Below are 226151 nucleotides of genomic sequence, written 5' to 3'. Positions count from 1 at the left end.
GGCGGGCTGGGCTTCCTGGACCGGCTGCCCATGGTCTATGCGCCGTTCCTGTTCTCGGTGTCGGCCGTGGTCGCCGGCGCGTGGGCGCACACCGTGTTCTATCACGGCGTGGCCGTCCCGACGCTGTACGCCCAGGTCGCCACCTTGCTGCTGGTGCTGATACTGATCGGACTGGCGCCGCTGCTGGTGTTCTCTTCGATGCTGGCGCACGCCAAGCGCCAGGCGCTGCTGGACTACGGCGCCTTGCTGAGCGAGCACGGCAGGCTGGTCGACGCCCGCTGGATACACAAGGCGCAGATCGCGGAACAGCCCATACTCGACGCGCCCGAGCTCGGCCCGGTCGCGGACGTGCAGGCCATGTACCAATCCGTGGCGGCCATGCGGCCGGCGGTGATCAGCAAATCCATTCTGCTCAGGATCGCGCTGCCCGCGGCGCTGCCCTTGCTGCTGCTGGTCGCCACGCAGTGGCCCTTGAAGAGCACGCTTTCCAAACTTCTCTTCACGCTTCTGTAGGAGGCCATGCACCGAAAACCTTGAGCGCTCTGGCGCGCCCAGAGCATTTCCCGGTCCGGCAACGCCCGAGGGGGGCTTGCGGCGGTACCCGGGTGTCCCAGTTGGAGAGGTCCATGAGACGGCTATTACGGCATTTCTTCATCACATTGGCGCTGCTGTGCGCAAGCACGGCGGCCCACGCGCAATCGTCATTCGGCAAGGAACAGCTCGACCAGATGCTGGCGCCGGTGGCGCTCTATCCGGACGCGCTGCTGTCGCAGCTGCTGATGGCGTCGACCTATCCCGACGACGTCGCGGCGGCCGCGGCCTGGTCGGCCGGGCACACCAGCCTGAGCGGCGACGCCGCCGTCAAGGCGGTGCAGGACCAGCCCTGGGACCCCAGCGTCATGTCGCTGGCGGCCTTTCCCTCGGTGCTGGACATGATGGGCCGCCAGCCCGACTGGGTGCGCAACGTCGGCGACGCCTTCCTGGACCAACCCGAGGACGTCATGTCCTCGGTCCAGCGCCTGCGGGCCCAGGCCCAGGCCGCCGGCACGCTCAACAGCGACGCGCAGCAGAAGGTCTCCACCCAGACCGAAGGCGGCGCCACCGTCGTGACCATCGAGCCCGCGTCTCCCGACGTGGTCTACGTGCCGTCCTACAACCCCGCCACCACCTACGGCACCTGGCCCTATCCCTCGTACCCGCCGGCCTACTACCCGCCGCCGCCCGGGTCCATGTTCGCCTCGGCCATGGTCAGCGGGCTGGCGTTCGGCGCCGGCATCGCCATCACCGACTCGCTGTGGGGCGGCTTCGACTGGGGCCACAACGACGTGGACATCGACGTCAACCGCTACAACCACATCAACGTCAACCGCCGGCTGGACGCGCGCAGCAACAACGTGACCTGGAACCACGATCCCGCGCGGCGCGGCGCCACGCCTTATCGCAACTCCGCGACCCGCCAGCGCTACGACGCCCAGCGCCGCGTCGGCGCCACCGCGCACCGCCCGTCGGCCGACCAGGCGCGCCGCGATCACGCCCAACAGGTCATGCACGACCGCCGGCCCGCGGCCGACGGCGCAAGGGCCGGGGCAGGGGCGCGGACCGCGCAGCATCGGCCCGAAGCCGCGCGGCCCGCCGCGCACAACGCGCCGCGGCAACGCAACGACGCGCGCAACGCGGCCATCGAACGCTCGCGCAGCGCCAACCGCGACAACGCGCTGCGCGGCGTGGACCGCCCGGCGCCCACGCGCCACGCCAGCGCCCGCGGCAATGACAGGCCGGCGGCGCACTCCGCACGCCGGGCCGGGCCCGGCGCCGGCGCGCACTCCTCGGGCCGGGCCGGACGCTCGGGCGGCGCACATATCGAAAGGGGGCATGGAAGACGATGAAGACCGCACAACACACTCTGGGCCGCCTCGCAGCGGCGGCCATCCTGGCCCTGGCGGCCACTCAGGGCCACGCGGCCCAGGCGGCCTTCGCCACGCCGCAGGCGGCCGCCGACGCCCTGGTGCAGGCCGTGGCGACCGGCGACGACGACGGCCTCAGGCAGGTGCTGGGCAGCGACTTCCGCCGCTTCGTCCCGCGCGACAGCATCGACCGCGACGACATCTACGCCTTCCTCGCGGCCTGGTCCAGGCAGCACAAGATCGTCGACACCAGCCCCGCCACCGCCGAATTCGTGGTCGGCGAACACGATTGGTCGTTCCCCGCGCCGCTGGTCAAGCAAAACAACGGCTGGCGTTTCGACCTGCGCGCCGGCGTGCAGGAAATGCAGCACCGCCGCATCGCCCGCAACGAAGAAGCCGCCATCGACACCCTGCGACGGCTCTGCGCCGCCCAGGACAGCTACCGCAAAACGGCCGGCAACGGCCAGCCGGCGCAGCGCATCGTCAGCACGCAGGGCCGGCAGGACGGCCTGTACTGGGACGCCGCCTCGGCCTCGGCCGCCAGCCCGCTGGACGACGACGCGCTGGTGATGGGCCCGGACGTGCCTGCCGACGCCGCCTTGCACGGCTATCGCTACGCCTACCTGCCGACCGCGGACGCCTCGGGCTGCTCCTTCGTCGCATGGCCCGCCAGCCACGGCAGCTCGGGCCTGCACAGTTTCGCCATCGGGCCTGACGGCAAGGTCCGGGAGCGGGACTACGGGCGCGCAGTGACCGAAAGCGAACTGAAGCGCACCGCCGCGGCGCAGGGCGGCTGGCAGGCGGTGGCGCAGTAGGGGGAGTGTTGCGGGGCGGCGCCGGACGTCACGTAGCTCGCCACGCATCGCCGGGCATGATGCGCTTCATGAAGTCATCGAAAAGCGGAACGGTAAAAGCCGTATCGCCATGTGTAGGACTCCAGATCATGCCCTTCGCGATCAGGGCGCCGCGTACCGGCCCGAAGGACGCGACGGTCCGGCCGAGCTGCTGGGCGATATCGCCCGAGCGGTGCGGACCCGGGCCGAGCTCCGCCATACCGCGCAGGTACTTCTTTTCCGACTGTGTAAGCCGATCGAAGCGAACCCGAAAGAAACTCTCGTCCAATGCCGCGACGGCTTCACGCGAAGCCGTCGCGACATCGTCGGCCGTTATCGGGCTCGCATCGGCGACGTCCCAGGCGCATTTTCCCCACTCCTGCAGGAAGTAAGGGTAGCCCTGGGTTTGCGCGACGATCAGATCCACCGCTGCCGGCTCGACCACGACGCCTTCCTCGTTTGCGGGCACGGTGATGGCCAACTTGGCGTCTTCCTGACTCAATGCGCCGATCTCCGAAAAATCGAACAACCGTTCGGCATAGGATTTCGCCTCACCCATTCGGCCGCGCAATTGCGGCAGCCCTGCGCCCACCACAGTGACCGGCAGCTTCTGCTGGGCGCATCGATGCAGCGCCGAAATCAATGCGGCAAGCTGGTCCGACTCCACATACTGGAGTTCATCGATGAATAGCACCGCCACCGTGTCCGCGGCCCTGGCAGCGTGGCCAACCTGCTCCAGCAGGGCCGAAAGATCGCCCTCCAGATCGCCATTGTCGGCAAGGCCGGGCTCGGCATCGTAATCGATGCCCACCTCGATATCTCCGAACACGACCTTGAGCTTGCCCGCAAAACCCGCCAATGCGCGCAATCCCCGCACCGCGAACTCCTTGGCCGTGTCCATCCGGCTCAGCCGCAGCAACGCCAGGCGAAGCTGAGGCGCCAAAAGGGCAGGCAGGGATTTGTGCTCCGGCGCTTCGATACGAACGGTCTGGGCGCCCGAGGCCTCCGCTTCGTTACGCATCTGATCCAGCAGCACCGTTTTCCCGACGCCCCGCAGGCCGAGCAGCAATACGCTTTTGGCGGGCCGGCCCAGGCGCAGCCGCGCCAGGCAAATGCGTACCTTTTCACGAACATCGTCGCGGCCGGCCAGTTCAGGGGGAGGGCTGCCGGCGCCAGGCGCATAGGGGTTGCGGACAGGGTCCATATTTATAGAAATTAGGGAAATTATTGATTCCTGATAATTTCACTAAATTCACTATAAAGCAAGGGTGTGGGCGCAGGCCTTTCAGCGTTGTCGTATCCATGCTCGCGTACTACCTCATGCCGGAATGAGGCCCGCGGAACCTAGATGGAACCCTGCTTCATCCGCTTCGACAGGGCGATCGCGGTTTCCTTGCGTTCGCTGTAGCGGTCCACGAGATAGGGCGCGACATCGCGGGTGAGCAGAGTGAACTTCATCAACTCCTCGACCACGTCGACGATACGGTCGTAGTAAGGGGAGGGCTTCATGCGCCCTGCGTCGTCGAACTCCTGGTAGGCCTTGGCCACCGAGGACTGGTTCGGAATGGTCAGCATGCGCATCCAGCGCCCCAGCACCCGCATCTGATTCACCGCATTAAACGACTGCGATCCGCCCGACACCTGCATGACCGCCAAGGTCTTGCCCTGGGTCGGGCGCACGGCGCCCACCGACAGCGGAATCCAGTCGATCTGCGTCTTCATCAACCCCGTCATCGCGCCGTGGCGCTCCGGCGAACTCCACACCATGCCTTCGGCCCACTGGACCAGCTCATGCAGCTCCCGGACCTTGGGATGGTCCTCGCCGGCATCGTCGACCAGCGGCAGGCCGGATGGGTTGAACACCCGGGTTTCGCCTCCCAGCGCCTGCAGCAGCCGCGCGGCTTCCTCGGCCACCAGGCGGCTGTAGGAACGCTCTCGCAGCGAGCCATACAGCAGCAGAAAGCGCGGCGCGTGCGTGGCCCGGGCGGCCGGGAAAAGTCCGGCCGGGTCCGGCCGCTGGAACAGCGCCGGATCGATGTTGGGCAAACCGGCCAGGGGGTCGGCGGTGGTGAAACTCATGAAATACCTCTGTTGATGTCAGATCCGCCGAACGCCCGCGTCATACCAGCCTTTGCTCCGATTGACGACCCGCACCACGAGCAGCATGACGGGCACCTCGATGAGCACGCCCACCACCGTCGCCAGCGCGGCGCCGGACTGGAAGCCGAACAGGCTGATCGCGGCGGCGACCGCGAGTTCAAAGAAATTGGATGCGCCGATCAAAGCGGATGGGCACGCAATGTTGTGCTTTTCGCCGACGCGGCGGTTGAGCCAGTACGCCAGTCCCGAATTGAAAAGCACCTGGATCAGAATAGGTACCGCCAGCATAGCGATCACCAGGGGCTGGCCCATGATGGCTTCGCCCTGGAACGCAAACAACAGCACCAGCGTCAGCAGCAGCGCCGCCATCGAAAACGGCCCGATCCGATCGAGCGCCGCCTCGAACGCCGCCTGGCCGCGGCGCAGCAGCGCGCGGCGCCAGAGTTGGGCGAGAACCACCGGAATCACGATGTACAAGCCCACGGACACCAGCAAAGTATCCCAGGGCACGGTAATGGCCGACAGGCCCAGCAGCAGCCCGACCACGGGCGCGAACGCGAACACCATGATCGTGTCGTTCAGCGCCACCTGTGACAGCGTGAACACCGGATCGCCGCCGGTCAGGCGGCTCCAGACGAACACCATGGCGGTGCACGGCGCGGCAGCCAGCAGAATCAGGCCCGCAATGTAGCTATCGAGCTGATCGGCGGGCAGCCACGGCGCAAAGATCTGGCGAATGAACAACCAGCCCAGCACGGCCATCGAGAACGGCTTGACGGCCCAGTTGATGAACAGCGTCACGCCAATGCCGCGCCAGTGCTGCCTGACCTGGCCCAGCGCCCCAAAATCAACCTTGAGCAGCATCGGAATGATCATCACCCAGATCAGGATGCCCACGGGCAGATTGACCTGGGCGATTTCCCAGCGCCCCACGGCCTGGAACAAGGCCGGCATGAGCCGGCCCAGCGCCACGCCCAGCACAATGCAGAGAAATACCCACAGCGTGAGATAGCGCTCGAACAGATTCATGGCGGGGCGCCGACCCGCAACGGCCACGGCCTGCGTACTGGACGACATCGGCTTACTCCCCGGACTGGCCGATACCGCGCAGCTCGGCCTGAAGCGACAGGGCGTCCAGACGTTCGAGCGGCAAGGACAGGAAGAGTTCGATACGGCGCTTGAGCATGCGCGCCGCGTCATGGAACGCCTTCAGGCGCTCTTGCTCGCTTCCCTCGTGCGCCGCGGGGTCCGGTATGCCCCAATGCGCCGTCATCGGATGGCCCGGCCATACCGGGCAGGCTTCACCAGCCGCGTTATCGCATACCGTGATGATGAAATCCATTTTCGGGGCCTCGGGACCGGCAAACTCGTCCCAGCTCTTGCTGCGGTAGCCGTCCGCCGGCAGCGCATAGGATACGAGCGTGGCGAGGGCCAGCGGATGCACTTCGCCCTTGGGCGTGCTGCCCGCGGAGTACGCCCGAAAGCGGTCGGCGCCCAGGCCGTTGAGCAGGCCTTCTGCCAGGATCGAGCGCGCGGAATTGCCGGTGCAAAGAAAAAGTACGTTGAAAGGGGAATGCGACATGAAAATTCCTGGCAGGAGCGAGTGGATGTTCAACAAGTCGTGCAGACGCCGGATTCGGACGCCTCGCAGGGAGCACCTTGGCAGCAATGCTCCGTGAGGTAGCCAAGCAATCCGCTCATCCGCGAAAAATCGGCGCGATAGATCAGATTGCGTCCTTGCTGCTCGACGCTGACCAGGCCGGCGTGGGCCAGTTCCTTCAGATGGAAGGACAGCGTGTTGCGCGCGACGCCGAGTTGTTCGGCCAGCACGCTGGGCATGAGCCCGGGCACGCCGGCCACGACCAGCGCGCGAAAGGTCCGCAAGCGTTGGGGATGGGCAAGGGCGCTCAGGGCGGAGATGGCTTGATCTTCGTTCATGATTCGATCATACAACGATTATTGAATCATTTTGGCTGCGATACCGCGGTGGCCGTACGGAATCGCATAATTCTAACTTTACATAATACACATTATGCGCATATGACACTTGGCTTTATCGGCTCCGATCTGAACTACTTGTCGCCGTAATGTAGCAATGAGACGCGGCCCCCTCCTCACCGCCCCAGCCCCTGGCGCACACCCATCATCGACCTGGACAGCCTGCTGGCCGCCGCCAGAATCGCTTCTTTGTGTTCCAGCAGCACCGCTTCCGTCAGCCGCGAAATCGGTCCCGAGATGCAGATGGCGCCCTGCAAGGTCCAGTTGATGCCATAGACCGGCGCTGAAATGCTGGATACCTCGGCGTCGCGTTCACCCAGGGAAAGCATGTAGCCTGCGCGGCGCACGGATTCATAAGGCTCGCCCGGCTCTCCGGAAAACGCCAGCAGGATGCGGCCCGGGCTGCCCAGCTCGAGCGGCAGCGCCGTGCCGACGCGCACGTGGTGGCGGATCGACTTCGGGCCTTCCACGCGCGCCATGCAGATGCGCTGCTTGCCCTCGCGCACGTAGAACGTCGCGCTTTCTCCGGTGGCCGCCGACAGCTCGCGCAGCACCGGCTGCACCACTTCCACGATGTTGAAGGTGGCCTGGTAGCACGCGCCCAGCCAGCCGGCGGCGCGCGCCAGCCGCCAGGTGCCGTCCGGGCGCTGGGCCAGGTAGTCGTCCATCGCCAGCGTGCGCGCCAGGCGCAGCACGGTGGAGCGATGGCAGCCGGTGCGCCGGCTCAGTTCGGCCAGCGTCAGGTGCGTGTCGTCCACGCCGAACGCCTCCAGGATGCTCATCGCGCGGCGCACCGCCACCACGCCTTCCTCGGCCGGAGAGTCGTCTGTATCGGGGGTCTGTTCGGTTTTCATTGTACGCAACACGTTTCACTGTACGGACTTGCATTGTATTGTCCGGAACACCGATCCACAATGCAGCACCTAAAACAAGATCGGAGACTAATCATGAAGCAGATCGCTCGCGTCCTGTCCGCATTGGCCCTGGCGTGCGTAAGCAGCCTGGGCGCGGCCCAGGACTATCCCAACAAGCCCATCCGCCTGATCGTCCCGTTCCCGCCCGGCGGCGGCACCGACGTGCTGGCGCGCGAAGCCGCGATCAAGGTGGCCGGCAATACGGGCTGGAACATCGTGACCGAGAACCGCCCCGGCTCGGGCGGCAATATCGGCGTGGACGCGGTCGCCAAGTCGGCGCCGGACGGCTATTCGCTGGTGCTGGGCCAGACCAGCAACCTGGCGATCAATCCCACGCTTTACGCCAAGCTGCCCTACGACCCGGAAAAGGATCTCACCGCCATCGGCCTGGTCGCCGACGCGCCGCTGGTGATCGTGGTGCCAGCCAATTCGCCGCTGAAGTCCTTCGACGACATGATCGCGGCGGCCAAGGCCAAGCCTGGCTCGCTGAACTTCGCCAGTTCGGGCAACGGCACCGTGGCGCACCTGGCCGCGGTGCAATTGCAGAACGCCGCCGGCATCCAGCTCACGCACATTCCGTACAAGGGCGCGGCCCAGGCCTCCAACGACCTGATCGGCGGCCAGATCGACATGTATCTGTCGTCGGTGCCCACGCTGATCGGCCACGTGCGCAACGGCAAGATGCGGGCGCTGGCGGTGACGTCGGCGCAGCGCGTGCCCGATATGCCGGACGTGCCCACCATCGCCGAACGCGGCTTTCCCGGCTTCGAAGCCGTGACCTGGTTCGGCCTGGCCGCGCCGGCCGGCACCCCCAAGGACATCGTGCAGCGCCTGAACGCCGAATTCAACAAGGCGCTGCAGGCCCCGGACCTGGGCGCCAAGTACCGGGAACAAGGCGCGCGCGTGCTCAGCAGCACGCCCGAGGAGTTCTCCAAGCTGATCCACGACGACCGCATCCGCTGGGGCAAGATCGTCAAGGACTCGGGCGCCAAGGTCGAGTAAGCGGCCATGCTGCCTCGCTATCCGTACTCCAGCGGCCAGGCGCGGCCGGCCACGGCCGCCCCGCCCGGCGCCTGCGATTGCCACATCCACGCCTATGACGCCCGCTACCCGACCGCGCCCGGCGCAACGCTGTCGCCGCCGGACGCGTCGATGGCGCAGTACCGCGACATCCAGGCCAGGCTGGGCATGCAGCGCGCCGTGCTGGTGACGCCGTCGACCTACGGCGCCGACAACCGCGCCATGCTGGACGGGCTGGCGCTGCTGGGCGAACAGGCGCGCGGCGTGGCGGTGATCGACGGCAGCGAAAGCGATGCGCAGCTCCAGGCCCTGCACGAGGCCGGCGTGCGCGGCATCCGGCTCAATCTTTCCCTGGGCGTGACCAGCCGCGCCGACCAGATCCTGCCGCTGGCCGCGCGCGTCGCGCCGCTGGGCTGGCATGTGCAGTTGCTGATGGCGCCCGACCGGTTGGCGGCGCTAGCGCCGCTGCTGTCGGCGCTGCCCGCGCCCATCGTGTTCGACCACATGGCGCGCATCGGCCCGCAACAGGCCGGCGCGCACCCGGCCCATGCGCTGGTGCTGCGCCTGCTCGAACGCGGCCGCGCCTGGATCAAGCTGTCGGGCGGCTACATCGTCAGCCCGCGGCGCTGCGTCGAGGACGCCGCGCTCGATGCGCTGGCGCGCGGCTACCTGGACGCCAATCCCGAACGCGTCGTGTGGGGCAGCGACTGGCCCCACGCGTCGGCCTCCGCCGGCATGCAACCCATGCCGGACGACGCGCGCCAGCTCGACCGGCTGGCCGACTGGACCGGCGGCGCCCGGCTGCGCCAGGTCCTGGTGCACAACCCGGCAGCCCTTTACGGCTTCCCGGCATGACCCAGACATCACGGAGACTTCCCATGCATGCCCCCCTCTCCCCTGCCCGGCGCCGCTTTCTGGCGACCGGCGCGGCGCTGGCCGCCGGCGCCGCCTTCGGCGCGCGCGCCGCGCAGCCATGGCCCGCCGGCAAGACCATCACCTGGGTGGTGCCCTACCCGGCCGGCGGCAGCACCGACGTGCTGGGCCGCGCCATCGCGCAGCAGCTCGACGCGCTGTTGTCCACGCGCGTGATCGTGGACAACCGCCCCGGCGCCACCGGCACCATCGGCGCGGCCCGCGTGGCCCGGGCCGACCCCGACGGCCTGACGCTGCTGGGCACGTCCATCGGTCCGCAGGCGATCGCGCCGCACGTGCTGGGCAAGCTCACCTACGACCCCATCGCCGATTTCGCGCCCGTCATCCTCATAGGAACGATCCCGCATCTGCTGGTGGTCGGCAAGGCGCAGCCCTACGCAAGCGTGGCCGAACTGGTCGCGGCCGGGACCAAGGCCCCGGAAAGCCTGGCCTATGCCTCCGGGGGCACGGGCACCATCCTGCACATGCAGGGCGAGCTGCTGCAGCAGAAAAGCGGCGCGCGCTTCCTGCACGTGCCCTACAAGGGCGACACCCCGGCGCTGCAGGACACGCTGGCCGGCCAGGTCCAGTTCGCCTTCATTCCGGCGGCGGCTGCGCTGCCGCACGTGCAGACCGGCGCGCTGCGCGCGCTTGCCGCCACCTCGGCGCAACGGCTGCCCGCCCTGCCCGGCGTGCCCACGATGGCCGAGGCGGGCTACGACGACTTCGTGGTGGAGCAGTGGCAGGCGGTGTTCGCGCCGGCCGCCACGCCCGCCGAGGCGATCGCCCGGCTCAACGCCGGTATCGGCCGCGCGCTGCAAAGCCCCGCGCTGGTCGAACTGGCCGGGCAGCTCGGCATCACGCTGGCCGGCGGCACGCCGCAGGCCCTGGACCAGATCCGCAAGGCTGACTTCGACAAATGGGGCAAGGTCATCCGCGAGGCCGGCATCAAGCCGGCCTGATCCCCCGCCCCGATTCCCTACTCTCTACAGGAACACTCATGGCCAATCAGGACATCATCAAGGACTTTCCGCGCGTCGACGCCGAGATCGTGCGCCGCGCCGCGCAGCTGCAACCCGCCATCCTGGCCGACGTGGCCGGCCGCCGCGGCGCGCTCAACGGCCGCATCCGCCCGCTGCATCCCGGCATGAAACTGGCCGGCACGGCGCTGACCGTGGAGGTCCGCCCCGGCGACAACCTCATGATCCACGCGGCGATGTCCCTGGCACGGCCGGGCGACGTGCTGGTGATCGACGGCAAGGGCGATCTCAGCTCGGCGCTGATGGGCACCATCATGATGAACGCCTGCCGCAAGCTGGGCATCGCCGGCGTGGTGATGGACGGCGCCGCGCGCGACACGGCGGAAATCATTGAAATGGACTACCCGGTGTTCGCCGCCGGCGCCAATCCCAACGGCCCCACCAAGAACGTGCCCGGCCGCATCGGCCATCCCGTCTCGGTGGGCGGCGTGACGGTCAATCCGGGCGACTTCATCATCGGCGACGCCGACGGCGTGGTGGTGGTCGAACGCGAAAAGATCGAAGGCCTGCTGCCCGCGGCCGAGAAGAAGGTGCGCGACGAAGCCGCGCGCATCGCCGCGATCCAGGCCGGCGACACCGAAGCCAAGTGGCTCNATCGGCCATCCCGTCTCGGTGGGCGGCGTGACGGTCAATCCGGGCGACTTCATCATCGGCGACGCCGACGGCGTGGTGGTGGTCGAACGCGAAAAGATCGAAGGCCTGCTGCCCGCGGCCGAGAAGAAGGTGCGCGACGAAGCCGCGCGCATCGCCGCGATCCAGGCCGGCGACACCGAAGCCAAGTGGCTCGCCGCCGCGCTGCGCGCCGCCGGCGTCCTGAAGGAAGGAGAATCGCTGTGAGCGCCGCCGCTGCGGGCAAGCNGCCCGGCGTGCCCACGATGGCCGAGGCGGGCTACGACGACTTCGTGGTGGAGCAGTGGCAGGCGGTGTTCGCGCCGGCCGCCACGCCCGCCGAGGCGATCGCCCGGCTCAACGCCGGTATCGGCCGCGCGCTGCAAAGCCCCGCGCTGGTCGAACTGGCCGGGCAGCTCGGCATCACGCTGGCCGGCGGCACGCCGCAGGCCCTGGACCAGATCCGCAAGGCTGACTTCGACAAATGGGGCAAGGTCATCCGCGAGGCCGGCATCAAGCCGGCCTGATCCCCCGCCCCGATTCCCTACTCTCTACAGGAACACTCATGGCCAATCAGGACATCATCAAGGACTTTCCGCGCGTCGACGCCGAGATCGTGCGCCGCGCCGCGCAGCTGCAACCCGCCATCCTGGCCGACGTGGCCGGCCGCCGCGGCGCGCTCAACGGCCGCATCCGCCCGCTGCATCCCGGCATGAAACTGGCCGGCACGGCGCTGACCGTGGAGGTCCGCCCCGGCGACAACCTCATGATCCACGCGGCGATGTCCCTGGCACGGCCGGGCGACGTGCTGGTGATCGACGGCAAGGGCGATCTCAGCTCGGCGCTGATGGGCACCATCATGATGAACGCCTGCCGCAAGCTGGGCATCGCCGGCGTGGTGATGGACGGCGCCGCGCGCGACACGGCGGAAATCATTGAAATGGACTACCCGGTGTTCGCCGCCGGCGCCAATCCCAACGGCCCCACCAAGAACGTGCCCGGCCGCATCGGCCATCCCGTCTCGGTGGGCGGCGTGACGGTCAATCCGGGCGACTTCATCATCGGCGACGCCGACGGCGTGGTGGTGGTCGAACGCGAAAAGATCGAAGGCCTGCTGCCCGCGGCCGAGAAGAAGGTGCGCGACGAAGCCGCGCGCATCGCCGCGATCCAGGCCGGCGACACCGAAGCCAAGTGGCTCGCCGCCGCGCTGCGCGCCGCCGGCGTCCTGAAGGAAGGAGAATCGCTGTGAGCGCCGCCGCTGCGGGCAAGCCCGCCATCGTCGTGACCGCGGCCGACCTGGCGCCCGAGGCGCAGGCGCTGCTGCAGGATTTCGAACTGGTCTACGCCGGCCAGACTCCCACCGAAGAAGGCATCGTCGCACTGTGCCGCGAGCACAATCCGGTGGCCATCATCGTGCGCTACAACCGCGTGGGCGCGGCTGCGATGGACGCGGCCCCGGCGCTGCGGGTGATTTCCAAGCACGGCAGCGGCACGGACACCATCGACAAGGTGGCCGCCGCCCAGCGCGGCATCGAGGTCGTCGCGGCGGTGGGCGTGAACGCCGCCGCCGTGGCCGAACAGGCGCTGGCGCTGCTGCTGGCCTGCGCCAAGTCCGTCGTGGGGCTGGACCAGCGCATGCGCGCGGGCCACTGGGACAAGTCCACCCACAAAAGCCTGGAGCTGGGCGGCAAGACCATCGGCCTGGTCGGCCTGGGCGCCATCGGCCGGCGCATGGCGGCCATGGCGCACGGGCTGGGCATGCGCGTGATCGGCTTCGACCCCTACGCCGCGAACCTGCCGGACTACCTCGCAAGCGTGCCGCTGGACACGATCTGGCGCGAGTCCGACGTGGTGTCGCTGCATTGCCCGCTCACCGACGAGAACCGCGGCATGGTCAATGCGCAGACGCTGGCGCAGTGCCGGCCCGGCGTGATCCTGGTGAACACCGCGCGCGGCGGCCTGGTCGACGAGGACGCGCTGCTGCAGGCGGTGCGCTCGGGCCACGTCCGAGCCGCCGGCCTGGACAGCTTCGCGGTCGAACCCATGGCGCCCGGCCATCCGTTCCAGCAGGAACCCCGCATCATTCTCAGCCCGCACATCGGCGGCGTGACCGGCGCGGCCTACGTCAACATGGGCGTGGCCGCCGCCCGCAACGCGCTGGACGTGCTGGCCCGCCCGCGGGCCTGACGCACGACGAAAAACAGGAGGAAGACAAATGACCTACCGTATCCGAGCCCGCGCATTCATGCTTGCCGCCGCCCTGCCGCTCCTGGCCTGCGGGGCGGCGCAAGCCGCCGACGCCTGGCCCAGCCGCCCGGTGCGGGTGGTGGTGCCCTACGGCCCCGGCGGCGCGGTCGACGTGGCCACGCGCAAGATGGCGCAGATGCTGTCGACGCAGACCGGCCAGAGCTTCATCGTGGAGAACAAGCCCGGCGCCACCGGCACCATCGGCGTGAGCCAGGTGGCCCGCGCCGCGCCGGACGGCTACACGCTGCTGGCCAACGACACGACCTACTCGCTGCTGCCCCATATCTTCAAGCAGCTGCCCTTCGATCCCGCCAAAGACCTGCAGCCGATTTCGGCTTTCGTGTTCGCGCCGATGGCGCTGGCGGTATCGGCCGACAGCCCGTACCGCAAGCTCGATGACCTCATCGCGCAGGCGCGCGTCAAGCCCGACACGGTCACCTATGGCTCGGGCGGCCCGGGCACCACGCCGCACTTCGCCGCCGAAGGCCTGGCGCTGGCGACCGGCGTAAAGTTCATGCACGTGCCTTTCAAGGGCGCGGCCGAAGCCACCCAGGCGGTGCTGGGCAAAGTGATCGACTTCCAGTTCGCCTCCACCACCGGCGTCATGGGCCCGGTGCAAGGCGGACAATTGCGGCTGCTGGCCGTCAGCGGCGCACAGCGGCTGGCCGTGCTGCCCGAGGTGCCGACCTTTTCGGAAGCCGGCGTGAAGGATTTCGGCGTGGTCAACTGGACCGGCCTGTGGGCGCCCAAGGGCACGCCGCCCGAGGTCACCGAACGCCTGCAGCGCGAGGTCGCCAAGGCCATGGCCTCGGAAGAAATGCAGACCTTCGCGACCAAGATGGGCGCCGAACCGCGCGCGGTCGACGCCGCCGAGTTCGGCCGCATCCTGGCCGACAGCAACGCGATGTGGGGCAAGGTGGCGCGCAGCATCGGCTACGACGCCAAGTAGGCCCCGGGGAGACGCCATGTTTTACGCGCAAGCGCCCGAGTTGGCGCAATTCGAAGTCTGGACGTCCATGCCCGAGCGCTGGCGCCGTCCCGAACGCAGCGACTGGGCGGACGCCAACCGCGGCGGCGCGCCCGTCGACTCCTTTCTGGAAGGCCCCGTGTTCGACCGTCACGGCAATCTGTATGTGGCCGACATTCCGTGGGGCCGCGTGTTCCGTATCGGGGCGGACCGCGAGTGGTCGCTCGTGGCCGAGTACGACGGCGAGCCCAACGGCATGAAGTTCCTGGACGACGGCCGCCTGCTGATCACCGACTACAAGAATGGCCTGATGACGCTGGACATCGCGAGCGGCCAGGTCGCGCCCTATCTGGCGCGCCGCAACAGCGAGCGCTTCAAGGGCGTGAACGACCTGATCTTCGACGCCCGGGGCAATCTGTACTTCACCGACCAGGGCCAGAGCGGCCTGCACGACCCCACCGGCCGGCTGTACCGCCTGCGCCCCGATGGCGGCCTGGACTGCCTGCTGGACAACGTGCCCAGCCCCAACGGCGTGGCGCTGTCGCCCGACGGCAAGGTGCTGTACCTGGCAGTCACGCGCGGCAACTGCGTGTGGCGCGTGCCGCTGATGGCCGACGGCAGCGTCAGCAAGGCAAGCCAGTTCTTCACCTCGTACGGCCCCAGCGGGCCGGACGGCCTGACGGTGGACGAGGCAGGCAATCTGCTGGTCTGCAATCCCGGCCTGGGGTATGTCTGGCTGCTCAACCACCGCGCCGAACCGCTCATCGTGTGGCGCAGTCCGGCGGGCGCGTCCACCACCAACATCGCATTCGGCATGGATGACCGCCGCAAGCTGTTCTGCACCGAATCGGTGTCCGGCTCGATCCTGTGCGCGCGGGCGCCGCATCCCGGTCTGGCGCTGGCCAGGCCCGGCTCGCGCTGAGCGGCCGGTTCAATTACTGTTGATCCAGTCCTGGGTGTCCTGGATGAACCAGGGAAGATTCAGTTTTTCGCCTTCGCCGGACTGGATGGTCAGGCGCTGGCCCGGCGCGCTCTGGCTTCCGTGCGCGGCCGAAGGCGGCCGGCTCCGATAGTCCATATCCGTTTGCCGGGGCGGACTATCGGCGCAGGCGGCGACCGCCGCGCAGGCGAGCGCGGCAAGAACTGGCTTGAGGGCTGAGTGACGGATCTTCATGCTGCCACTATACGCGCCCGGCCAGGCGCGCGCCTTCATTCGATCTCGATGCCCGCCTGCTCGATCAGCGCCGTCCATTGCTTCGTGTCGCGCCGCACGATGTCGGCCAGCCCTTGCGGCGAACTGGACACGAACTCCACGCCCTGGGATTCGAACTTCTGGTTCAGCTCGGGATTCTTCAGCGTTTCGATCACGGCCTGGTTCAGCTTCGCCAGCACCTCGGGCGGCGTGCCCGCCTTGGCGAACAGGCCATACCAGGTCGTGTACGACACGCCCGGCACGGTCTGCGAAACCAGCGGCAGCGTGGCCGTGTCAGCGCCCTTGCTGGGCGCGCTCATGGCCAGCGCCCTGATCGAACCCTTGTCGATCATGGGCTTGAGCGAAGGCATGCTGCTGAACAGCGCCTGCACCTGGCCCGAGGCCAGGTCCGTCAGCACCTGCGAGGTGCCCCGATACGGCACGTGCACCACGTCGATCTTGGCGTTGCTCTTGAAAAGCTCCATGCCCAGGTGGGCCACGCCGCCCACGCCCGCCGAGCCGAAATTGACCTTGCCGGGATGGGCGCGGGCGTAATCGACCAGGCCCTGCACCGAATCCACCGGCAGCTTGGCGTTGACCACCAGCACGTGCGGGCTCTCCGTCAGCAGGCTGATCGGCGCCAGCAGTTCCAGCACGTTCTTGCCTTGCATGGCCTTGGACGGCACCGTCATGTTGCCGGAGGCCGGCATCAGCAGCGTATAGCCGTCCGCTTCGGCGCCCAGCACCTGGTTCAGGGCCGGCACGCCGTGGCCGCCGCCGGCGTTCACCACCACCACCGGCTGCCCGAGGCGGTCGCCGAACAGTTTGGCGAATTCGCGCCCGACCATGTCGGCCGGGCCGCCGGCCGCGAACGGCACGACCATGCGGATGGGACGTTCCGGATATTCGGCCTGGGCCTGGGACATGGGCGCAAGCGCTGCGACCAGGGCGATGGCGCCCAGCGTTTGTTTGAGCAACATTGTCTTCCTCCTGTGGGTAATGCGGGAATCTTCTTGTGCGGGGCCGGACTAGCGCGCCGGCGCGATGTCCAGCGTGGCGCGCGCCAACGCCTCGTCGAGCCAGACCGGCCTGAGTTCGCCGCGGGCGATGGCTGCCATGCGCAGCGCTTCGGCGCGGCCCTTGGCCAGCGCCGCGGCGATCAAGGCCTCGCTTTCGTCGGGGCTGAACACGACCAGGCCGTCGTCGTCGCCCAGCACCCAGTCGCCCGGATTGACGGCCACGCCGCCGCACCGGATCGGGCGGCCGACGCTGCCGCCGCCGGTCTTGGTCGGCCCCGCCGGCGACAACGCCGCGGCGAACACCGGCAGCGCGCCGGCGCGCAGCTCGGCGGCGTCGCGCATGGCGCCGTCGACCACGACGCCGCTGAGGCCGGCCGCCGCCGCCTGGGCGCACATGATTCCGCCCATCACGGCGCGGTCCGCGTAGCCCTGGGCGTCGACCACCAGCACGTCGCCCGGCCGCGCGGCGGCCAGCGCGGCATGAATCGCCAGGTTGTCGCCGGCCGGCACCGACACGGTGAGCGCGCGGCCGCGCAACAGCCACCCCGCCCGCAGCGGCTTGATCGGCGCGTGCATCGCGCGCGCGCCCACGTCGGCCAGCAAGGTGCTGCAAAGACCTTCGGTAAACACATCGGACATCACGTTCACTCCATCAGGGCCGACACGACGGCCGGGAAAATGCTCTGGAAGGCCTCGCCGTAGCGCGCGCCCCCGGTCTTGCCGCGACGGCCGGCCTGCGCGCCGCGCTGCAGCGCCACGCGTTCGTAATAGGCCCACAGATTGCGCTGCGTCGGCATGGCCTGCATGGCCGCCCACTTGCGGTCCCACACTTGCGTGATATCCAGCAGCACGTTGGGCCTGAAGCCGCAAAGCTCGGTCTGGTGCGGTTCGAAACACAGCACCTGCGGCGGCACCACGAAGTCGGCGCCATGCCCGGGCGCCATGGCCTGCATGCGCGCGCGCAGCGTCATTTCGAACGTGCGGCAATGGTCCAGATTGGAGGGATCGTGCTCCGGATGCGTCAGCACCACCGACGCCCGCGTACGGCGCAGGGTTTCGGAAATGCGGCGCACGGAGTCCGCCGATTCCGGCATCGGGTAGTCGCCCAGGTCATGAAAATCCAGCGAACTCACGCCCAGGATGTCGGCTGCGGCCTCGGCCTCGGCGCGGCGCTGCGCCTTCACGTCATCGCGCGCGGTGTCATCCCCCCACGCCGAATTGGACTCGCCGTTTTCGCCATAGCTCAGGCACACCAGGTGCACGTCCACGCCACGCTGCGCATGCAGCGCCATCGCGCCGCCGCAGCGCCAGACGAAGTCGCCCACGTGCGCGGTGACCACCAGCATCGAACTCGCCATCTCTTTCTCCGGATTGGGAATGGCTTCATTGTATTTTTATGAAATGACGTTGTATCCAGTACAATCAACCAGCAAATTCAACATACTTGGAGCACTCGATGAGTAACGACGGCGTGGTGGCGGTGGAACGGGCGCTGAGCGTGCTGGATTGTTTCCGGCCCGGGGCCGAACACCTGTCGCTGGCCGATTTCGCGCAGCGCCTGCCGCTGCACAAGACCACGATCTTCCGCCTGCTCAATTCGCTGGCGCGCTGCGGCTACGTGGTGCGCGAGGCCGACGGGCGCTATGGGCTGGGGCCGCGCGTGCTGTTTCTGGCGCGGGTGTACGAGCGCGGCTTCGACCTGTCGGCCGTGGTGATGCCCATACTGGAAAACCTCTCGGCCGATACCGGAGAAAGCGCGGCCTATTACGTCGAGGGCGGCGAGCCGGGGCAGCGGCTATGCCTGTTCCGCCATCAGCCGCACGAAGGGCTGCACAGCCAGGTCATCGCCGGCAGCGTGATGCCGCCCGACAAGTCCTCCACCGGCCAGGTGTTCGCGATCTGGGCGCAAGGCATCCAGCAGCGCGGCGACACCGCCCTGCCCATCTTTTCCTGCGGCGCGCGCGACCCCTACACCTCGTCGTGGTCCGTGCCGGTGATCGGCCAGGACGATATGTTCGTCGGCGCGCTCACCATCGCCGGGCCGTCCGAGCGCCTGAAGACGGTGGACGCGGCCCGGTTCGAGGCGCTGATACTCGAACGCGCCGACGAACTGTCCAGGCGGCTCGGCGCGTCGGCCGAAATGCGCGGCGCCTTGTACGGCCGCGGCTAGGCGCCGACGCTCGGCGCTGAAGGCAAAAGTTTCAAAATCCGCGCTGGCTACGCCCGTCTGGCCAGGCTGAAGACCGAGGCCGGCGGCAGATTGAGCGGCACGAACCCGATCCGGCGGGCCGACAGGCCGCAGGCGTCCAGCACGCCGGGCGACACCGGGCAACGCATGCCGTAGGTGAACAGCTGCATCGAGCCGCCCTCCGACATGGCGTCGAACACCGCGGTCAGCAGCCGGTGATGAAGCGCGCCGCTCATGTTGCGCAATGGCAGTCCGCAGATCGCCGCGCCTATGCCTTCCAGCTCGGGATGGCTGTGGCGCGACAGCTCCAGCGCGCAGACCTGCAGCACGGCGGCCTGGGGAAACTGCGTGCGCAGGCTGGAACTCATGGCCGCGTCCTGCTCCACCAGCACCATGCGCGCCGGGTCCACGCCCCGGCGCAGCATTTCCCGGGTGAACACGCCGGTGCCGCAGCCGAGCTCCAGCACTTTGCCCGCATTGGGCGGAATGGCCGAGGTGATGGCCGCGGCCAGGGCTGGGCCGGACGGCGCCACGGCGCCGATGGCCGCGGGATTGGAAAGTAACGCCTTGACGAACTGCTTGCGCTCCTGCAGCCAGCTCATGGATGTTCGTGACGGGGACTTATGCGCTGCGGTGAAGTGGAAAGGCGAATGCATCGGTCGTTTCTGACTCCAGGTACGAAAACCTCCGCGCGCTTTTGCGCGCGGAGATTCAGCTTGAACGCACCGCCGGGCGGGCGGCGCGCGCTGCTATCCAGACCTTAACTGGCATCGACGGTTCAGGCACGAAACCGTGCGTAAGCACCCTTGTCAATCTGACAAGCGCCCCCCCTACTTGCCCGCCGGCCGCAGCGTCAGCGTATCGGCCCGCTCGCTATCCACCTTGGCGCGGCTGAACGCCATGGGGAAGTACTCGCCAGTGGCCCAGCCCTTGAGCAGGTTCTGGTAGTACGGGCTGCGCGGATCGGCGGACTGGCCGGGCACGTTCTGCACACGCGAATTGTCCCAGTTGGACACGTCGATCACCTGGCGGTACGAGGCGCCGCTGATCTGGCGGAAGTCCGACTTGCGGAACGTGGCGCGATGCACCGTGTCGTTGTCGCCGCCCACCGGATAACGCGGCGTGCCGTAGGCTTTGGCGGTGGCCTCGGGCAGCAGGCCGGCCAGGCTGTGCTCGAACTGGATGTGGTGCAGCTTGCCCCATTGCCACTGGGCCGGGTCCGAGCCGAGCTTGGCCTGCAGCTTCTGCACGCCATCGCCCAGCGCGGCCAGCAGCAGCGCGTCGCGGCCCTGCTCCGGCCGCTGGCCGAAGGCGGCGTCCGGCGCGGCCAGCTTCTCCAGCGTCTTGCGCGTGGACAGCTCGCCAAAGACGCTGCGGCCCGCGGCGGGCACATACAGGTCGGACACGCGCTTGACCACTTCGGGCAGCCAGAACTCATAGACCGTGGCGGCGCGGCTGTCGGTGCCCGTCTTGTAGTCCCAGTCCTTCAGCAGGCTCAAGGCCCGGCTCAACTGCGGATCGGCGGAGTTCAGCGACTTGGCGTAGCCGGCCAGCGTACGCGCCGGAATCGACAGGTTGTCGAACTGCAGGGCCTGCGAGTTCTGCACCGTCAGCCCCTTGCCGTCGGCCAGTACTTCGCGGATGCGCTGCACGCGGTAGGGTTCGGCCCAGGTGCGCGCCGACATGTCCCGGTAGCGGTAGTCGGCCGGCAGGTTGAACTCGTTGGCCGTGGCGAGGTAGCCCTCGGGCGGGTTGTAGACGCGCGGCAGCGCGCTGCCGGGCAGCACGCCGCGCCATTCGAAGTCGCCGTTGCCGGGCACGGGCAGCATGCCCGACCAGTCGGCGCGCGGACGGATCGGCGCGATGCTGCCGCCAAACCAGCCGATATTGCCGTCCACGTCGGCGTACACCATGTTCTCGCTGGGCGTGTAGTGCTTTTCCATGCCGGCCACGAACTCGTTCCAGTTCTGCGCCTGGTTCAGCCGCAGGCTGGCCAGATAGGCGGCCGTGCCCGGATATTCCAGATAGGCCGCGCGCAGCGCATAAGCCTTGCGCCGCACCGGATCTTCATAAATCACCGGACCATGGCGCGTGAACTTCAGCTGCCGCGTCGCCGCCGGCTGGCCGCGCACCGGAATCGATTCCTCCACCTGGCGCATCTTCTCCCAGCCGCCGCGGTAGCGGTACTCATTGGGATTGGACGGATTGGTATCGTAGACGTAGAGGTCTTCCTCGTCGCCGAAGGCGAAGATCGTCAGCCCGAATGCGATGCGGTCGTTGTGCCCCATGGAAACGCCGGGCAGCGCCGGCTCGCCGGCGCCGATCACGTTCCAGCCCGGCGCGTTCAGGTGCACCATGTAGCGCAGCGACGGCATCGTGATCGAACGGTGCGGATCGCCCGCCAGTATGGGCTTGCCGGTGGCCGTGTGCTGTCCGCCTATGGTCCAGTTGTTGCTCTCGTAGCGGGTCGCCATGGGATCGAACGCCGGGTCCAGCGCGGCCATCATGCCCGCCGACAGGCGGCTTGCCAGCGCCGCGCGCTGGTCTTCGGCCAGCGGGCTGCGCGGAAAATCCGCCGCCACGAACTTCTGGCCGGTGCGCGCCAGGCTGTAATTGGCGAGCACCTTGCTGTCCACCTGCTTCACGTCCAGCCCGGCCGGCACCTGCAGCGCCAGCGGCGGCTCGAAAGTGCTCAGGCCCTGGACCGTGTTCAAGCCCAGCGCGGCCACCCGCTGCGCCATTCTGACTTCTTCGTTGAGGTTGCGCGTCAGGCCGTAGATGCGGATGAGCGAGGTCTGCGGACTCCAGTAGCCGGGCTCGGTGCCGGTCAGCTTGAATTCCGGCGGCATCTGGTCGGGATGCGCCTTGACCCAGTCAACGTAGGCGTTGATGCCCGCCGCGAACGCGGTCAGGATCGCCTGGCCCTGCGGATGGTAGCTGGCGTATTCGGCCTGCATGTCGCCGCGGAACAGGAACAGGCGCGCGGCGCGGTCCTGCTCGATGAAGCGCGGGCCGAACTGTTCGGCCATCTTGCCCTCGCCCTGGCGGCGCCAAAGATCCAGCTGCCACAGCCGGTCGCGCGCGGCGCTGAAGCCCTGCGCGAAGAACAGGTCCGCCTGGTTCTGCGCGTAGATGTGCGACACCCCGTGGCGATCGCGCACGATCTCCACCGGCTGCGACAGCCCGGCCATATCGATGGTGTCTTTCTTGCTTCCCGGCGCGGCACAGCCCGCCAGCACCGCCACCAATCCGCCCGCCAGCAATGCAGCGGCCCTGCGATTGAACGTACGCATGACTCCTCCTCCGATGATTGGACTGCCATCGCTGCCGGTCTCGAGGCGCCATGCTTGCCGACGCTGCCGCTCGCAATGCCGTACAACTAAACCATGTGTCCCCCCTCTTGCGCAAGCAAGTTTTCAAGCATAAATTCTTCGATACCGCATATCGCTTGCGTCGCGAGCGAACTGCGCGCACGGCGTCAGAAGGTTGTTTTTCTATCCCTGTTCCCTTGAGGAGCGATGCGATGAAAGTGAAACACCTGTTCGGTCCCGCAGTTCTAGCCCTCGCCTTGCTGGCCCCCGCCACCGGCGCCGCGGCCGCCTCCGAGGGAGCCCCCATCCTCACCGGCCAGCAATGGTCGCAGTCCGACCCCAACCTGAAAAAAGCCTACCTGCTGGGCATGGCCAACCTGCTGCAGGTGGAACAGGCCTACCAGCGGCGCCACGCCCCCACTGACGCCCAGAGCCTGGTCCCGCGCTTCGCCAAGGGACTGCAGACGCAGACCCTGGACTCGGTGCGTGAAAGCCTGGACAACTGGTATGCGGCGAACCCGACAAGGATGGACCGCCCGGTGGTCGAAACGCTCTGGTTCGAAATCGTCGTGCCCGGCACGAAACGCGCGCGCTAGGAGACCGCCATGAAAACAGTTAGCTCGATCGTCATCGGCCTGGCGATGGTGTCGCTGGCCGGCTGCACCAACATGAGTTCCAAACAGCAAGGCACCCTGTCGGGCGCGGCCATCGGCGCCGCGGCCGGCGCCGGCATCGCCGCCATCGCCGGCGGCAGCGGCTGGACGGGCGCGGCCATCGGCGGCGTGGCCGGCGGCATTGCGGGGAATATTTACGGCGGGCAGTGATCCGGCCGGCAGACGGAAAGCGCGTCAAACCTTGCCGGCTACCCGGCAAGGTTTGACGCGCTAAGTCTTTGTCATACAATGGTTATTTGATAATCAATTGGCGAAGAACTATACTCTGCCTCAGTAATTTGGGATCCACCTATGATGCCCTTGAAGCAGCGCATGCTGCGATCCATCCAGCGCAGGCCAGGCAACGTCGTCCTGCGTTCCGAACTGGCGCCACTGGGAAGCTCCACCCAGGTTTCCGAAGCACTGAAAAAGCTTCAAGGAGAAGGCGTGCTTGTTCGCATCGGCACCGGCATCTACGCAAAAACCCGTCGCAGTTCGGTCACCGGCAGTATCGTGCCCGCCGGCAGCCTGGAAACGCTGGCGACGGAAGCCCTTAAAAAACTGAACATTGCGGTCAGCGCGGGACAAGCAGCTTCCGCCTACAACAACCGTCGAACCACCCAACTGCCCGGCGCTTTCGTCGCGAACACGGGCAACCGCCGCATCACTCGGAAAATCGAGGTCGGGGGACGCGCGCTGAAATATGAGAATAATTACAGACGCGCAGAAACAGGCGCTTGAGGACCTGTCCGCGGAAGGCTTGCTGCGAGGCCTGCCCATCCAGACCGCCGAGAAAGACATACACATCACCGAGCTGCTTCGCGGCCTGAGCGCGCTCGAAGTCCATCACGAGCACTTCCAACTAGCCGGTGGAAAAAAGGGAACCGGGGTAAGGCACGACGAGAATATTCAACTGGTGTTCGTAGGCGGCACTTGCCTGTCCAAAGCTTATGGCCTCATCAACCGGATGTCGGAAGACATCGACATCAAGGTGGTATTGCGCCCTCCGGCTTTGGCGCTGAAAAAAGACCGTGGCAACCGCGCGCGCCTGAAGGCCTTGCACCAGGCGGTCGCGGAACTGCTGGGCAAGTTGGGCTTCCCTCTTATCGAACAGGCCGGGAACCCGCATATCCGGGACTCTCATCGCTACTTCTTGGTGGATGCGGGTTACAAGACCGCTTTCGATGTGATTTCGAGCTTGCGGCCCGTGCTCAAGCTCGAACTGATTGAGCGTCAGCCATTGTTGCCGCTGGAACGCCAACGGTTCGGCTATCTCTACGAAACGCTGGCCGGCCAGCCGCCGTCCACCACGGTCGAGTTCGATTGCATTTCCGTTGCCGAAACACTGGCCGAAAAAGTGCTCTCTCTGTTGAGACGGTGCGCCGACGACTGGGACGGCCATCAAGCCAGGCGCGACAAGGCCAGGCAAGGCGCCGCGCAGGACGGGCAAAGCGAAGACGGTGGCAATGTACGCAAATACGGCATCGATCCGACGCTGGTTCGCCATATTTATGACGTCGCCCAGATCGTAAAAGCTGCGCCGCCGTCTCTGGACGCCGCCCATTCCATCTTTGCAGCGCTGTTGGAAAAAGATCGGGCGGAATTTGCCGGGCAGAATCCGGAATTCGACATGGACCCCGTCGGTGTGCTTACACGAACCCTGGCGGCCGCAAGTTCGAACGCCTGGCTTCGACAACAGTACGAGAAGGTGCTCATGCCGCTCGTCTATGACAACGAACCGCCGGCGTTTGACGAATCTTTCGCGGCGTTTGAAGCGATCGCCGCCGCGCTACTTTCGACTTGCCAAAGCGCCGCAAGCCCCGCCCGTTAGCGCCGCCCGGACATCGCATCCGGGCGGCGCCCCAACGCTCAGCGCTGCGAATCCAGCACTTCGTTGTTCTTCACCACTTCCTGCGCCTTGGCGTAGCTTTCGATCAGCATTCAGCCACATCATCGTCCCTGCATTATTTACATCGGGCCGCAAGGCTGGCGTACGGCAGGCAATCCCCCATGACGCACCGGCCCACCACGGCCCGCCCGGCGCAACCGGCATACACTGCAACGCCCGGCCTCTGCCTGCGCACGACTCCCTCATGACGTATCTGCTCTGGTCCCTGCCCGCCCTCATCGTCATTGCCGCCATCGCCAGCGGACGCGTGAACACCACGGTCGCGGCCATCCTGGGGCTGGCGGCCGCGCTGGCCGTGGCGCTAGGGGCCGCGCCCGCGCCATTCGATGGCGGGCAACTGGGGCAGGCGCTCACGCGCGGCCTGTGGATCGGCGCGATCATCACGCCCTATATCCTCGGCGGACTGCTGTTCTGGCACATGGCCGCCCAGCATCCCGCCGGCAAGGCGGCCGGCGCCGACGGCCCGGGCGATACGCTGGCGCGGCGCAGGCGGCTGTACTTCGCCTGCTTCCTGGTGGGTCCGTTCGCCGAAGCGGCCACCGGCTTCGGCGTGGGCATGCTGGGCACGGTGCTGCTGATCCGTCCGCTCAAGCTGCAGCCGCGCGAAACCATGGTGTTCGCGCTGCTCAGCCAGACCCTGATTCCGTGGGGCGCGATGGGCAGCGGCACGCTGCTGGCCTCGGCCTATGCGCGCGTGCCGGCCTCGCAGCTGGCGCTCTACAGCCTGGTGCCCGTGGCGTTGCTGACGGCGCTATGGATGGCGCTGTACTGGCGCACCGCCGCGCGCGCGGGGCTGCGCGCCGCCGCATCCGAACACTGGCGCGAAGCCGGCTGGATGACCGTGAGCCTGGCGGCGCTGGCCGCGGCCACCGCGCTGCTCGGTCCCGAGACCGCGCTGCTGGCGGCCTACGGCCCGCTCATCGTCGCGCGCTTCCTGCTCGACCGCCGCCCCGGCCGCGCGCAGTTGCAGGCCGCGGCCGGCGGCGCCCTGCCCTACATCGCCATGATCGCCTGGCTGGTGGCGACCCGGCTGCTGCCTGGCCTGAACCATGCGCTCTCGGCGCCGGCCGACTTCCGCCCGTACGCCGACCTGCCGGGCTGGCAGCCCTTGCTGCATGCGGGCAGCTGGCTCATCGCCGGCGCGCTGGCGCTGGCCGCGCTGCGACGCCAGCCGCAAGTCCTGGCCGCGCAGGCGCGCGCCGCCTGGACCACCGGCCGCCACGCCGTGTACTCGGTGTTCCTGTTCGCCATGATGGCCGAGGTGCTGGCCGGCGCCGGCATCTCGCAGGCCTACGCCGACGGCCTTTTCTCCAGCCTGCGCGACTGGACCGTGCTGATCACGCCCGTGCTGGCCGGCGCCTTCGGCATCCTGGCCAATAGCGGCAACGCGCCGAACAGCCTGTTCATGCCGTCCCAGCTATCACTGGCGCTGCAAGCCGGCCTGAACGTGCCCGCCGCGGCCGCATTGCTGCACGTGTCGGGGACCTCGCTGGGCATTTTTTCGCCGGTGCGGATGTCCATCGCCGCCGGACTTGCGCACGGCCGCGGCCAGGAACGCGCCGTCTACGCCGGGCTGCTGCCTTACGCGCTGGCCGCTTGCGGGGTGCTGCTGTGCCTGGCGCTGGTGTTGGCGTTGTCGGGCAGTCCGGGGTGAACGGGCCACGCTAACCACTTTCCCGGCACGCGCTTCAGGCGCTATTGCTCCACGCCATACAAGGCAGGAAGCAGAATCGGCAAGGACTCGAGTGGAAAAGCGAACCTGACCGGGGCATGGGACGTATCGGAAGCGACCAGGCCGGACTTCAGGGCCGCCGCCAATAGAGCGCGCCCCGTGCGTTCGCCCAGGCCGGTCATCTGAATGAACTCTCCGCGCGTGGTGGGACCTGCGGCAAACAGATGGTAAATGGGCAACGCGGCCTCGGGCCGCAACCGTCCCTTCGCCGTTTCCACCAGGACCGACGCCTTGATTTTTTCTTTCATCGAGTCCAGCGCCAACATTTCCCTCATGTAGGAAACCTGGTCTTCACATACCCCCAGGAAATATTCGATCCATTGCAACAGGCCCTTTTGAGTGAGGTTGCCGCGCCCATCCAGATCGCCTTGCCGCGGCGCGTCCGCGCCGGCCAGATAGCCGTAGTAGTCCGCGACATTTCGAGCCAGGCCACGATTGACCGACCATAGGCCCCGGGTAATTGGCAGCATGGCAGCGTGAGTCTGCAATCGCGCGGAGCGACCATTGCCGTCGGAGAAAGGATGCATCCAGGCCATCCGATGATGCGCGCAGGCGATGGCGATAAGCTGTGCATCACCGGCCCGTTGCCGGTCATAGTGCGCGGTGAACGACTCCATGAACCGTGGCAAAGCGCGCCAGACGGGCGGATGGTGGCGACCGACGACGACATCAACCTCCCGCAGCTCTCCCGGTTCGACGGATAGGCCGTCCTTGCTGATTCTGTCCGCCGGAGCAAGGCGGCCATACATGGCTCGATGAGCGAGCCTAGCGAAATCGGCGCTCAGCGGCGAATGGCTCTCGGCCAGACCTTCCAGTTCCCGTTCCGCCTCGATATGAGCCACGGCAACACGCTGCAATTGTGCAATTTCGGGCTTGTTCGAGTACTTGTCATGTAAAGCTGCGTCGATGTTCCTGGGGGTTGTGCTTTGGCCCTCGATCCTGTTGCTGTAATAGGAATTCATGCTGCGCAGCAGTTCGTGCAACGCTGCCCGAGTGCTTGCGTGGGCTATGCCTCCAAGTTCGGCCGCTTGGTTGACCACGGTCGCCGACCGTTCAATCAGGGGAGCGAGCACATGCTCGCCCGGAGATAAAGGCATGAACTGCTGCGGAGAATCGTACATTTTTCCGGTTTAAATTCCGATCTTTAAATCATCTATGTAATTGATATTACGGCACATATCAAGTGCAAATTTCTAGACACCAAGTTATTTTTGCCGCTTTTTTTTCCGGTTTTTTTGCCTTGCTCGCAGTACCGACCTATCCAGCCGGATCAACGCGGCACCGGCAACGGCGGCGCGGGCGTCAGCGGCCCGCTGGGCTGGCCCCGCGGCGCAGGCATGGGCGGCAGGCGCGACGGCGCCGGGCTGACCCATCCCGGCTGGCGGCCCGGGCTGCTGCCGGGCGCCGGAGGCGGACCCGGCGGCCTGCCGGCATTGGCGCAGCCCGTGCCCAGGCACGGCTCGGGCGCCGGCTCGGGATTGAAGAGCCGTGGGCAGGCGGAGCCCACGCAAGTGTCGGGAATGACTCGGGCCGAAGGCGGCGGCTGTGGCACGGCGGGCGTCGCGCCCTGGGCGCCGGCAACGGCGGACAGCGCCGCCAGCCCGGCCGCCAACACCGCTGTTTCACGCATTTTCATGGCTGCATGCTCCGCCCCGCGCGCCGGGGCCTGCCGCCAGGATTCCATGCCGGCGCGCCCGGCGTCAATCCAGGCGGATGTCGGTGCTCTTGACCACCGTGGCCCAACGCGCGCGCTCGCCGGCGAAGAACTGCGCCAGCTCGGCGGGATTGCGCGTGACGATTTCTGCGCCCTGCTCGTTGAGCTGGGCCTTGACCTCGGGCTGGTTGACGATCTGCGCCATCAGCGTGGACAGGCGCTCGGCCACCGGATCGGCGAAGGTCGCCGGCGCCATCACGCCCTGCCAGGTACCGGATTCGAAGCCGGCCACGCCCTGCTCGGAAATGGTCGGCAGGTCGGGCACCAGCTGCATGCGTTCGCGCTTGGAGATCGCGATCGGACGCAGCTTGCCGGCGCGGATGTGGGGCAGCGTGGCCAGCAGGCCGTTCATGATGATCTGGGTCTGCCCGCCGATGGTGTCGGTCACCGCCTGCGAGCCGCCTTTGTACGGCACGTACTCCCATTGCGCGCCGGTGGCCTGCTGCACCGCCACTGCGGCCAGGTGCGGCGCGCTGCCGATGGCCGTCACGGCGAAATTCAGGCGCTGCTTCCTGGACAGCGCGACCAGTTCGGGCACGGTGCGCGCCGGCACGTCCGGATGCACGGCCAGCACGTGCGGCGAATAGGCCAGCATGCCGACGGCGCGCAAGTCCTTGGAGGGGTCGAAAGACAGCTTGGTATAGACCGACGGACTGATGGCCAGCGCGCCCACGTCGCACAGCAGCACGGTATGGCCTTCGCCCGCGGCCTGCACCACCAGCCCGGCGCCCAGGTTGCCGTTGGCCCCGGGCTTGTTCTCGACCACCACCGTCTGCGACAAGGCTTCGCTCAGCCGCGGCGCCAGCAGGCGGGCGATGATGTCGGATGATCCGCCCGGCGGATATGGCACGATGATGCGCACCGGCCGGGTCGGCCAGCCGGACGGCTGCGCCCCCGCGGGCAACCATGGCGCCAGGCACAGCGCCGCGGCGCCGCCCAGGAACTGTCTCTTGCTCGGGTTCATGCTGTCTCCTCTCCAGGATATGCGCCGCGTCCGCTCGGCAGGCTAGTTATCATACAACTACAAGAATAATTCCAAACGACATAAAAAATATATTTCGGGTTTCCCCTTTAATGCCGCATATTTAGCTAGACCCTTCCTTGTAGCCCCGATTTTCATGTTGTACGATGACCTACCTCTTGAATCAAAAAACCACCCAGGACGAGCGCCCCCATGACGACTCCGCAGGAACTCAAGAACATTGTTTCGGACGGCTTGCTGTCCTTCCCCGTGACGGACTTCGACCAGAACGGAGACTTCAACGCCAGGGGCTATGCGCAGCGCCTGGAATGGCTGGCGCCCTACGGCGCCACCGCGCTGTTCGCCGCGGGCGGCACGGGTGAATTCTTCTCGCTGGCGCCGCAGGAATATGCCGACGTCATCCGGACCGCGGTGCAGACCTGCGCCGGCAAGGTGCCTATCCTGGCCGGCGCGGGCGGGCCTACGCGCAGCGCCATCGCCTATGCCCAGGAGGCCGAACGCCTGGGCGCCAAGGGCATCCTGCTGCTGCCTCACTACCTGACGGAAGCCTCGCAGCAAGGCATCGCGGCCCACGTCGAACAGGTCTGCAAGTCGGTGAAGATCGGCGTCATCGTCTACAACCGCGCGCAATCGCGCCTGTCGGCCGACAGCCTGGCCCAGCTGGCCGAACGCTGCCCCAACCTGATCGGCTTCAAGGACGGCGTGGGCGACATCGAGGCCATGGTGCGCATCCGCCGCAAGCTGGGCGACCGCTTTTCGTATCTGGGCGGGCTGCCCACGGCCGAGGTCTACGCCGCCGCCTACCGCGCGCTGGGCGTGCCCGTGTATTCCTCGGCGGTGTTCAACTTCGTGCCGCGCACGGCCATGGCGTTCTATCGCGCCATCGCGGCCGGCGACCACGACACGGCCAACCAGTTGCTGGACACGTTCTTCCTGCCCTACCTGGACATCCGCAACCGCGTGCCGGGCTATGCGGTCAGCATCGTCAAGGCCGGCGCCCGGCTGGTCGGGCACGACGCCGGCCCGGTGCGCGCGCCACTGACGGACCTGCTGCCCGATGAGATGGAGGCGCTGGACGCGCTGATACGCAAGCTCGGCCCGCAATAACAAGCCGGGCTGCAAGCCCGGATAAACCCGGTTCAAACCAGGAACTGGCGATACGCCTCGTTGTCGGTTTCCTCGAAATGGGCATAGCCCAGCTCGCGCAGAAAGGCGTCGAGCGCGCCGCTGTCGGCCAGCGGCGCCTGGATGCCGACCAGCGCCGAACTGAAGTCCGCGCCCTGGTTGCGGTAATGGAACAGGCTGATGTTCCAGTTGGGCGCCATCTCCGACAGGAACTTCATCAGCGCGCCCGGGCGCTCCGGGAACTCAAAACGGAACAGGAGTTCACCGCCCGCCAGCGGCGAGCGCCCGCCCACCATGTAGCGGATGTGCTGGCGCGACAGCTCGTTATTGGTCAGGTCTCCCACGGAAAAACCCTGTTCCTGCAGCGCCGCCATGATCTCGGCGGCGTCGCCGCGCCGCGCGATCTGCACGCCGACGAAAATGTGCGCGGTATGGGCATCGGCGATGCGGTAGTTGAACTCCGTCACGCTGCGCTGGCCGATCACGCGGCAAAAGCGCCGGAAACTGCCGCGCTCCTCGGGCACGGTCACGGCGAACACCGCTTCGCGCGCCTCGCCCACCTCGGCGCGGTCGGCCACGAAACGCATGCGGTCGAAGTTCATGTTGGCGCCCGACGTGATGGCGATCAGCGAACAGCCCTGCACGCCTTCGCGTTCCACATACTGCTTCAGGCCCGCCACCGCCAGCGCGCCGGCCGGCTCCAGCACGCTGCGCGTGTCCAGGAATACGTCCTTGATCGCCGCGCAGACCGCGTCCGTGTCCACCAGGAGCACCTCGTCCAGGTGCGCGCGGCACAGGCGGAAGGTTTCCTCGCCCACCAGCTTGACCGCCGTGCCGTCCGAGAACAGCCCCACTTCGGCCAGGCTGACCCGTTCGCCGGCGCGCAACGACTGCGCCATGGCGCAGGAATCCTGGGTCTGCACGCCGATCACCTTGACCTCGGGCGCCACCGCCTTGACGTAGGCCGACACGCCGGCCGCCAGGCTGCCGCCGCCGATCGGCACGAAGATCGCGTGCGGCGCGCCCGCATGCTGGCGCAGGATCTCCATGCCCACCGTGCCCTGGCCGGCGATCACGTACGGATCGTCGAACGCCGGGATGAAAGTCAGCGCATGCTGCGCGGCCAGCGTCTGGGCGTGGGCATAGGCGTCGCTGTACGAATCGCCCGCCTGCACCACCGTCACCGTCGGCCCGCCGTGGGCGCGGACCGCGTCCACCTTTACCTGCGGCGCGGTCTGCGGCACCACGATGGTGGCGCGCACGCCGAGCTTGGCGGCCGAGATCGCCACGCCTTGCGCATGATTGCCGGCCGAGGCCGTGATCACGCCGCGGTCCAGCGCGGCCTGCGGGGTGTTGCGCATCTTGTTGTAGGCGCCGCGCACCTTGAAGGAAAACACCGGCTGGTTGTCCTCGCGCTTGAGCAGCACGGTGTTGCCCAGGCGCGCGGACAGGCCGCGGGCGGGGTCCAGTTCGGTCTCGCGGGCGATGTCGTAGACGCGGGCCGTGAGGATCTGCCTCAGGTATTCCATCGGCGAGGCGTTGCCGTGCTGGAATGCGGCGGGGTTAGCGGCTTCTGAACTGGCGGAAGGAGTTGCGGACATGCGGTTCTCTGCTTTGGGGGTTGGCTTTGCCCGGCAGAGGCGGCCACAAAAAACCCGCCTCGTGGGGCGGGTGGCTGTGACTGTTGCGGTCGCGCGCTAACCCACCATTCCAGGAATGATGGTAATAATCAGCGAAATGCGAACGGCGCGGAAATTCATGGGCCGTAGCTTCCTCCAAGCGCCGCGCTTTGTCAAACGAGACCCGCGGCGGGCCTGCCCGAAATAATGCGTCCCCGTTTTATCGCCTGCGCCTGCGCGTATCCCGCGCCCGACACCGCCGTTTTTCCTGCGCGCCAGACGGGCCGCGGTATTACAATGTAAGGTTCGTGGCAGTCGCACCTCCCTGGAGGCGGACCTGGGTCCGGCCGGTACAACCGGCCCTCCCCGGCCGGCCAAACAAAAAAGGGCGGGCGCCGGCCATGCTGGGCAGACGCTCACGGCCTGCGCGCCTGCCCGGACGAACCCACTCTCGACAACATCTACCGGCTTCGCGCCGCATAGCATGTTCGGGTTTGCGCCTAGCGCCTGCCGAACAGATTCAAGGATCATGTCTCTTACTCCGAAGATTATCTATACCCTCACCGACGAAGCGCCGGCGCTCGCAACCCGTTCGCTGCTGCCCATCGTCCAGGCCTACACCAAACCCGCCGGCATCACCGTCGAGACCCGCGACATCTCCCTGGCCGGCCGCATCATCGCCGTGTTCCCGGACTACCTCGACGACAGCCAGAAGCTGGGCGACGCCCTGGCCGAGCTGGGCGCGCTGGCCGTGCAGCCGGAAGCCAACATCATCAAGCTGCCCAACATCAGCGCCTCCATGCCGCAGCTGAAGGCCGCCATCAAGGAACTGCAGCAACAGGGCTACAAGCTGCCCGACTACCCCGACGCCCCGGCCAACGACACCGAGCGCGACATCAAGGCCCGCTACGACAGGGTCAAGGGCAGCGCCGTCAACCCGGTCCTGCGCGAAGGCAACTCCGACCGCCGCGCCCCGCTGTCGGTCAAGAACTACGCGCGCAAGCACCCGCACAAGATGGGCGCCTGGTCGTCCGACTCCAAGTCGCACGTGTCGCACATGAGCGAAGGCGATTTCTACGGCACCGAGAAGTCGGCGCTGATCGCCGCCGCCGGCGACGTGAAAATCGAACTGGTCGCCGCTGACGGCGCCGTCACCGTCCTGAAGGACAAGACCCCGGTCAAGGCCGGCGAGATCATCGACGCCGCCGTCATGTCCGCCGCCAAGCTCAAGTCCTTCCTGCAGGCCCAGGTCGACGACGCGCGCGCCCAGGGCGTGCTGTTCTCGGTGCACCTGAAGGCCACCATGATGAAGGTCTCCGACCCTGTCATCTTCGGCCACGTGGTGTCCGTGTTCTACAAGGACGTGCTGGCCAAGCACGCCGACGCGCTGGCCCAGGCCGGCTTCGACCCGAACAACGGCATCGGCGACCTCTACGCCAAGATCCAGTCGCTGCCGGCCGACCAGCAGGCCGCCATCACCGCCGACATCGACGCCGCCTACAAGACGCTGCCGGCACTGGCCATGGTCAACTCCGACCGCGGCATCACCAATCTGCACGTGCCCAGCGACGTCATCGTCGACGCCTCCATGCCCGCCATGATCCGCGACTCGGGCAAGATGTGGAACGCCGCCGGCGAACTGCAGGACGCCAAGGCCGTGATCCCCGACCGCAGCTACGCCGGCGTCTATCAGGCCGTGATCGACGACTGCAAGGCCAACGGCGCCTTCAACCCGGTCACCATGGGCAGCGTGCCCAACGTCGGCCTGATGGCCCAGGCCGCCGAGGAATACGGTTCGCACAACAAGACCTTCGTGATCCCGGCCGCCGGCACCGTCCGCGTGACCGACGCCGCCGGCGCCGTGCTGCTGGAACAGGCCGTCGAGGCCGGTGACCTGTGGCGCATGTGCCAGACCAAGGACGCCGCGATCCAGGATTGGGTCAAGCTGGCCGTCACCCGCGCCCGCGTCAGCAAGACGCCGGCCGTGTTCTGGCTGGACGAGAACCGCGCCCACGACGCGCAGGTCATCGCCAAGGTCAAGCAGTACCTGAACGACCACGACACCAGCGGCCTGGACCTGCGCATCCTCAGCCCGGTCGAAGCCACCAAGTTCTCGCTCAAGCGCATCCGCGCGGGCCAGGACACCATCTCGGTGACCGGCAACGTGCTGCGCGACTACCTGACCGACCTGTTCCCCATCATGGAACTGGGCACCAGCGCCAAGATGCTGTCCATCGTGCCGCTGGTCGCCGGCGGCGGCCTGTTCGAAACCGGCGCCGGCGGTTCGGCGCCCAAGCACGTGCAGCAGTTCCTGGAAGAAGGCTTCCTGCGCTGGGATTCGCTGGGCGAATTCATGGCGCTGGCCGCCTCGCTGGACCACCTGGGCCGCGCCTATGACAACGCCCGCGCCCTGGTGCTGGCCAAGACGCTGGACCTGGCCACCGCCAAGTTCCTGGACGAGAACAAGTCGCCCGAGCGCAAGGTCGGCGGCCTGGACAACCGTGGCAGCCACTACTACCTGGCCATGTACTGGGCCCAGGCCCTGGCCGCGCAGACCGACGACCGCGAACTGGCCGGCCAGTTCGCCCCCGTCGCCCGCGCCCTGGCCGACGGCGAGGACACGATCCTGGCCGAACTGAAGGCCGCCCAAGGCAAGCCGGTGGACATCGGCGGCTACTACCAGCCCGACCAGGCCAAGGCCAGCCAGGCCATGCGCCCCAGCGCCACGCTGAACCAGGCGCTCGCCGCCATCGCCTAAACGGCGCGACGCGACGCAAAAAAACCGGCAGCCTTGCGGGGCTGCCGGTTTTTTTTTCGCGCCTCAGGCCTGCAGCCGATCCAGCCGCAGCCGTCCGCGCTCGTCCGTAAGACGCCGCATGGCTCCATACGCCGCGCCCATGGCGGCCATGCCGCTGGCGCCGCACAGCAGGAACATCAGCAGGATCTGGTACTTCGCGGCCTCTATCGGGTCCATGCCGGCGATGATCTGGCCGGTCATGATGCCCGGCAGCGTGATAATGCCCGCCGCCGACATCTGGTTGATGCTGGGCACGATGCCGCGCCGCACCGATTCGCGCAGCAGCGCCGAGAAGGCCTGGCGCGCCGGCGCGCCCAGCGACAGCCGGGCCTCGATCGCCTGCTTTTCGCGCCGCACGCCCGACAGCATTCCATCCAGCGCCAGGCTGGCGGCGTTGAGCACGCTGCCCAGCACGATGCCGATCAGCGCGATCGCATAGCGCGGGTCGTACCAGGGCTCCGGGTGCAGCGCGGTGTTGAGGATGAACATCACGGTGATGAGGGTCGTCGCCGCCACCGCCGCCGCGCCCACCCAGCCGTTGCCATGCCCGACCAGCCGGGCCTTGGGGCGCGCGGCCACCTCGCGCGCCGCCAGCGCCATCATCACCGCCACCACCAGCGCGGTCAGCCAGGGCGCCGCATGCGCAAACACGATGCGCAGAATATGGCCGACCAGCAGCAGCTGCACCACCGTGCGCAGCGCCGCCCACAACAGCTGCCGCTGCACGTTCACGCGCAGCGCGAACGAGATCCCGGCGCTCAACACCACCAGCAGCGACGCGACGACCAGATCCAGCGTATCCAGTTTGATCACGTCCATAGCGCCTCCAGCCTCCCCTGCTCCATGCGCCAGGCGCGGCGCGCCATGCGACGCGCCTGCTCGGCGCTGTGCGTGACCATCAGGATCGCCGCACCGCCGTCCAGGTAGCGCCGCAGCTCCTCTTCCACCCGTCCGGTAGCGGCCTGGTCCAGCGCAGCGGTCGGCTCGTCCAGCAGCAGCACGCGCGGGTCCAGCGCCAGCGCGCGCACCAATCCTAGGCGCTGGCGTTCGCCGCTGGACAACTCGTTGACCAGCGCATCCAGCTTGTCCTCGGACAGGCCAAGCCGGCCCATGATCGCGACGGCGCGGGCGCGGTCCTTGAAATGCGGCGCCACGCGGTCTTCCCACCAGCCCGCCTCGGCCTGGCAGTACATGACCTGCCGGCGCCATTCATGGCCACGCATGCCCGAACGGCGCCGCCCGCCCAGCTCGGCCTCGCCGTGGCCCGGGTCCAGATCGGCGATCTGCCGCAACAGCAATGATTTTCCGGCCCCCGAAGGGCCGAGCACGGCGGCGCATTCGCCCGCCGCGAGATCCAGGCTGACGGGCGCCAGGCGGCGGCTGTAGAGGCCGCGCAGCCTGAGCAAGGGAGCTTCGTCTGACATGGCGGCAAGCATAACCCGTGACACGGCCCTATGCGTTTCGCCACCCTGCATATGGATGCCGCCTATGTGTTCTTTGCAATCCAACGCTGCAAAAAACGATTTGCTAGAGTACATATATTGCAAATGCGAATCATACCCATGCAGATGCTTGAGTCGTGCAACAGCGGTGCAGACAATCCTTCGCCGATGCGGTGGACAGGCCGGCAACCCCGCCAGCCGCGCCCCGTTCCCACCGATTAGACGCCGCGCCCGGCCTTGTCCCGCGGCGCTCGTTGCAGAACGCCGCCCGTGAATCACAGACCCAGAGGTGGCACCAACATGACCCGTGAACTCTATGACTTCGTCGCCATCGGCCTAGGCCCGTTCAATCTCAGCCTGGCCTGCCTGTCTGCTCCGCTGCCCGGCGTGCGCGCCCTGTTCCTCGACAAAAAGCCGGGCTTCGACTGGCATCCCGGCCTGCTGATCGAGGCCTCCACGTTGCAGAATCCGTTTCTGGCGGACCTCGTCAGCCTGGCCGATCCGCGCAGCGAATACAGCTATCTCAACTACTGCAAGCAGACCGGCCGCATCTACTCGTACTACATGCGCGAAAACCACTACCTGACGCGCGCCGAGTACAACCGCTATTGCAAATGGGTGGCCGCCCGCCTGCCCAACCTGCGCTTCAACAGCGACGTGCAAAGCGTCCTGCACGATCCCGCGACGAACACCTATCTCGTCACCGGCCAGCACAGCGCCACCGGCGAACGCTTCATGTTCCGCTGCCGCAAGCTGGTGCTGGGGCTGGGCTCGCAGCCGGCACTGCCGGCGTGCTGCGACCGGCGCGAGGCGCCCTACATCCACAGCGCCGACTATCTGCGCCACAAGCCCGCGCTGCAACGCCGGGATTCCATCACGGTGATCGGCAGCGGCCAGAGCGCCGCCGAGGTCTTCCACGACCTGCTGCGCGACAGCGACGCGCACGGCTACAGCCTGGCCTGGATCACGCGCTCGCCGCGCTTCTTCCAGATGGAAAACACCAAGCTCACGCTGGAACTGATCTCGCCGGACTACACCGACTACTTCCACGACCTGCCCGAAGCCCGCCGGCGGCAGATCCTGGCCGAGCAAAGCAGCCTGTATAAGGGCATCAACGCCTCACTCATCAACCAGATCTACGACCTGCTCGACGAAAAAATCCACAACGGCGACCGCCGCTACACGCTGCTCACCAACGCGGAACTGCGCGCCAGCCGCTACGACCGATCCGCCGAGCGCTACCAGCTGGAATTCCGCCACGTCGATACCGCGCAGCCGTTCTCGCACGCCACCGACGGGCTGGTGCTGGCCACCGGCTACGCGCGCAGCATCCCCGCGTGCGTCAACCCCATCCACGACCGCATCGCCTGGACCGAACACGGCGGCTACCGCGTCGCGCGCAACTACACCATCGACCACGGCGGCAACGAAATCTTCGTGCAGAACAGCGGCCTGCTCAGCCACGGCGTCACCAATCCCGACCTGGGCTTCTGCTGCTACCGCAACTCGCAGATCCTGCGCGACCTCACCGGCCACGAGCACTACGCCATCGAGCCCCGCACCGCGCTGCAGGACTTCCGTCCGCCTGCCGGCGGCATGCTGCGCCACCGCGTGGCGGCGCTCGACCCGATGCCGCTGCTCGACGGGCACCGGGCGGCCTCGGTCTGACCCGAGTCCGCAAGGAGCCGCGATGATGATCATGACCGCCACCTTCCTCAGCGCCATCGACCGCCAGGCGCGCAACCGCTATGACGACGGCGCCGGCCTGGCGCTGCGCCCGCTGGACCCGGCCGCCGACGCCGCCCTGCTGCGCCAGTGGTTCTCGATGGACTACGCCCGTTTCTGGTCCATGCAGGAGCACACCGAGGCGCAGGTGCGCGAATTCTACGAAGCGCTGGCCGACAGCGGCCACGCCGCCGCCTGGCTCGGCAGCTACCAGGACCGCCCGGCCTTCCTGCTGGAGTGCTACGACCCCGCCCACGACCAGGTCGGCGAGCACTATCCCGTATGCCACGGCGACCTGGGCATGCACATCTTCATCGGACCGCCCGAGGTGCGCATCCCTCACTTCAGCCGCCGGGTATTCGCCTTCGTCATGCGCTTTCTGTTCGACCGGCTGCACGCCCGGCGCGTGGTGGTCGAGCCTGACAGCAACAACATCAAGATCCATGCGCTCAACCTGGCCATGGGTTTTACCTACGCCGGCCAGGCGCGCTTTCGCGAAAAGACCGCCAGCATCGCCTTCTGCACCCGGCGGCAGTTTGAACAGGCCCAACTCCAGGAGTCGTCCCTATGAGCACCCAGCCCCATCCCGCCCGGATCGCCGACCACCTCGCCCCCGACGTCTGGCAGAAGGTCAACCGCCTGCTACTCAGGAAAGCCATCTCCGAATACGCCCACGAATGGCTGCTGGAACCCGAGCGCCTGGGCCCGGCCGAGGCCCCCGGCTTCGACCGCTACCGGCTGGCGCTGGCCGACGGCCACGCCGTCTACCATTTCGACGCCCAGATGATGGCCATGCGCCACTGGCGCATCCCGCCCGAGTCCATCTCCAAGACCGTCGCCGGCACGCCCGCGCCGCTGGACGCGCTGCAATTCGTGATCGAAATCCGCGACAAGCTGGGCCTGCCCGAAGACCGCCTGCCCATCTACCTGGACGAAATCACCAGCACGCTGCACGGCAGCGCCTACAAACACACCCGCGATGCGCTGCCCGCTGCCGAGCTGGCGCTGGCCGACTACCAGACCATCGAAACCGCCATGATCGAAGGCCATCCCAGCTTCGTCGCCAATAATGGCCGGCTGGGCTTCGACGCCGAGGACTACCACGCCTACGCCCCGGAATGCGCCAGCCCGATCCGGCTGCTGTGGCTGGCGGTGCACAAGGACAACGCCCATTTCGCGTGCCTGTCCACCATGGACCACGACAGCCTGCTGCGCGACGAACTGGGCGCCGCCGTCCTGGCCCGCCATCGCGACACGCTGCGCGACATGGGCCTGGACCCGGCCGACTACTACATCATGCCCGCGCATCCCTGGCAGTGGTTCAACAAGCTGTCGCTGGCCTTCGCGCCCTACGTGGCCGCGCGCAAGATCGTCTGCCTCGGCTACGGCGACGACGACTACCTGGCGCAGCAATCGATCCGCACCTTCTTCAACATCTCCCAGCCCGGCAAGCATTACGTCAAGACCTCGCTGTCCATCCTGAACATGGGCTTCATGCGCGGGCTGTCGCCCTACTACATGTCCGGCACCCCGGCCATCAACGAGTACATACACGGGCTGATCGCGTCCGATCCCTGGCTGCGCGAAAACGGTTTCACCATCCTGCGCGAAGCGGCCTCGCTGGGCTTTCGCAACTACTACTACGAAGCCGCGATCTCGGTCGACACGCCCTACAAGAAGATGTTCTCGGCGCTGTGGCGCGAAAACCCCGTCGCGCTGATCGGTCCCGGCCAGCGCCTCATGACCATGGCCGCGCTGCTGCACGTCGACCCGCAAGGCGGAGCGCTGCTGCCCGCGCTGATCCGCGCCTCGGGCCTGAACACCGGCGCCTGGCTCGAACGCTACGTGGACGCCTATCTCACGCCGCTGGTGCATTGCTTCTACGCCCATGACCTGGTCTTCATGCCGCATGGCGAAAACGTGATCCTGGTGGTCGAAGACCACGTGCCGGTGCGCGCCTTCATGAAAGACATCGCCGAGGAATCGTCCATCCTCGACCCGCAGGCCGCGCTGCCCGAGAACGCCCGCCGCCTGGCCGCCGACGTGCCCGAAGAGTACAAGCTGCTCACCATCTTCGTGGACGTGTTCGAAGGCTACTTCCGCCACCTCTCGCAGGTGCTGGCCGATACCGGCCTGATGCACGAGGACGCGTTCTGGAAACTGGTGGCCGGCCGCGTCGCCGCCTACCAGCAGGCGCATCCGCAGCGGCTCGACAAATACCGCCGCTACGACCTGTACGCCCCCGACATGATCCATTCGTGCCTGAATCGCCTGCAGCTGGCCAACAATCTGCAGATGGTCAACCTGGCCGACCCGATCGGCAGCTTCCAGATGGCGCCGCGCCTGCCCAACCCGATCGCCCCCTACCGGCCGCAGTGGCTAGACCAGGAAGCGGCCGACGCCGCGCGGGCGCTTGCGTGAACCGCGAACTGGAAGACCTGCTGGCGCTGACCGCCCGCCTGGTGCCCGGCCTGGCCGGCCAGGTCGCGGCGGGCAGCGGCCCGGGCATCCGCCCGGGCGCCGACAACGCCCAGGCCATCGCGGGCTTGCGCGACATCTGGCGCCAGCGGCATCCCGAGGCCGGCCCGCACTACCTGGCCCTGCGCTGCTGGGGGCTGCTGATCTGGCAGCCGGTATACCTGAGCGTGATCGCGGCGCACCGCAGCGCCATCGTGCCGGACCTGTCCGGCATGAGCCTGCCGGTGCCGGACGACGGATTCATCATCGGGTATACGCTGCCGCCCCACGCCCCCTGGCGCGCCGACCCATGCCAGCGCATCCGTGCCGCCGCCGCGCAGCTGCGCACGCTATGCGCCGGCTTCTACGGCGAACTGAGCCGCGCGCTGCGGATCAGCGCGCGCGCCGCCGAAAGCATGCAGGCCGATTGCGTGCTGCAGGCCCTCCTGGCCGCGCGCCGCGACCACGGCGCCTGCGCCAACGCCTGGGCCCAGCGCCAGGCCGGCCTGTGGCTGGACCTGCTCGGCCTGCAGGGACGCAGCGGCTACCTCAGCTACGAACGCGCATCGCTGCCGCGCATCGCCGTCGACCGGCAGGTCTGCTGCCATGACTTCCGCAAGCGCGACGGCGACTACTGCAGCACCTGCCCCAAACTGGATCTTGCCGACCGCATGGCCCGGATCGACGCCGAGCACGCCGAAGCCGCCTGAAGGCGCGGCGGCCCGGGCGGCACGGCACAAGGAGTCGCACATGAACGATATCGGCCGTCTCGCTCACGTAGAGCAGGCTGTCAGCCCGCTGCACGTGCGGGCCTATTTCGACCAGACCCTGTACGCCCGCGAACAGGAACTCATATTCAAGCAATGCGCCACGTACCTGGGCCACGAAAAAGGCGTGCCCGAACCGGGCGACTGGCGCCGCCTGCCCCACGAGGAAGGCGGCCGCGTGCTGGTGCGCAATGCGCGCGGCGTGGAGCTGGTGTCCAACGTCTGCCGCCACCGCCAGGCGCTGATCCTCGGCGGCGAAACCGGCGCGGTGACCGGCCCCGGCAACCCGGCAGGCAACCTGTCGGCCACCGGCGGCAACATCGTCTGCCCGCTGCACCGCTGGACCTACGACGACCAGGGCCATCTGCTCGGCGCGCCGCAGTTCCCCAGCACCCCGTGCCTGAATCTGCCGCGCTTTCCGCTCAGGAACTGCCACGGCCTGCTGTTCGAAGGCCCGCGCGATCCGCTGCGCGACCTGGGCGGCCTGTTCGGTCGTCCCGAATTCGATTTCTCCGACTACGTGCTCGACCACGTCGAGGTGCACCAGTGCAACTACAACTGGAAAACCTTCATCGAGGTCTACCTCGAGGACTACCACGTCGGACCGTTTCACCCCGGGCTGGGCCGCTTCGTCACCTGCGAGGACCTGACCTGGGAATTCGGCGACTGGCACAGCCTGCAGCGCGTCGGCGTGCACGACGCGCTGGAAAAACCGGGTTCCGACGTCTACCGCGACTGGCACGACACGCTGATGCGCTACCGGAGCGGCTCGGCGCCCGACTTCGGCGCCATCTGGGTGACGTACTTTCCCACCCACATGATCGAGCTCTACCCCCACGTGCTGGTGCTCTCGACCCTGTACCCGAAAGGGCCGCAAGAAACCCTTAACATCGCCGAGTTCTACTACCCCGAGGAAATCGCCCTGTTCGAACGCCCCTTCGTCGAGGCGCAGCGCGCGGCCTACATGGAAACCGCGATCGAGGACGACGAAATCGGCGAGCGCATGGACGCCGGCCGCCTGGCGCTGCTGCGCCGCGGCGTGTCCGACAGCGGGCCGTATCAATCCCCGATGGAGGACGGCATGCAGCACTTCCACGACTGGTATCGCGGCATCATGGGCGATGCATTGGGAGACTGCGCCGCCCCATGAACAATGCGGATGCGAATCTGTGCTATTCTCATTTTCATGATAAACGGCGGTTGACGCGCCGCCCATGGGCTCATCCCGTAATGCTAGCGACGACCTTGAACCCGGCTCCCTCCCCCGTCCGCTTCACCGTGGCCGATTTCGACCGCATGGGCAGCGAAAACGGCTTCCGCTACCGCCTGCCGCAGCCTGGCGGCGGGCTGCGCGCCAGCCCCGAAACCCTGTGCATCGCCGAAGGCCGGGTCGAAACCTACCAGATCCGGCCCGGCCTGACGCTGGTGCTCTCAGACGTGCGCGTGCACCAGGACTACGAGGCTGCCTCGATGATGTCCCCGCGCTTTTCGGCCATCGTCATGTTGCAAGGCCATGCCCGCACCCGCCTCGACCGCCATGACGACGTCAGGCTGGCCGCCCACAGCGGCATCAGCGCGCTGTACGGCGACACCGTCGCCATGACCGGCACCCACGCGGCGGGGCAGCGCCTGCGCAGCGTCAACCTGTCCCTGTCGGCCCCCGACGGCGCGGCCGACGACCGGATCAGCGAAACCATCTGGAAAGCGCTGCGCACGCCCGCGCTGCGCCTGCGCCGCTGGCAGGCGCCGGGCCATCTGCTGCACGCCATCGAACACCTGCTGGCCTGCGACTGGGACGCTCCCTTGCAAGACCTGCTGCGCGAAGGCGTGGCGATGGAGCTGCTGGCCCACGCACTGGCCTCGCTGGAACAGCGCGCGCCCGCCGAAGGCACGCTGTCCGAGCGCGACCGCCAACTGCTCGAACGCGTGCGCGAACGCCTGCACGACGCGCCCGGCGAGGAACACACGCTGGACGACCTGGCCCGGCTGGCCTGCATGAGTCCCAGCACCTTGCGCGCCAAGTTCCAGGCCGCCTACCAGCGCTCGGTATTCAGCTGGCTGCGCGAGCGCCGGCTTGAGGTCGCCCGCGAACAACTGGCCCAAGGCTGCAGCGTGCAGCAGGCCGCGCACCTGGTCGGCTACCGGCACGCCACCAATTTCGCCACGGCGTTTCGCGAGCGCTACGGCATCGCCCCCAGTGAACTGAACTGAGCGCATGGCCTTGCGGGGCTTACGGCGGCGCTCATTGCTCTTGCGGCATTCTCCATTCCCCGCGGGCACGGCGGCGGGCGACCATCGGGCAGAGCTTCCCGCAGTGGGAAGCGCCAGCCATGGATGCCCTCGTGCCGCGCTCCGAACCCCTGCCTTCCTTTCCCACTATGGTGCTGATGCTGGGCCTGCTGGCCTGCGTCGCGCCAGCCACCATCGACGCCTATCTGCCCGCCTTCGGCGCGCTCGGCAGGGAGTTCGCGGTCGCGCCGCAAACCGTGCAGCTCACGCTGGGCGTCTACATGGCCTGCTACGCGTCCATGCTGCTGTTGCACGGCACGCTGTCGGATTCGCTGGGACGGCGCCGCATCGTGCTCGCTGCGCTCGGGGTCTATCTCTGCGGGACGCTGATGGCCACCTTGGCGCCCAGCTTCGGCTGGCTGCTGGCCGCACGCGCGGTGCAGGGGCTGTCGGCCGGCGCGGGCATCGTGGTCGGCCAGGCTATCGTCCGCGACTGTTACGACGGCGCCGTGGCGCGCCGGGCCATGTCCTACCTGATCCTGGTGTTCAACCTGTCGCCGGCGCTGGCGCCCATCATCGGCGGCTACCTGGCGGCGCACCAGGGCTGGCGTTCCATCTTCGTGCTGCTGGCGGCGCTGGCCGGCGCCGCCTTGCTGCTGTGCGCGCGGCGCCTGCCCGAAACCCTGCCGCCCGACCGGCGCCAGACGCTGGCCTGGCGCACGCTGGGCGGCAACTATCTGCGTTTGCTGCGCGACCGGCGCTATGTCTCGCTGGGCCTGGCGTTCAGCCTGCTGTTCGCCGCCCAGGGGCTGCTCATCGGCGCGGCGCCCGACTTCATCGCCAACGTGCTGGGCCTGCCGGAAACCGATTTCGCCTATCTGTTCGTGCCGCTGGTGGCCGGCGCCATGGCCGGCGCACTGCTGGCGGCGCGCAAGGCCGGCCGCTGGTCCGACGGCCGCGTCACGCTGCTGGCCTACGGACTGATGGGCGCCAGCTGCCTGGCCTTCGTGCTGTACATGGCAGGCGCCGCGCCGCCGCGCCTGCCGTGGGCGGTGCTGCTGCCGGGCCTGTACACCTGCGGCCTGGCCATGGCGGTCCCCGCCATGACCCTGCGCATCCTGGCGCGGGCGCCGGACCTGTCCGGCACCGCCGCTTCGGTGCTGGGCTTCATGCAAATGCTCACGTTCTCGATAGTCAGCGGCTGGTGCGTGCCGCTGGTCTATGGCCGGCCGCTGCAGCTTGCCGCCGGCATGCTGGCATGCGTGGCGGCAAGCGCCGCGGGCTGGGCCTGGCTGCACCGCCGCGCAGCGCCCGTGGTCAACACCGAGTCAGGCTAAGCAGGGCGGCATTCTGCATACGTATCGCATCGTCCGGCATACCCAGGCGGGTCGGTAAAAAACAACAATTCTCATTACCAAATCTTTCTGCCGGAGCCCGCCTCATGTTGTTCGTTCTGTCCTCGCCCGCCGCCCGCCCGCGCCGGACGACTCCTCTTGTCTACGCCATCAAGGCGGCCCTGGCCTGCTCCGCCCTCGCCCACCAGGCCGCCGGCGCCCAGTCCGCCGAAAACGTGAAGCAACTCCCCTCGGTCACCGTCAGCGGCGAGGGCGTCACCGGCACCACCGAAGGCACCGGCTCCTACACCACCGAAGCCATGAGCACGGCCACCGGCATGACGCTGTCGCCGCGCGAAACGCCGCAGTCGGTCAGCGTGGTCACCCGCCAGGAAATCGAGGACCAGGGCCTGCAGGACACCGGTTCCATCCTGGCCAGCGCGCCGGGCATCTCGGTCACCACCAGCGACAGCAACCGCCTGTCCTTCTCGTCGCGCGGATTCGCCATCGACAACTTCCAGTTCGACGGCCTGAATTCCCCCATCCTCAGCCTGTGGAACTACGGCGCCACCGATCTGGACTCCGCCATCTACGACCGGGTCGAAATCGTACGCGGCGCAACCGGCCTGATGACCGGCTCGGGCAACCCTTCGGCAGCGGTGAACTTCGTCCGCAAGAAGCCGCTGCGCGAGTTCGCCCTGTCCGGCGGCGCCAGCGTCGGCAGCTGGAACCACGTCCGCGGCGACGTCGACCTGTCCGTGCCCATCCTCGAAAACGGCCGCATCCGCTCGCGCTTCGTGGCCGCCTACGATCAGGGCGACAGCTACGTGACCTTCCTGGACAAGCGCAAGCGCACCTTCTATGGCACGGTCGCCGCCGACCTGACCCCGGACACCGTGCTGACCGTGGGCCTCGAATACCTGCGCAACCAGAGCAGCGGCTTCGGCAGCGGCTTTCCGCTCTTCTACGCCGACGGCTCGCGCACCGATTTCAATCGCTCCGTTGCCAACAACACGCGCTGGGCCCGTTTCGACGTCGAATCCACCACCACCTTCGTGGACCTGGCGCACCGCTTCGCCAACGACTGGAAGGCGCGCGCCGCCTACAGCCACAATAGCGGCGAATATCGTTTGAAGCACATGTTCCGCGGCGGCTACCCGGACCGCGTCACCGGCGCCGGCATGACCGGCGCGTTCAACAACTACGACGGCGACCGCTCGCGCGACGACATCCACCTGACGCTGTCCGGCCCGTTCCAGCTGCTGGGCCGCAAGCACGAGCTCGCGCTGGGCTGGATGAGCGTGAACGACCACAGCGACATCGGCCGCTACGCAATGACCGGCGCCGCGCCGGACCTGGGCAGCTACTTCGACTGGCGCCAGGACCGCATCGCCGAACCTGCCTGGGCCAGCGACAAGACGCCCGCCGACGACATGCGGGTCAAGCAGACCGGTATCTACGCGGTGGGGCGTTTCGCGCTGGCCGATCCGCTGCACCTGATCGTGGGCGGGCGCTGGAGCAACTGGGAAACCAGGCAGAACTATTTCGGCAGCAAGCGCGAGTACAAGATCAATAACCAGTTCACACCCTATGCCGGCCTGGTCTACGACATCGACAAGACCTATAGCGCCTACGCCAGCTACACCGAGATCTTCCAGCCGCAGAACCGGCGTTCAATCGATGGCGCCATCCTGCCCCCCATCGACGGCAAGAGCTACGAGATCGGGCTCAAGGGCTCCTACCTGGACGGGCTGCTGAACGCCGCGGTGGCGCTGTACCAGACCCGCCAGGACAACCTGGCGCAGCTCATCCCCGACGAGTTCGTCGAAGGCATGCCCGGCACGCCCGCCTATCGCGCCGTCTCGGGCGCCAAGGTCCAGGGCTTCGATCTGGAGGCCAACGGCCAGCTCTCGCCCGGCTGGAACGTCGCCGCCAGCTACACGCATTTCACCACCAGGGACGCCAAGGGCAACGCGATCAACACCGAGCATCCGCGCAGCCTGTTCAAGGTCTACACCACCTACCGCCTGCCGGGCGACCTGCACCGCCTGACCGTGGGCGGCGGCGTCAACTGGCAAAGCAGCATCTACCGGTCCGCACCCAGCCCGCGCGGCAATGTGCGCGTGCAGCAAGGCAGCTACGCCCTGGTCAACCTGATGGCCCGCTATGACTTCTCCAAGCGGCTTTCGGCCACCCTCAACCTGAACAACGTGTTCGACAGAAAGTATTACGACCAGATCGGCTTTTACAGCCAGGGCTGGTACGGCGCGCCCCGCAACGTCATGCTGACGCTGCGCGCGCAATACTGATGGCGACGGCACCGGCACGATGCATTTCTTGAACCTGGTTATCGCGGCGCTGGCCCTGGTGCTTGGCTTGGCCGCCTGCGAGCGCGCGCCGCAGGCGCCCGCGGCTTCTGCGGCCGATGCCGCAACCGCCGCAGCCGGCTTTCCCGTTACGCTGGACAGCGCGCTGGGCCAGGCGGTGATCCCCGCCCCGCCCAGGCGCGTCGTCACCCTCGGGCTGGGCGCCGACGACCTGGCGCTGGCGCTCGGCGTAGTGCCGGTGGGCGTGGGCCGGGCCGACTGGGGTGGGGACGCCGATCACTACTGGCCCTGGGTGCGCGCGGCCATCGAGGCCCGCGGCGAGCCGCTGCCCGAACGCATCACCGTCTATCCCGAACTGGACATCGAAAAGATCATCGCGCTGCGCCCGGACGTGGTGCTGGCGCCGTTTTCCGGCGTGAGCCCCGCGGCCTATGCGCAGCTGTCCAGGATGGTGCCGGTGGTGGCCTACCCGGATCAGCCCTTCCTGACGCCGGTGGACACGCAGATCGACCTGATCGCGGCGGCCCTGGGCAAGCCGGACGCCGCCGCCCCCTTGAAGGCCCGCATCCACGAGACGCTGGCGCAGGCCGGGCGGCGCTATCCCGAGCTGGCCGGCAAGACCTTCGCCTATGCGCGCGCCGATCTGGGAACCGGCAACTTCACCGTCTACGTCGCCGGCGATCCGCGGGTGGACACGCTGGGGGCCATGGGGCTGGCGCTGGCCCCGTCGGTACGCGACATGCGCGCCAGCGCCGGGCATTTCGCGCATTACCTGGGGCTGGAGAATGCCGACGCGCTGGCCGACGCCGACATTCTGGTGAGCTGGTTCTACACGCCCCAGGAGCGTGAGCGCACCGAGGCGCTGCCGCTGTACGCCGCCATTCCGGCGGTGCGCCGCGGCGCCTACGTCGCGCTGAGCGACCCGGCGCTGGTGATGGCGTCGTCTTCCGGCACGCCGCTGGCGGTGTCCTGGATGCTGGACCGGCTAGCCCCGCAACTGGCGCAGGCCGCGCGCCGGGCCGAACAGGACGAGGGCCGCCCGTGACGGCAGCCGCTACGCATTGGCGCCGCGCGGCGCTGCTGATCGCGGCCTGTATGCTGCTGGCCGCGGCCGCGCTGGCCAGCCTGTGGCTGGGCTCGCGCGGGCTGTCGGCGGGCGCCGTCTGGCAGGCATTGACGCGGCCCGATGACAGCCACGCCGCGCTGGTGGTTGCGTCCCGGGTGCCGCGGACCCTGCTGGCCCTGCTGACCGGCGCGGCGCTGGCCGTAGCCGGCGCCCTGATCCAGGCGCTGACCCGCAACCCGCTGGCCGAGCCTGGCCTGCTGGGCGTGAACGCGGGTGCCGCCGCTTCCATCGTCAGCGTGGCGCTGCTCCTGGGCGGGCTGCCGCCGCATCCGTTCTGGGCCGCCCTGCCCGGCGCGCTGGGCGCCGCCGCCGTGGTGTATCTGATCGGCGCGGGCGGCCGGGGCCTGCAGCCCGAGCGGCTGATCCTGGCAGGCGCCGCCGTCAACGCCGTGCTGTTCGCCTACGTGCAGGCCGTGGCGCTGCTGCGCGACGATCTTTTCGATTCCTATCGCTTCTGGGCCGTGGGCTCGCTGGCCGGACAGGGCCTGGACACCGCGCTGCGCGCCGCGCCCTATATCGGCGCCGGCCTGCTGCTGGCCGCGGCGCTGGCCCGGCCGCTGAATCTGCTGGCGCTGGGCCGGGCGCTGGCGCAGGCGCTGGGGCTGCGCGCCGGCCTGTACCGCGCGCTGGGCCTGCTGTGCGTGGCCGTGCTGGCGGCCGCGGCCACGGCGGCGGCCGGCCCCATCGCCTTCGTCGGCCTGGCTGTGCCGCACATCGCGCGCCGCCAGGCCGGTTCCGACCTGCGCTGGCTGCTGGCTTATTGCGTCGTGCTGGGTCCGCTGCTGATGCTGGTCGCCGACATTCTGGCGCGGCTGCTGCGCGCACCGGCTGAGTTGCTGACCGGCGTGGTGGTGGCGTTCATCGGCGCGCCCTTTCTGCTGACGGCGCTGCGCCGCGGCGGGCGGGAGCCGGCATGACGCGGCCGGCGGCCGTGCTGCGCGCCGGCGATTGGCTGGCCCTGCCGCTGGCGCCGCGCGCGCTGGGCTACGGCGTACTGCTGCTGATTCTGGCCGGCGTGCTGCTGGCGGCGTCGCTGCGCGCGGGCGATCCCTTGCTGTCCTGGGATGCCTTGTGGCGCACGCTGCAAGGCGGCGGCAGCAGCGTGGAGCAATGGCTGTTGCACGCGGTCAGGCTGCCGCGCGCGCTGGCGGCGCTGGGCGCGGGCGCGGCGCTGGGCCTGTCCGGCGCGCTGTTCCAGAGCCTGACCCGCAACCCGCTGGGCAGCCCCGACGTGATCGGGCTGACGGCCGGCGCGGCCGCCGGCGCCGTGGCGGCGACCATGATCTGGCCCGGCGTGATGCCGGTGGCCTGGGGCGCGGCGGCCGGCGCGCTGGCGGCCACGCTGGGCGTCTGGTTCGGCTCCGGCGCCGGCTTCGCCGCGCCGAGGCGCATGGTCATCGCCGGCATCGCCGTGGGCGCGCTGGCCTTCGCCTTCGTGCAGTTCGGCCTGTCCAGCCTGCGGCGCGAGCAGGCCTATGTGGCGGCCGCCTGGCTCAACGGCAGCCTGGCCGGCAAGACCTGGGGCGACGTCGCGCTGATCGGCGCGGCCTGCGCCGCGCTGCTGCCGCCGGCGCTGGCGCTGTGCGCCCGGCTGCGCCTGCTGGAAATGGGCGACGACCTGGCCCAGGCGCTGGGCGCGCGGCCCGACCGCAGCCGGCTGGCGGCCACGCTGGTGGCGGTGCTGGCCGCGGCCGCGGCGGTCACGGTGGCCGGCCCGGTGGCCTTCATCGCGCTGGCCGCGCCGCAGATCGCCCGCCGCTGCGCCCGCGCCAGCGGACCGCAGCCGCTGCTGTCCGCCCTGACCGGCGCCGTGCTGCTGGCGGGGGCCGACCTGCTGGCCCGCGCCGCCGGTCCCGGCGGCCTGCCGGTGGGCGTGCTGACCGCCGGCATCGGCGGCGTTTATCTGGCTTTTCTGCTGGTGCTCGAATGGCGCAAGACTTCCGCATGAACCCTGATCCCCTCGACCGCAACCCCGGCGCGCCCGCGCTCGAACTACGCCGGGTCAGCCTGGCCTATGGTGAGCGGCAGGTGCTGGAGTCGCTGTCGCTGACGATCGCAGCCGGCGCCTTCACCGCGGTAGTGGGCCCGAACGGTTGCGGCAAATCCACGCTGCTGCGGGTGCTGGGCGGCGCGTTGGCGCCCACCCGCGGGCAGGCGCTGCTGGACGGCGCCGATCTGGCGGCGCTGCGGCGCAAGCCGGTGGCCCGGCGACTGGCCTACCTGCCGCAGAACCCCATCGCGCCGGAAATGATCAGCGTGCGCGAGCTGGTGGCGCGCGGCCGCTACCCGCACCAGAGCCTGCTGCGGCAATGGTCGGCGGACGACGCCCGCGCGGTGGACGCGGCGCTGGCCGACACCGACCTGGCGGAGCTGGCCGACCACCCCGTGCATACGCTGTCCGGCGGACAGCGCCAGCGTGCATGGCTGGCGCTGGTGCTGGCGCAGGACGCCGGCATCATGCTGCTGGACGAGCCCACGACCTACCTGGACATCCGGCACCAGATCGACCTGCTGGAGCTGTGCGCGCGGCTGCACCGCGACGGGCGCACGCTGGTGGCGGTGCTGCACGACCTGAACCTGGCGTTCCGCTACGCCGACCGGGTCGTCATGATGCGGGCCGGGCGCGTGGCGGCGCACGGCGAGGTACGCAGCGTGGTGACGGAAGATTCGATACGGCAGGTCTTCGACCTGGAGTGCCGGGTGGCGCCGGACCCGGAGACCGGCAGCCCCATGATCGTGCCCCGGCGCGCCGGCCGGGGCTGAATCGGCACGGGGCCTACAGCATGTGCGCGAGGAATTCGCGGCTGCGGGCCTGGCGCGGGGCGCTGAAGAATTCGGCCGAGGGCGCTTCTTCGATGATGCGGCCTTCGTCCATGAAGATCACGCGGTGCGCGACTTCGCGCGCGAAACCCATTTCGTGGGTGACGACCAGCATGGTCATGCGTTCGTCGGCCAGCTGCTTCATGGTGCGCANNTGGTGCGCAGCACCTCGCCGGTGAGTTCCGGGTCCAGCGCCGAAGTGGGCTCGTCGAACAGCATGATGTCCGGCTCCATCGCCAGCGCGCGGGCGATGGCCACGCGCTGCTTCTGGCCGCCTGACAGCCGCCCCGGATAGTTGTCGCGCTTGTTCAGCAGGCCGACCTTGCGCAGCAGCGCCTCGGCCTTGGGCACGATGTCGGCGCGCGCCATGCCCTTGACGGTGATGGGCGCCTCGATCACGTTCTGCAGCACGGTCATGTGCGGGAACAGGTTGAACGACTGGAACACCATGCCCATCTTGCGGCAGATGCGGCGCACGTCGGCGTCGCCGGCATACTGGCTGCGTCCGCCTTCGACCGCGCGGGCCATGGACTCGCCCTCGATCTCAATGCTGCCTTCGTCTATGGTTTCCAGGTGGTTCAGGCAGCGCAGAAAGGTGCTCTTGCCCGAACCGGACGGGCCGATCACCGCCACCACTTCGCCCTGGCCCAGGGTCAGGGATACGCGGTCCAGCACGCGGTGCGGACCGAAGGATTTGACGATGTCGCGCGCCTCGATCATGACGGGGCGTCCGGACGTCGGATTACTGGTCGTATTTGGCATAGCGCTTTTCCATATGCTGGAAGAACCAAGTCAGGACCAGCGTCATGATGAGATAGAAGGCGGCGGCGACCAAGAACGGCGAGGTCGTGAAGTCGCGCTGCACGATGCCGCGCGCGGTGCGCAGGATGTCGTTGAGCGCCAGCACGTAGATGAGCGAGGTGTCCTTGACCAGCGTGATGGTCTCGTTGCTCATGGGCGGCAGCACCCGCTGCACCATCTGCGGCAGCACGATGCGGCGCAGGGTCTGCAGGTAGGTCATGCCCAGCACCTTGCTGCCCTCGTACTGGCCGCGGTCCACCGACAGGATGCCGGCGCGGAAGATCTCGGCGAAATAGGCGGCGTAGTTGAGCGCGAAGGCCACGACCGCGGCGGGAAAGTCCGGCAGGCGCACGCCCACCACGGGCACGAACGGCAGCGCGAAATAGATGAACAGCATCTGCAGCATCAGCGGGGTGCCGCGCATGAGCCAGATGTAGCCGTTGACCAGGCGGCTAAGCAGCTTCCATTTGGATATCCGCGCCAGCGCCAGCACCAGCCCCAGGGGCACGGCCAGCGCCAGCGTGATGAAGAACAGCGTCAAGGTCACTTTCGCGCCTTCCGCCAATGGCCCCAATAGGGAGAGTACGTAGTCCATGCAGTGGGTTCGCGCCGCCAGGGCAACAGGGATTCATGAGCAAGCCCGCCTGGCGCGCGACGGCGCTGCGGCGGGCTGCGGAAAACTCGGCGGGACGCCCGGGCCGGCTGGCCGCAGGCGCCCCAGGCCGCTTACTTGATGATGTTGGCGCCGAACCACTGGGTGGCGATGCGGCCGGCGGTGCCGTCCTGCTTCATCGAGTCCAGCGTCTGGTTCAGCTTGGCCAGCAGTTCGGTGTCGTCCTTGCGCACGCCGACGCCGTAGTCTTCGGTGCCGAAGTTCTCGTCCAGCACGCGGTATTCGCCGGCGCGCTTGCTGATGAGGTAGCGGCCCACCACTTCGTCGACCACGATGGCGTCGAGGCGGCCGGCGGCCAGGTCCATCAGGGCCGTGACGTTATCGCCGAACTTCTTGACTTCCTTGATCTGCGCGGCGACCGGGTCCTTGGCGATGGCGTCCGTGGCGCTGCTGCCGTCCTGGGCGCCGACGACCTTGCCGGCCAGGTCGGCCTTGAGCTTCACCGGCGAGGCGTTGCCCACGATGATGATCTGGTGGTTGGCCATGTACGGGGACGTGAAGCTGATGTTCTTCTTGCGCTCCTCGGTGATGGTCAGGCCGTTCCACAGCACGTCGACGCGCTTGCCGTTGAGCTCGGCTTCCTTGGCGCTCCAGTCGATCGGCTTGAACTCGACTTCCATGCCCAGGCGCTTGCTGGCTTCCTTGGCCATGTCGATGTCGAAACCGACGATCTGGTTGTTCGCATCCCGAAAGCCCATGGGCGGGAAGTTGTCGTCCAGGCCGACGACGACCTTCTTGGCGGCGGCGGGCGCCTGCGCGTCGGCCTTGGGCGTATTGTCGCCAGGGCCGCAGGCGGTGAGCATCGCGGTGGCGGACACGAGAAGCAGTGCAGTCAGTTTTTTCATGCTTATGGGCGCGCGGGGCGCAGGAATGGAGAAAACCGGGGGCCGGTTAAAGCCGCGAGCCGGTATTTTATCCTCTTGCGCGCCGCGCGCCCGCAGGCCCGCCGTTTCAGTCCTTGCGGATGCCGGCGGCCTCGATCAGGGCCTGGTAGCGGGCGGCTTCCGCCTTCATGGCTTCCAGGGTCGCCTGCGGGGTGGAGCCCAGCACCTGCAGGCCGCGCGCCTCGTAGGTCTTGCGGAAATCCGGCTCGGCCGTGACCGCGGTCACGACCTGGTTGATCCGCGCCACCAGGGCGTCCGGCGTCTTGCCGGGGACGAACAGCGAGAACACCGTCGACGGAATGCTGCCGGGCTTGCCGCCGGCCTCCTCCAGCGTCGGCACGTCCGGCATCATGGCGGCCCGTTGCGGCGAGCCCGCCACCAGCACGCGGATCTTGCCGGCCTTGTACTGCTCGGCCACCGCCAGGCCGCCGGCCATCACGCTGTCCACGTCGCCGGCCATGACCGCCGTCATCGCCGGCGCCACGCCCTTGAACGGCACGTAGGTGAACTGCACGCCTTCGGCGCGCGCCAGCATGGCCATGCCCAGGTGGTTCACGTGGCCCTGCCCGCCGGTGCCCACGTTGATGCGCTGCGGGTTGGCGCGGGCGTAGTCGATGAATTCGCGGTAGGTCTTGGCCGGAAAGGCGTCGCTGACCGCCACGTACAGCTGCACCTGGCCCAGGTCGGTGACCGGCTTGAAGTCCTCCTGCCAGCGGTACGGCACCTTGGCGTACAGGAAAGGATTGGTCTCCAGCGCCAGCCGGTCGATCATCAGCAGCGTGTTGCCGTCGGCCGCGGCGCGGGCGACGTAGTCGCTGCCGATGATGGCGTTGGCGCCGGGCCGGTTCTCCACGATCACGGTCTGGCCGCTCTGCTTGAAGAGCCGGTTGCCCAGGTCGCGCGCCAGCACGTCCGGCTCGGTGCCCGGCGGATACGGCACCACGATTTTGACGGTGTCCGACGGCCAGCCCTGGGCCGCGGCCGGCCCGGCGGACGTCAATGCGAGCGAGGCCCACAATACAGCTTGCAAACAACAGCGATACGGCGATCCCATGGCACTTCCCCTTGTGTAGAAACCCTAGATCAGACCGGCGCGCTTCACCAGCGGCCGATCAGTATGCCCATCATCCGTTCGTGCGCGTGCGTGCGCGCACAGACCTCGGCGTCGGTCTCGCTGGCCCGGCGTTTCAGGCCTTCGTGCCAGTCCAGCAGCGCCGCCCTCATGCGGGCGACGACCGGCGCCATGCCCGGGTCGGCGCCCAGGTCGCGCAGTTCGCCCGGGTCGTCGCGCAGGTCGAACAGCTGGGCCGGATAGCCCTGCCAGTGCAGGTACTTGTAGCGTTCGTCGCGCACCATCAGGCCGGTGCACTCGCGCGTGCCGCGTCCCAGGAACAGGCGCGCCTCGCGGTAGGCGTAGTCCAGGCTGCCCACCACGTACTCGCGGGCCGGCGCCTCGGGCTGTCCGCCGCGGATGTCCGGCAGCAGCGAGCGGCCCTCGATGCGGTGACGCTCGGGCGGCAGGCCCAGCGCGTCCAGCACCGTGGGCACGATATCGATGCACTCGACGAAAGCGTCGCTGCGCCGCCCGCGGCTGGCGTCGGCCTGCGCCGTGGGGTCGTAGACCAGGCAAGGCACGCGCATGGCGCTCTCGAAAAAGTATTCCTTCTCGCCCAGCCAGTGGTCGCCCAGGTGGTCGCCGTGATCCGAGGTGAACAGGATCAGCGTGTCGCGCAGCCTGCCGCTGCGCTCCAGGAAGTCCAGCACCCGGCCGATCTGGTCGTCGATCTGCTTGACCAGCCCCATGTAGACCGGACGCACTCCGCGCCAGACCTCGTCGCGCGCGAACGATACGGATTCTTCCAGGCGCTGGTAGGCGCCATGCACCGGATGGGGCCGTTCGCGCTCGGCCTGCGAGCGCACCGGCGGCGGGCAGTCTTCCGGCCCGTACAGCGCGTGGTACGGGGCCGGCGCCTTGTACGGCCAATGCGGCTTGATGTAGGACAGGTGCAGCGCCCACGGCGCGTCGCCCTGCTCCCGCATGAACTGCAGCGTGCGGTCGGTCAGGTAGGCGGTTTCGGAATCGGCCGCGTCCACCCGGGCCGGCAGCGGCGCGTTGCGCATCAGCCAGCCGCTGGCCGGGGCGCCGTCCGGGCCGAGGCTGCCGATGACGTAGTCTTCCCAGGGCCGTTCGCTGTCGTAGCCGCGCTCGCGCAGGTAGCGGCGGTACGCGCTGTTCTCGGCCAGTTCGAAGTGGCCGTCGTAGCGCTCCAGCGGCACGAATCCGCCCTGCAGGAAGCGCTGTTCGTCCTCGGCCGCATAGCCCTTGGCGCGCAGCCCGGCGCGGTCGGGCACGAAATGGGTCTTGCCCAGCAGGTGCAGCGCGCGGCCGGACTGGGCCAGGTACTCGCCCAGGCACCACTCGTCCACCGGATGCGGCACGCGGTTCCAGGTGACCCGGTGCGACAGCGGATAGCGGCCGGTGTAGTACGAAGCGCGCGACGGGCCGCAGACGGCCGAGGTGACGTAGGCCCGGTCGTACTGCACGCCCATGCCCGCCAGCCGGTCGATGTTCGGCGTGCGCAGCGCGCCGGCCCCGCCATAGCAGGACAGATGATCGGCGCGCAGCTGGTCGCACATGATGAAGAGCACGTTGCGGACCGTGCGTGCGCCGGCGCTCATGGCTGCGCTCCGTTCAGCGCCGCCGCCGCGGCGCAGGCCAGGCCGGCGGCCTGCGCCGGCTCGGCGGGCGCGGGCGCGCCGCCCGGCACGAAGCGGGCGGCGAACTGGCCCAGCAGCGCGGCGGCATCCTCGCGCCGTCCGAGCGCCGCGACATAGCGGTCCGGCCGCAGCAGCACCCAGTCGGCGCCGGTGCGCTGGAACCAGAAATGCAGCGCGTTCTCGGTGTCCTGCAGCACCGGCAGCGGCCCGGCCTGGGCCTCGTCCGGCGCGCAGCCGCTGCGGGCGCGCTGCGCGGCCACGTAGCGGCACCCCAGCCTGTCGAGCTGCGCGCGCAGCGCCGGCGTCAGCGCCGCGCGCGGGTCCCAGCGCCAGCCCAGCAGGGCGAAGCCGGTGCCCAGCGCCTCGTCCATGCGGCGGGTGGCCCCGTCCTCGGTCTCGACCAGCGGCTGGATGAACATGCGGCCGATGCATTCGCGCTGGACGCGGTCGGCGCTGTCGCCCACCACGCCAGGGCTGTAGCGCGGCATGGGCTTGAACTTCATCTGCAGCACGTAGTCCCGGATGCGCGGGATCTTGCGGATCGACATGAAAAAGGCGTCGCGCAGCGCGGCCAGCGCCGGGTTGGTCTGCGACAGCATGGCGCCGAACATGTCGGCCAGCGAAATCATGGCGCGGGCGTGGGCGTGGCGTTCGTCGTGGTAGCTCTGCAGCGCGGCCGGATCGAGCCGGCCCTGCACGATCCAGGCCACCTTCCAGGCCAGGTTGAACGCGTCGCGCAGGCCGGCGTTCAGGCCCTGGCCGATCCACGGCGGCGTGAGGTGGGCGGCGTCGCCCGCCAGGCAGACGCGGCCATTGACGAAGCTGCGCGCCACCCGCGAATTGTGGGTGTAGACCCGCGCGCGGATGACGTTGAGCCGGCTCGGATCGGCCACGTGATGGCGCAGCAGCTCCTGCACTTTTTCGGGCTGCAGGATCTGTTCGCTGTCCTCGCCCGGGAACAGCATGAATTCCCAGCGCCGCAGGCCATACGGCAGGCGCAGGCAGACGTAGGGACGGCGCGGCTCGCAATGCAGCGCCGTATAGGGCGCGTCCAGCGGGTCCTGGTCGCACTCGATGACCACCCACTTGCGCGGATGGGTGTTGCCGTCGAACGGCAGCTTCAGCAGGCGCTCGCGCACCGTGCTGCGCCCGCCGTCGGCGGCCAGCAGATATTGCGCGCGGATCTCGCGCTCGGCGCCGTCGGCCCCGCGCACCCGCGCCGTGACGCCGTGGGCGTCCTGGTCCAGCGCCAGCAGTTCCGTGCCCAGCTCCAGGGCCACGTGCGGAAAGCGCCGCAGGCCCGCGCGCAGGGTGCGTTCGCCCAGCGGCTGCGAGAACAGGTTGCGGCGGTACCAGCCGAATTCGCGCGTGGCCGGCAGGATTTCGGCGAAGCAGCGCTTGGTCCGCGTGTACATGCGCATGGGCACGTTCTGGATCATGTCGCGCAGCATCTCGTCGGCCAGGCCGGCGCTCTGGAAGGTGCGCATGGCCTCGTCGTCCAGGCCGACGGCGCGCGGATAGTCCAGCACGTCGGCGTTGCGCTCCAGCACCCGCGTGGCCACGCCGTAGCTGCCCAGCAGATTGGCCAGCGTCACGCCCACCGGCCCGGCGCCCACCACCAGCACCGGCACTTCTTCGATATGCGCCATGTCGGCTCTCCCTTGGTTTCTTGTCGTATGCGCGCGCGCCCTGCTCAGGCGCGCCGCAGGAATTCGCCCACCGCCTGCGCGAAGGCGTCCGGCTGATCGTCGTGGATGTAGTGGCCGGCCCCGGCGATCTCGGTCCAGGCCACGTTCGGATTGCGCGCCGCCATGTCGCGGGCGGTGGCCGCCTGCAGGTAGTCGGACCGTCCGCCCCGCAGCACCAGGGTCGGACAGGCCAGCGCCGCGACCGGCGGCCACAGGTCCACCACGCGCGCCGGATCGGGATCGAGCCGGGTCGCCGCGATGCCGGCATGGTCGTGGCGCCAGGTCCAGCCGCCCGCGCCGTCCGGCTTGAGCATGTGCCGCAGCCGTTCCTCGCGCGCGGCCTCCGGCACGCTGGGGCGCAGCGCCCGCAGGTACTCGCGCGCCGCGCCGATGTCGGCGAAGGATTCGGGCGTCTCGCGCAGTTCGCGCTGGATGCGGGCCGCGCCCGCGCTGCCTTCGTACGCCGCCGGGCCCGCGTCCTCGATCACCAGGCGGCGCACGCGCCGCGGATGGGCCGCCGCGAACACGATCGCGGCGATGCCGCCCATCGAGTGGCCCAGCAGGTCGAAGCGCTCCAGGCCCAGCGCGTCGGCCACGCCGGCCAGGTCCGCCACGTAGGCGTCGGTGTAATAGTTGCGCGCCGGGTCCCAGTCGCTGGCGCCGCGGCCGCGCTGGTCATAGGCCAGCACGCGGAACTCCGGCTGCAGCGCCCGGGCGATGCCGGCGAAGGTTTCGGCATAGCCGCGGATGCCGTGCAGCATGAACAGCGGGCGGCCGTCCCGCGGCCCCCATTCGGTCAGGCGCAGGCTCAGGCCGTTGACGGCGATGTCGGAGTCGCGGCGTTGCATGGCTGCGCCCCTTTCAGCAAAGGCCGTCCTGGCCCGCGATCTCGCTGGCCGCCAGGCCGCCCAGGCGCGCGTGCAGGCGGCCGCGGGTCGCGAACGCGAAGGCGATCAGCACTTCGTCGCGGTTGGGCGCGTCGGCGAACAGCGCGGTCACGGTGTCGTAGTGCGAACGCACGTAGAGCGCGTCCTTGTGCGCCAGCGGAATGTCGACCACGGTGCCGGGGCCGCCGCGCTTGCCGGTCGAGGGCACCCAGGCCTTGCCGCCGCCCAGGGCCGCGCGCACCGGCTCGGCGAACACCGTGGTCAGCAGCGCATTGCCGTGCTCGTATTCGCCATCGGCGCCCACGACGCAGGCCTTGCCGTAGCTTTCCAGCGGCTGGCCGCCGGCCGCCTCGATGATGCGGCGGCCGAACTCCTCGCCCAGCATGCCCGAGGGCTCGACGTAGGCCGACAGGTCGCGCTCGAAGCGTCCCGCGTACGGGTTGTGCAGCACGGCGGCGATGACGATCTTGCGCAGCGGCGCGCCGTCGGCCGGCTCGCCGGTCTCGGTGGCCAGCGTGTCCTCGACTTGCAGATACCACTTGCGGATGCGGTAGGGGCCGAAGTTGGGGGTGTTCATGGATGCTCCAGTGAATTGGGAATCGCAATGGGGACCTGCGGCGGCGCCTACAGCGGATCGAGCGTCATGGGGACGCTGGGGGCGTTGTGCTCGTGCAGCACGCGCTTGCCCGCCTCGTCGCCGTGCACGGTCTCGCAGAAGAATTCGAAGCGGTGGCCGTCCGGGTCGGTGAAGTACACGCCGTAGCCCACCTTGTGGTCGGTGATCTTCACCACGTCCACGCCCTTGGCCAGCAACATGCCGTAGAGCCGGCGCAGCTCGTCGACGTCGCCCTCGATCTCCAGGCCGTAGTGCTGCATGTTGATGGGGCCGCGCGCCGGCGCGGCGCCGCCCTCTTCCTGCGGCGCCTTGATCAGCGCGATATCGTGGTGCTTGCGGCCGAAGGACAGGAACACCCATTGCTCGCCGCGCGCGGTCTCCTGCATGCCCAGCACGGATTCGTACCAGGACGCCGAGGCGAACGGGTCCCGCACGAACAGGGCCAGGTGGGTGCGCGCAATGCGCGGGCGGCGCTCGGCCGGCGCGAGGGCGGAGTTGGACATGGCGGTCTCCGTGCGTTCAGTTGATGGACTGGGGATGCGCCGTGACCGGCGCGACGTGCGGCGTCCAGGCCACCGCCGTGATCTCGCTGAAGTCGCGCCACTCCTTGAACCAGCTGCGCCCGCCGTCGGTGGACCGGAACAGGTGGCCGTACTTGGTGCCGGCGAACGCCAGCCCGGGGTCGGCGGCATGCACGCCGAAGGCCCAGAAGGTGGAGTTGGGCGCCGTGTGCAGCAGGGACGGCCGCCAGTTGCGGCCGCGGTCGTCCGACAGGTAGATGCGGCTGCGCGTGCCCGGCGTGCCGTCGCCGATGGCCAGCAGCAGCGTATCGGGCGCGCCCGGCAGGGCCTGCACCGTGCGGGTGTAATACATGCCGTCGAAGCGCGACTTGGAGGCCGCGCCCTCCCAATGCCCGCCGTCGTCCTCGCTCAGGTAGACCGAGTTCACGCTCAGCACCATCGCAGTCTTGGGCGCGGCGGCCGTGGCCGGCAGGATGGCCACGCAATGGATGTCGGGGTTGGCGATGGCGCCGTCCTCCTGGTCCACGCGCAGCCAGGTGTCGCCGCCGTCGCGGCTGCGCCATAGCCCGCCCTCCTCGACGCCGAACCAGACTTCGCGGCCGTCGTCCGGGTCCACGCAGACGGAAAGAATGCGCGGACGGTTCACGCCGCGGCAGAACTCGGGCAGCTCGGGCGACAGGCGCTGCCAGCTGGCGCCGCCGTCGACCGAACGGAACATGGCGGCGCGCGAGGGCGCGCCGGTGCCGGCGTACATGCGCCGGGGGTCGGACGGATCGATCGCGATGGCCCAGACCGTCATGCCGTTCATGGGCGAGTCCACCCGGGCGAAATGCGCGCCGCCGTCGGTGCTGATGCACAGGCCGGCGTCGGCGCCGGCGAACACGCGGCGCGGGTCGGCCGGGTCCACGGCCAGGCTGCGCACCGTGCCGTCGAACTCGATGGCTTCCTTCAGGCCCAGGCGGTGCCAGGTGGCGCCGTCATCCACGCTGCGCAATATCCCTTGGCCGGCCGTGCCGACCAGTATCGTGCCTTGCATATCCAGACTCCTATCCGGCGCTTGCCGGTCAAAGAAAAATGCCGCGCGTGATGCCGCCGTCCACGCCCAGCGACTCGCCGGTGATCGCGCCGGCGCGCGGCGAGGCCAGAAACAGCACGGCGTCGGCGATCTCGGCCGGCTGCAGCACGCGGCGTATGGGCGTGGCCTTCGCGTAGTTGGCCTCCACCTGCGCGGCGGTCAGCCCCTGTTTGGCGGCTTCCTTTGCGTACAGCTCATGGATGTGCGGGGTCTCGACCACGCCCGGATGGATTACGTTGACGGTGATGCCGTCCGGGCCGAGCTGGTCCGACAGCGTCTTGGTCAGGTGGCAGATGGCGACGTTGCGCATGCCGGAGAGCTGCTTGCTGCCGCGCCCGGTCAGCCCGCCGATGTTGACGATGCGGCCGTAGCCGCCGCGGCGCATGTGGGGCGCGGCGGTCTTGGCGCAGCGCATGTAGCCCACGACCTTGATGTTGATGTCTTCCAGCAGGCCTTCGGGATCGGCCTCGTCGATCTCGCTGCGCACCAGCCCGCCCGGATGCGCGGCGCCGTTGACCAGGATGTCGATGCGGCCGAAATGCGCGGCCACCTGCTGCATCATCGCGTCGACCTGGGCGGTGTCGGACACGTCGGCGGCGAAGCCCCGCACCTCCACGCCGCTGGCGCGGGTGATCTCGGCGGCGACTTCGTCCAGCTGCGCCTGGCGGCGGGCCACGATGGCCACCCGCACTCCTTCGGCCGCCAGCGCTTCGCTCACCGCCCGTCCGATGCCCAGGCTGCCGCCCGTGACCACGGCGACTTTCCCCTTGAGTTGCAAATCCATCGCGTCTTGCTCCTTGTGTATAGATAGAGAGAGGGAGCGGCGCCTACAGCGCCATCTCGATCAGGGCGGGACCCGGACGCCGCAGCGCCTGTTCCAGTTGTTCGGCCAGGGCTTCGGAAGTCGCGGCGCGGCTTGCCGGCACGCCGTAGCTGGCGGCCAGCCCCACCCAGTCGATGCGGGGGGCGTCCAGCGCGGTCATTGCGGCGGCGCGCTCGCCCAGCGCCGCGCCGCCGCGGCGCAGTTCGTTGCGCAGGATGGCGTACTGGTGATTGGCGGCGATCAGCACCGTGACCGGCAGGTTTTCGCGCGCCAGCGACCACAGCGCCTGGATCGTGTATTGCGTGCTGCCGTCGGACAGCAGCGCCACCACGCGGCGGTCCGGGCAGGCGATGGCCGCGCCCATGGCGACCGGCAGGCCCTGTCCGATCGCGCCGCCGGTATTGGTCAGCACCGTGTGCGGGGCCGCGCCGGCCGAGGCCGCGTACAGGGGATAGCCGCAGGTGCCGCCCTCCACCGACACGATGGCCTGCTCGGGCAGCGCGCGCGCCACCACCGCCGCGATGGATTGCGGCGTGAGCGCGCCGGCGGCGGGCTGCGGCAGCAAGGCGTCGGCCGGCTCGAACGCGGGCGCGCCCGCCAGCTCGGCCAGCGCCTCCAGGCGCGAGGCGGCGTCGCCGCCCGGCGCGGCCAGCGTCAGCAGCCGCTCGGCCGGCACCAGCCGGCTCGGGTGGCCGGGGTAGCCGAAGTACGTCACCGGCGGCAGCGCGCCGGCCAGCACCACCAGGTCGGCCGCGTCCAGCGCCGCCCGGGCGGGCTCGGGAAAATAAGGCAGGCGGTCGAAATCCGGCAGCCCCCGGCCGCGCTCGGAGCGGGCCGGAAACGTCTCGGCGTAGGCCGAGCCGCCCAGTGCGGCGCAAAGCCGCGCCGCGGCGATCTGCGCGCGGCGGCCCAGGCCGCTGTCCGGCCCGCCCCCGCCCAGCAGGAACAGCGGACGCCGCGCCGCGCTCAGGCGGCGCCAGACGGCGGCGGCGTCGAAATCGTCGTCCGCCCGGTCCGCAACGGCCGCGGCCGGAGCTGGCGCGGCCTGGCCGTCCAGGTTCTCGGCCTGGAAGTCGGCCGGAAAGATCAGCGTCGCGCCCTGGCCGCCGCGGGCCAGGCTGGCCGCGACCGCCTCGCCGGCGTCGCGGGCGGCGTCCTGCGCCGAGGCAATGCGCCGCACCCAGCCCGAGACCGGGCGCGCCAGCGACTCGATGTCCGAGGTGAGCGGCGCGTCGCAGTCCAGGTGCCAGCTGGCGTGGTCGCCGATGACGTTGACGATGGGCGTGCGGGCGCGGCGCGCGTTGTGCAGGTTGGCGATGCCGTTGGCGAATCCCGGCCCCAGGTGCAGCAACGTGGCGGCGGGCTTGCCGGCCAGGCGGCCGTAGCCGTCGGCCGCGCCGGTGCACACGTTTTCCTGAAGGCCGATCACGCAGCGCATGCCCGGCACCTCCTCCAGCGCGCGCACCAGATCCAGCTCGGTCGTGCCGGGGTTGGCGAAACACAGTTCCACGCCCTGCTCGCGCAGGGCCTCCAGCAGGGCTTTAGCTCCAGTCATCATTTCAGCCTCCTTTGATTGCCACTTTATCGTAATTTGATAATGCTGCAATTCTTTTTGGCCGTTTGATGCGACTCAACCCATTAAGATTATCTATTTGATGAACAATCGATGTTGGCCTATAAGCACGCGTGCGCGGGCCGCGCGAGGCCGATTTGCCAATCCGCGTCCCTTGGTGCACCCTCACCGCAAGTCTTTCCCATCACCGCTTACACCCATGAACAGTCTTCGCCGCATGCTCGATGTCCTGGATCTTTTTCAGCCCGAACGGCCGGTCCTGGATGTGGAAGCCATCTGCCGGCTGCGCGGCTACGCGCCGGCCACCGCCTACCGCTATGTCCGCGAGCTATGCGCCTGCGGGCTGCTGGTGCGCCTGCCCGCCGGCTATGCGCTGGGCCCGCGCATCATCGCGCTGGACCTGCAGATGCGGGAGTACGACCCCATGCTCACGCTGAGCCGCGACCTGATCGAGGAAATGTCCGCCCAGACCGGGCTGGACGTGCTGCTCAGCGAGCGCTACGACGACAAGGTCATCAACGTGCACCAGCAGGCCGGCCGCAACACCCAGGCCCTGAACTTCGGCCGCGGGCGCTACATGCCGCTGCTACGCAGCGCGACGGCGCGCGTGATCCTGGCCAATCTCGGCCCGCGGCCCCTACGCCGCGTCTACGACGAACATGCGGATGCGCCGGACATGCAGCGCCTGGCGCGCGACTGGAAGGCCTTTTCGCGCCTCATGCTGCAAGTGCGCAAGGCCGGCTACTGCATCAGCTCGGGAGAGCTGGATTCCGGCAAGACCGGCATCGCCGCGCCGATCTTCGATGAAGAAAACCACGTGCTGGGCAGCATCACGCTGATCGGGTCGCAGCCCGCCTTCGCGGCGTTCCGCGAAGACTATCTGGCCGGACTGGTGTGCGGCGCGGCCGCCGAGATCACGCGCCGCATCGCCCAGGCGCCGGCCCCGCTGCAGCATGCGGCCTGAACTGGCGGCGCTGGCGCAGCGCCTGGACGCGATCGGGGCGCCGAACTAGCGCATCGCCGCCAGCATCAGGTCCAGGTTCTGCACCGCCGCGCCCGAGGCGCCCTTGCCCAGGTTGTCGAACACCGCGGTCAGCAGGACCTGGCCGTGCTGCGCGTTGCCGTAGACCGCCAGGCGCAGGTCGTTGGTGCCGTTCAAGGCCTGCGGGTCCAGGTGGGTATGGCCGGCGGCTTCTTCGGGCGCCACCACCTGCACGTGGGCCGCTTGCGCGTAATGGCCCTGCAGGCAATCGTGCAGCCGCGCGGCGTCCACGCCCGGCGCCAGCAGCCGCAGCTGCAGCGGCACGGTCAGCACGATGCCCTGGCGGAACGCGCCGTAGGCCGGCACGAACACGGGCCGCTGCGTCAGGCCGGCGTGCCGCTGGATTTCCGGCGTGTGCTTGTGCGCCAGGCCCAGGCCATAGAGCTGGAACGCCGGGCCCCGCGGTCCGTCCGGATCTTCGTAGGCCTGCACGCTGGCGCGTCCGCCGCCCGAATAGCCCGACACCGCGTGCACGGCCACGGGATAGTCGGCCGGCACCAGGCCGGCGCGCACCAGCGGCCCCAGCAGCGCGATGGCGCCGGTGGGATAGCAGCCCGGATTGCTCACGCGCCGCGCCTGGGCGATCAGGCCGGCCTGCTCGGCGTTCATTTCCGGGAAACCGTAGACCCAGCCGGCGTCGGTGCGATGCGCCGAGCTGGCGTCGATGACCCGCACCGCCGGGTTGGCGATCGCCGCCACGGCCTGGCGCGCCGGCTCGTCGGGCAGGCACAGAATGGCGACGTCGCAGGCGTTGATCGCCTCGGCGCGGCGCTGCGGATTCTTGCGTTCGGCCTCGGGCAGGGTCAGCAGCCGCAGGTCGGCGCGTCCGTGCAGGCGCTCGTGGATCTGCAGGCCGGTGGTGCCCTGGTCGCCGTCGATGAAAACTAGAGGTTGGGTCATGTCGCGGGTTTCCCGTAGCAGGAGAGGATGGCGGAATAAGGCTCTATCATCGGCCGCGAGGCTGGATAACAAAAGTCGAATATCATGATCGTCTGATTCAGCTTTACTGAACGACGGAAACTTCACCATCATGCGCGCCATCAGCCTGGACCGGCTTCGCACTCTGGTCGCCATCGCCGACCTGGGCTCCTTTGCGCAGGCGGCCCGCGCCCTGTACCTGGCCCCGCCCACCGTCAGCCTGCACGTGGCCGACCTGGAGGCGCGCATCGGCGCGCCGCTGCTGACCCGCAAGCGCGGCCAGGTCCGGCCCACCGCCATCGGCGAAACCCTGCTGGAACGCGCGCGCCGCCTGCTGGCCGAAGCCGACCAGACGCTCGACGACGTGCAGCGCCAGGTGCAGGGGCTGGCCGGACGCGTGCGGCTGGGCGCCTCCACCGGCGCCATCGCCCATCTGCTGCCGCAGGCGCTGGAATCGCTGGGACGCAACCACCCCGGCATCGACGTGCAGGTCGCGGTGCTGACTTCGCAGGAAACCCTGCAGCGCCTGGCCGACGGCACGCTGGACGTGGGGCTGGTGGCCCTGCCCCAGCCGCCGCTGGACGGCCTGGTGCTGCGGCCGTGGCGGCGCGACCCGATCATGGCCTTCCTGCCGGCCGGCTGGCGCGCGCCGGCCCGCATCGCGCCGGCCTGGCTGGCCGAGCGGCCGCTCATCCTGAATGACACCAGCACGCGGCTCTCGCGCCAGACCACCGAATGGTTCGCGGCCGCCGGCCTGCACCCGCGCCCGCGCATCCAGCTCAACTACAACGACGCGATCAAAAGCCTGGTGGCGGCCGGCTACGGCGCCACGCTGCTGCCGCACGAGGCCACCGCGCCACAGCCCGATCCGCGCATCGCGATGCGCCCGCTGCGGCCCGCGCTGTGGCGTCCGCTGGGCATCGCGCACCGTGCCGGAAGCGTGGAACAGGCCACCCGGCACGTGCTGGACGTGTTGTGGGAATTGCGCGCGGTGCGTTAGCGCAACGCCCGCCTCAGGCGCCGGCGGGGGGCGGCCGGCGGAAGTACGCCGTGCGCCGGCTTTCCTCGCGCAGCCGGCGCGCGCGCGAGCGGAACAGGTCCTTGCGGCCCACGATGCCGACCAGCCGGCCGCTGGCGCGGTCCAGGATGGGTACCCGGCCCGCGCCCGACAAGGCCATGCGGTCGGCGATCTGGCTGGCCAGTTCCTCGGGATAGCCATAGACCAGCTCGCGGCCCTGCAAGGCCGCGCCCAGGGGCTGCGCATGCAGCCCGCCGTCCAGCGCCCAGGCCAGCGTGTCGGCGCGGGTCACCTCGCCCACCACCTGCCCGTCGGCGTCCAGCACCGGATAGCTGGTATGCACCGGCTGCGCGGTCGTGAAATGCTCGATCGCCTGCGCCACGGTCCAGTCCTGCGGCAGGGTCTGCACCGGCGACGTCATCACGTCGCGCACGCGCAGCAGGTCGAAGGGATCGACGCGGTATTCGCGGCTGATGTGGTGGCCGCGGCGCGCGATTTTCTCGGTCAGGATGGAGCGCTTGAGCAGCAGCACCGTGACCCCGTAGGCGAACACGCAGGCCGCCAGCACCGGCAGCAGCGCGCCCACGTCGCCGGTCAGTTCCACCGCGAACAGCGTGGCCGTCAGCGGCGCGCGCATGGTGCCGCCCATCATCGCGGCCATGCCCAGCAGTGCCCAGAAGCCGGCGTCGGCCTGCGGCAGCAGCGGCGTGGCCAGCGCGCCCAGCGCGCCGCCGAAGATCAGCAGCGGGGCCAGCACCCCGCCCGAGGTGCCCGACCCCAGCGCGATCGACCAGATCAGCACCTTGACCACCAGCAGCAGCAACACGGCCTGCAGGGCCAGGTCGCCGGCGAGCAGGTGGCGGATATTGTCGTAGCCCACGCCCAGCGCGGCCGGGTCGATCAGACCGCCGATGCCGATCGCCAGCCCGCCCAGGGCCGGCCACCACATCCAGTGCAGCGGCAGTTTTTCGAACAGGTCTTCGGCGGCATAGACCATCGAGGTCAGCACGCCCGAACCCAGCCCGGCCAGCACGCCGACCGCCGCGCAGGCGGCCAGATGCGCAGGCGTGAACGGCAGCGTGCCGGCGTACGCGAAGATCGGCCCGGCGTCGAGCAGATAGGCGCGCGTGGCCGCGGCGACCAGCGCGGCCACCGCCACGGGCAGGAAGCTGCGCGGCTTCCATTCGAAAAGCAGCAATTCCACCGCCAGCAGCACCGCCGCCAGCGGCGTGGAGAAAATCGCCGTCATGCCGGCGGCCGCGCCGGCCACCAGCAGCGTCTTGCGCTCGCCGTCGTCCAGGTGAATGGTCTGGGCCAGCAGCGATCCGATCGCGCCGCCCGTCATGATGATGGGGCCTTCGGCCCCGAACGGCCCGCCCGTGCCGATGGACACGGCCGAGGACACCGGCTTCAGCACCGCCACCTTGGGCTGGATGCGGCTCTTGCCGATCAGAATGGCCTCCATCGCCTCCGGTATGCCGTGGCCGCGTATCTTCTCCGAGCCGTAGCGCGCCATCAGGCCGATGATCAGGCAACCGGCGACCGGAATCGCGACCGAGGCCGGCCCCAGCCGCCCGTCCGTGATCGGCAGGTCGGCGAAGGAAAACAGGCCGTGGTAGGCCAGGTTGGTGCACAGCGCGATCAGGCGCAGCAGCACCCATGCGGCGGCCACGCTGGCCAGGCCGACCGGAATGGCCAGGCCCATCAGCAGTACGACGCGTCTGTCGGTGGTGAAATCGCCCAGGCGCAGCGCGGCCCGGGCGGAAGCGGAATTGGCGGGCATGTTGGAAAAAGGGAAAAGAGATCCGCGTGAATTTGCGGAAAATCAATATATCGTATCACGATATATATTAGAATCTAACATGTGAATCAATCTGCCCCCCCGCCCCCCGCCACGCTGTCCGCGGCAGACTACGAACTGCTGTCCGACTTCCGCTACGCGCTGCGCCGCTTCTCGGTCTTCAGCGAAGGCGCCGCCGCCCGCCTGGACCTGATGCCGCAGCAGCACCAGGCCCTGCTGGCCATCAAGGGCGCGCGTTCGGCCGCTCCGGGCCGCCGCGGCCTGTATGTGGGCGAAATCGCCGAACGCCTGCTGATCCGGCCGCATACCGCCGCCGAACTGGTGGGGCGGCTGGCGCGGCTCGACCTGGTCAGCCGCGAACCGGACCCGCAGGACGGCCGCCGCGTCGAGGTCGTGCTCACGGCCAAGGCCGAACGCCTGCTGGAAGACCTTTCCGCCGCCCATCTGGAAGAGCTGCGCGCCATGCGGCCGCTGCTGACCCGCCTGCTCGCGCGCATCGGCGAAGAGCCGGACCAGGCCTGAATCGCGGTCCTGCTCCGCGCGGCATAAGCTTATGCTGCACCGCAACGCCCTGCGTGATAAATTATCGCCCCGCGACATAATCGGAGTCGCTTGGAGAGAGCAGTGGGTGTGGGTTTCATGCGCTGGCTGGGAGCGTTCGCGCCAGCGCCGGTGGGCGTCAATGGGCGCGAAAAGCTGTTTGGCGCGGTGGGCGCGCTGCTGGGCCTGTTCTGCACGGAATGGGTGGGCCGGCATGCGCTGGGATCGGCCAGCCCCTGGTTCATCGCGCCGATGGGCGCGTCCGCCGTGCTGCTCTTCGCCGCCCCCGCCAGCCCGCTGGCCCAGCCCTGGTCGCTGATGGCCGGCAATCTCATCGCCGCGCTGATCGGCGTGTTCTGCGCCCAGTTCATTCCCCTGCCCGGCCTGGCGGCCGCGGCCGCCGTGGCCCTGTCCATCGGCGCCATGTTCTCGCTGCGCTGCCTGCATCCGCCCAGCGGCGCGGTGGCGCTGACCGCGGTGCTGGGCGGCCCGCCCGTGGCCAAGCTGGGCTACGGCTTCGCGCTGTGGCCGGTGGCCCTGAATTCCCTCATCCTGCTGTGCATCGCCGTGGTCTTCAACGGCGCGCTCAAGCGCAACTACCCGCGCCGCCACGTCGACGCGGCCGGCGCCCACAGCACCCGCGATCCGGCGCCCAGCGCGCGGCTGGGCTTCAGCCTGCACGACCTGGACGAGGCGCTGAACCAGCGCGGCGAACTGCTGGACATCCGCAAGGAAGACCTGGAGGAAATCGTGCTGGCCGCCGAGCTGCGCGCCAGCGTGCGCCGCTACGGCGACGTGCGCTGCGCCGACATCATGTCGCGCGACGTGGTCACGGTGCGCGCCCACGATCCGCTGGACTACGCCGTGCGCCTGTTCGACAAGCACCGCGTGCAGGCCCTGCCGGTGCTGGACGAGAACGGCCGCTATGCCGGCATGATCGCCCAGGGCGACGTGCTGGCGCGCCGCAACCGGCTGGCCAGCGTGGCCGCCGACGCAACCGGCGTGCCGGACCTGGTGGTCGCGGACTGCATGCACAGCGAAGTGCCCTTCGCCACGCCGGGCCTGCCCGTCGTCGAGCTCGCGCGCCCGATGTCCGACGGCCTGCACTGCGTGCCGGTGCTGGACGAGTCGCGCGACCTGGTCGGGCTGGTAAGCCAGTCGGACCTGGTGGCCGCGCTCTACCAGATCGCCGTGTCCGCCGGCACCCAGGCCGACGATCCGCGCCTGGGCAGGCTGGCGGCCTGAGCGCCGCGTCTCCGTAGCCCTACGGATGCCTGCCGGCCGCGCGCGCAGGGCATAATCCAGGCGTGAAACCCCTTTCGCGCTCCGGCGCCCTACTCTGCTGGCTGGTCCTGTTCTGTCTCGGCGCCGTCTGGATCGGCCGGCAGGAATACACGGACCAGCACGAACGCTTTCTGCAGAACACCAGCGTGGCGCAGCGCATGCTGAGCCAGAAGACGGTGCAGCACGAAGCCGTGCTCGCCACGCTGGCCGCCCTATCCCATCCTCCCGCCCCCGAACGGCTCTACCCCAGCCTGCAGCCGGCCATGCCGCAGCTGCTGGGCCTGGGCCATCTGCACGACGGCGTCTGGCGCGGCAGCATGGCCGCGCCAGATGGCCTGCCCGAGGCGATCGGGCGCGCGCGCCAGATGCGGCGCCCGGTGACGCTGCCCGTGGACGATGCGCGCTACTGGCTGGCGGCGCCGTCCGGCTGGAGCCTGCTGCTCGATGCGCGCCAACTGGTGCCGGCGGCCGACTTCCCGCCGGGGCTGGCCAACCTGACGCTGACCGTGGGCGCCGCGCCGCTGCGCCTGCTGGACAAGCAGCCCGAAGGCGGCGCGCCCGGCTGGCGGCTCGCGTTGCAGAAACCGCTGGGCGCGGCCAGCCAGCCCTTCACGATGCGCAGCGAGCGCCGCCTGACGCCCGACACCTGGCCCTGGACCGCATGGCTCGCCTGGGCCGTGGCCAGCGCCTTGCTGGTGGCCGGCGCCGTGGCCTGGCAGCGCTCGCGCGCCGAGGCCCGCCGCCGCCAGGAACAGCTGCGGCTGGGCGCGATGGCCCGGCTGGGCGCGCTGGGCGAGATGGCCGCCGGCATCGCCCATGAACTGAACCAGCCGCTGACCGCCATCCTGGCGCAGACCCGCGCCGCCGAACGGCTGCTGGACGACGAAGAAGAGCGCCCCGCGGTGCGCCGCGCGCTGCTGGCCAGCGCCGAACAGGCAAAGCGCGCCGCCGACATCATCAGCCGCATGCGCGCGCTGGTGCGGCCCAGTTCGCCGGGGCGGCGCGAAGCCCTGGACCCGGACGCGCTGGTGGCCTCGCTGCGCTTTCTGCGCGAGCCCGAACTCGCCGGCCAGGGCATCAGGCTGACGTGGCGCAACGCCAGCCCCGGCGCGCGGCCGCTGGGCGACCGCGTCGCGCTGGAGCAGATCCTGCACAACCTGGTCCAGAACGCCGCCGACGCGCTGGCCGGCGCGGACGGCGCGCGCCACATCGCGCTGGAGGGCCGCGCCGACGGCGCCAGCTATCTGTTCAGCGTCAGCGACACCGGCCCGGGCATCGCCGCCGACGCGCTGCCGCGCCTGTTCGCGCCGTTCTATACCACCCGGCCGCAAGGCATGGGCCTGGGCCTGGCGCTGTGCGAGACCCTGGCCGGCGCCATGGACGGCCGCATCGCCGCGCGCAACCTCAGCCCGGCCGGCGCCTGCTTCACGCTCAGCCTGCCGCTGGCGGGCGGCGCGCCGGCCGCCACAGGAATCTCCCATGCTTGAACAATCTCCGCTGGTGTATCTGGTCGACGACGACGACGCGGTGCGCGACGGGCTGGCGCTGCTGTTGCGCAGCGTGGGCCTGCGCAGCGAGGGCCATGCCGATCCCCAGGCTTTTCTGGCGGCGCTGACGCCGCAGTCCATCGGCTGCGTGGTGCTCGACATCCGCATGCCCGGCATCAGCGGCCTGGACGTGCTGAGCCGGCTGGCGGCGCAATCCGACCTGCCGGTGGTCATGCTCACCGGCCACGCCAACGTGGACCTGTGCCGCCGCGCCTTCAAGGGCGGCGCCATGGAATTCCTGCAAAAGCCGGTGGACGACGACGTGTTCCTGGACGCGGTGCAGGCCGCCGTGCGCACCCATATCGCCAGCCGCGAGAAACTCGCCGTGACGCAGGCCGCGCAGGAGCGGCTGGAGCGCCTGTCCGGGCGCGAGCGCGAAGTACTGGAACGCATCGTGCAGGGCCTGAGCAACAAGGAGATCGCGCGCGAGTTCGACCTGTCGCCGCGCACCGTCGAAACCTACCGCGCCAATGTGTTCGCCAAGCTCGAGGCCGACACCCTGGCCGCGCTGATCCGCGAATACGCCGTGCTGCTGGGCTGACCGCCCGGCGGCCTCCGTAGCCCTACGGAGCCGCCAGCGTAACCGACCGGCTACCGCCGCCGCGCCGCCATCTTTAATCTGTCTGCTCCTGTTATCCATTCCTGAAAGGACCCAGACATGTCGCCCAAATTCCTCGCTTGCGCCACCCTCCTCGCCTGCGCCGGCGCCGCCAACGCGGCCGTGCTGACCGAGAGCAACCTGTCCATGGCCGATGCGCAGAAGCTGGCCACCGAGACCGTCGCCGCCTGCCAGGCCAAGGGCTACAACGTCAGCGCCGCGGTGGTGGACCGCGCCGGCCTGCTCAAGGCCTTCGCCCGCGCCGACAACGCCGGCCCGCACACCATCGAGGCCAGCCGCGCCAAGGCGTTCACCGCGGTCTCGGCCAAGTCGCCCACGCTGGCCATGATGGAGAACGCGCAGAAGAACCCCGGCGCCGCCAACCTGACGGATATCCCGGGCTTTCTGCTGCTGGGCGGCGGCGTGCCGGTCAAGGCCGGCGCAAACGTGATCGGCGCCATCGGCGTGGCCGGCGCGCCGGGCGGCCACCTGGACGCCCAGTGCGCCGACGCCGTGCTGGAACAGAACGCCGCCATGTTCAAGTAGGCCGCGGCCCGGCGCGTTGCGGCGCACGCCGCGACGCGTTAGGCTCGCGCCATGCTCCCGTCCCCTCATCCCCTGCTGGACGCGACGCTGCGGGCAGCGGCCCGCCGCTACCGCGTGCCGGCCGTGTCCGAACTGTCCGCGCATGACGCCGGCGCGGCCGCCGCGCTGGCCGTCTCCATCGAACACGCCCGTCGGGCGCTGGCCGCCGGCGAAACGCCGCCGCCCGCCCTGCGCCATGCCTTCCTGGCGGCGCTGGCGCGCCTGATCCGCGAGGCCTTGCGCGAACCGGGCGGCGACCCGGTATTCCAGGCGCTGCTGCTGCGGCATCGCAACGCCAGCGTGCGCGAGTATGCGGCGCTGTCGGCCGGCGCGGCCCGCGACCGCCGCGATCTGGTGGCCGCCGCCAACACGCTGGCCCATCCCGCCAAGCTGGAACGCATGCCGGCGGCCCCGCCGCGCGCCGCGCTGGCCCGCCTGCACGCGGCGGCCATCGCGCAATCGTGGGCCGAACTGGCGCGGGCCGCGGACGAACTGCAGGGCCTGCCCGGGGCGTGCGATCCGGCCGTGCTGCAGCGGCTGCTGGCCGGCCCCGCCTTGCGGCGCCTGCAGCGCCTGGACGCGCTGGCCTCGGACGCCGAAGTGCGCCGCTACCGCGAACGGTGGCTAAGCCAGGGGCCGGCGCCCGGCAGCGCCGACGCCGCCGCGCAGGGCGATGCCTCGCGCGAGCGCGGCGCCGCCGTCGAAGCGCTGGCCTTGCGGGCCATGCAGGCCCTGGCCCGCGCGCTCAACGCGGCCGCGGACGGCGCACCGTACCTGGCCGTGTCCTCGATGCGCGTGCCCCCGTCGATCCCGGCCAGCGCCGAGCGCGCCAAGAGCGAATGGGACGCCGCCCTGCTACGGCGCGCCGGCGGCGGCGACGCCGCGCCGACCTGGGACGTGTGCCTGCTGCTGGAGGCCAAGGCCTCGGCCGACGCGGCGGCGACGGATTTTCCGCGCCTGCTGCGCGGGCTGCGCCTGTTGGCGCACGCCGACGCGCAGACCGACTACCTGTTTCGCGCGCGCGAAGGCGGCTATGCGCTGCGCGGCGGCTCGCTGCGCGCGCTGCCGACGGAGGGCCCGGCGCTGGAACGGGCCGTGCTTTATTTCAGCGACGCCCCCGCCGACGCCAGGCCGCGCCTGCTCAGCGCCGCCAGCCGCATGCAGTTGCTGGGCGCCGACGCCAGCCTGGACTACGCCGGCCGGCTGACGCAAGGCGAAGACGCGCCCGCCGCCATGCTGGAACCGGTCTGGACGCTGCTGCTGGAGTCTGCGCAATGGGCCGGGGTGCTGCAGCAATACCCCATGCTGCGCCAGGCGCGCGAGCTGATGGTGCATGCGGACGACCTGATGGCGGCCATTGCGGCGTCGCAATCCGGACATCGCGCTGCGCCGTAAGGACTGCACCGAAAGAATGGCCCCCGCATGAGGCGCGCGCCGTTTATGATCGGGAACGTCCCATGGTCTTTCGTCGGTCTGCCATGGCCTGCATGCTCACCCCACGGAACCCTCCCATGATCGCCAGGCACGCAAGACTGCGACTCGTCCTGGCCGCGCTGGCCGCGGCCCTGTGGAGTCCCGCCGCGCCGGCCGCCCCGCCCGGCGCCTGCGAAACCGTCACGGTGCGCGAGGGCGACCCGGTGCCGCCCGGCGCCTGCGCCGTGAACGTGCTGCCGCGCGACCCGGGGCCGGCGGGCATGCTGTTCGGCGGCCCGGACTGGGTGCCGCTGGACCCCCAGGCCATGCCGGGCGTGTTCTACGACAGCGCTTCGATCAAGCCCGTATCCGACAGCCCGGCCGTCATGGCCGTCACCGTGGCCTGGTTCTACGCCCAGCCGCGGATCTCCGAAGCCAACGGCAAGCCCTACCGCTCGGTGGCCCAGCCGGTCGTGCTCAATTGCGCGGCCGAAACCTACAGCGTGGAACGCACGCTGCACTACGCCGGCGAGAACGCCACCGGCGAACTGGTGGAAGCGACGCCGACGGCCGGCATCCACGATGCGCCGGTCGCGCACGACCCGGTGCAGCGCAAACTGCGCGGGCTGATCTGCCCGGCCGCCGGCAAGCGCCCGCGCAAATAGGCGGGCGCGCGGCGCTCAGGCCTTGGCCAGCGCCTGGTCCAGGTCGGCCAGCAGGTCGTCGATATGCTCGATGCCGATGGACAGGCGCACGGTTTCCTCGCGCACGCCCGCCTTCTGCAGTTCTTCCGGATTGAGCTGGCGGTGCGTGGTGGAGGCCGGATGCGTGGCCAGCGATTTGGCGTCGCCGATGTTGACCAGCCGGGTGAAGAGCTGCAGCGCGTCCTGGAAGCGCGCGCCGGCCTCGCGCCCGCCCTTGACGCCGAAGGTGAACAGGCCCGGGGCCTTGCCACCCAGGTATTTCTGCGCCAGCGCGTGGTCGGGATGGTCGGGCAGGCCCGCGTAGTTGACCCATTCGACCTTGGGATGCTCGCGCAGGAAGTTGGCGACCTTGACCGCGTTCTCGACGATACGGTCCACGCGCAGCGCCAGGGTCTCGATGCCCTGCAGGATCTGGAAGGCGTTGAAGGGCGAGATCGCCGCGCCGGTATTGCGCAGCGGCACCACGCGGGCCCGGCCGATATAGGCGGCCGCGCCGAAGGCTTCGGTGTAGACCACGCCGTGGTAGCTCACGTCCGGCTCGTTCAGGCGCTTGAAACGGCTCTTGTGCTCGGCCCAGGGGAACTTGCCCGAGTCGATGATGGCCCCGCCCAGGCTGGTGCCGTGGCCGCCCAGGTACTTGGTCAGCGACTGCACCACGATGTCGGCCCCGTGCTCGATCGGGCGCAGCAGGTACGGCGACGGCACGGTGTTATCGACGATCAGCGGCAGGCCGTGGCGGTGCGCCAGTTCGGCAAGGGCCGCGATGTCCGTGATGTTGCCCAGCGGGTTGCCGACGGACTCGGCGAAGATGGCCTTGGTGCGCTCGTCGATCTGCGCCTCGAAGCTGGCCAGGTCGGCCGGATTGGCGAAGCGCGTGGTGATGCCGTATTGCGGCAGCGTGTGCGCGAAGAGGTTGTAGGTGCCGCCGTACAGGGTGCTGGAGGACACGATGTTGTCGCCCGCTTCGGCGATGGTCAGGATGGCGTAGGTCACCGCGGACTGGCCCGAGGCCAGCGCCAGCGCGGCGACGCCGCCTTCCAGGGCCGCGACGCGCTGCTCCAGCACGTCGGTGGTCGGGTTCATGATGCGGGTGTAGATGTTGCCCGGCACCTTGAGGTCGAACAGGTCCGCGCCGTGCTGCGTATCGTCGAACGCATAGGCCACGGTCTGGTAGATGGGCACCGCCACCGCGCGCGTGGTGGGGTCGGGGCGGTAGCCGCCATGCACCGCGATGGTTTCTAGCCGCCAGGACTGTTTCGGATCGCTCATGTGTCTCTCTGGTTTCGTTATGGAAGGGAACTGTCCCTCGCTATAGTAGCCGCCCTCCCAGGCGAATGGACCAGAGGCCGCGCGCGGTCAGGGCCGCAGCGGCGCGTCCACGCCGGCGGCGCGCTGCAGCCAGGCCGGCCGGGGCGCGGCGTCCAGCCAGTTCTTGACGATCAGGCCCAGTTCGGTGTCGCCCGATATGCGCAGGCGGCGCTGGAAGAACAGCGTGTCGGCGTCGGTTTCCTGGCGCATCAGCGCCAGCAGCTCGGCCGCCTTGGCGCCCAGCTCCAGTTCGGCCGGCGCGCCGTTCCAGACGGGCCGGAACGCGCCGCGTTTCACGGTGAAGCAGTTGCGCAGGCCCAGGTCCTCGACCGTGATGGCGAAGCTGCGCCCTTCCAGTTCCGGCGGCGGCGCCAGCCATTTGAGGCGGCGCGCCACTTCGAGGCCGGCGACGAAATGCAGCGACACCAGCGGCGTGGGCAGGCGCCGGCCGATGCGGGCCAGCATGGCGGGCAGGACGATGGGCGGGCTCATGCCGCTTCCTCCAGCAGGTCGATGCCCGCGCGGCCATGGAAATAGCCGTTGCAGCGTTCGATGCCCGCCGGCGGCGCCACCGGGACCGGCCGGCGGCCCTGGCGCATCGCGTCGAGCGCGGCCACGGCTTCCAGCGTGCCCGACGATTGCGGACTGACGCGCAGCACCTCCACGCCGAGCGCGGCCAGGCTGGGCGCCAGCGGCAGCAGGTCCAGGCAGGCCGCGGACTGCACCTGAATGCCGTTGATGGCCAGGAAGCCGCGCGATTCGCGGGTGCGCATGTCCAGGCCGTCGGGATGCTCGATGCAGCGGAAACCGCAGTCGTCCTTCTTCAGGCGGAAGTGGCGCGCCGTGAAGCAGCGCGCCGAGAACGCCAGCGCCATGCGGCCCCACACCAAGGCCTCGGCCTCCAGTCCCACGGGCCGTTCCTGCAACAGGCGGCCCAGGGTCTCGGCGTCCATTTCCAGCGGCGCGACGAAGCGCACGGCGCCGCGCTGCGCGAGCCAGTCCAGCGTGCCGCCGTGGTAGGCGTTCAGGTGCGGGCCGGCCACAAATGGGCGACCGGCCAGGTGGCGTATGGCGCCGATCTCGCCAGCCTCGACCGGAAAGTCGTCCTGCTCGCACAGTTTCCTGAGCGCGGCGGCCTCGGCGCCGGACTCGATCAGTGTGCGGCCCGAGAGCACCACGGTCTTGCCGGCGGCGCGCAGGTCGCGCGCCAGGTCCAGCCAGTCGTCGGCGCGCAGCTCGTGGCGGCGGCTGCACACGGTTTCACCCACGTAGAGGATGTCGGCCGGGCTGTCGGCCAGCGCGGCGTAGAAGTCCAGCGTGTCGCGCCGCGGCCAGTAGTACAGCAGGGGGCCGACCGAGATCTGGAAGAAGTTGGGCGTTATTTCCATGGACGTTCGAATGCCCCTTGAGTGACCTGGGAACCCTCGGCATGGCGCGCCAGCATGGCGTTCCATTCGGGGCGCGGAGAAAAACGCGCGGCGTCGGCATGCGCGCTGTCGAGCGCGGCGCGCAGCGTGGACACCACTTGCGTGACGTAGGCCGGGCTGCGCTGGCGGCCTTCGATCTTGATGGCGGACACGCCCATCCCGGCCAGGCGCGGCAGCAGGCCGATGGCGTTCAGGCTGGTGGGCTCTTCGAGCGCGTGGTCGGATTGGCCGTCGACCTCGAAGCGGCCCTTGCACAGCGTGGGATACGCGGCCGGCTCGCCCGGTTCGTAGCGGTCGATCAGGATGCCGTTCAGGCGCGCGTCCATGCGGCCGTCGGTTTCCTCCCAGCGCACCGCGTGCGCCGGCGAGCACACGCCCTTGTTGTTGGGCGAGTCGCCGGTGGCGTAGGACGACAGCAGGCAGCGGCCTTCGGCCATGACGCACAGGCTGCCGAAGCCGAAGACCTCGACCTCGACGCTGACGTTGGCGCAGATGCGCGCGATCTCGGCCAGCGTCAGCACGCGCGGCAGCACCACGCGGCGGATGCCGAATTGTTCCTTCATGAGCTCGATGGCGTCGGCGTGGGTGGCCGAGCCCTGCACCGACAGGTGCAGGCGCAGGTCGGGATAGCGGTCGCTGGCGTAGGCCAGCAGGCCCGGATCGGCCATGATGACTGCGTCGGCGCCCAGGCCGTGGGCCGCGTCCACGGCGGCGCGCCATTCCTGCGCCCTGCCCGCCTGCACGAAGGTGTTGATGGCGAACAGCACCTGGCGCTTGCGGCTGTGGGCCAGCTCCACGCCGGCGCGGATGTCGGCTTCGGTGAAATTGAGCCCGGCGAAGTTGCGCGCGTTGGTGGCGTTCTTCAGGCCGAGATAGACGGTGTCGGCGCCGGCCTCCAGCGCCGCTTTCAGCGCAGCCAGGCTGCCGGCGGGAGCCACGAGCTCCATGGGTGAGGTTCGAGTATGCATGCCGGCCAGTCTATGGGCCGGGGGCATGCCGGGCCTTGTCGCAGATCAAATGCGGGGGGTGGGATGGCGGCTGGCGCCGCCCGATGGGTTTCGCGCGCTTGATATAGGTGTTCTTGGTTGAGGACGCTCGCGCTGCACCCATCCTACGGATGCGTCATCGTAGGATGGGTGCAGCGCGAGAGATTCCGCGCAAGAACCCGGCCATCGAACGCGCGAAACCCATCAGGCGGCGCCAGCCGCCCTATTCCTCCACATACAACCCATGCTCCACCGCGTACACCGCCACCTGCACCCGGCTGGTGAGATTGAGCTTCTTCAGCACGTTCTGCACATGGATCTTGACCGTGCTTTCGCTCACGTCGAGTTCGCGCGCGATGACCTTGTTGCTGGCGCCGCGCGCCAGCCACTGCACGATCTGCCGTTCGCGCGCGGTCAGGCGGTGGCGGTCGCCGCTGCCCGCGGCCTGCGCGCCCGCCCCGCCCTGGCCGGCCTGGCCGCGGAACTGCTCGACCAGCTTGGCGGTCATGCTGTCGGCGATCACCGGCTCGCCGCCGGCGGCGCGGCGGATGGCGGCGGTCAGCGCGTCGGCGTCAATGTTCTTGACCAGGTAGCCGCGCGCGCCGTCGCGCAGCGCCTGGCCCAGCTCGTCGGCCTCTTCGGAAACGGTCAGGATGATGACGGCGCAGGACGGCAGGTCCTGCGTCAGCAGCTGCAGGGTTTCCAGCCCGGACAGCCCGGGCAGGTTGAGGTCGAGCAGCACCACGTCGGGCTTGAGCTCCTTGGCGCGCTTTAGGCCTTCGACCCCGTCGCCGGCCTCGGCCACGACCTCGAAGTCCGGCTGGCGCTGCAGCAGCAGGCGCACGCCCGAACGGAACAGGGTGTGGTCGTCGACGAGGAGGATACGGATAGGCATGGTCTGGAAAATATCAAGCGGCCTGGCGTTCGCTGCCCGGCAGGTTCAGCCGCACGCGCGTGCCGGCGCCGGGCTGCGATTCGAGTTTTATCATGGCGCGCATGCGGGCGGCGCGCTCGCGCATGATGTGCAGTCCGACATGCGATTCGCCGCGCTCGGCCACCTCGGCGGGGTCGAACCCCTGGCCGTTGTCGGCCACCAGCAGGCTGAAATCGCGGCCGTTGTCGACGGCGACTTCGACGCGGTCGGCCTCGGAATGCTTGCGCACGTTGGACAGGGCTTCCTGCAGGATGAACAGCACCTGCAGCTGCTGCTCCGGCGGCAGCGGCGCGCCCTGCCCCTGGCCGAAGCGCAGCTCGGTGGCGATGCCGGTCTGGCGGCGGAAGCGCTCCACCGTGTCCTCGATGGCGGCCTGCAGGTCGCCCTGGGCCAGCTTGCTGCGGAAGTTGGTCAGCAGCTCGCGCACGTCCTGGTAGCTTTCGTCCACGCCGGCGCGCAGCAGCGGCAGGATTTCCTCGATTTCGTCGGCGTCGCCGCGCTTGACCGCCGCGTCCAGCATCTGCAGCTGCAGATTCAGGAAATTCAGGCCCTGGGCCAGGCTGTCGTGCAGCCCCTGGGCCACCAGCCCGCGCTCCTGCACCACGGCCAGCTGGCGCGCCTGCGCGCCCAGGCGCCGGTTGTCCAGCGCCACGCCCAGGTGCCGTCCCAGCGTTTCCAGCATCTGCGATTCCCCCGGCGTGAGCTGGCGCTCCCGGCGGAAATGCAGCGAGTACGAACCCAGCACCTCGTCGCGCGTGACGATGCGGAACACCGCCACGCTGGCGTAGCCTTCGCGCCGGCAGCTCAGGCTGCTGGCCAGCGCCGCCTTGCTCAGGTCCTGGATGACGATGACGCTCTTTTGGCGCGTGGCCGTGCCGCAATAGCAGTCGTCCACGTTCATGCAATGCTCGGACTCGACCAGCGCGTCGGACAGGCCGACCGAGACCATCAGGTTCAGCTTGTCGGTGGCCGGGTCGAGCGCGCGGATGCTGCCGCCTTCGGCGTCGAACTGCAGCATCACGCGGCGCAGGAAGCCGTCGCACAGCGCCTCGATCTCGTTGGGCTGGTTCAGGAAGGCCGCCATGTCGTAGAGCGCGCCGATGTCGCGGTTCTGCGCGGCCAGCTGGGCGGTTTTTTCCTCCACGCGCCGTTCCAGGCCGGTGTAGAGATCCTGCAATTCGTCGGCCATGCGGTTGTAGCCGCGCGCCAGCACGCCGAACTCGTCCTGGCTTTCCACCGGCAGCCGGGTGCTGAATTCGCGCGCGGCCATGCGCTGCAGGCCGTCGCGCAGGCGCAGCACCGGCGAGATGATCCACAGATACAGCAGGTAGATCATGGCCAGGGTGCCGGCGCTGGCGATGGCGGCCAGCACGCCCTGCGACAGGCGCAGCGAAGCGGTCTTGCCGGCGTTGTCCTGCTCGATCATGCGCACCAGCGAATCGGCGCGCTCGACGAACTCCGGCAGCGTTTCCAGGTAGGCCGCGGCGCTGGGCTGCCCCAGGGCGCGCAGGGCCACCGGTTTCATGATGTCGTTCCAGTAGCTGGCCACTTCCCGCCACTGGAGCCGGATGGCCTCGTCGTTGGGCAGGAACAGCGGACGGGCCGGATTGCCGCGCTCCAGGCGCGCGATGGTGTCGTCCATGACGTCGATCTGCTCGCGCGTGCGGAACTCGCGCCCGGCCTGCGGCCGCATCAGCTCCACCGCCACGCGGTTGGCCCGCATGCGCAGGCTGCCGGTGTCGTTGATGGCCGCGCCGGCGCCTTCCAGCTGCCAGGAGACCCACAGCGTCCAGCTGACCATGGCCAGCACCACCACCAGGGCCACCAGGGAACTGGCGACGATGCGCGTGGACAGCCGGTGCCGGGGCGATGGCAGGCTGTCGGAGTCGGCAGGAGCTGGCGGATTCATGGGGTTGGGAGCGGTCTGCGCCCGTGGAGCGGTATAACGGCCATCAGTGTAGCCCGACGCGCCCGCCGGCCCCGGCCGCGCGGCGGCCCGGACGTTCACGTCAGCCCCAGGGCGCGGCAGATGAAGGCCGCGACCTCGGCCGGCTGGCCCAGCGGAAGACACGGCAGTGCGATATCGAGCGGCACGTCGGTCGCCACCGCCAGGAAACCGGGGTCTTCGGCATGCAGCGGCGGCTTGCCCACGGCCGGCCGGTAGACTTCCAGCCGCGGCACCTCGGCGCGCTTGAAGCCTTCGACCAGCACCAGGTCGGCCGGCGACAGGCGCGCCAGCTGCTCGTCCAGCGTGGGTTCGGGCGCGCCGCGCAGTTCGTGGACGATGGCGAAGCGAAACGGCGAGGCGATCATCACCTCCTGGGCGCCCGCCGCGCGAAAGCGCGCGCTGTCCTTGGCCGGCGGCTCCATCTGGAAATCGTGGTGGCTGTGCTTGACCACGTTGACCTTGAGGCCGCGCGCGGCCAGCACCGGCAGCATGGCCTCTATCAGGGTGGTCTTGCCGCTGCCGGACCGGCCGGCGATAGCGAAAACTGGGCTCATCCTAGCTCCGTGAACAATGGGCATACGATGGGCAGAAACGCGTCTGCCCGGGCCGAGTATGCCAGCAAAGCGCCGGCGGCCAGGTCGAAGTACCAGCCATGCAGGGTCAGGCGGCCGGCCTCCAGCGCCCGGCGCACGAAGGACAGCTCTTCCAGGTTGCGCAGCGAGATCAGGATGGAGGCCTGCTCGCAGGCGCGGCGGCGCTCGGCGGGCGTGGCCTCGGGCATCTGCTGCAGCACCCGGCTGCGCGCCGGCTCGGCGATGTCCATCCAGCGCTCGATGTAGTCGGGCTCGCCGCCCGCGTCGGCGCGCCGCGCGGGCCGGCTGCCCGTCCCGCGCTCCATCAGGGTGCGGATGCCGCCGCATTGCCCGTGGCCCAGCACGATGACGCGGCTGACCTGCAGCTGCTCGACCGCGAACTGGATGGCCGCCAGCACGCCTTGCAGGCCGCGGTCCATGTTGGACGGCGGCACCAGGTTGGCCACGTTGCGCACGGTGAAGATGTCTCCCGGGTCGCAGCCCAGCAGCATGGCGGGGTCGACGCGCGAATCGCAGCAGCCGATCAGCAGCGTGCTGGGGTGCTGCCCGTCTCGCAGGCTGCGGTACAGCGAGGGCGCGTCCTCGTAGTACTGCTGCTGGAAACGCTGGAAACCGTCGACCAGGCGTTCGATGTCGCGCATATCATCCTCCCGTCTGGGCCATGAACCGTACGATGCGTTCCGGCCGGCTGGAGAACTCGTGCCGCTCCGGCTTGGCCGCGATGCCGGCCCGGATGGCGCGCACCAGGTCGGCGTCGCTCGCGCCCTCGCGCAGCAGCCGGCCCAGCGGCACCTGGTCTTCCTGGCCCAGGCACAGGTACAGCGTGCCGTCCACGCCCAGCCGGACGCGATTACAGCTGGCGCAGAAATGGCGCGACATGGGCGTGATCACGCCCAGCGCCGGCGCGCCATCGCCCGTGCCCCAGTAGCGCGCGGGGCCGCCGCCCGCGGGCGCCAGCGCCGGCACCAGGCCGGCGTCGCGGGCCAGGCGCGCGCCCATCGCGTTCAGGTCGGTATGGCTGAACCCGCGGCCGCACTCGCCCATCGGCATGGGCTCGATCAGACGCAGCACGAAGCCCTGCGCCAGTGCGTAGTCCAGCAACCGGCGCACCTCGGCCTCGGGCGTGGCCGCGTGCACCACGCTGTTGAGCTTGATGGGCGCGAAGCCCGCGCGGCGCGCCGCGTCCAGGCCTTCCAGCACCGATGCCAGGCAGTCGCGGCCGGTGATGCGGCCGAAGGCGGCCGCGTCCAGCGTGTCCAGGCTGACGTTCAGGCGCGTCACGCCGGCGGCGCGCAAGGCCTGTGCGTGGCGCGCGAGCCGGGTGCCGTTGGTCGAGACCGACAGATCCGCCAGCCCCGGCATGGCGGCGATGGCGCCGGCCAGGCCCGCCAGCCCGCGGCGCAGCAGCGGCTCGCCGCCGGTCAGCCGGACCTTGCGCACGCCCAGCCCGGCGAACAGGCCGACCAGGCGCTGCATTTCGGCGTGGTCCAGCCAGTTGGCCGGCGTTTCGAAGCCCTTGAAATCCTTGGGCAGGCAATAGCTGCAGCGCAGGTCGCAACGGTCGGTGACGGACACGCGCAGGTAATCGATGCGGCGTCCGTAGCCGTCTTGCAGCGGTGAAGCGGATGGCGCGTCCATCATGCGGGGCCTGCGCTGTAGACGCGCTCGGGTTCGCCGTCGTCCAGGTCGATGCCTTCGATCCGGGCGCGGCCGACCAGCAGCTTGATGTACTGGCGCCAGGCGGTGTCGCGGCTCATGGCCGTGAGCGCCGCGGCGATCTGGCCGGCCACGTGTTCGTAGGGCAGCAGCCGCCCTTCGATGCGGCGCGTCACCCGCAGGATGTGCAGGCCGTGGCGCGTCTGCAGCAGCTGCGGCAGCAGGCCGCCGGCCGGCAGCGCGAACAGCGCGCGCTCGAACTCCGGCACCGTATCGCCGCGGCCCAGCTGGCCCAGGCTGCCGCCGACCGCGGCCGACGGGCAGTTGGACTGCTCGCGCGCCACCTCGGCAAAGCGCGAGGGGTCGGCCAGCAGCGCTTCCAGCACCATGGTGGCGTGCCCGCGCAGCATGTCCAGGTTCACGCCGGGCGTGACCTGGAACAGGATGTGGTCGGCCTCGACCAGCTCGCCCACCATGAAGCGCTCGGGGTGCATCTGGTAATGGCGGCGGCAGGCCGCCTCGTCGGCCTCGGGCGCGGTCGCCTCGCGGGCCAGCAGTTCGCCGATGGCGCCCTCCTCGTCCGCGGCGTCCAGCCCCTGCCGGCCGGCTTCGTCCAGCAGCACGCGGCGCAGCACCAGGGCGGTGACCGCCGCGCGCATGTGATTGTCGGCCTGCTGGTGCTGCGGCAGTTCCTGTTCCAGATCGGCGTCGTTCAGTTCGACGCCATTGACGATGACGGGCATGTTCGGCTCCTGGTGACGGGGTTCAGCGCGGGCGCACCAGCTGCCAGGCGCGGCCCAGGTACCCCAGCGAGGCGAAGCCGCTCCAGATGTGCACCAGCCGGGTGAACGGGAAGATCAGGAACAGCGTCAGGCCCATGAACAGGTGCGCCTTGAACAGGAACGGCGCGTCCGTGATATGGCTGGCGGCGTCGCCGCGGAAGGTGACGATGTGCTGGGCCCAGGTCATCAGGCGCACCATCATTTCGCCGTCCATGTGGCCGGCCGACACGACGATGGTGGACAGGCCCAGCAGCAGCGTGACCAGGATCCACAGCAGCAGCACCTTGTCGCCGGTGCGCGTGGTGGCGCGGATGCGCGGATCGCTCAGGCGGCGGTGGATCAGGATAGCCAGGCCGATCAGGCAGATGATGCCCATGACCCCGCCGGCCGCCATGGCCACGCCCTGCTTGAACGTATGCGACACTCCCAGCGCGTCCCACACCACCACCGGGGTCAGCAGGCCCACCAGATGGCCGAAGAACAGGCCCAGTATGCCGACGTGGAACAGGATGTTGCCCAGCCGCAGCTGGCCGCGGTGCAGCAGCTGCGAGCTGTCCGACTTCCAGGTGTACTGCTCGCGCTCGAAGCGCACCAGGCTGCCCAGCAGGAAGATGGCGCCCGCGATATAGGGATAGATGCCGAAGAAGAACTGGTTCAGGGTGTTCATGTTGCGTCGTCCTGAAGATTAATGGGCCATGCGCGGATGGAAGCGCACGGTCTGCGCGCCATCGCCCGAGAACGGCCGCAATAGCGGTTCCACGCCGTCATGGCCGGCGCCGTACATCTCCATGGCCTCGTCCATGTCGCGCACGGGCGCATCGGTCTGCTCGCGCGGGATCACTCGCGACCGGGCGCGCAGCACGGCGAAGACGCAGGCGTAGGGGCTGTCGTCACGGGCCAGGCGCGCGCCGATCGCCGCCAGCACGTGGATGGCGTCGTCCAGCAGCGCCTGGGCCTGGTCGGGGTCGATCACGCCCAGGAATTCCAGGAACAGCGGCACGTGGTCGGGCAGCTCGGCGGCCACCGGCTCGAAGCCGTGCTGGCGATAGGTCTGCAGCAGATCCACCATGGCCTGGCCGCGGTCGCGGCTTTCGCCGTGCACGTGCTCAAACAGGTGCAGCGAATGCGAGCGGTTGCGGTCGAAGGTGGCCACGTAGTTCTCCTGCAGCGAAATCAGGTCGTGGGTGGCCAGGTACGCCATCAGCGGCTGCAAGGCCTCTTCGGCGTCGGGATCGTCGGCCAGCGCGGTTTCGATCTCGCCCAGCGCGTCCAGCAGCTCGGGCTCGGGATAACACAGCAAGGCGGAAAGCAGGCGGTACGGACTCATGGTTTTCTCCTTTCCTAGACCGAAGCGGCCTTCTTCTTGCGGGATTTCGGCATCTCGATGAAGATCTCGCTGCCCTGCGGCTTGCGGCCGAACAGGGTGCTGTCCGAAGCGCCGCCCGAGCAGCCGTTGCCGAAGGTGAAGCCGCAGCTGCCCTTCTCGTTGAAGCTGTCCTCCACCATCTCCTTGTGGCTGGACGGAATGACGAAGCGGTCCTCGTAGTCGGCGATGGCCATGATCTTGTACATGTCCTGCACCATTTCCTCGGACAGCCCGACCGGCGCCAGCACGCTGGTGTCGCGCTCGCCATGCACGGTTTCCGAACGCTTGTAGGCGCGCATGGCCAGCATGCGTTCCAGCGCCAGCAGCACCGGGGCCTCCTTGCCGGCGGTCAGCAGGTTGGCCAGGTAGCGCACCGGAATGCGCAGGCTGGAGACGTCCGGGATGATGGCGCTCTTGCCCAGGGTGCGCTGCGGCATCTTGCCCGACTCGGCGGCCGACTGGATCGGCGACAGCGGCGGGATGTACCAGACCATCGGAAGCGTGCGGTATTCCGGGTGCAGCGGGAAGGCGACGCGCCATTGCACCGCCATCTTGTAGACCGGCGAATTGCGCGCGGCCTCCAGCCAGGCTTCCGGAATGCCCTGCTCGCGCGCGGCGGCGATGACCTCGGGCGAGTGCGGGTCCAGGAACAGGCCGAGCTGCGATTCGTACAGGTCCTGCTCGCTGGCCACGGACGCCGCGGCCTCGATGCGGTCGGCGTCGTACAGCAGCACGCCCAGGTAGCGGATGCGGCCCACGCAGGTTTCCGAGCAGACCGTGGGCTGGCCGGCCTCGATGCGCGGATAGCAGAAGGTGCACTTCTCGGCCTTGCCGCTGTTCCAGTTGTAGTAGATCTTCTTGTACGGGCAGCCCGAGATGCACATGCGCCAGCCGCGGCACTTGTCCTGGTCGACCAGCACGATGCCGTCGTCCTCGCGCTTGTAGATCGAGCCAGACGGACAGCTTGCCACGCAGGTCGGGTTCAGGCAGTGCTCGCACAGGCGCGGCAGGTACATCATGAAGGTGTTCTCGAAGGTCGAGTACATCTCTTTCTGCACGCCCTCGAACAGCGCGTCGCGGCTGCGCGCGCTGAACTCGCCGCCCAGGTCGTCTTCCCAGTTCGGGCCCCAGTGGATCTTGTCCATCTTCTGGCCGGTCAGCACCGACACCGGCCGCGCCGTCGGCGGCGTCTGCGACAGCGGCGCGTTCTTCAGGTGCTCGTAGTCGAAGGTGAACGGCTCGTAGTAGTCGTCGATCTGCGGCAGGTTCGGGTTGGCGAACAGGTTGGCCAGGATGCGCACCTTGCTGCCCTGGCGCGGTTCGAGCTTGCCGGCGGCGTTGCGGACCCAGCCGCCCTTCCACTTGGCCTGGTTCTCCCATTCCTTGGGATAGCCGATGCCGGGCTTGGTCTCGACGTTGTTGAACCAGGCGTACTCGACGCCGTCGCGGCTGGTCCAGACGTTCTTGCAGGTGACCGAGCAAGTGTGGCAGCCGATGCACTTGTCCAGGTTCAGCACCATGCCGATTTGGGCGCGTATCCTCATGATTGCTTCTCTTCCTCTTGCGATTCTTCGACGAGCGGGCCTTCCAGCCAGTCCACCTTTTTCATCTTGCGCAGCACCACGAACTCGTCGCGGTTGGCGCCCACCGTGCCGTAGTAATTGAAGCCATAGGCCTGCTGGGCGTAGCCGCCGATCATGTGGGTGGGCTTGAGCACCGTGCGCGTGACCGAGTTGTGGATGCCGCCGCGCTTGCCGCTGGTTTCGGCGCCGGGCACGTTCACGATCTTTTCCTGCGCGTGGTACATCAGGCACATGCCCACCGGCACGCGCTGGCTGACCACCACGCGGGCGGTCAGCGTGCCGTTCACGTTGAACACCTCGACCCAGTCGTTGTCGACCAGCCCGGCCTGCCGGGCCTCGGTTTCCGACACCCAGACGTGGGGGCCGCCGCGGCTGAGCGTGAGCATGCGCAGGTTGTCGGAGTACGTGCTGTGGATGCCCCACTTCTGGTGCGGCGTGATCCAGTTCAGCACGAGTTCCTTCTCGCCGTTCGGGTAGCGGCCCAGCATGGGCGCCACCGTCTTGGTGTCGATGGCCGGCTTGTACACGCAGAAGCCTTCGCCGAAGTCCAGCATCCAGCGGTGGTCCTGGTAGAACTGCTGGCGGCCGGTCAGCGTGCGCCACGGAATCAGCTCGTGCACGTTGGTGTAGCCGGCGTTGTAGCTGACTTCCTCGCTTTCCAGGCCCGACCAGGTCGGGGCCGAGATGATCTTGCGCGGTTGCGCCACGATGTCGCGGAAGCGGATCTTGTCGTGTTCGCGGCCCAGCGCCAGGTGGGTATGGTCGCGGCCGGTGATCTTGCCCAGCGCCTCCCAGGCCTTGACCGACACGTGGCCGTTGGTCTCGGGCGCGAAGGTCAGGATCATCTCGGCGGCGTCGATGGCGGTGTCCAGGCGCGGACGGCCCTGGCTCACGCCGGCTTCGGCCACGGCCTCGTTCAGGTTGGCCAGCTCGCGCACTTCGTGCTCGGTGTTCCAGCTGATGCCCTTGCCGCCGTTGCCCAGCTTGTCCAGCAAGGGGCCGACCGAGGTGAACTTGCGGTAGATGTCGTTGTAGTCGCGCTCGACCACCGTCATGGTCGGCGCGGTCTTGCCCGGCACCAGGTCGCACTCGCCCAGCTTCCAGTCCTTGGGCTCGAAGGCCTGGCCGAGTTCTCCCGGCGTGTCGTGCATCAGCGGGGTCAGCACCAGGTCGCGGCGCTTGCCCAGGTAGGGGCCGCCGATCTCGCTGAAGCGCTTGGCCAGCAGCTTGTAGATCTCCCAGTCGGTCTTGCTTTCCCACAACGGCTGCACGGCTTCGCTCAGCGGGTGGATGAACGGGTGCATGTCCGAGGTGTTGAGGTCGTCCTTTTCGTACCAGGTGGCCGTGGGCAGCACGATGTCGCCGTACAGGCAGGTCGTGCTCATGCGGAAGTCCAGCACCGTCAGCAGGTCGAGCTTGCCCTGGGCCGCGTCTTCCTGGTAGGTGACTTCGGACGGCCGGATGGCCTGGGCCTCGTCGCCGAACACCGCGTTCTGCGTGCCCAGCAGGTACTTCAGGAAGTACTCGTGGCCCTTGCCGCTGGAGCCCAGGATGTTGGAGCGCCACACGAACATGTTGCGCGGGAAGTTGGCCGGGTCGTCCGGGTTCTCGCAGGCCATGCGCAGTTCGCCGGACTTGAGCTTTTCGGCGGCGTGGACAACCGGGTCCTTGCCGGCCGCGTCGGCCTCGGCCACCACGTCCAGCGGATTGGTGCGCAGCTGCGGCGCCGACGGCAGCCAGCCCATGCGCTCGGCGCGGGCGTTCAGGTCGATCATGCTGAGGTCGGCGTACTTGGCGCGGTCGGCGGTGGGGCCGAGCACTTCGGTGACGTCCAGCTTTTCATGGCGCCACTGGCTGGTGTGGGCGTAGAAGAACGAGGTGCCGTTCATCTGGCGCGGCGGGCGCACCCAGTCGGCGGCGAAGGCCAGCGGGGCCCAGCCGAACTGCGGACGCAGCTTTTCCTGGCCCACGTAGTGAGCCCAGCCGCCGCCGCTCTTGCCCACACAGCCGCACATCATCAGCATGTTGATGATGCCGCGGTAGATCATGTCCATGTGGTACCAGTGGTTCAGGCCGGCGCCGACGATGACCATGGACTTGCCCTCGGTGTCGTGCGCGTTCTGGGCGAACTCGCGCGCCACCTGGATCACCTGCGCGCGCGGCACGCCGGTGTGCTTTTCCTGCCAGGCCGGCGTGTAGGGCACGTCGTCGTCATAGCTGCCGGCGACGTTGCCGCCACCCAGGCCGCGGTCCAGGCCGTAGTTGGCCATCTGCAGGTCGTACACCGTGGCCACCAGGGCCTCGCCGCCGTCGGCCAGGCGGATGCGGCGCGCCGGCACGTTGCGCACCTGCAGATCGCCATGCTCGCCGCCGAAGTAGGCAAAGCCCACGCCGACCACGGCGTCGGACTGGCCCAGCAGCGTCAGCGTGGGCTCGATCTCGCGGCCGCTGCCGCCGTCCCTGGATTCCAGGTTCCAGCGTCCGACCTTCTCGCCGCCGTTGACGGCGCCCTCGCCCCAGCGAAAGCCGATGCTGCCGTTGGGCGCGACCAGGTCGCCGCTCTTGGCGTCCAGGACCAGCGTCTTCCAGTCGGGATTGTTCTGCTCGCCCAGCGCGCCGTCCAGGTGCGAAGCGCGCAGGAAGTGGTCGGGCACGTAGCAGCCGTCGCGCTCCTTCAACTGCACCAGCATGGGCATGTCGGTGTAGCGGCTCACGTAGTCGCGGAAATAGGCCGAGGCGCCGGACAGGTGGAATTCCTTCAGGATCACATGGCCCATGGCCATGGCCAGCGCCGCGTCGGTGCCCTGCTTGGGGGCCAGCCAGATGTCGCCGAACTTCACCATTTCGCCGTAGTCGCTGGACACGGCCACGGTCTTGGTGCCCTTGTAGCGGACCTCGGTATAGAAGTGGGCGTCGGGCGTGCGGGTCTGGGGCACGTTGGAGCCCCACACCATCAGATAGGTCGAGTTGTACCAGTCGGCCGATTCCGGCACGTCGGTCTGCTCGCCCCAGACCTGCGGGCTGGCCGGCGGCAGGTCGCAGTACCAGTCGTAGAAGCTCAGGCAGGCGCCGCCCAGCAGGCTCAGGTAGCGCGCGCCGGCGGCGTAGCTGACCATGGACATGGCCGGGATCGGCGAAAAGCCGATCAGGCGGTCGGGGCCGAACTTCTTGATCGTGTACGCATTGGCCGCGGCGATGATTTCGGTGGCGGTGTCCCAGTCGGCGCGCACGAAACCGCCCAGGCCGCGCACGGCCTTGTAGCGCTTGGCGCGCGCCGGGTCCTGGCTGATCCATTCCCAGGCGGCGATGGGGTCCATGGTCTTGCGGGCCTCGCGCCACATTTCCATCAGGCGTCCGCGGATCATCGGATACTTCACGCGCTGGGCCGAATACACGTACCAGCTGTAGGAAGCCCCTCGCGGACAGCCGCGCGGTTCATGATTGGGCAGGTCCGGCCGCGTGCGCGGGTAGTCGGTCTGCTGGGTCTCCCAGGTGATCAGGCCGTTCTTGACGTACACCTTCCACGAGCACGAACCCGTGCAGTTCACGCCGTGGGTCGAGCGCACCACCTTGTCGTGCTGCCAGCGGGCGCGGTAGGCGTTCTCCCAGCTGCGGTCTTCGTTGACCGTCTCGCCGTGTCCGTTCGCGAAGGTGGACTTCACCCTGGACATGAACTTCAAGCGGTCCAGAAAATGGCTCATTCTCTATTCTCCAAGAGCGCCGGCCCGGCCGGCGCATACTGCGATCGATGCGGTTGCAATCACTTTAGGCCTGGCCTGTCTGCGGGACCATTGCCCGGTGGCATAGGCCGGGCGCGGCAGAATGACTAGTCACCCCGGCCAAGCGCCCGCCGGTCAGCACGGCACCGGCGCGCCGCGGCGGCCGTAGTACCACCACGTGATCGCCATGCAAGTGGCGTAGAAGGCAATGAAGCAGTACAGCGCGGCCTGCACGCTGCCGGTCATCTCCAGCGAGGTGCCGAAGCTGCGCGGGATGAAGAAGCCGCCGTACGCGCCGATGGCGCCCGAGAAGCCCAGCACCGCGGCCGATTCCTTGGCGGCGTCGGCCAGCGCCTGCTTCTGCGCGGCCGCGTCCTTGCCCTTGGCTGCCTGGATGCGCTCGCGCAGGAAAATCGCGGGGATCATGCGGAACGTGGAACCGTTGCCCACGCCGGTCAGCGCGAACAGCACGATGAACATGGCCAGGAAGCCGTTGAAGTCGCCCGCGCCCGAGGCGCCCGGCAGGTAGGCCACCACGCCCAGCACCGCCGCGATCATGGCGGCGAAAGTGAACAGCGTGACGCGCGCGCCGCCCAGCTTGTCCGAGACCCAGCCGCCGACCGGACGGGTCAGCGAGCCGACCAGCGGGCCCAGGAAGGCGTAGGCCGTGGGATCGACCTGCGGGAACAGGGTCTTGGTCAGCATGGCGAAGCCCGCCGAAAAACCGATGAAGGAGCCGAACGTCCCCACGTACAGCCAGCACATCAGCCAGTTGTGCTTGCGCTTGAAGATGACGGCCTGGTCCGCGAAGGAAGCGCGCGCGTCGGCGATGTCATTCATGCCGAACCAGGCGGCGATGGAGGCCAGCGCGATGGGAATCACCCAGATGAAGCCGGCGTTCTGCAGCCACAGGCTGTGCTGCGCGCCGTCGCGGGTCACCGTCTGGGGATCGCCGCCCAGCACGCCGAACACGCTGGCGGAGATCACCAGCGGCACCACGAACTGCACCACCGACACGCCCAGGTTGCCGATGCCGGCGTTCAGCCCCGTCGCCAGGCCCTTCTTTTCCTTGGGGAAGAAGAAGCTGATGTTGGCCATGCTGGAGCTGAAATTGCCGCCGCCCAGGCCGCACAGCAGCGCCAGGATCAGCAGGGTCGGATAGGTCGTGGTGGGATCGCGCAGCGCGAAGCCCATGCCCAGCGCCGGGATCAGCAGCGAGGCGGTGGAAATGGCGGTCCACTTGCGCCCGCCGAAGACCGGCACCAGGAACGAATAGAAGATGCGCAGCGTGGCGCCCGACAGCGCCGGCAGCGCCGTCAGCCAGAACATCTGGTTCTTCGACAGCATGAAGCCGGCGCGGTCCAGGTTGACCACGACCACGCTCCACAGCATCCAGATGCAGAACGCCAGCATCAGGGCGGGAATGGAGATCCAGAGATTGCGGTTGGCGACGCGCGAACCCGTCTGTTTCCAGAAGCCGGGATTATCCGGCTCCCAGCGCGCCAGGACTTGAGTGGACATGATAGGTGCTCCCAGATTGAGGTTGGATCAGGTGGCGTGTTGCCGGGCCAGCGCCGCGCTTTCCGGCCGGAAACTGAAGTGCATGAAGATGAGAGAGACGCAGACCGTGCCGTACAGCAGCATGAAGGCGCTGGAGCGCACGCCCGTGTAGTCGAGCAGGATGCCGAACAGGATGGGCAGCACGAATCCGCCGAGGCCGCCGGCCAGGCCGACGATGCCCGAAACCGCGCCGATGTTCTCGCCGAACTCGTCCGAAATGAACTTGAACACCGAGGCCTTGCCGATCGCCATGGCGATGCCGACCACGAACAGCAGAATGGTGAATACGACCGGTCCGAGCGCGATATCGAAACTGCGCGCGCCCGCGGTGGTCAGCACGGTAAAGTGCGTTTGCGGATAGCTGAGGATGAAGAAGGCGACCCAGCACACCCACATGACCCACCACGTGGTCTTGTAGGCGCCGTAGCGGTCCGAGATCCAGCCGCCCACCGCGCGCAGCACGCCGCCGGGCAGCGAAAAGCAGGCCGCCAGCAGCGCCGCCAGCTTGATGTCGAAGCCGTACTCGCCGATGTAGTACTTGGTCATCCACAGCGCCAGCGCCACGTAGCCGCCGAACACCACCGAGTAGTACTGGCAATAGCGCCAGACGCGCGGATCCTTGAGCATGGCGAACTGCGCCGACAGGCTGGCCCCGCCGGTCACCCGGTGCGACGGGTCCGAGGCCGAGAACAGCCAGAACAGCACCGCCGTCACCAGCAGCGCGATCGCATAGACCTGCGGCACGATGATCCACGATCCGGCGGTGGCCGCGATCAGCGCGGGCGCCACGAACTTGGTGATGGCCGAGCCGGAGTTGCCGGCGCCGAACACGCCCATCGCCAGGCCCTGCTTGTTGCGCGGAAACCAGCGCGCCACGTAGGGCGTGCCCACCGAGAACGAGCCGCCGGTCAGGCCCACGAACAGCGCCAGCACCAGGAACTGCCAGTACTGCGTCGCGTAGGACAGCAGCCAGATCGGCACCACGGCCACCAGCATCAGGACGAAGAACACCGGCCTGCCGCCGTAGCGGTCGGTCCAGATGCCCAGCGGCACCCGCACCAGCGAACCGGTCAGCACCGGCATGGCGGCCAGCAGGCCGAATTCGGTTTCGGACAGGCCGAGCTGCGTCTTGATGGGTATGCCCAGTACGGCGAAGATCATCCACACCGCGAAGCAGATGGTGAAGGCGAACGTGCTGGATATCAGGACCCGCATCGGCGCGCCGGCCGAGGAATGACTGGTTGCTGCCATGGTTATTCTCGCTTTGGTCACGAAGAAATCTGACTTGCCCCAAGCCTAAGGACGGCGCGCCTTGCGCACCATTCGCCAGCCGACCAGAAGCGGCCTGTCGATGTGACTAGTCACCCCGCCGTTGCGGCCGGGCTTGCGTTGGATCAATTCGCCAAGCTGGCGATGCGCGGTGCGGCGTATTAATATGCATTTGAAATACACCTTTAAAAACGCAGGCCCCCATGAGCACGCTGCTGACCATCGACGAACCCGACCAGGACTCGCGCCGCGCGCGCCCGCAATGGCGCGCCTTCACCGAAATGGGTTTCCGCCCGCTGTATCTGGCGGGCTGCTTCTGGGCGCTGGCCTCGGTGCTGCTGTGGGTGCATGCCCCGTCCCTGCTCAACGGCGTGCTGGGCGGCATGCCCTGGCATGCGCACGAAATGCTGTGGGGCTTCGTCGCCACCATCGCCGTGGGCTTTCTGCTGACCGCCGGCGGCAACTGGACCGGCAGGAATCCGCTGCGCGGCAATGCCCTGGCGGCGCTGTGCGTGCTATGGATCGTGGCGCGCGCGGGCTACCTGGCGCCGGGCCGGCCCGCGTTTCTCATCGCCGCGCTGGCCGATCTGCTGTTCTTCCTGTGGGGCGCGGCCGCGCTGGGACGCGCCGTGGCCATCACGCGCAACCGGCGCAACTACGGCATACCGCTGCTGCTGGTGGCGCTGGCCCTGACCAACGCGCTGTACCTGTGGGCCACGGTCCAGGGCGACTACTTCGCGCTGATGCGCTACTTCAACGCCGGCCTGCTCTGCATGGCCGTGCTGACCCTGCTGATCGCGCGCCGCATCCTGCCCTTTTTCGCCAAGCGCGCCGTGGCCGGCCTGGACATTCCACCGCATACCCGCAGCGGCCACTGGCAGCTGGGCACGGGCGTGGTCGCCATCGCCTGCCTGCTGGCCGGACGTCCGCAGATCGCGGCCGTGGCGCTGGCCGCGACCGGGCTGATCGCGCTGGTGCAATGGATCTCCTGGAAGCCCTGGGCCGCGCGCCGCGTGCCGCTGCTGTGGATTCTGTACGCGGGCTATTTCGGACTGGGCGTGGGCCTGCTGGTCGGCGCGGCGCAACTGGCCGGCTTCGTGCTGCGCACCGCCTGGCCCGCGCACGTGGTCGGCGTGGCCGGGTTTTCGGTGCTGATCATCGGCATGGCCACGCGCACCGCGCTGGGCCACCTGGGCCGGCCGCTGCGCGCCGACCGCAGCATGGTCGCCAGTTACGTGCTGGTGATACTGGCCGCGCTGCTGCGCCTGGCCGCCCTGCTGCCCACCGCGGCCGCGCTGGGCCTGCTGCACGCCTCGGCCACGGCGTGGGCGCTGGGCTTCGCGCTGTACCTGTGGCGCTTCTTCCCCATGATGATCCGGCCGCGCGCCGACGCCGGCAAAACCGCCGCGCCGGTCATGCGCGTCGCGCCGGCTCCCGGACGCCCGGCCGCCTGAATCGCGCGCAATGCGTTCAGCGGCGCGCTTCGCGACGCCGCTGCGCCGCCATCTGCTGTTTCATGGCATCGAGCCAGGCCTTGACTTGCTGCATGTCCACGAACTGCGCCAGTTCGAATTCCAGCTCGCCGATATATTCGCGCACGTCGGCGATCTCGGCTTCCAGGTCCTCCATCAGATCGGCCGGATCTATCGACTGTTCCGGGTCGAAGCGGTAGCGCGCCTTGAACGCGCGTTCGGCGCCGGCCACCGCCGCCCGCACCTCGGCCAGCCGCGCCTCCAGCGCCCCGGCCTCTTCCGGCAAGGCCGGCGCATCCGCCGGCGGCAAGGCGGCGGGCGGCTCCTCGGCCAGCGCGTCTGCGGCGCCGCGCTCATCGGCATAGTCCGCATCGAAATCGCTGCCCGCGTGCTTGCGGTACACGGCCTTCAGCTTCGCGAGGTCGCATTCCCCGGGCGTGCCGTCCAGCTCCAGCGAACACAAGGTTTCGTCAGCAAGCTGCGCCGCGATTTCGGAGGCCAGCTGGCGCTGCCCCTTGCTGAGTTCCTTCTGTTTGCAGGCGTGGTCGAAACACAGGACCAGTCTGGCCTTCAATTCGACTTCCATGGTTTCCAGCGGCGCCAGCTCGTCGGCGTACCGCTGCGCATAGTCCTGCGCGACCTGCCCCCACCGGGACAGCCGGGCCTGCGCCTCTTGCAAATCGTGCCTAAGGGCTTCGAAGTTCTGGCGCGGCTGCGGCGCGGCGGGCGGATTTTGTTGCATGGCGGGAGCCTTTCATCAGCGTGGCGCGGCGACGGGCCGCGCATCGACAGGCGCATTTTAAGCGCGGCCGCGCCGACCCAGGCGCCTACGCTCTTGCTGACCAATCCGCGCGATGACAGCGCGGCCCGGCATCGCCGAGCCGCCAACGCTCAATTGAGGTTCAACGAGGTGATCTTGGACCCTTGCAGCCCCACCCCGGCCATCAACCCCTGTCCGCCGAAGGGCACGGCGTACACGTCCTGGGTCAGGGTGGTGGTGGTGATGCTGGCCGCGTAGCTTTCGTCCACCATGACCAGCGTGGGTCCGGAACCCAGCGACCAGCCGTCGCTCTGATCCAGGAACTTCAGCGCCGCCTCGTTCATGAAGAAGAGCGCGTAGCCGAACTTCTGCGCGCCGGCCTGCAGGCCGAAGGACACCGCGGTGATGTTGTAGTAGGCCTGGACCTTGCCGTGGCGGATCAGGGCGCCGTCGCCGCTCTCGGCGCCGACCAGCAGTCCGCCCTTGAGAATGCTGGGAAACACCAGCACGGCGACCGCCTTCTCGCCCAGCACCCGGGTCTTGGGCTCCTGCTGGTACAGCCGTTCCAGCGCCGCCCGCGCATCGCGGCTGATGTCGGCGGCCGACTCGGCGCGGGCCTGGGTCGCCATACAGAAACCGGCCACCCATAAAAAAAGGCTGGCCCACAGCCAACCGTGAAACTTGACAGGCAAAACGGATACGCGACGCATACAGCCTCCTGGAATGAAGACGGCAAGCGCCACGCGCGCTCGCCCCGACTTGCCCGAGCAAGTATTGGCAGGCGCGCGTGCGTTGTCAAGCTCCGCCGATGGACGATGATCCCGGACGCAACGGGGCTAGACGACGGGCGGATCGGTCTCCCGTTCGGGATGGCGATGGCGGCCCAGGGCCTCCAGAAACAGCGGCGCGCTGTTGCCCGGCTCGCCGTCGACCAGCAGCAGGCCGCCGTCGGCTTCGTCCGGCTCGATGCCCGCCGCAACGAATAGCTGCTTGCCTTCGGCCAGCCCCATCAGCGTCTTGCCGTGGCGATAGGCGTCGCGCAGGAATTCCAGCGCCCGTCCGTCGGCGTGCAGACGCTCCGCCGCCGCCGCGCCGCCGGGCGCGATGGCGCCGTCGAACAGCACCGAGGGCTGGTTGTCGAGCGATGCGTCGGCGTCCAGCACTTCGCCCTCGCCCGATAGCGGCCCGATACGCTGGCCGACCAGCCGCACCACCACGCCGGCGGCGATCAGCGCGTCGGCCAAGGCGCGCACGGCGCGGGCGTCCACGCCTTCGGCCACCAGGATCGCGACCTTGCGCGTGGCCGCGCCGCCGTCTCCGGGCCGCGCGGTCAGCGACAGCGCGGGCGAGACCTCGACCTCGGGCGCCGGCGGTTCGCAGGCGCGCGGCAGCGGATCGGGCAAGGCCATGCCCAGGCGCTGCGCCACCGAGCCGGCCAGCTCGTCGGACACGTTGCGCAGGGACGCCACCATGCGCCGGCGCACGGCCGGCACCGTGACCTTGCTCAGTTCGAACGCGAACGCGCTGGCGATGTGGCGGCGCTCCCATTCGGTCTGGCTCAGGTAGAAGAGCGTGGCCTGGTTGTAGTGCTCGGCGAATTTCTCGGGATGGCCGCGCAGCTCGTCGCCCGCCACCGGCTCGGGAAAGGACACGAAACCGTCCATGCCGGCCTGGAACGGACAGCCGCCGCCCAGCGAATTGGGCTCGTAGGCCGCCCGCCCCCGGTGGATGGCCTGGCGGTGCATGCCGTCGCGCTGGTTGTTCTGCACCGGCGCCAGCGGCGCGTTGATCGGGATCTCGTGGAAATTGGGGCCGCCCAGCCGCGAAATCTGCGTGTCCACATAGGAATGGATGCGTCCGGCCAGCAAGGGATCGTTGGTGAAGTCCAGGCCCGGCACCACGTGCGCCGCGCAGAAAGCCACCTGCTCGGTTTCGGCGAAGAAGTTGTCGGGATTGCGGTCCAGCACCAGCCGGCCCACCGGCACCACCGGCACCAGTTCCTCGGGCACGATCTTGGTGGCGTCCAGCACGTCGAAGCTGAAGCGTTCGGCCTCTTCCTCGGTAAAGACCTGCACGCCCAGCTCCCATTGCGGGGGGGTGCCGGAATCGATGGCCTCCCACAAGTCGCGCCGGTGGAAATCGGGGTCGGCGCCGGCCGTCTTGACGGCCTCGTCCCAGACCTGCGAATGCGTGCCCAGCAAGGGGTTCCAGTGGAACTTGACCAGCCGCGACTCGCCGTCGGCGTTGACGAAGCGGAAGGTGTGCACGCCAAAGCCCTGCATCATGCGAAAGCTGCGCGGGATCGCGCGGTCCGACATCAGCCACATCAGCATGTGGGTGGATTCCGGCATCAGCGACACGAAGTCCCAGAACGTGTCGTGCGCGGACGCGGCCTGCGGCATGCCGTGGTGCGGTTCGGGCTTGACCGCGTGCACCAGGTCCGGGAATTTCATCGCGTCCTGGATGAAAAACACCGGCATGTTGTTGCCCACCAGGTCCCAGTTGCCTTCGTCGGTGTAGAACTTGACCGCGAAGCCGCGCACATCGCGCGCGGTGTCCTTGGAGCCGCGCTCGCCGGCCACGGTCGAGAAGCGCACGAATACCGGCGTGCGCTTGCCGACCTCGGCGAACGGCGCGGCCGCGGTCAGGTCGGTCAGGGCGCGCTCGCAGACGAAGTAGCCGTGCGCCGCCGAGCCGCGCGCGTGCACGATGCGCTCGGGGATGCGCTCATGGTCGAAGTGCGTGATCTTCTCGCGCAGGATGAAATCCTTGAGCAGCGCCGGTCCGCGCAGCCCCGCCTTGAGCGAATGCTGGTTGTCGCTGACGCGCACGCCCTGGTTGGTGGTCAGCGGCTGGCCCGTGGGGTCGGCGCGCACGCGCGCCAGCCGGCCGTCGGCGGCGTTGACGCCGGGCGCGGCCGGCCCGCCGGTCTTGGGCGAGTCCGCGCTTTCGGACAGGGAGCTGGCGCCCGCCGCCGGGTCCGTCGCGGACACGATGGCGCCCGTATACGGGCAGCGCGCGCCTTCCTCGCCATACTCGGCGGCCTTGCCGGCGTTGTGGTCCAGCGCGGATGCGGCGGCGTCCACGGCCGCGGCCCGCCTGGCCGCCGGACTGCGCGCCCGGCCGCGCGCGCCGCCCTCGGGCGCGGCGCCGGGGCCGCTGTCGGTGTTCTGGTAGGCGCTATCGACGGCCGGCGCGGCGCCCGCCTTGGCTGGTTTCTTCCCTGGCATGGCGGTTCTCCTAAAGCATCTTGGCGCGGGACTGCTCGGCGCGGGATGCGCCGATCGCGGACTCCACCTGTTTGACCTCTTCGGGCGGCGGCAGCACGGCGGGATAGCCCAGGGCTTCGATCCACAGCTCCCGCGACCAGCCCTTGGTGTGATAGAGATGGTGTTCCTCGTCGGTGACCACCGCGTCATAGGCCTGTTTGAGCACCTTGCCCTCGGTGCCGCCGTGCTGCTCGGCGATCACGCCGATCAGCGTCCAGTTGGCGTGGTCCTTGGTCTCGGCCAGCACCACGCATTCGGTCGCGACCAGCTGCGCGGCGTCGGCGTCGCCAGCGGCGATCGCCATCTTCATGGCCTTCACCAGCGACTCGCCGATATGGCGCACGACCTCGCGGCCCGGCGACTCGCGCTCGGGGTCCAGCCCCAGCTGCTCGAACACGGTCAGCAGCACGCGGCGATGGGTGCGCGTTTCTTCCAGATAGTCCTGCCATTCCTGCTTCAGGTCTTCATTGACGGCGCAGGTCACGGCGGTCTCGTAGATTTTCAATCCCCCGATCTCGGTTTCCAGGGCCTGATACAGCAGTTCCTCGATCTGCGCGGCATTTCCGGCTTTGCGTTTCATTGGACGCTCCTCTGTCTGTGTGGTGTCGCGCCACCGCCGCCGCGTACCGGCGGCCTGGCGACCTGCGCGACCCCAGCAACCGGCGTTCCCGCGCCGCCCCGCACGCCGCGCCTGCGCGCACCGGGTGCAGAAAATACAAAGCCCCGGACCGGACAACACTGGCCCCATTTAGTTTAGAATCGGAATTATTCTCAATAAAAATCAGACCGCCTCGGTTCGCGGCGGCGTCACAAGAAAGAGGCTCACCCTGAAATCCGGTTTCCGCCTGTCCATGGCCTGGCTCCATACGTGGGTCGGCCTGTGGTTCTCCTGGCTGCTGTTCGCCGTCTTCCTGACGGGTTCGCTGGCCGTGTTCTCCGAACCCATCACCCATTGGATGACGCCCGAACACCAGGCTGCCGAAGCCTCGGCCGCCGAGCGGCAAGGCGCGCCGGTGGACCGCGCCCACCGCTTCGGGCTGGCGGTGGACTACATGGCCCGCAACCATGCCGGCGCGGGCATGTGGGAAATCTGGCCGGTCAACCGCCACCACGACAATGGGCTGACGGTGTACTGGTTCGACCAGAACGGCCTTTACGCCGACGCCGAGCTCGACCCCGTCATCGGCGCCGAACTGGACGAGCACCACGACGAGGCCGAAAGCCGCGCCACGCTGGGCGGCCAGCACTTCGTGGACTTCCACTACACCCTGCACGACGCCGGGCTGGGGCTGTGGATCGTGGCCTTCGCCACCATGGCGATGCTGGTGGCGCTGATTTCCGGCGTGGTCACGCACAAACGCATCTTCAAGGATTTCTTCACCTTCCGCGCCAACAAGGGCCAGCGCTCGTGGCTGGACGCGCACAATACGAGCGCGGTGCTGACCCTGCCCTTTCTGTTCATGATCGCCTACACCGGCGTGGTGATTTCCGGCGCGACGCTCATGCCCGCTCCCGTTTCCGCCACCTACGGCGAGGGCCCGCAGGCGCTGCGCGCCTATCTGGCCGAACTGGAAGGCGAGCCGATGCTCGCGCGCAGCGGCGCCGCCCAGGCCGTGCCGGCGCTGGAGCCCATCGTCGCCCGGGCCGAAAGCCTGATCGGCCAGACCGCCCGCGCCATCGTCATCCGCAACCCCGAAGACAGCTCCATGCGCATCGGCGTGTACGGCTGGAACGAGCCGGCAGACACCTTGCGCAACATCAGCGCCACCACCGGCATGGCGGAGTTCACGGGCGACGGCGAACTGCTGCGCGTGCGCCCGGCCGGCGAAGTGCTGGGCGGCGCCGCGCCGCGCACGCGCCAGGTCTTGAGCGACCTGCACATGGCCAGGTTCGGCGGCGTGGCCATGCAATGGCTGTATTTCATCTGCGGCATGGCCGGCGCGGCCCTGATGGGCACCGGCGCCATCCTCTTCATGGTCAAGCGCCGCGCCCGGCACGGCGGCGAATTCGGCGCCGCCACCGCGCGCGTCTACCGCCTGATCGAAGGACTGAACGTGGCCGCGATGGCCGGGCTGGGCATCGCCTGCGTCGGCTATTTCTGGGCCAATCGCCTGCTGCCGGTGACGCTGCAGGACCGGGCCGCCTGGGAGCTGCGCGTCTTCTTCCTGATCTGGGCGCTGACGCTGCCGCATGCCTGGCTGTGCGCCCCGCGCCGCGCCTGGATCATGCAGCTGGGCCTGCTGTCGGCGCTGTGCCTGCTGCTGCCGCTGATGTCGTACGCCGCCGTAGGCGACCACCTGTACGCGCAGATCGCGCGCGGCGACTGGGAAAGCGCCGGCGTCGAACTGAGCGCCCTGGCTTTCGGCGTACTATCGGGCTGGGCGGCCCTGCGGTTATGGCGCCGGCCCGCTACGGCGCCCTCGCAGCGCATCCCCCGCGCAAACGAAGAGGCAGCGGCATGAATTCCAACGACCTGTACGCCATCGGCATGGCCCTGCTGCTGACCTACTCCGGCATGGCCTGCCTGAGCCTGGCCATGCCGCGCCATTACGACCAGGTCTGGGGCCGCGACCCGTCGGCCGGACACAGCCGCGTGCTGCGCGGCGCCGGCCTGCTGCTGCTGGCCCTGGCCCTCCTGCCCTGCGTCAGCCTGTGGGGCAATACGGTGGGCGTGGTGGCCTGGCTGGGCTGGCTGTCGGCCGGCGCCCTGCTGTGGGTCGGCATGCTGTCGTGGGCCCCGCGCCCGGCGGCGCGCACCGCGGCGCTGGCCCTGGCGATCGCGCTGGCCGGGGTCGGAATCGGCTTTTGACGGTCCGCGCAAGGCGCGAAAAACGCGTTTGACGCGCATCAAGCAGGGCTGAAATCCCGCGTCTCGCGTACGTCGACGACACCATATGTGGTGATAGAGTTTCACCACCCTACTACATATGGTGTCAGTCATGCATATCCTGCACATACTCAAGCGCGACGGCCGGGTCGTGGCGTTCGACCGCGACAAGATCGCCCACGCCATCGCCGCGGCCGGCCAGAGCACCGGGGAACTGGACCTCGCGGGCGCGCAGGCGCTGACCGACGCCGTCATCGACGCGCTGGCCGACCAGCCCTGCCCCGGCGTCGAAACCATCCAGAACCGCGTCGAGGAAGTCCTGGTCCAGGCCGGCCGCTGGCGCACGGCGCGCGCCTACATCGTCTACCGCGAGCAGCACGCCCGCCTGCGCTCGCTGCGCCACACCCTGGTGGACGTGGAAAGCGCCATGGAGGAATACCTGGAGCAGCGCGACTGGCGCGTCAACGCCAACGCCAACCAGGGCTACAGCCTGGGCGGCCTGATCCTGAACGTCGCGGGCAAGGTCACCGCCAACTACTGGCTGTCCAATGTCTTCGCGCCGGAGGCCGGACGCGCCCCCCGCGAAGGCGACATCCACATCCACGACCTGGACATGCTGAGCGGCTATTGCGCCGGCTGGTCGCTGCGCCAGCTGCTGACCGAAGGCTTCAACGGCATCCCCGGCAAGGTCGAGGCCACGCCGCCGCGCCACATGTCGGCCGCCATCGGCCAGATCGTCAACTTCCTGGGCACGCTGCAGAACGAATGGGCCGGCGCGCAGGCCTTCAGCTCGTTCGACACCTACATGGCGCCTTTCATCCGCCGCGACGCCATGACCTACGCGCAGGTCAAGCAGGCCATGCAGGAGCTGATCTACAACCTCAACGTGCCCAGCCGCTGGGGCACGCAGACGCCGTTCACCAACCTGACCTTCGACTGGACCTGCCCTGCCGACCTGCGCGAACAGATTCCGTACGTGGGCGGCGAGGAAATGCCGTTCGCCTACGGCGACCTGCAGGCCGAGATGGACATGATCAACCGCGCCTATATCGAAGTCATGATGGCCGGCGACGCCAAGGGCCGCGTCTTCACCTTCCCCATCCCCACCTACAACATCACGCCGGACTTCGACTGGGACCATCCCAACACCGAACGCCTGTTCGAAATGACGGCGCGCTACGGCCTGCCTTATTTCCAGAACTTCCTCAATTCCGACCTGGAGCCGCACATGGTGCGCTCCATGTGCTGCCGCCTGCAGCTGGATCTGCGCGAACTGCTCAAGCGCGGCAACGGCCTGTTCGGCTCGGCCGAGCAGACCGGCTCGGTGGGCGTGGTCACGGTCAACTGCGCGCGCCTGGGCTATACCTGCCGCGGCGACGAGGGCAAGCTGATGGCGCGCCTGGACCACCTGCTGGAGCTGGGGCGCGACGTGCTCGAAACCAAGCGCAAGGTGGTGCAGCGCTACATCGACCAGGGCCTGTATCCCTACACCCGCCGCTACCTGGGCACGCTGCGCAACCACTTCAGCACGCTGGGGGTGAACGGCATCAACGAGATGATCCGCAACTTCACCGGCGATATGGACGACATCACCACCGGGCCGGGCCACGCCATGGCGGTCCGGCTGCTGGACCGCGTGCGCGCCCGCATGACCGAGTTCCAGGAACAGACCGGCCACCTGTACAACCTCGAGGCCACGCCGGCCGAAGGCACCACCTACCGTTTCGCGCGCGAGGACCGCAAGCGCTATCCCGACATCCTGCAGGCCGGCAGCGACGCGCAGCCCTACTACACCAATTCCAGCCAGCTGCCGGTGGGGCATACGGACGACCCCTTCCATGCGCTGGAGCTTCAGGAAGCGCTGCAGGGCAAGTACACCGGCGGCACCGTGCTGCACCTGTACATGAACGAGGCCGTGTCCTCGGCCGGCGCCTGCAAGGAGCTGGTGCGCCGCGCGCTGTCGAATTTCCGCCTGCCCTACATCACCGTCACGCCGACCTTCTCGATCTGCCCCAACCACGGCTATCTGGCGGGACGCCACGAGTTCTGCCCCAAATGCGATGCCGAGCTGCTCGCCCGGCAATCGTCATGCTGCACCCCGGCCTAGCCGGATATCCCCCTGGCCTCTACCAAGGAACCCCTATGCAAACCCTGACCACCCCCGACATCGCCCCCGCCACCGCCCCCATGCTGGACGACAGCCAGCGCGTGCGCTGCGAGATCTGGACCCGCGTGATGGGCTACCACCGTCCCGTTTCGTCCTTCAACACCGGCAAACAAGGCGAATTCAATGAACGCCGCTTCTTCGTCGAACGCCGCGCCTGAGGGCGCGCGTCCTGCCCCGGCCTGCGGGCCGGGGTCCGCTCCCGCCGCGCGCAGGATGGCCGTCAGGCCGGCCTACGCCGCCTTGCCGCAGCCGGTACTGCAGCCCTTGCCGCGCCACGCCCATTCGGTGGGCGGGCTGGTGCCTTTTTCCACCGTGGACTGGCCCGGCAAGCTGGCCGCCGTGGTCTTCATCGCCGGCTGCCCCTGGCGCTGCCATTACTGCCACAACACCGAATTGCAGACGCGCACCGCGCGCTACGACTGGCATGACATCCGCGCTTTCCTCGAAACCCGCAAGGGGCTGCTGGACGCCGTCGTATTCTCCGGCGGCGAACCCCTGAGCGAGCCGCGCCTGGCCCAGATGATCCGCGACGTGCGGCGCATGGGCTACCAGGTCGGCATGCACACCGCCGGCATCTATCCGCTGCGCCTGGCCGACGTGCTGCAGCACCTGGACTGGGTCGGCCTGGACATCAAGGCCGACGCCGCCGGCTACGACGACATCACCGGCCGCCGCGATTCCGAGCGTCCCGCCATGTCGTGCCTGGCCCAGCTGCTGTCGGCGCGGCGCGATTTCGAATGCCGCGTCACCTGGCATCCCGACTGGTTCGACGAGACCCGGCTGCTGGACGTGGCCCGGGAACTGTCCCGCCGCGGCGTGCGGCGCTTCGCCGTGCAGGGCGCGCGCAGCACGCCGGACTCGCCGGCCGCGCGCCACTTGAGCGCGCAGGCCGAAAGCCGGATGCGGGAATGGTTCGAAACGTTCGAGTATCGCTGAAGGGGTGGCGTTGCGTGGAACCATGGCGTGGGCACGTGGCTGCGGGTCGAACCATGAACCATGATATTGGGTCGTAGGATGGGTGTAGCGCGGCAACCGGCGGGTAAGAATTCCGACTCCGAACGCGCGTAACCCATCGGCCGGCGAGAGCCGGCGGTTTGTCTCTTGCCTCGAAAGGCGGCGGCTGGCGCCGCCTGATGGGTTACGCGCGTTGAATTGTTGAATTCTTGCTTAAGTATTCTCGCGCTACACCCATCCTACGCCCGCCCCACGCCAACCCGCGCGTCACCCTCCACGCCGCGCCATCGCCTCCCGGAAACGCGGCGAGCCGATGGCGCCGACGTTGCAGCGCGCCCAGGGCGATCGGATCGTGGGGTCCACGCTGAACACCCGCCCCGGCGCCATGATGATCTTTTCCGGCATCAGCTCGGCGGCCAGGGCCAGCGTGTCGTCCACGCCGGGAAAGGCCGACCACAGGTACAGCGAACTGGTGGGCCGGGCGAAGACCTCGGCGCCCAGCGAATCCAGCACCTGCAGCGCATGGCCGGTGGCGGCTTCCAGGCGCTGGCGCAGCCTGACCAGATGCCGCTCGTAGTGCCCGTCGCGCAGCATCACGTCCACCATGCGCTCGCAGTACTCGGAACTGCTGACGTGCACCAGCGCCTTGAGGTCGGCCAGGTCGCTGGCCAGCGCGGCGTTGCAGGCGATGAAGCCCACCCGCAGCGCGGCGGAGAATGACTTGGAGAAGCTGCCGATGTAAATGGTGCGCTCCAGCTGGTCCAGCGCCGCCAGGCGCACCGCGGACGTGGGCTTGAAGTCCGCCAGCGGATCGTTCTCCACCAGGATCAGGTTGTGGCGCTCCGCCAGCTGCAGCACCCGGTACGCCTTGGCCGGCGAGATGTCCGACCCCGTGGGGTTGTGCGCCAGCGACTGGGTGAAGAACAGGCGTGGCTTTTCCCGCTGCAGCAGCGCTTCCAGCGCGGCGATGTCCGGACCGTCCGGCAGGCGCGGCACGCCCAGCATGCGCGCCCCGGCCAGCTTGAGCTTGCCGAACAGGGGGTAATAGCCGGGGTTGTCGACCAGCACCGGCGCGTCCTGCGGCACGAAGTAGCGGATCACCAGGTCCATGGCCTCGTTCGCGCCGTGCGTCAGCACCAGTTGCGGCGGCGCCGCATTGATGCCCACGTCTCCCAACTTGCGCACCAGGCTTTCGCGCAGCGGCGCATAGCCGAAGCGGCTGCCGTAGCGGAACAAGGCGCCCAGCCCGGTGCGCACCACCTTCTGGTGGTAGCGGTCCATGCGCATGTCGGCCAGCCATTCCACCGGCGGAAACCCGTCGCCCACCGCGACCGCGTCGGGCTGGGTCTTGAGCTGCTCGCGCATCAGCCACACGATGTCCATGGCGCGGCTCAGCTGCCCCGGCTCCTCGTCGGCGGCCTTGCGCGTCCTGCCCGTCTCCAGCACGTAGAAGCCGGAACCCCGGCGCGGCTCCACCAGGCCCTGCGCGACCAGCATTTCGAACGCCACCACCACGGTGTTCTTCGCGTAGCGGTGCAATTGCGCCAGCTCGCGCAGCGACGGCAGCTTGTCGCCGGCCCGGTACACGCCGTCGGCGATCTGCTGGCCGATCAGCCGGGCCAGGCTTTCGGCGATGGGCGCGGCGCGCGGCGGGCGCGTCGCCAGGGGAGGAAGATTGCCGGACATATGCGAAAATTGGTGCAGTGCAATGACACTGTTTGTCGAAACTGTACCTCTCAATACCGGTACAGTCTACCTAGAATCTGGCCACCCGATTCCGATACATGGAGACCCCGCAAGTGGCCGATTCCCGCCTGCCCAACTTCCGTTCCCTCACCCCCGCCGACCGCCTCGCGGCCGTGGCCGACGCCGTGGACCTGAGCGCCGAGGAGCGCCGGCTGCTGGCCGCGCCCGGCGCGCTGGGCCTGGACCGCGCCGACGGCATGATAGAGAACGTCATCGCCGCGTTCGAACTGCCGCTGGGCGTGGCCGCCAACTTCCAGGTCAACGGCCGCGACGTGCTGGTGCCGATGGCGGTCGAGGAGCCGTCCGTGGTGGCCGCCGCGTCCTACATGGCCAAGCTGGCGCGCGCCTGCGGCGGCTTCGAGACTTCCAGCACCCGGCCGCTGATGCGCGCCCAGGTGCAGGTGCTGGGGCTGGGCGATCCGCAGGGCGCGCGGCTGGCGCTGCTGCGCGAACGCGAGCGCATCGTGGCGCTGGCCAACAGCCGCGACCGCACCCTGGTCGAGCTGGGCGGCGGCTGCCAGGACATCGAAGTCCACGTATTTCCCGACACCCCGCGCGGCCCCATGCTGGTGCTGCACCTGATCGTGGACGTGCGCGACGCGATGGGCGCCAACGCCGTCAACACCATGGCCGAGGCCGTGGCGCCGCTGATCGAGGAAATTTCCGGCGGCTCCGTGCGCCTGCGCATCCTGTCCAACCTGGCCGACCTGCGCCTGGCGCGCGCCCGCGTGCGCCTGACGCCGCAGGCGCTGGACACGGCCGAGCGCAGCGGCGCCGACATCATCGAAGGCGTGCTCGACGCCTACACCTTCGCCGCGGTCGATCCCTACCGCGCGGCCACGCACAACAAGGGCATCATGAACGGCATCGACCCCGTGATCGTCGCCACCGGCAACGACTGGCGGGCGGTGGAAGCCGGCGCCCACGCCTACGCCAGCCGCGACGGCCGCTACACCTCCCTCACCCACTGGGAGAAAGACGCCGCGGGCGCGCTGGTCGGCTCCATCGAAATGCCCATGCCCGTGGGCCTGGTGGGCGGCGCCACCAAGACCCATCCGCTGGCCCGCCTGGCGCTGAAGATCATGGGCGTGAAAAGCGCGCAGGAACTGGGCGAAATCGCCGTGGCCGTGGGCCTGGCGCAGAACCTGGGCGCGCTGCGGGCGCTGGCCACCGAAGGCATCCAGCGCGGCCACATGGCGCTGCACGCGCGCAACATCGCCCTGGCCGCCGGCGCGGCGGGCGCCGAGATCGACACCGTCGCCAAGCGCATGGCGGCCCTGCGGGACGTAACCAGCGACCGCGCGCGCGCCTTGCTGGAGGAATTGCGCGCGCCCCGATAAACCCGGCCATCCGGCCTGACAAGAACCAAGGAGAGAGACATGAATCCGAACACCCCGGCGCCGCCTGCGCGCCTGGCGGAAGTCTGGAGCGACACGGTCGACCTGCGCCAGCTGGCGTGGGCCATCGGCATCGGCATCGTCATCAGCGTGGCGGGATTCTATGCCGCCAGCCATTGGCTGCGCGGCGTCGTCGCCTCGCCCGAGCTGGCCCATGCCTACGCCATGCTGGCCGGGCTGGCGGGCTGCGTGCTGGCCGGCCTGATCTGCGCCCGCCTGTTCCCGCCCAAGCGCATCGTGGTCGAACACAGCGCCACCCAGGACCCAGCCTGGCGCGCCGAAGTGCTGGCCGAGCTGGCCGAGCAGCCCGGCGGCCTGGGCACGCTGGCCGATCTGCCCGAGGCCGCCGTGCGCGAACTCAAGGCGCTGGACCTGTACGAGCTGTTCGCCCAGCCCGCCGCGCCCGCGCCCGATGCGCGCGCGCGCGCCGAAGCGCCGCAGGGCGCGAACAAGGAGGCGCTGGCATGAGCAATCCCGCGCTACTCGAACAAATCATGATGGCGGCCGCCATGGGCCTGCTGGGCGCGGTGGTGTTCGCGGCCATCGGCCTGGTGTCCGGCACCGACGAAACCACCACGCTGGCGCCGCTGACCCTGCTGGTGGTGCTGCTGGGCGTGCCGCCGGCGGGCGTCTTCACCTTCTTCCTGGCCGGCGCCGTGGCCAAGCACATGACCCATGCCGTGCCCACGGCGCTGCTGGGCATACCCGGCGACACCATGGCCACGCCGCTGCTGCAGGACGCGAACATGCTGCGCAAGCTGGGCGTGCCGCACATCGCGCTGCGCAAGATGGTGTCCGGCGCCATCGTCGCCGCGTTCGTGGCGGTGCCGCTGGCCGTGCTGTTCGCGGTGCTGCTGGCGCCGTTCGGCGCGGTCATCACCCGGTTCGCGCCCTGGATCTTCCTGGCCGCGGCGCTGCTCATCGCCTACTTCTCGGCCGGCCGCTGGGCCGCGGTCGCGCTGCTGGCGCCGTTCGTCGTGCTCATCGTCGCGCTGCAAAGCCTGACCGCCAAGTACGGGGTCAAGCTGAGCATCAGCTACTTCCTGGGCATCGCCATCGGGCCGCTGATCGCGGACCTGTTCAGCGTGGCCTCGCCGCAGGGGCGCTCGCGCATGCTGCGCGACAAGGTACGCACCTTCTCGCTGGCGCCGGACGTGAAAGGCTGGTCGGGCTACTTCCCCAACCCGCTGAAGGTCATGGACCGCACGCAGACCCGCTGGACGCTGGCCACGGCCGCGGTCTCCAGCGCCACCTTCGTGTTCAGCCCCGTGGCCATGACCGTGGTGCTGGGCGAGCTGGTGGGCTCGCGCGTCAAGCATGCCTATCACCGCCTGACCACCGTGCTGAGCGCGCGCAACGGCGTCACCGAGGCCACCTACATCGCCGAGGCGCTGATTCCGCTGATCGCCTTCGGCCTGCCGCTCAGTCCGGTGGCCGCCGGCCCCGCGGCGCCCCTGTTCAACGCGCCGCCGCGCTTCACGGTGGACGCCGCCACCGGCCAGACCAACAATCTGCACAACCTGCTGAACCACTGGGAGTTCCTGGGCTACGGCATGCTGGCGGTATTGCTGGCCGCGGTGGTGTCCTATCCGTTCGCCATGAACTTTGCGCGCCGCGCCGCGCTGTTCGTGTCGCGCAAGGTCAGCCACGAGGCCATCATCGCCACCTTCGTCGGCCTGATCATCGTCATCAGCGTCTGGGAAGGCCAGTTCCTGGGCCTGCTCGTGATCCTCACCATGGGCCTGTTCGGCGGCCTGCTGTCGCGCCTGTTCGGCTTCAACACCGGCGTGCAGTTCATGGGCTATTACACCGCCGTGCTGTCGGTGCCGGCGATCGTCAAGCTGCTGGCCTGAAATACCGCGTATCGGACGGGGCCCGGCCCCGTCCGCAATTCCCCGCCGCTTGATCCCGCGCAAGGCGATCGGACGCCCCTTGCTCTAGCCTCTGTCAACTTGACCTGAGGAAAGACCTGATCATGACGTGGTTCAAATCACTCACTCTCGCCGGACGCGAACTGCTGCCCATCGTACAAGGCGGCATGGGCGTCGGCATCTCGGCCCATCGCCTGGCCGGCGCGGTCGCCAGCCAGAACGCCATGGGCACCATCGCCAGCATCGATTTGCGCCACCATCATCCGGATCTGCTCGAAAAGACCGAGCGCTGCCATGACCGCGACCTGATCGACAGCGCCAACCTCGAAGCGCTGCACCGCGAAATCCGCGCCGCGCTGGACACGGCGCAGGGCCGCGGCCTGGTCGCCGTCAACGTCATGAAGGCGGTGCGGGGCCACCCGGCCCTGGTGCGCCAGGCCTGCGAAAGCGGCGCCCAGGCCATCGTGATGGGCGCGGGCCTGCCGCTGGACCTGCCCGAAATGACCGCCGATTTCCCCAAGGTCGCGCTGGTGCCGATTCTGTCCGAAGCGCGCGGTGTGGCCGCGGTGCTCAAGAAATGGATCAAGAAGGGCCGGCTGGCCGACGCCGTGGTGATCGAGCATCCCGGCCACGCCGGCGGCCACCTGGGCGCGGCGCGGCTCGAAGACGTGCACGACGAACGCTTCGATTTCAAGCGCGTGCTGGCCGATTGCCACAAGCTGTTCCAGGAACTGGCGCTGGGCAAGGACGCGCCCAAGCTCATCGTGGCCGGCGGCGTGGGCAGCCACGACCAGGTGCGCCACTGGCTGGGGCACGGCGCCGACGGCGTGCAGGTGGGCACCGCCTTCGCCGTCACTATCGAGGGCGACGCGCACGAGAATTTCAAGCGCGTGCTGATCGACGCCGACCCCGACCAGTTGAAGGAATTCACCAGCGTGGCCGGCCTGCCGGCGCGCGCCGTGGCCACGCCGTGGCTGACGCGCTACCTGCGCCAGGAAAAGACGCTGCAGGAAAACACCCGCTGCGACGCGCGCCGCTGCAGCCAGCGCATGGACTGCCTGACGCAGTGCGGCCTGCGCGACGGGCTGTCGCGCTTCGGCCAGTTCTGCATCGACCTCAAGCTGGCCGCCGCCATGCGCGGCGAAGTCAGCCGCGGCCTGTTCTTCCGCGGCGCATCCAAGCTGCCTTTCGGCAACGCCATGCGCTCGGTGCGCGAACTGATGGACTACCTGCTGCACGGACAGATGCCCGCCAACGCCTGATCCCTGCGGCCACCGCCCGCCCGGCGGCTTTGATAAATTATTGAACGACGTATAATATTATTCATCGTTCAGATAATCCGAGCCGCCATGTCCGCCACCGAATCCCTCTCGCCCGCCGCGCCGGCGGCCGATCCCGGCCGCCGCGAGCGCAAGCGCCTGCAGACGCTGGACCATCTGGCGCGCACCGCCTTCGGCCTGTTCGAGGCGCAGGGCTACGACGCCGTCACGATGGAGCAGATCGCGGCCGCGGCCGACGTCGCCAAGGGCACGCTGTACAACCATTTCCCGGTCAAGGAGGCGCTGCTCGCGCACCATCTGCACGGCGAACTCGCCGCCTCGCTGGCGGCGCTGTGGCCGGCGCTGCGCGCCCTGCCCTCGTTCGCCGCACGGCTGACGCGCATCCTGCGCGCCTCGGCCGACTGGTCCGAATCGCATCGCGCGTATCTGGGCCCGTATCTGCGCTATCGCCTGGCCCATGCGCAGTCCGACACCGCCCGCCATCCCCGCAGCGGCCTGCAACCGGCGTACGCCTCGCTGATTGCCGAGGCGCAGGCCGCGGGCCAGCTGCGCGCCGACCTGTCCGCCGAGCAACTGGCTCACCACCTGCAATTCCTGCACCTGGGCGCGATGCTGCGCTGGCTGGACCGGCCCGGCGCGAGCCTGCGCGACGAGTACGACGCAGCCCTGAGCCTGTTTCTGGGCGGCGCCGCCAAGGAGGCGCCATGAACGCGCTGGTGCTGGACTGGGCGGCGGCCGAAAAAGCCGGGCCGCGCGCCGCCGGCGGCAAGGGCTGGCAATTGGCGCGCATGGCGCAGCTCGGCGTGCCCGTGCCCGAAGGCTTCGTGCTGGCGGCCGCGGCCAGCCTGGGCCGCCAGCCGGGCCAGCCGGTGCCCCCCGAGACGCAGCGCGTCTTGCTGCAGGCGCTGCGCGACCGCGGCTGGCTGGCGCGGCCGCTGGCGCTGCGCTCGTCCGCGCCGCAGGAGGATTCGGCGGGCGCGTCCTTCGCGGGCATCCATCTTTCCTGCCTGAACGTAACCGGCGAACAGGCCGTGCTGGAGGCGCTGGCGCGCGTCTGGGATTCGCAGGCCACGCCGCAGGCGCAGGCCTATCGCCAGCGTCTGGGGCTGGACGCCGAGGGCGGCATGGCCGTGGTGGTGATGCCGCTGATCGAGGCCGCCGCTTCCGGCATCGCGTTCACGATGGACCCGCTGTCCGGACGCCGCGACGAAATGCTGATCCACGCCAACTGGGGCCTGGGCGAATCGCTGGTGGCCGGACAGGCCGACGGCGACGAATACCGGCTGCGCGAAGACTACCTGCGCCTGGCCTGGCCGCTGGCGTCGCGGCGCGTGGGCGCCAAGCGCCAGGCCAGCCTGCCCGCCGCCGCCGGCGGCACGCAACTGGCCGACACCGCGGCCGCCCGGGCCGCGCAGCCCGTGCTCAGCGATGCGCAGGCCGAGGCGCTGGGCGAGATCGCGCGCGACGCGGCCCGCGCCCTGGACTATGCCGGCGCCGGCCACGACCTCGAATGGGCTTGGGACGGGCGGCAATTCTGGATTCTGCAGGCGCGCCCGATCACCGCGGCGGCGCGCTACACCTATCCCGCGCTGCGTTCGCAGCCTTCGTACTGGTCGCGCGGCAACACGCGCGAAGTGCTGCCCGAGGCCATGTCGGCGCTGGAATGGGACAGCGGCCGGGTCATGGCCCAGCGCATGCTGAGCAGCGGTTTCGAACTGAGCGGTTACGCGCCCTTGCCGGGCGTGCGGCTGGCGGCGCTGTTCCAGGGCCGCGTGTACCTGGACGCCTCGGTCATCCAGTGGGTCGGCTACGACGCCCTGGGCGTGCCGCCGGCGGCCATGAACGCGCTGCTGGGTGGCCCCCAGCCCGCGATCGAGGCGCCCGCGCCCACGCCCGCGCAGCGCCTGCGCCATGCCGCGCGCATCCTGCGCTACCTGCGCCGCGCCGCCCCCTTGCGCAAGCGCGCCGAGACCGACCTGCCACGGCTGCTGGCGCGCGCCCGGGCCTGGCTGGACGAGCCGCTGCCGGCCGCCGGCGCCGAACTCGGCGCGCGCCTGCGCACGCAGTTCCTGACGGTGCTGGGCGCGGACGAACTGTTCTTCCTGCAGGGCTCGGGCGGCGGCGCGCTGTCGAAGCTGCTGGAACTGGTCGAGAAGGCCTGTCCGGGCCAGGGCCATGCCCTGACGGCCGCGCTGATGGCGGGCGGCGAGCCCAGCGTGACCGCGAGCCAGGGCTATGCGCTGATGGCGCTGGCCGAGCTGGCGCAGGCCGACGCGGCGGCGCTGGCCTGGCTGCGCAGCCCGCAGCGCGACAGCGCCGCCTGGCGCGAGGCGCTGCCCGACGGCAGCCCGTTCAAACAGGCCTTCGCCGACTTCCTGGGCCGCTACGGCCATCGCGCCGTGTATGAAACCTATCTGCGCAATCCGCGCTGGCGCGAGGCGCCGGGCTACCTGCTCGACAGCGTGGTCAACCTGATCGGCGCCGACGCCGGCGCGCTGCGCGCGCGCCAGGAAGATGCGGCGCGCCAGGCCTGGCAGCAGTTGCGCGCCGCGCTGCCGTTCTGGCAGCGTCCGCTGGCCGCGAAACTGCTGCAGGCCTCGCGCCTTGAAGGCCGGCAGCGCGAGGCCGCGCGCAGCGTGCTGGTGGCCTACCTGGCGGCGGCGCGCCGCAGCGCGCTGGCGCTGGGACAACGCTATCTCGGCCAGGGCCTGGCGGCGGCGGACGACGTATTCCACCTGACCGCCACCGAACTGTTCGCGCTGGCCGACGGTCGGCTCGCACCCGTGGCGGCGGGCCGCCGCGCGGCCCTGCGCCGCGCCCAGCTGGAAACCTGGGCCGCCACGCCCGACCCGGACGTGATCGTCGAACCCGCGGCGGGCGGCGCGCCGGCGCCGGCGCAGCCGGCAAGCCGCCCGGCCGGACAATCCGCCTCGGGCGCCTGGCGCGGCACGCCCGCGGCCGGCGGACGGGCGACCGGCCCCGCCTTCGTCGCGCGCACGCCGGCCGAGGGACTGGAGATGCCGGCCGGCAGCATCCTGCTCGCGCCCTCCACCGATCCGGCCTGGACGCCGCTGTTCCTGCGCGCCGCGGCGCTGGTCATGGAGGCCGGCGGCTACCTGTCGCACGGCGCCATCGTGGCGCGGGAATTCGGTATTCCCGCTGTGGTGAACGTGCAGGGGATATTGCGGGAAGTCCGCAGCGGGGACGTGCTGGAGGTGGATGCGGGCGGGGGGACGGTGCGGCGGGTTTAGGCGGTGGCGGCTTTTGCCGCCTGATGGGTTTCGCGCGTTCGGTATTCGAGTTCTTGCATAAGGAATCTCGCGCTGCACCCATCCTACGTTCGGGGATCGGATCGTAGGATGGGTGCAGCGCGCGGCATCCGATTTAAGAAACCTGCTGTCAAACGCGCGAAACCCATCAGGCGGCAAAAGCCGCCACCAATTCAAACTCGAACACCGCCCCCCGCCCCGCCTGCTCCACCAGCCGGATCTCGCTCTGGTGCAGTTGCAGGATGCGCTGCACGATCACCAGCCCCAGCCCGCCGCCTTCCCCCGGCCCGCGGTTCAGCGCGCTGGCCCGCACGAACAGCCCGGGGCGCAGCGCTTGCGGGATGCCGTCGCCGGAATCGCTGACCTGTACGCGCACCCGGTCCTGCGCCGCGCCCAGGCGCAGTTCGATGCGCCCGCCCGGCGGGCTGTGGCGGATGGCGTTGTCCAGCAGGTTGGTCAGCACCCGTTCGATCAGACCCAGGTCCGCGCGCACCGGCGGCAGCCCGTGCGCGATGTCGGTGGCCAGCCGCTGCTGGCGCGCCTCGGCGGCCAGCTCGAATTTCTGGATCACGTCCTGGGCCAGCTCCGGCAGCGAAAAGGTTTCGGGCTCCAGCCGCACCAGGCCTGACTCCAGCCGCGCCAACTCGAAAAGCTCCTGCGCCAGCCGGCCCACCTTGCGGCTCTGCGCCAGCGCGATGTCCAGGTAGCGGCGCCGCTCGGCCGGCTCCAGCGTGGCGTCCTTGAGCCGGAGCGTTTCCAGGTAGCCGTGCAGCGAAGTCAGCGGCGTGCGCAAGTCGTGCGAAATATTGGCGACCAGGTCGCGCCGCTGCTGGTCCTGCCGCGTCAGCTCGCGCCATTGCTCGGAGATGCGCGCGCCCATCTGCACGAAGCTGCGGCGCAGCACCTCGATTTCGTCGCCGCGCTCGCCGGCGCGCCCGTCGTCCGGACCTTCCAGCGCGGCCAGCGCCATGCCGTCGTCCGTGCCGAAAGCGCGCACCGCGCGCGTCAGGCCGCGCAACGGTCGCGTGATCAGCGCGAACGCCGCCAGGCCGGCGGCCAGGCCCAGCAGCGCCACCAGGCCGATGGACCACAAGGTCATGCGCAGCACCGAACTGCGCGACACGTCCTGGGCCAGCGCGTCGCGCGCCTGGCCCTGCAGCACCACGTAGACATAGCCCTGCTCCTGTCCGCCCACGCGCACCGGCGCGGCGCTGAAGACTTTCCGCGCCTGCGGATTGCGCGGATCGTCGCCGACGATGGGCATCATGTCTCCGGCCAGCAGCCGGCGGATCGGCTTCATGTCGACGCGCCCGCGCTTGATTTCGCCGGGCGGCGCGGCGTCGGCCACGATGTGGCCGTCGTTGGACAGCAGATAGACCTCCACCGCCGGATTCACCGCCATCAGCATGTCGAACAGCGAGCGCACGGCCTGCGGCCGCCAGCCGTTGACGTCCATCAGCTCGTTGGTGCCGGCGATATGCTGCGCCAGCCCGCTGGACAGGCGTTGCACCACCTCCTGCTGGTAGCGCGAATTGGCGGCGATCTGCAGCCAGGCCGAGGCGCCGCAGCAGGCCAGCAGCAGCAGCGCGAACACGCCCGACAGGCGTTGGGTGAGCGTCAGGCGTTTCATGCCGCGTCTCCCGCGCGGCCGGGCGCCGCCGCGAATTTGTAGCCCCGGCCCCAGACCGTCAGGATGCGCTGCGGATTGGACGCGTCCGCCTCGATCTTGGCGCGCAGCCGGTTGATGTGGGTGTTGACCGTGTGCTCGTAGCCTTCGTGCCGGTAGCCCCACACCTGGTTCAGCAGGTCCAGGCGCGAGAACACCTGATCCGGATTGCGCGCAAAGAAAAGCAGCAGGTCGAATTCGCGCGGCGTCAGCTCCAGCCGGCGGCCGTCGACGTCGGCCGTGCGCGCCAGCGGATCGATGGCCAGGCCGTGCAGCGACAGGCTGCCGGCGTCCAGCCGCGCGTTGCGCTCCAGCGCCTCGCTGCGGCGCAGCAGCGCGCGCACGCGCGCCACCAGCTCCAGCATGGAGAACGGCTTGGCCAGATAGTCGTCCGCGCCCAGCTCCAGGCCCAGGATGCGATGCACTTCGCTGGAGCGCGCGCTGGTGATGATGATGGGGATGTAGCGCGCCATGCCGCGCGCCCGCTTGCAGATCTCCAGCCCGTCGATGCCGGGCAGCATCAGGTCCAGCACCAGCGCGTCCCAGTTGCCTTCCTCCAGCCTGCGCATGCCGTCGTGGCCGTCGGCGGCGTGTTCGACCGCATAGCCTTCGTCGCGCAGGTGCATGCGCAGCAGTTCCGCGATGTGGGCGTCGTCTTCGACTATCAGTACGCGTCGGGGCGTGTCCATGGGCAGCTCGGATGGGGAATGATGCGCGTATTGTCGCCAATCCGCGCGCGGCGAGTTATCACATTTAATTTAAGTTTGCGTGAGGACTTCGCCACCGGCCCCGGACAAGAATGTCGCCAACGACAAGCAACCCGGAGCCTTCCATGCCGGCCATTCCCGCCCACCGCGCCCCTGGCGCCAGCCCTGTCCACCCCGGCTGGCTGCGCATCCAGCACTGGCTGAACGCGCTGGCCGTGGGCGTCATGGCCGCCAGCGGCTGGCGCATCTACAACGCCTCGCCGCTGTTCGACTTCAGCTTCCCCGCCGGCGTCACGCTCGGCGGCTGGCTGGGCGGCGCCCTGCAATGGCATTTCGCCGGCATGTGGCTGCTGGCCGGTAACGGCGTGCTGTACCTGGCCGCCAATCTCGCCACCGGCCGGCTGCGCCGCAAATTCTTTCCGCTGAGCCTGCGCGGCCTGGCCGCCGACCTGGGCGCGGCCTTGCGCGGCCGGCTCTCGCACGCCGACCCGCGCCGCTACAACCAGCTGCAGCGCCTGGCCTACCTGTTCGCGATGGCCGACATCGCGCTGCTGGTCGCCTCCGGCCTGGTGCTGTGGAAATCGGTGCAGTTCGAACTGCTCCGCGAACTGATGGGCGGATACGAAGGGGCTCGCCTGGTGCACTTCTACGCCATGGCCCTGCTCGCGGCCTTCGTCGCGGTGCACGTGCTGATGGTGGCCGTGGTGCCGCGCAGCCTGGCCGCCATGATCCGCGGGCGCTGAGCAAACGAACGGGAGCCACGAATGAATCCGCAATCCAAGCCGAAAAACCGTCTCGCCGCCCGCCCGGACGCCGCGGAGATCCTGCGCGAAGCCGGCGGGCTGTTGGAAAAGCGCCTGCCGCAGCCGGCGCGCCGCGCCTTCCTGCGCCGCGGGCTGACCCTGGGCGGGCTGGCCATGCTGTCGGGCTGCTCGCTGGCCGACGACGAAGGCGTGGAGCGCGCGCTGGCCACGGTGTCGCGCTGGAACGACCGCGTCCAGGGCTGGCTGTTCGATCCGACCCAGCTGGCTCCCACCTATCCCGAATCCATGATCGCGCGGCCGTTTCCGTTCAACGCCTATTACGGCATCGACCAGGCGCCGCGCGTGGACGAGGAATCGTTCCGGCTGGAAGTCAGCGGCCTGGTCGCCGACCGCCGCGCCTGGCGGCTCGAGGAGTTGCGCGCCATGGCCCAGGCCGAACAGGTGACCCGCCACATCTGCGTGGAAGGCTGGAGCGCCATCGGCAAATGGGGCGGCGTGCCGTTCGCGGATTTCCTCAAGCGCGTGGGCGCGGACCTGAGCGCCAGGTACGTCGGATTCAAGTGCGCCGACGACTACTACACCAGCATCGACATGCCTACCGCCCTGCATCCCCAGACCATCCTGGCGCTGACCTATGACGGCCGCACGCTGCCGCGCGAGTACGGCTTTCCCATGAAGCTGCGCATGCCGACCAAGCTTGGCTACAAGAACCCCAAGCACGTCCAGGCGATCTTCGTCACCAACACCTATCCCGGCGGCTACTGGGAGGACCAGGGCTACAACTGGTTCGGCGGCAGCTAGGCCAAGATTTTTTCCCCCACCCCTGTTCTAAAAGGAACACACCATGAAGACTTACGCTACCGCAGCATTCGCTATCTGCCTGGCCTTCGGCGCCGCCACCACGGCGCTCGCGGCCGACGCCATGGACAAGAAAGCCGGCGACCACAGCGCCATGTCCAAGGACGGCATGGGCAAGGACCAGATGTCCAAGGACAAGATGGGCAAGGATGCGATGGGCAAGGACGGCATGTCCAAGGACGCCATGGGCAAGGACGCCATGGGCAAGGACCAGATGTCCAAGGACAAGATGGGCAAGGACGGCATGTCGCACGACGGCATGGCCAAGGATGGCATGTCCAAGGACGGCATGAAGCGCTGATCCCGCGCGCCGCGCCGCCCGGCTGCGTCAGCGGCGGCGCGCGCGCACCTGCCCCGGCGTCATGCCGAACCTGCGCCGGAACGCGGTGGCGAAATTGGCCGCGCTGTTATAGCCGGCCAGCCATGCCGCCTGCGTCACGCTGACGCCATCGACCTCCAGCGCCAGCCGCGCGCGCGCCAGTTTGCGCTCGCGCAGGTACTGGGCGACCGTGGTGCCCCACATCGCCCGGAAATGCCGTTGCAGCGTATTGACGCTGATGCACGCCCGGGCCGCGATCTGCGCCAGCGACAGCGCATCGGCGCCGCCCTCGTCCAGCAGTTCGCGCAGCGCCATCATGCGCAGGCGCTCGCGCTGGCCGAGTTCCGGCGTGTGTTCGGCCGCCCCATCCTGCAGCCCTTCCAACGCGTCCACCATAATGGCCAGCGCGCGCGACTGCTGGTAAAGACGCCACAGCGACGGCGCCATCACGGGCGGACGCAGCATCTGCTCCGCCGCCGCGACCGCCGGCCCCGACGCCTGCCAGGTCCGCAACGCCATGTGGCGTTGCGCGAAATTGCGCAGCGCCGGCAGTCCGGCGCAAAGCCGCTGGCGATCCATCCATTCGTGCTCCAGCCTCAGCAGCACCGTGCGCTCGATGTCGCCCAGGCACGATTCGCGCACGAAGCCGTCCGGCTCCCGCACCGACAGCGCCACGCCCAGCACCTTGCCGTCGGGGCGCGGCCCCAGGGCCAGCCGCTGGCCGGCCAGCGTCACGTTCACGCGCCCGCCCACCACCAGGGCAATGTGCAGGCCCGGCCGCAGCGAGCCGCGCGCGCTCGCGCCCTGCAGATCGCGCACGTCCAGGCGCCGCAGCACCATGCCCGGCGCCAGTTCCGTCAGGTCGGACCAGCCCTCCAGCATGGCGCGCGGACGCGCCGCGGCCGTCCGGCCATACCCGTCCGGGCGCGCCGGCAGCAGTTGCGGCCCGCCCACGCTGCCTGCTTTCTCTTGGTCCGATTCTGGGGAGTTGGCGCTGCCGCAAAGTTTTGTGGTGGCGCCGCAAACCCCGGCGCGTGTAGCCGCTGACATAATTTCGCCGAAATTCAAATAGCAATCGTTCTCAATTAAAACATGGCCGCCCGCTTCCGGGTTGCCTTTCTGCTCTTGGAGAAATGTCAGTGCACCGTCTGAACTACGCCGCCCTGCTGCTTTGCGGCCTGCATGGAACCATCGCCGCCGCGCAGGCCGTCCCGGAACTGCCGACCGTGCAGGTGCTGGGCACCGCCGAAGAAGAAGTCAAGGAAGCGCTCGGCGTCTCGGTGATCACGGCCGACGAGATCGCCCGCCGCCCGCCCGTCAACGATCTGTCGGACATCGTGCGCCGCGAACCCGGCGTGAACCTCACCGGCAACAGCGCCAGCGGCTCGCGCGGCAACAGCCGCCAGATCGACATCCGCGGCATGGGCCCCGAGAACACCCTGATCCTGATCGACGGCCGGCCCGCCACGTCGCGCAATGCGGTGCGCTACGGCTGGAACGGCGACCGCGACACCCGCGGCGACAGCAACTGGGTGCCGGCCGAGGAAGTCGAGCGCATCGAGGTGCTGCGCGGACCGGCCGCCGCGCGCTATGGCTCGGGCGCGATGGGCGGCGTGGTGAACATCATCACCAAGCGTCCCGCGGACCGGTTCGGCGGGTCGCTCACCTACTACCTGAACCAGCCCGAGGACAGCGACGAAGGCAATACCAACCGCGTCGGCATCCGCCTGAGCGGCCCGATCAGCGACACCCTGAGCCTGCGGCTTTACGGCAACTACAACAAAACCAATCCCGACGCGCGCAACATCAACGCCGCGCGCTCGCAGCTCAACGCCGACGGCCTGGCGGAATCGGCCGGCCGCGAAGGCGTGGTCAACCAGGACCTGAACGCGCTGTTCTCGTGGCGCCCGGATGCCCGCAACACGGTGGACCTGGAGGCCGCGTTCAGCCGCCAGGGCAATCTGTACGCCGGCGACACCATGCTCAACAGCACCTCGTCCTTCTCCGACAGCCTGTACGGCAAGGAAACCAGCGCGCTCTACCGCGAAAGCCTGGGCCTGACCCACCGCGGCGTCTGGGACTGGGGCACATCGCGCGCCGCGCTGGGCTACGACTACACGCGCAATGCGCGCCAGAACGAGGGCCTGGCCGGCGGCGGCGAAGGCATGCCGGTGGACCTGGGCCGGGCCACGTCGCGGCTGCGCAACTGGAGCGCCGTGGGCGAAGTGAATCTGCCGTTCGAGCTGGGCTTCGAGCAGGTCGCCACGATAGGCGTGGAATGGCTGCGCGAATCGCTGGAAGACGCCGCCAGCCTGCGCCAGACCTATACCGGCGGCGCCATCGGCGGCGTGGCCATGGACGGCCGCGACCCGAAAACCGCCCAGAACAGCTATGCGCTCTTCGTGGAGGACAACATCCAGGCCGGCGCGCGCGCCACGCTGACGCCGGGCCTGCGGTTCGACCGCAACGACAAGTTCGGCAGCAACTGGAGCCCCAGCCTGAACGCCGCCTACGAGCTCACCGCGGCGCTGCGCCTGAAAGGCGGCGTCGCGCGCGCCTACAAGGCGCCCAACCTGTACCAGTCCAACCCCAACTACCTGATGTACAGCCGCGGCTACGGCTGCCCGGTATCGCAGGCCAACCGCAACGGCTGCTATCTCGTCGGCAACCGCGATCTGGCGCCCGAGACCAGCGTCAACAAGGAAATCGGCTTCGAGTACGACCCGGGCGGCTGGCGCGCGAGCGCGGCCTATTTCCGCAACGACTACCGCAACAAGATCGTCGCCGGCACCGACATCGCCTACCGCCTGGCCAACGGCGCGCGCGTGCTGCAATGGAGCAACGCCGGCAAGGCGGTGGTCGAGGGCGTGGAAGGCAATCTGTTCATCGCCCTGGCGCCGGACCTGGACTGGAACACCAACTTCACCTACATGATCCGCAGCGAAAGCAAGGACGACGGCCAGCCGCTGAGCGTGATCCCGAAATACACCGTCAATTCCACGCTGGACTGGTACGCCACCGAACGGCTTTCGCTGCAGGCCAACCTGACCTACTACGGCCGGCAGCAAGGCCCGACCCTGAACCCGCGCCGCGGCGAGGCGATCACGGATCGCGGGCTGCAAGGCGTCAGCCCCTACGCCCTGGTGGGCCTGAGCGCCGGCTACGCGTTCAACCGCAACCTGCGGCTGCGCGTGGGCGTGAGCAACCTGCTGGACAAGAAGCGCTACCGCGAAGGCAACGCGGTCGAGGCCGGCGCGGCCACCTACAACGAACCCGGCCGCGCCTATTACGCCAGCCTCACGGCCTCGTTCTGAGTGCCATGAAAAAAGGCCTCGCCGGGTGGCGAGGCCTTTTGGCGTCAGCAGCAGCCGATGCGTTTCTTGCCGCCGTAGCGCGCGTCCTGGCGCTCGCGGAAGAACTCTTCGTAGCTCATCGGCTCCCGGTCGGGATGGGTGCGCCGCACGTGCTCGACGTAGGTCTCGTAGTCGGGCACCCCCACCATCAGCCGGAGCGTCTGCCCCAGGTAGCGGCCGGCCGCGCCGGCGGCCGAGCTCATGTTGGCGAACAGCATGCGGCTCTCCTGCTCAATCCGCGCCGGCGCCGGCGGGCAGCGTCTCGTACGGGGTTTCGCGGGCGGTGGGCTTGTTCTCGTTGCGCGCGCGCTGCACCGAACGCAGGCCGAACACCAGAATGCTCACCACGACGAAGATGAAGATACCGCACAGGCCGGCGTTGATGTAGTCGTTGAACACCACGCGGGACATCTCGGCCAGCGACTTGGCCGGGGCCAGGACCTTGCCTTCGGCGATCGCCGCGTTGTATTTGGCGGCGTGCGCCAGGAAGCTGACGCGCGGATCGGCGTCGAAGATCTTCTGCCAGCCGGCCGTCAGCGTGCACGCCAGCAGCCAGATCGTCGGCAGCACGGTGACCCACGCATAGCGGTCGCGCTTCATCTTGAACAGCACCACGGTGCCCAGCGTCAGCGCCACCGCGGCCAGCATCTGGTTGGCGATGCCGAACAGCGGCCACAGCGTGTTGATGCCGCCCAGCGGATCGACCACGCCCTGGTACAGGAAGTAGCCCCAGGCCAGCACGCACAGGCCGGTGGCGATCAGGTTGGCGGGCAGCGAGTCGGTGCGCTTGAGCGAGGGCGCGAAGGTGCCCAGCAGGTCCTGCAGCATGAAGCGGCCCGCGCGCGTGCCGGCGTCGACGGCCGTCAGGATGAACAGGGCTTCGAACAGGATGGCGAAGTGATACCAGAACGCCATCATGCTCGGGCCGCCCAGGGCCTGGTGCAGGATGTGCGCCATGCCGACGGCCAGCGTGGGCGCGCCGCCGGCGCGCGAGATGATGGTGCTTTCGCCCACGTCCTTGGCGGTCTGCACCAGGTCGGCCGGCGTCACCACGAAGCCCCAGCTGGAAACCACCTGGGCGACCTGGTCCGGCGTGGTGCCGATGACCGCGGCCGGGCTGTTCATGGCGTAGTAGATGCCCGGCTCGATCACGCAGGCCGCCACCAGGGCCATGATGGCCACGAAGGATTCCATCAGCATGCCGCCGTAGCCGATGTAGCGGGCCTGGGTTTCGTTCTCGATCAGCTTGGGCGTGGTGCCCGAGGAGATCAGGGCGTGGAAGCCCGACACGGCGCCGCAGGCGATCGTGATGAAGAGGAACGGGAACAGGTTGCCCGACCACACCGGACCGGTGCCGTCGACGAACTGCGTCAGCGCGGGCATCTTCAGCTCGGGCGCAACCACCACGATGCCGATGGCCAGGCCGACGATGGTGCCGATCTTCAGGAAGGTCGACAGGTAGTCGCGCGGCGCCAGCAGCAGCCACACCGGCAGCACCGAGGCGATGAAGCCGTAGATGATCAGGATCCAGGTCAGGCCCTTGCCGTCGAAGTCGAACATCGGGCCGATCACCGGGTGCGCGGCCACGTCCTGGCCGAAAGTGATGGCGGCCATCAGGCCCACGAAGCCGATGATGGAGACTTCGCCGATCTTGCCCGGACGGATATAGCGCAGGTACACGCCCATGAACAGCGCGATGGGGATGGTCGCGGCCACGGTGAACGTGCCCCAGGGCGAGTGCGTCAGGGCCTTGACCACGATCAGCGCCAGCACCGCCAGGATGATGACCATGATCATGAAGGCGCCGAACAGCGCGATCACGCCCGGGACCTTGCCCAGTTCGGACTTGACCAGGTCGCCCAGCGAGCGGCCGTCACGGCGGGTCGAGATGAAGAGGATGGTGAAATCCTGCACCGCGCCGGCGAACACCACGCCGGCCAGGATCCACAGCATGCCCGGCAGATAGCCCATCTGCGCGGCCAGCACCGGGCCGACCAGCGGACCGGCGCCGGCGATCGCGGCGAAGTGGTGGCCGAACAGCACGTGCTTGTTGGTCGGCACGTAGTCCAGGCCGTCGTTGTACTTCCAGGCCGGGGTCATGCGCGTGGGGTCCAGCTGGAAGACCTTGTTGGCGATGAATCGGCTGTAGTAGCGATACGCGATCAGATAGACGCAGACGGCGGCGATCACCACCCATAGCGCGTTGATGGTCTCCCCTCTGGCCAGCGCCACGGTGCCCAGCGCGAACGCGCCCAGCACCGCAACCGCCAGCCAGACCAGGTGTTGACCCAGTCCTTTACTGCTGGTTTGCATAACTGCTCCTCTTGCCTCCCGCCATGCTCTTGGCGTGGAAACGCTGTTGTCGTCCCGCGGAAGGCAGACTCATTGTTGTGGGGTGGCGGACGCACGCGTCCACACTGCGCCCGGTAAGCGCGGACGCTAGTATTTCGTTTTGCCCCGGCAGCAACAAGCGCGGAACTACGCAAGCCCGCTACGTATTACTACGCAATGCGCCGCAACATAATTTTCCGGAAATCGTAAAATCTGCGGCATGCCCCGGACGTTCCTCCATCGGGGCCCACGCGATATTGCATCGCAACAAGCGAATCCGCGCTGATACAAATCCCTATGAAGCTGCGCCTGAAAATCCTGCTGCTGGCGGCCGTGCCCCTGCTGGTGGCGCTGGCCGCCATCACGGTCGCCGTCTACGTGCAGGGCCTGCAACTGGCCCAGCGCGAGAAACAGGTGGTCGAGAACGCCTGGCTGGCCAGCAAGGAAGGCGAGCTGCGCCACTACGTGAACCTGGCCTACAGCGCCATCGCCCCGCTGCAGGCCCTGTCCGACGACGAGGCCACGCGCCAGCGCGCGCTGGACCTGCTGGCGCAGATGGAATTCGGCCACGACGGCTATTTCTTCGTCTATGACCTGCACGGCCGCAACCTGATGCACCCGCGCCAGCCGGAACTGGTGGGCCAGGACCTGTGGAACCTGCGCGACACCCACGGCCAGCCCGTAATCCAGAACCTGCTGACCGCCGCCCGCCGCAGCGGCCAGGAAGGCGAGGCGGTGCGCTATCTGTGGGAAAAGCCCTCCACCCACCAGACCGAGGAAAAGCTGGGCTACGTCGTGGTGCTGGAGCGCTGGGGCTGGATGCTGGGCACCGGCATCTACCTGGACGACGTGGAACAGGCGCTGGAGCGCATCGACGCGGCGGCGCAGGCCAACATCATCAATATGTTCACCTGGGTGGCCGGCATCGCCGCCGTCTCCATCCTGGGCGTGGCCGCCTGCGGCCTGGCCCTGAACATCAGCGACCACCGCCAGTCCGACGCCAAGCTGCGCCTGATGGCGCGGCAGCTGGTGCGCACCCAGGAGGACGAACGCGCCCGCCTGTCGCGCGAGCTGCACGACGGCATCAGCCAGGTGCTGGTGTCGAGCAAGCTGTCGCTGGAAGCCGCGCGCGAACGGCTGCGCCAGTCGCTACCGGCCGACGCCGGCGCGCTGGCCCACATCGACGGTCCGCTGGGCGGCGCGCTGGAGCGCCTGAACACCGCCGTGGGCGAAGTGCGGCGGATTTCGCACAACCTGCGCCCCACCCTGCTCGACGACCTGGGCCTGCCGGCCGCGCTCGAACACCTGGGCCGCGAGTTCGCCATCCCCAGCCCGGACGGCGCGCCGCCGCTGGCCGTGCGCCTGCACACCACCGGCCGTCCGGTCAAGCTGCCCGAAGCCTACGCCACCGCCCTGTTCCGCGTGACCCAGGAGGCGCTGACCAACGTCATCCGCCACGCCGGCGCGACCCGCGCCGACATGACCCTGGCCTATTCCGAACGCGACCTGCGCCTGACCATCGCCGACGACGGCCGCGGCTTCGACTACGACGAAGTGCAGCAGGACCCGCGCCGCGGCATCGGCCTGCGCAACATGCGCGAACGCATGAATGCGCTATCGGGTAACCTGACTTTCCGATCCACCGCCCACGGCACGATCCTGCAGGCCTGGCTGCCCCTGCCGCCTGCCGTCTCCGCTCCGGAGCCCCAAGCATGACCGCCAAGCCCGCCCCTGTCCGACTCCTGCTGATCGACGACCATCCGCTGGTGCGCGACGGACTGCGCCTGCGCCTGGAGACCGTGCCGCACCTGCGCGTGGTCGGCGAGGCCGGCAACGCCGCCGCGGCCCGCGCCTTCCTGGGCGCCTGTATGGCCGAGGACCCGCAGGGCGGCACGCTGCCGCACCTGGCGCTGATGGACCTGAACATGCCCGGCGTCGGCGGCCTGGAGCTGACCGCCGAACTGCACGAGCGCTACCCGCAGATCGCCGTGCTGGTGCTGTCGATGCACGACAACCCCGAATACATGGTGCAGGCCGTCAAGGCGGGCGCGCGCGGCTATCTGCTCAAGGACGAGCCGGCGCACGAAATCGTCACCGCCATCGAGGCCGTCATGGCCGGGCGCAGCTACTTCAGCGCCGCCGTCGCGCTGCGCCTGTCCCAGGCCAGCGCGCCGGCCACCCTGCTGACCCAGCGCGAACGCGACGTGCTGCGCCACATCGCCAGCGGCCACGCCAACAAGCAGATCGCCCACGACCTCGGCCTGTCGGTGCGCACGGTGGAAACGCACCGGCTGAACATTAAGCGCAAACTCGGCATAGACGGCCAGGCCGAGCTCATCAAATACGCCGTAGAAAACCGAGGGGTCTGACCCTGAGGTAGACTTGCGTCCCAGAGCAACAGCAAAACGCCGCAGCATCCAGGAGTCCCCCATGTCATTGGAACAACGCTACACCGCCATACTCGAACAGCTGGGGGAAGATCCGTCCCGCGAAGGGCTGGCCGATACGCCGGCGCGTGCCGCCAAGGCCATGCGCCACCTGTGCCGCGGCTACGGCCAGAACCTGGAAGAGATCGTCAACGGCGCGCTGTTCACCTCCGACACGCGCGAGATCGTGCTGGTCAAGAACATCGAGCTGTATTCGCTGTGCGAGCACCACATGCTGCCCTTCATCGGCAAGGCGCACGTGGCCTACCTGCCCAACGGCAAGGTGCTGGGCCTGTCCAAGGTGGCGCGCATCGTCGAGATGTACGCGCGCCGCCTGCAGATCCAGGAAAACCTCAGCCGCCAGGTGGCCGAGGCCGTGCAGTCGGTCACCGGCGCCGCCGGAGTGGCCGTGGTGATCGAGGCCCAGCACATGTGCATGATGATGCGCGGGGTCGAAAAACAGAATTCGTCCATGGTCACGTCCGTGATGCTGGGCGAGTTCCACGACAACCCCTCGACCCGCGCGGAATTCCTCAGCCTGATCCGCTAGGATGGGTGCAGCGCGAGAAACCATAGGCAAGAAAGAGAACCTCGAGCGCGCGCAACCCATCGGGCGGCCCCGGCCGCCAATCACCCATGCCGGCTGCGAGACCCCGTCAGCCGCTCGATCGCGGCCCAGTCCCACGCAATCCCCAGCCCCGGCTCCTGCGACGGCAGCGCGTGGCCGTCCTCGATCCGCAGGCGCGACTCGGTTATCAGGTCCAGCTGCGGGATGTATTCCAGCCAGCGGCTGTTGGGCACGGCGCAGCACAGCGCCACGTGGATTTCCATCAGGAAGTGCGGGCAGACCGGCACGTTGTAGGCTTCGGCCAGGTGCGCCACTTTCAGCCACGGCGTAATGCCGCCGATCCGTCCCACGTCCACCTGCACCACCGAGCACGCGCCGCTATGCAGATAGTCCTTGAACTGCGACAGGCTGTAGAGCGACTCGCCCACCGCGATGGGCAGGCGGGTGGACTCCGACAGGCGCCGATGCGCGTGCACGTCGTCGGCATGTATCGGTTCTTCCAGCCAGGCCAGGTCCAGCGCTTCGAAGGCGCGCGCCCGGCGTATCGCCTCGGGCAGCGAAAAGCCCTGGTTGGCGTCCACCATGATCTCCCAGCCCTCTCCCATCGCCTCGCGCACCGCCGCGATGCGCGCCACGTCCTCGGATACGTGAGGCCGCCCGACCTTGAGCTTGGCGCCGCGCAGGCCATCGGCCCGCGCCTGCTGGCAGCCCTCGACCAGGGCCTGCGCGGGCAGGTGCAGCCAGCCGCTCTCGGTGGTGTAGAGCGCGATGCGATCCTTGGCCCCGCCCGCCAGCCGGTGCAGCGGCAGCCCGGCGCGGCGCGCCCGCAAATCCCATAGCGCGGTGTCGATGGCGGCCAGCGCGATGGAAGTCAGCGCGCCCACCGTGGTCGCATGGACCCGGTACATCAGGTCCCGCCACAGGCCTTCGATGTCTTCGGCCTCGCGGCCGGGCAGCATGGGCGCCAGGTGTTCGTCCAGCAGGCGCGCCACCGCCGAGCCGCCCGTGCCGATGGTGTAGCTGTAGCCCACTCCCACCGCGCCGTCGCTGTCGGTGATGCGCACGATTGGGGTTTCCTGCCGTTCGAAACTCTGCACGGCGTCGGTGCGCACGGTCTTGGGCGGCAGGTCGACCAGGAAAATGTCTACGGACTCGATGCGGGCCATGGGGGATGCCTCCGTTCAGTGGACGGCATCGAGCTTAACGTCGTTCCGGCTGCTGCGCAGCCATCCCTCCAGTCTGGTTCCGGACGCCGGCGCGCTGGCCGAACCAGATGCTGCCGATGACGAGGGCCACGCCGATGCGCTGAACCGGGGTCAGCGTCTGGCCCAGGAACAGCCAACCGAGCAGCACCGCGGTGACCGGGCTGAGAAAGCCCAGCGAGGACACGACGGCCGATTCCAGCCGCGCGATGCCGCGGAACCAGAGCATATAGGTCAGGGCCGCGCCGATCAGCCCCAGCCATGCCAGTCCGATCAGGTTGCGTCCGGTCGGCAGCCCCATGGACGGATCGAACAGCAGCGCCGCCGGAACCAGCAGCAGGCCGCCCGCCGTCAATTGCCACGCGGTGAAGGTGAGCAGCGACACCGGCGGCCGCCACTTGCGGCTCAGCACCGTTCCGAACGCCATCGACACCGCCCCGGCCAGGCCGGCCGCGACGCCGACGGCATCGAGCGAGGCGCCCGGCGTCAGCACCAGCAGCGCCACGCCGAAGGCGCCGGCGATGGCCGCCACGACCGTTATCGCGCGCAGCGCGCTGCCCAGCAGAACAGCGGCAAGCAACACCACGATCAGCGGCTGGACCGCGCCCACGGTTGCGGCGACGCCGCCCGGAAGGCGGTACGCCGAGATGAACAGCATGCTCCAGAAGATGGAGAAATTGAGCGCGCCCAGGACGAAGATGCGCAGCCACCATATGCCGGCAGGCAGGCGCCGCACGACCAGGAGCAGCAGCAACCCGGCCGGCAGCGCGCGCAGCATGGCCACCGTCATCGGCGCAAAGCCGGGCAGGAATTCGGTCGTGACGATATACGTGGTGCCCCATATGGCGGGGGCCACGGCCGTCAGCAGCAGATCGGCGCCGCGCGTGCTCATGCGATCTCCAGCACCTCGGCCAATTGCCGGCGGGGTTTCTGCGGCCAGTTGCCGGCCGCGGCGCGGCCGACCGCGACCAGCATCGCCGGCACCTCCGCCGGCCCCAGGCCGAATTCGCGCGCCACGCCTTCGGCGTCGAATCCGACCATCGGCCCGGAGGCCAGGCCCAGCGCCCCGGCCGCGTAGATCAGCGTGGAGGCGCCGAAGGTGGCCGAGCGCAGGGCTTCGTCGCGCGCGGTCTGCGGGTCGGCGTATTGCGCGCGGGCGCCTTCCTGCCAGCGGGACGCCATGTCCGCCGGCATGAAGCCGGACGCCACGAAGCCGGCCAGCCGGTCCGCAATGGCGGCCGGCTCGGGAAGCACGCCGCAGATGATGAACGTGACGGCCGCGTCCGAGACCTTGGCCTGCCCTTGCGCCAGGCCGCGCAGCCGCGCCTTGCCTTCGGGCGTGCGCACCGCGATGAAACGCCAGTTCTGGAGGTTGTAGGCGGTGGGCGCGCGCGTGGCCAGACGCGCCAGTTCCTCGATTTCGGCGTCCGCCAGGGTGTGCGAGGCATCGAACCGATTGGCCGAGACGCGCTGCTCGATAAGGGAGATCGTGGGGTTCATCGTCATTCCGTTGTGACCGTGAAAGGCTTACGGAAAAATATACATAATTCACCCATTAAAGATAATATTCGATAATATAAATTCATTATTTACCGATAGAATATTATTCATGGACCGCCTGACCGCCTTGCAGGTATTCCGCCAGGTGGCGGAACGCAACAGCTTCGCCGAGGCCGGGCGCCGGCTCGGCCTCTCGCCCGCGGCCGTCAGCAAGAACATCGCCGAACTGGAAGCGCACGTGGGCGTGCGGCTCATCAACCGGACCACGCGGCGCATGGCCCTGACCGAAGAAGGCAGGATCTACCTGGAGCACGTGACGCGCGGGCTCGACGCGCTGGTCGAAGCGGACCAGGCCCTCTGCCCGGTCAAGGCGGCGCCCAGCGGCACGCTGCGCGTCAGCGCGCCCATGACCGTGACCCTGACGCGCCTGTCGGCCGCCATCCCCGGATTCCTGGCGCGCCATCCCGACCTCAGGCTCGACCTGCATCTGGACGACAGGCGGGTCGACCTCATCCGCGAGGGTTTCGACCTCGCCGTCCGCGGCAGCGACAAGCTCGAAGACTCCAGCCTGATCGCCAGAAAGCTGGCGGTCATGCCGCACGTGCTGTGCGCGGCGCCGTCCTATTTCAAGGCGCATGGAAAGCCGCAAGCGCCCGCCGACCTGAAGGCGCTGAACTGCATCCGGTTCAGCCTTTCGGGACATGCGGACGCATGGGAGTTCAGCAAGAACGGCCACACCGAAAGCATCGCGGTCAAAGGGCAATACTCCGTGTCATCCAGCCTGGCCGTGCGCGATGCGCTGCGCGGCGGGCTGGGCCTGAGCCTGATGCCTCGTCCTTACGTCGAAGACGATTTGAAAGCGGGACGGCTGCAGGCGGCGCTCGAAGACTGGGCCACGGTCGAAACCACGCTCTATGCGGTCTATCCGTCCAGACAGCATGTCGCCCCGAAGCTGCGCGCCTTTCTCGATTTCCTGGTCGAGCAATTCAGCCGGACCTGAACGCACCGTCTCTTTGGCACCTACTGATCTCCCCATCTGGTCCTAGCGTTCCGAATCCATCCGGGCAAACTGACATCAAACCGCAGCAACGCGGCGTAGCCGGACGCGCCGGAACGCGGTCTCACCCACGGAGATCACCATGAACGCGATATCCCGCCTCATCCGCCGCTGCACCCTGGCCGGCCTGGCCGCCGCGCTGCTGGCCGCTCCCGCATACGCCCAGACCAAGCTCGTGGTCGGATACCAGCTGATCGTCGGCCCGTTCCTGTCCGCCATCGCCGACGGCAGCTTCGACGCCGCGCTCAAGCAGGCGGGCTACCAGGTGGACTGGCGCCAGTTCACGTCCGGCGGCGACATCTCCACCGCGCTGGCCTCGGGCAACGTGCCGGTCGGCGTGCTGGGCTCGACCGGCATCACCGCGGCTTCCACGCGCGGCGTGGACATGGAGCTCTTCTGGGTGCTGGACAACATCGGCAAGTCCGAAGCGCTGGTGGCGCGCAACGGCTCCGGCATCAACGGCACGGCCGACCTGAAGGGCAAGCGCATCGCCACGCCGTTCGTCTCCACCTCGCACTTCCACCTGCTGGTGGGGCTGGAGCAGGTCTGGAAGATCAACCCGCGCGAGGTGCGCCTCTTGAACATGCAGCCGCCGCAGATCGTCGCCGCCTGGCAGCGCGGCGATATCGACGCCGCCTACGTCTGGCCGCCGGCGCTCACCGAGATCGCCAAGACCGGCAAGATCATTGCGGACTCGGAACAGATCGGCAAGGCCAGCGTGCCCACCTTCGACGGCATCGTGGCCGACCGGGCCTGGGCCGCCAAGCATCCCAAGTTCATGGCGGCGTTCACCGCCGTGCTGGCCAAGTCCTACGCCGACTATCGCGCCAACGGCGCCAAATGGACGGCCGATTCGCCGCAGGTCAAGGGCATGGTCAAGCTGATCGGCGGCAAGCCCGAAGACGTGGTCGAGGCGCTCAAGCTGCTGGTGTTTCCCACCGCGCAGGAGCAGGCTTCCAACGAGTGGCTGGGCGGCGGCAAGGAGTCGGGCGCGGCGCGCGCGTTCGCGGCCAGCGCCAAGTTCCTCAAAGACCAGAAGCAGATCGATCGCAGCCTGGACGACTACAGCGCCCACGTCAACGGCCAGTACGCCAAGGCGGCGGCCAAGTAGCCATCCCCGCCGTTCAACCAGGAGCCGGCATGACCCAGCCATCCCCCAGCGCCGCGCAGCGCCTGTGCGCGGAAAGCGTCAGCGTCACCTACCCCGGCCTGCACGACAGCGGCCCGGTGATCGCGCTGCAGAACGTCAACCTCACCATCCAGCCGGGCGAGTTCGTGGTCGCGCTGGGCGCCTCCGGCTGCGGCAAGACCACCCTGCTCAGCCTGCTGGCGGGGTTTCTTTCGCCGACCGAGGGCGAGATCACGCTGGGCGGCAAGCCCATCGTCGGCCCCGGCGCGGACCGCGGCGTGGTGTTCCAGAAGCACGCCCTGCTGCCCTGGCTGAACGTGCTGGAGAACACCGAGTTCGGCCTGATGCTGCAGGGCGTGGACAAGCAGACCCGCCGCGCGCGGGCGCGCCGCAACCTGGAACTGGTCGGGCTGCAGGACTTCCACCGCCACATGATCTACCAGCTGTCCGGCGGCATGCAGCAGCGCGTGGGCATCGCGCGCGCCCTGACCTGCGACCCCGCCATGCTGCTGATGGACGAGCCCATGGCGGCGCTGGACGCGCTGACGCGCGAAACCATCCAGGAGCTGCTGCTGGACATCTGGCGCCAGACCGGCAAGATGTTCTTTTTCATCACGCACAGCGTGGAAGAGGCGCTGTTCCTGGGCTCGCGGCTGATCGTCATGTCGCCGCGCCCGGGGCGGATCACGCACACCTTCACGCCGGACTTCAACCGACGCTACCTGGAGACCCGAGATGGCCGCAGCATCAAATCCAGTCCCGACTTCATCGACATGCGCGAGCAGGTCCTCGGCATCATCTATGGCGACGAGCGCGCCGTCGCCTCGTCGCCGGGCCTCCATGCCTAAGGGGCACAAACCCGCGGCGCCGGGCATGGTGTACGGCGCGCCGGGCGCGGGCTACAGCGGCCACATCAGCCTGCTGACCAGCCTGGCGCTGATCGCGCTGTGGTTCCTGGTGACGGCCTCCGGCTGGGTGCGGCCGCTGTTCCTGCCCTCGCCCCTGGCGGTCTACGACAAGTTCGTCTTCGCCATGACCGAAGGCGTGGCCAACTCCACCCTGGCCGAGCACGCGCTGGCCAGCCTGTCGCGGGTCTTCGGCGCCTTTTTCCTGGCCTGCGCCACCGCCATCCCGGTCGGCATCCTGATGGGCGTGAACCGCTACGCCCGCGGCATATTCGATCCGCCCATCGAGTTCTACCGCCCGCTGCCGCCGCTGGCCTACCTGCCGCTGATCATCATCTGGTTCGGCATCGGCGAATTCCCCAAGATCCTGCTGATCTACCTGGCCATTTTCGCGCCCATGGCGATCGCCGCGCGCGCCGGCGTGCGCTCGGTGTCCATCGAGCAGATCCACGCGGCCTACGCCATGGGCGGCTCGCGCGCGCAGATCGTCCGGCACGTGATCCTGAAGGCCGCCATGCCCGAAATCTTCACCGGCATGCGCATCGGCATCGGGGTGGGCTGGACCACGCTGGTCGCCGCCGAAATGGTGGCCGCCGATCGCGGCCTGGGCTTCATGGTGCTCAACGCCGCCCAGTTCCTGGCCAGCGACACGGTCATCATGGGCATCATCGTGATCGGGGTGTTCGCCTTCGCCTTCGACCTGCTGGTGCGCTACCTCGAAAAGTTCGCCATACCCTGGAAGGGACGGGTCTGATCGCCGCCCGGGCAATCCCTCATTCCTTCGCCAACCCCGCTCCTCTATTCTCAGTGGCAGCCCCGGGACGCAGCGCCGTCCCCGCGGTCCACCCAAGGGGGAGCCCTCATGTCCAGCCAGGCCTCGATGCTCAAGCCCGTGTTGTGGGAGCGCCTGTTCGAACGCGAAAGCGCGCCCAACCTCAGCCTGCAAGGCTGCGTGCGCCAGATGCTGGTGTCCGCCATCCTCAGCGGCCACCTGCCGCCCGGCACGCCGGTGCCATCCAGCCGCCATCTCGCCGACCAGTTGCGGATCGCGCGCAACACCGTCGTCTTCGCCTACCAGCAGCTGGTCAGCGAAGGCTACCTCGTCTCGCGCGAGCGCAGCGGCCATTTCGTCAGCGAGACCGTCATGCAGGGGCATTCCGGCCCCGCCTCCGATCCCGCGCCGCCGGCCGGCGGCGCGCCCGCCGTGCGCTGGAACGAACGGCTGCGCTTCCGCCCCTCGCGCCAGCGCAACATCAGCAAGCCGCGCGACTGGCAGAAGCAGCCCTACCCTTTCGTCTACGCGCAATTCGACCAGGACCTGTTCCCCACCGCCGAATGGCGCGAATGCTGCATCAAGGCCCTGTCGGTCCTGGACATCCGCAGTTGGGCGCCCGACCTCATCACCCATGACGACCCGGCGCTGATCGAGCAGATCCGCACCCAGGTGCTGCCGCGCCGCGGCGTATGGGCCGACGCCGAGGAAATCGTCATCACCGTGGGCGCGCAGCACGCGCTCTACCTGCTGGCCGACCTGCTGGTCAACGAGGACACGGTGGTCGGCATGGAAGATCCCGGCTACCCCGACGCCCGCAACATCTTCGCCAGCCACACGCGCCACCTGCTGCCCATGCCGGTGGACGAACAGGGCCTGCGCACCGGCACGCACCTGCTGGGCTGCGACTACCTGTTCGTCACGCCCGGCCACCAGTGCCCCACCACGGTCACGCTCGCGCCCGAACGCCGGCAGGCCCTGCTGGCGCTGGCGCGCCAGGCCGACAGCCTGATCATCGAGGACGACTTCGAAAGCGAGACCCGCTGGGGCGAAGGCGCCATCCCGGCGCTCAAGAGCCTGGACCGCGACGGCCGCGTGATCTACGTGGGCAGCCTGGCCAAGTCCTTCGCGCCCGGCCTGCGCATCGGCTATATCGTGGCCCCGCGCGAACTCACGGCCGAGCTGCGCGCGCTGCGCCGGCTGATGCTGCGCCACCCGTCGGCCTATATCCAGCGGGCGTTCTCGCTGTTCATCTCGCTGGGCCATCACCACGCGCTGCTGCGCCGGCAGTCCCAGGCCTACCAGAAGCGCGGCCAGGAGCTGGCGCGCGCGCTGGCGCAGCACCTGCCCGACTTCAAGGCCATCCCCATCACCGGATCGTCCTCGTGCTGGCTGCAAGGCCCGCCCTGGCTGGACGCCGCCGAGCTGTCCGAGGCGGCACTGGCCGAGGGCGTGGTGGTCGAGCCGGGCGACGTGTTCTTCATGGACGGCGCCAGCGCGCCGCGCAACTTCCTGCGCGTGGGGTTCACGTCCATCCGCCCGGAACACATCGAGCCGGGCATCGCCAGGCTGGCCAGGGTGGTGGCCCGCTACCGCGCGCAGGCCGAAAGCCGGCAGCCGGCCGGCCCGGCCCTCAGCGCCCTAGAGCAGTTCGTCTCGTAAGTAGTACCACCGGTACAGCAGCCCCTGGCCCAGCCGCCGGAACGGCGCGAACGGATGTCCCGGCAAGGGGGTGTCGTAGATGGGCAGGTTCCAGGCCTGGTCGTCATGGCCCATCATGCGCTGCGCCAGCCGCCGGCCGGCCTGCGCCGAGAACGCCACGCCATTGCCGCCATAGCCGAACGCGTAATACACCGGCTGGGCCGGATCGGGCTGCGTGACCCGCGGCATCATGTCGTGGCTGACGTCCACCCAGCCCCACCACGAATACGCCACCTCTATCCCTTTGAGCGCGGGAAACTTGCGCGCCAGCCCCTCGCGCAGCAAGGCCAGGTGGCGGGGATGCTGCGCATCCGCGCCGCGCAGCGCGCTGCGGCTGCCTATCTGCATGCGGCCGTCCGGCAGCAGGCGGTAATAGAAGCGCAGCGTGCGCGTGTCGGTGATGAACACCGTGCTCTTCAGGCCGGCGGCCTCGCGCTCGGCGGGCGACAACACGCGCGTGACCAGCGAATTCGACAGCACCGGCATGATGCGGTTGTCCAGCAGCCGGTTGACGCCCTGCGCGGTATAGCCGCCGGTGGCGAACGCCACCCGCCGCGCGCGCACCACGCCGCCCGGCGTCTGCAGCCGCACCCGGCCGTTTTCCGCGCGCCAGCCCAGCACCGGGCTGCCCGGATGAACGCGCACGCCCAGCGCGCGCGCCTGCCGCAGATAGCCGTAGGCGAGCTTGAGCGGATGCACGCCCACGCCGTCGGGCTCGTGCATGGCGCCCACCGCCTCGTGGTCGTCGATGTAGCGCTCGCGCAGTTCCGCCTTGCCCAGCATCTTCGTGTCGTAGCCGAACACTTCGCGCATCACGCGCGCCTCGTTCTGCAGGAACGCCATTTTCTTCTGGCGGTGCGCGGTGTACAGGTGCCCGCCCGGCTGCGCGTCGCAATCGACCTGCGCGACCAGGCTCTTCCAGTACTCGAAGCCGTCGCGGATCTCGGCGTCCAGGCGCTTGGCGGTGTCCAGGCCCCAGCGCGCGATCCACTGCGAGCGGTACAGCCGGCCCGAGGCGTTCTGGCCCTGGCCGCCGTTGCGGCTGGTGCAGCCCCAGACCACGCGGTTGGCCTCCAGCACCACCGCCTTGACGCCGAAGTCGCGCGCCAGCGTCAGCGCCGCGGACAGGCCCGTGAAGCCCGAACCGACGATGACCACGTCGGCCTCCATATCGCCGTCGACCGGCCCGTCGTCGGCGGGCGGCTCGCCCGCCGTCGCGACCCAGTAGGTGGGCGCGTAGTCCTGCCCGCGCCCCGGCGGCGAGACCAGCGGATCGTAGGCCGGGTTATAGGCGTTGATGGCCGCGCCGCCCGGGCGGGCCGGACCTGCGGATTCGAAGGACATTTGGGTATCCATGCTGCGGCTTCCGGTTGTTGGATGCATGGCTGACGGATGCGAGCCGACGGTCAGGAACGCGCCGGCAGGGCCGGCCGCTGCTTGCGGAACGCGTTCTTCACGCGGATCTTGCCGTCCTGGAAGGTGAAGACGTCGACCATGTCCGCCTCCACCCGCGACCCGTCGGCCGCGGTGCCGGTGAAGGTCGATTCGGACACGCCGCGATCCCCCGCGACCCAGTGCCTGCCGTTGCGCCATTGCGCGTCGGGAAAGGCGGCCCAGGCCGCGGCGAAGGCGGCGCGCACCGCCTCGCGCCCCGAATGCCGCGTGCCCCACTGCTCGGGCCCGCCCACGGTTTCGAACACGCAGTCCTCGCTCATGAAGGACATCAGGGCGTCGATATCGTGGCGGTTCCAGGCAGCCGCGAAGTCGGCCAGCATTTCCTCGGTGACGGTGTTGTGCATTGCGAACCTCCGGTATGCGCCGGCGCACGGCGCGCCAGTGCTCATGAGCCACGGTAAGTGAGCGCCGGGACAGGGTCTAGAACCAGAAACGGGAAATCGCTTGCACCAGAATCTGGGGCGGACCGATGGGTTTCGCGCGCGCTATAACCGAATGCTTGCGCAAGGAATCTCGCGCTGCACCCATCCGACGTTGCCGGGTCGTAGGATGGGTGCAGCGCGCGATCCCTTATGCAAGAACTCAAATATCGAACGCGCGAAACCCATCACCCCCCCACAACCGCCGCCGCCAGCCACGCCGCCAACGCGTCCCGGTCGAGCGCCCCGCGCAGCCCTATCATCACCAGCCCCTGCGGCGGCGCCTCTGTCGGCGGACTCGCCCGCGTGTCGTAGCGCACCCGGCGCCCCGCCAGCTGCACCAGCACCAGTCCGTGCCGGTCCGTGCGCACCCAGCCCTTGGCGCGCAGCAGCTGGCGCGGCGTCTGCCTGAGCCGTTCGGCCAGCCGGTCGGCGTTCAGCAAGGCCGGCGCGGGCCACAGCCAGCTTTCGAACGGATGCGCCGGGTCCTCGTGATGGTGCGCCGGATGGCTGCAGCCCGGGCCCGCGCAGGCATGGCCCTCCACCGGCGCGGCGGCGCTTTCGCCCAGCAGATAGCGCAGGTCCACGCGTCCTTCGCAGGCCTCGATGAGCGGGGCGCCGCCCGTCATGCGGTCCAGCCAGGCGCGCAGCGCCTCGCGTTCCTGCGGCGGCGCCAGGTCGGTCTTGTTCAGCACCAGCAGGTCGGCGGCGCGCAGCTGGCGTTCCAGCGTGTCCGCCAGCAGCGGATCGGCGGCCAGCGTCCGCACGTGGGCGGCGTCGGCCACCACCACCACGCTTTCGAGCTGCAGCATCGGATCGCTCATGCCGACCTGGGCGATGCGGGCCGGGTCGGACACGCCGCTGGCCTCGATCACGATCCATTCGGGCAAGGGGTCCAGCGCCAGCACGCGCGCCAGCGCGTCGTCCAGCCCGCCGGCCATCGAACAGCAGACGCAGCCGTTGGCCAGCCGGATGACCTCGTCGGCGCGCTGGGCGATCAGGCCCGCGTCGATGTCGACCGGGCCGAAGTCATTGACCAGCACCGCCGCGCGCCGGCGGCTGTCGGCCAGCACGTGGTTGAGCAGCGTGGTCTTGCCCGCGCCCAGGAAGCCGCCCACCACCGTGAGCGCGATGCGCGCGGCCATCAGCCCTCCTGCAAGGCCAGCGGCACCCCGCCAATGACGGTGCCGGCCACCTTCAGGTCCTTCAGGCCGTCGGCCGGCACGCTCAGCGGATCGTCCTCCAGCACGCAGAAATCGGCGTACTTGCCGACTTCGATCGAACCGACCAGATGATCCAGGTGCAGGGTGTAGGCCGCGCCCAGCGTCACCGCATGCAGCGCCGCGTCCACGCCGATGCGTTCGGATTCGCCCAGCACCCGGCCGGAGGCGGTCTGCCGGTTGACGGCGCACCACGCGGTGAACAGCGGCCCCAGCGGCGTGATCGGCGCGTCCGAGTGGATCGCGAACGGCACGCCGGCGCGCGCCGCGGTGGCGCAGGCGTCCATGCGGTTGGCGCGGTCCGGGCCCATGGTCAGCGCGTAGTGGGCGTCGCCCCAGTAGTAGATGTGATTGGCGAAGAGGTTGGCGCACATGCCCAGGCTGGCCATGCGCCGGAACTGCGCGGCGTCGGCCATCTGGCAGTGCTGCAGCGTGTGGCGGTGGTCGCGCCGCGGATTGCGGCGTAGCGCCCGGTCCACCGCCTCGATGGCCAGCTGCGTGGCCTCGTCGCCGTTGGTATGGATGTGCAGCTGCGCGCCGGCGTCGTGATAGGTCTGCACCAGCGCGTCCAGTTCCGCCGGCGCGGTGACCCAGATGCCATTGGGCGCGCCGTTGTAATAGCCCGGCCAGCGCACCCGCGCGGTAAAGCCCTGGATCGAGCCGTCCACCACCAGCTTGACCATGCCGAAATGCAGCTTGTCGTGGTTCTGCGCGCGCGCCCGCTCCAGCCGGGCCAGGCAGCCCGCCGGATCGCCGGCGTAGGTCAGGGCCGAGGCCGCCGGCACGATGCGGACCGGATAGTCCGGCTCCGCGGTCACGCGCGCCAGTGCGGCGGCGCCCTCCTCGGTCAGCTCGTTGACCAGGTCGGTGGCGGTGGTCACGCCGGCCCATTTCGCCACCTGGCCGAACATGCGCAGCCCCTCTTCCGACACGCCCAGCGTGCGAAACGGGCTGCCGATCAGGCGCATGACCGGGAACATGGCAGCGAATTCGCACAGCTCGCCGCTGGGCTGGCCGTCGTCCATGCGGGTGATGCCTTCGATGTCGGTGTCGCGGTCGATGCCGGCGCGCGCCAGCATGGGCGTGTTGACGTTCATCAGGTGCATGCTGGCGTGCATGACCACGACCGGCCGTTGCGCCGAAACGGCGTCCAGGTCGCGCACGTCCATGCGCCGGCCTTCGAAGAAGATGGGATCGAAGCCCCAGCCGATCAGCGTGGCGTCCGGGGCCAGCGCGCGCTCGGCCTCGCGCAGCCGCGCGGCGACCGCCTCGAAGCTCTTGAGCCCTTCCCACAGCCGGCCGTCGGGCCCGCGCCGGTCATAGAAGCCGACGTAGACGAACTTCCACATGCCGCCTTCGGGCAGGTGGCAATGGCCTTCCACCAGCCCCGGCATGAGCACCTGGCCGGCATAGCGCTCGTCCAGCCGGGCCGGCCCCCAGCCGGCCAGCGACTCCTTGGTGCCCACCCCGAGGATGCGGCCGTCGCGCACGGCGACGTGGGTGGCGCGCGGCTGCGCCGGGTTCATCGTCAGGATGCTGCGTGCGGCATAGATCGTGGTGTTCATCCGGCTCTCTCCTCTGGCTATCCGGGGTCAGCCCTGCAGCGGCGAAGTCAGCACGCCGTTGCGGGTTTCGACGAAATGGCAGGCCACGCGGTGGCCCGGCGCGACCTCGCGCAGCGCCGGCTCCTGCGCGGCGCACATGGGCTGGGCGGCCGGGCAGCGCCCGGCAAAGCGGCAGCCCGGCGGCGGGTCCACCGGGCTGGGCGGGTCGCCGGCCAGCCGCACGCGGCGCGCGGCCAGCTCGCGTCCGCCCTTGACGGTAGGCACCGCCGACATCAGGGCCACGCTGTAGGGATGCAGCGGGCGCGAGAAGAACGCTTCGCGCGTGGTCTGTTCGATGATCTTGCCCAGGTACATGACCGCGATGTCGTCGCAGATGTGCTCGACCACCGCCATGTCGTGGGAAATGAACAGAAAGGACTGGCCCTGCTCGCGCTGGATGCGACGCAGCAGGTTCAGGATCTGCGCGCGGATGGCGATGTCCAGCGCCGACACGGGTTCGTCGCAGACGATCAGGTCGGGCGCGCTGGCCAGCGCCCGCGCCACGTTNACCGCCGACATCAGGGCCACGCTGTAGGGATGCAGCGGGCGCGAGAAGAACGCTTCGCGCGTGGTCTGTTCGATGATCTTGCCCAGGTACATGACCGCGATGTCGTCGCAGATGTGCTCGACCACCGCCATGTCGTGGGAAATGAACAGAAAGGACTGGCCCTGCTCGCGCTGGATGCGACGCAGCAGGTTCAGGATCTGCGCGCGGATGGCGATGTCCAGCGCCGACACGGGTTCGTCGCAGACGATCAGGTCGGGCGCGCTGGCCAGCGCCCGCGCCACGTTCAGGCGCTGGCGCTGGCCGCCCGAGAACTGGTGCGGAAACAGCTGGCGCTGCTCGGGCCGCAGGCCGACCAGCTCGAACATGCGGGCCACGCGCGCCTCACGCCCGCCGGGCGGATCGATGCCCATCAGGTCCAGCGGCGAACGCACGATGTCGCCCGCGCGCTGGCGCGGATTGAGCGAGGAATACGGGTCCTGGAACACCAGCTGCAGGCGCCGCCGCATGCGCCGCAGGGCCTGGCCGCGCAAGGCCGTCAGGTCGGCGCCGTCGAAGTGGATGGAACCGGCGGTCGGGTCGGCCAGCCGCAGCACCGAGAGCGCCGTGGTGGTCTTGCCCGAGCCCGACTCGCCCACGATCGCCAGCGTGCGGCCGCGCGCCAGGTCGAACGACACGCCGTCCACGGCCTTGACCACCGCGGGCCTGCCGTCGCGGCCGCGCCCGCCGATGGGAAAATGCACCGCCAGGTCGCGCACGGACAGCAAGGCGGGAGCGTGCGGCGTCGTCATGGCGCTGCCTCCGGATAGAGCCAACAGGCCACCTCGTGGGCGGCGCCCACCTGGGTGAGCGGCGGAAAGGCCTCGGCGCAGCGCGCCATCGCCTGGCTGCAGCGGTCGCGGAACGGACAGCCCGCGCCGCGCTCCCAGACCGAGGGCACCACGCCGGGAATCTCCGGCAGGTCGGGCCGGATGTCGGTAGGCTGGCGGTCCAGTTCGGGCAGGCAGGCGATCAGCCCGCGGGTGTAGGGATGGCGCGGCTCGGCCAGGATTTNACAGCCCGCGCCGCGCTCCCAGACCGAGGGCACCACGCCGGGAATCTCCGGCAGGTCGGGCCGGATGTCGGTAGGCTGGCGGTCCAGTTCGGGCAGGCAGGCGATCAGCCCGCGGGTGTAGGGATGGCGCGGCTCGGCCAGGATTTCGCGCACGCCGCCCTGCTCCACCACGCGCCCGCCGTACATCACGACCACGCGGTCGGCCATTTCCGAGACCGCGCCCATGTCGTGCGTGATCAGCAGCACGGCGGTGCCGCGGCGCGCCTGCTGCTCGCGCAGCAGGTCGAAGATCTGGGCCTGCACCGTCACGTCCAGCGCAGTGGTGGGCTCGTCGGCGATCAGCACGTCCGGGTCGCAGGCCAGCGCGATGGCGATCATGACGCGCTGGCGCATGCCGCCGGACATCTGGTGGGGATAGTCGTCCACGCGCCGCTCGGGCAACGGAATGCCGACGGACTTCAGCATCTCGATGGCGCGCTCGCGCGCCTGGGCCTTGCTCAGACCCTGGTGCAGGCGCAGCGGCTCGGCGATCTGGTCGCCCACGGTGTAGACCGGGTTGAGCGCCGTCATGGGTTCCTGGAAGATCATCGAGATCTTGTTGCCGCGCACCTCGCGCATGGCCGCTTCGTCGTGCGCGGCCAGGTCGGCGCCGCGCAGGCGCACGCTGCCCGCGCCGATCCGGCCCAGCGGCGGGATCAGCCGCATGATGGCCAGCGCCGTCATGCTCTTGCCGCAGCCCGACTCGCCCACCAGGCACAGCGTTTCGCCGGCGCGCATGTCGAAGCTCACCGCGCTCAGCACCTCGGCCACGCGCGAGCGCGTGCGGAATTCCAGGCTCAGGCCGTCGACTTCGAGCACCGGGGTCTGGTCGGCGGCCGTCATGCGCGCCCCCGCGAGTTGGGGTTGAGCGCGTCGTTCAGCCCGTCGCCGATCAGGCTCACGGCCAGTACGGTCAGGAAAATGGCGGCGCCGGGCAGCGTCACGGCCCACCACGCGGTCAGGATGTAGGGCCGGTTGCTGCCTATCATGAGGCCCCAGCTCATCACGTTCGGATCGCCCAGGCCCAGGAAAGACAGCCCGGCCTCGAACAGGATCGCCGTGCCGATGGCCAGCGTGGCCGACACGATCAGCGGCGCCAGCGCGTTGGGCAGGATCACCTTCCAGATGATGCGCGCGTCCGACGCGCCGATGACCCTCTCGGCCAGCACGTACTCGCGGCGCTTGAGCCGCAGGAACTCGCCGCGCGCCAGCCGCGCCGTGCCGGTCCAGCTGACCACGCCGATGGCCACCGCGATGGTGGCCAGCGATGGCGAAAACAGCGTCACCAGCACCATCGCGAACAGCAAGGTGGGCAGCACCTGGAAGAACTCGGTGATGCGCATCAGGATCTCGTCGATCCAGCCGCCGTAATAGCCGGCAAGCGCGCCCACCGTCAGGCCGATCGCCATGGACAGCACGGCGGCCACCAGGCCCACCAGCAAGGTGGCGCGCCCGCCGTAGACCATGCCGGTCAGCACGTCGCGTCCCAGGTAGTCGGTGCCCAAGAGCGCGTCCTCGCCCGGCGGGGTCATGGGCGCCCAGGCGATCTCGAAAGGATCGGCCTGCATGACCATCGGCCCGAAGATCGTCACGCCCAGGATGGCGGCCAGCAGCAGCGCGCCGGCCACCGCCGAGGGATTGCGCGCGAACACGCGCAGCGCTTCGTAGGAAGGCCGGGCCGGCGGGCGGGCCGCCGCCGTGTCGGCGGGCGCGATAACAGGCATGGCGGAGGGAGCTTGGCTCATGTCGTCTTGATCCGGGGATCGATCAGGCGGTAGGCCAGATCGGTAAGCTGGTTCATCACCACCACCAGGAGCGATGCGAACAGCAGAATGCCCAGCAGCGTGGGATAGTCGCGCCTGAGCACGGAATCGAATGCCAGCCGCCCCAGCCCGGGCCAGTTGAAGACCGTCTCGACCAGGATGGCGCCAGCCAGCACGTTGCCGAACTGCAGGCCCAGCATGGTCACCACCGGCAGCACGCCGTTGCGCAGTGCGTGCTTGTACAGCACCGAGCGCTCGGGCAGGCCCTTGGCGCGCGCGGTGCGGATGTAGTCGGCCGCCAGCGCCTCCATGACGCTGGCGCGCGCCAGCCGGCTGTACTGCGCCAGGTACACGAAGGCCAGCGTGAAGGCCGGCAGCACCAGGTGGTGCAGCACGTCCAGCACGCCCGCCCAGCCCTCCTGCGGGCCGCCCGCCGAGCGCATGTCCGACACCGGAAACAGCGGCAGCACCGAGGCGAACAGCAGGATCAGGATGATGCCGGTCCAGAACACCGGCGCCGAATAGCCCACCACCGACAGCAGCGTGATGCCCTGCGACAGCGGCCCGTTGGGCTTGCGCGCGGCCAGCGTGCCCAGCAGCGTGCCGACCAGGAAGGCGCTGAGCACCGAGGTCACCACCAGCAGCAGCGTGGCCGGCACCCGCTCCCAGATCAGCTGCGCCACCGGCACGTTGAAGAAGTACGAATAGCCGAGGTCGCCGCGCAGCACCTGCGACAGGTAGATGCCCAGCTGCGCCAGGAACGGCTTGTCCAGCCCGTACTGGGCGCGCAGCTGCGCGCTCAGTTCGGCGCTGATGCCGCCCATCGAGCCGGCGATGGTCTCGACCGGATCGCCCGGCGCGATGTGGATGAGCAGGAAATTCAGCGTCACCACCGCCAGCAGCAGCACCAGGGCATAGGCGAGACGGCGCACGAGATAGCGCATCATGGCCGCGCTCCTACTGCAGATAGGTGTCGTCCATGGGGGACATGACGCCCCAGATTCCGTTGGGCAAGGCGTGCACCTTCTTGGAAGCCAGGGTGTGGTACGGGACGACCGTCAGGAACTCGATGGGCAGGTCCTCGGTGACGATGCGCTGGAATTCGGCGTACAGCGCGCGGCGCTTGTCCACGTCGGTCTCGGTGCCGGCCTGCTCCAGCAGCGCGTCGACCTTGGGATTGGCGTAGGACTGCGTATTGGTCCAGATGATGTCGCGGATATTGGTGGACAGGTAGGTCCGGTGCACGCCGATCACCGGGTCGCCCCAGTTGAAGACAATGTCGTTGGTGAGGTCGAAATCGTGGCTGGACACGCGCTTGGCCCAGGTCGCGAAGTCGGGCGAGGCGCGCACCTGGATGGCGATGCCCACTTTCTTGAGCTGGCTGCGCAGGTACTCCGCCACGTTCTTGCCCTGCACGTCCGAGCCCGGTATGGAGTCCACCGTGAGCGTCAGGCGCACGCCGTTGGCGTCCTTCTTGAGGCCGGCCGCCTCCAGCAGTTCTTCGGACTTCTTCAGGTCCAGCGGATACTTCTTGACGTCCGGGGACGCAAACGGGCTGGTGGCGACGATGGGGCCGTCGGCGGCCTTGGCGAAACCGCCATTGAGCGCCTTGGTGATGAAGCGCTTGTCGATCGCGTAGGCGATGGCCTGGCGCACGCGCACGTCGTCCAGCGGCTTGCGCGCCGTGTTGAAGGCCAGCCAGCTGAGCGCGCCTATGCCTTCATAGCCCTGGTTGGTCATGGTGAGCGCCGCGTTGTCCTTGGCGCGCCGCAGAATGGTCGGCTCGGTCATGTAGGGCAAGACGTTGATGTCGCCGCGCTCCAGCCCGATCAGCAGATTGGTGGCGTCCGGGTTGAACTTCATGACGATGCGGTCCAGGTAGGGCTTGCCCGGCAGGAAGAACTTGTCGAACTTCTCCAGCACGATTTCCTGGCCCGGCTTGAATTCCTTGAATACAAACGGCCCCGAGCCGACCACATTGGCCGAATTGCGCGGATGCGTCTTGAGGTCCTGGCCGTCGCCATAGATGTGCTTGGGCAGCACCGGCATGAGGGCCGGCGACAGCGCCAGCAGGATCGCCGGGTGCGGCTTGCTCATGCGCAGCACCACGGTATAGGGGTCGGGCGTGTCGACGGCCTCGACCGGCGCGAACATGGTCTGGAACGGGTGGTTCTTCTTGACCGCCATGATGGAGAACGCCACGTCTTCCGAGGTGACCGGCTTGCCGTCATGGAACAGCGCGTCCTTGCGCAGGTGCATCGTCAGCGACTTGCCGTCCTCGGCCAGCTCCCAGGTTTGCGCCAGATAGGGTTGCGGCTTCCAGTCGGCGTCGTAGCGCAGCAGGCTGGCGAACAGCTGGGTGCTGGGCAGCGCGGTCGCGGTGCCGGACTGCACCGCGCCGTTCAGGTGCCGCGGCACCTGCGTCGAGCCGATGACCAGCGTGCCTCCGGATTTGGGCGCATCGGCCGCCGCGGCGGTTCCGGCCAGCGCCAGCGCGGCCAGTATGGTGGTCAGGTAGTGTCTTGCGCTGCGCATGTCGAACCCCTTTATGTTCCGGCTTATGAACCATGCATCGGATGATGGTCTTGGGGGGTAGCGTAGCCAGCATGCGGGTCCGGGCTTAGTACCAAACCGCCGGACTTGTTGGAACCAGCGCGCCCCGCCCCGGTGCTCACGAGGCGGCCAGCGCGCGCGCGTACAGCACGGCCACCGCGCAGCTGTTGACGCGGGCCGGCATGGAGTCGGAACGGCTGGTCAGCAGCACGGGCACGCGCGTGCCCAGCACCAGCCCCGCGGTGCCCGCCCCGGCCAGCCAGGTGAGTTCCTTGTAAAGCATGTTGCCGGCCTCGATGTCCGGCACCAGCAGGATGTCGGCGTCCCCGGCCACGGCCGACACGATGCCTTTCTGTTCGGCCGCGGCGCGCGAGATCGCGTTGTCGAAGGCCAGCGGGCCGTCGACCTCGGCGCCGCGGATCTGCTGGCGGTCGGCCATTTTCGACAGGGCCGCCGCGTCCAGCGTGGCGGGCATGGACGGGTTGACCGATTCGGTGGCGCACAGCACCGCCAGCTTGGGACGCGCCACGCCCAGCGCGCGCGCCAGCTCGATGGCGTTCTGGGCGATATCGGCCTTTTCCTGCAGCGTGGGCGCGATGTTGACCGCCGCATCGGTCAGGATGAACAGCTTGGGATAGGCCGCCACCGCCATCACGAAGGCGTGGCTAATGCGCCGGGCGCCGCGCAGCCCGGCCTCGCGCGCCACCACGGCCGACATGAAATGATCCGTGTGCAGGCTGCCCTTCATCAGCATGCGCACGGCCCCATCGCGCGCNTCGCGCGCCACCACGGCCGACATGAAATGATCCGTGTGCAGGCTGCCCTTCATCAGCATGCGCACGGCCCCATCGCGCGCCAGGGCGGCGGCCGCGCCGGCCGCCAGCCTTTCGTCGTCCGGCGTGTCCACCACCTCCAGCGCGTCCTCGGCCAGCCCGGTCTCGGCCATCAGCGCGCGCAGCCGCGCCGCCGGACCCACCAGCACCGGTTCGATGAAACCGGCCTCGCGCGCCTGCACCGCGGCGCCCAGGCTGGTGGGGCACAGCGGATAGGCCACCGCCGTGCGCAGGCGTCCGGCCTCGAGCGCGGCGCGGCGCAGCGGCTCGAACATTCGATCGCTTTCCATTCTGTGTGCTCCTGCCAGCGGGCCGGGCGCGGCGGGCGCCGCGCCGCACGGGTCGCGTCAGCTGCCGACCGGATCGATGGGCAGCGCCACCTCGCCAGGGCGGAACGGCTGATTCACGTAGCGCTTGTACTTGTCGAGCAGGCGCACGGGCTGCTTGAGCGCGTCGCGCCGGAACGGGTCGCCCAGCTCCTGGCTGACCATCATCTCCAGCACCGTGGTCTTGCCCTCGGACTGCGCGCGGCACGCCGCGGCGAGCGCCGCGCCGACCTGGTCCTCGTGCTCGACCCGTATGCCCTCGGCGCCCATGGCCCGCGCCAGCTCGGCGAAGTTGGGATTCTTCAGGTTGCTGCCGACGAAGCGGCGCCCGTAGAAATCCACCTGGTTCTTCTTTTCGGCGCCCCACTGGCCGTTGTGGAACACCACGGCCGTCACCGGGATCTGCTCGCGCACGCAGGTCAGCAGTTCCTGGAAGCTCATGCACCAGGCGCCGTCGCCCACGTAGGCCACGGCCGGACGGTCGGGCCGGCCCAGCTTGGCGCCGATCAGCGCCGGCAAGGCGTAGCCGCAATTGCCGAAGCTCATCGCGGCCAGCATGGAGTTGGGCTCGTCGAAGCGCAGGTAGCTGTTGGACACGGAGCAGATATTGCCGATGTCGGTGGACACCATCACGTGCTTGGGCATGGCGCGCTCCAGTTCGCGCAGCATGCGGCGCGGGTGCATGCGCCCGCCCCCGCGCTCGATCACGTCCAGGCTCCAGTCGTCGCGCTCGTGCGCCCAGCTGTCGAGTTCCTTTTCCCATTCGGCCTTCTGCGCCGCGATCTGCCTGGCGCGCTCGGCCTTGGTGCGGGCGCTGGCGACTTCCCGTTGCTGCAGCCTCGCCGTGAGCGCGGCGGCGGCCGGCTTGGCGTCGCCGCAGATGCCGACCGAGACCGGCCGCACCAGACCCAGCATGCGGTGGTCGGCGTCGACCTGGATGATGCGCGCGTTCTGCGGCCAGTAGTCCAGCCCGTGCTGCGGCAAGGTGCCGAACGGGCCCAGGCGCGTGCCCAGCGCCAGCACCACGTCGGCCTGCGACAGCAGCAGCATGGCGGCCTTGGCGCCCTGGTAGCCCAGCGGCCCGCACCACAGCGGATGGCTGGCCGGGAAGGCGTCGTTGTGCAGGTAGCTGGTGACGACCGGCGCGCCCAGCAGTTCGGCCAGCGCCACGCATTCGGCCTGGCCGTCCGAGAACAGCACGCCGCCGCCGGCCACGATGACCGGAAACTTGGCCTGCGCCAGCATCGCGGCCGCCGCTTCCAGGTCCTCGTCGGAACCGGGGCCGCGGCGCACGCGGCGCGGCTCGGGGATGGCCACGTCGATCTCGCCGTAGAAGTAGTCGCGCGGGATGTTCAGCTGGCTCGGGCCGCGCTCGGCCATGGCGTTGTCGAACGCCTTGGCGGTGAATTCGGCCATGCGGTCGGGCCGGTTGACGTGCGCCTGGTACTTGGTGATGCGCGAGAAGATCGGCAGCTGCTCGGTTTCCTGGAAGCCGCCCAGGCCCATGCCCGAGGTGCCGGTCTCGGGGGTGATCGCCACCACCGGGCTGTGCGCCCAGTAGGCGGCGGCCACGCCGGTCACGAAGTTGGTGATGCCGGGGCCGTTCTGCGCGATGCACACGCCGTGGCGGCCGGACACGCGCGAATAGCCGTCGGCCATGTGCGCGGCGCCCTGCTCGTGCACGGTGGGCACGAAGCGGATGCCCGCCGCCGGGAACAGGTCCAGCGCGTCCATGAAGGCCGAGCCGACGATGCCGAATACATCCTTTACGCCCTGGGCGACCAGCGTCTCGACGAAGGCTTCGCTGGGCGTCATGTGTTGCTTGCTGCTCATGGTGTCTCTCCTGGCAGGCCGGCGCGGGTCGGGTTGCATCTAGGCCGGCGTGCCTTGATACTGCAGCAGAACGTCCGCCTATCCCAGCCCGCCGCGTTTCATTTTCTGCAAAATCCGTGCGAGCATAGGCATCACCGCGCCGAATCTTCAATTATTGAAAGATGAAAGACGAATCCTCCGCCGCGCTGCGCGCGCTGGCCTTGCTGGAACAGGTTGCGCGCGCCGCACATCCGGTGTCGCTGGCCGCGCTCACCGAGGCCACCGGCCTGCCCAAGCCTTCGGTGCTGCGCATCCTCTCGCGGCTGGTCGACGCCGGCATGCTGCTACGCGAGCCGGCCGCCAAGAGCTACGTCAGCGGGCCGCGGCTCAGCGCGCTGGCGCGCGACACGCTGATCAATTCCCCGCTGCGCGGCGAACGCCACCGCATCCTCGACAGCCTGGTCGACGAAATCGGCGAGACCTGCAACTGCACCATGTTCGACGGCGACGAAGTCATCTACCTGGACCGCGTCGAGACCGCGTGGCCGCTGCGCGTCAACCTGCAGCCGGGCTCGCGCGTGCCGCTGCACTGCTCGGCCAGCGGCAAGCTGTTCCTGGCCCATATGCGGCGCGAGGCGCGCCAGCGCCTGCTGGCCGCCGCGCCGCTGCCGCGCTACACGCCCAACACCTTGTGCGACGTGGCGGCGCTGGAGCGCGAACTGCGCGCCATCAAGGCCGAGGGCGCCAGTTTCGACCGCGAGGAATACCTGCTCGGCATCGTCTGCATGGCGGTGCCCATCCTGCACGGCAAGCGCGCCATCGCCGCCGTGGCGCTGCATGCGCCGGTGGCGCGGCTGTCCATCGACGGCGCGCGCGCGTGGCTGCCGCGCATGCAGGAGGCCGCCCGCGCGCTGGCCGGCACCTACGAAGCGCGGGCCTAGCGGTACACTCTCGGACGTAACGGACATTCCGTCCCCGCCGCGCTTTTTCCCCTGTTACCGTGACCGACAACGCCTTTACCACCCTGCCTCTTCTGCCCGCCCTGCTCGGCAACCTGCAAAGCCTGGGCTTCGAGCAGATGACGCCGATCCAGGCCCAGAGCCTGCCGCTGATCCTGGAGGGCCGCGATCTCATCGCGCAGGCCAAGACCGGCAGCGGCAAGACCGCGGCCTTCGGCCTGGGCGTGCTGCAGAAGCTGGACCCGGCCCGCCTGGCGCCGCAGGCGCTGGTGCTGTGCCCCACGCGCGAGCTGGCCGACCAGGTCGCGCAGGAACTGCGCCGCCTGGCCCGGCAGATCGCCAACGTCAAGGTGCTGACCCTGTGCGGCGGCGCCGCGGCCCGTCCCCAGGCCGAATCGCTGGCGCGCGGCGCGCACCTCGTGGTGGGCACGCCCGGCCGCATCCAGGACCATCTGGCGCGCGGCAGCCTGGACCTCTCGGGCCTGAACACGCTGGTGCTGGACGAGGCCGACCGCATGGTCGACATGGGCTTCTACGACGACATCGTCGCCATCGCCTCGCATTGCCCGCCGCGCCGGCAGACTCTTCTTTTCTCGGCCACCTATCCCGACAACATCCGCAAGCTGGCCGCGCGCTTCCTGCGCAATCCCGCCGAGGTCAAGGTGGAAACGCAGCATGACGCCAGCCGCATCGAACAGATCTTCTACGAGATCGACGAGCGCGACCGGCTGGACGCCGTGGCGCGCCTGCTGGCGCATTTCCGGCCGGCCTCCACGCTGGCCTTCTGCAACACCAAGATTCGCAGCCACGACCTGGTCGAGCGACTGCAGGCCGAAGGCATCAGCGCCCAGGCGCTCAATGGCGACCTGGAACAGCGCGAGCGCGACGAGATCCTGATCCAGTTCGCCAACCAGAGCTGCGCCGTGCTGGTCGCCACCGACGTGGCCGCGCGCGGCCTGGACATACAGAACCTGGGCGCGGTCATCAACGTGGACGTCACCAAGGACACCGAGGTGCACGTGCACCGCATCGGCCGCAGCGGCCGCGGCGAACAGAAAGGCCTGGCGCTGAGCCTGTGCTCGCCCGACGAAATGCGCTGGGCCAACCTGATCGAGCAATACCAGGGCGCGCCGCTGGTCTGGGCCGACATCAAGTCGCTGCGTCCCAAGGCGGACCGCCCGCTGCGCGCGCCCATGATCACCCTGTGCATCCAGGGCGGCAAGAAAGACAAGCTGCGTCCCGGCGACCTGCTGGGCGCGCTGACGGGCGACGGCGGCCTGGCGTTCGAACAGGTCGGCAAGATCAATATCGGCGAATTCGCCTCCTACGTGGCGCTGGACCGCCAGATCGCCAAGCAGGCGTTCTCGCGGCTGTCCAACAGCAATATCAAGGGACGGCGTTTCCGCATGCGCTTCCTGGAAGCGTTCTGAACCGGCCTGCCTTCGTTGCAAAACGTCGCGGCGCCGCCACAAACGGTTGATGGTTTCACTACGCTCTTGCCATAATGAGTCGGTCCGTCCCCGGTTCGCGGGGCGCGGAACCAAAGGCTCGCAACCTGCTCCAACGGCCGCAGTCCCTTTCAACCATTAGAAGAGAACCCACCATGATCAAGTCCGATGACACCGGCAAACTGATCCTGCGTCTAGCCCTCGGTATCCTGATACTCCTGCACGGCTTGTTCAAACTCACCGGCGGCGGCGTCGGCGGCATCGGCGGCATGCTGTCGTCGCACGGCCTGCCCGGTTTTCTCGCCTATGGCGTCTACGTCGGCGAAATCATCGCCCCTGTCCTCCTCATCATCGGCATCTACACCCGCCTGGGCGGCCTGCTGGTCGCGATCAACATGATCGTTGCCATCCTACTGGCCCACACCGGGCAGATCGGCAGCCTGACCAGCAACGGCGGCTGGGCCCTGGAACTGCAAGGCATGTTCCTCTTCGCCGGCCTGGCCATCGCCTTCATGGGCGCCGGCCGCTTCAGCCTCGCCGGCAACGGCGGACGCTGGAACTGAACGCCGCGCCGCCGGCTGTTCCGCGCCATGGGGGCCGCTCGCAAGAGCGGCCCTGTTTCATGGCTTCCGGAATCATTGATACGAACGACATCAACCGTCACGCAAACGCAAACATCCGTCACCTGAAAGCTGTTTCGGAACGATTACAGTCCAGAACTGCAAGCGCCGGCCTATGGCCTAATCCTTACAAGCGCAATCGGGGCGCACGCCGCGCCTGGCGCTTGGCAGGAGTCGCACAATGAAAAAAAGTCTGTTGCTGATGCTGGCGGTGTCCAGCGCCCTTACCGGATGCGTGGTGGTGCCGGCCCGGCCGGCCCATTACCGCCCGGCCCCGGTCTACTACACGCCGCAGTACTACTACCCGGCATACCCTGCGCCGCATTACTACTATCGTGGCCACTGATCCGCGCATCCGTCGCGTAAAGGAAAAACCATGATCGCCCCTACCCGGATTCTTACCGCGCGGCCGCTGGCCGCGGCCGTGCTGCTGGCGGCCAGCGCCGGCGCGGTCGCGCAAGTCTATGAAGCGCCGCCGCCCGCGCCCGCCGCTCCCGTGTACGAGGGCGGCGATCCGGCCGACGCCAACCTGGCGCTGGTGGACCGCAGTCCCGAGCCGCCGCCGCCCCTGCCCGTCTACACGCAGCCGCCCGCTCCGGCCGACGGTTATCTCTGGGTTCCCGGGTACTGGAGCCGCAACCACTACGGCTTTTTCTGGGTGCCGGGCGCCTGGGTGCTGGCGCCCTACGTGGGCGCGCTGTGGACGCCGGGCTACTGGGGCTTCGCCAATGGCGTGTACATCTGGACCGCCGGCTACTGGGGGCCGCACGTGGGCTTCTATGGCGGCATCAACTACGGCTTCGGCTACACCGGCATGGGCTATGTGGGCGGCTACTGGAAGCGCGACCGCTTCTACTACAACCGCTCGGTCACCAACGTCAACATCACGCGCGTGACCAACGTCTATCAGCACAACGTGGTGGTCAAGAACGTGGACCAGCGCCGCGTCAGCTACCACGGCGGACCGTCGGGCATCCAGCGCCGCGCCGATCCCCGCGAACTGGCCGCGCGCAAGGAACGCCACACGCCTCCCACCCAGATGCAGCACGGCTACGTGCGCGACGCCAGCCGCGACCGCAACCAGTCCTACGAACGCAACCGCGGCCGCCCGCCCCAGGCCTACGTCAACCACGCGTCCGACCCGCGGCGCCCGGACAATGGCGCGCGGCCCGGCAACGGGCCGGACCGTCAACGCGGCGGTCCAGACCGCGGCCAGGACGGACGCAGGGACGCGCCGCCGCCGCAACAGCAGCGCGAGCAGCAGGCGCGCCAGCAGGATCGCCAGCAACAGCAGCGCGAACAGCAGGTGCGCCAGCAGCAGCAACGCGACCAGCAGGCCCAGCAGCAGGATCGCCAGCAACAGCAGCGCGAACAGCAGATGCGCCAGCAACAGCAACGCGACCAACAGGCCCAGCAGCAGGCCCGCCAGCAACAGCAGCGCGAACAGCAGATGCGCCAGCAACAGCAACGCGACCAACAGGCCCAGCAGCAGGCCCGCCAGCAACAGCAGCGCGAACAGCAGATGCGCCAGCAACAGCAACGCGACCAACAGGCCCAGCAGCAGGCCCGCCAGCAACAGCAGCGCGAACAGCAGATGCGCCAGCAACAGCAACGCGACCAACAGGCCCAGCAGCAGGCCCGCCAGCAACAGCAGCGCGAACAGCAGATGCGCCAGCAACAGCAACGCGACCAACAGGCCCAGCAGCAGGCCCGCCAGCAACAGCAGCGCGAACAGCAGATGCGCCAGCAACAGCAACGCGACCAACAGGCCCAGCAGCAGGCCCGCCAGCAACAGCAGCGCGAACAGCAGATGCGCCAGCAACAGCAACGCGACCAACAGGCCCAGCAGCAGGCCCGCCAGCAACAGCAGCGCGAACAGCAGATGCGCCAGCAGCAGCAACGCGACCAACAGGCCCAGCAGCAGGCCCGCCAGCAACAGCAGCGCGAACAGCAGATGCGCCAGCAACAACAACGCGACCAACAGGCCCAGCAGCAGGCCCGCCAGCAACAGCAGCGCGAGCAGCAGGCTCGCCCGCAGGGCGGCGGCCGCGACCAGCCGCGGGGCGAAGGCAATGGCAATGGCAACGGTCGCGGCCAGTCGGGGCGCGACTAGCCGGCCTGGACCCCGGCCCGGCGCGGGACTACAGTAGTAGACCCACCGACGCCCCGACCGAAGGAGATTCCGATGAAACGCACCGCCACCTGCCTGTTGCTATGCGGCCTGCTGGCCGGCGGGTCCGCCCAGGCCGCGCTCACGGTCGGCGCCCCCGCGCCCGACTTCAACGCCCAGGCTTCGCTGGGCGGCGACGTGTTCACGTTCAAGCTCGCCGAGGCGCTCAAGCAGGGTCCGGTCGTGCTGTATTTCTTTCCGGCGGCCTTCACCCAGGGTTGCACCATAGAGGCGCGCAATTTCGCCGAAGCCACGGACGAATACAAATCGCTGGGCGCCACGGTGATCGGCGTCTCGACCGACGACATCGGTACGTTGAAGAAATTCTCGGTCAGCGAATGCCGCAGCAAGTTCGCGGTGGCCGCCGACAGCGACGGCAAGATCATGAAGGCCTATGACGCGGTGCACGACAAGCGCCCGGAATATGCGCAGCGCGTGTCCTACGTGATCTCGCCGCAGGGCAAGATCCTCTATGAATTCACGGACATGAGCCCTGAATCGCACGTCGCCAACACCATGCGCGCACTGCGGGCGTGGAAGACCCGCCAATAAGCGCCGCTAATTGAACGGCCACACCGGCGGGTGCGTGCCCGGCGGGCTCGACGGGCGCGTCCAGCGCGCCGGCGTGGACGAGAAATGCGCGGCATGGCGCAGGCTGACCAGTTCGCCGAAGCCGGAGGGCTCGGTTTCCAGCAGGCCTTCGAAGCCCGGCATCGGACAGGCCAGCCCGCCTTCCACACGCCCCAGGCTGCGCAGCCAGTGCGCGGTCTGGGCCAGCGATACCTGCACGTGCCAGCTGCCGCCTTCGGTCGCCTGGCGCGCCAGCGCCGCCTGCGCGCCGAATGCCATCAGATAGCCCGAGGCATGGTCCAGGATCTGCATGGGCAACGGCTTGGGCGCGTCCTGGCCGGCCGCCTGGGCCTCGGCGTGGTTGAAGCCCGTGGCCATCTGCACCAGCGAATCGAAGCCGCGGCGGCCGGCCCACGGCCCCTTGGGACCGTAGGCCGACAGCGACACATAGACGATGCCGGGGCGGATGCGCGCCGCGTCCTGCGGGCCGAAGCCCAGCGCGGCCAGGCCGCCGGGACGGTAGCCCTGCACGAACACGTGCGCGCTGCGCAGCAGATTGCCCAGCGCGATGCGGCCGTCGGCCGTGTCCAGGTCGGCCAGCACCGACAGCTTGCCGCGGCTGGTTTCGATGATGTTGTCGATGTTGGGCAGCTGCGGCGAATTCACCAGCATCACGTCGGCGCCGTAGGCGGCCAGCGCGCGCCCGCAGACCGGCCCCGCGATGATGCGGGTCAGGTCGAGCACGCGGATGTCGCTCAGCGGCCGCGCGTCTTCGCCGTACTTGGGCAAGGGCCGGGCGTCGGCCTCACCGATGCGTTCTATGGTCAGGAGCGGCTGCGCGGCCAGCGCCTGGCCCTGGGGATGATGGTCCCATTCGTCGAAACTGCGCATGGCCGCCACGGGCAGGCCGGCGTCGGCCGCCACCTGCTCGAAATCCAGCGCTTTCCAGCGGCTCAGGGCGCTCTCGACGGCGGCGCGCGTGGCGCCGTCGCCCTGCGGGCAGCCCAATAGCGCCAGCGCGCCATCGCGGTGATGGGCGAAATTGGCGTGGATGCGCACCCAGCCGCCGTCGCCGCAACGATACATGCCGGTGAGCGGGTCGCGCGGGTCCAGCGCCACGCCGTTGATCTTGAAGTAGCTGCGGCACTCCTGCGCCGCGTGCAGCATGTCCACGCCCACCTGCTGGCGCGCGCCGCCGCGCAGGTGCCAGAGTTCGGCGGCCGCCAGCGCGGCCGCGGCCATGCTGGTCTGCGCCGCCGTGCCGACGGCGAAGGACGAGGGAAGGACCGGATCGGCGCCCGTCAGCACGACGTGGCTCAGGGACTCGGCCGGCATGTCGACCGAGCGCCAGAGTTCCTGCAACACGTCCTGCGGCGCCTTGGCGGCACGCGGGCGACCCTTTAAAAAGGACGGGCGTAGGTCCATCAGATTTCCCATAGCATTCTCTAGTCGTTTATTGGGATTACATGGCGCGGCTCCCATCCGCGTCAATATGCGTGGGTCCCTGGCGTGTTTCATGGTTTGACCGCCGCGCGGCCCGCCCGCGCCCGGACGGACACATCTACTCTTAGTTTTTACATCGGCTCGCGCTCAGACGCCGGCCGCGGCCTGCTTGTCCAGGCGCTTGATGAACACCTGCAGTTCCTTGACCACCTGCTGGTCGCCGCGCGCCTGCGCCGCCTTCAGGCCCGACTCCCAGGCCTCGCGCGCGCCGGCCGTGTCGCCGCGTCCCAGGCGGGCCTTGCCCAGCCACTTCCAGCCCACGGAATAGGCCGGATCGAAGGCCAGCGCCACGCGCAGGTGTTCCTCGGCCTGGTCGAACCGTTCGCGTTCGGCGTAGGCCTTGCCCAGCGAAAAGCGCAGCAGCATGTTGTCCGTGCCCTTGGCCAGCATCGCCTCGAGGCGTTCGATCATTCCATCCATAGCCGCTCTCCTTCAGCCGCTTGACGATTTCGTTGCCGTACATGATAGGACGGCGCCCGCGCGGCCCGCACAATGGCCCCGCGCCGCGCAAGGAATCGGCGCAGGTCCGCCCGACCTACGGGTATACCCTTAACGACGGCAGGGCTTTGTCCGGGCGACGCGGCCGCCCTGCCCTAGAATCGCGCCCTTGCCCTTTCCATGCCGCCGCCGCGGCCCACCGTTGTTTTCCTCCATGCCCCTGCACCTCATCGCGCTGGCCGCCGCCGCTTTCGGCATCGGCACCAGCGAGTTCGTCATCATGGGCCTGCTGCCCAACGTCGCCGACGACCTGCACGTCGGCATCGACATCGCCGGCCTGCTGATCACCGGCTACGCCATGGGCGTGGTGGTCGGCGCCCCCATCATGGCCATCGTCACCGCCCGCCTGCCGCGCAAGGCCGCGCTGATCGGCCTGGCCAGCACCTTCGTGCTGGGCAATCTGCTCTGTGCGCTGGCGCCCGGCTATGCCCTGCTGATGGCCGCGCGCGTGTTCACCGCGTTCTGCCACGGCGCGTTCTTCGGCCTGGGCGCGGTGGTGGCCGCCGACCTGGTGCCGCGCAACCAGCGCGCCAGCGCCATCGCGCTCATGTTCACCGGACTGACGCTGGCCAACGTGCTGGGCGTGCCGCTGGGCACGGCGCTGGGCCAGGTGGCGGGCTGGCGTTCCACGTTCTGGGTGGTCAGCGCCATCGGACTGGCGGCCGTGGCCGCGCTGGCGGCATGGCTGCCGGCGCGCATCCCGATGCAGCCCGGCAATATCCTGCGCGAATTCAAGGTGCTGCGCGACGTGCGCGTGGTGTGGCCGCTGGCCGCCAGCGTGCTGGCCTCGGCCGCGCTGTTCTGCGTGCTGACGTATATCGCGCCGCTGCTGCGCGAGGCGACCGGTGTGTCCGAACGCGGCGTCACCGGCGTACTGCTGCTGTTCGGCGTGGCGCTGACCGTGGGCAGCACGCTGGGCGGCAAGCTCGGGGACCGCAATCTGGAGGCCTCGCTGCGCCGCATCTTCGTGGGCCTGCTGCTGGTGTTCCTGGCGCTGAGTCAGGCGGTGTATGCGCTGGCGCCCATGCTGCTGACGGTGTTCGTCTGGGGCGTGCTGGGTTTCGCCGTGGTGCCGCTCTTGCAGACGCTGATCGTGGACCAGGCGGCCGAGGCGCCCAACCTCGCCTCCACCTTGAACCAGGGCGCGTTCAACCTGGGCAACGCCACCGGCGCCTGGCTCGGCAGCCTGGCGCTGGGCCACGGCCTGCCGCTGACCGACCTGCCCTGGATCTCGGCCGGCATCACGCTGGCCGTGCTGCTGCTGACGCTGTGGGGCACGCGCTACTACGGCCGCCACGCCGCGGCTACACTGGACGCACCGGCCGGCGTGCTGGCGCCCTCGCGTTCCGACGCCTGAGCGCGCAGACCCGGCAGCACAAAGGTGGCCCGATGAGCACGATCTACGATTTCTCCGCCCGCGGCATCGATGGCGCGGAACGCCCCCTGGACGCGTACCGCGGCCGCGTGCTGCTGGTCGTGAACGTGGCTTCCAAGTGCGGCTTCACGCCGCAGTACGCGGGCCTGGAGGCGCTGTACCGCAAGTACCGCGAGGCCGGGCTGACGGTGCTGGGCTTTCCCTGCGACCAGTTCGGCCACCAGGAACCCGGCGACGAAGCCGCGATCCGCGAATTCTGCAGCACGCAGTACGACGTCAGCTTCCCGCTCTACGCCAAGATCGAGGTCAACGGCGACGCGGCCCATCCCCTCTACCGCTGGCTCAAGCAGGAAAAGCCGGGCCTGCTCGGCACCGGCCGGATCAAATGGAACTTCACCAAGTTCCTGGTCGGGCGCGACGGCCGCCCGATCAAGCGCTACGCGCCCACCGACACGCCCGCAAGCCTGACCGGCGCCATCGAGAAAGCGCTGGCCGCGTCCGCCTGAAGGCGCTGCACTGATCAGCGCAGCGGCGGCAGCCGGCGGCGCACGGTGTGCGCCTTGACGATGGCCGTATTGGTTTCGGCGAATTCGGTCACGCGTTCCAGGATGCCGTCCAGGTGCGAGATCGAGCGCAGCACCACCCGGGCGATGAAACAGTCGTCGCCCGTGACCTTGTCGCATTCCACGAACTCCGGGATCTCCTGGATCAGCCCTTCGACGTGGCGCAGTTGTCCCGGCAAGGGCCGGATGCGCACGACGGCCTGCAGCGTGTAGCCCAGCGCCACGGGATCGAGGTCCACCGTGTAGGCGCGCAGCACGCCGGATTCCTCCAGCCGCCGCAGGCGGTCGGCCACGCTGGGCGCGGACATGCCGACCTGGCGCGCGAGGTCGGCGGTGGTGGTGCGCGCGTTGGCGTCCAGCATCTCCACGAGGCGGCGGTCGATACCGTCCAGCACCGGGCCTTCATTGGTATTTTCGTTTTTTAGGTCGTTGCGCATAAATTTCACCTAAACAAAGGTTCTATGAACGATTGACCGCAACAACATCATATAACCAGCTTGATCCGCCTGGGATAATTTTTCCATCGCATACCGAGGCCGCGCGCCTCCTGGAGAAATCTCATGGCTCCCTCATCGGAACGCATCGGCCTGGCGCAAATGACGGCCGCAATGACGCTGTCGGGCACGCTGGGCGTGTTCGTGCTGGAATCCGGGCAGAGCGCCTGGAACGTGGTGTTCTTCCGCTGCGTCTTCGGCGCGGCGTCGCTGTTTCTGTACTGCTGGCTGCGCGGGCTGCTGCGGCCCGGGCTGTTCACGCGCAAGACGCTGGCGCTGGCGCTGGCGGCCGGCGCGGCGCTGGTGCTCAATTGGGTGCTGCTGTTTTCGGCCTACCGGCTGGCGTCCATTTCGCTGGCCACCGCGGTCTACAACGTGCAGCCCTTCTTTCTGATCGGCCTGGGCGTGCTGTTCCTGGGCGAACGGCCCACGCGCGGCAAGCTGGCCTGGTCGGTCATCGCGTTCGCCGGGCTGATGCTGGTGCTGCGATTGTCCGAGGCGGGCAGCGCGGGCGACGGCTATCTGGCGGGACTGCTGCTGGGCCTGGGCGCGGCCGCGCTCTATGGCGTGACCGCCTTCATCGTCAAGCGCCTGACGGGCATCCCGCCGCAGGTGCTGGCGCTGGTGCAGGTCGCGCTCGGCGCGCTCATGCTGCTGCCGATGGCGGACTTCGGCGCGCTGCCCGCCGCGCCCCTGCAATGGGGCTGCCTGGTGGCCCTGGGACTGGTGCATACCTGCCTCATGTATATCCTGATGTACTCGGCCATCCAGAAGCTGCCCACGACCTCGACCGCCGCGCTCAGCTTCATCTATCCCGCGGTTGCCATCATGCTTGATTTCCTGGTCTACGGACACCGCATGGACGGCTCGCAGATCGTGGGCGTGGCGATGATTTTCATGGCGGCCGCCGGCGTCAGCCTGAACTGGAGCTGGCGCCTGCCGCGCCGGGCGCGGCCGGGCGCGGCCTGTTAGGCGGATGGCGGCGCCGCCGGCCAAACCCGTATCCAGTCCCCGGTTATTCAGGGCGCGGCCGGCGGCGGCCCGCTATCATGGGCGTTCCGCCCGGCCGCCGCCGCCGGCGCCACGAACAGGACACCCCCATGATCGATCTCTATTACTGGACCACGCCCAACGGCCACAAGATCACGCTGTTCCTCGAAGAAACCGGCCTGCCCTACAACATCCACCCGGTCAACATCAGCCGGGGCGACCAGTTCAAGCCCGAGTTCCTCGCCATCGCGCCCAACAACCGCATCCCCGCCATCGTCGACCAGGCCCCGGCCGACGGCGGCGCGCCGCTGTCGCTGTTCGAATCCGGCGCGATCCTGCTCTACCTGGCCGAAAAGACCGGCCGCTTCCTGCCCGCCGACCTGCGCGGCCGCGCCGAAGTTTCCCAATGGCTGTTCTGGCAGATGGGCGGGCTGGGCCCCATGGCCGGCCAGAACCACCATTTTTCGGGCTATGCGCCCGAGCGCATCCCCTACGCCATCGACCGCTACGTCCGCGAAACCAACCGCCTGTATGGCGTGCTGAACAAGCGCCTGGCCGACCGCGAGTTCGTGGCCGGCGACTACTCCATCGCCGACATGGCCGCCTATCCCTGGATCGTGCCGCACGCCAAGCAGGGCCAGGATCTCAACGAATTCCCGCACCTCAAGCGCTGGTTCGAAACCATCGCGGCAAGGCCCGCCACCGTGCGCGCCTACGCGCTGGCCGACACCGTCAACACCGCGCCGTCGGTCAGCGACGAGGCCTCGCGCCGCATCCTGTTCGGCCAGACCGCCCAGAACGTCACCCGCTGACAGGAGCCGCCATGCCCGATCCGCAACTGGTGTTCCGCCGCGCGCGCCTGGCCGATCTTCCCGTCATCGTCGCGATGCTGGCCGACGACGAACTCGGCGCGGCCCGCGAAAATCCCTCGCTGCCCCTGGACCCGCGCTACACCGCCGCCTTCGGCGCCATCGCGCAGGACTGCAACCAGTTCCTGGCGGTGCTGGAGCGCGATGGAAGCGTGGTCGGCTGTTTGCAGTTATCGTTCATCCCCGGCCTGTCGCGGCTGGGCCAGTGGCGCGGCCAGATCGAGAGCGTGCGCATCGCCTCCTCGGCGCGCGGCGCCGGCCTGGGCCGCGCCATGTTCGAGTGGGCGATCGAGCAGTGCCGGGTGCAGGGTTGCAGCCTGGTGCAGCTCACCACCGACCGCGCGCGTCCCGACGCGCGCCGGTTCTACGAAAGCCTGGGCTTCAAGGCCAGCCACGACGGCATGAAGCTCAGCCTGTAGCCACTGTTTTTCTGTTTGTTCATTACCGATCTGGAATCAGCAAGGAGCGCCCATGCATGGCGAATACAAAGTCCCCGGCGGCAAACTGGTGGTCGCTGACCTGGAAGTGCGCGACGGCCGCCTGGCCGACGTGCGCATCAGCGGCGACTTTTTTCTCGAGCCCCCCGAAGCGCTCGAAGCCATCAACCGCGGCCTGAACGGCCTGCCGGCCGACGCCGGCGAACTCGAACTGGCGCTGGCCGTGCAGTCGGCGCTGCCGCCCGGCGCGGAGATGTTCGGCTTTTCGGCCGAGGCCGTCGCCGTGGTGCTGCGGAGGGCGCTGGCATGACGCGCACCGACTGGAACGATTACGACTGGGATCTGGTCCACGAAGGCCCGCAGCCGCCCGCGCTGCACATGGCGCTGGACGCCATCATCACCGACGAGGTCGGCGCCGGCCGCCGCCCGCCGACGCTGCGCATCTGGGAATGGTCCGCGCCGGCCGTGGTGATCGGCCGCTTCCAATCGCTCAAGAACGAGGTCGATCCCGAAGGCGCGCGCCGCCACGGCATCGAAGTCGTGCGCCGCGTCAGCGGCGGCGGCGCCATGTTCATCGAGCCGGGCAACTCCATCACCTATTCGCTCAGCGTGCCGCAGGCGCTGGTGCACGGCATGAGCTTCCAGGAATCCTATGCCTTCCTCGACGCCTGGGTGCTGGACGCGCTGCAGGGGCTGGGCATCAAGGCCTGGTACCAGCCGCTCAACGACATCGCCTCGGAGATCGGCAAGATCGGCGGCGCCGCGCAGGCGCGCCGTTCCGGCGCGGTGCTGCACCACGTCACCATGTCCTACGACATCGACGCCGATAAAATGGTGGAGGTCCTGCGCATCGGCCGCGAAAAACTGTCGGACAAAGGCACCACCAGCGCGAAAAAGCGCGTCGACCCGCTGCGCACCCAGACCGGGCTGGCGCGCGAAGCCATCATCGACCGCATGGTGGAAACTTTTGCCGCGCGCCATCGTCTGAGCCCTGGGCAGGTCGGCGAGGCCACCCTGGCGCAGGCGCAGGCGCAGGCCCTGGAAAAGTTCTCCACGCCGCAGTGGACGGGCGTCGTCCCCTGAGCTGCCGTGTCCTGATTCTCTGGAGGTAATTCAATGCGTCGCATGTACACGCCGCGAGGCGCGACCAGCGGTCTCATCCTGGGCGCCGCCATCCTGGCGCTGGCCGGCTGCAGCAGCGCGCCGCCGGCCGACATCACCCTGGCCTCGCCGGCGCCGTCGGCGCAATCCACGCCGCAGCAGCTGGGCGACCTGGCCACCGAACGCATCCAGTGGGCCTCGAACAAGCCCGGCTGCGAAGGCGACTGCCCGCGCATCGAAATCGACAGCGTGGCCTTTCCCGGCATCCCCAAGCTGACGGCGCTGGTCGATCACGTGCTGGCCTACATGACCGGCACCGACGCCAACCGCCGCGGCCCCTACGACACGCTGTCCGAATACACGCAGTACTTCTGGTCCACCGCGCGCCCGCGAGACGCCACCTATTTCAAGGCCAGCGTCAAGGACACCGTCGGCGACGTGATCGCCATCGAGCTGCACACCGAGCAGTACCTGACCGGGGCCGCGCACGGCATTCCCGCCACGCAGTACCTGAACTGGGAACGCAGCCGCGGCCGCGTGATGAGCCTGGACGAAGCCCTGATACCGGGCCGGCGCGCGCAATACGTCGCCGCGCTGCAGCGCGCGCACGCCAAGTGGCTGGAACAGAATCCCGACGCGCGCCGCGATCCGGCGACGTACAACCGCATGTGGCCGTTCCAGGAAAGCGACAATTTCGCGCTCACGCGCGACGGCATCGTGGTCAAGTACGACGCGTATTCGATCGCGCCGTATTCGCATGGCGAGCCCGAACTGAGCATCGCCTATCCCGATCTGCGCGGGATACTCAAGCCCGAACTGCTGCCGCAGTCCTGAACGCCTGTGGCAGGCGCCAGGCTGCGGCGTGGCCGGGGTTCGGGTGAGCGGACTGAGAGTGGAGCTAGGGAGGTGGCCGCTTTTTTCGCGTCTGTGGCCGGGTAAGACGCCCAGTCCGCTCAGTGCAACCGCGGCTCGGCGCAAGGGGCGGCGCGTGCGCGCCGCCCGCTCATGGCCGCGCCTTAGAAGCGGTGGCGGATACCCACGATACCCACGGTGCTCTTGACGCCGTCGATGAAGGCGTAGTCGGTGGCGTACGAGGCCAAGGCGTACAGATTGGTGCGCTTGGACAGGTTGTAGGTATAGCCCAGGCTGTAGACGTTCATGGTCGCGTCGTCGCCGGTCAGCGCATCGCTGTCCGGATCGGCGCGCTGCCACGAGGCCAACAGGTTGCTGGCGCCGCCCAGCGGCACGCTCAGGCCGACCAGGTAGGAATTGGCCTTGAAGCCGGACGCGGCCACGTTGCTGCTGAAGCCCTTGGCTTCGGGGCTGCCGCTGCCGAAGGCGTTGATGCCCTGGCCGGTGAACCAGCCGTCGCGCGTCTGGCCGTAGGCCAGCGCCAGCTTCAGCACTTCGAAGTCATACGAGCCGCCCACGATCCACGACTTCGGCGTGGCGTCGGTGTTCAACTGGTTGGCCGGGTTGAGCTGGTCGTAGGTCACGGCCAGGTTCAGCGGGCCGCTGACGTAGCGCAGGCCGGTGGTGATGGCGCGCGTGTTGTCGGCGGTCTTGAAGCCGGTCTGGGCGCTGGTCGTGTCCGAGGCGTTGAACGAGTAGCCGACGCCGAACTGCAGGCCGCTGAACGACGGGGTCGAGTACTGCACCATGTTGTCGTAGCGGACCGTGTTGGCGGCGCTGAAGGCCACGCCCACGTTGGCCTGGCCGTAGCTGGCGCCGAACGGATCGATTGCGCCGAAGTACTTCGAAGCGATGTTGGTCTGGCGGCCCAGTTCCAGCTTGCCCCACGAATCGCTTTGCAGGNTGTCGTAGCGGACCGTGTTGGCGGCGCTGAAGGCCACGCCCACGTTGGCCTGGCCGTAGCTGGCGCCGAACGGATCGATTGCGCCGAAGTACTTCGAAGCGATGTTGGTCTGGCGGCCCAGTTCCAGCTTGCCCCACGAATCGCTTTGCAGGCCGATGGTGGCCTGGCGGCCGAACAGGCGGCCGCTCTGGCCCGACAGGCCGTTGCCCGAATTGAAGCCGCTTTCCAGCGTGAACACGGCGCGCAGGCCGTCGCCCAGGTCTTCGCTGCCGCGCAGGCCCCAGCGCGAGCCGCTGGACACGCCGTTGACCATGCCGACCTTGGATTCGTGGTAGTTGTCGCCCTTGATGCGCTGGTAGCCCAGGCCCGTGTCGATCAGGCCGTACAACGTCACCGAGGTTTCCGCCTGTGCCGTTGCGCCGAACGCGCCCAGGATGGCGGCGGCGAACAAAGTCTTTTTCATTGCAAATTCCCGTTGATTGAACAGACCATGAGCAGGTTGCTTCGCATCGCGGGCGACGTCCCCGGCACATGGTTGCAGCGAATTCTAGGGACGCAATGTGTCAATTCGTTATGCGCAAGCCCGGATTTGCCCTGAGCGACACAAATCGGGACATATTGTGGCCGGCAGCCCACACCGCCAAAAAAATGGGGCCAGTACACATGGCTGCAACGCGGACGTGCATGCCGCAATGAAAATCGCCCCTTGCGGGGCGATCGGGTTTGTCTCCTTGCCTCCTCGGGGCGCGTCCGGGGACGCGCCGCCGAAGCCGGTATCAGGGATAAAGGCCGCGCACCTGGCGCGCCTGCAGGATGCGCGTGCAGGCGACGATGAACGCCGCCGTGCGCAGCGTGACCTTGTGCTCGCGCGCCACCTGCGACACGGCCGCGTAGGCCTCGCGCATGATGCGTTCGAGACGCAGGTTGATCTCGTCCTCGCTCCAGAAGAAGCTGGAGAAGTCCTGCACCCATTCGAAGTAGCTGACGGTCACGCCGCCGGCGTTGGCCAGCACGTCCGGCACCACGTACACGCCATGTTCGGCCAGGATGTCGTCGGCCTCCGGCGTGGTCGGGCCGTTGGCGCCTTCGACCACGATCTTGGCGCGCACCTTGGGCGCGTTTTCGGCGGTGATCTGGCTTTCCAGGGCGGCCGGGATCAGGAATTCGGTTTCCAGCGTCCAGAATTCGTCCTTGTCCATGGCCTGCCCGCCGGAGAAGCCGCCCACGCCGCCGTGCTGCGACACGTGCGAGAGCAGCTTGTGCACGTCCAGGCCTTCGGCGTTGTGCACCGTGCCGGTGTGGTCCTGCGCGGCGATGACCTTGGCGCCGGCTTCATGGAACAGGCGGGCGGCGGTGCCGCCCACGTTGCCGAAGCCCTGCACCACCACGCGCGCCTTGGAGACGTCGATGTTCAGGTCGCGGGCGGCTTCGCAGCCCACCACGAACACGCCGCGGCCCGTGGCTTCGACCCGGCCCAGGCTGCCGCCCAGCGCGATCGGCTTGCCGGTGACCACGCCGGTGGCGGTGGCGCCTTCGTTCATGGAGTACGTGTCCATCATCCAGGCCATGGTCTGGGCGTTGGTGTTCACGTCGGGCGCGGGAATGTCCTTGGACGGCCCGATGATGACGCCGATCTCGGAGGTGTAGCGGCGCGTGATGCGCTCGAGCTCGGATTGCGACAGTTTGCGCGGATCGACGCGCACGCCGCCCTTGGCGCCGCCGTACGGCAGGTTGACCGCGGCGTTCTTGATCGACATCCAGGCCGCCAGCGCCATCACCTCGGACAGCGTCACGTCCTGGTGGAAACGCACGCCGCCCTTGCCCGGGCCGCGCGAGGTGTTGTGCTGGACGCGGTAGCCCTCGAAGTGGGCGACGCTGCCGTTGTCGAGCTCGATGGGCACGTCGACGATCAGCGAACGCTTCGGGCGCTTCAGGGTTTCGACCCACCGCGCCAGAGAACCGAGATACGGGGTGACCCGATCGACTTGTTGCAGGTAATTACCCCAGGGGCCGAGGTCATCGGCATTCAGGTACGACGGCAAGGCGTGGGTGGGAGTTTGAGACATGAGCATGCTCTCCTGACTGAGTTGCGCCATTTTATCCACGAAAAATATAGCGTCCCCAATTTAATATGAAAAATATTTAATGGGGACATATTTGTGTTGCGGATGTCGAACGGGTCGCAAGCCCGGACCTGATCTGGTCCTATCCTAAGCCGCCGCACTGCGCCCGTCCAGCCCGATGCCCTGCCCGCCGCGACCCCGGGGCGCCAATGCAAAAAGGCGGCTTTCCCGAAAGAAAGCCGCCTCCCGAAGCGAGCCCGCCCGGCCGTCAGTCCGCAAGCAGCTGCCAGGCCAGCCGCGCGGCCGCCCGCGCGCCATGGCCGTCGATGTCGAAGGCCGGGTTGTATTCGGCCATGTCGGCCAGGCGCAGCTTGCCGCTGGCCTTGACCCGCAGCGCGATTTCCTCGACCACCGGCAGCGGCACGCCATAGGGCGCGGGCGCGGAGACGCCCGGCATGACCGCGGCCGGCAGCACGTCCAGGTCTATGGTCAGATAGACGTGGGCAGCCCCGCGCAGCAGGCCGTCCACGTCGGCCAGCCTGGCCTCCAGGTGCCGCTCCTGCATCTCGCGGTCCTCGACCCAGAAGGCCCCGGTCTCGGCGGCCCGGGCATACAGCGCCGGCGTGTTGGCCAGCCGCGAAACGCCCAGGCAGGCGTATTGCAGCGGCTGGCCGCGCGCCTCGCAGTCGCGCAGGATCTGGTCGAAAGGCGTGCCCGAACTGCCCGGCCGTCCGGTGCGCAGATCGAAATGCGCGTCCAGGTTCAGCACCAGCACCGGGCCGGCATCGGCGCGCGCCTGCAGCCAGCGGGCCAGACCCTGGAAGCTGCCCCAGGCGATCTCGTGGCCGCCGCCCAGCACCACCGGACGCGCCCCCTGCCCCAGCAGCTCCGCCACGCGCAGACCCAGACGCTCCTGGGCCTCTTCCAGGCGGTCGCCCTTGCACACCACGTCGCCGGCGTCCAGCAGGCGCGCCAGCCCGTGCGCGGGCAGCCCGGCCAGGAACTTGCGGATGCCGGCCGGCCCGCCGGCGGCGCCGACGCGGCCCTGGTTGCGCGCCACGCCGGCGTCGCAGGCAAAGCCCAGTAGCACCGCTTCGCCGTCGCGGACTTCCTGCCCGGCGGCCGGCGCCACGATGTGCGCCAGGCGCCGCGTATCGCCCTGTTCGGCGCTGTCGTCGCGCGCCTTCCACAGGCTTTTGTCGAATTCTCCGGTCGTCATGTCTCGCGCTCCCGGCGACGCGGCGTCAAGGCGCTGCGGGCTCGTCGTAATTGTTCAGCTTCAGGCCCGAGACGCCTTGGACGGCGCCCGGCGATGCCGCGGGAGCCTGCGCTTCGGCCGCCGGCGCGGGCGCGGGCGCGGCTGGAGCCTCGGCGGCAGGCGCGGCCCCCACCCCCCCGCGGCGCCTGCTGCGGGCTTCGTCCTGCTGCGCGATCAGCTTGTCCAGCTGCGCGGCCAGCGCGGTGGATTTGCCGGTACGGGCCCAGTCGGCCGCGGTCTGGCCCTTGGTGTCGCGGGTGCCCACGTCGGCGCCGGATTTCAGCAGCAGCTCGACCATGGGCCTGCGGCCCGACAGCGCGGCCATCATCAGCGGCGTCTCGCCGTTGGGCGCGGGCGCGTTGGGCATGGCGTGCTGCGCCAGCAGCAGGCGCGCCATCTCCATCTGACCCTTGGAGGCCGCGTAATGCAGCGGCGTCCAGCCCAGGCGGTTGACCTTGGCGCCGCGCGCGATGAGCTTTTTGGCCCGGTCGGTCTGCCCGACGATGGCCAGGTACATCAGCGGCGTCTCGCCCGCGGGGTTCTCCGCGTTCACGTCGGTGCGCTTGTCGGCCGCCAGCACGTCGAACACCTTCCAGGCGCCGTCGACCACCGCGCGCATCAGCGCCGGCTGGCCGTTCTTGTAGCGCACGTTGGGATCGGCGCCCTGCTTGAGCAGGTCGCGGATATCGTCGGGATAGTCGTTGGCAACATAGACCCACCAGTCGCCGGGATTGGCCGCCTGCGCGCCCGGCGCGGCCAGCCCGAGCGCCAGCGCCAGCAGCGCGGCGCGGCTGCACGTCAACACGGTCCGATGAGCGGAAGCGACACTGATAGCCATGGATATCCTAGAATTTACTTTAAATAAAATAGATTCAATATTTCTTTATCTTATTGAAAAGACGGAAGAAATTATCGGTCGATGCACGCGCCACCTCGGCCACCGGTATGCCTCGCAGGTCCGCGATCTTCTCGGCCACGTGAATGACCTTGGACGGATCGTTGAGCTTGCCGCGGTACGGCACCGGCGCGAGGTACGGCGAATCGGTTTCGATCAGCAGGCGGTCCAGCGGCACCTTGGCGGCGACTTCATGCACCACCTGGGCGTTCTTGAACGTGACGATACCCGACAGCGAAATATAGAAGTTCTGGTCCAGCGCGGCCTGGGCCACTTCCCAGTTCTCGGTGAAGCAGTGCATCACCCCGCCCACCTCGGCCGCCTGCTCTTCGCGCAGCACGCGCACCGTGTCCTCGGCCGAGGCCCGGGTATGCACGATGAGCGGCAGGCCGGTCTCGCGCGCGGCCCGGATATGGCAGCGGAAACGCTCGCGCTGCCAGTCCAGCGGCTCCGACAGGCGGTAGTAGTCGAGTCCGGTCTCGCCGATGGCCACGACCTTGGGATTCGCCGACAGGCGCACCAGTTCGTCCAAGGACGGGTCCGGCGTGTCTTCGTAATCGGGATGCACGCCCACCGAGGCCCACAGATTGGGCTGCGGTTCGACCAGCGACATCAGCGAGGGCCATTCGGGCATGTTGACGCTGACGACCAGCGCATGGGTCACCTGGTTGGCGGCCATGCGCTCGAGGATGGCGGGCAGATCGGCGGCGAGCTCCGGAAAGTTCAGATGGCAGTGAGAATCGACGTACATGGTGAATCGGATAAAGGACCGCGGCGCCCCGCCCGCAGCCGGGCAAAGCGCCGCCGGATCAAAGGCTTACGCCTGGCAGGATAGCACCACGCGCTGCAGGGCGGCGTGGGCGAACAGCTTGGCGTTCAAGGGATGGGTGGCCAGGGCGCGCTGACGCGTGAGCCAGCGCGCGCCCTCGGCCACCTTGACCGGGTTCATGCGTTTTGCGACCTGCGCGACGCCTTCGGCCAGCGACGGGAAATACCGGGCGGGCGCGCCCGCGCCGACCAGCATCAGGTCGGTGTACAGGCGCTGCAAGGCGTCGATCCATTCGCTGGCCGCCACCTTCTCCAGGGACTCGGCCAGGGTGCCCACGTCGGGCGCCTGGCCGCTGGCCAGCGGCGCGACCAGCTGCCCCAGCCAGGCCGGGCAGGCGGTGGCGCCCGACTGCGCCAGGCGCAGCGCGGCCAGCGGGGCGCCGCCGGCGGCCGCCAGCCATTCGCGCGCCGGCTCGACGTTCTGCCCGCGCAGCCATTGCAGGGCCGTGTCCGGATCGGGCGCCGGCAGCGGCAGGCGCCGGCAGCGCGACACCAGCGTGGGCAGCAGGCGGTCCGGCGCGTCGGCCACCAGCAGGAAAACCGTGTGCGGCGGCGGCTCTTCCAGCACCTTGAGCAAGGCGTTGGACGACACCACGTTGAGCGCGTGGGCCGGATACAGCAGCGCCACGCGCCAGCCGCCGCGGTGCGTGGCGGTGTTGAACCAGGACTCCAGCGAGCGGATCTGGTCGATGCGGATTTCCTTGGACGGCGCGCGCTTGCTGGCGCCGGCGGCCGGCTCCGCGTCTTCGGCGGGCTCGGCGGCGTCGGCCCCCTCTTCCAGCGCGATGGCCTCGGGCCGGATGCGGCGCAGGTCGGGATGGTTGCCGCTGGCGAACCAGGCGCACGCAGCGCAGCGTCCGCAGGCCAGGCCGTGCTCGGGCGCCTCGCACAGCAGGCTGGCGGCCGCGGCCACCGCGAAGTCCAGCTTGCCGATGCCGGCCAGGCCATGCACCAGCCAGGCATGGGCGAAACGGTCGCGGTTGCCCAGCCAGGCGCGCGCCGTGTCCACCTGCCACGGCAGGAACTGCGGCGCGTTGGAGACCGCGCCGTCGCCGCCCTGCGCGGCCGCGTCCTGAGCGTTGCGGGCGGCGTTCATGCCGCCTGCTCCAGCAGTTCGCGCAGCCCGGCCTCGAGCCGGGCGCGCACCTCGGCGATCGGGCGCGTCGAATCGACGATGCGGATGCGGTCCGGTTCGGCGGCCGCGCGCGCATGGTAGGCCGCGCGGGTGCGTTCGAAAAAGGCCGCGCCCTCGCGCTCGAAACGGTCCGGCTCGCGCGAGTCGGCCAGCCGCGCCCGCGCCACTTCCAGCGGCACGTCGAACAGCCAGGTGCGGTCGGGCCGGCCCGCCTGCATCCAGTCTTCCAGCGCGGCCACGCGCCCGGCGCCCAGGCCGCGCCCGCCGCCCTGGTAGGCGTAGCTGGCGTCGGTGTAGCGGTCGCACACGACCCAGGCCCCGCGCGCCAGCGCCGGCTCGATCACCTGGCGCAGGTGCTCGCAGCGGGCCGCGAACATCAGCAGGGTCTCGGTGTCCAGCCCCATGGGATCGGCCAGCAGCAAGGCGCGCAGCTTCTCGCCCAGCGGCGTGCCGCCCGGTTCGCGCGTGGACACCACCTCCAGGCCCTGCGCGCGCAGGAAGTCGGCGATCCAGACGGTATGCGTGCTCTTGCCCGCGCCGTCGACGCCCTCTAGCGTAATGAAGCGTCCACGCGAGGTCATTGGTCTGGTCCTTGTTCGGGTTCTGGTGCGGGGGGTTGTGCGGCTTGCTGCGCGGCCGGCGCGGCCGGTTCGGGGCCGGGCGCGGCATTGCGGCCCTGGCCCAGGACGTAGCGCGAGACGTTGCGGTTGTGCTCGGACAGGCTGGCCGAGAATTCGCTGGTCCCGTTGCCGCGCGACACGAAGTACAGGAATTTGTGCTGCTCGGGCTGCACCGCGGCCAGCAGCGCCGCCCGGCCGGCCGCCGCGATGGGCGTGGGCGGCAGGCCCGGGCGCGTATAGGTGTTCCACGGCGTGTCGGTCTGCAGGTCGCGCTTGCGGATGCGGCCCTGGTAGGCCTCGCCCATGCCGTAGATCACGGTGGGATCGGTCTGCAGCAGCATTCCGACCTTCAGGCGGTTGGTGAACACGCCGGCCACGCGGCGGCGGTCTGGACCGTGGCCGGTTTCCTTTTCGACGATGGAGGCCAGCACCAGCGCCTCGTAGGCGGTCTTGACCGGCAGGTCGGGCTGGCGCTGGGCCCAGGTGTCCTGCAGGATGCGCTGGCCTTCCTCGTACGCGCGGCGCAGCAGGTCGAAGTCGGTGCTGCCCGGCGTGAAGATGTAGGTGTCGGGGAAGAACAGCCCTTCCGGATGCTTGATGGAAGAGCCCAGGCGCTCCATCAGCGCCTCGTCGGAGACGCCGTCCAGCGTCTGCTTGACGTCGGGATTGGCGCGCAGCGCCTGGCGGATCTGGCGATAGGTCCAGCCTTCCACGAAAGTGATCTGGCGCTGCGTCATGTCGCCGCGGGCCAGGCGCTGCAGCAGGCGCCACGGCGAGTCGCCATTATGGGCCTGGTAGCCGCCGGCCTTCATCTGCTTGTCCAGTTCGGACAGCCGCGCCATCCAGACGAAACCCGGCTCCCATACCGGCACGCCGGCCTGGTTCAGCGTGCGCGCGACGGTGCGCGGGCTGCTGCCCGGGTCCACCACGAAATCGATCTTGTCGGCCGCCAGCGGGATGGGGCGGTGCATCCAGTACCAGGCCGAGCCGACCGCGCCCGCGGCGGCCAGCACGACCAGCAGGAAGAACCACAAGACGTAAAAAAAGAGTCGCTTCTTCATAAGTCCCGGAAGTTTAATTGATCGCGCGGCCCTGTCGCGCCAAAAGCGGGGCCGGAGCGCGCCGTCCGTCCCTGCGCGCGGCGCGGGCATGGCCCTGCCCCGAGGGGAAGGCGGCTATCATCTGCACTTTGATGATGCGATAACGCCGCCGCCATGCATGCTTTCTATTCTTCGATTCCCGCGCGCGCCGAAGGTTGCGCGCAATGCGCGCCGCTCGATGATTTCCAGGTCTTCGCCGCCTCCGGCGCCGACGCCCTCACCTTCCTGCACGGCCAGCTGACCCAGGACGTCACCGGCCTGCCCGCCGACGCCGCCCGCCTGGCCGGCTACTGCACGGCCAAGGGCCGGTTGCTGGCCACGCTGGTGATGTGGCTGGCGCCCGCCGCGCAAACCGACGACGCCCCCCGGCTCTACGGCCTGGTGCGCCAGGACCTGGCCCAGGCCCTCCTCAAGCGCCTGTCGATGTTCGTGCTGCGCGCCAAGGTCAAGCTGGCGCCCGCGCCGCTGTCCGTGGCCGGCGTGCTGGCCACGGCCGAACAGGCCGCCGCGCTGGAAGCCGCCGCCGGCGCGCTGCCGCGCACGCCGTGGCAGCGCGCGGAACTCCCCTCCGGCACCTGGATCGCCGCGCCCTCGGCCGACGCGCGGCTGCGCTGGTGGTGGATCGCCTCTGACGAGCAGCTGCAGCAGTCGGGCGCGCTGGCCGAGGTCCTCGGACTGGCGCCGGCCGCGCAATGGCATGCCGCCGACCTGGCCGCGGGCATCCCGTGGATCACCGCCGCCACGCAGGACGTTTTCATTCCGCAGACGGTCAACCTGGACCTGATCGAAGGCGTCAGCTTCACCAAGGGCTGTTATCCCGGCCAGGAAGTGGTGGCGCGCAGCCATTACCGCGGCACGGTCAAGCGGCGCATGGCGTACGGCACCGTCGCCGGCGCCGAGGGCGCGTCGCTGGCCGGCCAGGACGTCTACGACGCCAGCCAGCCCGGCGAGCCCACCGGCCGCATCGTCGATGCCGCCAGCGCGCAGGGCGTGGTCTCGGTGCTGTTCGAAACCACGCTGGCGGCGCTGCCGCAAGGCGACCTGCGCCTGGGCGCGGCCGACGGCCCGCGCATCGCGCCCGCCGACCTGCCTTATTCCATCACGCCCTAGACCGCCACGCCGAACAGCGCGCCGACCCCCGCGGTCGCCGCCATCGCCAGGGCGCCCAGGATCGTCACCCGCAGCGCGGCCGGTCCCTTGGGCGCGCCCCCGGCGCCGGCGGCCAGCGCCCCCAATCCGGCCAGACAGGCCACCGACGCGCCTATGACCCAGCCCACCAGCTGCGGCAGGGGCGCCACCGCCGCCACCACCAGCGGCAGCGCCGCGCCGCCGGCGAACGACACGGCCGAAGCCACCGCGGCCTGCACCGGCCGCGCGCGGTTGTGCACGGAGATGCCCAGTTCGTCGCGCGCATGCGCGTCGAGCGCGTCGTGGCTGGTCAGCTGGCCGGCCACCTGAGCCGCCAGGTCGCGGGTCAGGCCGCGCGAGACATAGATATCGATCAGTTCGGCCAGTTCCTCGCTGGAATTGCGCTTGAGCGAGCGCTGCTCCAGCCGCAGGTCGGCGGCTTCGGTGTCGGCCTGGGACCGCACCGACACGTATTCGCCGGCGGCCATGGACAGCGCCCCGGCCACCAGGCCGGCCAGCCCGGAAGTCAGGATGGCGCCGTGCGAGGCCTGCGCGGCCGCGACGCCGGAGATCAGGCTGGCCGTGGAAACGATGCCGTCGTTGGCGCCCAGCACCGCGGCGCGCAGCCAGTTGGCGCGGAAAATCCGATGATGTTCTCTAGGAGGCATTGCCAGATACCCATGCTACGCNTGTTCGTGCTGCGCGCCAAGGTCAAGCTGGCGCCCGCGCCGCTGTCCGTGGCCGGCGTGCTGGCCACGGCCGAACAGGCCGCCGCGCTGGAAGCCGCCGCCGGCGCGCTGCCGCGCACGCCGTGGCAGCGCGCGGAACTCCCCTCCGGCACCTGGATCGCCGCGCCCTCGGCCGACGCGCGGCTGCGCTGGTGGTGGATCGCCTCTGACGAGCAGCTGCAGCAGTCGGGCGCGCTGGCCGAGGTCCTCGGACTGGCGCCGGCCGCGCAATGGCATGCCGCCGACCTGGCCGCGGGCATCCCGTGGATCACCGCCGCCACGCAGGACGTTTTCATTCCGCAGACGGTCAACCTGGACCTGATCGAAGGCGTCAGCTTCACCAAGGGCTGTTATCCCGGCCAGGAAGTGGTGGCGCGCAGCCATTACCGCGGCACGGTCAAGCGGCGCATGGCGTACGGCACCGTCGCCGGCGCCGAGGGCGCGTCGCTGGCCGGCCAGGACGTCTACGACGCCAGCCAGCCCGGCGAGCCCACCGGCCGCATCGTCGATGCCGCCAGCGCGCAGGGCGTGGTCTCGGTGCTGTTCGAAACCACGCTGGCGGCGCTGCCGCAAGGCGACCTGCGCCTGGGCGCGGCCGACGGCCCGCGCATCGCGCCCGCCGACCTGCCTTATTCCATCACGCCCTAGACCGCCACGCCGAACAGCGCGCCGACCCCCGCGGTCGCCGCCATCGCCAGGGCGCCCAGGATCGTCACCCGCAGCGCGGCCGGTCCCTTGGGCGCGCCCCCGGCGCCGGCGGCCAGCGCCCCCAATCCGGCCAGACAGGCCACCGACGCGCCTATGACCCAGCCCACCAGCTGCGGCAGGGGCGCCACCGCCGCCACCACCAGCGGCAGCGCCGCGCCGCCGGCGAACGACACGGCCGAAGCCACCGCGGCCTGCACCGGCCGCGCGCGGTTGTGCACGGAGATGCCCAGTTCGTCGCGCGCATGCGCGTCGAGCGCGTCGTGGCTGGTCAGCTGGCCGGCCACCTGAGCCGCCAGGTCGCGGGTCAGGCCGCGCGAGACATAGATATCGATCAGTTCGGCCAGTTCCTCGCTGGAATTGCGCTTGAGCGAGCGCTGCTCCAGCCGCAGGTCGGCGGCTTCGGTGTCGGCCTGGGACCGCACCGACACGTATTCGCCGGCGGCCATGGACAGCGCCCCGGCCACCAGGCCGGCCAGCCCGGAAGTCAGGATGGCGCCGTGCGAGGCCTGCGCGGCCGCGACGCCGGAGATCAGGCTGGCCGTGGAAACGATGCCGTCGTTGGCGCCCAGCACCGCGGCGCGCAGCCAGTTGGCGCGGAAAATCCGATGATGTTCTCTAGGAGGCATTGCCAGATACCCATGCTACGCGCGACAAACCTTGCGGCGGCCCTCGTGTGGACGGGTCCGCCGCAAGCAGGATTCAGCGCGGCGTCACGCGCACCGCGGTAAGCAAGCCTATCACGCAAAGCGTGGCCTGCTCGCCTTCGTAGGCATGCACCTCGACCTGGCAGATCGACAGGCGCTTGCCGGGCTTGACCACGCGGCCGCTGGCCACGTAGCGATCGCCCTTGGCGGGCGCCAGGAAGTTCATCTTGAACTCCGAGGTCAGCACGTCCTCGCCGGGTTCGAACAGCGTGTAGGCGGCGTAGCCGCCGGCGCTGTCGGCGATGGTGGTGGAAATGCCCGCGTGCAGGAAGCCGTTCTGCTGGCACAGATCGGCCCGGTACGGCAGGACGATGTCGACCCGCCCCGGCTCCACCACGTCCAGGTCCGCGCCCAGCAGCGCCATGATGCTCTGCCGGGCGAAGCTGGCCTGGACCCGCGAGGCCGGGCAGTCCGATGCCTGGGGCTGCACCATGTCAGTCCGGCTCGCGCTTGAGCAGGTTGACGATGCTGGAGAAGTCCAGCCGGCCCGAGCCGCCGGCGCTGTGCAGCGAATACAGGTTGCGCGCCAGTTCGCCCAGCGGGATCGAAGCGCGCGCCGACAGCGCCGCCTCGGCCGCCAGGCCCAGGTCCTTGAGCATCAGGTCCACGCCGAAGCCGCCGGCATAACCCTTGGAGGCCGGGGCGTGATCCATCACGCCGGGCCAGGGGTTGTAGAGTTCGGTGGCCCAGTTGCGGCCCGAGCTCTTGGCGATGATGTCCGACAGCACCTTCGGGTCCAGCCCGTTGGCCACGCCCAGCGCCAGCGCTTCGGACGTGCCGGCCATCAGGATGCCCAACAGCATGTTGTTGCAGATCTTGGCCACCTGGCCGGCGCCCGCCGGACCGGCGTGGAAGATGTTCTTGCCCATCTTCTCCAGGATCGGACGGGCGCGCTCCAGCGCCGCGGCCTGGCCGCCGACGATGAAGGTCAGCGTGCCCGCGGCCGCCCCGCCGGTGCCGCCGGACACCGGCGCGTCGATCATCGCCACGCCGCGCGCCTCGGCGGCCTGGGCCACCTTGCGCGCCGAGTCCGGCGCGATGGTGCTGCATTCGATGACCAGCGCGCTGGAGGAAATCTTGCCCAGCAGGTCGCCGTCCAGGTACAGCCCTTCGACGTGCTTGCTGGCCGGCAGCATCGAGATCACCACCTCGGCGCCCTGCACCGCCTCGGCGGCGGAAGCGGCGGCCTTGGCGCCGGCGTCGGTCAGCGCCTTGACGGCCGCCGGCACCAGGTCGAAGACCGTCAGGCTGTGGCCGGCCTTGACCAGGTTCAATGCCATGGGCGCGCCCATATTGCCCAATCCGATAAACGCGATACTGCTCATGATGTCTTGTCTCCTGTTGCTGCTGCTATAGGTGTGAAATCATCGTGTGCTGCGTGGCGGGCCGGCCGGCGCCGGGACGGGACGCGACTAGCGCCCTTGCTGTCCCAGGTCCGCCAGCGGATGCGGCTCGCCTTCGGGCCAGGGGTCTTCGAAGAACTTCTCGACCCAGGCCTCGCTGGCCTCCTGCAGCGTGGCCGGATTCCAGCGCGGCTTCTTGTCCTTGTCGATCAGCAGCGCGCGTATGCCTTCGGCGAAATCGCCGTGCGCGGTGCAGGCCAGCGCCGCGATGTATTCGGCGCGCAGCACGTCTTCCAGCGAACGCGCCCGCATGCGCTGCTGCAGCGCGAACGACAGGCGCACCGAGCCCGGCGAGCCCGCCCGCATCGTCGCCGCGGCGCGCGCCAGCCAGGGGTCCTCGTGGTCTTTCAGCGCGGCCAGCTCCTCGTGGATGTCGTCGAGCCGGTTGCCGCTGCACAGGCTGTTGATCAGGAACGAATGCTGGCGCAGCGGGCCCGGTTCGAGCGGGGTCTGCGGCTCCAGCGCGGCCAGCGCGCGGCGCAGCAGGCCGTCGTTGATGGAGCGCGGCGCCAGGCCGTCGTCGGCCGCGCCGGCCCAGGGCTGTTCCTGCAGCGATTCCAGCAGCCTGGGCCAGTCGGCGTGGTTCAGGCGGAAGTCCGCCAGCCCCGCGAAAAAGGCGTCGGACGTGTTCATGTTGGCGCCGGTCAGCGCCAGGAACAGGCCGGTGCGCCCCGGCATGCGGTTCAGCAGCCAGCTGCCGCCCACGTCCGGGAACAGGCCGATGGTGACTTCCGGCATCGCCAGCCGCGAGGTCTCGCTGACCACGCGGTGGCTGGCGCCCATCATCAGGCCGATGCCGCCGCCCATGACGATGCCGTGGCCCCAGCACAGCACCGGCTTGGGGTACGTGTGGATGCGGTAGTCAAGCCGGTACTCGTGCTCGAAGAAGCGCCGCACGTAGGCGTTGTCGGAACCGGGCCGGCCCGCGTTCTCGCGCATGCTGCGGTACAGCCCGTGCAGGTCGCCGCCGGCGCAGAAGGCCTTTTCGCCGGCGCCCTGCAGCACCACCAGGACCACGCCCGGATCATTGGCCCAGGCATCGAGCTGCGCGGCCAGCGCATCCACCATCTCCAGCGACAGGCCGTTGAGGGTCTGCGGCGAATTCAGCGTCGCGATCCCGAAACGCGTTCCATTGGCAGCGGTTTTTTCTTCGAACAGCACCGGTGCGTTCATCTTATGTCGGCTCCTTTTTCCAACAATTGGCGGGCGACGATCACGCGCATGATCTCGTTGGTCCCTTCCAGAATCTGATGAACGCGAGTATCGCGCACCAGACGCTCCAAGGGATAGTCCCGCAGGTATCCGTAGCCGCCATGGATCTGCTGCGCGTCCAGGCAGATCTGGAAGCCCATGTCGGTGGCGAACCGCTTGGCCATGGCGCAGTAGGTGGCCGCATCGGGCGCGCCCGCGTCCAGCTTGCATGCGGCCAGGCGCACCATCTGGCGGGCCGCCACCAGGTGCGTGGCCATGTCGGCCAGCTTGAACTGCAGCGCCTGGAATTCGGCCAGGCGGCGGTTGAACTGGCGGCGCTCGTCCATGTAGCGGCGGGCGGCGTCCAGCGCGCCCTGGGCTGCGCCCACCGAGCAGGTGCCGATGTTGATGCGCCCGCCGTCCAGGCCCTTCATGGCGATCTTGAAGCCGTCGCCCTCCTGGCCCAGCATGTTGGCGGCCGGCACGCGCACGTTCTCGAACGTGATGGGACGCGTGGACTGGCTGTTCCAGCCCATTTTTTCTTCCTTGCGCCCGTAGCTGATGCCCTCGCTGTCTGCGGGGATGGCGAAGGCGCTGATGCCGCCGGCGCCCTCGCCGCCGGTGCGCGCCATCACCACCAGCAGGTCGGTGTCGCCGCCGCCGGAAATGAAGGCCTTGGCGCCGTTGACGATGTAGTCATCCCCCTGGCGCTGGGCGCGGGTCGACAGCGACGCGGCGTCCGAGCCCGCGCCGGGTTCGGTCAGGCAGTACGAGGCGAGCTTCTGGCCGCTGGCCAGCAGCGGCCCCCAGGCCTCGCGCAGGGCCGGCTGGCCCCAGTTGCCCACCATCCAGGTGGCCATGTTGTGTATGGTCAGGAAGGCCGTGGTGGACGGGTCGACCGCCGCCATTTCCTCGAACACGAGCGTGGCGTCCAGGCGCGGCAGCCCCAGGCCGCCGATGTCCTCGCTGGCGTAGATCGCGCAAAAACCCATTTCGCCGGCCCGGGCGAAGGCCTCGCGCGGGAAGATGCCCTCGGCGTCCCAGCGCGCCGCGTTGGGGGCGAGTTCGCCCTCCGCGTAATCGCGCGCGGCCTGCGCGAAGGCCCGCTGTTCGTCGCTCAGTTCCAAATCCACAGCCTGTCTCCTGTAGTCGGTATTGTCTGCCGGCATTGCTGGCGGCGCCGGCCCCGGTATGTCGATTTTGACATGACGTTAACGTAAACGTAAGTCCGTAGCAACGCTAACTTGCGCTTCAGGGCGCCGGCCGCCGTTCCCTACAGCAGGCCGGCCGGGCGGATGCGTCCGTTCCTGGCGGTCTTGGCGCGCCGGTGCTCGGCGCGGCGGCGGCGCGATTCCTTGGGATCGAAGCTCAGGCCGCGGTAGATCTCGACGCGGTCGCCGTCGGCCAGCCGGGCCTGGGGCTCGGTGGCGCGGCCGAAGATGCCCACGCCGCGTTCCCAGGGCTGGACCACCGGAAAGGCCGCGGCGAAGCCGCTGGCCGCCAGCGCGTCGGCCACGGTGGCGCCGGCCGGCAGGCGCAGCTCCCGCATCCAGACGTGGCCCGGCAAGGTGTAGCAGACGCTGACGCTGACGCTCAGACAGGCGGCGGCCGGCTCATTCGCCATACTTGGCCTGCGCGCGCTTGGTGAAGGAATCGATGAAGCTGGTGGCGATGCGGTTGAACACCGGCCCCACCACCATCTCCAGCGCCCGGTTCGAGAACGCGTATTCCAACGTGAACAGTACCTTGCAGGCGTCGTCGGCCAGCGGCTGGAACACCCAGTGCCCCACCAGGCTGGAGAACGGACCGTCCACCAGCTCCAGGTCGATGCGGTCGGGATAGGCATGGGTATTGCGCGTGGTGAAGCGCTGCTTCATGCCCGCGAAGCTGATCAGGATGGAAGCCTGCATGCCATGCTCGTCCCGCGTCTGCACCTCGGCGCCGCCGCACCAGGGCATGAACTCGGGGTACTTCTCCACGTCGGCGACCAGGTCGAACATCTGGGCGGCGCTGTAAGGTACCAGGACGGATCGTTGTACTTTGTGCATCGGCTATCGCAAATGGCTAGAATGGCGGGATTTTACCGGCACCGCCGGCACCCCGGCTAATCGAGGGCTACCCCGGTCGGCCAAACGCGCCCCCAAGGCATTATGAGCATTATCGACAATCGCAAGGCCACGCACGACTATTTCATCGAAGACCGCTACGAGGCCGGCCTGGTGCTGCAAGGCTGGGAAGTCAAGGCGATCCGCGATGGCCGCGTGCAGCTCAAGGAAAGCTATGTCATCGTGCGCGACGGCGAGCTCTACCTCTTGGGCATGCACGTCAGTCCGCTGCCCACGGCCTCCACGCACATCCACCCCGACGCCATGCGCACGCGCAAGCTGCTGCTCAAGGCCGAGGAAATCAGCAAGCTGATCGGCAAGGTCGAGCAGCGCGGCTACACGCTGGTGCCGCTCAACCTGCATTACAAGAACGGGCGCATCAAGCTCGATTTCGCGCTGGGCCGCGGCAAGAAGCTCTACGACAAGCGCGACACCGCGCGCGAAAAAGACTGGCAGCGCGAGAAAGAGCGCATGATGAAGCACGACACCCGCGCCCCGCGCCGCGGCAAGGACGACTGATTCAGGCGGCCGCGGGCAGCGGCGCCGGCTCGCCCTCGCCCGCCGGCCCCACGATGCGGTTGCGCCCCGCCGCCTTCGCGGCATAGAGCTTGCCGTCGGCGCGCTCGAAGAACGCCTGCAGGCCTTCGCCCGGCATCCATTCCGCCACGCCGGCGCTGAACGTATACGAAATCGAACTGCCGCCGTGCGCGCACGGCGTGCGCCGCACCGATTCCAGCAGGCGCGCCGCCACCTCCATCACCGCCTCGCTGCGCAGGTCGGGAAACAGCACCGCGAACTCCTCTCCGCCGACCCGGCCCACGTGATCGCCCGTGCGCAGCGTGGCCGTGGCCAGCAGGCCGAAATGGCGCAGCACGGCGTCGCCGGCCGCATGGCCGCGCGTGTCGTTGATGCGCTTGAAATGATCGATGTCCAGCAACAGCAGCGACAGCGGACGGCGCGTGCGCAGCGCCTGCGCGCAATAGCGCTCGGCCTGCAGCCACCACGCCTTGCGCGACATCAGCCCGGTCAGGAAATCGGTGTTGGCCTCCTGCTCGCGCTCGGCCAGCATGCGGTCGTGGATGATCATGATGGTGCCCAGCGTCAGGCAAGGCATGGTCAGCACGCCCAGCGTCATGAACACGATGTTCCAGGCGGTGGGCACCAGCAGCGCCTGCGGCTCGGCGATGTCCAGCAGGTACACCACGGCGCGCGCGGCGCACACCAGGGCGGACGCCAGCGCCACCACGCGCACGAAGTGGTAGCTGTAGCGCGACCGGTTCGACGGCATGCCGCGTCCGACCGTCACGGCGATGGCCAGCATGAAGCCCGCCATCAGGATCGACATCGCCACCATGCGGGCCCCGATCTGCGGCTCGATATACGTGTAGGCGGCCAGCACCAGCAGCGTGGCGCCGGCGCCCAGCGCCATGCGGCGCCTGGGCACCGGTTGCCCGACCAGCCGGCACAGGCCCGCGTAATAGGCGCAAAGCGCCAGGGCCACGGCCGCGTTGGCCAGGATCACCGATATGAACAGGGGGCCGCCGACGGCCTGCAGCGAGAACGCGCCGAACGCCAGCAGCGTCAGCAGGCTGCTGCCTATGGTTTGCTTGATGCCGGCCATGCCGCTGCGCGCCAGCGAGCCGAGCACGCACAGCGCCAGCAGTCCCGCCAGCGCCGCCACCAATAGCAGGTTGACGGGAGCGATCATCGTCCGGGCGCCGGCAGGCGCGGTTCTCAGCCGTTGCGGTTGGCGGACTTCACGATGGTCATGGCCGAGGCGATCATGCCGCCCACGTCCGACAGGTTGGACGGCAGAATCAGCGTATTGCCTTCCTTGGCCACGTTGCCGAACGCCTCCACGTAGCGCTCGGCCACCTTGAGGTTCACGGCCTCCATGCCGCCGGGCTGCTGCACCGCCCCGGCCACCTGGGTAATGGCCTTGGCGGTGGCCTCGGCGATCGCCAGCACCGCCGCGGCCTCGCCCTGCGCCTGGTTGATCTGCGCCTGCTTCTCGCCCTCGGAGCGGGCGATCGCGGCCTCGCGCTCGCCGGTGGCGATGTTGATCTGTTCCTGGCGGCGGCCCTCGGATGCCGCGATCAGCGCGCGCTTTTCGCGCTCGGCGGTGATCTGCGCCTGCATGGCGCGCAGGATCTCGTTGGGCGGGGTCAGGTCCTTGATCTCGTAGCGCAGCACCTTCACGCCCCAGTTCAGCGCGGCCTCGTCCAGCGAGGACACGATATTGCTGTTGATCGCGTCGCGCTCCTCGAACGTGCGGTCCAGCTCCATCTTGCCGATGACCGAACGCAGCGTGGTCTGCGCCAGCTGCGTGATGGCCGAAATATAGTTCGACGAACCATAGGACGACCGCATCGGGTCGGTCACCTGGAAGTACAGCACGCCGTCCACCTGCAGCTGGGTATTGTCGCGCGTGATGCAGATCTGGCTGGGCACGTCCAGCGGGATTTCCTTGAGCGAGTGCTTGTACGACACGCGCTCGATGAACGGGATCACGAAGCCCGCGCCCGGCGACAGGACCCGGTCGAACTTGCCCAGGCGCTCGACCACCCAGGCGTGCTGCTGGGGCACGATGGCGATCGCCTTGATGACGATCAGTATCGCCAGCGCGACGATGACGACGAGGACGATGGTGGACGTGTCGATCATGATTCGAAAGCCTCTCTCTGTAAGTACGTATGCCGCGCCGGCCTCAGGCCGGCCCGCCGGTGTGCTTGGGGGTCAGCACCAGGATGGAGCCGCGCATTTCGGTGATGATCTGTTCGCCGGCCCGGGGCGCCTGGCCGCGGGCCAGTTCGGCCTGCCAGTGCGCGCCGCGGTACCAGACGCGCGCCGTGCCGTTATCGGACCAGCTCTCAACCACCACCGTCTGGCCAATATCCAGATTGACGTCGGCGTTGCGCGCCGCGTCCAGCCCGCGCTGCTTCAGCACACGGGTCTTGCGCAGCACCAGCAGGCCCGCCAGCAGCACCACGCCGCAGGCCACCATTTGCCATTGCAGGGCGGCGCCGAACCATGCGGCCACCCCGCCCGCCGCCAGCCCCAGGGCCACCAGGAGCAAGTAGAACGTTCCGGTCGCCAATTCTCCGATCAGGGCCAGCGCGGCCAGTCCCAGCCATATCCACATAGTTTCGTACGCCCAAAAGAACGAGTCCCCAAGGAGGAGTCCCTGCGCGGGATTGTACGTATTTCCGAGACGTAACGGCAGAGGCGTCGGGCATCGGGAACAATTGCGCTGGATTATGATGTGTGCTGGCGGCGCGGACCCAGCGGGGCCCGTGATCCGCACCACTTACGCAAAGCCCAATGACCGCCGCAATGCCTTCCTCTCTTCCCGTCCTGATCCTGCACACCGGCGATCCGGACGCCACGCTCAAAAGCCAGTTCGGCGGCTATGCCGACCAGCTCGCGCAGGCCGCCGGCCTGACCCCCGACACGATGGAAATCGTGGCCGTGCATGAAGGCCGGCAGCCGCGCGCGCCGGCCAGCTACCGCGCCGCCCTCATCACCGGCTCGCCCGCGATGGTGACCGACCAGGAACCCTGGAGCGAAGACACCGCCGCCTGGCTGCGCGCGGCCGCCGCGGCCGGACTGCCCATGTTCGGCGTGTGCTACGGCCACCAGCTGCTGGCCCATGCGCTAGGTGGCAAGGTGGGCTACAACCCGGCCGGCCGCGAGGTCGGCACGCAGACCGTCGAACTGCTGCCGCCGGCCGCCGGCGACCGCCTGCTGGCCGGCCTGCCCTCCACCTTCCCGGCCCAGATGCTGCATGCGCAGACCGTGCTGCAACCGCCGCCCGGCGCCGCCGTGCTGGCGCGCTCGGACCTGGATGGCCACCAGATGATCCGGATCGGCCGCAACGTGTTCTCCACCCAGTTCCACCCGGAATTCGGCCCGGAGTTCGTGCGCGCCCACCTGGAGCGTTTCGGCCGCCGCTATGCGGCCGAAAACCTGGACGTGCCCGGCCTGTCGGCCAACGTGCGCGCCACGCCCGTGGCCGGCGGGCTGCTGCGCCGCTTCCTGGAGGTCTACGCCTAGGCGCCAGTCCGCGCAACAACCGGAGTGCGGCGCGGCGCGGGTCTTGGGAACATACGTTCAAGCGCGCGATCCGCGCATCCGTCAGGAGTTCCAGATGAACCAAGCCGCGAACCAAGCCGCCTCCCTGGGCACCCAGCACGCCGCCGCCATCGAGCGCGCCTGCCGCGCGCTGGAATCAGAGCAGCCGCCGGACCTGGCCACGCTGGCCGAACAGGCCGGCATGAGCCGCTTTCACTTCCACCGCGTATTCAAGGCGGCCACCGGCGTCACCCCCAAGGCCTACGCCACGGCGCTGCGCGCCAGCCGCGCCCGCCGGCAGCTGGAGCAAAGCGCCAGCGTCACGGACGCCATGTACGAGGCCGGCTTCAATTCCAGCGGCCGCTTCTACGAAGCCGCGCCCGCCATCCTCGGCATGACGCCCACCGCCTTTCGCAACAACGGCGCGGGCGTGGACATCCGCTTCGCGGTCGCGCAGTGCGCGCTCGGCGCCCTGCTGGTGGCCGCCAGCGATACCGGCATCTGCGAAATCGCCCTGCACGACGATCCCGAACAACTCGTGCGCAACCTGCAGGACCGCTTCAAGGCCGCGCGCCTGATCGGCGCCGACGCCGAATTCGAACGCTGGGTGGCGGCCGTCGTGGGCTTCGTCGAAGACCCCTCGCGCGGGCTGGACCTGCCGCTGGACGTGCGCGGCACCGCCTTCCAGCGCCGCGTGTGGGAGGCGCTGCGCGAGATCCCCGTGGGCGAAACCGCCACCTACACCGACATCGCCCGGCGCATCGGCTCGCCGCAAGCCGTGCGCGCCGTGGCCCGCGCCTGCGCGACCAACAACATCGCCCTGGCCATCCCCTGCCATCGCGTGGTGCGCACCGACGGCTCCCTGGCCGGCTACCGCTGGGGCATAGACCGCAAGCGCGAACTGATCGCGCGCGAAGCGCAGGCGGCGTAGGCGGGCAGCCAATCGACCTATATTTGCCCTGCCCTGAAGCCCGGTGTTGCATGCCGCGCAGATCCGGCCCTATGCTTTCAGGCAACAGGGAGATCATCATGCCGACGACCGATGCAAGCGCCCGCGTCAACAAGCGCCGCGCGGCGCTGCGCGCCGCCGGGCTGCGGCCCGTCCAGATCTGGGTGCCCGACACGCGGCGGCCCGATTTCGCGCAAGAATGCCAGCGGCAGTCCATCGCGGCTGCCGCGGCCGACGCCAAGGACGCAGACACACAGCGCTTTCTGGACGAAGCCGTATCCGATCTGGATGGCTGGAAGGCTTGATGCACCGGGGAGATCTTGTGCCGGTCGCCATCCAGGGGGACTTCGGCAAGCCCCGTCCGGCTTTGATCGTTCAGTCCGACCTCTTCAACGCCCATGAAAGCGTAACCGTGCTACCCGTAACCAGCAGCACGGTCGACGCCCCGCTGCTTCGCGTCACGGTCACGCCGAGCCCGCAGAACGGCCTTCGACAAGCTTCTCAAATCATGGTGGACAAGGCCGTGACGGTGCGCCGCGACAAGCTCGGACGGGTCTTTGGCCATATTGAGGCCGACACACTGCTGGAAGTCGAGCGTTGCATGGCGGTGTTCCTAGGCATCGCCAAATAAAAAACCACACCCGTTCCGGGATCACGCGGCGGGCAAATCCATGCTCAGCCTCAGCCGGCAGCATCCAAAAAAAACCCCGCGCCCCCCAAAGGGGGACGCGGGGTTTCTCAAACCGGCGATCCGATCAGTTCTTGGCCAGGCGCTGCCAGGTGTCCACAACCGTGTCCGGGTTGAGCGACATCGACAGGATGCCTTCGTCCTTCAGCCACTGCGCGAAGTCGGGGTGGTCGCTGGGGCCCTGGCCGCAGATACCCACGTACTTGTTGGCGGCCAGGCAGGCCTTGATCGCGCGGCGCAGCATGAACTTCACGGCGTCGTCGCGCTCGTCGAAATCGGCGGCCAGCAGTTCCATGCCGGAATCGCGGTCCAGGCCCAGGGTCAGCTGGGTCATGTCGTTCGAGCCGATCGAGAAGCCGTCGAAGTACTGCAGGAACTCGTCGGCCAGGATCGCGTTGGACGGGACTTCGCACATCATGATGAGCTTCAGGCCGTTCTCGCCGCGGGCCAGGCCATGCTTGGCCAGCAGGTTGACCACGCGTTCGGCCTGCCCCAGCGTGCGCACGAAGGGCACCATGATCTCGACGTTGGTCAGGCCCATTTCGTCGCGCACCTTCTTGAGCGCCTCGCATTCCATGCGGAAGCACTCGGCGAAGTCGTCGGCGATGTAGCGCGACGCGCCGCGGAAGCCCAGCATGGGGTTCTCTTCCTCGGGCTCGTAGCGCGAACCGCCGACCAGCTTGCGGTACTCGTTGGACTTGAAGTCCGACATGCGCACGATGACGGGCTTCGGATAGAAGGCCGCGGCGATGGTGGCCACGCCTTCGGCCATCTTCTCGACGAAGAACGCGCGCGGGCTGGCGTGCCCGCGGGCCGCCGATTCCACGGCCTTCTTCAGTTCGCCGTCGACGTTCGGGTAGTCCAGCACCGCCTTCGGGTGGATGCCGATGTTGTTGTTGATGATGAATTCCAGGCGCGCCAGGCCGACGCCGCCGTTGGGGATCTGGGCGAAGTCGAAGGCCAGTTGCGGGTTGCCCACGTTCATCATGATCTTCAGGTCGATGGCGGGCATTTCGCCGCGGCGCACTTCCTCGACCTCGGTCTCGATCAGGCCGTCGTAGATCCGGCCTTCGTCGCCTTCGGCGCAGGAGACGGTCACGGCCTGGCCTTCCTTCAGCACGTCGGTCGCGTTGCCGCAGCCGACCACGGCCGGAATGCCGAGCTCGCGCGCGATGATGGCCGCGTGGCAGGTGCGGCCGCCGCGGTTGGTCACGATCGCGGAGGCGCGCTTCATCACGGGCTCCCAGTTGGGGTCCGTCATGTCGGTGACCAGCACGTCGCCCGGCTGGACCTTGTCCATGTCGGAGATGTCGCCGACCACGCGCACCGGACCCGAACCGATCTTCTGGCCGATCGCGCGGCCGGTGATCAGGACCTGGCCGGTGGCCTTCAGGCGGTAGCGCTGCTGCACGTCGGCGGCGCCCTGTTGCGACTTCACGGTTTCCGGACGCGCCTGCAGGATGTAGATCTTGCCGTCGACGCCGTCGCGGCCCCATTCGATGTCCATGGGGCGGCCGTAGTGCTTCTCGATGATGACGGCGTAGCGGGCCAGTTCATTGACCTCGTCGTCGGTCAGCGAGTAACGGTTGCGCTCGGACACCGGCACGTCGACGGTGCGCACGGCGCGGCCTTCGGGACGCTCGGGGTCGAACTCCATCTTGATGAGCTTGGAGCCGATGCGGCGGCCGACGATGGGGAAATGGCCCTGGGCCAGCGTGGGCTTGAAGACGTAGAACTCGTCGGGGTTGACGGCGCCCTGCACCACGGTCTCGCCCAGGCCGTACGACGAGGTGATGAACACCACGTCCTGGAAGCCCGATTCGGTGTCGATGGTGAACATCACGCCGGCGCTGCCCTTGTCGGAGCGCACCATGCGCTGGATGCCGGCCGACAGCGCGACGTCGGCGTGGGCGTAGCCCTTGTGCACGCGATAGGAAATGGCGCGGTCGTTGTACAGCGAGGCGAACACGTGGCGGATCTTGTCCAGCACGTCATCGATGCCGACCACGTTGAGGAAGGTTTCCTGCTGGCCGGCGAAGGACGCATCGGGCAGGTCTTCGGCGGTGGCGGACGAACGCACGGCGAACGAGCCCTTGCCGTCGGCGTCGAGCTTGGCGAAGGCGTCGCGGATCTGCTTTTCGAATTCGGCCGAGAACGGCGCTTCGACGATCCATTGCCGGATCTGCGCGCCGGCGTTGGCCAGCTCGCGGACGTCTTCGGGGTTCAGCGTGCTCAGGCGCTCAGCGATGCGCTTGTCCAGGCCCGAAGCCTTGAGGAAGTCGCGGAAGGCGTCCGCGGTCGTGGCGAAGCCGCCCGGCACGCGCACGCCCGCGCCGGACAGCTGACTGATCATTTCGCCTAGTGATGCGTTCTTGCCTCCTACCGAGTCCACGTCCGTCATGCGGAGCTGCTCGAACAAAACAACATACGACATTGAAGTCACCTTTTACAATGGAATGAAAGCGAGTTTGGTCAATGCGTAGAAAGCGAACGCGGCAACCCTGCCCTGCCGTGTTTTTACGCGCTGACCAAACTGGCCTTGGACCGCCCTTGGGGTGACTTATAGGGGCCTGATTGTACTCGGTCGAGTACATCCGGCCATCGGCCTGGTTGGAATTTTTTACACATGACATCTACCTCGATCGTACGCACGGTTTACATCGTTTCCGACAGCACCGGCATCACCGCAGAAACCTTCAGCCAGTCGGTGCTTTCGCAATTCGAGGGCGTCGAATTCAAGCCGGTGCGGCTGCCCTTCGTCGACACGCTGGAAAAAGCCGCAGAAGTCGCCATGCGGATCGACCGCAGCGCCCAGGAAGCGGGCGTCCCGCCCATCGTGTTCAGCACCCTGGTCAACCCGGACATGCTGGCCCGTGTTCGCCAGGCGAACGGCGTGTTCCTGGACTTGTTCGGCACCTTCGTCAGCCATATCGAGCAGGCCCTCGGCCTGAAATCCAGCCATTCCATCGGCCGCTCGCACATGCTGGCCAATTCGGAAAAATACCGCAACCGGATCGATGCAATCAACTTCAGCCTGGCGCACGACGACGGCCAGTTCGTCAACCAGCTGGACCAGGCCGACGTGATCCTGGTGGGCGTATCGCGCTGCGGCAAGACGCCTACCAGCCTGTACCTGGCCATGCAATACGCCATCAAGGCGGCCAATTTCCCGCTCACGCCCGACGATTTCGAGCGCGGCACCCTGCCCTCGACCATCACGCCGCACCGCGCCAAGCTGTTCGGCCTGTCGATCCAGCCCGAGCGGCTGGCCGAGGTGCGCAACGAACGCCGTCCCAACAGCCGCTACGCCCAGCTGGAGCAATGCCGCTACGAAGTGGCCGAGGCCGAGCGCATGATGCGCCGCGAGGGGATTTCGTGGCTGTCCAGCACCACCAAGTCGATCGAGGAGATCGCGACCACGGTGCTGCAGGAAGTGGGGCTGGACCGCGGCTGAGACCGGGCCCCAGGCGCGGCTCAGCCCGCGCCGCCGGCCAGCGCCTGGCGGCGCTGCTCGAACAGGCAGATGGCGGCCGCCGCGCCCACGTTGAGCGATTCCACGGCGGCCTCGTCGTGCGGGATGCGCAGCTTGAGGCGGGCCGCGGCCAGCAGGGCCGGCGCCACGCCCTGGCCCTCGTGGCCGAAGACCCAGGCGCAGCGCGCCGGCAGTTGCCCGGCGTACAGGTCCCGGGCGCCTTCCAGCGCGGTGGCCACCAGCGGCACCCGCAGCCGCGGCAGCAGCGCGGCCAGATCGACGTGTTCATGGATCGCCAGGGCGAAATGCGCGCCCTGGCCGCTGCGCAGCACCTTGGGAGACCAGGCCGCGGCCGTGCCGGTCGCCAGGAACACCCGCTTCACGCCGGCCGCCGCGCAAGTGCGCAGCAAGGTACCTACGTTGCCCGGGTCCTGGATACGGTCGAACAGCACGCAATTCTCGGCGATGGCGTCGGGCGGCTCGACGGCCGGCGGCGTGACCAGGAAAGCCACGCCCTGCCCGCTTTCGACGCTGGCCAGCGACTGCATCAGCCGCGCGTCCAGGGCCAGCGAGCGGGCCTCGGGCACGGCCGCGGCCAGCGCGGCGATGTCGGGCTGCGACAGGCGCTCGACGTCGAACACCGCCCGGTCCGGCGCGCCGTAGTGCTGCAGCCAGGCCTGGCACAGGTGCACGCCGTCCAGCAGCACGGGCGCGCCGCGCTTGCCGGCGGTGCCGGCCAGCCTGGCCAGCGCCTTGACCGCGGGGTTGTCGCGGGAACTGATGTGCTTCATGGCGTCAGGCCGAAGGCCTTGATGGGCGCGAAGCTGCGGCGGTGCTCGGCGCAGGGGCCGTGTTCGCGCAGCATCTGCAGGTGCAGCGGCGTGCCGTAGCCCTTGTGCTGGTCGAACGCATACTGGGGATACAGCGCGTGCAGCCGCAGCAGGTCCGCGTCGCGCGCGGTCTTGGCCAGGATGGAAGCGGCCGAAATCGCCGGGACCAGCGCGTCGCCCTTGATGACGGTCTGCACCGTGCAGCCCAGCTTGGGAGCCTGGTTGCCGTCGACCAGCGCCAGCTGCGGCAGCACCGACAGGCCCTGGACCGCGCGCTGCATGGCCAGCATGGTGGCGCGCAGGATGTTCAGGCTGTCGATTTCGGCGACGCTGGCGCTGGCCACGAACCAGGCCAGCGCGCATTCGCGGATCTCCAGCGCCAGCGCCTCGCGCGTCTCGGGCTTGAGCACCTTGGAGTCCGCCAGCCCGGCGATGGGGCGGGCGGGATCGAGTATCACGGCGGCGGCGTAGACGGCGCCAGCCAGCGGGCCGCGGCCGGCCTCGTCGACGCCGGCCGTCACCAGCGGCGGCTGCTCGGGCGCGGCGAACAGGTCAGGCTGCTCCACCGGCCACCTCCAGGATCGCCTGAGCGGCCAGCGCCGGCGTATCGCGCAACAAATCCTGATGCAAGGCCGTGAAGCGGGCCTCGATGCGGGCCGCCAGCGCCTCGTCGCTGAGCGCTGTCCAGGTGGCCTCGGCCAGCTTTTCGGGCGTGGCGTCGTCCTGCAGCAGTTCGGGCACGGCGAAATCGCGCAGCAGCACGTTGGGCAGGCCCACCCACGGCAGATAAGGCCGCTGCTGGCCGGATTTCCAGGCCATGATGCGCCGCATCCAGGGCGACAGCACGTAGGAGATCACCATGGGACGCTTGTACAGCGCCGTCTCCAGCGTGGCCGTGCCGCTGGCCACCAGCACCGCGGTGGCGGCCTCCATGACCGACCAGGCCACCGGCGCCTGGCGTTCGCCGCCCTCGCCGTGCAGGTCCTGCGCGGTCACGCAGCGCAGCCCGGGCACCGGATACTGGGCCAGGATGGCCTGGAATTCGGCGCGCCGCTGGTCGTTGACCATGGGCACCACGCATTGCAGGGCCGGGTCTTTCTTCTGCAGCAGCTGCGCGGCCTGCAGGAAGCGCGGCGCCAACAGGCGGATTTCGGACGAGCGGCTGCCCGGCAGGATGGCCAGCACGCGCGCGTTCTGGTCTATGCCCAGGCGCTCGCGCGCGGCGGCGCGGTCGGGTTTCATCGGCACCGCGCCGGCCAGCGGATGGCCCACGTAAGTGACCGGAATGCCTTCCTTGCGGTAGATCTCTTCCTCGAACGGGAACAGCACCAGCATGTGCGACACCGATTCGCGGATCTTGTGGATGCGTTCGTAGCGCCAGGCCCAGATCGACGGGCCGACGAAATGCACGGTGGGCGTGCCGGCCTGGCGCAGCTGGTGCTCCAGGCGCAGGTTGAAGTCCGGCGCGTCGATGCCGACGAAGACCGCGGGCGGCTCGGCCAGCCAGCGGCGCTTGACGTCGCGGTAGGTGCCCAGGAGGCTGGGCAGGCGCTTGAGCGCGTCGACGTAGCCGAACACGGTCAGCGCGTGCATGGGATGCCAGGCGTCGAATTCGCGGGCCTGCATCTGCGGCCCCCCTATGCCCTCGCAGCGCACGCCGGCATCGCGGGCCTGCAGACCGGCAATGATGCGGCCGGCCAGCAGGTCGCCCGAAGGCTCGCCGGCCACCATGCCGATCCGGTAGCTCATGGCCGGATGATGCCGCGGCTGGCGACGTCCAGAAAGTCGAGCATCGTCTGCAGGTGCTCGGCGGCTTCCGGTTCGGCCTGCTGGCGGGCGCGCAGCTCGGCGCGCGCCGCGTCCAGGGACAGCCCGCGGCGGTAGATGATCTTGTAGGCGTCGCGCAGCGCCGAGATCTGGGCGGCGGTGAAACCGCGGCGCTTCAGGCCCTCGACGTTCACGCCTACCGGCCGGCACGGATTGCCGGCGGCCAGCACGAAAGGCGGCGTGTCCTGCATCAGCGAGCTGTTGCCGCCGGTCATGCTGTGCGCGCCGATGCGGGCGAACTGGTGCACGCCGGTCAGGCCGCCCACGATGGCCCAGTCGCCGACATGGACGTGGCCGCCCAGCTGCACCGAATTGGCCAGGATGGTGTTGCTGCCGATGTGGCAGTCGTGCGCCACGTGCACGTAAGCCATGATCCAGTTGTCGTCGCCCAGCGTGGTGACGCCGCCGTCCTGCACGGTGCCCGTGTTGAGCGTGACGAATTCGCGCACCGTGTTGCGGTCGCCGATCTCGAGGCGGGTGGGCTCGCCCTTGTACTTCTTGTCCTGCGGCATGCCGCCGATGGAACAATAGCGGTAGAAGCGGTTGTCGCGCCCGATGGTCGTCACCCCGTCCACCATGCAGTACGGGCCGATTTCGGTGCCCGCGCCGATGGTCACGTCGGGACCGATCGTGGCATAGGCGCCGACCACCACGCTAGGATCGAGCTTGGCCGCCGGATCGACGACGGCGGTGGGGTGAATGTTTCCTGCCATTTAGTCTTCCAGGCTGCGGATCGCGCACATCAGCTTGGCCGAGGCGACTTCCTGGCCGTCCACCGTGGCGCGCGCATTGTATTTACAGATGCTGCGGCTCAAACGCTCTGCCTGCGCCTCGATGCGCAGCTGGTCGCCCGGCACCACGGGGCGGCGGAAACGCGCGCCGTCGATGCCGACCAGGTAATACGCCGTCTTGGCGCCTTCGCACTTGAGCCCGCCGTCCTCGTCGGTGAACGAGAACAGCGCCGCGGCCTGCGCCATGGCTTCGACGATGAGCACGCCGGGCATCACCGGATGATGCGGAAAGTGGCCGTTGAAAAACGGTTCATTGATCGAGACATTCTTGATGGCCACGATGGACTTGCCAGGCACCATTTCGACGACGCGATCAATCAGCAGCATCGGGTAACGATGCGGCAACCTCTCCATGATCCCCTTGATGTCGAGTTCCATTTTTCTGTGCTTTCCTGCAAAGTGAAATAATTTCGCGGCGCGGACGCGCCGGGGCGGCGATGCGCCCTACTCTTTTTCCAGCGTCCGCACGCGGCGGCGCAATTGCGCCAACTGCTGTATCACGGCGGCGTTGCGCTGCCAGTCGCCGTGCTCCGCATACGGGAACACGCCGGTATAGCGGCCGGGCTTCGAAATGCTGGAGGTGACCGCGGTGCCGCCCGAAATATGGACATCGTCGCCCAGCGTCAGGTGGCCCGACAGCATGGCGGCTCCGCCGATGGTGCAGCGCTCGCCTATCGTGGTCGAGCCGGCCACGCCGACGCAGGCCGCCATCGCGGTATGCGCGCCGATGCGGCAGTTGTGCCCGATCATGATCTGGTTGTCCAGCTTCACGCCGTCGGCCACGATGGTGTCTTCCAGCGCGCCACGGTCGACCGTGGTATTGGCGCCGATCTCGACGTCATCGCCGATGGTCACGCCGCCCAGCTGCGGAATCTTGCCCCAGGCGCCCTGGCCCAGCGTCGGGTCCGGCGCGAAGCCGAAGCCGTCCGCGCCCAGCACGGCGCCGCTGTGGATGATGGCGCGCGCGCCCACCTTGACGCCTTCGTACAGGGTGACGTGGGCATGCAGCAGGCTACCCGGGCCCACGGACGAGCCGGCGCCGATGACGCAACCGGGGCCCAGCACCGCGCCGCGGCCGATCCGGGCGCCGGCCTCGACCACGCAATGCGGGCCGATGCGGGCGCCCTCTTCGATGACGGCGTCTTCGGCCACCACCGCGGACGGATGCGTGCTGCCGGGCAGCTCGGGCCGGCGGGCGGCGTCGAACCACTGCGCCACGCGGGCGTAAAGCAGATAGGGATGCTTGCAGACGACCAGCGCGAAAGGCGGCCGGGCGCTGCCCTCGGCCTCCAGGGCCTCGGCCACGTCGGGGGAGACGATGACCGCGGCGGCGCGCGTGGCGCCGAGCTGGCTCTGGTAGCGGGGATTGGCCAGGAAAGCGATTTCCTGGGGGCCCGCCGACGACAGGGTGCCGATGCCGCAGACCCGCAACGGGTCTGCGCCAGGCTGCGCGCTGATACGCCAGTCCAGACCCTGGGTATTGGCGGCGCTCAACAGTGCTTCAAGCGTCGGCGCGCGGACAAGATCCAGTAAAACCGGCATGGTGCGACAGCTGCTGTTTTACTTGCCCAGGCTCTGGATCACCTTGTCGGTGATGTCGATGCGCGGGTTGACCGTCACGGCGTCCTGAATGATCAGGTCGTAGCTTTCCTGCTCGGCGATGCGCTTGATGGCCTCGTTGGCCTTGGTCACGATGCCCGAGAATTCCTCGTTGCGGCGGCGGTTGAAGTCTTCCTGGAACTCGCGGCGCTTGCGCTGCAGGTCGGTATCCAGGTTGGACAGTTCACGCTGGCGCTTGACGCGGTCGGATTCCGACAGGACGGGCGCGTCCTTGTCGAACTTCTCGGCCTGCGAACGCAGGTTGTTGTTCAAGCGCTGGAGTTCATCGTCGCGCTTCTTGAATTCGGCTTCGATCTTGCTTTGGGCGGCCTTGGCCGGACCCGACTCGCGCAGGATCCGCTCGGTGTTGACGAAACCGATCTTGGTGCCTTGCGCCTGCGCGGGAATCGCTGCAGCCGAACCGAGAATGAGCGCACCCACCAGGGCGATGGAACCCCCCAGCTTGCCGCGGCGCTTGGCGCGCAGCGAATTCGATGTTTTAAGTGCGGAATCAGACATCATGAAAATCTCACCTTCCAGTAAGGCAAAGCCAAAGTGTGTATTGTGCCACTAAACGGCAAGGGAGCCGGCCAGCCGGCCTCCTGCCTTGTTTTCAAGCGTAACGGCGCTCAGAACCCGGTCCCGATCTGGAACTGGAAGCTCTGCTTGTCGTCGCCCTGCTTGGCGTTGAGCGGACGCGCGTACGACAACTGCAACGGCCCCATCGGCGACTGCCACGACAGGCCGATACCGGCCGAGAACCGCCAGCCGCAAGGATCTTCCACCTCGCTGCCCGGCTTGCCGTTGGTGCAAGACAGGCCGCTGCCGGCCGAAACCTGGCCCGCATCCGAGAAGATGAACCAGCGCAGGGTGCGGTCTTTCGAGGCCCCCGGGAACGGCAGGTACAGCTGGGCGTTGGCCACGATGCGGCGCGTGCCGCCCAGGTAGTCGCCCGTCTTGGTGTCGCGCGGGCCCAGCGAGGAGCCTTCGTAGCCGCGCACGGTGCCGATGCCGCCGGCGTAGACGTTCTTGATGACCGGGTAGTCCTTGCTGCCGTAGCTCTGGCCCCAGTCCACCAGGCCGTTCAGGGCCAGGGTGTACGAACCGCCCAGCGGCACGTAGTACTGCTGCTGGGCCGTCAGCATCGTGTACTGCAGGTCGATGGTGGAAACGTCGGCCTTCAGGCGGGTGTACGAACCCTTGGTCGGCGCCAGCGCGCTGTCGCGCGTGTCCTTGGACCAGCCCGCGCTCAGGATCACCGAGTTGGTCGAATCGCCGTAGTCGTCAACGAATTTCTCGTAGGCGGCCGGCGAGTTGTTGTACAGCTCGATCTGGTTGCGTTCGAAGTTGGCGCCCAGGAAGATGCGGTCGTATTCCGAGATCGGCACGCCGAAGTTCATGCCCAGGCCCATGGCCTTGACGCGATAGTCGCCGTCGTTGTTGTTCCAGGGCTCGGTCACGCGGTAGTAGGCCGACGACGTGCGGCTGATGCCGTCCTTGGTCCAGTACGGATCGGTGTGCGAGAGCACGATCGCGCGGTTGGTCTTGCTGGTGTTCAGCTGCAGGGTCAGGTTGGTGCCGCTGCCGAACACGTTGTCTTCGCTGATGCCGGCCGACAGGATCGCCTTTTCCGACGAACCGTAGCCCACGCCCAGGTTGATCATGCCGGTGGGCTTTTCCTTGACGTCGACGTTGACGTCGACCTGGTCGGGCGAGCCCGGCACCGGGTCGGTCTTGACGTTGACGTCGCTGAAATAGCCCAGGCGGTCGATACGGTCGCGCGAGGTCTTGATGTCTTTGGCGTCGTACCAGGCCGCTTCCTGCTGGCGCATCTCGCGGCGCACCACCTCGTCGCGGGTGCGGGTGTTGCCGCCGATCTGGATGCGGCGCACGTATACGCGGCGGCTCGGGTCGACGTAGAACGTCAGGTCGGCCTCGTGCTTGGCGCGATCCAGCTGCGGGTTGGGGTTGACGTTGGCGAAGGCGTAGCCCAGTTCGCCCAGGTAGTCGGTAATGGCCTTGGCCGAGTCGTTGGCCTTGGCCGCGGAGAAGGTCTCGTCAGGCTTGACCTGCAGCAGCGCGTTGATTTCCTTGTCCAGGCCCAGCAGGTTGCCCGCCAGCTTCACGCTGCGCACCTTGTAGGGCTCGCCCTCGTGCACGGTGATGGTGATGCGGATGTCCTTGCGGTCCGGCGAGATCGTGACCTGCGGCGGCTCGACCGAGAATTCCAGGTAGCCCTGGTCCAGGTAGAACGAGCGCAGGCGTTCCAGGTCGCCTTCGAGCTTCTCGCGCGAGTATTTGTCGGTGTCGGTGTACCAGGTCAGCCAGCCGGGCGTGGTCAGCTGGAACACGTCCAGCAGATCGCCTTCGGAGAACGCCTTGTTGCCGACGAAGCGGATTTCCTGGATGCGCGCGACCGAGCCTTCGAACACGTCGAAGCTCACGCCCACGCGGTTGCGCGGCAGCGGCGTGACGGTGGCGGTGACCTCGACGCCGTACTTGCCCTTGGACAGGTACTGCTGCTTGAGTTCGTATTCGGCGCGTTCGAGCATGGAGCGGTCGAAGATGCGGCCCTCGGCAAAGCCCACCTGCGCCAGCGACGTGGTGATGGCCTTGGAGTCGAACTCGCGCATGCCGTTGAAGTTGACCGAGGCGATGGTGGGGCGCTCCTGCACCACCACCACGACGACGTTATTGTCGGTCTGGATCTGCACGTCGGAGAAAAAGCCCGTGCCGTACAGGCGCCGGATGGCCTCGGTGGCCTCTTGCTCGGTGAACTGTTCGCCAACCTTGACGGGCAGATAGCCGAAGACGGTGCCGGCGTCGGTGCGTTGGATCCCTTCTACGCGGATATCCCGCACGACAAAAGGGTCGAAGGCGTGGGCCATGGCCGGTACTAGCAGTGCGGCGATCAGACCCGGCAGTACACCCTTTTTGTGATGAAACATCCGGCGAAAAGACATCCTTGAGTATCCTCGGTCGTGCAAATGGCGGGGGATTTTATNGACCGATGCCCGGTTTGGGGTAATGCGGATCGACCAGATCGGCAAAGAGCTTCCACGGCACCGCACGCTCCATCTTGGCCAGAAACTTCTCACGGCGCGTTTTCTTGCGTTTGCCAACGTACTCGGCTTCGGAAAAACTCAACTGGCTCATCGGGTTCACTCGGATCGGACTGTTTTCAATAACTTATATTCTGACAGGTTCGTTGGACTTGTTCAGAGGTTCCCTAAATCGCGCTCAGGTGAACAAACGCGTGAAATCGTTGAACAGCGCCAGCCCCATCAGGCCTGCCAACAAACCTATGCCGGCGCGCTGTCCGATATCGATCCACCTCGCGGGCGGCGGGCTGCCCCGCACAATTTCGACGAGATAGTACAGCAGATGGCCGCCGTCCAGCATAGGAATGGGTAGCAAATTTAGAACGCCCAGGCTGATGCTGATCAAGGCGATATACGCGATATAAGCAACAATTCCGATTCTCGCGGTCTGGCCGGCGTAGTCGGCGATGGTCACGGGGCCGCTGACGTTGCGCCAGGACACGTCGCCGGTCACCATGCGGCCCATCATGCGCAGCGAGAACCACGCCGTGTCCCAGGTGCGGACCGCGCCGCGCCACAGACTTTCGAACACACCGTAGCGGACCGTCACCATCGGGACGTCGCCGCCCAGCTGCACGCCCAGCCGGCCGATCTCGCGGCCGTCCACCGTTTCGACGCGCGGGGTGACGTTCAGGGAGATCTCGGCGCCGTCGCGCACCAGCGTCAGCGCCAGGGTCTTGCCGGCGCTTTCCTGGATCTGCCGGACCAGGGCGCCGGTGTCGGGCGTGGGCGCGCCATCGACCGCCACCACCAGGTCGCCCGGCCGCAGGCCGGCGGCCTGCCCTTCCCCGCCGTCGATCACGGCGCGCACCGCGGGCCGGGGCTGGGCCAGCCGGATGCCGGCGGCCGCCAGCGGGTCTCCGCCGGAGGGGTCCATGGAATTGGAGGGCAGCGCCAGTTCGCGCAGGTGCACGGAGCCGCTGGCGTTGCGGACCTCGATCTGGGTGGTGCCGCCGGTGGCCATCACGTCCATCAGGCGCCAGCGCGCGTCCGACCAGGAGGCGATCTGCTCGCCGTCGATGGCCAGGATGCGGTCGCCCGGCAGCAGGCCGGCCCGGGCGGCGGGGGTCTCGGCCGCGGGCTGGGCGATAACGGCCACGGGCTCCTCGGTGCCGGCCATGTTCAGGCCGGCATAAAGGAATACCGCGAGGATCAGGTTGAAGATGGGGCCGGCCGCGACGATGGCGATGCGCTGGCCGACCGGCTTGCGGCTGAAGGCGGCCGCCGCTTCCTCGGCGCTGGCGCCGGGAGGGGGATCGTCCTGCATCTTGACGTAGCCGCCCAGCGGCCAGGCCGACAGCGCCCACTCGGTGCCGTGGCGGTCGTAGCGGCTGGCGACGACCTTGCCGAAACCTACCGAGAACCGCAGGATCTTGACGCCGCACAGCCGGGCCACCCAATAGTGCCCCAGCTCATGAAAGACGATCAGGGTGCCAAGCGCAACCGCGAAGGCCAGCAGCGTAAAAAGCATGAAATTCTTAAAAATCCGGGGAATCGGTGGCGGGCGGGTCTGAATTCAACCGGACCTTGCCCTGCCTTTCAGGCCAGCCCCAGGTTGCCCGCGTACGCGCGCGTGGCGGCGTCCAGGGCAAGCACGTCGTCAAGACTACCGAGCGTAACAGAACCCTGTCGCGCCTGCCACTCCAGGGAAGCCTCGATCACCCGCGCGATCCAGGTATAGGGAAGCCGGCCCGCCAGGAAGGCCTCGACGGCCACTTCGTTGGCGGCGTTCAGGGCCACGCAGGCGCCCTGCCCGGCGCGCAGCGCCGCGAACGACAGCGCCAGGCACGGGAACCGGGCCAGATCGGGTTTTTCGAAGTCCAGCCGTCCCAGGCGCGTCAGGTCCAGCGGCCCCACGCCGCTTTCCAGCCGCTCGGGAAAGCCCAGGCCGTAGGCGATCGGCGTGCGCATGTCGGGCTGGCCCAGCTGCGCCAGCACCGAACCGTCGTTGTACTCGACCATGGAATGCACCACGCTCTGCGGATGCACCACGACCTCGATGCGTTCGGCCGGCATGGCGAACAGCCAGTGCGCCTCGATCACCTCCAGGCCCTTGTTGAGCATGGTGGCGGAATCCACCGAGATCTTGCGGCCCATGCTCCAGTTGGGATGGGCGCAGGCCTGGGCCGGCGTGACGTCGTGCAGGTCTTCCAGGTCGCGGCCGCGAAACGGTCCGCCCGAGGCCGTCAGCAGCAGGCGCCGCACGCCGGGCGCCGGCGCATCCGGCGCCAGGGCGCGCCCGCCGGTGGGCATGCATTGGAAGATCGCGTTGTGTTCGCTGTCGATAGGCAGGAGTTCGGCGCCGTTGTCGCGTATGGCCTGCATGAACAGCGAGCCGGCGGCCACCAGCGCCTCTTTGTTGGCCAGCAGCACGCGCTTGCCGCTGCGCGCGGCCGCCAGCGCGGCGGGCAGGCCCGCGGCGCCGACGATGGCCGCCATGACCGAATCGCACTGCGGGTCGGCCGCGGTATCGGCCAGCGCCTGCGCGCCGACCCGGATCTCGGGCATGGGCCGCGCGCCGCTCCAGGCGGCGGCGAACTGGCGGCGGGCGGCCTCGTCGGGCACCACCACCACCGCCGCGCCGCTGGCTTCGGCCTGTTCCGCCAGGCGCTGCATCCGGCTGTAGGCGGACAAGGCATACACCGCCAGCCGCTCGGGGTGGCGGGCGATCACATCCAGCGTGCTTTCACCGATCGAACCGGTCGATCCCAGCACCACGACGCGTTGAAAAGCCGTCAAAACAACACTCCAGACAAAAGTAGCGCGAACGGCGCGACCGGCAGGATCGCGTCGATGCGGTCGTAGACGCCGCCATGGCCGGGCAGCAGCGAGCTGGAATCCTTGCGGCCGGCGCGGCGCTTGAGCAACGATTCGAACAGGTCGCCGACGATGGACAGCACGCCCAGCAGCGCGGCGATCGGCAGCGCGAGCCACAGCGTCCAGCGCTCGACCAGGGCGTGGCCGAAGGTGCCGGCCCACAGGCTGGACAGGCCGATCCAGACGACCGCGCCGAGCACGCCGGCGATGGCGCCCTCGATGGTCTTGCCGGGACTGACCCGCGGAGCCAGTTTACGCCTGCCGAACGCACGGCCGGCAAAATAGGCGGCGATGTCGGCCACCCACACCAGCGCCAGCAGCGACACCACGAAGCCGGCGCCGCGCGCCATGAACATCTGCGCCAGCACGGCCCAGGCGGCGAATGCCGCCGGCACCGAAAACAGCGACCAGCCCGCGCTGGCCGGCGGCGCGTCGGCGCGCCCGCGCACCACTGCCGTGACGCCGCCGAACAGCCATACGGCGCACACCGCGGGCACCACATAGCGCAGCACCCAGGCCGGATCGGCCACGCCGCTGCGCTGGCCCGCAAGCCAGGCCGACGCGAGCGCCAGCATGCCGGCCAGCAGCAGCGCGGCCACGCCGACGGAAATCAGGGGGGAAGGCGGTTGCGGCAGCGTCAGGCGCAGCCACTCCCAGTTGGCGCAGGCGGCCGCCAGGGCCAGCAAGGCGACGAACCACCAAGGATTCGCACTGACCATCGTGGCGGCCAGAATGGCCAACAGGATGACGGCGGTAACGATACGCTGGCCCAACATGTGACGGTCTCCTCGTGTACGGCTCTGGAAAGACGCGCTAGTCGCCGTCCGCTTGAATTACTTCGCGCCGTCTTCGTGGAGTTGCGCACTGGTGCGGCCGAAGCGGCGCTCGCGCGTGCGGTACCAGTCGAAGGCGGCCTGCAGCTCGGCCGCGCCGAAATCCGGCCAGTAGCGGTCGGTGAAGTAGAACTCCGCGTAGGCCATCTGCCAGATCAGGAAATTGGAAATGCGCTGCTCTCCGCCGGTGCGGATGAACAGGTCGGGCTCGGGCGCCCAGGCCATGGACAGGTGGCGCGACAGGCGCGCTTCGTCCACCAGCTGGGGCTGCGTCGCCAGCGACGGCTCGGCGGCCAGCATGGCGCGGGTGGCCTGCAGGATGTCCCAGCGTCCGCCGTAATTGGCGGCGACGGTCAGGTGCAGGCGGTCGTTGTGCGCGGTGCGTTCCTGCGCCGCGAAGATGAGTTCCTGCAGCCGCGGCTCGAACGCGCTCAGGTCGCCGATGACGTGCAGGCGCACGCCCTGCTCTTCCAGTTTGCCGACCTCGCGCTCCAGCGCCTGCACGAACAGGCGCATCAGCAGCGACACTTCTTCGGCGGGACGGCGCCAGTTCTCCGAACTGAAGGCGAACAGCGTCAGGTAGCGCACGCCGGCGCGCCCGCAGGCCTCGACCACGCGCCGCACCGCCTGCACGCCCTTGGCATGGCCCGCGGTGCGCGGCAGCAGGCGCCGCGTGGCCCACCGGCCATTGCCATCCATGATGATGGCCACATGCTCGGGAACGTCGCGAGTCTCGGGAACCGCCTGGGTCGAACTGGTTGCCATGGGTTGATTACTGCGCGTTGAGCGGTGCAAACGGAATACGGGAAAAGCCTGCGCCGTCGTTCCACCGTTGCGTAGGAAAGCCGCGAAACAATGGAAAAGACGGCGCGCGAAGAACAGACGCGGCCATGCCGGCCGCGTCCGGAACGTGCCGAAATTATACGGTCATGATTTCCGCTTCTTTCTGCGCGACCATCTTGTCGATGTCGGCCACGCTGCGGTCGGTCAGCTTCTGGACCTCGTCCTGCGAACGGCGTTCGTCGTCCTCGGAGATTTCCTTGTCCTTGACCAGGCGCTTGAGCGCTTCGTTGGCCTCGCGGCGCAGGTTGCGCACGGCCACCTTGGCGTCCTCGCCTTCGCTGCGCACCACCTTGGTCAGGTCGCGGCGGCGCTCTTCGGTCAGGGCCGGCATCGGCACGCGGATGGTGTCGCCCATGGAGATGGGGTTGAGGCCCAGGTCCGATTCGCGGATGGCCTTCTCGATCGGGCCGGCCATCTGTTTCTCGTAAGGCTGCACGCTGATGGTGCGGGCGTCGACCAGGTTCACGTTGCCGACCTGGCTGATCGGCACGGGCGAGCCGTAGTACTCGACCTGCACGTGGTCCAGGATGCCGGTATGGGCGCGGCCCGTACGGATCTTGGCCAGGTTGGTCTTGAGCGTGTCAAGCGACTTGGCCATCCTGGCTTCGGCGGATTTACGGATTTCTGCGACGCTCATGGAATTTCCTTTTCTTTAAACGTGTACCAAGGTGCCTTCGTCTTCGCCGCTGACCACCCGCTTGAGGGCGCCGGACTTATTGATCGAAAACACTTTGATCGGCAGTTTCTGGTCGCGGCACAGCGCGAAGGCGGTGGCGTCCATCACTTCCAGACGGCGCACGATCGCTTCGTCGAAGCTGATGCGCGCGTAACGCGTAGCGGTGGGATCCTTGTTGGGGTCCGCGCTATAGATGCCGTCCACCTTGGTGGCCTTCAGCACGATCTCCGCGCCGATCTCGGCGCCACGCAGGGCGGCGGCGGTGTCGGTGGTGAAGAACGGATTGCCGGTGCCGGCCGCGAAAATGACGACCTTGCCCTCTTCGAGGTAGCGCAGGGCCTTGGGACGGATGTAAGGCTCGACGACCTGATCGATGTTCAGGGCCGATTGTACGCGGGTGTCGATACCCTTGTGCTTGAGCGCGTCCTGCAGCGCAAGCGCGTTCATGATGGTGGCCATCATGCCCATGTAGTCGGCGGTCGCGCGGTCCATGCCCTGCGCGCCCGGGGCGACGCCACGGAAGATGTTGCCCCCGCCGATGACGATGGCCAGCTCGACGCCTGCGGCGGCGACTTCGGCGATCTCATCGGTCATGCGGACGATGGTGGAACGATTGATGCCGAAGGCATCCTCGCCCATCAGCGCCTCGCCGGAAAGTTTGAGAAGAACCCGTTTGTATGATCTGCTGCTCATAGGTGATATCCCGAAGAACAATCCGACGAAAGTGTAAGACAAGAAATAGGCCGGCCTGATTTTAGTCAGTGCCGGCCTGTAAGCAAACTACCGTTTAGGCGCGGCCGGCGGCGGCAGCGGCAACCTCAGCGGCGAAATCGCTGGTCTTCTTCTCGATACCTTCGCCGACGACGAACAGCACGAACTTGCTGATCGAAGCGCCCTTGGCCTTCAGCATCTGCTCGACGGTGGCCTTGTCGTCCTTGACGAACGGCTGCGACAGCAGGGTGACTTCCTTCAGGAACTTCTGGACCGAGCCTTCGACCATCTTGGCGACGATTTCAGCCGGCTTGCCCGATTCGGCGGCCTTCTGCTCGGCGACCGAGCGTTCGGCGGCGATGTCGGCCGGGTTCACGCCTTCGGCGTTCAGGGCCTTGGGCTTGGTGGCGGCGATGTGCATCGCCAGGTCCTTGCCCACTTCTTCGGCGCCGGTGTACTCGACCAGCACGCCGATGCGGCCGCCGTGCACGTAGCTGGCCAGCGCGTTGGGGGTCTCGATGCGCTCGAAGCGGCGGATCGACATGTTTTCGCCGATCTTGCCGATCAGGGCGGTGCGGGTCGTTTCGACCGTGCCTTCGCCGTACGGCAGCGCCGACAGCGCGGCCACGTCGGCCGGGTTCTGCGTGGCGACCAGTTCGGCCAGCTTGTTCACGAAGGCGACGAAGTCGTCGTTCTTGGCGACGAAGTCGGTTTCGCAGTTGACTTCGATGACGGCGCCTTGCTTGGCGTCGGCGGAGATGAACAGACCGATCAGGCCTTCAGCGGTGACGCGGGCGGCGGCCTTGCTGGCCTTGTTGCCCAGCTTGACGCGCAGGATTTCCTCGGCGCGGGCCAGATCGCCTTCGGCTTCCGTCAAGGCCTTCTTGCACTCCATCATGGGGGCGTCGGTCTTTTCGCGCAGTTCCTTGACCAGGGCAGCGGTAATTTCAGCCATGTTTGCTCCAATTTTGCTAGGGACTTGTCCCGGCGGGCCGGGACAGTGGTGTGATTCGATGGGACATCCGCGCCAGGCGGATCGGGAAGATGGGAGCCCACCTTCGCTGTGCCGGCGAGGCGGGAGCGGATCGGAATGCCGGGCCGCTCCCGGACGCTAAGCGCCGGACATGACAACTATGGCTTAGGCCTGGTTGTCCTGGACTTCGACGAACTCTTCCTGGCCTTCGCCCAGCTCTTCGACCAGACCGTTCAGGTTCTGCTCGCGGCCTTCCAGCACGGCGTCGGCGATGCCCTTGGCGTACAGCGCGATGGCCTTGGCCGAGTCGTCGTTGCCGGGGATGACGTAGTCGATGCCGTCGGGCGAGTGGTTGGTGTCAACCACGGCCACGACCGGAATGCCCAGCGTCTTGGCTTCGGCGATGGCGATCTTGTGGTAGCCGACGTCGATCACGAACATGGCGTCGGGCAGGCCGTTCATGTCCTTGATGCCGCCGATCGACTTGTTCAGCTTTTCCAGTTCGCGCTGGAACAGCAGGCCTTCCTTCTTGATCATGCGCTCGGCGCCGCCTTCGGCGACCACGGCTTCCATGTCCTTCAGGCGCTTGACCGAGGTCTTGACCGTCTTGAAGTTGGTCAGCATGCCGCCGAGCCAGCGGGCGTCGACGTAGGGCATGCCGCAACGGGCAGCTTCGGCGGCGACCAGCTCGCGCGCAGCGCGCTTGGTGCCGACGAACAGGATGTTGCCGCCGCGAGCAGCCAGCTGCTTCACGAACTTGGTGGCTTCCTGGTACTTGTCAACCGTCTTTTCGAGGTTGATGATGTGAATCTTGTTGCGATGGCCGAAGATATAGGGGGCCATCTTGGGGTTCCAGTAACGGGTCTGGTGACCGAAGTGGACACCCGCTTCCAGCATTTCGCGCATCAAAGACATAACTTTCTCCAAGGGTTGTTTCTTGCGCCGCACCTGCATCAGCCTCTGGCTGACACCCTGGGTGGTGTTGCGCGCGATTTCCCGCAACGGCGGGATGACAAAATTCTAACCGGGCCGGCCGATCACTGCCGCAATAATGCCGGCGCCCACGGCGCCTGGCGCCTCGAATGCCGCTTACTACGCTGCCGCGATAAACCCAGACGGCCGCCACGACGAAAAACCTGCGCCGCGCTCCTGCATTGCGTCTCCCGACCCGCCAGGAATTTCCTGGAAGTTTCTTCGAGACGCGCCCGACCCGGTTTTGTCGGCGGCGAAATCCGGCTCTGGAATATCCTGCTCTTCGCGCCCGGACTTGAACTTCCATCCAGCCGCGCATCAGACCATCGGGGCATCTCTTAAGAAAACAATAATGTTTTCAAGAGCTTAATCCGACATCCACACCGAGCACAGACCCTGAACCTGCATCGCCGCTCAAAAACCTGACCAGGCCTGCAAGCGCACCGCGTCCCGGCCGCGCCAGCCGCGCAATTGCCGCCGTCCGCACCCGCCCGGCCCGCATCCGTCATGTCCGCATCCCGCCACCGGCACCCGCGGCCTGCCCGAATTCGCTCCACAACCTTCGCTTGCGGTGAAACTTCAGGGCGCGCCGACGATCCCAATGTATGGACCCGCACCAACCAATACGGCCGGGGTCGCGCAAAACCCGCGTCAACCCACCTTGCCAACATCCGCCGGGTTCGGCTCTTGCCGCTACCCAGTTATAGAATCGGACAGTCATGCCGCAGGCGCTTTTGCTCCGCCCCGGTATGTCCTACCAGACCCTAATGCATCCCCAAAAATTTAGGGAAGCCTATAATTCTACTATTCTTTCAAGCAGACATTCAAGCGACAGATAGCCAAGCTACTCCATGGGCACCATTACCAATCAAGCCGATCTGGCCAAGATGCGCGCGGCCTGCCAGGACGCCGCCAAAGTTCTCGATTTCATCACCCCCTACGTCAAGCCGGGCGTCACCACCGGCGAGCTGGACCGGTTGTGCCTGGAGTACCTGACCGACGAGCTGGGCGTGAAGTCGGCCACCGTGGGCTACGCGCCGCCCGGCTATCCGCCCTTCCCCGGCGCCATCTGCACCTCGGTCAACCATCAGGTCTGCCATGGCATCCCGGGCGACAAGGTGCTGAAAAATGGGGACTCATTGAATATCGACGTCACCATCATCAAGGACGGCTGGTTCGGCGACACCAGCCGCATGTACGCGGTGGGCGAACAGTCCATTCTTTCCCGCCGCCTCAGCGAAATCACCTTCGAGTGCATGTGGAAGGGAATCCAGCAGGTCAAGAATGGCGCCACGCTGGGCGACGTCGGCCACGCGATCCAGAAGCACGCCGAAGCCAACGGCTTTTCCGTGGTGCGCGAGTTCTGCGGCCACGGCATCGGCCAGCGCTTCCATGAAGACCCGCAGGTGCTGCACTACGGCAAGCCGGGCACCGGCGTGCCGCTGACCACCGGCATGCTGTTCACCATCGAGCCCATGATCAACGCCGGCCGCCGCGAGATCCGCCAGCTGTCCGACGGCTGGACCGTGGTCACCCGCGACCACAGCCTGTCGGCCCAGTGGGAGCATGCCGTATGCGTGACCGAAACCGGCTACGAAGTGCTGACCCTGTCGCCCGGCATGCCCCAGCCGCCGGCCTTCATCACCGAACCCCTCGTCATTCCCGCCGTCTGACGCCCCGACGCCCGCCGCCATGACCGCCGACACCCTCAGCGCCCTGCGCGCCCGCATCCAGGAAGCCCGGCAGGCGGCGGTGGCCCAGTTCCGCAGCCACGAAAGGCCGGACCCGCTGCTGACCGAGCTGCGCCGCATCGTCGACGCCGCCCTGCGCGACCTGGTCAAGCACTGCCCCCTGCCCGCCGGCGCCACGCTGGCGGCCGTGGGCGGATACGGCCGCGGCGAGCTCTACCCCCATTCGGACGTCGATCTGCTGATCCTGCTGCCGCACGCCCCCACGCGCGAGGACGAGGCCGCCATCGGGCGGCTGGTGGCCGCGCTCTGGGACCTGGGGCTGGAGCCCGGCCACAGCGTGCGCACCATCGAGGACTGCGAGCGCGAGGCCGAGGCGGACATCACGGTGGAGACGGCGCTGCTGGAATCGCGCTGGCTGGCCGGCAGCCGCGCGCTGATGAAGAAGTTCGAGGCCGCCACGCAGTCGCGCCTGGACCCGCGCGCCTTCTTTCGCGCCAAGCGCGTCGAGATGCAGCAGCGCCATGCCCGCTACCACGACACGCCCTACGCGCTGGAGCCCAACTGCAAGGAATCGCCCGGCGGGCTGCGCGACCTGCAGGTGATCCTGTGGATGGCGCGGGCGGCCGGCTTCGGCGACAGCTGGCGCTCGGTGGCGCAGGCCGGCCTGCTGACCTCCTCGGAGGCGCGCGACCTGCGCCGCGCGGAACAGGCCTTCAAGCGCCTGCGCATCGAGCTGCACCTGCTGGCCAACCGGCGCGAGGACCGCGTGCTGTTCGACCTGCAGCCGGCGCTGGCCGAGGTCTACCGCATCCACGCCACCGCCACGCGCCGCGGCAGCGAACTGCTGATGCAGCGCTATTACTGGGCCGCGCGCCTGGTAACGCAGCTGAACGGCATCCTGGTGCAGAACATCGAGGAACGGCTGTTCCCGCGCCCCGACAGCGACGCGCGCGAAATCGACGACGATTTCCGCAACCTGCGCGACCGGCTGGACATCATCCGCGACGACGGTTTCGAGCGTAACCCCACCCTGCTGCTGCGCGCCTTCCTGGTGATGCAGCAGCATCCGGAACTGACCGGCATGTCGGCCCGCACGCTGCGGGCCATCTGGCATTCCCGCCACCGCATCGACGCGCAGTTCCGCCGCAATCCGGTCAACCGCAAGCTGTTCCTGCAGATCCTGCAGCAACCGCGCGGCATCGTGCACGAGCTGCGGCGCATGACCATGCTGAACATCCTGCCGCGCTACCTGCCGGTGTTCCGCCGCATCGTCGGCCAGATGCAGCACGACCTGTTCCACGCCTATACCGTGGACCAGCACACCCTGGCCGTGGTGCGCAACCTGCGCCGCTTCACCATGCCGGAGCACGCGCAGGAATATCCGCTGGCCAGCCAGCTGATCGCCGGGCTGGACCGGCACTGGCTGCTGTACGTGGCGGCGCTGTTCCACGACATCGCCAAGGGCCGCGGCGGCGACCACTCCGAACTCGGCGCGCGCGAGGTGCGCAAGTTCGCGCAGGACCACGGCATGGAGGCCGAGGACACCGCCCTGGTCGAATTCCTGGTGCGCCAGCACCTGCTGATGTCGGCCGTGGCGCAAAAGCGCGACCTGTCCGACCCGGCCGTGGTACAGGACTTCGCGGCCATCGTGCAGAACGAGCGCCGCCTGACCGCGCTGTACCTGCTGACCGTGGCCGACATCCGCGGCACCAGCCCCAAGGTCTGGAACGCCTGGAAAGGCAAGCTGCTCGAAGACCTGTACAAGCTCACGCTGGCCGCGCTGGGCGGCGCGCACGCCGACGCCCACACCGTGCTGGCCGAGCGCAAGGAAGAGGCAGCCCGCCTGACGCGGCGGGCGGGGCTGCGCGACGACGCCCGCGAAGCCTTCTGGAACCAGCTGGACGTGGCGTATTTCCTGCGCCACGACGCCTCCGACATCGCCTGGCACACGCGCCACCTGTACCACCAGGTCGAGCCGGCGCAGGCCGTGGTCCGGGCCCGCCCCACCGAACACGGCGAGGGCCTGCAGATCATGGTGTACACCCGCGACGCGCCCGACCTGTTCGTGGCGATCTGCGGCTATTTCGACGCCAAGTCGCTCTCCATCCAGGACGCCCGCATCCACACCACGCGCCACGGCTGGGCGCTGGACAGCTTCATCGTGCTGCTGCCCGAAGGCGCCAGCGACCTGCGCGCCCAGGCCACCCTGGTCGAGCACGAGCTGGCCGAACGCCTCAAGGACCCGCATGCCGCGGCGCAGCGGCATGGCACCGGCGGCGGCTATTACGGCCGCGGCCGCCAGTCCCGCGTGTCGCGGGTGTTCCCCATCATGCCGCAGGCCGAGCTGCAGCCCGACGAGCGCAGCACGTCCTGGCGACTGTCCGTCATCGCCACCGACCGCCCCGGCCTGCTGCACGCGCTGGCGCGCGTCTTCGCCGAACACGAGGTCAACCTGGTCATGGCCAAGATCATGACGCTGGGCGACCGGGTCGAAGACGTGTTCATCGTGGACGGCGCGGCGCTGACCCGCCCGCGCAGCCAGATGCAGTTCGAGCGCGACGTCCTGGACGCGCTGGCCGGCGAGGAAGCCGGCCGCCGCGCCGCCTGAATCCGCCCGTCCGGCCGGCATCGCCAGCGCCGGCCGGACGGCATACAATCCCGGTTTTCGGCCACGCGGCGTCCGCCATCCATGCAGCTCAATGACTACCTACGCGTCTTCGGGAGCAGCTTTTTCTTCGCGCTGGCCACGCTGCTGCCGTTTCTCAATCCGCCCGCGATCGCGCCCATCTTCCTGTCGCTGACGGAAGGCGCTTCTTCCGCGACCCGGATGGTGCTGGCCAAGCGCGTCGCCATCAACGTCTGCCTGATGCTGATCGTGGCCATGGTGGCCGGCAACGTGCTGCTGAGTTTTTTCGGGATTTCGCTGTCCATCGTGCGGGTCGGCGGCGGCATGCTGGTGATCGCCAGCGCCTGGCGCCTGGTGAACTCGCCCGACGCCGACACCGAACGCGTGGCGCGCATGGCCGAATCCTTCACCCCCGAAATGGCCAAGGCCCGCGCCTTCTATCCGCTTACCTTCCCGATCAGCTGCGGCCCGGGCTCGATCGCCGCGGCCATCACGGTCGGGGTCTCGCTGCGCGACCAGAACCACGTGCTCAGCCTGGTGCGCCTGGGCGGCTCGATCCCGGGCATTATCGTCGTGTCCGTGACGCTCTACATCTGCCTGCGCTTCGCCGCGCAGATGCTGCACCGGCTCGGCGATAATGGCACCGCCGTATTCATGCGGCTGTCGGCCTTCATCATGCTGTGCCTGGGCGTGCAGATCTTCTGGGAAGGCTCGCGCGAACTGCTGCTTGGCGTCCTGCAGCAGGTGATGCAACCAATTCCGATTCCCAAGGCCTAAGCCCCTGCCTTTCGCAACCACTACCGCAGAACAATGACCTCACGCTCCGAACGCCTGCTCCGCCTCATCGCCCTTTTCTGCTTCGGCGCGGTCGGCATCGCCCTGATATCCCAGCACGTCTTCGACATGCCGCCCTGCGCCTGGTGCGTCATGCAGCGCCTGATCTACCTGGCGATCGGCATCGTCGCGCTGGTGGGCGGGTTCGGCGGCGGACGCGCGCTGACCCGCGTCTGCGGCGCGCTGTCCGCGCTACTGGCGGCCGCCGGCGTCGTCGCCGCCTGGTACCAATACAGCGTGGCGGCCAAGATGCTGTCCTGCGACCAGACCTTCGCCGACCGCTTCATGAGCGGCACGGGGCTGGACGGCGCGGTGCCATGGCTGTTCGGCATCTACGCCACCTGCATGGACGCCGTGGTGTCGGTGCTGGGCATCGAATACGCCCTGTGGAGCCTGGCGCTCTTCGTCATCGTGTTCTTCATGGCGCTGCCGGTCGTGTTCGGGCGCGGGCGCGCGTGACCGAAGCGCAGGACGCATGCCCGGCGTCGAATTTGAAATACCTCACCGGCTACCCCGAACACCTGCTGCTCCAGGCGCGCAAGCTGCTGGACCAGGGCAAGCTGGGCGCGGCGCTGCGGTCGCGCTATCCGGCGGGCGCGCACGGCGTGCGCACGGACCGCGCGCTGTACCAGTACGTGACGGACCTGAAGAATACGCACATGCGCAACGGCGACCAGATCAACAAGGTCGCCTTCGACAGCAAGATCCACGTGATCCAGCACGCGCTGGGCCAGCATACCTACGTGTCGCGCGTGCAGGGCGGCAAGCTCAAGGCCAAGCATGAGATCCGCGTGGCGACGCTGTTCAAGACGGTGCCGGCGGAATTCCTGAAGATGATCGCGGTCCATGAGCTGGCCCACCTGAAGGAAAAGGACCACAACCGGGCCTTCTACAACCTGTGCCTGCACATGGAGCCGCAGTACCACCAGTACGAGTTCGACCTGCGGCTGTACCTGACCCACCTGGACCATGCCGGCGAGGCGCTCTGGCCGGCCCCTGGCGGCGCAGGCCTATAAGGCGGCCAGCGCCACCTCGATCACATCCAGCAGGCATTGGCGCCGCTGCGGCGCGGGGCTGCCTTTGGCCAGCACCCGCAGCCCCTGGACGGTGCCGACGAAGAACCGCGCCAGCGCCCGCGGGCTTTTCGTGGCGGCGATCTCGCCCGATTGCTGTCCGCGCCGGATCAGTTGCTCCAGGGCTTTTTGCAGGCTCAGGAAGTTGTGCGCCACCAGTTCGGCGACCGCGACGTCCTGCCCCGCCAGTTCCAGCGAGGCGTTGGCGGCCAGGCAGCCGCGCCGCTGCGGATCGCGCAACTCGTCCTCGGCCACGCGCATCAGCAGCTGCCGGATCAGCGCCTTGGGCGAGCCAGGCCCGGACAGCAGCGCCACGTTGGACCCGGTGACGGCCTGGTAGCGGCGCAGGGCCTGCCGGTACAGGCCCTGTTTGTTCTCGAACGCGTTGTACAGGCTGCTGCGCGACAGGCCGGTGCCGTCGACCAGGTCCTGCACCGACGTCGCGGCATAGCCGCGCCGCCAGAACACCTGCATGGCGGCGTCGGCGATGTCGTCCGGCTCGAACGCTTTGGTGCGCATGGCAATCCGCCTGACTGGAATGATCGTTCCGGCCAATTTACGATGCAGGCCCGGCAGCGTCAACGGCCCAAAACAAAGAACCCTCCGGTTCAAGGGAGGGTTCTTCGCAAGGCCCGCGGGATTCAGGCGTCGTTGGCGGCGTAGCCCATGTTGAACTGCAGGCCGCTGGCGCCGCCCTCGTCGCCGGGCTCGCCGCGCGACTGGCCCAGGCGCGCCAGGTACTCGGCGGTGATGTCGCCGGTGACGTACTCGCCGTCGAAGCACGAGGCCTCGAAGCGCGACAGCTTGGGATTGATGTCGCGCACCGCCTGCTGCATGTCCTGCAGATCCTGGTAGACCAGGTTGTCGGCGCCGATCGCGCGGGCGATTTCCTCGTCGCTGCGGCCGGTGGCGATCAGCTCGCTCTGCGTGGGCATGTCGATGCCGTAGACGTTGGGGAAGCGCACCGGAGGCGCGGCCGAGGCGAAATACACCTTGTTGGCGCCGGCGGCGCGGGCCATGTCCACGATTTCGCGGCTGGTGGTGCCGCGCACGATGGAGTCATCGACCAGCAGCACGTTCTTGCCCTTGAACTCCATGCCGATGGCGTTGAGCTTCTGGCGCACGGATTTGCGGCGCACCGCCTGGCCCGGCATGATGAAGGTGCGGCCGACGTAGCGGTTCTTGATCAGGCCTTCGCGGTAGTCCAGGTTCAGGCGCGCGGCCAGCTGCATGGCGGCCGGACGCGAGGAATCGGGAATCGGCATGACCACGTCGATGTCGCCCAGGCGCATGTTGCGCGCCACCTTGTCGGCCAGGTATTCGCCCATGCGCAGGCGCGCGTCATACACCGACACGCCGTCGATCAGCGAATCGGGACGCGCGAAGTACACGTATTCGAAAATGCAGGGCACCAGCTGCGGGTTCTCGGCGCACTGGCGGCTGACGAAGCGGCCGTCCAGGTCGATGAACACGGCCTCGCCCGGCTCGACGTCGCGCACGAAGGCGAAACCGCTGCCTTCCAGCGCCACCGATTCCGAGGCGACCATCCATTCCACGCCCTCTTCGGTTTCCTGGCGGCCGATGCACAGCGGCCGGATGCCGTTGGGATCGCGGAAGGCCAGCAGGCCGTAGCCGGAAATCTGGGCCACCACCGCGTAGGCGCCGCGCACGCGCTTGTGCACGGCCGCCACGGCGCGGAACATCGCGTCGTCGTCCAGCGACACGCCATTGGCCGCCGACTGCAGTTCGTGGGCCAGCACGTTCAGCAGCACTTCCGAATCGGAATTGGTGTTGATGTGGCGGCGGTCGACGCGGTAGAGCGATTCGCGCAGTTCGCGCCAGTTGGTCAGGTTGCCGTTGTGGGCGAACATGATGCCGAACGGCGCGTTGACGTAGAACGGCTGGGCCTCTTCCTCGCTGGCGCTGGAGCCGGCGGTGGGATAGCGCACCTGGCCGATGCCCGAGGTGCCCGGCAGCGCGCGCATGTTGCGCGTGCGGAAGACGTCGCGCACCAGGCCGTGGGCCTTGTACATATTGAACTGGTTGCCTTGCGACGTCGCGATGCCCGCTGCGTCCTGCCCGCGGTGCTGCAACAGCAGCAAGCTGTCATAGAGCAACTGGTTGACCGGCCCGCGCCCGATGACCCCTACGATTCCACACATGGTGAGATTTCCTGGTTGATTTGAAGCAGATCAATACGGCAGCCACGTCGCCAGGGACGGCGGCAGCCAGGTCTTGATATGTTTGATGGCCTCGATGGCCGAATGCGAAAACATGGCGTCCTGCCACCACGGCTCCTGCGGCAGCGGCGTATACCCGGCCGCGGCGACCAGCGCCAGCACGATCAGCAGGCCGCGCGCCAGCCCGAACATGCCGCCCAGGCCGTGGTCGGCGGGGCTCAGGCCGGTGCTGCGGATCAAGGCGGAAAGCGTCATGTTGACCAATCCCACGCCGAGCAGCACGATGATGAACACCGCCGCGTACGAAACTCCCATGCGCAACAGCGTTGTTTCAATATAGGGCTCCAGCCAGGCGTAGACCGTGGGCCCCCACCATATCGCCGCCACGAAGGCCAGCAGATAGGCGACCAGCGACAGCACCTCTTTCAGCAGGCCGCGCACCAGTCCCAGCACACCCGAAACCACCAGGATGGCCAGCACGACGAAGTCGAAGCCGGTCACTATTGCGCGGCGATGAAACCATTGTCATAGCCCAGGGTGCGCAACCGCGCCTGGGCCGCCTGCGCCGCCTCGCGCGAGGGGAACGGCCCCACCCGCAGACGGTACTGCTGCTTGCCGTTGATCGTGGCCTGTTCGACGAAGGCGTTGGTCACGCCCGCCTGGTGCAGCTTGCTGCGGCGCGACTGCGCATCCTCGGAGGTCGTGTAGGCGGCGATCTGGAGCACGAAATTACCCTTGGTGGCCGCGGGCTTGGCGGCCGGCTTGGGCGCCGGTTCAGCGCGACCTTCGAGCAGCGCCAGCGCGCGCGCGCCGTCGTCGGAGCGCGAGTCCTGCTTGGGCGGCGTGGCCGGCTTGGGCTCGGGCTTGGCTTCCGGCTTGGGCGGCGTCACGGGCTTGGGCGGCGTGGCCGGCGGCGTCGCCGGCTGCGCGGCCGGCGGGGTCGCCGTGGCGGGCGGCTGCACGGACGCGACCGCGGGCGGCTCGGGCACCGGCTCGGCCGGCGCGGCGTCGGCGGGGGCCGGCGTTTCCGGCGCGGCGACCTGCGGTTCGCTTACTTGCGGCTGGAACGGCGTATTGCGTTCCGGCACGCGGATGGGGATGTTGTCGGCCACGGGCTCGGGCTGGGAATCGAGCACCATGGGCAGGATGATGACAGCGGCCAGCACCAGCGCGACCGCGCCTGCCAGCCGGCGCCGCGCGCGCCCGCGCAGCTCCGCAGCCTGCACTTCGCTAGGCACTGCCGCCCTTCTGGAGGACTGCGCCTGGTCGGCAGGATCTTTGCGTTTGAAAAAACCCATGGGGGAGAATTCCTTGCGGCTATAGGGCGGGCGGCGAGCCGCCTGTGAGCCCGCCTGGGAGCGTTTGACCCGTTCTTGACCCGATCTTGCCTTAGGCCTTGCGGCCCAGCGCCTGCAAAACCGAGGCTACCGTCAGAAACGATCCGAACACCACGATTCTATCATTCTCGCCCACCCGTTCACGCGCCGCCGCAAAGGCCTGGGCCGGGTCGGCGTAGGCGCTCACGCCGGGGCTTTCGCCGCCCGCGGGCACCGGCGGCAAGGCGGCCGCGACCTGCTCGGCCAGCGCCTCGCCGGTGGCGCCGCGCGGCCCGGGCAGCCCGGCGCAATACCAGTAGTCGACGCGCGTGCCGAGCTTGGCGACGACGCCGGCCAGGTCCTTGTCGTTGAGCATGCCGAACACCGCGTGGGTATACGGGTGGAAGCTCATGTTGTCCAGGTTCTGGGCCAGCACGGCCGCGGCGTGCGGGTTGTGCGCCACGTCCAGGATGATGGTGGGCTGGCCGGGCAGGATCTGGAAGCGGCCGGGCAGCGAGGCCTGCAGCAGCCCCAGGCGCACGGCCTGCTGCGGCACCGGCAGGCGGTCGCGCACCGATTCCAGCGCGGCCAGCGCGGCCGAGGCGTTGAGCAGCTGGTTGGCGCCGCGCAGCGCCGGATAGGCCAGCGAGTTGCGGCGCTGGCCGCGCCCGCCGTAGGCCCATTGCTGGCGATCGCCGGAATAGTTGAAGTCGCGGCCGAACAGCCACAGGTCGGCGCCGATTTCCGCGACGTAGTCGAGCAGCGACTGCGGAGGCGCGGGATCGCTGCAGATGGCGGGACGGCCGGCGCGGTAGATGTGGGCCTTTTCAAAGCCGATCTTCTCGCGCGTGTCGCCCAGCCAGTCGGTGTGGTCCAGGTCGACGCTGGTGACGATGGCGCAATCGGCGTCGACGATGTTGACGGCGTCCAGGCGGCCGCCCAGCCCCACTTCCAGCACCACGGCGTCCAGGCGCGACTGCGAGAACAGGCGCAGGATGGCCAGCGTGGTGAATTCGAAGTACGTGAGGGAGACGTCGCCGCGCGCCGCCTCGACCGCCTGGAACTGCTCGATCAGGGCCTCGTCGGTGGCGATCTGGCCGTTGATGCGGGCGCGCTCGTTGAAGTCGATCAGGTGCGGCGAGGAGTACAGCCCGACCTTGTAGCCGGCCGCCAGCAGGATGGATTCCAGCATGGCACAGGTCGAGCCCTTGCCGTTGGTGCCGCCGACCACGAACTTCATGGCGTTCAGCTCCAGCCCCAGGCGCGCGGCCACCTCGCGCACCCGGTCCAGGCCCATGTCGATCGCGGTGGCGTGGATGGATTCCAGGTACTGCAGCCAATCGGACAGGCTGGCGGAAGCATCAGGCGTGCGGACAGAAGACATGGCGGGGCCGTAAAGTGGCATCAGAGTGGAACCAGCCGCGGATTTTAACAGTCCGGGCCCGGTGTTTTCCCTAATCCCCCAGGGCGCGAAGCGGTATCCGGGCCGAAAAACCGCTTGCCGATTCTTTTCTCATACATAAAAATAAATTCACATATGAAAATTTGAGGGAAAAACATGAGCACTGGCAAGACGCCCCGCTGGCTGGTCCGGGAAGCCGACGTCCCGGGCTACCACCCCGCCAACCACACCGGCACCCTGAACCGCCGCCTCATCGGCCCGGACACCGTCGGCGCCCGCGGCGTGGAGGTGCTGCTGGGCGTCATCGAAAAGGGCAAAGGCGCGCTGCCCCACGCCCATCCGGGCATCGAACAGGTCTGCTACCTGATTTCCGGCACCGCGCGCGCCCAGGTGCAGGACGAAGCGGCCGACATGGGCCCGGGCGACTGCTGCTACTTCCCGCCCGACGTGCCGCACGTGTTCACGGTCACCAGCGACGAGCCGGCGCGGCTGCTGGTGATCTACACGCCCCCTTATGAAGAATCCCCGGATCGCGTGATCCGGGACTTTCCGGCGCCCCCCTCCGCCGCCTGAAGCGGCGGCAGCCCCCGCGACCGCGGCCGCAGAAGCCGCGCCGCGGGCCGACAACACAGGAGACAAACCATGAAATTCCTGAACCTGCTGAAGGCCGTGCTGGTCGGCGGCGCGGCCCTCGCGGCCGCCCCGCAGGCCCAGGCGGCCGACTATCCGGTCAAGCCCATCACACTGATCGTGCCGTTTCCGGCCGGCTCCGGCACGGACGCCGTGGGCCGCATTTTCGGTTCCGAGCTGTCGGCCATCCTGGGCCAGCAGATCGTGGTGGAGAACAAGCCCGGGGCCAACGCCACCATCGCGGCCGCCTACGTGGCGCGCGCCAAGCCGGACGGCTACACGCTGTTCGTCACCACCAACACCTCGCACTCGGCCGCCCCCTGGCTGATGAAGAACGTGCCCTACGACCCGGTCAAGGACTTCACGCCGATCGCGCGCGGCGGCAACCTGCCCTTCATTCTGGTGGTCAACCCCAAGCGTCCGTGGAAGAACGTCGGCGAGCTGGTGGCCGACGCGCGCCAGCGCCCGGGCCGCATCACCTACGCCAGCGGCAACAGCACCGGCATCGTCGCCGGCGCCACCCTGGCCAACCGCGCCAAGATCGACATCCTGCACGTGCCTTACAAAGGCACGCCGCAGGCCCTGACCGACGTGGTCGGCGGCCAGGTGGACTTCATGTTCACCGATCTGGCCTCCGGCCTGCCCTTCGTGCAGTCGGGCCAGCTGCGGGCGCTGGCCGTGTCCACCGCCGAGCGCAGCGCCATCGTGCCGGAACTGCCCTCCATGGCCGAGGCCGGCGTGCGGGACTTCGACCTGAACTCCTGGAACGGCTATTTCGGCCCTGCCGGCCTGCCGCCGGAGATCGTCGCCAAGCTGAACGCGGCGATCAACCAGGTGGTGTCCAAGCCCGAGGTCAAGCAGCGCCTGGCCGGCCTGGGCTTCGACGCTTTCTCCGGCACGCCGCAGGACTTCGGCCGGTTCGTCGGAGAGCAGCGCGACCTGTGGGGCAAGCTGATCCGCGACGCGGGCATCCAGCAGCAATGAGCGCCCAGCCCACCCCCACCGCCGCCGGACCGCTCGCCGGCGTGCGCATCCTGGACCTGAGCTCGGTCGTCATGGGCCCCTACGCCACCCAGGTCCTGGGCGACCTAGGCGCCGACGTCATCAAGGTGGAGCCTCCCGCCGGCGACAACCTGCGCGCCGTCGGCCCCATGCGCAACCCCGGCATGGGCCACCTGTACCTGCACCTGAACCGCAACAAGCGCTCGGTGGTGCTGGACCTGAAAACGCCCGAGGGCCTGGAGGCCTGCCTCAAGCTGGCCGAAAGCTGCGACGCCCTGCTCTACAACATCCGCCCCCAGGCCATGGCGCGGCTGGGCCTGTCCTATGAGGCGGTGGCCGCGCGCAACCCGCGCATCGTGTACCTGGGCGCCTACGGCTTCAGCGAGGCCGGCCCCTACGCCGGACGGCCCGCCTACGACGACCTGATCCAGGGCCAGACCGGCATCGCCGCCCTCGCCGCCCAGCAAAGCGGCGAGCTGCCGCGCTACGCGCCGCTGACGCTGGCCGACCGCGCCGTCGGCCTGCACGTGGCCATCGCGCTGGTGTCGGCGGTGCTGCACGCCCGCGGCAGCGGGCGCGGCCAGCAGGTGGAGATCCCCATGTTCGAGGGCATGGCGCACATGATGCTGGGCGACCACCTGGGCGGCGCCACCTTCGAGCCGGCGCTGGGCCCCACCGGCTACGCCCGCCTGCTCGCGCCGCACCGCCGTCCCTACGCCACGGCCGACGGCTATATCTGCCTGCTTATCTACAACGACAAGCACTGGCGCAATTTCTTCGACCTGATCGGGCGGCCGGAATTGTGCGTGGACCCGCGCTTTTGCAGCCACGGCGCGCGCGCCGCCCATATCGACGAGGTCTATGCCTTCGTCGCCGACGTGATCGCGACGCGCGCCAGCCAGGAATGGCTGACCGAGCTGGCGCGGGCCGATATCCCGGCCTCGCAGCTCTACACGATCGACGGCCTGCTGCAGGACGAGCACCTGGCGGCCACCGGCTTCATCCGCCACGTGGACCACCCCAGCGAAGGCCCGATCCGCACGCCCGCCCCGCTGGGCCGTTACGAAGGCACCCCGACCGCCCTGCGCCGGCCCGCCCCGCGGCTGGGCCAGCACAGCCGCGAAGTACTGGAGCAGGCCGGCTACGACCGCGCCAGCATCAACGCCATGGCAGACCGTGGCATCACCCAGGATGGAAACGACTGATGGACTTTGAATTCACGCCCGAGCAACTGGCCCTGCGCGACGCCGTCGCCCGCATCTGCGAACGCTATCCCGACGAATACTGGCAGGAACGCGACCGCGAAGGCGGCTTTCCCGAGCCGCTGCACGCCGACCTGGCGCGCGACGGCTGGCTGGGCATCGCCATGCCGCCGGAATACGGCGGCGCCGGCCTGGGCATGACCGAGGCCGCGCTGATGATGCAGACCATCGCCGCCTCCGGCGCGGGCTTTACCGGCGCCTCGGCCGTGCACATGAACATCTTCGGGCTCAACCCCGTGGTGGTGTTCGGCAGCGACGAGCAGCGTCGCCGCTGGCTGGAGCCGCTCATCGCCGGCCGCGAGAAGGCGTGCTTCGCGGTGACCGAGCCCGACGCCGGCCTGGACACCACCAAGCTGGGCACGCGCGCCGTGCGCCAGGGCGACGAATACGTGGTGCACGGCCGCAAGATCTGGATCTCGACCGCCCAGGTCGCCCACAAGATGCTGCTGCTGGCGCGCACCACCCCGCTGTCGGAGGTGGAAAAGCCCACCCAGGGCCTGTCGCTCTTCTATACCGACCTGGACCGCGAGCGCGTCGAGGTCCGCGAGATCGAGAAAATGGGCCGCAAGGCCGTGGATTCCAACATGCTGTTCATCGACGGCCTGCGGATTCCGGTGGCCGACCGCATCGGCGAGGAAGGCCGCGGCTTCGAATACATCCTGCACGGCCTGAACCCCGAGCGCATCCTGATCGCCGCCGAAGCCGTGGGCATCGGCCGCGCCGCGCTGGAACGGGCGGTGAAATACGCCGGCGAGCGCGTCGTGTTCGGCCGCCCGATAGGCCAGAACCAGGGCATCCAGCACCCGCTGGCCCAGGCCTGGATGCAGCTGGAGGCGGCCGACCTGATGGTGTACAAGGCCGCCAGCCTGTACGACGCCGGCAAGCCCTGCGGGCCCTATGCCAACAGCGCCAAATACCTGGCGGCCGAGGCCGGCTACAACGCCTGCCAGACCGCGGTGATGACGCTGGGCGGCATGGGCTACGCCAAGGAATACACGGTGGAACGCCTGCTGCGCGAGAGCTTCATCCCGCGCATCGCCCCGGTCAGCCCGCAGCTGATCATGTGCTTCATCGCCGAAAAAGTGCTGGGGCTGCCCAAGTCCTATTGAGCGCCAGGCAGGCTACGCCTGCTGCTCCAGCGCCGTGCAGGCCGAGCGCAGGATGCGGGCGTAGTTCTCCTGCTGGGGCTCGATGCGGTAGATCGGCCCGCCCACCGAGATGGCGTAGCGCTCGCCCGAGAGCGTGACCGGCCAGGCGATGGCGCCCACGTCGGCGATGGATTCGCCGCTGTTCATGAACCAGCCGCGCTCGCGCGAGCGCTCCAGGTCGGCCAGCAGCGCCTCGGGCGTGATCAGCGTGCGTTCGTTGTGGCGGGTCATGGGCATGCCGGCCAGCAGCGCGTCGCGGGCCGGCGCGTCCAGCACCGACAGCAGCGCCTTGCCCAGCGAATTGGCGTGTATGTCCTTGAACTCGCCGGCGACCGGCGCGTAGCGGATGGTGTGCGGCGAATCCAGCACGTCCAGGTACACCACCCGCCCGTCCTGGGTCAGCTTGGCGAAAACCACGGTTTCGCGGGTCGCGTCGCGCAGCTCGGTCAGGCTGGGATACACCCGGTCCAGCACCGGATCGGCGCGCGCGATGCGCTGCGCCATGGCCAGCAGCCGGCCGGTGGGGTAATAGCCCTGGCGCCGCCCGGTTTCATATAGATAGCCCAGCCCGGTCAGGGTGCGGATCAGCGCCAGGCAGCTCGATACCGGGACGTCGAGCAGCCGGGCCAGCTCCGACAGCGGCAGCGCGCGCTTTTCGCGGGCGTAGGTTTCGATGATTTCAATGACTCGCAGCGCCGTCTTGACACTCATTGCCCCGTCCGAACCTTTACGTGTGAAACATCTGGCCCGCCGGACACTAAAGTTCCCCGCGGGCCTGCCGTAATGGTAGCTGAGAATTCCCTGAAACCCGCGCGTTCCACCCGGACGCCCGCAACGCAGTTGGAGTCATGATGGCCGTAACCCCGTTAGCCCCTGCATCGTTCGTTCCCTTGCAGGCCGCGCCCGCCCCCGTGGCGGCTGACCCGGCCGTCAGCGTCACGCCCCCCGCCGCCTCCGCCAATGGCGGCGGCGCCGGCAACGCAACCTCCGAGCAGGCCGACTCGAACAAGCTGCCCCTGGAAAAGGCCCTGGAGGAAATCAACCTCCAGATGAAGGCGTGGTCCACCCGCCTGCAGTTCGAAATCGATCCGGACGTGCACCAGGTGGTGGTGTCGGTCGTGGACGCGGAATCGGGCGACGTGGTGCGCACGATACCCAGCGAGGCGGTGCTGAGGATCGCCAAGATGATCGTGAACATGCAGGGCAACGGCATCAAGACGAGTGCCTGAACACAGAATTAAAACGGCGTTTGACGCATGTTCGGCGCCAATCCGCCGCAGAAGCGTCGAATTAGGGTTGCCTTTTGCCCTTACACGCCAGATCGCCGGCCCCGTATTTTTGACAGAATCGCATTGCTAGGAAGGATTTCACATGGCTTCTATCACCAATCTCGGCTCGACCACCGGACTGCCCCTGGAGGAGATCCTCTCGAAACTGCAGGCCGCAGAAGACAAAAAGCTGAGCCTGTACACCAACCGTCAGGCCAGCTATGAGGCGCGCGTGAGCGCCTTCGGCCAGATCCAGAGCGCCGTGGAAGCCCTGCAGAAAGCCGCCGCCGCGCTGGGCAAGTCGTCCACGCTGGACGCCGTCAAGGCCAACGTCGTGGGCGACGGCCTGACCGCCACCGTCGGCGCAGACGGCGCGACCATGGGCGAGTACGCCATCAAGGTCAAGAACCTGGCGGCCGCCCAGACCCTGCAGTCCGGCAACGTCGGCGACCGCACCGCCTCCAACGGCGCCGACGGCTCGTTCGAGATCGAGCTCACCAACGGCGAGAAGCACACCGTCAACCTGAACGGCGACACCTCGCTCAACGGCATCGCCAAGGCCATCAACAGCGATGACAAGGCCGGCGTGCGCGCCACCATCATCACCAACGAAAACGGCAGCTACCTGATGCTGAGCGCCAAGGACACCGGCGTGCAGGCCTCGGTCAAGTCCATCACGGTGACCGGCGACCAGAAGCTGCAGGACATCCTGAGCTACAACTCCGGCACCGGCGCCCAGCTCACGCAGCAGACCGCCGCCGCCGACTCCGAGATCGAAATCAACGGCATCACCGTCAAGAGCGGCAGCAACAACGTCTCCACCGCCATCGACGGCATCACGCTGAACCTCACCGCCCTGACCGGCAAGGACAGCGTCACCGGGGCCGACAAGGTCGTCACCCTCAAGCTCGAAGGCGACACCACCGTGGCCAGCAAGGCGGTCAAGGATTTCGTCGACGCCTACAACGCGCTGCAAACCACGATCGGTAAGCACACGGCCTTCGACGTCGCCGCCCAGACCAACCAGGCCCTGACCGGCGACAGCACCGCCCGCGGCATCCAGTCGTCCATGTCCAACGCGCTGCAGGTGGTCACCTCCGAAGGCTCGCTGCGTTCGCTGGCCGACCTCGGCATCACCATGGACCCCAAGACCGGCCAGCTCAAGCTGGACCAGAAGGAACTGGACAAGGCCCTGGCCGAGAACCCCGCCGACGTCAAGCGCATCATGACCGCGCCCGACGGCCTCGCCGCCCGCTTCGACGCCGCCACCAAGGCGGTGCTGGGCAGCAATGGCTCCATCAAGATCAGCCAGGACGGCCTGAACGAATCCATCAAGGACGTCAAGGACCAGCTGGCCCGCGCCAAGGCCTCCAGCACCGCGGCCATGGATGCGATGCGCGCCCAATTCATCGCTCTGGACAAGTTCGTCTCGCAGCAGACTGTCACGGCCAACTACCTGACCCAGCAGTTCGCGGCCATGAGCAAATCCAAGTAATTTATAGAAGATGCATTCATGACTTACGCCGCCCGCCGCCCCACCGGCTCCTACTCGGTGCGTTCCTATGCCGACATCGGCCTGGAGACCCAGGTCCTGGGCGCCAGCCCGGAAAGGCTGATTTCACTGCTGTACATGGGCGCCCGGGCGGCGATCGGGCAGGCCCGCCTTCACCTCCAGGAAGGCCGGGCGACGGAACGCGGGGCGGCCATCTCGAAGGCGATCAAGATCGTCGACGAAGGCCTGAAGACCGGACTGAACATGGACGCGGGCGGCGAAATCGCCGCCAATCTGGCCCGTCTCTACGATTACATCGTCCGCACGCTGCTGCTGGCGAACCTGCGCGCCGACGCCGCCGCGCTCGACACCGCCGACCGCCTGCTGGGGGATCTGGCCGAAGCCTGGCAGACGTCCATCGACCGCTCCGCCGTCGGCTTGCAGACCTGAAGGGCAGCTTACGCTCACCGCCCAGCCCTCGAACGCCCGAGATTTCCATGACGTCCATTACCCAGTACACCTCGCCCATCCTGGAGCACTACCAGGAGATCGCTCTCATCACGGGAGAAATGCTTGCGGCCGCCCAGGTGGGCGACTGGGACGGAGCCATGCAGCATGGCCAGCAGTACTGCGAACGGGTCGAGCGCCTGCGCCTGCTGGAATCCAGGACGCCGCTGGACGAATCCGGCCGCGCCATCAAGTACGACCTGCTGGTGCGCATCCTGGAAAACGACGCGCAGACGCGCGACCTGGCGTTGCCGCAGCTGGCGCGGCTGGGCGAACTGCTGGGCCGCATGAAGCGCCAGCAGACCCTGCTTTCCGCCTACGGCCACCAGGCGCCTGAAGAATGAGCGTAGGCCCCGCCGCACTCGGCAACGTCCTGGTGCAGCGGCTGGACGCCGTGCTCGGCACGACGATGTCCGCCGCCAACGCGAACCTGGCTTCCGGCGCGCGGCCGGACGCGGTCAGCCAGCCCGGCAGCCTGGACCGATCCGGCTCCGCCGACGGCTCGGCGCGCGATCCGCGCCAGGGCGTGCAAGGCGGCGGCGCCCGCGGCGAACGCCAGAATCCGGTCGTGGACGCCAAGACCGCCGCCGCGCTGGCCCTGGCGGCCCGCGGGCTGGTCACCAGCAGCGACACCACGGCCTCGGCCCCGACCACGCTGGGCACGACCGCGCGCACCATACTCGCCCTGCTGGCCCAATATCCCGAGGCCGCGCCCGCGCTGCAGGGCCGCGCGCCGCTGTGGACCGCCGGCGCGCCCGCCGGGCAGGCCAGCGGCCAGGCCCCGGGCGCACCTGCCCAGGCGCCCGCGGGCCAGCCGGCGCAACCCGCCCAAGCCGCCCCATCGGGACAGCCGGCGCCGCCCGCGGCCCAGGTTCCCGCTCCCCCCGCCGGCAAGCCCGAGCTGCCCGCCGTGCCAACCGCCGCGCTGCGCGGCGCCGATGCCGCGGTCCAGGCGCATGCGGCCGCCGCCCCCAGCGCGCGCGTGCTGGGCCAGGCCTTGCGCCAGGCGCTGCAGACCAGCGGCCTCTTCTATGAATCGCACTTGACCGACATGGTCTACGGCCGGACCTCTCCCGCCCAGTTGCGCGAAGAACCGCAAGCCCGGCTGGACCCGAACGCGGCGGCGAACAACACCGCAAACGCCCCGGCGCCGGCGCGTGCACGCGGCGAAACGCCCGCCCCGGCGCGCGCCAGCGGAGCGGACCCCGCGTCCCCGGCCCCCGCCGGCGGTTCGTCCTCCGCGCCGGGCGCGCCCATCGCCGGCATCCACCAGGACCTCACCGTGCTGGTTCGCCAGCAGCTCGACGTGCTGGCCAACCAGGCGCTGGCCTGGCAGGGCGAGGCCTGGCCCGGCACGCCCATGGAATGGGAAGTCGAACGCGAGCCCTATGGCGGCGACCCCGAAGCCGCCACGTCCACCTGGGCCACCCGAGTGAAGCTGGACCTGCCGCGCCTGGGCCTGGTCGACGCCCGCCTGAACCTGGCCGGCGACCAGCTGGTGCTGCAGCTCGTCGCCCCCCACAGCGCGTCCGAACTCCAGGACGACTCGGACACGCTGCGTTCGCGCCTGCTGGCCGCGGGCC

General features: G+C 68.8%; 215 protein-coding genes and 4 pseudogenes (1 of these 219 cut by a window edge). 101 read left to right on the top strand and 118 right to left on the bottom strand.

Annotated features, from left to right (window positions below; translation table 11 throughout):
- The 3 genes from C1I89_RS01940 to C1I89_RS01930 all read left to right on the top strand — a co-directional run.
- Window positions 1-513: the end of a hypothetical protein gene (locus tag C1I89_RS01940; protein WP_102771124.1), read on the top strand. It extends 663 nt beyond the left edge of the window; 513 of the gene's 1176 nt are visible here — the last part of the coding sequence; the start codon falls outside the window, past its left edge; the stop codon is at window positions 511-513.
- Window positions 514-626: 113 nt separating this feature from the next.
- On the top strand, window positions 627-1886 hold the full coding sequence (locus C1I89_RS01935; RefSeq protein WP_102771123.1) for a DUF3300 domain-containing protein: 1260 nt from the start codon (window positions 627-629) through the stop codon (window positions 1884-1886).
- Window positions 1883-2719 (top strand): DUF2950 family protein, encoded by an 837-nt coding sequence (locus tag C1I89_RS01930; RefSeq protein WP_102771122.1) that lies wholly within the window; start codon window positions 1883-1885, stop codon window positions 2717-2719. The genes C1I89_RS01935 and C1I89_RS01930 overlap by 4 nt, the downstream gene beginning before the upstream one ends.
- A 28-nt stretch (window positions 2720-2747) precedes the next feature.
- On the opposite strand, the gene C1I89_RS01925 is transcribed toward C1I89_RS01930, so the two are convergent.
- The 6 genes from C1I89_RS01925 to C1I89_RS01900 all read right to left on the bottom strand — a co-directional run bounded on the left by C1I89_RS01925 (window position 2748) and on the right by C1I89_RS01900 (window position 7689).
- Entirely contained in the window at window positions 2748-3941 is a 1194-nt protein-coding gene (locus C1I89_RS01925; RefSeq protein ID WP_102771121.1) for an ATP-binding protein, read from the bottom strand.
- A 140-nt stretch (window positions 3942-4081) separates the two neighbouring features.
- Window positions 4082-4816 (bottom strand): arsenical resistance protein ArsH, encoded by a 735-nt coding sequence (gene arsH, locus C1I89_RS01920; RefSeq protein ID WP_102771120.1) that lies wholly within the window; start codon window positions 4814-4816, stop codon window positions 4082-4084.
- An 18-nt stretch (window positions 4817-4834) separates the two neighbouring features.
- Window positions 4835-5914: an ACR3 family arsenite efflux transporter gene (gene arsB / locus C1I89_RS01915; RefSeq protein ID WP_102771119.1), complete on the bottom strand. Its 1080-nt coding sequence runs from the start codon at window positions 5912-5914 to the stop codon at window positions 4835-4837.
- Window positions 5915-5918: 4 nt separating this feature from the next.
- Window positions 5919-6419, bottom strand: a complete 501-nt coding sequence (locus C1I89_RS01910; protein ID WP_102771118.1) for an arsenate reductase ArsC — start codon at window positions 6417-6419, stop codon at window positions 5919-5921.
- Between the two features lie 29 nt (window positions 6420-6448).
- Window positions 6449-6775 (bottom strand): ArsR/SmtB family transcription factor, encoded by a 327-nt coding sequence (locus tag C1I89_RS01905; RefSeq protein WP_102771117.1) that lies wholly within the window; start codon window positions 6773-6775, stop codon window positions 6449-6451.
- 176 nt (window positions 6776-6951) lie between these two features.
- Complete coding sequence (locus tag C1I89_RS01900) at window positions 6952-7689, bottom strand: IclR family transcriptional regulator (RefSeq protein ID WP_102771116.1); 738 nt, start codon at window positions 7687-7689, stop codon at window positions 6952-6954.
- A gap of 93 nt (window positions 7690-7782) precedes the next feature.
- Here C1I89_RS01900 and C1I89_RS01895 point away from each other — a divergent pair, with 93 nt between their 5' ends.
- The 9 genes and pseudogenes from C1I89_RS01895 to C1I89_RS01860 all read left to right on the top strand — a co-directional run bounded on the left by C1I89_RS01895 (window position 7783) and on the right by C1I89_RS01860 (window position 15466).
- On the top strand, window positions 7783-8751 hold the full coding sequence (locus C1I89_RS01895; RefSeq protein WP_102771115.1) for a Bug family tripartite tricarboxylate transporter substrate binding protein: 969 nt from the start codon (window positions 7783-7785) through the stop codon (window positions 8749-8751).
- Window positions 8752-8757: 6 nt separating this feature from the next.
- Window positions 8758-9624 carry an amidohydrolase family protein gene (locus C1I89_RS01890; protein ID WP_102771114.1) on the top strand — a complete coding sequence of 289 codons (867 nt, stop codon included), beginning with the start codon at window positions 8758-8760 and terminating at the stop codon, window positions 9622-9624.
- Between the two features lie 23 nt (window positions 9625-9647).
- A complete protein-coding gene (locus tag C1I89_RS01885) occupies window positions 9648-10643 on the top strand; it encodes a Bug family tripartite tricarboxylate transporter substrate binding protein (RefSeq protein ID WP_102771113.1) in 996 nt (331 codons plus the stop codon).
- Between the two features lie 38 nt (window positions 10644-10681).
- Window positions 10682-11338, top strand: a pseudogene (locus C1I89_RS35070) (RraA family protein); the annotation flags it as partial.
- A gap of 162 nt (window positions 11339-11500) precedes the next feature.
- The gene (locus C1I89_RS35065) at window positions 11501-11857 is read left to right on the top strand and encodes a Bug family tripartite tricarboxylate transporter substrate binding protein (protein ID WP_258231346.1); all 357 of its coding nucleotides are present in this window, start codon (window positions 11501-11503) and stop codon (window positions 11855-11857) included.
- A 38-nt stretch (window positions 11858-11895) separates the two neighbouring features.
- On the top strand, window positions 11896-12579 hold the full coding sequence (locus C1I89_RS01875; protein WP_102771111.1) for an RraA family protein: 684 nt from the start codon (window positions 11896-11898) through the stop codon (window positions 12577-12579).
- Window positions 12576-13517 carry an NAD(P)-dependent oxidoreductase gene (locus tag C1I89_RS01870; protein WP_102771110.1) on the top strand — a complete coding sequence of 314 codons (942 nt, stop codon included), beginning with the start codon at window positions 12576-12578 and terminating at the stop codon, window positions 13515-13517. Before C1I89_RS01875 ends, C1I89_RS01870 begins: the two co-directional genes overlap by 4 nt.
- Window positions 13518-13545: 28 nt before the next feature.
- Window positions 13546-14526 (top strand): Bug family tripartite tricarboxylate transporter substrate binding protein, encoded by a 981-nt coding sequence (locus C1I89_RS01865; protein ID WP_258231307.1) that lies wholly within the window; start codon window positions 13546-13548, stop codon window positions 14524-14526.
- A gap of 16 nt (window positions 14527-14542) precedes the next feature.
- Window positions 14543-15466: an SMP-30/gluconolactonase/LRE family protein gene (locus C1I89_RS01860; protein ID WP_102771109.1), complete on the top strand. Its 924-nt coding sequence runs from the start codon at window positions 14543-14545 to the stop codon at window positions 15464-15466.
- 9 nt (window positions 15467-15475) lie between these two features.
- Here C1I89_RS01860 and C1I89_RS01855 read toward each other — a convergent pair whose 3' ends face one another.
- From C1I89_RS01855 to C1I89_RS01840, 4 genes are read right to left on the bottom strand one after another with little or no spacing between them, the layout of a single operon-like run.
- Window positions 15476-15718: a hypothetical protein gene (locus tag C1I89_RS01855; protein ID WP_102771816.1), complete on the bottom strand. Its 243-nt coding sequence runs from the start codon at window positions 15716-15718 to the stop codon at window positions 15476-15478.
- A 35-nt stretch (window positions 15719-15753) separates the two neighbouring features.
- On the bottom strand, window positions 15754-16716 hold the full coding sequence (locus C1I89_RS01850; RefSeq protein WP_102771108.1) for a Bug family tripartite tricarboxylate transporter substrate binding protein: 963 nt from the start codon (window positions 16714-16716) through the stop codon (window positions 15754-15756).
- Window positions 16717-16764: 48 nt separating this feature from the next.
- A complete protein-coding gene (locus tag C1I89_RS01845; RefSeq protein WP_102771107.1) occupies window positions 16765-17394 on the bottom strand; it encodes a methyltransferase in 630 nt (209 codons plus the stop codon).
- A gap of 5 nt (window positions 17395-17399) precedes the next feature.
- Window positions 17400-18113, bottom strand: coding sequence for a PIG-L deacetylase family protein (locus C1I89_RS01840; RefSeq protein ID WP_102771106.1), 714 nt, complete (start codon window positions 18111-18113; stop codon window positions 17400-17402).
- Between the two features lie 98 nt (window positions 18114-18211).
- On the opposite strand from C1I89_RS01840, the gene C1I89_RS01835 reads away from it, so the two are divergent.
- Window positions 18212-18925, top strand: a complete 714-nt coding sequence (locus C1I89_RS01835; RefSeq protein WP_102771105.1) for an IclR family transcriptional regulator — start codon at window positions 18212-18214, stop codon at window positions 18923-18925.
- A 47-nt stretch (window positions 18926-18972) separates the two neighbouring features.
- On the opposite strand, the gene C1I89_RS01830 is transcribed toward C1I89_RS01835, so the two are convergent.
- Both C1I89_RS01830 and C1I89_RS01825 read right to left on the bottom strand, forming a co-directional pair.
- Window positions 18973-19545 (bottom strand): class I SAM-dependent methyltransferase, encoded by a 573-nt coding sequence (locus tag C1I89_RS01830; protein ID WP_246842379.1) that lies wholly within the window; start codon window positions 19543-19545, stop codon window positions 18973-18975.
- A 228-nt stretch (window positions 19546-19773) separates the two neighbouring features.
- Window positions 19774-22236: a penicillin acylase family protein gene (locus C1I89_RS01825; RefSeq protein ID WP_102771103.1), complete on the bottom strand. Its 2463-nt coding sequence runs from the start codon at window positions 22234-22236 to the stop codon at window positions 19774-19776.
- A 230-nt stretch (window positions 22237-22466) separates the two neighbouring features.
- On the opposite strand from C1I89_RS01825, the gene C1I89_RS01820 reads away from it, so the two are divergent.
- From C1I89_RS01820 to C1I89_RS01800, 5 genes are all read left to right on the top strand, one after another.
- Window positions 22467-22850 (top strand): hypothetical protein, encoded by a 384-nt coding sequence (locus C1I89_RS01820; RefSeq protein ID WP_102771102.1) that lies wholly within the window; start codon window positions 22467-22469, stop codon window positions 22848-22850.
- Between the two features lie 9 nt (window positions 22851-22859).
- The gene (locus C1I89_RS01815) at window positions 22860-23078 is read left to right on the top strand and encodes a hypothetical protein (RefSeq protein WP_102771101.1); all 219 of its coding nucleotides are present in this window, start codon (window positions 22860-22862) and stop codon (window positions 23076-23078) included.
- A gap of 141 nt (window positions 23079-23219) precedes the next feature.
- Complete coding sequence (locus tag C1I89_RS01810; protein WP_258231306.1) at window positions 23220-23648, top strand: DUF6088 family protein; 429 nt, start codon at window positions 23220-23222, stop codon at window positions 23646-23648.
- Window positions 23611-24738 carry a nucleotidyl transferase AbiEii/AbiGii toxin family protein gene (locus C1I89_RS01805; RefSeq protein WP_102771100.1) on the top strand — a complete coding sequence of 376 codons (1128 nt, stop codon included), beginning with the start codon at window positions 23611-23613 and terminating at the stop codon, window positions 24736-24738. Before C1I89_RS01810 ends, C1I89_RS01805 begins: the two co-directional genes overlap by 38 nt.
- Before the next feature lie 262 nt (window positions 24739-25000).
- Entirely contained in the window at window positions 25001-26470 is a 1470-nt protein-coding gene (locus C1I89_RS01800) for a hypothetical protein (protein ID WP_102771099.1), read from the top strand.
- Window positions 26471-26511: 41 nt separating this feature from the next.
- On the opposite strand, the gene C1I89_RS01795 is transcribed toward C1I89_RS01800, so the two are convergent.
- The 3 genes from C1I89_RS01795 to C1I89_RS01785 all read right to left on the bottom strand — a co-directional run bounded on the left by C1I89_RS01795 (window position 26512) and on the right by C1I89_RS01785 (window position 29226).
- Window positions 26512-27669, bottom strand: a complete 1158-nt coding sequence (locus C1I89_RS01795; RefSeq protein ID WP_102771098.1) for a Fic family protein — start codon at window positions 27667-27669, stop codon at window positions 26512-26514.
- Between the two features lie 149 nt (window positions 27670-27818).
- On the bottom strand, window positions 27819-28184 hold the full coding sequence (locus C1I89_RS01790) for a hypothetical protein (RefSeq protein WP_146196859.1): 366 nt from the start codon (window positions 28182-28184) through the stop codon (window positions 27819-27821).
- A gap of 64 nt (window positions 28185-28248) precedes the next feature.
- Complete coding sequence (locus C1I89_RS01785; RefSeq protein ID WP_102771096.1) at window positions 28249-29226, bottom strand: Bug family tripartite tricarboxylate transporter substrate binding protein; 978 nt, start codon at window positions 29224-29226, stop codon at window positions 28249-28251.
- A gap of 210 nt (window positions 29227-29436) precedes the next feature.
- Here C1I89_RS01785 and kdgD point away from each other — a divergent pair, with 210 nt between their 5' ends.
- Entirely contained in the window at window positions 29437-30351 is a 915-nt protein-coding gene (gene kdgD, locus C1I89_RS01780; RefSeq protein ID WP_102771095.1) for a 5-dehydro-4-deoxyglucarate dehydratase, read from the top strand.
- A gap of 32 nt (window positions 30352-30383) precedes the next feature.
- Here kdgD and ilvA read toward each other — a convergent pair whose 3' ends face one another.
- A complete protein-coding gene (ilvA, locus tag C1I89_RS01775; protein ID WP_102771094.1) occupies window positions 30384-31970 on the bottom strand; it encodes a threonine ammonia-lyase, biosynthetic in 1587 nt (528 codons plus the stop codon).
- 547 nt (window positions 31971-32517) lie between these two features.
- On the opposite strand from ilvA, the gene C1I89_RS01770 reads away from it, so the two are divergent.
- Entirely contained in the window at window positions 32518-34746 is a 2229-nt protein-coding gene (locus C1I89_RS01770) for an NADP-dependent isocitrate dehydrogenase (protein ID WP_102771093.1), read from the top strand.
- 63 nt (window positions 34747-34809) lie between these two features.
- Here the strand turns inward: C1I89_RS01770 and C1I89_RS01765 are convergent, their stop codons facing one another.
- Window positions 34810-35604 (bottom strand): ABC transporter permease, encoded by a 795-nt coding sequence (locus C1I89_RS01765; RefSeq protein ID WP_102771092.1) that lies wholly within the window; start codon window positions 35602-35604, stop codon window positions 34810-34812.
- Window positions 35595-36209, bottom strand: coding sequence for an ABC transporter ATP-binding protein (locus tag C1I89_RS01760; RefSeq protein ID WP_102771814.1), 615 nt, complete (start codon window positions 36207-36209; stop codon window positions 35595-35597). Before C1I89_RS01760 ends, C1I89_RS01765 begins: the two co-directional genes overlap by 10 nt.
- 318 nt (window positions 36210-36527) lie before the next feature.
- On the opposite strand from C1I89_RS01760, the gene C1I89_RS01755 reads away from it, so the two are divergent.
- The 12 genes from C1I89_RS01755 to C1I89_RS01700 all read left to right on the top strand — a co-directional run bounded on the left by C1I89_RS01755 (window position 36528) and on the right by C1I89_RS01700 (window position 50955).
- The gene (locus tag C1I89_RS01755; protein ID WP_102771091.1) at window positions 36528-37895 is read left to right on the top strand and encodes a lysine N(6)-hydroxylase/L-ornithine N(5)-oxygenase family protein; all 1368 of its coding nucleotides are present in this window, start codon (window positions 36528-36530) and stop codon (window positions 37893-37895) included.
- A 22-nt stretch (window positions 37896-37917) separates the two neighbouring features.
- Window positions 37918-38523, top strand: coding sequence for a GNAT family N-acetyltransferase (locus tag C1I89_RS01750; RefSeq protein ID WP_102771090.1), 606 nt, complete (start codon window positions 37918-37920; stop codon window positions 38521-38523).
- On the top strand, window positions 38520-40373 hold the full coding sequence (locus C1I89_RS01745) for an IucA/IucC family protein (protein WP_102771089.1): 1854 nt from the start codon (window positions 38520-38522) through the stop codon (window positions 40371-40373). Before C1I89_RS01750 ends, C1I89_RS01745 begins: the two co-directional genes overlap by 4 nt.
- Window positions 40370-41119 carry a siderophore ferric iron reductase gene (locus C1I89_RS01740; RefSeq protein ID WP_102771088.1) on the top strand — a complete coding sequence of 250 codons (750 nt, stop codon included), beginning with the start codon at window positions 40370-40372 and terminating at the stop codon, window positions 41117-41119. The genes C1I89_RS01745 and C1I89_RS01740 overlap by 4 nt, the downstream gene beginning before the upstream one ends.
- Before the next feature lie 40 nt (window positions 41120-41159).
- A complete protein-coding gene (locus C1I89_RS01735; protein ID WP_102771087.1) occupies window positions 41160-42326 on the top strand; it encodes an aromatic ring-hydroxylating oxygenase subunit alpha in 1167 nt (388 codons plus the stop codon).
- A 146-nt stretch (window positions 42327-42472) separates the two neighbouring features.
- A complete protein-coding gene (locus tag C1I89_RS01730) occupies window positions 42473-43387 on the top strand; it encodes a helix-turn-helix transcriptional regulator (RefSeq protein ID WP_102771813.1) in 915 nt (304 codons plus the stop codon).
- A 119-nt stretch (window positions 43388-43506) separates the two neighbouring features.
- Window positions 43507-44742, top strand: a complete 1236-nt coding sequence (locus C1I89_RS01725) for a multidrug effflux MFS transporter (RefSeq protein ID WP_102771086.1) — start codon at window positions 43507-43509, stop codon at window positions 44740-44742.
- A gap of 104 nt (window positions 44743-44846) precedes the next feature.
- Entirely contained in the window at window positions 44847-47048 is a 2202-nt protein-coding gene (fauA, locus tag C1I89_RS01720; protein WP_102771085.1) for a TonB-dependent alcaligin siderophore receptor FauA, read from the top strand.
- Window positions 47049-47076: 28 nt separating this feature from the next.
- On the top strand, window positions 47077-48111 hold the full coding sequence (locus tag C1I89_RS01715; protein WP_258231305.1) for an ABC transporter substrate-binding protein: 1035 nt from the start codon (window positions 47077-47079) through the stop codon (window positions 48109-48111).
- Entirely contained in the window at window positions 48108-49109 is a 1002-nt protein-coding gene (locus tag C1I89_RS01710) for a FecCD family ABC transporter permease (RefSeq protein WP_246842380.1), read from the top strand. The genes C1I89_RS01715 and C1I89_RS01710 overlap by 4 nt, the downstream gene beginning before the upstream one ends.
- Entirely contained in the window at window positions 49106-50140 is a 1035-nt protein-coding gene (locus tag C1I89_RS01705; RefSeq protein ID WP_102771082.1) for a FecCD family ABC transporter permease, read from the top strand. The genes C1I89_RS01710 and C1I89_RS01705 overlap by 4 nt, the downstream gene beginning before the upstream one ends.
- The gene (locus C1I89_RS01700) at window positions 50137-50955 is read left to right on the top strand and encodes an ABC transporter ATP-binding protein (RefSeq protein WP_258231304.1); all 819 of its coding nucleotides are present in this window, start codon (window positions 50137-50139) and stop codon (window positions 50953-50955) included. The genes C1I89_RS01705 and C1I89_RS01700 overlap by 4 nt, the downstream gene beginning before the upstream one ends.
- Window positions 50956-50968: 13 nt before the next feature.
- Here C1I89_RS01700 and C1I89_RS01695 read toward each other — a convergent pair.
- From C1I89_RS01695 to C1I89_RS01640, 12 genes and pseudogenes are all read right to left on the bottom strand, one after another.
- A pseudogene (locus tag C1I89_RS01695) lies at window positions 50969-51732 on the bottom strand (amino acid ABC transporter ATP-binding protein).
- Between the two features lie 22 nt (window positions 51733-51754).
- Window positions 51755-52408, bottom strand: coding sequence for an amino acid ABC transporter permease (locus tag C1I89_RS01690; RefSeq protein ID WP_102771080.1), 654 nt, complete (start codon window positions 52406-52408; stop codon window positions 51755-51757).
- A gap of 131 nt (window positions 52409-52539) precedes the next feature.
- Complete coding sequence (locus C1I89_RS01685; RefSeq protein ID WP_102771079.1) at window positions 52540-53331, bottom strand: amino acid ABC transporter substrate-binding protein; 792 nt, start codon at window positions 53329-53331, stop codon at window positions 52540-52542.
- 106 nt (window positions 53332-53437) lie between these two features.
- Entirely contained in the window at window positions 53438-54400 is a 963-nt protein-coding gene (locus tag C1I89_RS01680; RefSeq protein WP_258231303.1) for a Bug family tripartite tricarboxylate transporter substrate binding protein, read from the bottom strand.
- Between the two features lie 68 nt (window positions 54401-54468).
- Entirely contained in the window at window positions 54469-56049 is a 1581-nt protein-coding gene (locus C1I89_RS01675) for a sulfatase-like hydrolase/transferase (protein ID WP_102771077.1), read from the bottom strand.
- Window positions 56046-57737 carry a bifunctional 3-(3-hydroxy-phenyl)propionate/3-hydroxycinnamic acid hydroxylase gene (locus tag C1I89_RS01670; protein ID WP_258231302.1) on the bottom strand — a complete coding sequence of 564 codons (1692 nt, stop codon included), beginning with the start codon at window positions 57735-57737 and terminating at the stop codon, window positions 56046-56048. The genes C1I89_RS01675 and C1I89_RS01670 overlap by 4 nt, the downstream gene beginning before the upstream one ends.
- Window positions 57738-57781: 44 nt before the next feature.
- The gene (locus C1I89_RS01665; RefSeq protein ID WP_102771076.1) at window positions 57782-58624 is read right to left on the bottom strand and encodes an alpha/beta fold hydrolase; all 843 of its coding nucleotides are present in this window, start codon (window positions 58622-58624) and stop codon (window positions 57782-57784) included.
- 13 nt (window positions 58625-58637) lie between these two features.
- A complete protein-coding gene (locus C1I89_RS01660; RefSeq protein WP_102771075.1) occupies window positions 58638-59240 on the bottom strand; it encodes an amino acid synthesis family protein in 603 nt (200 codons plus the stop codon).
- A gap of 47 nt (window positions 59241-59287) precedes the next feature.
- Window positions 59288-59782, bottom strand: a complete 495-nt coding sequence (locus C1I89_RS01655; RefSeq protein WP_102771074.1) for a VOC family protein — start codon at window positions 59780-59782, stop codon at window positions 59288-59290.
- Between the two features lie 16 nt (window positions 59783-59798).
- On the bottom strand, window positions 59799-60836 hold the full coding sequence (locus tag C1I89_RS01650) for a WD40/YVTN/BNR-like repeat-containing protein (protein WP_102771073.1): 1038 nt from the start codon (window positions 60834-60836) through the stop codon (window positions 59799-59801).
- A 28-nt stretch (window positions 60837-60864) separates the two neighbouring features.
- A complete protein-coding gene (locus C1I89_RS01645) occupies window positions 60865-61659 on the bottom strand; it encodes an SDR family NAD(P)-dependent oxidoreductase (protein WP_102771072.1) in 795 nt (264 codons plus the stop codon).
- Between the two features lie 43 nt (window positions 61660-61702).
- A complete protein-coding gene (locus C1I89_RS01640) occupies window positions 61703-63253 on the bottom strand; it encodes an acetolactate synthase large subunit (RefSeq protein WP_102771812.1) in 1551 nt (516 codons plus the stop codon).
- Window positions 63254-63470: 217 nt separating this feature from the next.
- Here C1I89_RS01640 and C1I89_RS01635 point away from each other — a divergent pair, with 217 nt between their 5' ends.
- Entirely contained in the window at window positions 63471-64235 is a 765-nt protein-coding gene (locus C1I89_RS01635) for an IclR family transcriptional regulator (RefSeq protein ID WP_168202121.1), read from the top strand.
- A 45-nt stretch (window positions 64236-64280) separates the two neighbouring features.
- Here C1I89_RS01635 and argC read toward each other — a convergent pair whose 3' ends face one another.
- Complete coding sequence (gene argC, locus C1I89_RS01630; RefSeq protein WP_102771070.1) at window positions 64281-65213, bottom strand: N-acetyl-gamma-glutamyl-phosphate reductase; 933 nt, start codon at window positions 65211-65213, stop codon at window positions 64281-64283.
- Between the two features lie 130 nt (window positions 65214-65343).
- On the opposite strand from argC, the gene C1I89_RS01625 reads away from it, so the two are divergent.
- Window positions 65344-66231 carry a LysR family transcriptional regulator gene (locus C1I89_RS01625; RefSeq protein ID WP_102771069.1) on the top strand — a complete coding sequence of 296 codons (888 nt, stop codon included), beginning with the start codon at window positions 65344-65346 and terminating at the stop codon, window positions 66229-66231.
- Between the two features lie 13 nt (window positions 66232-66244).
- Here the strand turns inward: C1I89_RS01625 and C1I89_RS01620 are convergent, their stop codons facing one another.
- Window positions 66245-68032, bottom strand: coding sequence for a chloride channel protein (locus tag C1I89_RS01620; protein WP_102771068.1), 1788 nt, complete (start codon window positions 68030-68032; stop codon window positions 66245-66247).
- A gap of 81 nt (window positions 68033-68113) precedes the next feature.
- Here C1I89_RS01620 and C1I89_RS01615 point away from each other — a divergent pair, with 81 nt between their 5' ends.
- From C1I89_RS01615 to C1I89_RS01585, 7 genes are all read left to right on the top strand, one after another.
- A complete protein-coding gene (locus C1I89_RS01615; RefSeq protein ID WP_246842384.1) occupies window positions 68114-68572 on the top strand; it encodes a MarR family winged helix-turn-helix transcriptional regulator in 459 nt (152 codons plus the stop codon).
- 102 nt (window positions 68573-68674) lie between these two features.
- Window positions 68675-69835: an HPP family protein gene (locus C1I89_RS01610; protein ID WP_258231301.1), complete on the top strand. Its 1161-nt coding sequence runs from the start codon at window positions 68675-68677 to the stop codon at window positions 69833-69835.
- Between the two features lie 62 nt (window positions 69836-69897).
- Complete coding sequence (locus tag C1I89_RS01605) at window positions 69898-71361, top strand: sensor histidine kinase (RefSeq protein ID WP_102771066.1); 1464 nt, start codon at window positions 69898-69900, stop codon at window positions 71359-71361.
- Window positions 71354-71962: a response regulator transcription factor gene (locus tag C1I89_RS01600; protein WP_102771065.1), complete on the top strand. Its 609-nt coding sequence runs from the start codon at window positions 71354-71356 to the stop codon at window positions 71960-71962. Before C1I89_RS01605 ends, C1I89_RS01600 begins: the two co-directional genes overlap by 8 nt.
- A 117-nt stretch (window positions 71963-72079) precedes the next feature.
- The gene (locus C1I89_RS01595) at window positions 72080-72565 is read left to right on the top strand and encodes a GlcG/HbpS family heme-binding protein (RefSeq protein WP_102771064.1); all 486 of its coding nucleotides are present in this window, start codon (window positions 72080-72082) and stop codon (window positions 72563-72565) included.
- Window positions 72566-72616: 51 nt separating this feature from the next.
- A complete protein-coding gene (locus C1I89_RS01590; RefSeq protein WP_102771063.1) occupies window positions 72617-73999 on the top strand; it encodes a 3-deoxy-D-arabino-heptulosonate 7-phosphate synthase in 1383 nt (460 codons plus the stop codon).
- Between the two features lie 116 nt (window positions 74000-74115).
- Window positions 74116-74682: a surface-adhesin E family protein gene (locus tag C1I89_RS01585; RefSeq protein ID WP_102771062.1), complete on the top strand. Its 567-nt coding sequence runs from the start codon at window positions 74116-74118 to the stop codon at window positions 74680-74682.
- Between the two features lie 15 nt (window positions 74683-74697).
- Here C1I89_RS01585 and C1I89_RS01580 read toward each other — a convergent pair whose 3' ends face one another.
- The 16 genes from C1I89_RS01580 to C1I89_RS01505 all read right to left on the bottom strand — a co-directional run bounded on the left by C1I89_RS01580 (window position 74698) and on the right by C1I89_RS01505 (window position 93834).
- Window positions 74698-75990 (bottom strand): O-acetylhomoserine aminocarboxypropyltransferase/cysteine synthase family protein, encoded by a 1293-nt coding sequence (locus C1I89_RS01580; RefSeq protein WP_102771061.1) that lies wholly within the window; start codon window positions 75988-75990, stop codon window positions 74698-74700.
- Window positions 75991-76077: 87 nt separating this feature from the next.
- A complete protein-coding gene (gene ubiT / locus C1I89_RS01575; RefSeq protein ID WP_102771060.1) occupies window positions 76078-76521 on the bottom strand; it encodes a ubiquinone anaerobic biosynthesis accessory factor UbiT in 444 nt (147 codons plus the stop codon).
- Window positions 76518-77417 (bottom strand): U32 family peptidase, encoded by a 900-nt coding sequence (locus C1I89_RS01570; protein WP_102771059.1) that lies wholly within the window; start codon window positions 77415-77417, stop codon window positions 76518-76520. The genes ubiT and C1I89_RS01570 overlap by 4 nt, the downstream gene beginning before the upstream one ends.
- Window positions 77408-78424 carry a ubiquinone anaerobic biosynthesis protein UbiU gene (gene ubiU / locus C1I89_RS01565; protein WP_102771058.1) on the bottom strand — a complete coding sequence of 339 codons (1017 nt, stop codon included), beginning with the start codon at window positions 78422-78424 and terminating at the stop codon, window positions 77408-77410. Before ubiU ends, C1I89_RS01570 begins: the two co-directional genes overlap by 10 nt.
- A 241-nt stretch (window positions 78425-78665) precedes the next feature.
- Window positions 78666-79337: a response regulator gene (locus tag C1I89_RS01560; RefSeq protein ID WP_102771057.1), complete on the bottom strand. Its 672-nt coding sequence runs from the start codon at window positions 79335-79337 to the stop codon at window positions 78666-78668.
- A gap of 13 nt (window positions 79338-79350) precedes the next feature.
- Window positions 79351-81285: a type IV pili methyl-accepting chemotaxis transducer N-terminal domain-containing protein gene (locus C1I89_RS01555; RefSeq protein WP_102771056.1), complete on the bottom strand. Its 1935-nt coding sequence runs from the start codon at window positions 81283-81285 to the stop codon at window positions 79351-79353.
- A gap of 95 nt (window positions 81286-81380) precedes the next feature.
- Complete coding sequence (mobB, locus tag C1I89_RS01550) at window positions 81381-81878, bottom strand: molybdopterin-guanine dinucleotide biosynthesis protein B (protein WP_102771055.1); 498 nt, start codon at window positions 81876-81878, stop codon at window positions 81381-81383.
- Window positions 81875-82558, bottom strand: a complete 684-nt coding sequence (locus tag C1I89_RS01545; protein ID WP_102771054.1) for a carbonic anhydrase — start codon at window positions 82556-82558, stop codon at window positions 81875-81877. Before C1I89_RS01545 ends, mobB begins: the two co-directional genes overlap by 4 nt.
- Before the next feature lies 1 nt (window position 82559).
- Window positions 82560-83558, bottom strand: coding sequence for a GTP 3',8-cyclase MoaA (moaA, locus tag C1I89_RS01540; RefSeq protein WP_102771053.1), 999 nt, complete (start codon window positions 83556-83558; stop codon window positions 82560-82562).
- Window positions 83555-84316, bottom strand: coding sequence for a peptidylprolyl isomerase (locus tag C1I89_RS01535; protein ID WP_102771052.1), 762 nt, complete (start codon window positions 84314-84316; stop codon window positions 83555-83557). The genes moaA and C1I89_RS01535 overlap by 4 nt, the downstream gene beginning before the upstream one ends.
- A 22-nt stretch (window positions 84317-84338) precedes the next feature.
- Complete coding sequence (gene narI, locus C1I89_RS01530) at window positions 84339-85022, bottom strand: respiratory nitrate reductase subunit gamma (RefSeq protein WP_102771051.1); 684 nt, start codon at window positions 85020-85022, stop codon at window positions 84339-84341.
- An 18-nt stretch (window positions 85023-85040) separates the two neighbouring features.
- A complete protein-coding gene (gene narJ, locus C1I89_RS01525; RefSeq protein ID WP_102771050.1) occupies window positions 85041-85682 on the bottom strand; it encodes a nitrate reductase molybdenum cofactor assembly chaperone in 642 nt (213 codons plus the stop codon).
- Window positions 85683-85696: 14 nt separating this feature from the next.
- On the bottom strand, window positions 85697-87265 hold the full coding sequence (gene narH, locus C1I89_RS01520; protein ID WP_102771049.1) for a nitrate reductase subunit beta: 1569 nt from the start codon (window positions 87263-87265) through the stop codon (window positions 85697-85699).
- Complete coding sequence (locus C1I89_RS01515; protein ID WP_102771048.1) at window positions 87262-91005, bottom strand: nitrate reductase subunit alpha; 3744 nt, start codon at window positions 91003-91005, stop codon at window positions 87262-87264. Before C1I89_RS01515 ends, narH begins: the two co-directional genes overlap by 4 nt.
- 153 nt (window positions 91006-91158) lie before the next feature.
- On the bottom strand, window positions 91159-92544 hold the full coding sequence (locus C1I89_RS01510; RefSeq protein ID WP_102771047.1) for a NarK family nitrate/nitrite MFS transporter: 1386 nt from the start codon (window positions 92542-92544) through the stop codon (window positions 91159-91161).
- A gap of 27 nt (window positions 92545-92571) precedes the next feature.
- On the bottom strand, window positions 92572-93834 hold the full coding sequence (locus C1I89_RS01505) for an MFS transporter (protein ID WP_209166556.1): 1263 nt from the start codon (window positions 93832-93834) through the stop codon (window positions 92572-92574).
- A 221-nt stretch (window positions 93835-94055) separates the two neighbouring features.
- On the opposite strand from C1I89_RS01505, the gene C1I89_RS01500 reads away from it, so the two are divergent.
- Window positions 94056-95306 carry an NnrS family protein gene (locus C1I89_RS01500; protein ID WP_102771045.1) on the top strand — a complete coding sequence of 417 codons (1251 nt, stop codon included), beginning with the start codon at window positions 94056-94058 and terminating at the stop codon, window positions 95304-95306.
- A 16-nt stretch (window positions 95307-95322) separates the two neighbouring features.
- Here the strand turns inward: C1I89_RS01500 and C1I89_RS01495 are convergent, their stop codons facing one another.
- The 4 genes from C1I89_RS01495 to C1I89_RS01480 form a co-directional block, all read right to left on the bottom strand.
- Window positions 95323-96066, bottom strand: coding sequence for a hypothetical protein (locus C1I89_RS01495; protein ID WP_102771044.1), 744 nt, complete (start codon window positions 96064-96066; stop codon window positions 95323-95325).
- A 149-nt stretch (window positions 96067-96215) separates the two neighbouring features.
- A complete protein-coding gene (locus C1I89_RS01490) occupies window positions 96216-96713 on the bottom strand; it encodes a YSC84-related protein (protein WP_247747875.1) in 498 nt (165 codons plus the stop codon).
- Between the two features lie 207 nt (window positions 96714-96920).
- A complete protein-coding gene (locus C1I89_RS01485; protein WP_102771042.1) occupies window positions 96921-99314 on the bottom strand; it encodes a catalase in 2394 nt (797 codons plus the stop codon).
- A gap of 10 nt (window positions 99315-99324) precedes the next feature.
- The gene (locus tag C1I89_RS01480; RefSeq protein ID WP_102771041.1) at window positions 99325-99933 is read right to left on the bottom strand and encodes a hypothetical protein; all 609 of its coding nucleotides are present in this window, start codon (window positions 99931-99933) and stop codon (window positions 99325-99327) included.
- A 271-nt stretch (window positions 99934-100204) separates the two neighbouring features.
- Between C1I89_RS01480 and C1I89_RS01475 the strand changes: the two genes are divergently transcribed.
- The 5 genes from C1I89_RS01475 to C1I89_RS01455 all read left to right on the top strand — a co-directional run bounded on the left by C1I89_RS01475 (window position 100205) and on the right by C1I89_RS01455 (window position 105283).
- Window positions 100205-101815 carry a PepSY-associated TM helix domain-containing protein gene (locus tag C1I89_RS01475; RefSeq protein ID WP_102771040.1) on the top strand — a complete coding sequence of 537 codons (1611 nt, stop codon included), beginning with the start codon at window positions 100205-100207 and terminating at the stop codon, window positions 101813-101815.
- Entirely contained in the window at window positions 101812-102162 is a 351-nt protein-coding gene (locus tag C1I89_RS01470) for a DUF3325 domain-containing protein (protein ID WP_102771039.1), read from the top strand. The genes C1I89_RS01475 and C1I89_RS01470 overlap by 4 nt, the downstream gene beginning before the upstream one ends.
- A gap of 130 nt (window positions 102163-102292) precedes the next feature.
- Complete coding sequence (locus C1I89_RS01465; protein WP_102771038.1) at window positions 102293-104287, top strand: ribonucleoside triphosphate reductase; 1995 nt, start codon at window positions 102293-102295, stop codon at window positions 104285-104287.
- 35 nt (window positions 104288-104322) lie between these two features.
- Window positions 104323-104505, top strand: a complete 183-nt coding sequence (gene nrdD / locus C1I89_RS01460) for an anaerobic ribonucleoside-triphosphate reductase (RefSeq protein ID WP_102771037.1) — start codon at window positions 104323-104325, stop codon at window positions 104503-104505.
- The gene (locus C1I89_RS01455; RefSeq protein ID WP_102771036.1) at window positions 104471-105283 is read left to right on the top strand and encodes an anaerobic ribonucleoside-triphosphate reductase activating protein; all 813 of its coding nucleotides are present in this window, start codon (window positions 104471-104473) and stop codon (window positions 105281-105283) included. Before nrdD ends, C1I89_RS01455 begins: the two co-directional genes overlap by 35 nt.
- A gap of 285 nt (window positions 105284-105568) precedes the next feature.
- Here C1I89_RS01455 and C1I89_RS01450 read toward each other — a convergent pair whose 3' ends face one another.
- Window positions 105569-106987 carry an aminotransferase-like domain-containing protein gene (locus C1I89_RS01450; RefSeq protein WP_102771035.1) on the bottom strand — a complete coding sequence of 473 codons (1419 nt, stop codon included), beginning with the start codon at window positions 106985-106987 and terminating at the stop codon, window positions 105569-105571.
- A 98-nt stretch (window positions 106988-107085) separates the two neighbouring features.
- Between C1I89_RS01450 and C1I89_RS01445 the strand changes: the two genes are divergently transcribed.
- From C1I89_RS01445 to C1I89_RS01420, 6 genes are all read left to right on the top strand, one after another.
- On the top strand, window positions 107086-108387 hold the full coding sequence (locus C1I89_RS01445) for a hydroxymethylglutaryl-CoA reductase, degradative (RefSeq protein ID WP_102771034.1): 1302 nt from the start codon (window positions 107086-107088) through the stop codon (window positions 108385-108387).
- A gap of 39 nt (window positions 108388-108426) precedes the next feature.
- Complete coding sequence (locus tag C1I89_RS01440) at window positions 108427-108912, top strand: hypothetical protein (protein ID WP_102771033.1); 486 nt, start codon at window positions 108427-108429, stop codon at window positions 108910-108912.
- A complete protein-coding gene (locus tag C1I89_RS01435; RefSeq protein ID WP_102771032.1) occupies window positions 108909-110297 on the top strand; it encodes a tripartite tricarboxylate transporter permease in 1389 nt (462 codons plus the stop codon). Before C1I89_RS01440 ends, C1I89_RS01435 begins: the two co-directional genes overlap by 4 nt.
- Before the next feature lie 122 nt (window positions 110298-110419).
- Window positions 110420-111577: an NAD(P)H-dependent flavin oxidoreductase gene (locus C1I89_RS01430; protein WP_102771031.1), complete on the top strand. Its 1158-nt coding sequence runs from the start codon at window positions 110420-110422 to the stop codon at window positions 111575-111577.
- Between the two features lie 87 nt (window positions 111578-111664).
- On the top strand, window positions 111665-112303 hold the full coding sequence (locus C1I89_RS01425) for a TetR/AcrR family transcriptional regulator (RefSeq protein WP_102771030.1): 639 nt from the start codon (window positions 111665-111667) through the stop codon (window positions 112301-112303).
- Window positions 112300-114846, top strand: coding sequence for a PEP/pyruvate-binding domain-containing protein (locus C1I89_RS01420; protein ID WP_102771029.1), 2547 nt, complete (start codon window positions 112300-112302; stop codon window positions 114844-114846). Before C1I89_RS01425 ends, C1I89_RS01420 begins: the two co-directional genes overlap by 4 nt.
- Window positions 114847-115012: 166 nt before the next feature.
- Here the strand turns inward: C1I89_RS01420 and C1I89_RS01415 are convergent, their stop codons facing one another.
- Both C1I89_RS01415 and C1I89_RS01410 read right to left on the bottom strand, forming a co-directional pair.
- On the bottom strand, window positions 115013-116494 hold the full coding sequence (locus C1I89_RS01415; RefSeq protein WP_102771028.1) for a sensor histidine kinase: 1482 nt from the start codon (window positions 116492-116494) through the stop codon (window positions 115013-115015).
- A complete protein-coding gene (locus C1I89_RS01410) occupies window positions 116491-117219 on the bottom strand; it encodes a response regulator transcription factor (RefSeq protein ID WP_102771027.1) in 729 nt (242 codons plus the stop codon). The genes C1I89_RS01415 and C1I89_RS01410 overlap by 4 nt, the downstream gene beginning before the upstream one ends.
- A gap of 143 nt (window positions 117220-117362) precedes the next feature.
- Here C1I89_RS01410 and C1I89_RS01405 point away from each other — a divergent pair, with 143 nt between their 5' ends.
- Genes C1I89_RS01405 through C1I89_RS01395 form a run of 3 tightly spaced genes read left to right on the top strand, consistent with a single transcriptional unit; the run spans window position 117363 to window position 119160 of the window.
- The gene (locus C1I89_RS01405) at window positions 117363-117980 is read left to right on the top strand and encodes a cytochrome b/b6 domain-containing protein (RefSeq protein ID WP_102771026.1); all 618 of its coding nucleotides are present in this window, start codon (window positions 117363-117365) and stop codon (window positions 117978-117980) included.
- 21 nt (window positions 117981-118001) lie between these two features.
- A complete protein-coding gene (locus tag C1I89_RS01400) occupies window positions 118002-118802 on the top strand; it encodes a molybdopterin-dependent oxidoreductase (protein ID WP_102771025.1) in 801 nt (266 codons plus the stop codon).
- A gap of 43 nt (window positions 118803-118845) precedes the next feature.
- Window positions 118846-119160 carry a pentapeptide MXKDX repeat protein gene (locus tag C1I89_RS01395; RefSeq protein WP_102771024.1) on the top strand — a complete coding sequence of 105 codons (315 nt, stop codon included), beginning with the start codon at window positions 118846-118848 and terminating at the stop codon, window positions 119158-119160.
- A gap of 27 nt (window positions 119161-119187) precedes the next feature.
- On the opposite strand, the gene C1I89_RS01390 is transcribed toward C1I89_RS01395, so the two are convergent.
- The gene (locus C1I89_RS01390; protein WP_258231300.1) at window positions 119188-120132 is read right to left on the bottom strand and encodes a helix-turn-helix transcriptional regulator; all 945 of its coding nucleotides are present in this window, start codon (window positions 120130-120132) and stop codon (window positions 119188-119190) included.
- A 179-nt stretch (window positions 120133-120311) separates the two neighbouring features.
- Between C1I89_RS01390 and C1I89_RS01385 the strand changes: the two genes are divergently transcribed.
- Complete coding sequence (locus C1I89_RS01385; protein WP_102771023.1) at window positions 120312-122492, top strand: FepA family TonB-dependent siderophore receptor; 2181 nt, start codon at window positions 120312-120314, stop codon at window positions 122490-122492.
- A gap of 44 nt (window positions 122493-122536) precedes the next feature.
- Here C1I89_RS01385 and C1I89_RS01380 read toward each other — a convergent pair whose 3' ends face one another.
- Window positions 122537-122749 carry a YbdD/YjiX family protein gene (locus C1I89_RS01380; protein WP_102771022.1) on the bottom strand — a complete coding sequence of 71 codons (213 nt, stop codon included), beginning with the start codon at window positions 122747-122749 and terminating at the stop codon, window positions 122537-122539.
- A gap of 13 nt (window positions 122750-122762) precedes the next feature.
- Window positions 122763-124844: a carbon starvation CstA family protein gene (locus C1I89_RS01375; protein ID WP_102771021.1), complete on the bottom strand. Its 2082-nt coding sequence runs from the start codon at window positions 124842-124844 to the stop codon at window positions 122763-122765.
- 315 nt (window positions 124845-125159) lie between these two features.
- Between C1I89_RS01375 and C1I89_RS01370 the strand changes: the two genes are divergently transcribed.
- From C1I89_RS01370 to folE, 3 genes are all read left to right on the top strand, one after another.
- Complete coding sequence (locus C1I89_RS01370) at window positions 125160-126578, top strand: cache domain-containing protein (RefSeq protein ID WP_102771020.1); 1419 nt, start codon at window positions 125160-125162, stop codon at window positions 126576-126578.
- A complete protein-coding gene (locus C1I89_RS01365; RefSeq protein ID WP_102771019.1) occupies window positions 126575-127231 on the top strand; it encodes a response regulator in 657 nt (218 codons plus the stop codon). Before C1I89_RS01370 ends, C1I89_RS01365 begins: the two co-directional genes overlap by 4 nt.
- A 61-nt stretch (window positions 127232-127292) precedes the next feature.
- Window positions 127293-127838: a GTP cyclohydrolase I FolE gene (gene folE / locus C1I89_RS01360; RefSeq protein WP_219929559.1), complete on the top strand. Its 546-nt coding sequence runs from the start codon at window positions 127293-127295 to the stop codon at window positions 127836-127838.
- Between the two features lie 80 nt (window positions 127839-127918).
- On the opposite strand, the gene C1I89_RS01355 is transcribed toward folE, so the two are convergent.
- The 3 genes from C1I89_RS01355 to C1I89_RS01345 are packed head-to-tail and all read right to left on the bottom strand — an operon-like array spanning window position 127919 to window position 130564.
- Window positions 127919-129022, bottom strand: coding sequence for a mandelate racemase/muconate lactonizing enzyme family protein (locus C1I89_RS01355; RefSeq protein ID WP_102771018.1), 1104 nt, complete (start codon window positions 129020-129022; stop codon window positions 127919-127921).
- A gap of 34 nt (window positions 129023-129056) precedes the next feature.
- Window positions 129057-129950: an EamA family transporter gene (locus C1I89_RS01350; RefSeq protein WP_102771017.1), complete on the bottom strand. Its 894-nt coding sequence runs from the start codon at window positions 129948-129950 to the stop codon at window positions 129057-129059.
- Window positions 129947-130564, bottom strand: a complete 618-nt coding sequence (locus C1I89_RS01345; RefSeq protein WP_102771016.1) for a nitroreductase family protein — start codon at window positions 130562-130564, stop codon at window positions 129947-129949. Before C1I89_RS01345 ends, C1I89_RS01350 begins: the two co-directional genes overlap by 4 nt.
- Window positions 130565-130667: 103 nt before the next feature.
- Between C1I89_RS01345 and C1I89_RS01340 the strand changes: the two genes are divergently transcribed.
- From C1I89_RS01340 to pdxR, 5 genes are all read left to right on the top strand, one after another.
- Window positions 130668-131558 (top strand): LysR family transcriptional regulator, encoded by an 891-nt coding sequence (locus C1I89_RS01340; RefSeq protein WP_102771015.1) that lies wholly within the window; start codon window positions 130668-130670, stop codon window positions 131556-131558.
- Window positions 131559-131697: 139 nt separating this feature from the next.
- Window positions 131698-132726 carry a taurine ABC transporter substrate-binding protein gene (tauA, locus tag C1I89_RS01335; RefSeq protein WP_102771014.1) on the top strand — a complete coding sequence of 343 codons (1029 nt, stop codon included), beginning with the start codon at window positions 131698-131700 and terminating at the stop codon, window positions 132724-132726.
- Window positions 132727-132755: 29 nt separating this feature from the next.
- Window positions 132756-133592: a taurine ABC transporter ATP-binding protein gene (locus C1I89_RS01330; RefSeq protein ID WP_102771013.1), complete on the top strand. Its 837-nt coding sequence runs from the start codon at window positions 132756-132758 to the stop codon at window positions 133590-133592.
- Entirely contained in the window at window positions 133585-134403 is an 819-nt protein-coding gene (locus C1I89_RS01325; RefSeq protein WP_102771012.1) for an ABC transporter permease subunit, read from the top strand. The genes C1I89_RS01330 and C1I89_RS01325 overlap by 8 nt, the downstream gene beginning before the upstream one ends.
- 108 nt (window positions 134404-134511) lie before the next feature.
- A complete protein-coding gene (gene pdxR, locus C1I89_RS01320) occupies window positions 134512-136083 on the top strand; it encodes a MocR-like pyridoxine biosynthesis transcription factor PdxR (protein WP_102771011.1) in 1572 nt (523 codons plus the stop codon).
- Here the strand turns inward: pdxR and C1I89_RS01315 are convergent.
- From C1I89_RS01315 to xsc, 11 genes are all read right to left on the bottom strand, one after another.
- Window positions 136063-137478, bottom strand: coding sequence for an NAD(P)/FAD-dependent oxidoreductase (locus C1I89_RS01315; protein WP_102771010.1), 1416 nt, complete (start codon window positions 137476-137478; stop codon window positions 136063-136065). The genes pdxR and C1I89_RS01315 overlap by 21 nt on opposite strands.
- Window positions 137479-137528: 50 nt before the next feature.
- Window positions 137529-137921 (bottom strand): nuclear transport factor 2 family protein, encoded by a 393-nt coding sequence (locus C1I89_RS01310; protein WP_102771009.1) that lies wholly within the window; start codon window positions 137919-137921, stop codon window positions 137529-137531.
- Window positions 137922-138184: 263 nt separating this feature from the next.
- Window positions 138185-139141 carry a CobW family GTP-binding protein gene (locus tag C1I89_RS01305; protein WP_102771008.1) on the bottom strand — a complete coding sequence of 319 codons (957 nt, stop codon included), beginning with the start codon at window positions 139139-139141 and terminating at the stop codon, window positions 138185-138187.
- Window positions 139141-140781 carry an amidohydrolase gene (locus C1I89_RS01300; RefSeq protein ID WP_102771007.1) on the bottom strand — a complete coding sequence of 547 codons (1641 nt, stop codon included), beginning with the start codon at window positions 140779-140781 and terminating at the stop codon, window positions 139141-139143. Before C1I89_RS01300 ends, C1I89_RS01305 begins: the two co-directional genes overlap by 1 nt.
- A 27-nt stretch (window positions 140782-140808) precedes the next feature.
- The gene (locus tag C1I89_RS35825; RefSeq protein ID WP_102771006.1) at window positions 140809-142116 is read right to left on the bottom strand and encodes a dipeptide ABC transporter ATP-binding protein; all 1308 of its coding nucleotides are present in this window, start codon (window positions 142114-142116) and stop codon (window positions 140809-140811) included.
- Complete coding sequence (locus C1I89_RS01290; RefSeq protein WP_102771005.1) at window positions 142113-143261, bottom strand: ABC transporter ATP-binding protein; 1149 nt, start codon at window positions 143259-143261, stop codon at window positions 142113-142115. The genes C1I89_RS35825 and C1I89_RS01290 overlap by 4 nt, the downstream gene beginning before the upstream one ends.
- On the bottom strand, window positions 143258-144163 hold the full coding sequence (locus tag C1I89_RS01285; protein WP_102771004.1) for an ABC transporter permease: 906 nt from the start codon (window positions 144161-144163) through the stop codon (window positions 143258-143260). The genes C1I89_RS01290 and C1I89_RS01285 overlap by 4 nt, the downstream gene beginning before the upstream one ends.
- Entirely contained in the window at window positions 144160-145128 is a 969-nt protein-coding gene (locus tag C1I89_RS01280) for an ABC transporter permease (RefSeq protein WP_102771003.1), read from the bottom strand. Before C1I89_RS01280 ends, C1I89_RS01285 begins: the two co-directional genes overlap by 4 nt.
- Window positions 145129-145138: 10 nt before the next feature.
- The gene (locus C1I89_RS01275; protein WP_102771002.1) at window positions 145139-146716 is read right to left on the bottom strand and encodes an ABC transporter substrate-binding protein; all 1578 of its coding nucleotides are present in this window, start codon (window positions 146714-146716) and stop codon (window positions 145139-145141) included.
- A gap of 136 nt (window positions 146717-146852) precedes the next feature.
- A complete protein-coding gene (locus tag C1I89_RS01270; RefSeq protein ID WP_102771001.1) occupies window positions 146853-147857 on the bottom strand; it encodes a bifunctional enoyl-CoA hydratase/phosphate acetyltransferase in 1005 nt (334 codons plus the stop codon).
- Window positions 147858-147914: 57 nt separating this feature from the next.
- Window positions 147915-149726 (bottom strand): sulfoacetaldehyde acetyltransferase, encoded by a 1812-nt coding sequence (gene xsc / locus C1I89_RS01265; protein WP_102771000.1) that lies wholly within the window; start codon window positions 149724-149726, stop codon window positions 147915-147917.
- A 161-nt stretch (window positions 149727-149887) separates the two neighbouring features.
- Here xsc and C1I89_RS01260 point away from each other — a divergent pair, with 161 nt between their 5' ends.
- The 6 genes from C1I89_RS01260 to C1I89_RS01240 all read left to right on the top strand — a co-directional run bounded on the left by C1I89_RS01260 (window position 149888) and on the right by C1I89_RS01240 (window position 155454).
- The gene (locus C1I89_RS01260; RefSeq protein ID WP_102770999.1) at window positions 149888-150646 is read left to right on the top strand and encodes an IclR family transcriptional regulator; all 759 of its coding nucleotides are present in this window, start codon (window positions 149888-149890) and stop codon (window positions 150644-150646) included.
- A 59-nt stretch (window positions 150647-150705) separates the two neighbouring features.
- Complete coding sequence (gene dbpA / locus C1I89_RS01255; RefSeq protein ID WP_102770998.1) at window positions 150706-152094, top strand: ATP-dependent RNA helicase DbpA; 1389 nt, start codon at window positions 150706-150708, stop codon at window positions 152092-152094.
- A 173-nt stretch (window positions 152095-152267) separates the two neighbouring features.
- A complete protein-coding gene (locus C1I89_RS01250) occupies window positions 152268-152675 on the top strand; it encodes a DoxX family protein (RefSeq protein ID WP_102770997.1) in 408 nt (135 codons plus the stop codon).
- 238 nt (window positions 152676-152913) lie between these two features.
- The gene (locus C1I89_RS34370; protein ID WP_168202122.1) at window positions 152914-153078 is read left to right on the top strand and encodes a hypothetical protein; all 165 of its coding nucleotides are present in this window, start codon (window positions 152914-152916) and stop codon (window positions 153076-153078) included.
- Window positions 153079-153108: 30 nt separating this feature from the next.
- Window positions 153109-154845, top strand: a complete 1737-nt coding sequence (locus tag C1I89_RS01245) for a BcpO-related WXXGXW repeat protein (RefSeq protein WP_102770996.1) — start codon at window positions 153109-153111, stop codon at window positions 154843-154845.
- 72 nt (window positions 154846-154917) lie between these two features.
- Window positions 154918-155454 carry a peroxiredoxin gene (locus tag C1I89_RS01240; protein WP_102770995.1) on the top strand — a complete coding sequence of 179 codons (537 nt, stop codon included), beginning with the start codon at window positions 154918-154920 and terminating at the stop codon, window positions 155452-155454.
- Between the two features lie 6 nt (window positions 155455-155460).
- Here C1I89_RS01240 and C1I89_RS01235 read toward each other — a convergent pair whose 3' ends face one another.
- Together C1I89_RS01235 and C1I89_RS01230 are read right to left on the bottom strand one after the other, a co-directional pair.
- The gene (locus tag C1I89_RS01235) at window positions 155461-156807 is read right to left on the bottom strand and encodes a CoA transferase (protein ID WP_440130617.1); all 1347 of its coding nucleotides are present in this window, start codon (window positions 156805-156807) and stop codon (window positions 155461-155463) included.
- 255 nt (window positions 156808-157062) lie between these two features.
- Window positions 157063-157395, bottom strand: a complete 333-nt coding sequence (locus C1I89_RS01230) for a hypothetical protein (RefSeq protein WP_102770993.1) — start codon at window positions 157393-157395, stop codon at window positions 157063-157065.
- Window positions 157396-157627: 232 nt separating this feature from the next.
- On the opposite strand from C1I89_RS01230, the gene C1I89_RS01225 reads away from it, so the two are divergent.
- A complete protein-coding gene (locus tag C1I89_RS01225; protein WP_102770992.1) occupies window positions 157628-158830 on the top strand; it encodes an MFS transporter in 1203 nt (400 codons plus the stop codon).
- Between the two features lie 32 nt (window positions 158831-158862).
- Entirely contained in the window at window positions 158863-159354 is a 492-nt protein-coding gene (locus C1I89_RS01220) for a glutathione peroxidase (protein WP_102770991.1), read from the top strand.
- A gap of 14 nt (window positions 159355-159368) precedes the next feature.
- Here C1I89_RS01220 and C1I89_RS01215 read toward each other — a convergent pair whose 3' ends face one another.
- A complete protein-coding gene (locus C1I89_RS01215; protein WP_102770990.1) occupies window positions 159369-159848 on the bottom strand; it encodes an Lrp/AsnC family transcriptional regulator in 480 nt (159 codons plus the stop codon).
- 123 nt (window positions 159849-159971) lie between these two features.
- On the opposite strand from C1I89_RS01215, the gene C1I89_RS01210 reads away from it, so the two are divergent.
- The 6 genes from C1I89_RS01210 to C1I89_RS01185 all read left to right on the top strand — a co-directional run bounded on the left by C1I89_RS01210 (window position 159972) and on the right by C1I89_RS01185 (window position 164136).
- Complete coding sequence (locus C1I89_RS01210; RefSeq protein ID WP_102770989.1) at window positions 159972-160877, top strand: DMT family transporter; 906 nt, start codon at window positions 159972-159974, stop codon at window positions 160875-160877.
- 128 nt (window positions 160878-161005) lie between these two features.
- On the top strand, window positions 161006-161707 hold the full coding sequence (locus tag C1I89_RS01205) for a glutathione binding-like protein (protein ID WP_102771808.1): 702 nt from the start codon (window positions 161006-161008) through the stop codon (window positions 161705-161707).
- Between the two features lie 11 nt (window positions 161708-161718).
- Entirely contained in the window at window positions 161719-162183 is a 465-nt protein-coding gene (locus tag C1I89_RS01200; protein ID WP_102770988.1) for a GNAT family N-acetyltransferase, read from the top strand.
- 52 nt (window positions 162184-162235) lie between these two features.
- Window positions 162236-162511 carry a lipoate protein ligase C-terminal domain-containing protein gene (locus C1I89_RS01195; RefSeq protein ID WP_102770987.1) on the top strand — a complete coding sequence of 92 codons (276 nt, stop codon included), beginning with the start codon at window positions 162236-162238 and terminating at the stop codon, window positions 162509-162511.
- Complete coding sequence (locus C1I89_RS01190; protein WP_102770986.1) at window positions 162508-163284, top strand: lipoate--protein ligase family protein; 777 nt, start codon at window positions 162508-162510, stop codon at window positions 163282-163284. The genes C1I89_RS01195 and C1I89_RS01190 overlap by 4 nt, the downstream gene beginning before the upstream one ends.
- Before the next feature lie 33 nt (window positions 163285-163317).
- Window positions 163318-164136: an RsiV family protein gene (locus C1I89_RS01185; protein WP_102770985.1), complete on the top strand. Its 819-nt coding sequence runs from the start codon at window positions 163318-163320 to the stop codon at window positions 164134-164136.
- 182 nt (window positions 164137-164318) lie between these two features.
- On the opposite strand, the gene C1I89_RS01180 is transcribed toward C1I89_RS01185, so the two are convergent.
- From C1I89_RS01180 to mltG, 8 genes are all read right to left on the bottom strand, one after another.
- A complete protein-coding gene (locus C1I89_RS01180; RefSeq protein ID WP_102770984.1) occupies window positions 164319-165581 on the bottom strand; it encodes a porin in 1263 nt (420 codons plus the stop codon).
- Between the two features lie 313 nt (window positions 165582-165894).
- Complete coding sequence (locus C1I89_RS01175) at window positions 165895-167184, bottom strand: Glu/Leu/Phe/Val family dehydrogenase (RefSeq protein WP_102770983.1); 1290 nt, start codon at window positions 167182-167184, stop codon at window positions 165895-165897.
- Window positions 167185-167449: 265 nt separating this feature from the next.
- Window positions 167450-168400: a formimidoylglutamase gene (hutG, locus tag C1I89_RS01170; protein ID WP_102770982.1), complete on the bottom strand. Its 951-nt coding sequence runs from the start codon at window positions 168398-168400 to the stop codon at window positions 167450-167452.
- A gap of 25 nt (window positions 168401-168425) precedes the next feature.
- Entirely contained in the window at window positions 168426-169277 is an 852-nt protein-coding gene (locus C1I89_RS01165; protein WP_102770981.1) for an ankyrin repeat domain-containing protein, read from the bottom strand.
- Window positions 169278-169311: 34 nt separating this feature from the next.
- Window positions 169312-170085, bottom strand: coding sequence for a TatD family hydrolase (locus C1I89_RS01160; protein ID WP_102770980.1), 774 nt, complete (start codon window positions 170083-170085; stop codon window positions 169312-169314).
- A 66-nt stretch (window positions 170086-170151) separates the two neighbouring features.
- Window positions 170152-171258 (bottom strand): DNA polymerase III subunit delta', encoded by a 1107-nt coding sequence (holB, locus tag C1I89_RS01155; protein WP_258231299.1) that lies wholly within the window; start codon window positions 171256-171258, stop codon window positions 170152-170154.
- The gene (tmk, locus tag C1I89_RS01150; protein ID WP_102770979.1) at window positions 171255-171878 is read right to left on the bottom strand and encodes a dTMP kinase; all 624 of its coding nucleotides are present in this window, start codon (window positions 171876-171878) and stop codon (window positions 171255-171257) included. Before tmk ends, holB begins: the two co-directional genes overlap by 4 nt.
- Entirely contained in the window at window positions 171875-172978 is a 1104-nt protein-coding gene (mltG, locus tag C1I89_RS01145) for an endolytic transglycosylase MltG (protein ID WP_102770978.1), read from the bottom strand. The genes tmk and mltG overlap by 4 nt, the downstream gene beginning before the upstream one ends.
- A 153-nt stretch (window positions 172979-173131) precedes the next feature.
- Between mltG and ygfZ (C1I89_RS01140) the strand changes: the two genes are divergently transcribed.
- Entirely contained in the window at window positions 173132-174127 is a 996-nt protein-coding gene (gene ygfZ, locus C1I89_RS01140; RefSeq protein WP_102770977.1) for a CAF17-like 4Fe-4S cluster assembly/insertion protein YgfZ, read from the top strand.
- Here the strand turns inward: ygfZ (C1I89_RS01140) and C1I89_RS01135 are convergent.
- Window positions 174124-174813: a VIT1/CCC1 transporter family protein gene (locus C1I89_RS01135; RefSeq protein ID WP_102770976.1), complete on the bottom strand. Its 690-nt coding sequence runs from the start codon at window positions 174811-174813 to the stop codon at window positions 174124-174126. The two genes, ygfZ (C1I89_RS01140) and C1I89_RS01135, sit on opposite strands and share 4 nt — an antisense overlap.
- A gap of 15 nt (window positions 174814-174828) precedes the next feature.
- Here C1I89_RS01135 and ygfZ (C1I89_RS01130) point away from each other — a divergent pair.
- Window positions 174829-175521: pseudogene (ygfZ, locus tag C1I89_RS01130) on the top strand (CAF17-like 4Fe-4S cluster assembly/insertion protein YgfZ); the annotation flags it as partial.
- Here the strand turns inward: ygfZ (C1I89_RS01130) and C1I89_RS01125 are convergent.
- The 7 genes from C1I89_RS01125 to C1I89_RS01095 all read right to left on the bottom strand — a co-directional run bounded on the left by C1I89_RS01125 (window position 175518) and on the right by C1I89_RS01095 (window position 180927).
- Window positions 175518-176207: a VIT1/CCC1 transporter family protein gene (locus C1I89_RS01125; RefSeq protein ID WP_102770976.1), complete on the bottom strand. Its 690-nt coding sequence runs from the start codon at window positions 176205-176207 to the stop codon at window positions 175518-175520. The pseudogene ygfZ (C1I89_RS01130) and the gene C1I89_RS01125 sit on opposite strands and share 4 nt — an antisense overlap.
- Before the next feature lie 73 nt (window positions 176208-176280).
- A complete protein-coding gene (locus C1I89_RS01120; RefSeq protein WP_102770975.1) occupies window positions 176281-176718 on the bottom strand; it encodes a PaaI family thioesterase in 438 nt (145 codons plus the stop codon).
- A 1-nt stretch (window position 176719) separates the two neighbouring features.
- Window positions 176720-177610 carry a 3-hydroxyisobutyrate dehydrogenase gene (gene mmsB / locus C1I89_RS01115; RefSeq protein WP_102770974.1) on the bottom strand — a complete coding sequence of 297 codons (891 nt, stop codon included), beginning with the start codon at window positions 177608-177610 and terminating at the stop codon, window positions 176720-176722.
- A gap of 87 nt (window positions 177611-177697) precedes the next feature.
- Window positions 177698-178861, bottom strand: a complete 1164-nt coding sequence (locus C1I89_RS01110) for an enoyl-CoA hydratase/isomerase family protein (RefSeq protein ID WP_102770973.1) — start codon at window positions 178859-178861, stop codon at window positions 177698-177700.
- Complete coding sequence (locus C1I89_RS01105) at window positions 178858-180012, bottom strand: acyl-CoA dehydrogenase family protein (RefSeq protein WP_102770972.1); 1155 nt, start codon at window positions 180010-180012, stop codon at window positions 178858-178860. The genes C1I89_RS01110 and C1I89_RS01105 overlap by 4 nt, the downstream gene beginning before the upstream one ends.
- 140 nt (window positions 180013-180152) lie before the next feature.
- Window positions 180153-180503 carry an RnfH family protein gene (locus C1I89_RS01100; RefSeq protein ID WP_102770971.1) on the bottom strand — a complete coding sequence of 117 codons (351 nt, stop codon included), beginning with the start codon at window positions 180501-180503 and terminating at the stop codon, window positions 180153-180155.
- On the bottom strand, window positions 180493-180927 hold the full coding sequence (locus tag C1I89_RS01095) for a type II toxin-antitoxin system RatA family toxin (RefSeq protein WP_102770970.1): 435 nt from the start codon (window positions 180925-180927) through the stop codon (window positions 180493-180495). The genes C1I89_RS01100 and C1I89_RS01095 overlap by 11 nt, the downstream gene beginning before the upstream one ends.
- A 102-nt stretch (window positions 180928-181029) precedes the next feature.
- Between C1I89_RS01095 and smpB the strand changes: the two genes are divergently transcribed.
- On the top strand, window positions 181030-181503 hold the full coding sequence (gene smpB, locus C1I89_RS01090; RefSeq protein WP_102770969.1) for an SsrA-binding protein SmpB: 474 nt from the start codon (window positions 181030-181032) through the stop codon (window positions 181501-181503).
- A 1-nt stretch (window position 181504) separates the two neighbouring features.
- On the opposite strand, the gene C1I89_RS01085 is transcribed toward smpB, so the two are convergent.
- The 3 genes from C1I89_RS01085 to C1I89_RS01075 are packed head-to-tail and all read right to left on the bottom strand — an operon-like array spanning window position 181505 to window position 184126.
- Complete coding sequence (locus C1I89_RS01085; RefSeq protein ID WP_102770968.1) at window positions 181505-182692, bottom strand: GGDEF domain-containing protein; 1188 nt, start codon at window positions 182690-182692, stop codon at window positions 181505-181507.
- 26 nt (window positions 182693-182718) lie between these two features.
- Window positions 182719-183648 carry an SPFH domain-containing protein gene (locus C1I89_RS01080; RefSeq protein ID WP_102770967.1) on the bottom strand — a complete coding sequence of 310 codons (930 nt, stop codon included), beginning with the start codon at window positions 183646-183648 and terminating at the stop codon, window positions 182719-182721.
- Between the two features lie 43 nt (window positions 183649-183691).
- Window positions 183692-184126, bottom strand: coding sequence for an NfeD family protein (locus tag C1I89_RS01075; protein WP_102770966.1), 435 nt, complete (start codon window positions 184124-184126; stop codon window positions 183692-183694).
- A 179-nt stretch (window positions 184127-184305) separates the two neighbouring features.
- Here C1I89_RS01075 and C1I89_RS01070 point away from each other — a divergent pair, with 179 nt between their 5' ends.
- The 4 genes from C1I89_RS01070 (at window position 184306) to C1I89_RS01055 (ending at window position 186635) form a co-directional block, all read left to right on the top strand.
- Window positions 184306-185037, top strand: coding sequence for a glutamine amidotransferase (locus tag C1I89_RS01070; protein WP_102770965.1), 732 nt, complete (start codon window positions 184306-184308; stop codon window positions 185035-185037).
- Between the two features lie 94 nt (window positions 185038-185131).
- Window positions 185132-185986, top strand: a complete 855-nt coding sequence (locus C1I89_RS01065) for a bifunctional transcriptional activator/DNA repair enzyme AdaA (protein WP_102770964.1) — start codon at window positions 185132-185134, stop codon at window positions 185984-185986.
- A gap of 98 nt (window positions 185987-186084) precedes the next feature.
- The gene (locus C1I89_RS01060) at window positions 186085-186309 is read left to right on the top strand and encodes an antitoxin MazE family protein (protein WP_071189371.1); all 225 of its coding nucleotides are present in this window, start codon (window positions 186085-186087) and stop codon (window positions 186307-186309) included.
- Window positions 186309-186635 carry a type II toxin-antitoxin system PemK/MazF family toxin gene (locus C1I89_RS01055; RefSeq protein ID WP_102770963.1) on the top strand — a complete coding sequence of 109 codons (327 nt, stop codon included), beginning with the start codon at window positions 186309-186311 and terminating at the stop codon, window positions 186633-186635. Before C1I89_RS01060 ends, C1I89_RS01055 begins: the two co-directional genes overlap by 1 nt.
- Before the next feature lie 124 nt (window positions 186636-186759).
- Here the strand turns inward: C1I89_RS01055 and ppsA are convergent, their stop codons facing one another.
- Window positions 186760-189126 (bottom strand): phosphoenolpyruvate synthase, encoded by a 2367-nt coding sequence (gene ppsA / locus C1I89_RS01050; protein ID WP_102770962.1) that lies wholly within the window; start codon window positions 189124-189126, stop codon window positions 186760-186762.
- Between the two features lie 192 nt (window positions 189127-189318).
- Between ppsA and ppsR the strand changes: the two genes are divergently transcribed.
- Window positions 189319-190146, top strand: a complete 828-nt coding sequence (gene ppsR, locus C1I89_RS01045) for a posphoenolpyruvate synthetase regulatory kinase/phosphorylase PpsR (protein ID WP_102770961.1) — start codon at window positions 189319-189321, stop codon at window positions 190144-190146.
- A gap of 20 nt (window positions 190147-190166) precedes the next feature.
- Here the strand turns inward: ppsR and C1I89_RS01040 are convergent, their stop codons facing one another.
- The 17 genes and pseudogenes from C1I89_RS01040 to rpsB form a co-directional block, all read right to left on the bottom strand.
- The gene (locus C1I89_RS01040; RefSeq protein WP_102770960.1) at window positions 190167-190955 is read right to left on the bottom strand and encodes a TrmH family RNA methyltransferase; all 789 of its coding nucleotides are present in this window, start codon (window positions 190953-190955) and stop codon (window positions 190167-190169) included.
- The gene (rnhB, locus tag C1I89_RS01035; protein ID WP_102770959.1) at window positions 190952-191560 is read right to left on the bottom strand and encodes a ribonuclease HII; all 609 of its coding nucleotides are present in this window, start codon (window positions 191558-191560) and stop codon (window positions 190952-190954) included. The genes C1I89_RS01040 and rnhB overlap by 4 nt, the downstream gene beginning before the upstream one ends.
- Window positions 191547-192743: a lipid-A-disaccharide synthase gene (gene lpxB, locus C1I89_RS01030; protein WP_102770958.1), complete on the bottom strand. Its 1197-nt coding sequence runs from the start codon at window positions 192741-192743 to the stop codon at window positions 191547-191549. The genes rnhB and lpxB overlap by 14 nt, the downstream gene beginning before the upstream one ends.
- On the bottom strand, window positions 192740-193534 hold the full coding sequence (gene lpxA, locus C1I89_RS01025) for an acyl-ACP--UDP-N-acetylglucosamine O-acyltransferase (RefSeq protein WP_102770957.1): 795 nt from the start codon (window positions 193532-193534) through the stop codon (window positions 192740-192742). Before lpxA ends, lpxB begins: the two co-directional genes overlap by 4 nt.
- Window positions 193535-193990 carry a 3-hydroxyacyl-ACP dehydratase FabZ gene (gene fabZ / locus C1I89_RS01020; RefSeq protein WP_102770956.1) on the bottom strand — a complete coding sequence of 152 codons (456 nt, stop codon included), beginning with the start codon at window positions 193988-193990 and terminating at the stop codon, window positions 193535-193537.
- Window positions 193991-194056: 66 nt separating this feature from the next.
- Window positions 194057-195154, bottom strand: coding sequence for a UDP-3-O-(3-hydroxymyristoyl)glucosamine N-acyltransferase (gene lpxD / locus C1I89_RS01015; protein WP_102770955.1), 1098 nt, complete (start codon window positions 195152-195154; stop codon window positions 194057-194059).
- Between the two features lie 18 nt (window positions 195155-195172).
- Complete coding sequence (locus tag C1I89_RS01010) at window positions 195173-195733, bottom strand: OmpH family outer membrane protein (RefSeq protein ID WP_102770954.1); 561 nt, start codon at window positions 195731-195733, stop codon at window positions 195173-195175.
- 107 nt (window positions 195734-195840) lie between these two features.
- A complete protein-coding gene (bamA, locus tag C1I89_RS01005) occupies window positions 195841-198174 on the bottom strand; it encodes an outer membrane protein assembly factor BamA (protein WP_102770953.1) in 2334 nt (777 codons plus the stop codon).
- Between the two features lie 43 nt (window positions 198175-198217).
- A pseudogene (locus tag C1I89_RS01000) lies at window positions 198218-198367 on the bottom strand (IS5/IS1182 family transposase); the annotation flags it as partial.
- Between the two features lie 84 nt (window positions 198368-198451).
- Complete coding sequence (gene rseP, locus C1I89_RS00995; protein WP_102770952.1) at window positions 198452-199783, bottom strand: RIP metalloprotease RseP; 1332 nt, start codon at window positions 199781-199783, stop codon at window positions 198452-198454.
- A 68-nt stretch (window positions 199784-199851) separates the two neighbouring features.
- Window positions 199852-201051, bottom strand: coding sequence for a 1-deoxy-D-xylulose-5-phosphate reductoisomerase (locus C1I89_RS00990; protein WP_102770951.1), 1200 nt, complete (start codon window positions 201049-201051; stop codon window positions 199852-199854).
- Entirely contained in the window at window positions 201048-201905 is an 858-nt protein-coding gene (locus C1I89_RS00985) for a phosphatidate cytidylyltransferase (RefSeq protein ID WP_102770950.1), read from the bottom strand. Before C1I89_RS00985 ends, C1I89_RS00990 begins: the two co-directional genes overlap by 4 nt.
- Window positions 201906-201962: 57 nt before the next feature.
- Window positions 201963-202727 carry a polyprenyl diphosphate synthase gene (uppS, locus tag C1I89_RS00980; RefSeq protein WP_102770949.1) on the bottom strand — a complete coding sequence of 255 codons (765 nt, stop codon included), beginning with the start codon at window positions 202725-202727 and terminating at the stop codon, window positions 201963-201965.
- 154 nt (window positions 202728-202881) lie between these two features.
- On the bottom strand, window positions 202882-203442 hold the full coding sequence (frr, locus tag C1I89_RS00975; RefSeq protein ID WP_102770948.1) for a ribosome recycling factor: 561 nt from the start codon (window positions 203440-203442) through the stop codon (window positions 202882-202884).
- Between the two features lie 15 nt (window positions 203443-203457).
- Complete coding sequence (gene pyrH, locus C1I89_RS00970) at window positions 203458-204174, bottom strand: UMP kinase (protein WP_102770947.1); 717 nt, start codon at window positions 204172-204174, stop codon at window positions 203458-203460.
- 94 nt (window positions 204175-204268) lie between these two features.
- Complete coding sequence (tsf, locus tag C1I89_RS00965; RefSeq protein WP_102770946.1) at window positions 204269-205147, bottom strand: translation elongation factor Ts; 879 nt, start codon at window positions 205145-205147, stop codon at window positions 204269-204271.
- A 183-nt stretch (window positions 205148-205330) separates the two neighbouring features.
- On the bottom strand, window positions 205331-206080 hold the full coding sequence (gene rpsB, locus C1I89_RS00960; protein WP_043542854.1) for a 30S ribosomal protein S2: 750 nt from the start codon (window positions 206078-206080) through the stop codon (window positions 205331-205333).
- A gap of 908 nt (window positions 206081-206988) precedes the next feature.
- On the opposite strand from rpsB, the gene map reads away from it, so the two are divergent.
- From map to C1I89_RS00935, 5 genes are all read left to right on the top strand, one after another.
- Window positions 206989-207810 (top strand): type I methionyl aminopeptidase, encoded by an 822-nt coding sequence (gene map, locus C1I89_RS00955; RefSeq protein ID WP_102770945.1) that lies wholly within the window; start codon window positions 206989-206991, stop codon window positions 207808-207810.
- Between the two features lie 19 nt (window positions 207811-207829).
- Window positions 207830-210436, top strand: a complete 2607-nt coding sequence (locus C1I89_RS00950; protein ID WP_102770944.1) for a [protein-PII] uridylyltransferase — start codon at window positions 207830-207832, stop codon at window positions 210434-210436.
- 81 nt (window positions 210437-210517) lie between these two features.
- Entirely contained in the window at window positions 210518-211231 is a 714-nt protein-coding gene (locus C1I89_RS00945; protein ID WP_102770943.1) for a MarC family protein, read from the top strand.
- A 33-nt stretch (window positions 211232-211264) separates the two neighbouring features.
- Window positions 211265-211747 carry a disulfide bond formation protein B gene (locus C1I89_RS00940; RefSeq protein WP_102770942.1) on the top strand — a complete coding sequence of 161 codons (483 nt, stop codon included), beginning with the start codon at window positions 211265-211267 and terminating at the stop codon, window positions 211745-211747.
- 32 nt (window positions 211748-211779) lie between these two features.
- Complete coding sequence (locus C1I89_RS00935; protein ID WP_102770941.1) at window positions 211780-212304, top strand: YgjP-like metallopeptidase domain-containing protein; 525 nt, start codon at window positions 211780-211782, stop codon at window positions 212302-212304.
- Here the strand turns inward: C1I89_RS00935 and C1I89_RS00930 are convergent.
- The 5 genes from C1I89_RS00930 to folC form a co-directional block, all read right to left on the bottom strand.
- A complete protein-coding gene (locus C1I89_RS00930) occupies window positions 212299-212880 on the bottom strand; it encodes a TetR/AcrR family transcriptional regulator (RefSeq protein WP_102770940.1) in 582 nt (193 codons plus the stop codon). The two genes, C1I89_RS00935 and C1I89_RS00930, sit on opposite strands and share 6 nt — an antisense overlap.
- 122 nt (window positions 212881-213002) lie before the next feature.
- On the bottom strand, window positions 213003-214523 hold the full coding sequence (gene purF / locus C1I89_RS00925) for an amidophosphoribosyltransferase (protein ID WP_102770939.1): 1521 nt from the start codon (window positions 214521-214523) through the stop codon (window positions 213003-213005).
- Window positions 214524-214553: 30 nt separating this feature from the next.
- Window positions 214554-215042, bottom strand: a complete 489-nt coding sequence (locus C1I89_RS00920; RefSeq protein ID WP_102770938.1) for a CvpA family protein — start codon at window positions 215040-215042, stop codon at window positions 214554-214556.
- Entirely contained in the window at window positions 215042-215839 is a 798-nt protein-coding gene (locus C1I89_RS00915) for an SPOR domain-containing protein (protein ID WP_102770937.1), read from the bottom strand. Before C1I89_RS00915 ends, C1I89_RS00920 begins: the two co-directional genes overlap by 1 nt.
- A 91-nt stretch (window positions 215840-215930) precedes the next feature.
- A complete protein-coding gene (gene folC / locus C1I89_RS00910; RefSeq protein ID WP_102771806.1) occupies window positions 215931-217241 on the bottom strand; it encodes a bifunctional tetrahydrofolate synthase/dihydrofolate synthase in 1311 nt (436 codons plus the stop codon).
- A gap of 174 nt (window positions 217242-217415) precedes the next feature.
- On the opposite strand from folC, the gene C1I89_RS00905 reads away from it, so the two are divergent.
- From C1I89_RS00905 to C1I89_RS00890, 4 genes are all read left to right on the top strand, one after another.
- The gene (locus tag C1I89_RS00905; RefSeq protein WP_102770936.1) at window positions 217416-217832 is read left to right on the top strand and encodes a cupin domain-containing protein; all 417 of its coding nucleotides are present in this window, start codon (window positions 217416-217418) and stop codon (window positions 217830-217832) included.
- Window positions 217833-217901: 69 nt separating this feature from the next.
- A complete protein-coding gene (locus C1I89_RS00900) occupies window positions 217902-218873 on the top strand; it encodes a Bug family tripartite tricarboxylate transporter substrate binding protein (protein WP_181390866.1) in 972 nt (323 codons plus the stop codon).
- Entirely contained in the window at window positions 218870-220096 is a 1227-nt protein-coding gene (locus C1I89_RS00895; RefSeq protein WP_102770935.1) for a CaiB/BaiF CoA transferase family protein, read from the top strand. Before C1I89_RS00900 ends, C1I89_RS00895 begins: the two co-directional genes overlap by 4 nt.
- On the top strand, window positions 220096-221262 hold the full coding sequence (locus C1I89_RS00890; protein ID WP_102770934.1) for an acyl-CoA dehydrogenase family protein: 1167 nt from the start codon (window positions 220096-220098) through the stop codon (window positions 221260-221262). Before C1I89_RS00895 ends, C1I89_RS00890 begins: the two co-directional genes overlap by 1 nt.
- Window positions 221263-221274: 12 nt before the next feature.
- On the opposite strand, the gene C1I89_RS00885 is transcribed toward C1I89_RS00890, so the two are convergent.
- Window positions 221275-222012 (bottom strand): IclR family transcriptional regulator, encoded by a 738-nt coding sequence (locus C1I89_RS00885; RefSeq protein ID WP_102770933.1) that lies wholly within the window; start codon window positions 222010-222012, stop codon window positions 221275-221277.
- 140 nt (window positions 222013-222152) lie between these two features.
- Between C1I89_RS00885 and C1I89_RS00880 the strand changes: the two genes are divergently transcribed.
- The 5 genes from C1I89_RS00880 to fliK form a co-directional block, all read left to right on the top strand.
- Complete coding sequence (locus C1I89_RS00880; protein ID WP_102770932.1) at window positions 222153-222530, top strand: flagellar protein FlaG; 378 nt, start codon at window positions 222153-222155, stop codon at window positions 222528-222530.
- Window positions 222531-222672: 142 nt separating this feature from the next.
- Entirely contained in the window at window positions 222673-224064 is a 1392-nt protein-coding gene (fliD, locus tag C1I89_RS00875; protein ID WP_102770931.1) for a flagellar filament capping protein FliD, read from the top strand.
- Window positions 224065-224082: 18 nt separating this feature from the next.
- Window positions 224083-224511, top strand: coding sequence for a flagellar export chaperone FliS (gene fliS / locus C1I89_RS00870; RefSeq protein ID WP_102770930.1), 429 nt, complete (start codon window positions 224083-224085; stop codon window positions 224509-224511).
- 47 nt (window positions 224512-224558) lie between these two features.
- Entirely contained in the window at window positions 224559-224912 is a 354-nt protein-coding gene (locus C1I89_RS00865; protein WP_102770929.1) for a flagellar protein FliT, read from the top strand.
- A partial coding sequence (gene fliK, locus C1I89_RS00860; RefSeq protein WP_102770928.1) for a flagellar hook-length control protein FliK occupies window positions 224909-226151 on the top strand: 1243 nt, incomplete at its 3' end. The genes C1I89_RS00865 and fliK, both read left to right, overlap by 4 nt.

Origin of the sequence: Achromobacter pulmonis (assembly GCF_002885955.2) — a bacterium.
GTDB lineage: Bacteria > Pseudomonadota > Gammaproteobacteria > Burkholderiales > Burkholderiaceae_B > Achromobacter > Achromobacter pulmonis_A.
The sequence above is the reverse complement of the archived record's forward strand: the minus strand, read 5'-3'. Positions and strand labels throughout refer to the sequence as shown.

Coding starts and splice junctions, on each gene's coding strand:
- C1I89_RS01935 (WP_102771123.1), top strand. CDS start 627: ATGAGACGGCTATTACGGCATTTCTTCATCACATTGGCGCTGCTGTGC.
- C1I89_RS01930 (WP_102771122.1), top strand. CDS start 1,883: ATGAAGACCGCACAACACACTCTGGGCCGCCTCGCAGCGGCGGCCATC.
- C1I89_RS01925 (WP_102771121.1), bottom strand. CDS start 3,941: ATGGACCCTGTCCGCAACCCCTATGCGCCTGGCGCCGGCAGCCCTCCC.
- arsH (WP_102771120.1), bottom strand. CDS start 4,816: ATGAGTTTCACCACCGCCGACCCCCTGGCCGGTTTGCCCAACATCGAT.
- arsB (WP_102771119.1), bottom strand. CDS start 5,914: ATGTCGTCCAGTACGCAGGCCGTGGCCGTTGCGGGTCGGCGCCCCGCC.
- C1I89_RS01910 (WP_102771118.1), bottom strand. CDS start 6,419: ATGTCGCATTCCCCTTTCAACGTACTTTTTCTTTGCACCGGCAATTCC.
- C1I89_RS01905 (WP_102771117.1), bottom strand. CDS start 6,775: ATGAACGAAGATCAAGCCATCTCCGCCCTGAGCGCCCTTGCCCATCCC.
- C1I89_RS01900 (WP_102771116.1), bottom strand. CDS start 7,689: ATGAAAACCGAACAGACCCCCGATACAGACGACTCTCCGGCCGAGGAA.
- C1I89_RS01895 (WP_102771115.1), top strand. CDS start 7,783: ATGAAGCAGATCGCTCGCGTCCTGTCCGCATTGGCCCTGGCGTGCGTA.
- C1I89_RS01890 (WP_102771114.1), top strand. CDS start 8,758: ATGCTGCCTCGCTATCCGTACTCCAGCGGCCAGGCGCGGCCGGCCACG.
- C1I89_RS01885 (WP_102771113.1), top strand. CDS start 9,648: ATGCATGCCCCCCTCTCCCCTGCCCGGCGCCGCTTTCTGGCGACCGGC.
- C1I89_RS01875 (WP_102771111.1), top strand. CDS start 11,896: ATGGCCAATCAGGACATCATCAAGGACTTTCCGCGCGTCGACGCCGAG.
- C1I89_RS01865 (WP_258231307.1), top strand. CDS start 13,546: ATGACCTACCGTATCCGAGCCCGCGCATTCATGCTTGCCGCCGCCCTG.
- C1I89_RS01860 (WP_102771109.1), top strand. CDS start 14,543: ATGTTTTACGCGCAAGCGCCCGAGTTGGCGCAATTCGAAGTCTGGACG.
- C1I89_RS01855 (WP_102771816.1), bottom strand. CDS start 15,718: ATGAAGATCCGTCACTCAGCCCTCAAGCCAGTTCTTGCCGCGCTCGCC.
- C1I89_RS01850 (WP_102771108.1), bottom strand. CDS start 16,716: ATGTTGCTCAAACAAACGCTGGGCGCCATCGCCCTGGTCGCAGCGCTT.
- C1I89_RS01845 (WP_102771107.1), bottom strand. CDS start 17,394: ATGTCCGATGTGTTTACCGAAGGTCTTTGCAGCACCTTGCTGGCCGAC.
- C1I89_RS01840 (WP_102771106.1), bottom strand. CDS start 18,113: ATGGCGAGTTCGATGCTGGTGGTCACCGCGCACGTGGGCGACTTCGTC.
- C1I89_RS01835 (WP_102771105.1), top strand. CDS start 18,212: ATGAGTAACGACGGCGTGGTGGCGGTGGAACGGGCGCTGAGCGTGCTG.
- C1I89_RS01830 (WP_246842379.1), bottom strand. CDS start 19,545: ATGAGCTGGCTGCAGGAGCGCAAGCAGTTCGTCAAGGCGTTACTTTCC.
- C1I89_RS01825 (WP_102771103.1), bottom strand. CDS start 22,236: ATGCGTACGTTCAATCGCAGGGCCGCTGCATTGCTGGCGGGCGGATTG.
- C1I89_RS01820 (WP_102771102.1), top strand. CDS start 22,467: ATGAAAGTGAAACACCTGTTCGGTCCCGCAGTTCTAGCCCTCGCCTTG.
- C1I89_RS01815 (WP_102771101.1), top strand. CDS start 22,860: ATGAAAACAGTTAGCTCGATCGTCATCGGCCTGGCGATGGTGTCGCTG.
- C1I89_RS01810 (WP_258231306.1), top strand. CDS start 23,220: ATGATGCCCTTGAAGCAGCGCATGCTGCGATCCATCCAGCGCAGGCCA.
- C1I89_RS01805 (WP_102771100.1), top strand. CDS start 23,611: ATGAGAATAATTACAGACGCGCAGAAACAGGCGCTTGAGGACCTGTCC.
- C1I89_RS01800 (WP_102771099.1), top strand. CDS start 25,001: ATGACGTATCTGCTCTGGTCCCTGCCCGCCCTCATCGTCATTGCCGCC.
- C1I89_RS01795 (WP_102771098.1), bottom strand. CDS start 27,669: ATGTACGATTCTCCGCAGCAGTTCATGCCTTTATCTCCGGGCGAGCAT.
- C1I89_RS01790 (WP_146196859.1), bottom strand. CDS start 28,184: ATGAAAATGCGTGAAACAGCGGTGTTGGCGGCCGGGCTGGCGGCGCTG.
- C1I89_RS01785 (WP_102771096.1), bottom strand. CDS start 29,226: ATGAACCCGAGCAAGAGACAGTTCCTGGGCGGCGCCGCGGCGCTGTGC.
- kdgD (WP_102771095.1), top strand. CDS start 29,437: ATGACGACTCCGCAGGAACTCAAGAACATTGTTTCGGACGGCTTGCTG.
- ilvA (WP_102771094.1), bottom strand. CDS start 31,970: ATGTCCGCAACTCCTTCCGCCAGTTCAGAAGCCGCTAACCCCGCCGCA.
- C1I89_RS01770 (WP_102771093.1), top strand. CDS start 32,518: ATGTCTCTTACTCCGAAGATTATCTATACCCTCACCGACGAAGCGCCG.
- C1I89_RS01765 (WP_102771092.1), bottom strand. CDS start 35,604: ATGGACGTGATCAAACTGGATACGCTGGATCTGGTCGTCGCGTCGCTG.
- C1I89_RS01760 (WP_102771814.1), bottom strand. CDS start 36,209: ATGTCAGACGAAGCTCCCTTGCTCAGGCTGCGCGGCCTCTACAGCCGC.
- C1I89_RS01755 (WP_102771091.1), top strand. CDS start 36,528: ATGACCCGTGAACTCTATGACTTCGTCGCCATCGGCCTAGGCCCGTTC.
- C1I89_RS01750 (WP_102771090.1), top strand. CDS start 37,918: ATGATGATCATGACCGCCACCTTCCTCAGCGCCATCGACCGCCAGGCG.
- C1I89_RS01745 (WP_102771089.1), top strand. CDS start 38,520: ATGAGCACCCAGCCCCATCCCGCCCGGATCGCCGACCACCTCGCCCCC.
- C1I89_RS01735 (WP_102771087.1), top strand. CDS start 41,160: ATGAACGATATCGGCCGTCTCGCTCACGTAGAGCAGGCTGTCAGCCCG.
- C1I89_RS01730 (WP_102771813.1), top strand. CDS start 42,473: ATGGGCAGCGAAAACGGCTTCCGCTACCGCCTGCCGCAGCCTGGCGGC.
- C1I89_RS01725 (WP_102771086.1), top strand. CDS start 43,507: ATGGATGCCCTCGTGCCGCGCTCCGAACCCCTGCCTTCCTTTCCCACT.
- fauA (WP_102771085.1), top strand. CDS start 44,847: ATGTTGTTCGTTCTGTCCTCGCCCGCCGCCCGCCCGCGCCGGACGACT.
- C1I89_RS01705 (WP_102771082.1), top strand. CDS start 49,106: ATGACGCGGCCGGCGGCCGTGCTGCGCGCCGGCGATTGGCTGGCCCTG.
- C1I89_RS01700 (WP_258231304.1), top strand. CDS start 50,137: ATGAACCCTGATCCCCTCGACCGCAACCCCGGCGCGCCCGCGCTCGAA.
- C1I89_RS01690 (WP_102771080.1), bottom strand. CDS start 52,408: ATGGACTACGTACTCTCCCTATTGGGGCCATTGGCGGAAGGCGCGAAA.
- C1I89_RS01685 (WP_102771079.1), bottom strand. CDS start 53,331: ATGAAAAAACTGACTGCACTGCTTCTCGTGTCCGCCACCGCGATGCTC.
- C1I89_RS01675 (WP_102771077.1), bottom strand. CDS start 56,049: ATGAGCGCCGGCGCACGCACGGTCCGCAACGTGCTCTTCATCATGTGC.
- C1I89_RS01670 (WP_258231302.1), bottom strand. CDS start 57,737: ATGGCGCATATCGAAGAAGTGCCGGTGCTGGTGGTGGGCGCCGGGCCG.
- C1I89_RS01665 (WP_102771076.1), bottom strand. CDS start 58,624: ATGCAACGCCGCGACTCCGACATCGCCGTCAACGGCCTGAGCCTGCGC.
- C1I89_RS01660 (WP_102771075.1), bottom strand. CDS start 59,240: ATGAACACCCCCAACTTCGGCCCCTACCGCATCCGCAAGTGGTATCTG.
- C1I89_RS01655 (WP_102771074.1), bottom strand. CDS start 59,782: ATGTCCAACTCCGCCCTCGCGCCGGCCGAGCGCCGCCCGCGCATTGCG.
- C1I89_RS01650 (WP_102771073.1), bottom strand. CDS start 60,836: ATGCAAGGCACGATACTGGTCGGCACGGCCGGCCAAGGGATATTGCGC.
- C1I89_RS01645 (WP_102771072.1), bottom strand. CDS start 61,659: ATGGATTTGCAACTCAAGGGGAAAGTCGCCGTGGTCACGGGCGGCAGC.
- C1I89_RS01640 (WP_102771812.1), bottom strand. CDS start 63,253: ATGACTGGAGCTAAAGCCCTGCTGGAGGCCCTGCGCGAGCAGGGCGTG.
- C1I89_RS01635 (WP_168202121.1), top strand. CDS start 63,471: ATGAACAGTCTTCGCCGCATGCTCGATGTCCTGGATCTTTTTCAGCCC.
- argC (WP_102771070.1), bottom strand. CDS start 65,213: ATGACCCAACCTCTAGTTTTCATCGACGGCGACCAGGGCACCACCGGC.
- C1I89_RS01625 (WP_102771069.1), top strand. CDS start 65,344: ATGCGCGCCATCAGCCTGGACCGGCTTCGCACTCTGGTCGCCATCGCC.
- C1I89_RS01620 (WP_102771068.1), bottom strand. CDS start 68,032: ATGCCCGCCAATTCCGCTTCCGCCCGGGCCGCGCTGCGCCTGGGCGAT.
- C1I89_RS01600 (WP_102771065.1), top strand. CDS start 71,354: ATGCTTGAACAATCTCCGCTGGTGTATCTGGTCGACGACGACGACGCG.
- C1I89_RS01595 (WP_102771064.1), top strand. CDS start 72,080: ATGTCGCCCAAATTCCTCGCTTGCGCCACCCTCCTCGCCTGCGCCGGC.
- C1I89_RS01590 (WP_102771063.1), top strand. CDS start 72,617: ATGCTCCCGTCCCCTCATCCCCTGCTGGACGCGACGCTGCGGGCAGCG.
- C1I89_RS01585 (WP_102771062.1), top strand. CDS start 74,116: ATGATCGCCAGGCACGCAAGACTGCGACTCGTCCTGGCCGCGCTGGCC.
- C1I89_RS01580 (WP_102771061.1), bottom strand. CDS start 75,990: ATGAGCGATCCGAAACAGTCCTGGCGGCTAGAAACCATCGCGGTGCAT.
- ubiT (WP_102771060.1), bottom strand. CDS start 76,521: ATGAGCCCGCCCATCGTCCTGCCCGCCATGCTGGCCCGCATCGGCCGG.
- C1I89_RS01570 (WP_102771059.1), bottom strand. CDS start 77,417: ATGGAAATAACGCCCAACTTCTTCCAGATCTCGGTCGGCCCCCTGCTG.
- ubiU (WP_102771058.1), bottom strand. CDS start 78,424: ATGCATACTCGAACCTCACCCATGGAGCTCGTGGCTCCCGCCGGCAGC.
- C1I89_RS01560 (WP_102771057.1), bottom strand. CDS start 79,337: ATGCCTATCCGTATCCTCCTCGTCGACGACCACACCCTGTTCCGTTCG.
- C1I89_RS01555 (WP_102771056.1), bottom strand. CDS start 81,285: ATGAATCCGCCAGCTCCTGCCGACTCCGACAGCCTGCCATCGCCCCGG.
- mobB (WP_102771055.1), bottom strand. CDS start 81,878: ATGAGCCCAGTTTTCGCTATCGCCGGCCGGTCCGGCAGCGGCAAGACC.
- C1I89_RS01545 (WP_102771054.1), bottom strand. CDS start 82,558: ATGCGCGACATCGAACGCCTGGTCGACGGTTTCCAGCGTTTCCAGCAG.
- moaA (WP_102771053.1), bottom strand. CDS start 83,558: ATGATGGACGCGCCATCCGCTTCACCGCTGCAAGACGGCTACGGACGC.
- C1I89_RS01535 (WP_102771052.1), bottom strand. CDS start 84,316: ATGCCCGTCATCGTCAATGGCGTCGAACTGAACGACGCCGATCTGGAA.
- narI (WP_102771051.1), bottom strand. CDS start 85,022: ATGAACACCCTGAACCAGTTCTTCTTCGGCATCTATCCCTATATCGCG.
- narJ (WP_102771050.1), bottom strand. CDS start 85,682: ATGAGTCCGTACCGCCTGCTTTCCGCCTTGCTGTGTTATCCCGAGCCC.
- narH (WP_102771049.1), bottom strand. CDS start 87,265: ATGAGGATACGCGCCCAAATCGGCATGGTGCTGAACCTGGACAAGTGC.
- C1I89_RS01515 (WP_102771048.1), bottom strand. CDS start 91,005: ATGAGCCATTTTCTGGACCGCTTGAAGTTCATGTCCAGGGTGAAGTCC.
- C1I89_RS01510 (WP_102771047.1), bottom strand. CDS start 92,544: ATGTCCACTCAAGTCCTGGCGCGCTGGGAGCCGGATAATCCCGGCTTC.
- C1I89_RS01505 (WP_209166556.1), bottom strand. CDS start 93,834: ATGGCAGCAACCAGTCATTCCTCGGCCGGCGCGCCGATGCGGGTCCTG.
- C1I89_RS01500 (WP_102771045.1), top strand. CDS start 94,056: ATGAGCACGCTGCTGACCATCGACGAACCCGACCAGGACTCGCGCCGC.
- C1I89_RS01495 (WP_102771044.1), bottom strand. CDS start 96,066: ATGCAACAAAATCCGCCCGCCGCGCCGCAGCCGCGCCAGAACTTCGAA.
- C1I89_RS01490 (WP_247747875.1), bottom strand. CDS start 96,713: ATGGCGACCCAGGCCCGCGCCGAGTCGGCCGCCGACATCAGCCGCGAT.
- C1I89_RS01485 (WP_102771042.1), bottom strand. CDS start 99,314: ATGCCAGGGAAGAAACCAGCCAAGGCGGGCGCCGCGCCGGCCGTCGAT.
- C1I89_RS01480 (WP_102771041.1), bottom strand. CDS start 99,933: ATGAAACGCAAAGCCGGAAATGCCGCGCAGATCGAGGAACTGCTGTAT.
- C1I89_RS01475 (WP_102771040.1), top strand. CDS start 100,205: ATGGCCTGGCTCCATACGTGGGTCGGCCTGTGGTTCTCCTGGCTGCTG.
- C1I89_RS01470 (WP_102771039.1), top strand. CDS start 101,812: ATGAATTCCAACGACCTGTACGCCATCGGCATGGCCCTGCTGCTGACC.
- C1I89_RS01465 (WP_102771038.1), top strand. CDS start 102,293: ATGCATATCCTGCACATACTCAAGCGCGACGGCCGGGTCGTGGCGTTC.
- nrdD (WP_102771037.1), top strand. CDS start 104,323: ATGCAAACCCTGACCACCCCCGACATCGCCCCCGCCACCGCCCCCATG.
- C1I89_RS01455 (WP_102771036.1), top strand. CDS start 104,471: ATGAACGCCGCTTCTTCGTCGAACGCCGCGCCTGAGGGCGCGCGTCCT.
- C1I89_RS01450 (WP_102771035.1), bottom strand. CDS start 106,987: ATGTCCGGCAATCTTCCTCCCCTGGCGACGCGCCCGCCGCGCGCCGCG.
- C1I89_RS01445 (WP_102771034.1), top strand. CDS start 107,086: ATGGAGACCCCGCAAGTGGCCGATTCCCGCCTGCCCAACTTCCGTTCC.
- C1I89_RS01440 (WP_102771033.1), top strand. CDS start 108,427: ATGAATCCGAACACCCCGGCGCCGCCTGCGCGCCTGGCGGAAGTCTGG.
- C1I89_RS01435 (WP_102771032.1), top strand. CDS start 108,909: ATGAGCAATCCCGCGCTACTCGAACAAATCATGATGGCGGCCGCCATG.
- C1I89_RS01430 (WP_102771031.1), top strand. CDS start 110,420: ATGACGTGGTTCAAATCACTCACTCTCGCCGGACGCGAACTGCTGCCC.
- C1I89_RS01425 (WP_102771030.1), top strand. CDS start 111,665: ATGTCCGCCACCGAATCCCTCTCGCCCGCCGCGCCGGCGGCCGATCCC.
- C1I89_RS01420 (WP_102771029.1), top strand. CDS start 112,300: ATGAACGCGCTGGTGCTGGACTGGGCGGCGGCCGAAAAAGCCGGGCCG.
- C1I89_RS01415 (WP_102771028.1), bottom strand. CDS start 116,494: ATGAAACGCCTGACGCTCACCCAACGCCTGTCGGGCGTGTTCGCGCTG.
- C1I89_RS01410 (WP_102771027.1), bottom strand. CDS start 117,219: ATGGACACGCCCCGACGCGTACTGATAGTCGAAGACGACGCCCACATC.
- C1I89_RS01405 (WP_102771026.1), top strand. CDS start 117,363: ATGCCGGCCATTCCCGCCCACCGCGCCCCTGGCGCCAGCCCTGTCCAC.
- C1I89_RS01400 (WP_102771025.1), top strand. CDS start 118,002: ATGAATCCGCAATCCAAGCCGAAAAACCGTCTCGCCGCCCGCCCGGAC.
- C1I89_RS01395 (WP_102771024.1), top strand. CDS start 118,846: ATGAAGACTTACGCTACCGCAGCATTCGCTATCTGCCTGGCCTTCGGC.
- C1I89_RS01385 (WP_102771023.1), top strand. CDS start 120,312: ATGTCAGTGCACCGTCTGAACTACGCCGCCCTGCTGCTTTGCGGCCTG.
- C1I89_RS01380 (WP_102771022.1), bottom strand. CDS start 122,749: ATGCTGTTCGCCAACATGAGCTCGGCCGCCGGCGCGGCCGGCCGCTAC.
- C1I89_RS01375 (WP_102771021.1), bottom strand. CDS start 124,844: ATGCAAACCAGCAGTAAAGGACTGGGTCAACACCTGGTCTGGCTGGCG.
- C1I89_RS01370 (WP_102771020.1), top strand. CDS start 125,160: ATGAAGCTGCGCCTGAAAATCCTGCTGCTGGCGGCCGTGCCCCTGCTG.
- C1I89_RS01365 (WP_102771019.1), top strand. CDS start 126,575: ATGACCGCCAAGCCCGCCCCTGTCCGACTCCTGCTGATCGACGACCAT.
- folE (WP_219929559.1), top strand. CDS start 127,293: ATGTCATTGGAACAACGCTACACCGCCATACTCGAACAGCTGGGGGAA.
- C1I89_RS01355 (WP_102771018.1), bottom strand. CDS start 129,022: ATGGCCCGCATCGAGTCCGTAGACATTTTCCTGGTCGACCTGCCGCCC.
- C1I89_RS01350 (WP_102771017.1), bottom strand. CDS start 129,950: ATGAGCACGCGCGGCGCCGATCTGCTGCTGACGGCCGTGGCCCCCGCC.
- C1I89_RS01345 (WP_102771016.1), bottom strand. CDS start 130,564: ATGACGATGAACCCCACGATCTCCCTTATCGAGCAGCGCGTCTCGGCC.
- C1I89_RS01340 (WP_102771015.1), top strand. CDS start 130,668: ATGGACCGCCTGACCGCCTTGCAGGTATTCCGCCAGGTGGCGGAACGC.
- tauA (WP_102771014.1), top strand. CDS start 131,698: ATGAACGCGATATCCCGCCTCATCCGCCGCTGCACCCTGGCCGGCCTG.
- C1I89_RS01330 (WP_102771013.1), top strand. CDS start 132,756: ATGACCCAGCCATCCCCCAGCGCCGCGCAGCGCCTGTGCGCGGAAAGC.
- C1I89_RS01325 (WP_102771012.1), top strand. CDS start 133,585: ATGCCTAAGGGGCACAAACCCGCGGCGCCGGGCATGGTGTACGGCGCG.
- pdxR (WP_102771011.1), top strand. CDS start 134,512: ATGTCCAGCCAGGCCTCGATGCTCAAGCCCGTGTTGTGGGAGCGCCTG.
- C1I89_RS01315 (WP_102771010.1), bottom strand. CDS start 137,478: ATGGATACCCAAATGTCCTTCGAATCCGCAGGTCCGGCCCGCCCGGGC.
- C1I89_RS01310 (WP_102771009.1), bottom strand. CDS start 137,921: ATGCACAACACCGTCACCGAGGAAATGCTGGCCGACTTCGCGGCTGCC.
- C1I89_RS01305 (WP_102771008.1), bottom strand. CDS start 139,141: ATGGCCGCGCGCATCGCGCTCACGGTGGTGGGCGGCTTCCTGGGCGCG.
- C1I89_RS01300 (WP_102771007.1), bottom strand. CDS start 140,781: ATGAACACCACGATCTATGCCGCACGCAGCATCCTGACGATGAACCCG.
- C1I89_RS01285 (WP_102771004.1), bottom strand. CDS start 144,163: ATGAGCCAAGCTCCCTCCGCCATGCCTGTTATCGCGCCCGCCGACACG.
- C1I89_RS01280 (WP_102771003.1), bottom strand. CDS start 145,128: ATGATGCGCTATCTCGTGCGCCGTCTCGCCTATGCCCTGGTGCTGCTG.
- C1I89_RS01275 (WP_102771002.1), bottom strand. CDS start 146,716: ATGCGCAGCGCAAGACACTACCTGACCACCATACTGGCCGCGCTGGCG.
- xsc (WP_102771000.1), bottom strand. CDS start 149,726: ATGAGCAGCAAGCAACACATGACGCCCAGCGAAGCCTTCGTCGAGACG.
- C1I89_RS01260 (WP_102770999.1), top strand. CDS start 149,888: ATGAAAGACGAATCCTCCGCCGCGCTGCGCGCGCTGGCCTTGCTGGAA.
- C1I89_RS01250 (WP_102770997.1), top strand. CDS start 152,268: ATGATCAAGTCCGATGACACCGGCAAACTGATCCTGCGTCTAGCCCTC.
- C1I89_RS34370 (WP_168202122.1), top strand. CDS start 152,914: ATGAAAAAAAGTCTGTTGCTGATGCTGGCGGTGTCCAGCGCCCTTACC.
- C1I89_RS01245 (WP_102770996.1), top strand. CDS start 153,109: ATGATCGCCCCTACCCGGATTCTTACCGCGCGGCCGCTGGCCGCGGCC.
- C1I89_RS01240 (WP_102770995.1), top strand. CDS start 154,918: ATGAAACGCACCGCCACCTGCCTGTTGCTATGCGGCCTGCTGGCCGGC.
- C1I89_RS01235 (WP_440130617.1), bottom strand. CDS start 156,807: ATGCCGGCCGAGTCCCTGAGCCACGTCGTGCTGACGGGCGCCGATCCG.
- C1I89_RS01230 (WP_102770993.1), bottom strand. CDS start 157,395: ATGGATGGAATGATCGAACGCCTCGAGGCGATGCTGGCCAAGGGCACG.
- C1I89_RS01225 (WP_102770992.1), top strand. CDS start 157,628: ATGCCCCTGCACCTCATCGCGCTGGCCGCCGCCGCTTTCGGCATCGGC.
- C1I89_RS01220 (WP_102770991.1), top strand. CDS start 158,863: ATGAGCACGATCTACGATTTCTCCGCCCGCGGCATCGATGGCGCGGAA.
- C1I89_RS01215 (WP_102770990.1), bottom strand. CDS start 159,848: ATGCGCAACGACCTAAAAAACGAAAATACCAATGAAGGCCCGGTGCTG.
- C1I89_RS01210 (WP_102770989.1), top strand. CDS start 159,972: ATGGCTCCCTCATCGGAACGCATCGGCCTGGCGCAAATGACGGCCGCA.
- C1I89_RS01205 (WP_102771808.1), top strand. CDS start 161,006: ATGATCGATCTCTATTACTGGACCACGCCCAACGGCCACAAGATCACG.
- C1I89_RS01200 (WP_102770988.1), top strand. CDS start 161,719: ATGCCCGATCCGCAACTGGTGTTCCGCCGCGCGCGCCTGGCCGATCTT.
- C1I89_RS01195 (WP_102770987.1), top strand. CDS start 162,236: ATGCATGGCGAATACAAAGTCCCCGGCGGCAAACTGGTGGTCGCTGAC.
- C1I89_RS01190 (WP_102770986.1), top strand. CDS start 162,508: ATGACGCGCACCGACTGGAACGATTACGACTGGGATCTGGTCCACGAA.
- C1I89_RS01185 (WP_102770985.1), top strand. CDS start 163,318: ATGCGTCGCATGTACACGCCGCGAGGCGCGACCAGCGGTCTCATCCTG.
- C1I89_RS01175 (WP_102770983.1), bottom strand. CDS start 167,184: ATGTCTCAAACTCCCACCCACGCCTTGCCGTCGTACCTGAATGCCGAT.
- hutG (WP_102770982.1), bottom strand. CDS start 168,400: ATGACGACCGGAGAATTCGACAAAAGCCTGTGGAAGGCGCGCGACGAC.
- C1I89_RS01165 (WP_102770981.1), bottom strand. CDS start 169,277: ATGGCTATCAGTGTCGCTTCCGCTCATCGGACCGTGTTGACGTGCAGC.
- C1I89_RS01160 (WP_102770980.1), bottom strand. CDS start 170,085: ATGTACGTCGATTCTCACTGCCATCTGAACTTTCCGGAGCTCGCCGCC.
- holB (WP_258231299.1), bottom strand. CDS start 171,258: ATGAACGCCGCCCGCAACGCTCAGGACGCGGCCGCGCAGGGCGGCGAC.
- tmk (WP_102770979.1), bottom strand. CDS start 171,878: ATGACCTCGCGTGGACGCTTCATTACGCTAGAGGGCGTCGACGGCGCG.
- mltG (WP_102770978.1), bottom strand. CDS start 172,978: ATGAAGAAGCGACTCTTTTTTTACGTCTTGTGGTTCTTCCTGCTGGTC.
- ygfZ (WP_102770977.1), top strand. CDS start 173,132: ATGCATGCTTTCTATTCTTCGATTCCCGCGCGCGCCGAAGGTTGCGCG.
- C1I89_RS01135 (WP_102770976.1), bottom strand. CDS start 174,813: ATGCCTCCTAGAGAACATCATCGGATTTTCCGCGCCAACTGGCTGCGC.
- C1I89_RS01125 (WP_102770976.1), bottom strand. CDS start 176,207: ATGCCTCCTAGAGAACATCATCGGATTTTCCGCGCCAACTGGCTGCGC.
- C1I89_RS01120 (WP_102770975.1), bottom strand. CDS start 176,718: ATGGTGCAGCCCCAGGCATCGGACTGCCCGGCCTCGCGGGTCCAGGCC.
- mmsB (WP_102770974.1), bottom strand. CDS start 177,610: ATGAGCAGTATCGCGTTTATCGGATTGGGCAATATGGGCGCGCCCATG.
- C1I89_RS01110 (WP_102770973.1), bottom strand. CDS start 178,861: ATGAACGCACCGGTGCTGTTCGAAGAAAAAACCGCTGCCAATGGAACG.
- C1I89_RS01100 (WP_102770971.1), bottom strand. CDS start 180,503: ATGGCGAATGAGCCGGCCGCCGCCTGTCTGAGCGTCAGCGTCAGCGTC.
- C1I89_RS01095 (WP_102770970.1), bottom strand. CDS start 180,927: ATGCACAAAGTACAACGATCCGTCCTGGTACCTTACAGCGCCGCCCAG.
- smpB (WP_102770969.1), top strand. CDS start 181,030: ATGAGCATTATCGACAATCGCAAGGCCACGCACGACTATTTCATCGAA.
- C1I89_RS01085 (WP_102770968.1), bottom strand. CDS start 182,692: ATGATCGCTCCCGTCAACCTGCTATTGGTGGCGGCGCTGGCGGGACTG.
- C1I89_RS01080 (WP_102770967.1), bottom strand. CDS start 183,648: ATGATCGACACGTCCACCATCGTCCTCGTCGTCATCGTCGCGCTGGCG.
- C1I89_RS01075 (WP_102770966.1), bottom strand. CDS start 184,126: ATGTGGATATGGCTGGGACTGGCCGCGCTGGCCCTGATCGGAGAATTG.
- C1I89_RS01070 (WP_102770965.1), top strand. CDS start 184,306: ATGACCGCCGCAATGCCTTCCTCTCTTCCCGTCCTGATCCTGCACACC.
- C1I89_RS01065 (WP_102770964.1), top strand. CDS start 185,132: ATGAACCAAGCCGCGAACCAAGCCGCCTCCCTGGGCACCCAGCACGCC.
- C1I89_RS01060 (WP_071189371.1), top strand. CDS start 186,085: ATGCCGACGACCGATGCAAGCGCCCGCGTCAACAAGCGCCGCGCGGCG.
- C1I89_RS01055 (WP_102770963.1), top strand. CDS start 186,309: ATGCACCGGGGAGATCTTGTGCCGGTCGCCATCCAGGGGGACTTCGGC.
- ppsA (WP_102770962.1), bottom strand. CDS start 189,126: ATGTCGTATGTTGTTTTGTTCGAGCAGCTCCGCATGACGGACGTGGAC.
- ppsR (WP_102770961.1), top strand. CDS start 189,319: ATGACATCTACCTCGATCGTACGCACGGTTTACATCGTTTCCGACAGC.
- C1I89_RS01040 (WP_102770960.1), bottom strand. CDS start 190,955: ATGAAGCACATCAGTTCCCGCGACAACCCCGCGGTCAAGGCGCTGGCC.
- lpxB (WP_102770958.1), bottom strand. CDS start 192,743: ATGAGCTACCGGATCGGCATGGTGGCCGGCGAGCCTTCGGGCGACCTG.
- lpxA (WP_102770957.1), bottom strand. CDS start 193,534: ATGGCAGGAAACATTCACCCCACCGCCGTCGTCGATCCGGCGGCCAAG.
- fabZ (WP_102770956.1), bottom strand. CDS start 193,990: ATGGAACTCGACATCAAGGGGATCATGGAGAGGTTGCCGCATCGTTAC.
- lpxD (WP_102770955.1), bottom strand. CDS start 195,154: ATGCCGGTTTTACTGGATCTTGTCCGCGCGCCGACGCTTGAAGCACTG.
- C1I89_RS01010 (WP_102770954.1), bottom strand. CDS start 195,733: ATGATGTCTGATTCCGCACTTAAAACATCGAATTCGCTGCGCGCCAAG.
- bamA (WP_102770953.1), bottom strand. CDS start 198,174: ATGTCTTTTCGCCGGATGTTTCATCACAAAAAGGGTGTACTGCCGGGT.
- rseP (WP_102770952.1), bottom strand. CDS start 199,783: ATGCTTTTTACGCTGCTGGCCTTCGCGGTTGCGCTTGGCACCCTGATC.
- C1I89_RS00985 (WP_102770950.1), bottom strand. CDS start 201,905: ATGTTGGGCCAGCGTATCGTTACCGCCGTCATCCTGTTGGCCATTCTG.
- uppS (WP_102770949.1), bottom strand. CDS start 202,727: ATGGCAACCAGTTCGACCCAGGCGGTTCCCGAGACTCGCGACGTTCCC.
- frr (WP_102770948.1), bottom strand. CDS start 203,442: ATGAGCGTCGCAGAAATCCGTAAATCCGCCGAAGCCAGGATGGCCAAG.
- pyrH (WP_102770947.1), bottom strand. CDS start 204,174: ATGAGCAGCAGATCATACAAACGGGTTCTTCTCAAACTTTCCGGCGAG.
- tsf (WP_102770946.1), bottom strand. CDS start 205,147: ATGGCTGAAATTACCGCTGCCCTGGTCAAGGAACTGCGCGAAAAGACC.
- rpsB (WP_043542854.1), bottom strand. CDS start 206,080: ATGTCTTTGATGCGCGAAATGCTGGAAGCGGGTGTCCACTTCGGTCAC.
- map (WP_102770945.1), top strand. CDS start 206,989: ATGGGCACCATTACCAATCAAGCCGATCTGGCCAAGATGCGCGCGGCC.
- C1I89_RS00950 (WP_102770944.1), top strand. CDS start 207,830: ATGACCGCCGACACCCTCAGCGCCCTGCGCGCCCGCATCCAGGAAGCC.
- C1I89_RS00945 (WP_102770943.1), top strand. CDS start 210,518: ATGCAGCTCAATGACTACCTACGCGTCTTCGGGAGCAGCTTTTTCTTC.
- C1I89_RS00940 (WP_102770942.1), top strand. CDS start 211,265: ATGACCTCACGCTCCGAACGCCTGCTCCGCCTCATCGCCCTTTTCTGC.
- C1I89_RS00930 (WP_102770940.1), bottom strand. CDS start 212,880: ATGCGCACCAAAGCGTTCGAGCCGGACGACATCGCCGACGCCGCCATG.
- purF (WP_102770939.1), bottom strand. CDS start 214,523: ATGTGTGGAATCGTAGGGGTCATCGGGCGCGGGCCGGTCAACCAGTTG.
- C1I89_RS00915 (WP_102770937.1), bottom strand. CDS start 215,839: ATGGGTTTTTTCAAACGCAAAGATCCTGCCGACCAGGCGCAGTCCTCC.
- folC (WP_102771806.1), bottom strand. CDS start 217,241: ATGTCTTCTGTCCGCACGCCTGATGCTTCCGCCAGCCTGTCCGATTGG.
- C1I89_RS00905 (WP_102770936.1), top strand. CDS start 217,416: ATGAGCACTGGCAAGACGCCCCGCTGGCTGGTCCGGGAAGCCGACGTC.
- C1I89_RS00900 (WP_181390866.1), top strand. CDS start 217,902: ATGAAATTCCTGAACCTGCTGAAGGCCGTGCTGGTCGGCGGCGCGGCC.
- C1I89_RS00895 (WP_102770935.1), top strand. CDS start 218,870: ATGAGCGCCCAGCCCACCCCCACCGCCGCCGGACCGCTCGCCGGCGTG.
- C1I89_RS00890 (WP_102770934.1), top strand. CDS start 220,096: ATGGACTTTGAATTCACGCCCGAGCAACTGGCCCTGCGCGACGCCGTC.
- C1I89_RS00885 (WP_102770933.1), bottom strand. CDS start 222,012: ATGAGTGTCAAGACGGCGCTGCGAGTCATTGAAATCATCGAAACCTAC.
- C1I89_RS00880 (WP_102770932.1), top strand. CDS start 222,153: ATGGCCGTAACCCCGTTAGCCCCTGCATCGTTCGTTCCCTTGCAGGCC.
- fliD (WP_102770931.1), top strand. CDS start 222,673: ATGGCTTCTATCACCAATCTCGGCTCGACCACCGGACTGCCCCTGGAG.
- fliS (WP_102770930.1), top strand. CDS start 224,083: ATGACTTACGCCGCCCGCCGCCCCACCGGCTCCTACTCGGTGCGTTCC.
- C1I89_RS00865 (WP_102770929.1), top strand. CDS start 224,559: ATGACGTCCATTACCCAGTACACCTCGCCCATCCTGGAGCACTACCAG.